Genomic DNA, 225,901 nt, shown 5'->3' with positions numbered 1-225,901 from the left:
CCCTTCTTGGCACGCTTGCCGCCCTTGCGAGCCTTCTTGGACTCGGGCACCTCGTCCTGGGCATCAGGCGTGTCGATGGAGCCCACGGCGTCCGTCATTGTCCTCACCTGGTCCCGGGTCGTGGCCGTGCCGCGCCCGGTTTCTGAGCCGCACGGCGGTGCAATGCTGTACGTACATGCGCACACATCCTGGCGGTGTGTGTAGCAGGGCCGGAGGGACTTGAACCCCCAACCGCCGGTTTTGGAGACCGGTGCTCTACCAATTGAGCTACGACCCTTTGTGTGTCCCCCAACGTACCGCATCCGACCGAGTGCACGGTGTGTACCCGTTGCGGTGGCGGCTGCTGAAGGCCAACGAGGTGAGAGTGTACGTGGTCCGGGGCCCGGCGTCGAACAGAAAGTGGCCGCCCAGGACCGCCGCGCCGAAGATCGTCCTGGCCGACGGCCGGATTCGGATCCCTGTTCACGCCTCGACCCCCTGTTGTTCAGTCTGTGAAACCAGTGTGCCGGGGGTATTTCCGGTCTGGAACGATGGGCCCCATGAGCGCTGCAACCCCTCCCACCGAGCGCCGGGTCTCCGCCCGAGTCGGCGCGATCTCCGAGTCCGCCACCCTCGCCGTGGACGCCAAGGCCAAGGCCCTGAAGGCCGCCGGGCGTCCGGTGATCGGCTTCGGCGCCGGTGAGCCCGACTTCCCGACCCCGGACTACATCGTCGCGGCGGCCGTCGAGGCCTGCAAGAACCCCAGGTACCACCGCTACACGCCGGCCGGCGGCCTGCCCGAGCTGAAGGCCGCCATCGCCGCGAAGACGCTGCGCGACTCCGGCTGGGAGCCCGACGTCTCGCAGATCCTCGTCACCAACGGCGGCAAGCAGGCCATCTACGAGGCGTTCGCCGCGATCCTCGACCCGGGCGACGAGGTCATCGTCCCGGCGCCGTACTGGACGACCTACCCGGAGTCGATCCGCCTGGCCGGCGGCGTCCCGGTGGAGGTCGTGGCCGACGAGACCACCGGCTACCGCGTCACCGTGGAGCAGCTGGAGGCGGCGCGCACGGAGAAGACCAAGGTCGTCCTCTTCGTCTCCCCGTCCAACCCGACCGGCGCGGTGTACTCCGAGGCCGAGACCGAGGCGATCGGCGGCTGGGCCGTCGAGCACGGCCTGTGGGTGCTGACCGACGAGATCTACGAGCACCTGGTCTACGGCGACGCGGTCTCCGTGTCCCTGCCTGCCCTGCTGCCCGAGCTGCGCGACAAGTGCGTCGTGGTCAACGGTGTCGCGAAGACGTACGCCATGACGGGCTGGCGCGTGGGCTGGGTCATCGGCCCGAAGGACGTGGTCAAGGCCGCGACGAACCTGCAGTCGCACGCCACCTCGAACGTCTCCAACGTGGCCCAGGCGGCCGCCCTGGCCGCCGTCTCCGGCGATCTGGAGGCCGTGGCGACGATGCGCGAGGCGTTCGACCGGCGCCGCAAGACCATCGTGCGGATGCTCAACGAGATCGACGGCGTGCTCTGCCCGGAGCCCGAGGGCGCCTTCTACGCCTACCCGTCGGTGAAGGCCCTGCTCGGCAAGGAGATCCGGGGCAAGCGCCCGCAGAGCACCGTCGAGCTGGCCGCGCTGATCCTGGAGGAGGCCGAAGTCGCGGTCGTCCCGGGCGAGGCCTTCGGCACGCCGGGCTATCTGCGGCTGTCGTACGCGCTCGGTGACGAGGACCTCGTCGAGGGCGTGAGCCGGATGCAGAAGCTGCTGGCGGAAGCGCGGGACTGAGGTCCGTCCGCCTCACCGACGGGGCCGGCGCCTCCGGTTTTCCGGAGGTGCCGGCCCCGTTCGTCTGTGCGAGCAAGACCACGAACGGGGAAACGGCTACCGGGAGAGCGGCCGCGTACGGCAGGATCCTGGGATGGAGCGTGTACGTGATCTCTCTGAGCTGCCGAAAGCCCATCTGCACCTGCACTTCACCGGATCGATGCGGCCCGGGACCGTGCTGGAACTGGCCGACAAGTACGGCGTGCATCTGCCCGATGCGCTGACGGAGGCGCTGACCAGCGGTGACCCCCCCAAGCTGCGGGCCACGGACGAGCGCGGCTGGTTCCGTTTCCAGCGGCTGTACGACGCGGCGCGCTCCTGCCTGCGGGAGCCGGAGGACATCCAGCGGCTGGTCCGGGAGGCGGCCGAGGAGGACCTGAGGGACGGCTCGGGCTGGCTGGAGATCCAGGTCGACCCGACCTCGTACGCACCCCGCCTGGGCGGCCTGATCCCGGCGCTGGAGGTCATCCTGGACGCGGTGGATACGACGTCCCGCGAGACCGGCCTCGGCATGCGCGTCCTGGTGGCCGCCAACCGCATGAAGCACCCGTTGGACGCGCGCACCCTGGCCCGCCTGGCGGTGCGGTACGCGGACCGGGGCGTGGTCGGCTTCGGGCTGTCCAACGACGAGCGGCGGGGCATGGCGCGGGACTTCGACCGTGCCTTCCACATCGCGCGCGAGGGCGGTCTGCTGGCGGCCCCGCACGGTGGCGAGCTGACCGGCCCGGCCTCGGTCCGGGACTGCCTGGACGACCTGCACGCCTCCCGGATCGGGCACGGGGTGCGGGCCGCGGAGGACCCCCGGCTGCTGAAGCGGCTGGCCGACCGGGGCGTGACCTGCGAGGTGTGCCCGGCCTCCAACGTGGCGCTCGGCGTGTACGAGAAGCCGGAGGACGTCCCGCTGCGCACCCTCTTCGAGGCGGGCGTCCCGATGGCTCTCGGTGCCGACGACCCGCTGCTTTTCGGCTCCCGGCTGGCCGCCCAGTACGAGATCGCCCGTCACGCCCACGACTTCACGGACGCCGAGATCGCCGAGCTGGCCCGGCAGTCGGTACGGGGCTCGGCCGCTCCGGAGGAGGTCAGGGCGCGACTGCTGGGCGGCGTGGACGACTGGCTGGCTCGCCCGGCCGCCTGAAGTGGGCGTAGGGCGGGTGGGTCCGGTGGCGATGCCGCTGCTTGATCCCGGGCGTGTTGGTCATGCCTCCAGCGTGGGTCACGCGGAGGGCTCCGCGACCAGGATTCCGCCCAGCAGGGTCTTCACGAGCCGGGCGGCGAACTCGTCCACGGGCGGTCGCCCGCCGCTCTCGGTGGCGTCGTAGGCGAACGCGCGCTGGGCGCAGGCACCGAGGAGAAGGGAGGCCGCCGCGAAGGTGTCGGCGTCGGCGCGGACGCGGCCGGTGGCCTGTTCGGCGCGGAGGTAGGCGTCCAGGTCCTGGATGGGTATGTGCGGGCCCGAGCCGATCTTGCGCAGGGCGTCGTCGTGGCGCCGCTTGAGCTGGGTCTCGGCGTACAGGGAGGCGGCTATCGGGAAGCTCTGCTCGTAGAACAGGGCGGCCTGGCGGGCGATGTGGGTGAGGTTCTCCCGCAGGGTGCCCTGTCCGGGTTCGGCGGCGAGGTTGCTGAGCAGGGGCGTGAGCCGTGGCAGGCGCTCGGAGAGCACCCTGACGAACAGCTCTTCCTTGCTGGCGAAGTACTTGTAGAGAGCCGCTTCGGAGCAGCCGGCCGCCTTGGCGATCTCCTTGGTGGTGGCGCGGGCGAGTCCGACGGTGAGCATCAACTCATGGGCCGCGTCGAGGATGCGGACACGCGCCGGCTTCGTCTCCATGGATCTCCGATCGGCCTTGACGGGTGGGTGAGTACTTACCCACTCTAGGGGGACACGTGGTGAGTGAACACTCACCCACCGCTTTCCGAGTGCGGGAGTGCTCATGAACCTCACCGTTTTCGGCGCCACCGGCGGGATCGGCCGGGAGGTCGTCCGGCAGGCGCTCGGCGCCGGCCACCGGGTCACGGCCGTGGTCCGCGATCCGGCCCGGCTGGACGTCACGGGGGACGCGCTGGAGGTGTTCCCCGCCGATCTGACCGACCCGGAGCGGCTGCGTGCCGCCGTCGCGGGCCGAGATGCCGTCCTGTCCGGCCTGGGCGCACGCAGCCGCAAGGACGCCGGGGTCGCCGCCCGGCTGACCGGTACGGTCCTGCGCGCGATGGAGGCCGAGGGCGTACGACGGCTGCTCGTGGTCAGCGCCGCACCCGTCGGGCCGGCTCCTCAGGACGACGGCGCCCTGGACCGCGGCATGCGGGGCCTGGTGTCGGCGGTCCTCAGGGATGTCTACGCCGACCTGCGCGAGATGGAGGCCGAGCTGGCCGGCAGCAGCACCGACTGGACGTCCGTACGGCCGCCACGCCTGCAGAACAAACCGCTCACCGGCCGCTACCGCACCGTCATCGGCGGCTTCCCGCCCAAGGGCCGCTTCATCGCGCGCGCGGACGTCGCCCACGCGATGCTGTCGATGATCGACGACGGGGGGACGGTGAAGCAGGGGGTGGGGGTGGCCTACTGAGCCGGCACGGCTACGGGCTCACACCGAGCCCGGCTGGCCGGTGCCGGGCCACCCGCTCAGGACGATCCGGTAGGGGTCAACCGCTCACGCGAGCCTGACCCGGGTTCGAGAGCCTGTACCCGGGTTCGACAGCCCACGCGGGCCCGTACCGGGCCAACGGCTCACTCGAGCCGGTGCGGCTAGAGGCTCACGCCCACCGTGACCGGCTCGTTGACCAGAGTGATGCCGAAGGTCTCGCGGACGCCGGCGACCACCTCGCGGGCCAGGGCCAGCAGGTCCTCGGTGGTGGCGCCGCCCCGGTTGGTGAGGGCGAGCGTGTGCTTGCCGGAGATGCGGGCGGGCCCGGTGCCGTACCCCTTGGTGAAGCCCGCCTTGTCGATCAGCCAGGCCGCGGAGGTCTTCCTGCGGCCCTCCCCCGCCGGATAGGCGGGCGGCTCGACGCCCTCCCCCAGCCGCTCCCGCACGCGCGCGCGGAACTCGGCGAACTGCTCGTCGGTGAGGATCGGGTTGGTGAAGAAGGACCCGGCCGACCAGGTGTCGTGGTCCTCGGGGTCGAGCACCATGCCCTTGCCGGCGCGCAGTTTCAGCACGGTCTCCCGAGCGTCGGCCAGCGGCACCCGGCCACCCGGTTCCACGCCGAGCGCACGGGCCGCCTCCGCGTACTTGACCGGCGCGGACAGTCCGCCCGCGTCCTCCAGGTCGAAGCGGACGCGCAGCACGACATAGCGCTCCGGGTCGGCCTTGAACCGGCTGTGGCGGTATGAGAAGGCGCACTCCTCGTTCGTCAGTGTGACGGTCTCGCCGGCCCGCCGGTCATAGGCGATCACCTCGGTGACGGTGGCGGAGACCTCCTGGCCGTAGGCGCCCACGTTCTGGATCGGCGTGGCGCCGGCCGACCCCGGGATGCCGGCCAGGCACTCGATGCCGGCGAGCCCGGCCTCAACCGTGCGGGCGACGGCGTCCGTCCACACCTCGCCGGCCGCCAGCTCCAGTGTGGTGCCGCGCAGTTCGACACCGCGCGTGGCGATGCGCAGGGCGGTGCCGTCGAAGCCCTTGTCGCCAATGACCAGGTTCGATCCGCCGCCGATGACCAGCAGCGGAGTACCGCTGTCGTCGGCCTCGCGAACGGCGGCGATCACCTCGGCGTCGGTCCCGGCGGTGATCAGCCGCGTGGCGGGACCGCCCAGCCGGAAGGTGGTCAGCGGAGCAAGGGGGGCGTCGTGGAGTACCTGCACGGGCCCAAGACTACGAGACGCCTCCGACAGTGCCGCACGCATGCGGGCGGCGCCTTTCGGGCCGCCGCCGACGACGACCGGCGAGCCGCTCTCTGTCGGGGGGTCCGAGGCGGAGTCGTGCGGCGGTACGCGCGCGACACGACCTGGCCCGCCGGTCACCGCCGGGGTTCGCGGCGAGCGCACGTCCGCGGGGCCTCGGGCCGTTCCCGTCGGCCGTCGCCCTCTGTGTCTTCCTCGCCTGGACGCGCGCGTGGCCCTCTCTCGAGGTCCACGCGCGCGTGCGGGAGGTGCTGTCGGCCGCCGGTCTGCGGCAGCCGCCGTATCGCCTTCGCCCAGCCCACCGGCAGCCGGTCGCCGGAGGTCGGCCGGGTGGCGAACGGCACGCCTCGCATCCGGGCGGGCCAGGTGGCGGGAGGTCGGCCGGTGGGCCCCGGAGTGGGCGAAGGCCTTGACCGCATCGGCCGGCTCGCAGGCAATCAGCGTCCGGAAGACCCGCCTCGGAAGACCCACCGCAGAGGCTGTCCCCTGAGGGAGGCGCCGTGGCCGCCGGGCGCGTGGGCGACCTGCCGCCACCCGGCCGGGATGCGGGCCGGGGGCCGGGGCGCCGCGCGGGGTGCGGCTCTCGGAGCGGGAGGCGATGACCCCATGTGCCCCCATGGTTCCCTGGACCGCGCCGAACTCCCCGCCGCAGGACATCGCCGGCTCCTCGCCCGGCAGGGTTCCGGGTCAGCGGGTGGTGGTCTCCAGCACGGGCGCCTGCCCGGCCCCGGGAGTGACCCGGTCGGCGGCGTCGCGGCGCGCGGGGATCAGCAGGGCCGCGACCGCGGCGAGGGCGACCACCGCGGAGCCGGTGACCAGGGCGGGTCGCAGGCCGTCCACGAAGCTCTGCGCGCTCTCGTAGCCGCCCCGCGCGGAGAAGATCGACGCCATGACCGCGATGCCGAGCGCACCGCCCACCTCACGCAGCGCGTTGTTCGCGCCGGAGGCGATGCCCTGTTCCTGCGGCCGGACGCTGGACATCACCAGGTTGGCCGCCGGGGCGAAGAACAGGGCCATGCCCACGCCGCTGATGATCAGTGCGGGCAGCTGGGCGGCGTAGGAGGCGTCGGCGGTGGCCACGTGGGCCAGGTAGCCGAGGCCGGCCGCCTGCAGGAACAGGCCCGCGGCGACGACCGGACGGCCGCCGATGCGGTCGGACAGGATCCCGGCGATCGGCGCGACGAGCATCGGCATGCCGGTCCAGGGCAGCATCCTGAGGCCCGCCTCGGTGGGCGAGTAGCCGAGCACGCCCTGCATGTACTGGCTGAGCAGGAAGATCGAGCCGAACATCCCGACGAACATCAGCAGGCTGGCCGCGTTGATCCCGGAGAAGGCGCGGGAGCGGAACAGCCGCATCGGCAGCATCGGGGCGGCCGCGCGGGAGCTGTAGAGGACGAAGCCCGCCAGCAGGACGCCGCCCGCGATCAGCGCGGTCAGCACCACGGAGTCGGTCCAGCCGTCGGCGGGCCCGCGGACCAGGCCGTAGACGATTCCGAAGAGCCCGCCGCTGGCGAGCAGCGTGCCGGGGACGTCGAGCCGGGCGCCGATGCCGTGGGACTCGGCCAGCCGCAGGCGGGCGAGCGGCAGCACGGCCAGGCCGAGGGGGACGTTCAGCCAGAAGATCCAGTGCCAGGAGACGTGCTCGGTGAGGCTGCCGCCGATGAGCGGTCCGGAGGCGACGGCCAGCCCGTTGACGGCGCCCCAGATGCCGTACATGGTCCCGCGCCTGGCGGCCGGCACGGCCGCGGTCAGCAGGGTCAGGGTGAGCGGCATCATCACGGCCGCGCCGACGCCCTGGACCGCGCGGGCGGCGATCAGCGAGCCGATGCCGGGGGCCATGGCCGCGGCGGCGGAGGCGCCGGTGAAGACGGCGAGGCCGGCGATGAACAGCCGACGGCGGCCGAAGCGGTCACCGAGCGCGGCACCGAACATCAGCAGGACGGCGAAGGTGAGCGTATAGGCGCTCACGGTCCATTCCAGGTCGTCCAGTGCGCCCCCGAGGTCCCTGCGGATGGAGGGAAGGGCGGTGGTGACGACGAGGTTGTCGAGGGCCGCCATGAATCCGGCGACGCTGGTGATCACGAGGGCCCATATGGCACCCCCACGCTGTGCGCTCTTCCGTACGGTCTGCTCCGACATCTCTCCCCCAGAGAGTGAGTTCCAGTTAGTTATCACTGACTAACTTATGCGGCCATGAAAAGGCGGCACGGCCTTCTCCGCTTGCGCTACTTCTCGAGGCGCCCCGTCAGCCGGGCCGACGGGTAGAGCCCCTCCCACACCCGGTGCTCAGCAGGAAAGCCCATCGCCACCAGGCAGTTGATGAGCATCCCGTACGCCAGGAAGACGGTCGTCTCGTGGACGTCCGCGCCGAGCGCCAGGCGCACGGTGTCCCACAACCGCATCCAGCCGGCACGTACGCGCTCACCGAACTCGCGGTCGCCCTCCTGCTCCGCGGCCGCGACGGCGACGTACATCTGCATCTGCAACATCAGCCGCTCGGGCCGTTCCGCGATGACCTTGGTGTACGCGTTCGCCATGGCATGCAGGGCCTCTTCGCCCTGCAACCCCTCCGCGGCCTCCTCGAAGGTCCGGATGGTGTCCTCCACGCAGCGTTCCACCGCCACCAGGAAGATCGCCTTCTTGCCCGGGAAGAGCCGGAAGAGGTACGGCTGCGAGACCCCGACCCGCCTGGCGATCGCCTCGGTGGAGGTGCCGTGGTAGCCACCGCGCGCGAACTCGGCGGTGGCCGCGCGGATGACGCTCTCGCGCCGCTCTTCTGCGCTCATTCTGGGCATGCGGCTAAGTTAGTACTCAATCACTAACTTGGTCAAGGATGCCCCGCTTCCTTCGGCGGTGGGTGCGCGTAAGGGGCAACCCGCCATGGCGGACGCCCCTTACCCCGTTGGCTCTCCCGGCGGCTCGTCAGGCCAGCTCGTCAGGCCAGTCGTACGACCGCCCGGGACATGCCCAGCACCTTCTGCTCGGCGCTCATGGCCGTGAGGTCCACCCGCACGGTGTTGTCGTCGAGCTTGGCCGCCACCTTGCCGCTGACCTCGATCAGGGCGCCCTGGTCGTCGTTCGGCACGACGACGGGCTTGGTGAAGCGGACGCCGTACTCCACGACCGCACCGGGGTCGCCGAGCCAGTCGGTGACCACCCGGATCGCTTCGGCCATGGTGAACATGCCGTGCGCGATGACGTCCGGGAGGCCGACCTCCTTGGCGAACTTCTCGTTCCAGTGGATCGGGTTGAAGTCCCCCGAGGCGCCCGCGTAGCGCACCAGCGTGGCACGCGTCACGGGGAAGGTCTGCGCCGGCAGCTCGGTGCCGACCTCGACGTCGTCGTACGCGATCTTCGCCGTCATCAGGTCCTCACGCCTCCTCGGCCGCGCGGGCCACGAGCTTGGTCAAGGCGGTCACGACGTGCTCGCCCGCCTCGTCGTGCACCTCGCCGCGGACGTCCAGGATGTCGTTGCCCGCGAGGGACTTGATCGCCTCGATGGTGGAGGTGACCGTGAGCCGGTCACCGGCCCGAACCGGACGGCTGTACGCGAACTTCTGGTCTCCGTGCACCACGCGGCTGTAGTCCAGCCCGAGCTGCGGATCCTCGACGACCTGCGCCGCGGCGCGGAAGGTGATGGAGAACACAAAGGTCGGCGGGGCGATCACATCGGGGTGACCGAACGCCTTTGCGGCCTCCGGGTCCGTGTACACCGGGTTGGCCTCTCCCACCGCCTCGGCGAACTCGCGGATCTTCTCCCGGCCCACCTCATAGGGCGCGGTGGGCGGGTAGGTCCGTCCCACGAAGGACTGGTCGAGCGCCATGGCCCGGCACCTCCTGATGTCTGCTGTGATGGCCCCAAATTAGCCGGAAACCAGCCGGGGAACGTGCGCGGGTGCGAGTCGGCGAGTGGCGGGCGATCACCGCACCTGCGGACGAGCGGCGGCGCCGAACAAGCGAACGAGCGGGTCACCGAGCAGGCGAAACGCCGTGAGGCCGCCCCCTCGGAAGGGGACGGCCTCACGGACGAGCCTATTTATCGCGTTTCGCGGTGCGCGGTGTGCGCGTTGCAACGCGGGCAGTGCTTCTTCATCTCAAGGCGATCCGGGTTGTTACGCCGGTTCTTCTTGGTGATGTAGTTCCGCTCCTTGCACTCCACGCAGGCCAGCGTGATCTTCGGGCGGACGTCGGTGGCAGCCACGTGAGTGCTCCTAAGACGAACAGTGGACTAATTCAACGCAAGAAAGAGTAGCCGATCGAAGGACCGACCCCGCAATCGGCTACTGACAGTAGCGGTGACCGGACTTGAACCGGTGACACAGCGATTATGAGCCGCTTGCTCTACCGACTGAGCTACACCGCTGCGATGCGATCGGGCCCCGCCTCTCGACGGGAACCTTTCACACCAGAGCCCCAATACGGAATCGAACCGTAGACCTTCTCCTTACCATGGAGACGCTCTGCCGACTGAGCTATTGGGGCGAGCGATGAAGACATTACACGGTCCGCCGCCGTTCACCCAAATCCGTATCCGGCCGCCCACCACGACCCCGTTCCCGGCGCTCGCTGCCACCTCCTGAGCCCCGGGAGTCCCGGGGACCGGCGGCCGCGGCTCGCACGGACATGGGTGGCCACGCGCGCGTAGTGGCCGCACGCGCGTGCTCGCGGGCGACCATGCCGCACGCGCGGGCCGGACTCGCACGGCACTCGCGACTCGCCAGCGATCGCTGGGGGCAGGCGGCCGCCGCCGGGAGCGGCATACGCCACGCTCGTGGGCGACACGTGGGGCGCGTTGGCGACACGTGTACCGCCAAGGGTGGACCACGCCCGGTACGACTATTGCGCTCCTACGCGCCCCGCGCGGCTCGCCACCCTAGGCTCGACTCACTCTGTGTGATCTTGGGGTCCCGGCCTCCAAGCCCTCACGCCGGCCAGCCCCGAGCCCCCGGCCCCGACCCAGGAGCGCGATGCCCGACAGCCAGCCGCAGCCCCATCCGCCGTCGAACTCGTCGGGGTCCTCCGGACCGGCCGACCCGGTCGCCCTGCTGCTGTGCGGGGCTCGGCTCACCGACGGCCGGACCGTGGACGTGCGGCTGAGCGGCGGGCGCATCGAGGCGGTGGGCACGGCCGGCAGCCTCGCGCCGGGCCCGGCCCGGACGGCCGCAACGCGGGTGGACCTGAGCGGTTACCTGCTTCTGCCCGCACCCGCCGAACCACACGCCCACGGCGACACCGCCCTGTCCGCCGAAAGCCCCGGCCCCGTGTCGTACGCCCCCGAGGACGTCCAGCGCCGGGCGACGGAAGCGGCCCTGCTGCAACTCGGGCACGGGGCGACGGCGGCACGCGCGCACGTGCGCGTGGGCGACGTCCAGGGACTCGGCGCGCTGGGCGCGGTCCTGCAGGCCCGGCGGTCGCTGCGGGGGCTCGCGGAGCTGACGACGGTGGCGATGCCCCGGCTGCTGACCGGGGCGGCCGGGGCCGACGGGCTCGCGATGCTGCGGGACGCGGTGAAGATGGGCGCCTCCGTGGTGGGTGGCTGCCCGGACCTGGACCCGGATCCCACGGGCTATGTGGAGGCGGTCCTGGAGGTGGCCTCCGAACACGGCTGCCCCGTGGACCTGCACACGGACGCTGACGACCCGACCCGGTTGTCCCGGCTCGCGGCCATGGCGGGGGGCCTGCGCCCCGGCGTGACGATCGGGCCGTGCGCCGGTCTTGCGCGCCTGCCCCACGACGCCGCCTCCCGCGTCGCGGACCAGCTCGCGGCGGCCGGGGTCACGGTGGTGTGCCTGCCCCAGGGCGGCTGCGTCGGCGCCGACCGGCAGAGCACGGCTCCGGTACGGCTGTTGCGCGCGGCCGGGGTGCGGGTGGCGGCCGGGAGCGGCGCCCTGCGCGACGTCTCCAATCCCGTCGGCCGCGGCGACCCGCTGGAGGCCGCCTACCTCCTCGCCTCGGCCCACGGCCTGCGTCCGGAGGACGCCTACGACGCCGTATGCGCCTCGGCCCGCGCGGTGCTGGGTCAGCCGGACGTACGCGTCGAGGCGGGCTTCCCGGCGGAACTCCTCGCCGTACGCGGCGACCACCTGGCCGGCGCGCTCTCCCTGGCCTACAGCCGGATCGTGGTGCACCGGGGCCGGGTGGTGGCACGCACCAGCGCGGTCCGCGAGTACTGCAACTCGGCGGCCGCGGCGGAACTCGGGCTGCCACGGCAGGGGCGGGGAGAACTGTCGTGAGCCGGGAGCGCCGCAGCCACGCCGGTTAACTCGTGCGGCGGATGCGCCCCTTCGGGCGTACGGTCGGGTTCATGCGCATTGTCATCGCTGGTGGTCATGGTCAGATCGCGCTGCGGCTGGAGCGTCTGCTCTCCGCGCGCGGGGACGAGGTGGCGGGAATCATCCGCAAGGCCGAGCAGGGCGACGATCTGCGGGCGGCCGGCGCCGAACCGGTCCTGCTCGACCTGGAGTCCGCCACGGCGGAGGGGGTCGCGGCGCACCTGCTGGGCGCGGACGCCGCGGTCTTCGCGGCCGGCGCGGGCCCGGGCAGCGGTAGGGAGCGCAAGGAGACGGTGGACAAGGGCGCGGCGGTGCTGTTCGCGGACGCGGCCGTCCGTGCGGGCGTACGCCGCTTCGTGGTGGTGTCCTCGATGGGCGCGGACCCCGCGCACCGGGGAGACGGGGTCTTCGACGTGTACCTGCGTGCCAAGGGCGAGGCCGACGCGCACGTCGCCCGGCAGGACGCGCTGGACTGGACCATCCTGCGCCCCGGCTCGCTGACCGACGACGCGGGCACCGGTCTGGTCCGGCTGGAGGCGCACACCGGGTCCGGCTCGATCCCGCGGGACGATGTGGCTGCCGTCCTCGCGGAGCTGGTGGACACGTCGGCGACGGCCGGTCTGACGCTGGAGCTGATCGGCGGATCGACGCCGGTGTCGGTCGCGGTGAAGTCGGTGGCCGGGAACTGACGCCGGCCCCCGGCCGTTGAACGCTCGGAGCCACGGATGAGGCGCGGCCCCACCGACGAGGTGCCCAAGGCCCGCTGACCACCCGTCGGGAGCCCCTGCCGGCCCGCCATCGAGAAACCCCGCCGCCCCCACACACACCATCCGGGGCCCCTCAGCCCTCAGCTCAGAACAGCGGCAGCTGCCCGGGAAAGTCCGGCACGACGTACCCGTCCAACGACGGCTGAAGCGCCCCGAGTTGCGCCGGCTGCCGTGATCCGGCGCAGGAGACGAGGTCCCCGCTCTCCCGCGACCCGGGCGGGTCGTGGCGCGCGAAGCGGCCCGCGACGACGGCGATTTCGCGGCGGCACACGGGACAGGTTCTGCGTCGGGAGGACATGCCGTCAGTGTGCCGCAGCGGGGCGCAGGCGACAGCGCTGTCAGGTCCGGGTCTCCGCCTCCCACCGGTCCGGGCCCACCCCGCGCCAGTCGATCAGCGGCGAATCGGCCACCTGCTCGGGTTCGATGTCCAGCCCGGCCCGGCGCAGGAACTCCACCAGGTCGCGCACGCTGTGCGCGAGGCCCAGGATCTCGCCGTCCACCCGGACCCGGCGGCCGCCGGTCGGCGACGGCAGGTGGACGATGATGAGACGTTTCCCGGCCATGGCTCCAGCATCGTCCGGACCGTCCGGTCCCGCACCCGGGCCGGTCATTCGACAATCCCCAGCACGGTGTCCGGCCGGCACAGCGGGCATGCCGCGACACCTCCTTCGGTGAGCGCGCGTACCGCCTGCTCCCGGCCGACCCCCTTCGAGCGGCCGCCGGCGCTCGAACAGCCGCCGATGTGGACGTAGACGGCGCTGCGGCCGTTCAGACCGCGCTCGAGCAACCAGTCCGGAGCGGTCCGCCGGACCGCGAGGCGGCGTTGCCGTTCGCCCTCCCGGCGCTCCTCGTCCGCGATCCACCGGTCCATGAGCGCGAGCTGCCTGGCAGCCTGATGCTCGACGACGCGGCGCGCGAAGCGCAGCATGTCGAGACGCGTCAGCGGACGGTCATCGTTCACATGTTCGATTCTAGTGAGGTCGACCGCGAAAGCGCGACCACCAGGGTCCAGTGATCTCTCGCGGCGAAGGTTGAGCGTTGTCAGCGAAGATTGGTGACCGCTAGGTTTTCTCAGCGAACATTGAGTGGCCGTTGGGGCCTGGCTGTCTGGGGACACGGTGGGGGAAGCGTTACACGCGTACGGCGATCCTGTTCTCAGCGCCTTCGACCTGGACTTCTTCGACGGCGGGCGGCGTCGGCGTGTCGCGTTGGGCGCCGGGTGGGACGTCCGATTTGAGGACATGCCGCCGGTGCGCGGGTTCCGCTGGAACAAGGGAGACCGCAGTTTCCCGGGCTGGTACTACGCGGTGACGACCGGCGGCCACGTGGGATATGAGTCGTGGCTGGAGCGAGATCGGCTGATCTTGCTGGATTTCGCCCCGGATGTGGTGGGGATCGCCTCCCAGCCGTTCTGGCTGCACTGGCAGACGGGCGAAGAGAAGCGGCGGCACGCACCTGACTACTTCGTACGGCTGGCCGACGGTCGTGGCCGGGTGGTCGATGTCCGTGCCGAGGACCAGGTCGACGAGCGGACCGCGGAGGCCTTCGCCGCGACCGAGCGGGCCTGTTCTGCGGTCGGGTGGGACTTTGTCCATGTCGGTATCCCGGACCAGGTGCTCATGGCGAACCTGCGGTGGTTGGCCCGCTACCGGCACAGACGGTGCGGCCGTGAGACGGATGTCGCCGAGCGTCTGCTGGAGGTCTTCCGGCAGCCTTGCCGACTGCGGGCGGGGGCCGAGGCGGCCGGCGACGTCCTGCGGGTCCTGCCGGTGCTCTTCCACTTGCTCTGGGCTGGAGCCCTTCGGGCTGATCTCGATGGGGCTCTGCTGGGCAGCGGCACCGTGGTGCGCACGTCCGACGAGATGGCTGGCAGGCGAGAGCAGGAGAGCCGGGGACGGGGCCTGCTGCTGCGTCCGTGGCCCGGCACACACGGTGAGGGGAGCCAGATGCGCAGGCTGTCGAGGCCGGCTGCGATCGGGGTGGGTGATCGGGTGCGGTTCGCCGGGCAGACGCGGGCAGTACTTGCGGTGTCCGCTCGAACGGTGGCGCTTACCGACGAGCGTGACTCTCCGCAGGAGGTCCCGTTGGCAATGCTGCTGGGCGATGAGGGGTTCGAGGTGCTCAGCAGCCAGTTGCGAATGCCGCTGCCGCCGCTTTCGCTGCTGGAGGCACTGCCGGAACACGCACGGCAGAAGGCGCTGTGGTGGGAGAGTCACATCCTGGAGGTTCTCCACGGCGTCGATCCCGCCGCGGGCGAGGATGCCCTGCCCCGGCCTGAGTACGATCCGGCCCGCCATTCGCTGACCGCGCGGGAGCGAGCCAAGGCTGCCGAGCTGACGGCCGCGGGCTACCGGGTCAGCGTGAGCACGATCGGCAACTTCCGCCGCCGCTACCAGGCCGAAGGGCTGCTGGGGCTGGCCGACCGGCGCCCGATGCGCAAGAGGCCGCAGTACGGCACGGTCGACGACGCGGTGGTCGAGGCCATGAGGCAGGCAGTCAAGGAGGGCGAGGACGATTCCACTCGCACCGGGACCTACATCATCTGGCGGACCGGCGAAATCCTAAAGAAAGCGGGCGAGACAGTCGAGCTGCCGTCACAAGCGACGCTTTACCGACTGCTGGCCAAGCTGACGCAGGGAAAGCCTGTCTCGGGAACGGCACGCAACCGACGCTCGCGCGCCCACGGGGCGAAGGCGCCGTTCGGACAGTGGACGGTGTTCGCACCGGGTGAGGTGGTGCAGATCGACTCCACTCCGTTGGACGTTCTGGTCCGCCTCGATGACGGAGTGGTGGGAAAGGTCGAGCTCACCGGCATGATCGATGTCGCGACCCGGACGGTGACCGCGGCGGTGCTGCGGCCCACCACCAAGGCGGTCGACGCGAGCGTGCTGCTGGCCCGCACGGTCACCCCTGAGCTGATGCGCCCGGGCTGGGTGGACGCCCTGCGGATGTCACGGTCGGTGGTGCCCTATCGACGGCTGCTGGACATCGACGAGCGCCTGGAACACGCGGCCGCGAAACCGGTGATCGTGCCGGAGATGATCGTCTGCGACCACGGGAAAGCGTTCATCTCCCGGAACTTCCGCGCCTCCTGCCGCTTCCTGGAGATTGATTTCCAGCCCACGCACAAGGCTGCCCCGTTCCAGAAGGGGCACGTCGAGAAGATGCTGGACTCCGTCGGCACGCTGTTCGCACAGTTCGTGGCCGGCTACACCGGCCGCAGCACCGACCACCGCGGCCGCAACCTGGACAAGCAGCCGTTGTGGTCTCTGCCGGAGTTGCAGGAGCTTCTCGACGAGTGGCTCGTCGCGAAGTGGCAGAACCGCGAACACGACGGGCTGCGCGACCCGTTGCACCCAGGCCGGTCCTTCACGCCGAACGAGAAGTACGCCGCCTTGGTCGAGGCTTGCGGATACGTCCCGGTCGCGCTCAGCGCCGAGGACTACATCGAGTTGCTGCCGTCGGTCTGGCGGGCGGTGAACGACTACGGCATCAGGATCAAGCGCCGCACCTACGACGGCGCGGGCCTGATCCGGCGCCAGCACTCCGGTGTGACGGAGAAGAAGGGGCTGTGGGAGGTCCATCACGACCCCTATGACATCTCCAGGATCTGGGTACGCAACCACCACGGCGAGGGCGAGTGGATCGAAGCCACCTGGAAGCACCTGCGTCACACGCCAGTTCCCTTCGGTGAACTGGCTTGGGACCACGCGGCGCGGGGCCTGCCCAAGGGCACGGAGGCGGAGATCGCTGAGGCTGCCGCCGCTCTGCTGACTCGGGCCCATACCGGACCGCAACAGTCGGGAGCGAAACCGCAGAAGCGCACCCGCCGGGACCAGCGGGTGGTCGCCCGCACCAAGGCCACTCCTCCCGTCCCGACACCGGCACCAGCCCCGCACTCTGGACCGGACCCCGAGCGCTCGCAGCAGCAGGACGACGAACCACTAGCCGAGGTCATCCCTCTGGGGATCTTCGACCCTCTGGAGGACCCGTGGAAGCGGAGCTGACCGGCGCCAGCCCCCGAGAAGGTAACTTCCTGGAAGACGCAGATGAGGAGGCTGGACACCAGCTCACCACGCTTCCGGGGTGGCGTCAGTTCCTCACCGAACCGTCTCCGCCGCCGAAGCTACTGTCCGACAGCGAGTACGCTCAGCTCTCCCCGGAGCAACAGCTTGCCTATGACGAGGAGCGCCTGGACCACCACGCCCGGCTTCTGGTCGTGGCCACTTCCACCGTTCGGCACACAGTTACGACCGGACGGCGTCTGGTTCTGCTGAATCGGCACGCGATCAGCGCACGCCGTGGACTGATGATTTCCGGCCCCGCGGGCACCGGAAAAACCGTCGCTCTCACACAACTGGGTCGCTCCCATGAACTCACTGACCGTGCCCGGCACCCCCACGCCAGAGGGCGGATCCCCGTTGTCTACATCACGGTCCCGCCCGCAGCTACCGGGCGCATGGTGGCAGCAGAATTCGGCCGCTTCCTCGGACTGCCCATCACCCGGAGCATGAACATCACCGACATCATCGAGGCCGTGGTCGGCGTCTGCACCGACACACGCACCGGCCTGGTCTTGGTCGACGAAGTTCACAACATCTCGCTGACCACCAGAAACGGTGCCGAGGTCGCCGACACCCTCAAGTACTTCTCCGAACGGATCCCCGCCACCTTCGTCTACGCCGGTATCGGCATCGAGCACGGCAACCTGTTATCCGGCACCCGCGGAGCGCAGATCGCCGGACGCTTCACCCTCATCCCCACCCATCCATTCCCCTACAACACCGAGTGGAAGGGGCTGGTCGCCACCATGGAGCAGACACTGTTGCTGCGGCATCACAGCCAGGGGGCCCTCACCAAGCTGGATCGTTACCTACACGATCGGACCGGCGGGATGATCGGCGCCCTGTCCCACCAGGTCCGCGGAGCGGCCGTGGACGCGATCCTCAGCGGCACAGAAAAGATCACCAAGAAGGACCTCACAGCAGTCCCGCTCGACTACAGCGCCCAACAGTCAGCCTCTGGACACCGAGGATGACCGATACCGACATACCCGAGCGGCTGACAATCCTTCCAGTACGCGTGCGGCCGGTCCTGGGAGAGACAGTTGACTCCTACGTCCACCGACTGGCCCTGGCCAACCACCTCAGCCCCAGCTACCTGCACGGCTTTCTCAACGGTCCGCCCTTCTGGCAAGGGGGTAAACCGCGGCTCGACCGACTGGCGATCCTGGCCGGGTACTCCAAAGTGCACCTCGCACGATCCCTCGTGGACCCGACGAGCCTGCTGGTCAAGGTTCGGCCCGCCGGCCACGATGAAAACGAAGATGCCCAAGCACAGCTGTTCCTTCAGATCCGACGCTTCGCAGAGGGACGAGGGCTCCCGCTACGCAAAGTGGCGGCACGCTTTAACGTCTCCCGAGCAACAGTCCGACGCGCCCTCAACGCGCCAGAGCCGTCCCCGGAGAATGTGATCCGGCGCCGACCTCCCACGGTCATCGAACCGATCAAAGTCCTGATCGATCCCATGATCGACGCCGGTCTTCTGCCCAAACAGATCTGGGACCGTCTCTACGACGAACACGGCATAGCGGTGACCACGCTGATGCCGATCAGCCGCTACGTCCACAGCCGGAAAACATCGGGGTCTGAGGTTCGTGATCGCGCGAGGATCATGAGCGAGTGACGTGGCCTGGTGGGAGTCAAATGGGTCCGTAGACGGCGGCAGGAGCACCGGTCATGAGCGCCCAGTAGCGGTCCCCGTATGACCAGTGCCACCACTCGCTCGGATAGTTGACGAAACCCTCCTCGCGCAGGCACTGGGCCAGCAGGTTGCGGTTGTCGCGCGCGGTCGGCGACAGACCCGGAGCGTCGAAGGGACACCACCTCTCATCGCCCGTGCGGTGTCCGTTCACCGCACCGCCCATGTCCAGTTCCACGCCATCCCTGTCGATGAGCGTCAGGTCCACGGCCGCCCCGGCGCAGTGCGGGGCCACCTCAACCGGGGAGACAAAAGCGCTGGTCTGTCGCCGAAGCTCTGCCGGGTCACTGATGCCCGCACGCCGAAGACGATCCTCATACAGTGCGAACCGACGGGCCTGCTCGGCCGGGCTGCGATGGCCCTCGATCAAGAGAAGCCTGATGCCGGCGGGGAGCCTCTCAGAAGCTGAGCGCAGGCGTTCGAGCACGCCGGTCCTGACTCGTCTGTATGCTCCGCGCTCGTCCCGTTCTCGCGGGTCCAGTATTACGGCCGGAACGGCGGTGATGTCCGCAAGGGGTTCACCGCAGTCTGCCACCGGGGTGTCGATCACTCGCGGATCACTCAGCAAGATCATGTTGAGCGAGCCTAGCGCCTCGGGCCACAGCTGACCGGGCAGATCAGTCGATCCCTGGACAAAGCCGCGGCGTCGCGATGCGCGCAGCCGCCGCGACGCGCGAGACCGGACGGATGGGAGTCGGGTGGACCACTGAGGCTCATCGCTTCGCGCTGCATCAGCCTCTCAGAACACGATCGAGCGCGGCCCGGCCTGCGGGCCCCCACGTCGGCTTGCCGCCAGGAAGGCCCCGGTCTCCGGCCTGGCCCATCAGCATGAGGAACAGGCCCTTCAGGGCGGCCAGCCCGCGGGCGCGCCGGATCGTCCCCGCGTCCGCCTGCGCATATACGTCGAAGAAGCGTGAGGCGGCGCCTGCGGGAAGGATGACCCATGCGGCAGCGAGGTCCCACGCCGGATCGCCGGCGAACATGTCACCGAAATCGATCACGCCCGAGAGCGTCCCGTCCGAGACGACGACGTTCGCCGGATGCAGGTCGCCATGCACCCATTGCGGAGGCCCCTCCCACTCGGGCGCCGCGACGGCGTCGTCCCAGACGGCCCGGACATCGTCGGCGAGGTCGTCGGGGACGACGGAGTGGAAGAAGTGGTCGAAGCCCTCCGTGCACTTCATGGGATGGTCACCGCGATCCTCACTGATCGGCGCGTCAGCGGGCGCCTCCACGTGGAGCGCCCTGAGGAAGCCCGCCAGGGTGTCGGCCGCGTGATCGCCGCGGCTGATGGAGGAGTAGTCCAGCGGCTCGCCGTGAACCCACGTCATCACGGTCCAGTGCTTGGGGAAGCGCGCGGACGGTTCGCCGAACCGCACCGGGGTCGGCACCGGGAGCGGCAGACGCGGGGCCAGCACGGGCAGCCACCGCCGCTCCTTGAGCTGGAGCTCCGGAGTGGGGTCCATGCGCTGCATGCGCACGGCCAACTCGTCCCCGAGGCGCCACATTTGGTTGCCCCAGCCGCCCGCCACCTCGCGGATGGCGAGCCCTGCAAGGTCTGGATGCTGCTCCTGCAGCAGGTCGCGGACCAGGTCTGCGGTGATCTCGATCTCAGCGTCGGTCATGCGAAGCCACAGTACTGGGGCAAGTGGGGCGGCCACTCAACCTTCGCTGAGAATGCTCAACCTTCGGTGCGACAGGTCAGTCCAGGCACGCTCCCAAGGTGAGACAGTCCGCCAGCCACGCGGGGGACGAGGGGAACGACAAGGGCCCGTGACCTGCTGTTTCGCAGGTCACGGGCCCTTGTTCCCGGGTGGCGGCGCCAGGACTCACACCCAGCCCGCAAGGAGCGCTACCCCATGTCCGCCCCACCGGAAGGCGGCTCCGCCAGGGAGCCGGCTACGCCTTCGACCCCAGGTTCACCGTTGAGCCGGTCAACGAGAATCATCGCCACATCGTCCGCCAAGTCGCCCGCGGTGTGGCTGATCAACGCATGGTGCAGTTGCTCCAGGAATTCTTGCGGGGTGGTGCTTGCGCGTATCCCCTCCATGGTCTCCGGCAGAGCGAAGAATTCGTTGCCGCTGTTGCGGGCCTCGATCACGCCGTCGGTGTACAGCAGCAGACGGTCACCGGGGACGAACGGATAGGTCTCGGGCTTGGCAGGGGGGCCGGGGGCGAGGTCTTCCAGCCCGAGAGGCGGCAAGGGCGAGGACGGCATCAGTGTCGTAGCCCTGCCCCGGTGCAGCAGCAGCGGCGGCGGATGCCCACGGTTGACCAGCTGCACCACGGGTTCGTCCGACACCTGCGCGATGAGCGCCGTGGTGAATCCCTCCAGCAGAACTTCCTGACCGTACGCACCCGGCACGGCGACTTCCCGTCGCAGCGCAGCCGCGCAGTGGTTCATGACCTCCACCAGCTCATCCTCGTAGTGCACGGCCTCCCGGAACGCCCCCAGCGCCACCGCGACGGCTCGCACCGCGGACAGCCCCTTGCCCCGGACGTCCCCCACGATCATCCGGACGCCGTACTGCGTCTGCACGGCCTCGTACAGATCACCGCCCACCTGTGCCCCGGTCCCGGCCGCAAGACACAGGCTGCCCGCCTGCACGGGGCCCAGTCGCGCGGGTACGGGCCGCAGTACGACCTCCTGGGCCGCGACGGCGATCCGGCGGACCTGGTCGAGCTCTCTCTGCCTGCGCGTCTGCACAGCGCTGCTGGTGATGAACCCGGCCACGGCGACCAGGGCCAGCGCCAGGAAGTTGGTGTAGACCTGCAAGGTGCCCCATACCTGGTTGTAGGTCGCGGTGGTCACGCTGATCACCAGCGCGAGAGCAGCCGCCGCGGTGGTGCCCTTGGGGCCCATCGTCACTGCCGCCAGCGCCGGGACCGCGGCGAGAAAGGGGCCGGTATAGATGAAGTGCGCAGGCGTGAGCTCGATGACCAGCACGGCCAGCGCGATCAGGAAGGGCACACACTGCATCAGTGTGAAGAGGACCCGGCTATGACCACGTGCTCCTGGCAGCTGGGGCGAGCGCAAGAGCGACTTCATGCACCAAGCCTGCCTTGCCGAGCCTCACGGCTCCACTCCGACGCCCGCCCCCTTGTCCCAGCCCGGAGACCGGCCCGGCCCATGTGCAGGCCGTGCCGGTGGGGTTGCGCTCGCCCCGGCCGCGAGGGGCCTGCTGCCGTCGCGAGCGAGTCTCACGGCTCTGTTCGCCGGGTTGACCCGTGGTGCTCACAGCGACGATGGAACATCGCGCGGTACTCCCTCGGCCGCCGGCCCGTGTGTCTGGCAAAGATGCCGCTGAACGTCCCGGGGTCGCGGTACCCGACATCAGCAGCGATGCTCGCGACGGTCCTGTCGGTCGTCTCCAGCAGATGCCTGGCGCGACGCACCCGGACCGTCTGCAGGTACGCGAGTGGCGTCTCGCCGGCTTCGGCACCGAAGCGGCGGAGCATTGTTCTCGTGCTGACGTGGAACTCCTGGGCGAGGGCGGGCAGGTCATAGCGGGCACTGACGTTCTGGTCGAGCCACCGCTTGACGCTCAAGGAGAACTCCCTGCCCACCGTGGGTATGAGCGCCGAGTCGACATAGGGGGCCTGCGTGGAACGCGCATCATCGACAAGCGCGATACGCGCGGTGCTACGGGCGACGCGGGGGCCGTCGTGCTCGCGGATGAGCTGCAGCGCGAAGTCGTACATGGCGCTGAAGGCCGCCGTGGTCGTCACCCCCCGGTCGGTCACGACCAAGCTCTCCGGGCGGAGGCGCACGTCGGCGTACCGGCGAGCGAACCGATCCGCGAACAACCAGGACGTGGTCGCTTCGCGCCCGCCGAGCAGCCCGGCTTCAGCGACCAGGAAGGCGCCCACACAGATCGATACCACAGCGGTCCCGGAGGCAGCCTGCGAGCGAATCGACGCTACTTCCGGTCCCAGGTTCGCGAGTGTCGCGTCAAGATCGAGCGTGGGCGAAAGCTCGAAGCCCGGCACGATCAGGACGTCTACGGGACGAACCGCCGAGACGTCGAGGACCGAGCCGCCGGACGCCGTCACACGCCGCCGGGGCGAGATGACCGACACCTCGTAGGCCGACTGAACCGACCCTTGCGCCGCGGCGACGTGCCTTGCCATGGCCAGAAGGTCGGGGACTCCGAACACCTCCGACGCGAAGCAGCCAGGGTAGGCCAGCACACCGACTCGCAGCGGACTCACGCGGCCCCTCCGGCGCCTTGGAACGGGTGGCGATATTACCGGGATACCTGGCGATGCCGCCGCTTCTCAGGAAGGTCGGACACTCATCATCATCTCGGTCATGACAATCAGGCGAGGACAGAGCGACCCCTTGGACGACTTCTCGCGGAGAGCCGTCAGCGTCGATGACGTCGACAAGACCGTGTACGTTGCCGGGTCAGGACCGGCAGTCATCCTCATGCCCGAGATGCCGGGTATCAGCCCCGACGTCGCGCGGTTCGCGCGCTGGGTGCGTGATGCCGGCTTCTCCGTGTACATGCCCTCTCTCTTCGGTGTCGACGGTGCCTATCCGCTCGCCGAGGCACGCGAGACCATCGTTCGACGCGCGTGCGTCAGCGCCGAGTTCCGCGCGTTTGCCGGTGGCGGCACCAGCCCGGTCGTCACATGGCTGCGCGGCCTCGCTCGCCTGGCGCACGCCGAGCGTGGCGGCCCTGGCGTCGGCGCCGTCGGTCTGTGTTTCACCGGCAACTTCGCCTTGACCATGGCGCTCGAACCCGCTGTCATCGCACCAGTGGTCAACCATCCGTCGCTTCCGCTCGACGACCCCGGCCGTCTGGAGATCAGCGACGAGGACGCTGCTGCCGTGGCTGAACGCGCAGCGCGAGACGGATTGAAGGTTCTCGCCTACCGCTTCGACAACGACAGGTGGTGCACTGGCCAGCGGTTCGCGGCTTACCGAGAGCTGCTCGGGGACGCATTCGACGGCCGCGTACTGAAAGCCGAGTCGGCGAACACGAACCCTCCGCCCTTCTTCCGTGACGTCGTCGGTTGCGCCCACAGCGTCGTCACGGCACACCTCGTCGACCAGGAAGGTCACCCCACCATGCGGGCCCGGAACGAGATCATCGCCTTTCTGGCCGAGCGGCTCGGGACGCGGCCGGAATGAGCCGCTGGCGCTCCGGCACCCGGCGATGTGACGGAGCGCCGCCGCTTCCCGGCGCGACCTGGCCGTCGTCGCCCTGGGCCCCGGTGGCCGGGTGTTCCAGGCGACGCGCGGCGGGCTGGTCCAAGACACCGGCTACGGCGAAGTCTGGGCCGGGGCCGTGAACGGGCCCTGAGCGCAGACGAGTTCGATCGGCACCGGCCAAGCGCCCTTATGATCTCCGTCACGCGGCGGTGTCCACCTGACTCAGCCCCGAGGCAGAGTCTCAACGGGAGGCCGCGAGACCGCATCGGCCACAGCGTGGCCGTCCTGTTCCGGGTGTACGCCGAGTTCCTCCAAGGACGAGACGAGGCCGCCAACGCCAAGATCTCCGCTCGGCTGAGGCAGTCCGGGTGACAGGCCGAGACTCCCGTCCACGCTCCGTCCACGCGCTTCGAAATCGGGCGTTCGAACGCGAGACACCGTGTCGCTCTCCAAGCACACGACAAGGACCCCGTGACCTGCTTTTCTCACAGGTCACGGGGCCCTTGTTCCCGTGTGGCGGCGCCAGGATTCGAACCTGGGAAGGCTGAGCCGGCAGATTTACAGTCTGCTCCCTTTGGCCGCTCGGGCACACCGCCGGGTTGTGCCGCCAATCGCCCCGCCTTCGGCGGTGCTCCTTGGCAACGACGTAAACAATACCTGATGCACAGGGGTGCTTCGCCACCCGATTGATCTCCACTCCCGGGGTCGCGGGGTGGCTAGGCTGGTGCGGATGCGGCCCGGCACGACGCCGGGCCCGGCGGCCGCCGCCGCGCACGCCGGCACGCACCCGACCAGCACCCCGATACAAGGAGCCACAGGACATGGCCGACTCCAGTTTCGACATCGTCTCGAAGGTCGAGCGGCAGGAGGTCGACAACGCCCTCAACCAGGCCGCCAAGGAGATCTCGCAGCGCTACGACTTCAAGGGCGTCGGCGCCTCCATCTCGTGGTCCGGTGACAAGATCCTCATGGAGGCGAACTCCGAGGACCGGGTGAAGGCTGTCCTCGACGTCTTCCAGTCCAAGCTGATCAAGCGCGGTATCTCGCTGAAGGCGCTCGACGCGGGCGAGCCGCAGCTCTCCGGCAAGGAGTACAAGATCTTCGCGTCGATCGAGGAGGGCATCTCCCAGGACAACGCGAAGAAGGTGGCGAAGATCATCCGCGACGAGGGCCCCAAGGGCGTGAAGGCCCAGGTCCAGGGTGACGAGCTGCGGGTCAGCTCCAAGAGCCGCGACGACCTGCAGACCGTGATCGCCCTGCTCAAGGGCAAGGACTTCGACTTCGCGCTGCAGTTCGTGAACTACCGGTAGGACTCCGGCAGGACCTGAACGGGAGGGGTGGGCACCGGCCGGGGCCCACCCCTCGGTCAGTCGCGTGAGTTGCCGAACAGGATGCGGTAGACGATCAGCAGCACCAGCGAGCCGCCGACGGCCGCTGCCCAGGTGGCGCCGTCGTAGAAGTCCTTGCTGATCGGGTGGTCCAGCCAGCGGGCCGAGATCCAGCCGCCGATGAACGCGCCCGCGACGCCGATGAGGGTCGTGCCGATGAAGCCGCCGGGGTCGCGGCCCGGCAGCAGGACCTTGGCGATGGCTCCGGCCAGCAGTCCCAGGATGATCCAACCGATGATGCCCATGCCGTGAACCTGCCCTTCCGCGCTGTGTCCGCGCTGTCCGGTCCCTGATGTTCCGGTGCGGATCGGCTGACCCACGCGCGTGTGTTCGTGTTGTGTTGATGAAGGGGACGTCACCGGCCCACCCCCCGGTTGCGGCGGTCAGTAGGGTGCGGCGCATGACACGCACCGGTACCGCCCTGCGACGCACCCTGGGGGTGCGGGACGCAGTGGTCGTCGGCCTCGGGTCGATGGTCGGGGCCGGTGTCTTCTCGGCCCTGGGACCCGCCGCGCGCGCGGCCGGCCCGGGACTGCTGCCGGGGCTCGCCGTCGCGGCCGTGGTGGCCTACTGCAACGCCCTGTCCTCGGCTCGTCTCGCTGCCCGCTATCCGGCCTCGGGCGGCACGTACGTGTACGGGCGGGAGCGGCTCGGCGCCTTCTGGGGCTATCTCGCCGGCTGGGCGTTCGTGGTCGGCAAGACGGCCTCCTGCGCGGCCATGGCGCTCACCGTGGGCGCCTATGTCTGGCCTGGGCAGGCGCACGCGGTGGCGGTCGCGGCCGTGGTGGCGCTGACCGCCGTGAACTACGGCGGGATCCAGAAGTCGGCGTGGCTGACGCGGGTGATCGTGGCCGTCGTGCTGGCCGTCCTCGCGGCCGTGGTCGTCGTCTGCCTGACCTCCGGCCGGGCCGACGCCGGGCGGCTCGGCATCGGGGCGTCGTCGGGTGCAGGCGGGGTCCTTCAGGCCGCCGGGCTGCTGTTCTTCGCGTTCGCCGGGTACGCGCGGATCGCGACCCTGGGCGAAGAGGTCCGCGACCCGGCGCGCACGATTCCGCGTGCCATCCCGCTGGCTCTGGGGATCGCCCTGCTGGTGTACGCGTGCGTGGCCGTCGCGGTTCTCGGTGTCCTCGGCGCGGACCGCCTCGGTCGAGCGGCGGCGCCGCTGGCCGACGCGGTACGGGCGGCCGGGGTGCCGGGGCTCGTGCCCGTGGTGCGGGCGGGCGCGGTGGTGGCCGCGCTGGGTTCGCTGCTGGCGCTCATCCTCGGGGTGTCCCGTACGACGCTCGCCATGGCCCGGGACAGGCACCTGCCGGGGGCGCTGGCGGCCGTGCACCCGCGCTTCCAGGTCCCGCACCGGGCGGAGCTGGCCGTGGGCGCGGTGGTCGCCGTGCTCGCCGCGACGGCGGACCTGCGCGGCGCGATCGGCTTCTCCTCCTTCGGCGTGCTGGCCTACTACGCCGTCGCCAACGCCTCGGCCTGGACGCTGAGTCCGGCCCCGCTGTCCCGGGTGGTACCGGTGGTGGGCCTGCTGGGCTGCGCCACGCTGGCGTTCGCGCTGCCCGCGCTCTCGGTGGCCGCGGGGGCGGGCGTGCTCGCGGTGGGCGTGGCGGCCTACGGCGTACGACGGTGGTGGGCGGGACGGCACGCCGCGTGATGTGCCGTCAGCGCGCGAGTGGCCGTCCGCGCACTGCGCGCCCGCTGCCCGTCGGTGTGTTCAACGGGCCGCGAACGGCTGGTCCGTCGGGACGATCTCGCGGCCCAGAGGCAGCAGGGAGACCGGGATCAGCTTGAAGTTGGCGATACCGAACGGGATGCCGATGATCGTGACGCACAGGGCGATGCCGGTGACGATGTGGGCGAGCGCCAGCCACCAGCCGGCCAGGATCAGCCACAGGACGTTGCCGACGCAGGAGGGGGCGCCCGCGTCGCGGCGCTCGACCGTGGTGTACCCGAAGGGCCACAGCGCGTAGACACCGATGCGGAAGGCGGCGATGCCGAACGGGATGCCGATGATCGTGACACACAGCAGCACGCCGGCGAACAGGTAACCGAGGAACAGCCAGAAGCCGCTCAGGATGATCCAAATGACGTTCAGGATGGTTCTCACTGGTGGCCACCTGCCATCTTCTCGAGCCGGGCGATCCGCTCCGCCATCGGCGGGTGTGTGGAGAACATCTTGGACAGCCCCTGACCCGGACGGAACGGGTTGGCGATCATCATGTGACTCGCGGTCTCGATCCGGGGTTCGGGCGGCAGCGGGAGCTGCTTGGTGCCCATCTCCAGCTTGCGCAACGCGCGCGCGAGGGCGAGCGGGTCGCCGGTGAGCTGGGCTCCCGAGGCGTCCGCCTCGTACTCCCGGGAACGGCTGATGGCCAGCTGGATGAGGCTGGCGGCGAGCGGGCCCAGGATCATGATCATGAGCATGCCGAGCAGGCCGGGACCGTCGTCGTCGTCCGAGCGGCCGATCGGGATCAGCCAGGCGAAGTTCACCAGGAACATGATCACCGAGGCCAGGGCGCCGGCCACCGAGGAGATGAGGATGTCCCGGTTGTAGACGTGGCTCAGTTCGTGGCCGATGACCCCGCGCAGTTCGCGCTCGTCCAGCAGGCGCAGGATGCCTTCGGTGCAGCACACGGCCGCGTTGCGCGGGTTGCGGCCCGTGGCGAAGGCGTTGGGGGCTTCCGTCGGGGAGATGTACAGCCGGGGCATGGGCTGGCGGGCCTGCGTGGACAGCTCGCGCACCATTCGGTACAGCGCCGGGGCCTCGAACTCGCTGACCGGGCGGGCGCGCATCGCGCGTAGTGCGAGCTTGTCGCTGTTCCAGTACGCGTACGCGTTCGTGCCGAGGGCGATCAGGACCGCGACGATCAGTCCGGCGCGGCCGAAGAAGCTGCCGATGACGATGATGAGTGCGGACAGTCCCCCGAGGAGTACGGCGGTCCTGAGCCCGTTGTGCCGGCGGTGCACGGTGCGCCCTCCAAGTCGTGCAACTGGGGAACACTTCGGTCCAGTGGACCCTCCCGCTGGAGACAACGCCAGGCGGCGGTCCCGAGTTCCCTGGTGTGTGCGGCGGCACGGATCGGCCGTACGGGTGACGTGCGCCTTCGGCCTCACGCGCGCGTGGTGGCACGTGTGCCCCACGCGCGCGTGGCGACTCCTCAGAACAGGCCGGTGGCCGCGAAGCGGAGGACCAGCTGGGGTGCTCCGGACAGGGCGACGCCGAGCACTCCGGTCAGGGCGATGGCGGCCGTGATGGGGGCCGGGACGCGGTGCCGGGCGGGTTCGCCTTCGGGTGCCCGGAAGAGCAGGGCCGTCCACTGCAGGTAGTAGAAGAGGGCGATCACGACGTTCACGGCCATGACGACGGCGAGCCAGCCCAGGCCCGCGTCGACGGCCGCCGAGAACACGGTGACCTTGGCGAACAGGCCGATGATGCCCGGCGGCAGCCCGGCCAGGCAGAGCAGGAAGAAGGCCAGGAGGAGCGCGGTGAGCGGGTTGGTGGCGTACAGGCCCCGGTAGTCGGCGATCCGGTTCAGGGTCCGGCTGCGACCCACCAGGGCCGCCACGGCGAACGCGCCGAGGTTCACGGCGGCGTACATCAGGGCGTACGCGACCGTCGAGCCGATCGCCTTCTGGGGGTCCTTGGCGTATCCGGCGGCGGCGATCGGCACCAGGAGGTAACCGGCCTGGCCCACGGAGGACCAGGCGAGCAGTCGTACGGCGCTGTACGCGCGCGTGGCCTGCTGGCGCAGGGCGCCGACGTTGCCGATGGTCATGGTGAGGGCGGCCAGAGCGGCGAGCGCGGGCCCCCAGACGTCGGCGTACGACGGGAACGCGACCACGGTGACGAGGATCAGGCCGGAGAAGCCGACCGCCTTGCCGACGACCGAGAGGTAGGCGGCGACGGGCAGGGGTGCCCCCACGTAGGTGTCGGGCACCCAGAAGTGGAAGGGCACGGCGGCCGTCTTGAAGGCGAAGCCGACGAGGGTCAGGACGACCCCGGTCTGGGCCAGGGTGTGCAACTGACCGTCGACGTGCGTCAGGCGCTGGGCGACCTGGGTGAGGTAGAGGGTGCCGGTGGAGGCGTACACGAAGCTGATGCCCATCAGGCTCACCGCGGTGGCGGTGACCGAGGACAGGAAGAACTTCAGGGCGGCCTCGGAGGACCGCTTGTCGCCGTGCCGGATGCCCACCAGGGCGAAGGCCGGCAGGGAGGCGACCTCCAGGGCGACGATCAGCGTCGCCAGGTCGCGGGAGGCGGGCAACAGGGCGGCGCCGGCCGCGGAGGACAGCAGCAGGAACCAGAACTCGCCCGCCGGGACGCGCCGTCGGTCGTCGTCGAGGTTCGTGACCGACAGCAGGGCCGCCAGCAGGGCGCCGCCCAGGACCAGGAACTGGATGACGAGCGTGAACCGGTCCGCGGTGTAGCTGCACGCGCGCGCGTGGCCGGTCAGGCAGAAGGTGCTGCGGTCGCCGTCCCGGAGAGGCAGGAGCAGCAGGGCGGCCGCGGCCAGTCCGGCGACCGAGACCCAGCCGAGCACGGCCTTGCGGGGCTCGGGCACGAAGAGGTCGGCGACGAGGACGACGATCGCCACGGCCGCGGCGACGGTGGGCGGGGCGATGGCCAGCCAGTCGACGGACTGGACCATCGACTCGGCGAGCGGCTGGGCGCTCATCGGGTGCCTCCTGCGAGGAGCTGCTGCACGGCCGGGTCGGTCAGGCCGAGCAGGGACCTGGGCCACAGTCCGGCGACGACGGTGAGGGTGACGAGCGGGGTCCAGGCGGCGAACTCGTACCCGCGGACGTCGGCGAGCTTCGGGACCTCCTGTTCCACTCCGCCCATGCAGACCCGGCGGACCACGATCAGCATGTACGCGGCCGTCAGCAGGGTGCCGAACGCGCCGATGGACATGAAGGTGAGGAACGCGGGCCGGCTGAGGTCGGCGGCGGGGTCGAACGCGCCGAACAGGGCCAGCATCTCGCCCCAGAATCCGGCGAGTCCGGGCAGGCCGAGCGAGGCGACGGCGCCGAAGGCGAGCAGGCCGCCGAGGCGCGGGGCCCTTCCGTACAGGGCGGCGCCCGTCTCCTCGGCGAGGGTGTCGAGGTCGGTGGTGCCGGTGCGGTCCTTCAACGCGCCGACCAGGAAGAACAGCAGGCCGGTGATGAGGCCGTGGGCGATGTTGGCGAACAGGGCGCCGTTCACGCCGGTCGGGGTCATCGTGGCGATGCCGAGCAGGACGAAGCCCATGTGGCCGACGGAGGAGTAGGCGATGAGGCGCTTGAGGTCGCCCTTCGCGCCCCGCTTGGCCAGGGCCAGGCACGCCAGGGATCCGTAGATGATCCCGACGACGGCGAACGCGGCGAGGTAGGGCGCGAAGGTGTGGAAGCCGTGCGGCGCGATCGGCAGCAGGATCCGGACGAACCCGTACGTACCCATTTTCAGCAGGACACCGGCCAGCAGGACGGAGCCGACGGTCGGGGCCGCGGTGTGGGCGTCGGGCAGCCAGCTGTGCAGCGGCCACATCGGCGTCTTGACCGCGAGCCCGATCCCGATCGCCAGAACGGCGATGACCTGCACGGATGTGGTCAGCGACCGGCCGTTGTCAGTGGCGAGTGCCACCATGTCGAACGTGCCCGCCTTGATTCCGATCAGAAGCAGGCCGAGCAGCATGACGACGGAGCCGAGCAGCGTGAACAGGATGAACTTCCACGCGGCCCGGGTCCGGCCCTCGCCGCCCCACCGGGCGATGAGGAAGTACATCGGGATGAGCACCGTCTCGAACGCGAGGAAGAACAGCAGCAGGTCGAGGACGGCGAAGGTCGCGAGGGTGCCGGACTCGAGCAGGAGCAGCAGCGCGACGAACGCCTTCGGGGACGGGCCCGAGGGCAGCTTGAAGTACGAGTAGAGCGCGCAGAGGAAGCTCAGCAGCGCGGTCAGGACCAGGAGGGGGAGGGAGATGCCGTCGATGCCGAGGTGGATCCGCACGTCCAGTGCGGGGATCCAGCTGATGTCGGTCGTGGCCTGCATCTTCGACGGATGGTCGTGGTCGAAGCCGAGCGCGAGGACGATCGCGGCGATGAGGACCACGCCGGTGACGGTGACGCCGTGCCGGAGCACCGCCTGCTCGGGTGACTTCCCCTTCAGTCCGGGCGGGGCCGGCAGGAGAGCGGCGACGGCGCCCAGGAGCGGGCCGACGACGACGAATGCCAGAAGGAACTGCATCAGGGACTCGTTGATATCGATCACGCCTGCTCACGCTCCGGTCGCGACGAGGACGACGGCGACCGCCAGGACGACGGTGCCGGCGAGCAGCGCGCTCACATAGGTCTGCACATTGCCGGTCTGCGCGCGCCGTACGGCGGCCCCGAGGAACCGGGGCAGCGCGGCGGCGCCGCGTACATAGGTGTCGACGACCTCGCGGTCGAGGAACCGGACGAGACTCGCTCCGGCCTGGACCGGGCGAACGAACAGCGCCGCGTACACCGCGTCCAGATGGAAGCCGACGGCCGCGTGCCGGTGCAGCGGACCGAGCAGCAGCCGCCCGGGATCCGCCGGGTCGGGGGCGTAGGCGATGTCGCCGTAGGCCGGCTGGTGGGTGGCGATGGCCTCGGCCTCGACCAGGCCGGCGTCGCCCTCCGGGTGGGCGGCGACCGCGCCGAGCGGGGCTCGGGCGGCGAGCGCGGAGGTGCGCTGCCAGGCGCCGTACGTGAGCAGTCCGCCGACCAGGGCGAGGCCCGTGCCGAGGATCGAGGTGAGAAGGGTGGGGGTCAGGTCGCGGCCGTCGAACCAGCCGGGCAGCGAGCGGTAGGCGAGCCCACCGAAGGCCAGGGAGGGGATCGCGAGCACCCACAGCACCACGGTCATCGTCAGCGGCTGACGGCCGTGGTCGGGGGCCTCGATGCCCCGGCCGCGGAAGGCCAGCAGCCACAGCCGGGTCGCGTAGGCGGCGGTGAGCAGGGCGGTGACCAGGCCGGCGACGAGGACGATCCAGCCCGCCGCGCCGGGCACCTGCTCGGTGTGGCCGTCGGTGACGTGTTCGGCGGCGCCGAGGACGGACTCCTTGGAGAAGAAGCCGCTGAAGGGCGGGATCGCGGCGAGCGCGAGCAGCGCCACGGTCATCGTCCAGTAGGCGTCCGGGATGCGGTCGCGCAGGCCGTGCATCCGGGACATGGCGGCCAGCGAGTTGGTGCCGGCGGCGTGAATGATCACGCCGGCCGCGAGGAACAGCAGCGCCTTGAAGGCGCCGTGGGACAGGAGGTGGAAGACGGCGGCACCGCGATCGCCGACGGCGAGGGCGCCGGTCATGTAGCCCAGCTGGCCGATCGTCGAGTAGGCGAGGACGCGCTTGATGTCGTCCTGGGCGAGCGCGGCCAGACCCGAGCCGGTCATGGTCACGGCGGCCATGACGGCGAGGACCACCATCGCGGCCGAGGAGGCCTCGAAGACAGGAAGGAGACGGGCGACGAAGTAGACACCGGCGGCGACCATGGTCGCGGCGTGGATCAGCGCCGAGACGGGGGTGGGGCCCGCCATCGCGTCCGGCAGCCAGGTGTGCAGCGGGAACTGCGCCGACTTGCCCGCCACGCCGGCGAGCAGCAGCAGGGCGATCAGTGTCGGGTGATCGAGGCCGCCGCTCGCGACGGCACCGAGGACGCGGGTGATGCGGAACGACCCGGCGTCGGTGCCGAGGGCGAACAGGCCGATGAGGAAGGGCACGTCGCCGAGCTTGGTGACCAGGAAGGCCTTCAGGGAGGCGGCGCGGGCCTCGGGGGTCTCCCAGTAGTGGCCGACCAGGAAGTAGGAGCAGATGCCCATGACTTCCCAGCCGACCAGCAGCACGATCAGGTCGCCCGAGTAGACGACCAGGAGCATCGCGGAGGTGAACAGGGAGACGAGAGCGGCGTAGGAGGGGTAGCGCGGGTCGTCGCGCAGGTAGCCCGTCGAGTAGATCTGCACGCACGTGGCGACGAAGGCGACCAGGACGGCGACGAGCGCGGCGAAGCCGTCGATGTCCAGGGCGAGCTCGATGGGGACCGACCCGGTGGGCGTCAGCTCGGTATGGGCCTCGATCGCCTGGCCACCGCCCTGCCGTACGGCGACCAGCGCGGCCACCACGAGCGCGGCCAAGGGCGGCAGCACGGCGAGCGGGCGGACGAAACCGGGGGTGGTGCGGCCCAGGAGCAGGCCCGCCGCGGCACCCAGGAACGGCAGCACGGGGACGAGGACGGCGAGGGTGGTCGTGGTCACGCGGTGGCCTCAGCCTTCTCGGCCGCGGAGGAGTCGGGGCCGTCGGTCTCGGGGCCCTCGGCGGTGTCGCGGAGCTTGTCGATGTCGGCGGTGCCGCGGTTGCGGTGGACGGCGAGGACGATCGCCAGTCCGATGCCGATCTCGGCCGCGGCGATGGCGATGGTGAACAGGGTCAGCGCCTGGCCGGAGTGCAGGGTCTCCTCGGCGGTCCGGCTGAGCCAGACGTCGAAGGCGACGAGGTTGAGGTTGACGGCGTTGAGCATCAGCTCGACCGACATCAGGACCAGGATCGCGTTGCGGCGGGCGAGGACGCCGTACAGGCCGGTGCAGAAGAGGAGGGCGGAGAGTACGGCGGGGTAGGCGAGGTGCATCAGCGGGCGCCTTCCTGCTCGCCGGGGGAACTCGCGGGGCTGGTCGCCGCGCTGGTCGCCGGGCTGGTCGCGGGGGTGTCAGCCGGGGTTGCGGCGGGAGCGGCCGCACCGGAGGCGGCCGCGTCCGCCTTCGCCTTCCGGGACAGGACGATCGCGCCGACCAGGGCCGCGAGGAGCAGGACGGAGAGGGCCTCGAAGGGCAGCACCCAGTTCTGGAAGAGGCTCTGCCCGGTGACGCGGGTGGTGCCGGCGGCCGGGCCGTCCAGGTCGATCCAGGTGGTGCGGAAGGCGTCGACGACCACCCAGACCAGGGCGCCGGCGGCGGCGACCGCGACGGTCAGGGCGGCCCAGCGGTTGCCGGAGTCGGCGTCCGGCGAGCGGCCGATGGGGGCCCTGGTGAGCATCAGACCGAACAGGAGGAGGACGACGACGGAACCGACGTAGATCAGGACCTGCACCCAGGCGATGAACTCGGCCGTGAGCAGCAGGTACTCCACGGCGAGGCCACCGAGGGCGACCACGAGCCACAGGGCGGCGTGCACCAGCTGCCGGGTGGTGACCGTGACGAGCGCGGCGCCGAGGGTGGCCAGGCCGACGAGGAGAAAGGCGATCTCGACCCCGGTCGGGGACAGGAAGCCGTGCTGGGCTGCGGCGAGGCTCACGACTCACCCTCCTGCGGTTCTGCCGGTTCGGCCTGTGTGGCGGCCAGTTTCTCGGCGGTCTTGCGGGCGGCGGCGATCTCCTTCGGCTCCTCCGCCGCGGGGTCCAGGGCGGGCGGGGCCGGAACGGTCCACATCCACTCGCGGAGCTTGTCGCGCTCGTGGGTGAGGTCGCGGATGTCGGTCTCGGCGTACTCGAACTCCGGGGACCAGAACAGGGCGTCGAAAGGACAGACCTCGATGCAGATACCGCAGTACATGCACAAAGAGAAGTCGATGGCGAAGCGGTCGAGGACGTTGCGGCTGCGCTCACGTCCGCCCGGGGCCACCGGGGGGACCGTCTCCTTGTGGGAGTCGATGTAGATGCACCAGTCCGGGCACTCGCGGGCGCACAGCATGCAGACGGTGCAGTTCTCCTCGAACAGGCCGATCACGCCGCGGGTGCGGGGCGGCAGCTCGGGCAGGGCGTCCGGGTACTGCTCGGTGACGGTCTTCTTCGTCATCGTGCGCAGGGTGACGGCCAGACCCTTGGCGAGGCCGGAGCCGGGGAAGGGGGCCATGGTTAGGAGATCACCACCTTGACGATGCCGGTGAGGGCGATCTGGGCGAGGGAGAAGGGGACGAGGAGCGTCCAGGAGAGCTTCTGGAGCTGGTCCTCACGCAGCCGGGGGTAGGTGACACGGAGCCAGATGACGACGAACGCGAGAATCGCGGTCTTCAGCAGGGTCCATAGCCAGCCCAGGCCGTCGGCACCCCACGGGCCGTGCCAGCCGCCCAGGAAGAGAACGGTGGTCAGGCCGCACAGGACGACGATGCCCGCGTACTCGGCGAGCAGGAACAGGGCGAAACGCAGGCCCGTGTACTCGGTGTACGCGCCGAAGATGATCTCCGAGTCGGCGACGGGCATGTCGAACGGCGGACGCTGCAGTTCGGCGAGTCCGGCGACGAAGAAGATGATCGCGCCGACGATCTGCCAGGGCACCCACCACCAGTGGAAGGCGTGCAGGATGCCGGGGAGGGAGACGGTGCCCGCCGCCATCGCGACCGAGGCCGCCGCCAGCAGCATGGGCAGTTCGTAGGCGAGCAGCTGGGCGGCCGTGCGCAAGCCGCCGAGCAGGGAGAACTTGTTCGCGCTGGCCCAGCCGGCCATGAGCGAGCCCAGCACGCCGACGCCCATCACCGCGAGCACGAAGAACACGCCCGCGTCGATGACCTGGCCGACGGCGCCCTCGCTCGGGCCGATCGGGATGGCGAGCAGGACGAGGAGGTACGGCAGCAGGGCCACGGCGGGGGCGAGCTGGAAGACGCGGCGGTCGGCGCCCGCCGGGACCACGTCCTCCTTCTGGGCGAACTTCACGCCGTCCGCGATGAGCTGGGCCCAGCCGTGGAAGCCACCCGCGTACATCGGGCCGAGCCGGCCCTGCATATGGGCCATCACCTTGTGCTCGGTCTGGCCGACGATCAGCGGGAACGTGAGGAAGACGACGAACACGACCAGGAGTCGCAGGGCGACGTCCAGCGCGTCGTTCACTGCGGGCCTCCTGTGGGGTGGTCGGGCTGGCCGGATTCACCGGCGGGCTCGTTGGGCTCGCCGGGCTGGTCGGGCTCGCCGGGCTCATCGGGGGTGCCGGGTTTGCGACGGTGCTCGGCGGTTTCGCGGGGTTGCCCGGTTCCGCGGGATTGCTCGCCGCGGCGTTGGGCGGGCTCCTCGGGGGTCTCCCGGGGTTCCGCCGGTTCCTCCGGGCGGGACCGGGGCGTCGGCGCGGGCTCGTCGAAGGCCGGGCGGGCGTGGTGCCAGGGGGCGTCCGAGCTGCGCGGGGTGGTGCTCCGGCGTGCGGGCCGGGCGGCACTGCCCGGTTCCGTCGGCGCAGGTTCCGTCGGCGCAGGTTCCGCGGGCTCGGCCGGCCCAGTTTCCGTCGGCACAGGTTCCATCGACGCTGTCGGCTCAGCCGGTGCCGGCGCCGGTTCCTGTGCTGGTGCTGGTGCCGGTGCCGGGTCTGTGGGCCGGGACCGCTGCGAGGTCGAGCCCTCCGAGGCGGTGCGCGCGCGACGCGGGCGTACCGGTGCCGGTGCGGGGGCGGCCACCTGCGGCGGGCCGGGCTCATGCGCCACCGAGGCCTCGGCGGCCGGTCCCTCCGCCGCCGCTGCCTGGGCCGCGTCGCCCTCGGCCGCGGCCTGCTTCTGTACCGCCGCGTCCTCGACCGGTACCGACGTGTCGTCGGCTGCTGCCGCGTCCTCGGCCGCCGCGGCCGTCTGGCTCACCGAGCCTTCGCTCGCGCTCCTCGTCCGGCGGGGCCGGGCCGGAGCACCGGCGGCTTCCGTCTGCGCGCCCCCGGCTCCCGTCTTCGCGCGCGCGGCCGGTGCCTGCGTACCGGCTCCCGTCTCCGTGCCCGTGGCCGGCGTCTGCGTGCCAGCTGCTGTCTCGGCCGGTGTCTGCGTGGCCGTGGCCGGCGTCTCCGTGCCAGCTGCCGTCTCCGTGGCCGGTGTCCGCGTGGCCGTGACCGGCGCCTCCGTGCCCGTGGCAGGCGTCTCCGTCCTCGTGGCCGGTGTCTGCGTGGCCGGGGCGCCGGGGGCGGTGGCCTCCTGTGCCGTCCGCGTGTCCGTGGCGCCGTCCGCAGCGGCTGCCTCCGTCTGGCTGGCGGAGCCCTGCGCCGCCGAACGGGTGCGGCGGTCCGGACGTTCCCCGGCCGCGCGTGCGGGCCGGTCCCCCGTGGCGCGGCCCGCGGCCCGGGCCGGGCGGGCCGGGGCAGGGGGCAGCTGGCCCTTGAGCGGGCCCCACTCGTTCGGGTCGGGGACGCCCGGGGGCAGCATCTGGCGGCGCTTGGGACCGCCGTGATCGGACTCACCGGGTTCCTTCGCGCCCGGCCAGGCCTTGGCGACACGGGCGGCGAGGACGAAGTCCTTGCGGAGCGGGTGGCCTTCGAAGTTCTCGGGGAGCAGCAGGTGCTCCAGGCCGGGGTGGTTCGCGAAGACGACGCCGAACATCTCGTGGGTCTCGCGCTCGTGCCAGGTGGCGCCCGCGTAGACGCCGACGGCCGACGGGAGCGTCGGTGCCTCGTGCGGGACCGTCGTGCGGACGAGGAGCCGGCGGACCGGGTCCAGCGCGACGACATGGGCGGACACACGGAAGCCCGTGCCCGGTTCGTCGACCGCGCTCAGCCAGTCGAAGTAGGTGCAGGCCAGGGTCGTACGGGCGGTCTCCAGGGCGGTGAGCCAGGAGGACGCGGGTACGTCCACGGTCAGGACGTCGTACGACTCCTCGGCCGTGGCGTCCGTGCCGAAGAGGTCCTCGGCGGGCGCGGGCAGCCAACCGACCGTGCTCATCGGACGTCCCCCTCGGGGGCCGGAGCCGGGGGCTTGACCAGGTCGCTCTGCAGGGCGGCCACGGACGGCCGGGCGGAACCGGCGCCGTACCGCTCGCCCAGGGACTCGTGGGCGATCTTCTCCTGGAGCTTGAGGATGCCCTGGAGCAGCGCCTCGGGGCGCGGCGGGCAGCCGGGAACGTAGACGTCCACCGGGATGATCTGGTCGACGCCCTTGGTGACGGAGTACGAGTCCCAGTACGGGCCGCCGCAGTTGGAGCAGGCGCCGAAGGAGATGACGTACTTCGGCTCGGGCATCTGCTCGTACAGGCGCTTGACGGCGGGGGCCATCTTGTCCGTGACCGTGCCGGAGACGACCATCAGGTCGGCCTGGCGGGGGCCCGGTGCGAAGGGGATGACGCCGAGCCGGATGAAGTCGTGGCGGGCCATGGACGCGGCGATGAACTCGATCGCACAGCAGGCGAGGCCGAAGTTGAAGACCCACAGCGAGTAGCGGCGGCCCCAGTTCAGGACCACCTTCATCGGCTCGGGGGCCAGGCGTGCCAGGGCGCCCAGCCGCTTGGGCTCGGGCAGCGGAACGGGCTCGGAGACCGAGGGGTTCACGTCCATGCCAGGACGCCCTTCTTGTATGCGTACAGCAGGCCCACGGCGAGGAAGCCGAGGAAGACGAACATCTCCACGAGGGTCGTCGCGCCGTAGCCGGGGGCGGCGAAGACCGTCGCCCAGGGGAACAGGAAGATCGAGTCGACCGCGAAGATCACGTACAGGAAGGCGTAGACGTAGTAGCGGACCTGGGTGTGGGCCCAGCCCTCGCCGACGGGGTCGACGCCGCACTCGTAGGTCAGGAGTTTCTCGGGGGTCGGCACGACCGGGCGCAGCAGGCGGCCGGCGCCGAAGGCGACCGCGACGAACAGCACGCCGACGAGGGCGAGCAGTCCGACGACCGCATAGGACCGGAAGTAGCCGGCCGCGATGACGTTCGCCGTGGCGACCGGCGAGTTCCCCAACGTCTCCCGGACCATCCGTCCCTCGCTCCCTGACCTCGTGACCTAGTGAACTCTGTGCTGCAACGTGCTTCGAGGATCTCTACGCACGGGAGTCTAGGCCCTGATAAAGAAAGGGTAAGCAGCCCGTCACACCGTGAGACGCGGGGTGGGGGTCCGGGGCGAAGACCGGGGTGGGGATTTCCCCCCTCGGCGGAGGGCGGCATACCGCATGGCGCCACGGGTGCCGCGCACGGCAGGCTGACCGGTATGACCGCTCCCAGCTCCGCCGCCGGCCGGACCGACGGCATGCACCGGACCGACGGCGCCGATGGTACCGACGGTATCCACCGCGCCGACGGCATCGACCGGGCCGACGGCATCGACCGGGCCGAAGGCGCCGACCGCCTGCCCCGGCCTCGCCCGGCCTACGACGCGCACACCTGGAAGGAGATCGCGCATCTCCTGCTGAACCTGCCGTTGGCGGTGTTCGGCTTCACCTACGCGTTCACGGTGCTGGTCACCGGAGGGACGCTCACCCTCACCGTGATCGGCCTGCCGCTGCTCGCGCTCTGCCTGCTGGGCGCCCGGCAGCTGGGGAAGCTGGAACGGGCCCGGGCCCGCAGGCTGCTCGGGGTGCGGGTGGAGGAGCCGACGCCGCTGCCGCTCGCGAGGAGCGGAGGGCCGATGCAGCGGCTGTGGATGGCGCTGAAGGACCCGGTGGGCTGGCGGACGCTGCTGTACGACGCCATCCGGCTGCCCTGGGGCATCCTCACCTTCTGCACCGTGCTGGTGTCGCTCTTCGTGCTGTGGCCGGTGCTGCCGTACCTCGCGCGGGCGCTCGCGAACGTCGACCGGGCGATGGTGCGGGGGCTGCTGTCGCCCTCGGACGAACTGGAACGCCGCATCGCCGAACTGGAGTCCGATCGCGGGGTCGTGGTCGACACGGCGGCGGCGGACCTGCGCCGGATCGAGCGGGACCTGCACGACGGGGCCCAGGCCCGGCTGGTCAACCTGGCGATGGGTCTCGGCCTGGCCAAGGAGAAGCTGCTGGAGGACCCCGACACCGCGGCGGCGATGGTCGACGAGGCGCACGGCGAGGTGAAGCTGGCCCTGCAGGAGCTGCGCGATCTGGCCCGGGGCATCCATCCGGCGGTGCTCACGGACCGGGGCCTGGACGCGGCCCTGTCGTCGGTCGCCACCCGTTGCACGGTGCCGGTGAAGGTGACCGTGGACCTGCCGGCCCGGCCGGCGGAGGCCATCGAGGGCATCGCCTACTTCACCGTCTCCGAGCTGCTGCAGAACATCAGCAAGCACAGCCGGGCCCGGTCCGCCTCCGTCGACGTGTGGCGCTCGGAGGACCGGCTGCTCATCCAGGTCCGGGACGACGGCCGGGGTGGCGCCCGGCTGGACGGCGGCAGCGGCATGCGGGGCCTCGCGGAGCGGCTGGGTGCGGTGGACGGCCTGTTCGTACTCGACTCCCCGGCCGGTGGCCCGACGGTGATCACCGCGGAACTGCCGTGGCGGGACCGGAAGGCGTAACCGCACACCCCACCGGACGCATCGCCCACCCACCGTCCCCGGTCCCCGGTCCACCGGGGTGGGGAAAACCCCCGGTCCAAGACGCCGACGGCCTTCATGGCCCGGGGCCGCGCCGCGGACGACTCTGGAGATACGGCTGAACCGCCGCTCGGACGAGGAGAACGGGACGACAATCGATGGCCACGGAGTACGCGCAGGGATACGGGCGAGGGCACGGGCAGCCCGCCGGAACCGGTCACCGGCTGCCCGCCGCGCTGCGGGCGCCGTTCGAGGAACGCAGTTGGCGCGAGTTCGGCTATGTCCTGCTGAGTCTGCCGATCTCCACGCTCCTGTTCACCTGGACGGTGACGATGGCCTCGCTCGGGGCGGCCCTGCTGGTGACCTTCCTCGGCATCCCGGTGCTGGCGGCGGCACTGGCCGGCTGCCGCGGCTTCGGCGCGCTGGAGCGGGCGCGGGCCCGCGGGCTGCTCCAGGTGGACGTGGCCGCCCCGGAGCCGCTGCGGGTGGGCAAGCCGGGCGCGCTGGCCTGGATGGGCGCGGTGCTCAAGAGCGGTGCCTCCTGGCGGCAGCTGCTGTACGCGCTGGTCCAGTTCCCGTGGGCGGTGTTCTCGTTCTCGGTGGCCGTGAGCTTCTGGACCGCCGGCTGGTCGCTGCTGACGTATCCGCTGTGGTTCTGGGTGTTCCCGGCGTACGCCGGGACCGGCGGTCTGCAGCTGTTCGGAGACGCCCACCACAGCGTCTATCTCGACAACCCGTTCGAGATCACCGTGACCGCGCTGGTCGGGCTGCTGTTCACCCTGGCCACGCCCTGGCTCGTACGGGCGCTGACGACCGTGGACGGGCTGCTCGTACGCGGGTTGCTCGGGCCGTCGCCGCTGTCGGAGCGGGTGGTGGAGCTGGAGTCGGACCGGGGGGTGGTGGTCGACACGGCCGCGGCCGACCTGCGGCGCATCGAGCGGGACCTGCACGACGGGGCCCAGGCCCGGCTGGTCGGTCTGGCCATGGATCTGGGGCTGGCGAAGGAGAAGCTGCGGGAGGATCCGCGGGCCGCGGCCCGGATGGTGGAGGAGGCGCACGGCGAGGTGAAGACGGCGCTGCAGGAGCTGCGCGATCTCGCCCGGGGCATTCATCCGGCCGTACTGACCGACCGGGGGCTGGACGCGGCCCTGTCCGCGGTAGCCTCCCGCTGCACGGTGCCGGTGCGGGTCGAGGTCGACCTGCCCGCCCGGCCGGCCCCGGCCATCGAGGGCATCGCCTACTTCACCGTCTGTGAGCTGCTGCAGAACATCAGCAAGCACAGCGGGGCCCGGTCCGCGTCGGTGGACGTGTGGCGCTCGGAGGACCGGCTGATGCTGCAGGTGATCGACGACGGCGTGGGCGGCGCGGACGTCTCCCGCGGTTCGGGCCTGGCCGGACTCGCCGGCCGTCTGGACGCGGTGGACGGCATCCTCATGGTGGACTCACCGGTCGGCGGCCCGACCCGCGTGATCGCGGAACTGCCCTGGCGGACGTCCCCGTGAGGCGGATGCCTGCCTGATCCTGCTGCTTCCCCGTACTGCCCCGGACGTCGGTCTCCTCCACGCCGGTATTCCCAAGTGCTGCGGCGGCGCGGCCCGAATGCTGGAATGCTGGACTTCCGTATGGACGCGTCAAGGACGGGACGTCGTCGCGGGAGGCGGGCAGTGGGGGGCCGGAAGATCGTGGAGGACAGGGTGCGGGTGGTCATCGCCGAGGATTCAGTGCTGCTCAGAGAGGGCCTGACCCGGTTGCTGACCGACCGTGGGCACGATGTGGTGGCCGGTGTCGGGGACGCGGAAGCGCTGGTGAAGACCATCGCGGACCTGGACGGGCAGGGTGCGCTGCCCGACGTGGTGGTGGCGGACGTACGGATGCCACCGACGCACACCGACGAGGGCGTGCGGGCGGCCGTGACGCTGCGCAAGGCGCACCCGGGGCTCGGGGTGCTGGTGCTGTCGCAGTACGTGGAGGAGCGCTACGCCACCGAGCTGTTGGCCGGTTCCAGCCGGGGCGTGGGTTATCTGCTCAAGGACCGGGTCGCGGAGGTCCGGGAGTTCGTCGACGCGGTGGTGCGGGTGGCCGAGGGTGGTACGGCGCTGGACCCGGAGGTGGTCGCGCAGCTTCTCGGCCGCAGCCGCAAGCAGGACGTGCTGGCGGGGCTCACCCCGCGGGAGCGCGAGGTGCTCGGGCTGATGGCCGAGGGCCGTACGAATTCGGCGATCGCCCAGCAGCTGGTGGTCAGCGACGGGGCCGTGGAGAAGCACGTCAGCAACATCTTCCTGAAGCTCGGTCTGGCCCCGAGCGGCGGCGACCACCGGCGTGTGCTGGCCGTTCTCACCTATCTGAACTCGTGACGGCCTCTCCTCTGAACTCGTGACGGCATCTCCGAACCCCTGTGACGGACCCTCCGAACCCGTGCCGGACTCTCCGAACACCCTCCGAACCCGTGCCGGACTGCGAACCCCCGTGACGGACGACGGGAGCGGGAGGACGGAACCCGGGGATCCGGGGGACGCGCGGGGAGCGCCTTGAGGGGTGCTTGAGAGATGCCGGACATCATGGGAGGTCCAGCGCGACAGGCCGTCCCGAAATGTCATCCGATCCGTGGATGACCTCGGGAAGGCGACCCTGACCGACGTAGGGTTGATCCTGGGATGGTCCGCGGGACAGACCACGCCCCGGACAGCCGCCTCGAAGGAGGTCCAGTTCAGTGACCAGCCAGGTCAGCAGCCCAGCGGAGCCGACCGACGGATCGGTCGTGGGAGAGCAGCGCAAACCGGGCGGAGCCAAGGACGTGCGGCGCCTGGACCGGGTGATCATCCGGTTCGCGGGGGACTCGGGTGACGGCATGCAGCTCACCGGGGACCGGTTCACCTCGGAGACCGCGTCCTTCGGCAACGACCTCTCCACCCTCCCGAACTTCCCCGCCGAGATCCGCGCCCCCGCCGGCACCCTGCCCGGCGTCTCCTCGTTCCAGCTCCACTTCGCCGACCACGACATCCTCACCCCGGGCGACGCACCGAACGTGCTGGTCGCGATGAACCCGGCCGCGCTGAAGGCGAACATCGGCGATCTGCCGCGCGGCGCCGAGATCATCGTCAACACGGACGAGTTCACCAAGCGGGCGCTGCAGAAGGTGGGCTACGACAGCTCGCCGCTGGAAGACGGCACGCTCGACGGATACAACCTCCACCCGGTACCGCTGACCACGCTCACGGTCGAGGCACTCAAGGAGTTCGACCTCTCCCGCAAGGAGGCCGAGCGCAGCAAGAACATGTTCGCGCTGGGCCTGCTGAGCTGGATGTACCACCGGCCCACCGAGGGCACCGAGCGGTTCCTGAAGTCGAAGTTCGCGAAGAAGCCGCACATCGCGGAGGCCAACATCGCCGCGTTCCGGGCGGGCTGGAACTTCGGCGAGACGACTGAGGACTTCGCGGTCTCCTACGAGGTCTCTCCGGCCGCCAAGGCGTTCCCGGTCGGCACCTACCGGAACATCTCCGGCAACCTCGCCCTGGCCTACGGCCTGATCGCCGCCTCACAGCAGGCTGACTTGCCGCTGTACCTGGGGTCGTACCCGATCACGCCGGCCTCGGACATCCTGCACGAACTGAGCCGGCACAAGAACTTCGGTGTGCGGACCTTCCAGGCGGAGGACGAGATCGCGGGCATCGGTGCGGCGCTGGGCGCGGCGTTCGGCGGCTCGCTGGCGGTCACGACCACGTCCGGGCCGGGCGTGGCGCTCAAGAGCGAGACGATCGGGCTCGCGGTCTCCCTGGAGCTGCCGCTGCTGGTCGTCGACATCCAGCGCGGCGGCCCGTCCACCGGCCTGCCGACCAAGACCGAGCAGGCGGACCTGCTGCAGGCGATGTACGGCCGCAACGGCGAGGCCCCGGTGCCGGTGGTCGCGCCCAGAACCCCGGCGGACTGCTTCGACGCGGCGCTGGAGGCGGCCCGGATCGCGCTGACGTACCGGACCCCCGTCTTCCTGCTCTCCGACGGCTATCTGGCCAACGGCTCCGAGCCGTGGCGGATCCCGGACCTGGACGAACTGCCGGATCTGCGCGTGCGGTTCGCCTCCGGTCCGAACCACACCCTGGCGGACGGCACGGAGGTCTTCTGGCCCTACAAGCGGGACCCGCAGACCCTCGCCCGGCCGTGGGCGATCCCGGGCACGCCGGGCCTGGAGCACCGCATCGGCGGCATCGAGAAGCAGGACGGCTCGGGCAACATCTCCTACGACCCGGCCAACCACGACTTCATGGTCCGCATCCGCCAGGCCAAGGTCGACGGGATCGAGGTCCCGGACGTCGAGGTCGACGACCCGCACGGCGCGCGGACGCTGGTGCTGGGCTGGGGCTCGACGTACGGCCCGATCACGGCGGCGGTACGGCGGCTGCGCGCGGCCGGCGAGTCGATCGCGCAGGCGCACCTGCGCCACCTCAACCCCTTCCCGCGCAACCTCGGACATGTGCTGGAGCAGTACGACAAGGTGGTCGTCCCGGAGATGAACCTGGGGCAGCTGGCCACCCTGATCCGGGCGAAGTACCTGGTCGAGGCCCACTCCTACAACCAGGTCAACGGCATGCCGTTCAAGGCGGAACAGCTCGCCGCGGCGCTGAAGGAGGCCATCGATGACTGACGCCACCCACGGGCTGCTGCAGCTGGTCCCCAAGGCCGAGGCCAAGCAGTCGATGAAGGACTTCAAGTCGGACCAGGAAGTGCGCTGGTGTCCGGGCTGCGGTGACTACGCGATCCTTGCCGCCGTGCAGGGCTTCATGCCCGAGCTGGGGCTGGCCAAGGAGAACATCGTCTTCGTCTCCGGCATCGGCTGCTCCTCCCGGTTCCCGTACTACATGAACACCTACGGGATGCACTCCATCCACGGCCGCGCCCCGGCGATCGCGACCGGCCTGGCCTCCTCCCGCCGCGATCTGAGCGTGTGGGTCGTCACCGGCGACGGCGACGCCCTGTCCATCGGCGGCAACCACCTGATCCACGCGCTGCGCCGCAATGTGAACCTGAAGATTCTGCTGTTCAACAACCGGATCTACGGCCTGACCAAGGGCCAGTACTCGCCGACCTCCGAGGTCGGCAAGATCACCAAGTCGACGCCCATGGGTTCGCTGGACGCACCGTTCAACCCGGTGTCGCTGGCGATCGGCGCGGAGGCGTCCTTCGTGGCACGCACGATCGACTCCGACCGCAAGCACCTGACCGAGGTGCTGCGCGCCGCCGCCGACCATCCGGGCACGGCCCTGATCGAGATCTACCAGAACTGCAACATCTTCAACGACGGCGCGTTCGACGCCCTGAAGGACAAGCAACAGGCCGAGGAGACGCTGATCCGGCTGGAGCACGGGCAGCCGATCCGCTTCGGCGCCGACGGGACACGCGGTGTCGTCCGCAACCCGGCCACCGGCGACTTGGAGGTCGTCACCGTCACGCCGGCGAACGAGGCGGACGTCCTGGTGCACGACGCGCACGCCGCGTCCCCCACCACCGCCTTCGCGCTGTCCCGCCTCGCCGACCCGGACACCCTGCACCACACCCCGATCGGTGTCCTCCGCTCGGTGGAACGGCCGGTGTACGACACGGCGATGGCCGATCAGCTCGACGCCGCGATCGAGCAGCGGGGCAAGGGCGACCTGACCGCGCTGCTGGCCGGCGGCGACACCTGGACGGTCGTCGGCTGAGTTCCTCGCTGCTTCACGAGGCCCGGGATCTGAGCTCCCGGGCCTCGTCGTAGGCCCGGCGGGCGTTCTCCACCTCGCCCATGCGGTCATGGGTCCACTGGGCCAGGGAGCGCACCTGCTCCGCCGCCTCGCGGCCGAGGCCGGTGAGGGAGTAGTCGACGCGGGGCGGGATGACCGGCTTGGCGTCCCGGTGGACCAGGCCGTCGCGCTCCAGGGTCTGCAGGGTCTGGGTCAGCATCTTCTCGCTGACATCCCGGCCGCCGAACCGGCTGATAGCCCGGCGCAGCTCGCTGAAGCGGTACGGCCGGTCGAGCAGTTCGATCAGGACGAGGACGCCCCAGCGGCTGGTGACGTGCTCCAGTACGAGGCGGTAGGGACACAGCGCCTCGGCCACCGCCATCTGCTTGCTTACCGACATGCCAGTACCTTACTTCAAAGTGGGTACTTTCGCCTGGTTAGCGCCAATCCTAAGGTGAGTGACATACAGAGACCCGTTGTCATCACGTCACCCGAGGAGTTCTGAACCATGAGCATCGTCGTCACCGGAGCCACCGGACATCTCGGCCGCCACGTCGTGAAGCAGCTGCTGGAGAGGGTTCCGGCGGAGCAGATCACCGCGGTCGTGCGGGACGAGAAGAAGGCCGCCGGCCTCGCGGCCCGGGGTGTGAGGCTCGCCGTCGCCGACTACAACGCACCCGAGACCTTCGACGGCCTGTTCGCGGCCGGTGACAAGGTCCTGCTGATCTCGGGCAACGAGTTCGACAAGGGCCGGGTGCGGCAGCACAAGGCCGTCATCGAGGCGGCGAAGGCCGCGGGCGTCGCGCTGCTCGCGTACACCAGCGCCCCGGGCAGCCTGACGGCCGCGCTGACGGACGACCACCGGGCCACCGAGGAGGTGCTGCTCGCCTCGGGCCTGCCGTACAGCCTGCTGCGCAACGGCTGGTACCACGAGAACTACACCGAGAACCTGGCACCGGTACTGGAGCACGGCGCGGTCGTCCAGGCCGCCGGTGACGGCCGGATCTCCTCCGCCTCCCGCGCCGACTACGCGGCCGCCGCGGTCGCGGTACTGACCGGCGAGGGGCACGAGAACACGACGTACGAGATGGGCGGCGACGAGGCGTGGGGCTTCGCCGAGTACGCGGCGGAGCTGAGCCGGCAGACCGGCAGGGAGATCGCCTACCGCCCGGTGTCCGTCCAGGCCTTCACCGGCATCCTGACCGGCGCCGGGCTGCCCGCTCCGCTGGCCGGGCTCCTGGCCGGCGTGGACGCCTCGATCGAGAAGGGTGAGCTGATCGTCTCCTCCGGCGACCTGTCCCGTCTGATCGGCCGCCCGGCCACCCCGCTGGCGGAGGCCGTCACCGCCGCCCTCAAGGGCTGAGCTCGCCCCCGGCAGTCCCTCGGGCGCGTCCCACCCACCCCTGTCATGACCGTATGACGATACGGGCATGACAGGCGGGGGTGCTCGGCGCTACCTTCGTTCTCGCGTGCCTGACATGAGAGGGAGGGGCCCGTGGCCGGGACATCCAGAGGTGAGCACCGGATAGGCCTGCTGAACGGCTTCGCCGCCTACGGCATGTGGGGACTGGTCCCCCTGTTCTGGCCGCTGCTCAAGCCCGCCGGGGCGACGGAGATCCTCGCCCACCGCATGGTGTGGTCGCTGGCCTTCGTCGCCGTCGCCCTGCTCTTCGTACGACGCTGGGCCTGGGCCGGGGAACTGCTGCGCCAGCCGCGCCGGCTCGCGCTCATCGCCCTGGCGGCGGCCGTCATCACCGTGAACTGGGGCGTCTACATCTGGGCCGTGAACTCCGGCCGTGTCGTCGAGGCCTCCCTCGGGTACTTCAGCAACCCGCTGGTCACCATCGCGATGGGCGTGCTGCTCCTGAAGGAGCGGTTGCGGCCCGTGCAGTGGGCGGCGGTCGCGACCGGCGTCGCCGCCGTCGCCGTCCTGACCGTCGGCTACGGCCGCCCGCCGTGGATCTCGCTCTGCCTCGCCTTCTCCTTCGCCACCTACGGCCTGGTGAAGAAGAAGGTCGGTCTCGGCGGGGTCGAGTCGCTGGCCGCCGAGACCGCGATCCAGTTCCTGCCCGCCCTCGGCTATCTGCTGTGGCTGATCGCGCACGGCGACAGCAGTTTCGTCAACGACGGGGCCGGGCATGCCGCCCTCCTCGCCTCCACCGGCATCGTCACCGCGCTGCCGCTGGTCTGCTTCGGCGCGGCGGCGATCCGCGTGCCGCTGTCCACGCTCGGCCTGCTGCAGTACCTGGCCCCCGTCTTCCAGTTCCTGCTCGGCGTCCTCTACTTCGGCGAGGCCATGCCGCCCGAGCGCTGGGCCGGGTTCGCGCTGGTCTGGCTGGCCCTGCTGCTGCTCACGGGCGACGCGTTGCGCTCCGCCCGCCGGACGGACCGCACACTCGCCGGGGAGACCGGCGTGCCCGGCACCATCATGGCGGCCGGCACGGTGAGGGCCGCACGGAAGGCGGAGAGCGTGCCCTCCGGGCCCGGGCCGGACCCCGAGGCCGCCAGGCCGTAGACGGCGGTCACCGCCGAGATCCCGAGGGCCGGACCGAACCGGGTCCAGGCGCCACGGAATCGGCGCGTCCGGGACCGGCCACGGCTATAAGTGGTCAGCATGACCCAGACACCCGCACCCACCCCCGCCCCGCTGCACTGGAAGCTCGTCATCGACGCGGGCGACCCGCACACCCAGGCCGACTTCTGGGCCGCCGCCCTGCGCTACGAGGCCGAGGACAACAGCGCCCTGGTCGAACGGCTCCTGTCCCTGGGCGCGTTGTCCGGTGAGTCCACCGTCGAGTACCACGGCCGCCCCGCCTTCCGTGACCTCATCGCCGTACGGCACCCCGACGACCCCTACGACCCGGCAACCGGCACCGGGCTCGGGCGGCGGCTGCTGTTCCAGCGTGTGCCGGAGGCCAAGACCGTCAAGAACCGGCTCCACCTCGACCTGCACACCGGCGAGGGGCTGCGCGCGCACGAGGTGGCCCGGCTGGAGGCGCTGGGCGCGCGGGTCCTCCACGAGGTGAAGGAGCCCGCCGGCGCGTGGGTGGTGATGGCGGACCCGGAGGGCAACGAGTTCTGCGTGCACTAGTCCTGCTTCCACCGGTCCTGCCGGCACGTGCGTGCTGGTACGCGTGCCGGGGTACGCGTACCGCTCGCACGGATCCTGCCGGTTACGCCTGTGCGGCGCGCGCCGCCCGGTCGGTCAGGCGGACCATGCGGGCGCGGGCGGACTCCAGGGGGCCCGGATCGTCGGCGGCGGGACCCGGCTCCGCGGTGAGGTCGGTCCACAGGCCGATCAGATCGCGGCCCATCCGCAGTCCCTCCTCGGGGTCGCGCACCGCGCGCCAGGCGGTCGCCGCGCTCCGCACGTTCCCGTAGGCCGCCTCCGCGTCCCGCGCGTGGCGGCGCAGCCTGGCGACGTCCAGGGAGAGACGGAAGGCGCGGACCGGGTCGCCCGCCAAATAGGCGATGTAGGCGGTCAGTTCCTGCAGGTGCAGCACCTCGGCGTGGCGGGGGCCCAGCACGGCGGACGCCTCGGTGACGGTGCGGTCGGCGAGTTCCGCCGCCGCCTCGATGCGGCCCTCCCGCACTGCCTCGTTGATCCGTGTCATCGGTTCGGTGAGCAGCTCGGCCCCCTCCGCGGTCTCGGTCACGGGCCCGTCTCCGAGCACTTCCTCGGCGACGGCGTCGAACCCGCGAGGCGGGGTGTGGGTCGAGGCGGAGGGCAGCTCCGGTTCCGCGGACACGGAGATGGGGGCGGATTCCGCTCGCGGTGCGGGCGTGGCGGCCGCCCGCGCGGCCACGGCCACCGGAACGTCCGAGCAGGCCACCGGAACGTCGGAGCAGTTCGCCGGCGCGTCCCTGAGAACCACTGGTGCCTCGGCGCCGGCCGTCGGCGCAGCCATGACGGGAGCGGGCCCGAACTGCCCCGTCGGCGCCTGCACCGTCCCGGTCGGCAGGGGCTGCGGCTCGGTGGCCACGACCACCACTTCCGGTTCCTCCCCGGAAGCCACCCGGGCCGGCTCCCCCGTCACCCGGCTTGAGCCGTCGGCCGAGACCTCCAGGGGGACCACGCAGCCCGCGCGGTCGTCGTGGATGGTGGCCCGTATGGGCGTGCCGAGGCTGATCGCCAGGCGCTGGAGGTGATTCAGGACGGCCTGCTGGATCTGTTCGCCCGGTGCCGCCACGACGGACGTCCCGCCCACCGACGCGCCTCCCGTGCCGAACACCCGGACGGCCACCACCGCCGGATGCGCTGCGGGTTCCTGCGTCCGCTTCTTCTCGAAGCTGAGTCGAGACATCGGTTTCCCTCACTCCCCCGGCGTCGCGCTCCGGTCGTACGCGTCCTGCCAACCAGTGTGTCGGTTTCCGCCGGCTTCCGGGTCACCGCGGCGTCACAGCCTCGCACCAGCCACACCCTGGCGATAATTGATTGCATGTGCATAAAATGCATACGCTTTGATTTTGGTTACGACACCACTCACCTGGGGGACTCATGAGCCGTCGCTTCCTCTTCGTCCTGGGCAGCGCCCGTGCCGGGGGCAACACCGAGTTCCTGGCCCGCAGGTCCGCCGAACAGCTTCCCGGTGACGTCGAACAGCACTGGATCCGCCTCGCCGAACACCCACTGCCCGACTTCGTGGACCTCAGGCACGACAGCGACCACGTACGGCCGCCGGCGGACACCGCCACCCGCCTGCTGCTGGACGCCACGCTCGCGGCCACGGACATCGTGATCGCCTCGCCGCTGTACTGGTACTCGGTGTCCGGCCTGACCAAGACCTACCTGGACTACTGGTCCGCCTGGCTGCGCACCCCGGACCTCGGCTTCAAGGCGACGATGGCCGGCCGCACGCTCTGGGGCATCGCCGCACTGGCGGACCGCGAGCCGTCGGTCGCCGATCCCTATGTGGGCACCCTCAACAACTCGGCCGCCTACCTGGGGATGCGCTTCGGCGGCGTTCTGCTGGGCAACGGCAGCGGTCGCGGTGACGTGCTGAAGGACACCGAGGCGCTGGCGCGCGCGAAGACGTTCTTCGCGCAGGACGCGCCCCTCGCGCGCTTCCCGTACGAGACCGCGTGAGGGCAGGGCGACTCACGCGCCGGGAACTCAGGCGCTGATGTCCTTCGTCGTGAACCGCGCCCAGGCCGCCGAGCCGAACACGGCCGCGTACAGCGCCTGGAGACCGAGGTTCTTCACCAGGTCGTCCCAGTAGACGGGGTCGCGCACCAGGTCGGCGAAGGACAGCCAGTAGTGCGAGAAGAAGTACGGCTGGAGCGTGTGCAGCTGGGGTATCTGGTCGAGGATCTGGACCGTGATGAGCAGGCCGACGGTGGTCGCCATCGCCGCGATGCCGCTGTTGGTGAGGGTCGACACGAACAGACCGAGGGCCGCCACGCCGACCAGTGAGGCGGCGACGACCAAGGCGATCAGCAGGGCCCGGCCGAGTCCCTCGGCGAAGCTGATCCGGGTGCCGGAGATCGTCGTCAGATCGCCGAGCGGGAAGAGCAGGGCACCGACGATCAGCGCCGAGCCGGCGACGACCAGGGTGGCCAGTGCGCAGAACGCCATCACGGTCGTGTACTTGGTCAGCAGCAGTCGGGTGCGTCCGGCCGGGGCGACCAGCAGATAACGCAGGGTGCCCGCGCCCGCCTCGCCCGCTATCGCGTCACCCGCGACGACGCCGACGGCCATCGGCAGGAAGAAGGGCAGGGTCGCGGCCAGCGCCGTGAACACCAGGAACAGGCCGTTGTTGGTGATCTGCGTGATGAACGCGGGGCCCTCACCGCCGCCCCGGCCCACCGCCGAGTCACCCCGCGTCTCGATCTTCACCGCGATGCCGACCAGCACCGGCACCGCGGCCAGCACCGCGAGCAGGGCGAGTGTGCGCCAGCGGCGGAGCGTGGTGACGATCTCGCTGCGCAGCAGCCCGAAGGTCCACAGGGGACTCGGCCGGCGTACGGCGGTCACCGCGATCGCCTCAGCCCGCGACATCGAAGCCCTCCCCTGTCAGTGCCACGAACGCGTCCTCCAGGGAGGCCCGTTCGAGCGTGAGGCCCCGGACGCGAACGCCCGCGGTGACCAGGGCCGCGTTCACGTCGGCGAGATCCCGCTCCGGCGGCTCACCGGTGACCCGGTCGCCGTCGGCGGTGACGTCCCCGACGCCCTGCTCCTTGAGCACCCGGGCCGCCTCGGCCGCGTCCGGGGTGGTCACCACCAGCCGGCCGCGCGCTCCGGCCGACAGGTCGGCCACCGCACCCTGGGTGACGAGCCGGCCCTGTGTCATGACCGCCGCGTGGGTGCACACCTGCTCGATCTCGTCGAGGAGGTGGGAGGAGAGGAAGACGGTCGTGCCGTCGGCTGCCAGGTCCCTGATCAGGGTGCGGATCTCGCGCATGCCCTGGGGGTCGAGGCCGTTGGTCGGCTCGTCCAGGACGAGCAGTCTGCGCGGCTGGAGCAGCGCGGCGGCGAGGCCCAGGCGCTGCTTCATGCCCAGCGAGTATGCCTTCGCCTTCTTGCCCGCGGCCGCCGCGAGTCCCACGCGGTCCAGGGCGGCGGCGACGCGGGCACGCCGGGTGCGGGGGTCGGCGGTCGGGTCGGCGGCGTCGTAGCGCAGCAGATTGTCCCGGCCGGAGAGGAAGCCGTACAGCGCGGGCCCCTCGATGAGCGCGCCGACCTGCGGGAGGACGGCACGGGCCGACCGGGGCATGGGGCGGCCCAGCACCCGGGCCGTGCCCGTGGTCGGCTCGATCAGCCCCATCAGCATGCGGATGGTGGTGGTCTTGCCGGAACCGTTCGGACCGAGGAAGCCGAAGACGCTGCCCACCGGGACGGTCAGGTCGAGACCGTCGACGGCGAGCTGTCCGCCGCGGTAGCGCTTGGTGAGGCCGCGCGTGGCGATGACGCTCGCCGGCGCGTCCTCCGGATCGCGCTCCGGCGCGTCGCCCGGGTCACGCTCCCCCCGTTGCGTGGCGGACGGTGCGTCCATCGGCTCCCCCTCGATTCGTCGTGCCCCGGGAAGGGTTACTTCCCCGCGTCCGCCGCCTTCACCAGGGCGTCCTTGGTCACCGCGCCGGCGTAGACCTTGCCGTCGTCGGTGATCAGGGCGTTGACCAGGCGGGTGGAGAACACCGTGCCCTTGCCGAACTTGCCGGAGACCTTGTCCCCGAGCGAGCCCAGGAAGCCACCGAGGTCACCATTCCGGGAGCCGGTCGGCAGACCGCCTTCGGCACCGGTGTCGAAGGCGGCTACGGACGTCCAGCCCTTGCCGAGGACCGTGGCCCCCTCCAGGCCCTTGCCGAAGGCCCGGCCTGCTTCAGGGGCGTGGTCCCGCGCCGTGGAGTCCTTCTTCTCCTCGGTGACCTTCGCACCCTTGGGCGGGGTGAAGTCGAAGGTCGAGGCGGCCGGCTCGGCGAAGGAGACCTGGGTGAAGCCCGCGTCGACGACGGCGGCGCCGCCGCTCTTCGGGGTCAGCGTGAACTTCAGCGGCAGGCCGGTCTTCGCGTCCACGGCGATGCTGACGGCGCCGACCGTGGTGCCGGACTGCCTGGGCTTGATCAGCAGCTTGTAGGCGTCGCGGCCGGCCACCTGGACGGTGCCGTCGACGGTGACGGACGTGGTGTCGTCCACCGCCTTGAGGGCCTCGTCGGCGAAGTCCCCGGGCGTGGCCGGCGGCTCCGCCTTGCGGTCCTTGCCGGGGCCGGCCGCGGTGGAGTGGTAGACCTCGTTGCTCTTGCTGTCGTAGCCCCAGACGTCCTTGCCGTCATGGATGAGGCTGTACTCGGCGCCCTGCTCCAGCAGTGACAGCTTCTGCCGGTCCGGGCCGTCGGCCGCCACGCGCAGGGTGTGCGTGCCGGTGACCAGCTCGGTGAGCTTGGACTGCGGGTCGGCGGAGGAGCCGTCGCCGGAGCCCCGGGCCGCCCCGGAGGCGATGCTGCTCTCCAGGCCGCCCAGGTCGGGCAGACCCAGGTCCGTGCTGATCCTCACGGTGCCGGACAGCTGCTGCACGTCCGACTTGGCGATCTTCTCTATGAGCTGCTGTGCCGTGATCCTGGGCAGGTCGGGGTCACCTGAGTCGGCGAGCGCCGGGACCAGCCCGATCGTGGCCGCCGCCACCCCCACCACCGCGACCGGAACGGCGTACCGGGCGGCCTTGCGGCGGCCGGAGCGCGCGTCCTCGTCCCGCGCGGCGCCCACTGCGTCGTCGGATTCGTACGGTGCCATGTGTGCCTTACCTCCGTCGTCGGCGGCGGCTGTCCTCACGCTGGTCCACCTGAGCCGCCATTCTCACCCGAATCGGTGAGGAGTGGTGATTTCCGTGGTTCCATCTCACCAAATCGGCCATGAGGAAGCGTCAGACCTCGGAGCCAACTCCGTGTACGCCTGCGGTATGACACATGGGGGCGGCAGCTCCCCCGACCCGTAGGGGTCGCACCCCGGTCGTACCGCAGCCGCATGGCCGACGCGCTGGGCGTACGACCGACGCGCGGGGGCGCACGGCCGACGCGCTGGAGCGAGCGGGGACGGCGCCGCCCGGGTGCGCCGGCCCAGGCGGGCCGACGGGGAGGCCGACAGCGCTAGCCGGCGCGGTGCACCACGGCGTCGCACAGCTCGAGCAGGGCCGCCTTGGCGTCGCACTCCCGCAGCGGCGCCAGCGCGGCCCGCGCCTCCTCCGCGTACCGGACGGTGTCCCGGCGGGCCTGCTCCAGCGCGGGATGCGCGCGCAGCCCGGCCAGCGCCTCGGCGTGCCGGGCGTCGTCGCTGAGGTCGGAGTCCAGCAGCTCGCACAGCGCGATGTCCTCGGGCAGCCCGAGCCGGGCGGCACGCTCGCGCAGCCGCAGCACGGGCAGGGTCGGGATGCCCTCGCGCAGGTCGGTGCCCGGGGTCTTCCCGGACTCGTGGGAGTCGGAGGCGATGTCCAGGACGTCGTCCGCGAGCTGGAAGGCGACCCCGAGCCGCTCGCCGTACTGGCTGAGCACGTCGACGACCCTCTCGTCGGCGCCGGACATCATCGCGCCGAACCGGCACGAGACCGCCACCAGGGAGCCCGTCTTGCCGCCGAGCACGTCCAGGTAGTGCTCGACCGGGTCACGGCCGTCCGAGGGACCGGCGGTCTCCAGGATCTGGCCCGTCACCAGCCGTTCGAACGCGAGGGCCTGCACCCGGACCGCCTCGGGGCCGAGGTCGGCGAGGATCTGGGAGGCACGGGCGAAGAGGAAGTCACCGGTGAGGACCGCGACGGAGTTGCCCCAGCGCGTGTTGGCGCTGTCCACGCCGCGCCGCACGGCCGCCTCGTCCATGACGTCGTCGTGGTACAGCGTGGCGAGGTGGGTGAGCTCCACGACCACGGCCGACGGTACGACGCCGGGCGCGTAGGGGTCGCCGAACTGTGCCGCGAGCATCACGAGCAGCGGCCGGAACCGCTTCCCGCCGGCCCGCACGAGATGCTGCGCGGCCTCCGTGATGAACGGGACCTCGCTCTTGGTGGCCTCGAGCAGCCCTTCCTCGACAGCCGCCAATCCGACCTGGACATCGGCTTCCAGAGCCTGGTCCCGCACGCTCAGCCCGAACGGCCCGACGACGGTCACGAGGGGTCTCCTGTCTGCTGGTGTCTGCTGGCGGTTACACGGTTTGTCGATAGGTCGCTGCCATCACTCAAGTCAGCGTATCCGGTCCTCTTTCGATCACCGATAGCGCCCACCGGTCCAGCCCGGGCGGTATCGGATCATGACCGGCATGGTCTCGATCGGCTAGTAAGAACGGACATTTATCGACTTAACAGGAACTCGTACATTTTGTCGCGACCCGGGGGTGAGCGGAGTAACGCCCGGCCCACCACCGAGGCACGCCCGGCCGAGGCGGCGAATACCCGATCGCGCCCGAATCCGCCCGGATGGCCCACCCACCTCCGCCCTCGACTTCGAGCGCGATTCACCCGAATCCCCCATGTCTGATTTGCTGCACTTTGCTATTTCGTGAATTGGGTCACGCGGTCCCATCGCCCACTCCGCTCACCAGGCACCCCTTCTCCCCTTGCGTCATCGGCGAGTTGAGGGTTGGCAACCGCAAAGGATCAAGTACCTCATACAGCACAGATCAAGGTCAAATAGTGCGTTGTACGAATCCGGGTCTTGTTCCCGACATGTGCTCTCGCATACGTTCCGGGCCGTCGGGCGGACGCCGAATCCTGCCGCCGCCCGCATAACCATTCGACGAACACATTCGTAGGGCAGGAGCGGGGGACCCAGGTAAGCCGCTGGACCGGACGACACATGTCGCACCGGAACGGCTAGGGGTTAAGTCGTGCCTTTCCCAGGGCACGGCCGGGCACCTCCCCGCCCGAACCCGACAGCTCACCTCGCAGGCGCCGGAGAGGAACTTCCCCATGCCCGCTGCCGTTCAGTACCGCCGTACCCGGAACAACCGCTTCGTCCGCACCCTCGCCGCCGTCGGCGCGGGCGCCGCCCTCCTCGCGCTTCCGCTCGTCGGCGCGACCAGCGCCTCCGCGGCCGGCACCACGACCACCCCGGCCACCACCACCGCCGGGTACCCGAACAACCTCGACGGCTGGATCCGCGAGTCCCTCGCGATCATGGCCGAGAAGAAAATCCCCGGCACCTACAACGGCATCCACCGCAACATCATCCGCGAGTCGTCGGGCAACCCGCTGGCCATCAACCTCTGGGACTCCAACGCGGCCAAGGGCATCCCGTCCAAGGGCCTGCTCCAGGTCATCGACCCGACGTTCAACACCTACCACGTGGCCGGAACGTCGTTCGACATCTACGACCCGGTCGCCAACATCACCGCCGCCTGCAACTACGCGGCCGCGCGGTACGGGTCGATCGACAACGTGTTCGGCGCGTACTGACCTACGGCGGACCGGCGCCCGGCACACGGCGGACCGGCGCGCACCGGCACCTGACGGACCGGCGCGCACCGGCCTCCGGCCGACAGTGAGCTACTGAAGTGCCGGTCAGTCGGTCGAGAAGAGTCCTTCGAGGACGACGGCGATGCCGTCGTCCTCGTTCGACAAGGTGATCTCGTCCGCCACCGCCTTGAGTTCGGGGTGCGCGTTGGCCATGGCGACCCCGTGTCCGGCCCAGTCGAACATGGGGATGTCGTTGGGCATGTCCCCGAAGGCCAGGGCCCGTTGCGGGCCGATCCCGAGCCGCTCGGCGGCCAGCGCCAGCCCGGTCGCCTTCGTCACCCCGCACGGCTGCAGCTCCACGGTCCCCGGCCCCGACATGGTGACGGTCGCCAGCGAGCCCACCACCGCGCGCGCGACGGCCGCCAACTCGTCGTCGGACAGAGTGGCATGCCGCAGCAGCACCTTGCTGATGGGCTCGCACCACAGGTCGTCACGCCGGCCAACACGTACCGCGGGCAGGGTCGGGTGTGGCATCAGATACCCGGGCTCGATGAGCGTGAGCCCGTCCACGCCGTCCTGGTCGACGGCCGCGTAGACCTGCCCCACCTCCGCCTCGATCTTGCCGAGCGCGGTCTCGGCCAGTTCCCGGTCCAGCCGGACCGACCACAGCAGGCGGTCGGCGGCGGCGTCGTAGACCTGCGCACCCTGTCCGCACACCGCGAGCCCCGTGCAGCCCAGGTTCGCCAGCAGGGGCCGCACCCGCGGAGCCGGCCGGCCCGTCACCACCAGGTGCCGGGCGCCCGCCCGCGCCACCCGTGCGAGCGCGGCGAGCGACCGGTCGGAGACAGTGTCATCGCCGCGCAGCAGCGTCCCGTCCAGGTCGGTGGCGATCAGTGCGTACGCGGGGGTGGGTGCCATGATCAGAGAATACGGACACCGCGTCCCGCCGACTCACCGCTCTTTCCACGCACTTACGTACTGTTCAGCCCCAAGTGAGGCCTGCGGACTCCCGGATGGTGATGGCGACGCCATTGGCCGTGCCGGTGACGGATTCCAAGCCCGGTGATCTCGGTCGGCTCCCACGGCGGTCCGCCCTCACCGACCGCCTGGAAGACCGTGCCGGCGGCGGCGCCCTTCAGGCATCCATCCCGCACGGTGTTCCGGGTGAGTGCGCCCGAAGGAGGTCAGCCGTGTGCGGCGGCCAGGTGTTTCGTCAGGCGTGGGGAGGCGAACTCCGTGCCGCAGACGAAGCGCATCACCGGGCCGTACGAGGACGCCGCCGGGAGCCCGGTGAAGTACAGGCCGGGTACGGAGGAGACGTAGCCAGGGCCCAGCTTCGGGGTGCCACGGCTCACCGCGAGACGGGTGCGCAGCTCGTGGCCGAGGAAGTCCATCGCCCCCATGTCGACACGGTAGCCGGTGGCGGCGATGACGTGGTCGGCGGTGAGCTGCTCGGTCCGGCCTCCGAGGGAGCGGACGGTGAGAACGGGGCTGCCGTCCGGGGCCTCGGCGCCCACGAGCCGCTCGATCTCCTGGACCTGCACGCCGCTCAGGAAGCGCTCGCGCAGCCACCAGGCGCCCAGCGGACCGAGGACCCGGCGGACCAGGTAGTGGCGGGCGGTCTCAGGCAGGAAGCGGTAGGGGTGCGGATAGTAGCTGAGCGCCCACAGTGACCAGGCACGGCCGAACGGGGACTCGGGGCGCAACCTGGGCTGGTTCCAGGGTGGGGCGCCGAAGGCGACCCGGCCGCGCCCCCGCGCGACGACCCGAACCCGGGCGCCCGCCTCGGCCGCGAGCGCCGCCGTCTCCAGCGCGGACTGGCCGGCGCCGATCACGATCAACTCCTTGCCGGCGAAGCGGCCGAGGTCGTGATGCTGGCCGCTGTGCGAGACCGGGCCCGTCGGAGCGGGACCGTCGGCCGCCGCCCCGGCCAGCTCCGCCGGAAGATGGGCGAGACCGGACAGGCCGGTGGCGACGACGACCGCGCGCGCGGTGAACAACTCACCCGAGTCCAGCTTGAGTTCGAAGCCACCGCTGCCGTCACGGTCCACGGAGACGACACGCACCGGCTCCAGGCCCGGGACCAGCTTCTGCTGGAACCACTCGCCGTAGGAGATGAAGGTCTCCACCGGAATGATGTCCTCGTCGGTCACCAGACGGCGGATGCCGGCCGCGTCGCAGTAGTCGGCGAGGGTGTGGCCGGGCTGCGGGCAGTCGAGGTTCGAGGCGACGGGGGTCGACTTCAGGAGCATGCCCTCGGGCATGTGGTCGCGCCAGCTGACCATGGGGTCACCGAAGACGCGGACGGGGATACCGCGCGCCCGCAGATGGGCGGCGGTGGACAGGCCGAACGGCCCGGCCCCGATGACTGCAACCGGTCGAATCACGAAGTCCCTCCCCAGAGACACGCTGTGCCACCTTGGTGGCCTTGCCTACTTCGTGGATGTGCCGCTGCCGCGGCGGTTGGTCCGCCACAGCTGATAGAGGTGCTTCGCGCCCGGGCGCACGAAGCGGGCGAGCATCGTGAGGAACGGCAGCGGGTCGTCACCCGCGAGCCAGGCCAGCTCCGTCCCGCTCGCCTTCGCCGGCGCGTGCGGCGTCGTGTAGCCGCTGCGGCGGTAGGCGAGGAGGGCGGGAAGGTCGATGTTCTCCACGATGTAACGGTGACCGGTGCGCTGTTCCCCCTCCGGGACGGGGCGGCCGGTCAGGTCCAGGTGCATCGCACGGACGACGTCCACGCCCGACTCGTTCTCGAAGAGGCGGAACTGGGCGCCCATGCGCGGGTTGAAGTCGAGGAGCTTGTACTGTCCGTCGCGGCGGTCGAAGCGCAGGTCGAGGTCGATGATGCCGCTGAAGCCGATCTGTTTGATGAAACGAGCGGCGAGGTCGGCGAGTTCCGGGTTGTCGACGACGTACGCGTTGGCCGTCATGCCCGCGTGCGGCGGCCAGGAGCGGACCTTGACCCCGGTGAACAGTGCGAGGGGGCTGGAGTCCCGGTCGAAGCAGGCGTGCACGATCCAGTCCTCGGCCTCCTCGCGCGGCAGGTATTCCTGGAGGATCACGCCGGGTTCCTCGCCCCAGTCCCGGGCCAGTGCGAGCAGGTTCTCACGGGTGGTGATCCGCGTGGTGCCGTTCACGGCCGGGTGACTGCGCCGGAGGAACGCCTCGCGGTTCTTGGCCACCACCGGGAAACGGGCACTGTCGGCGAAGGCGACGATGTCCTCGTACGACTGCGGGAACGCGGCCGGGGGGCTCACGATGCCGTGCTCCGCGCACAGTTCGTGCAGCCCTTGTTTGCTGGCGAGCCGACGGGGCAGCGCGGGATCGACGCGCGGAAAGAGAAAGGAACCGGCCAGCTCGTCCTGGTGCTCGGCGATCAGTACGGCGGCCTCCTCGTCCGTCGGGATCAGGACGGCCGGGCGGCCGATCCGGCGGCCGATGCGCAGCAGGCCCTCGACCAGACGAGCCGGGTCCTCCGCGCCGGTCGTCGGCCACACGAACGCCTTCTTCAGGTAACGCGAGGAGGCCGCCGGTGTGTACGGATCCTCGGTGACCGCGTACATGGGCACGCCCAGGCGGCCCAGACTGCGGATCGCGCCGACGCCACCGTGGTGCAGCGGGTAGTCGCCGAACTTGACGATCAGCCCCGGCACGTCACGGTCGGCCTGGAACGGCACACTGACGGCGCTTCCGGCCACGGGTCCCCCCACGTGTCCCCCCCAATGGAACGGACCCACCCCGTCCGTGCCCCCAAAGGACGCTAAGCCGGAATTGCCGCCTCCGACAAGGGCTTTTTGGACATTGCAAACTCTTTAGTCATTGATCGGGCAACCATTCGATCGCCCCCCGGCAAGCTTTCGATCTCCACCGGGGGGACGCCCGAGGACACTGCCCAAGACCCGCATCGCGGCCGTAACGTGTGCCGCGACCACATGGAACGCATCGCCATGCATGGCGCGGATGAGAGTGAGGCAGCACCCCATGCCCCCCTTCGACGTCCCCGAGGGCGACCCCTTCGGCCCGCACAACCTTCCCTATGGCGTGTTCTCGCCCTCCGGCAGCACGGAGCGGAGGGTCGGCGTCCGGCTCGGGGACCACGTCCTCGACGCGGGCGCCGCGGCCGCCGCGCTCGGCTCGCCGTACGCCTCCCTGCTCGCGCAGCCCACCCTCAACCCGCTGCTGGCCGCCGGGCGCACAACCTGGTCGGAGGTGCGGCGCGCGCTGACGGAGTGGGTGACGGTGCCCTCGCACCGGCCGACGGTCGAAGCCCTGTTCCACCCCCTGTCGTCGGTGACCCTCCATCTGCCCTTCGAGGTCGCGGACTACGTCGACTTCTACGCCTCGGAGAACCACGCCCGCAATGTCGGCCAGATCTTCCGCCCGGACGCCGAGGACTCCCTCACCCCCAACTGGAAGCATCTGCCGATCGGCTACCACGGCCGCTCCGGCACGGTCGTCGTCTCGGGCACGGACGTCGTCCGGCCGTCCGGGCAGCGCAAGGGCCCCGGTGACCCCGCCCCCGTCTTCGGCCCGTCGATCCGGCTGGACATCGAGGCGGAGGTCGGCTTCGTCGTGGGCGTGCCCTCCGAACTGGGCAGCCCGGTCGCGCTCGACGGCTTCCGGGAGCACGTCTTCGGGCTGTGCCTGCTGAACGACTGGTCCGCGCGGGACATCCAGGCCTGGGAGTACGTCCCCCTCGGTCCCTTCCTCGGCAAGTCCTTCGCCACCTCGGTGTCGGCGTGGATCACCCCGCTGGAGGCACTGGAGCACGCGCGCGTGACGCCACCGGAACGCACGCACCCACTGCTGCCCTACCTGGACGACTCGGCCCCCGGGACCGATTCCGGCGGCTACGACCTGCGCATTTCCGTCGCGATCAACGGCCATGTGGTGTCGGAGCCGCCCTTCTCGACCATGTACTGGACCGCCGCCCAGCAGCTCGCCCACATGACGGTGAACGGCGCCTCGCTGCGCACCGGTGACCTGTACGGCTCGGGCACGGTGAGCGGGCCGGCGGAGGGCCAGCGCGGCTCGTTGCTGGAGCTGACGTGGAACGGCCGCGAGCCCCTGGAACTCCCGGACGGCAAGCGCGCCTTCCTGGAGGACGGCGACGTGGTGACGCTGTCGGCGTGGGCTCCTGGGGCGGACGGACACCGCGTGGGGCTGGGAGAGGTCAGCGGACGGGTTGTGTCGCGTTGAGCGACAGCGTGTAGCAACGAGTTCGCACAAGTCCCCCATGCCGGGCATCCGGTACTCACCGTTGGAGACGAGCGGTGAGTACTCGCTTCCACGGGGGACTTCCCTCACCGTAGACCGAGCGCCGGGATGGCCACAGCGGCCCGTTCCCGTGGTCGAGCGGGGACAGCGAGCAGGCCGCGAGGGCGTCGGGGAAGGGGGCCTGCAGACTCGCAGCCGAGGCGAGCCGGCCTCGAAGAAAGGCGGCCGGTTCGCCGCCGGCACCTGTCTCGAGCCGTCCCGCACCGTCATACTGGCGGGACACGCACCACGCGACGCGCCCCTGGCGCATCGCCCCGCACCGCTCCGACACCCGCGCAAGTCTCCGACCAGGAACCGGAGCCCCGGCATGACCGTCTGCCTGCTCCTGCTGAGCGTCGTCGCTCTGACGGCCGCCGTACCGGCGCCGCGTGCGCTGACCCGGGCCGTCTGGCCCGAGCGGGATCCCGTGGTCGCGCTGTGGGTGTGGCAGTGTCTCGTCGCCACCGTCCTGCTGTGCTGCCTGACCGCACTGGCCCTGGGCGCGGCGGCTGTCTTCCACACCGTGCGCGACCGTGTGTTCGCCCCCGCGCCGCCCGCCGTCACCGCCGCGTACGACCTCTCCTCCGCACCGGTGTGGGCCGCCGCCCTCACCGTCCTGCTGGCCTGCGGGGCCGCCTGGACCACGGCGATGCTGGGCCGGGAACTCCTCGAGGCCCGCCGCAGCCGGGGTCAGGCGCGGGCGCAACTACGTGAACGCGCTCCCGATCTGCCGGCCGGGCTGCCGGCGGCACGCGGGCCGATGCTGGTGCTGGAGGACGAGTACCCGGACGCCTGGTGGATGCCGGGCCATCCACCGCAGCTGGTCGTCACCACGGGGGCACTGCACCGTCTCACGGACCACCAGCTCGATGCCGTCCTCACACACGAGCGGGGTCACGCCCGCGCCCGCCACGACTGGCTGCTGCACCTGTCCACCGCGCTCGCCACGGGCTTCCCGCGCGTTCCGCTCTTCGCCCACTTCTGCGACCAGACGCACCGCCTGGTCGAGCTGGCCGCCGACGACACGGCGTCCCGGCGTTGCGGGCACCTCACCACGGCCCTCGCGCTGATCGAGCTGAACCAGCACCGGGGTGTCCTCTCCTGCGCCTCCAGCCGCCGCCTCCTCGGCGAACGCGTGGACCGCCTGCTGGAACCGCCACCGCGGCTGCTGCGCCGGCACCGGGCCCTCACGACGACGATGGCCGCGCTGGTTCCTCTGCTCCCGCTGCTCATCACGTTCGCTCCTGGGCTGACGGCACTGTCGTAACCGAGGGAGGTGCCGCCCCGGAGCCGAACCGCTCCGGCAAGCCCCCGGCCGGTCCCAGCCGACATGGACCAGCCACCGGCCGGGTGGCAGATCCGACCCCCGCCCACTACGAAGTCCCAGGTCAGCGACTTATCCAACGTCCCCTCACCTGGCGCAACAATCCAGCAACACCTCTTTCCCTACCTCATCGGTATGGTTCCAGCCATGCCACCCACCGACCGCCCCCGCGACCACGCCGGTCAGGGCGCAGCGACCACCGTCGCGGCCCACCGCGCACGTCGTCGGCTGCGTGCGGACCGGGCCCGGCAGCTCGCCGACCTATTGCGCCACCAGCTCCTCACCGGCGCCTTCCAGGACGGCCCCCTCCCCCACGAGTCCACCCTCGCCACCGACTACCGCGCCTCCCGCAACACCGTCCGTCAGGCCCTGGACCTGCTCCGGGCCGAGGGTCTGGTGGAGCGGCTGCCCGGAGTCGGCACCGTCGTCGTCGCCCAGAAGTACCCGCACGGGCTCGACCGTCTGATGGGCCTCGCGGAAACCCTCCGCGAACACGGCCACGTCACCAACGAGGTCCGCACCATGGGCCCCGCCCCCGCACCCGCCCCGGTCGCCGAGCGTCTCCACGTCCCGGCCGGCGCCGACGTCCTCTACATCGAACGCCTGCGCCGCCTCAACGGCCTCCCGCTCTCCCTCGACCTGACCTACGTCCCGCTCGACATCGGCACGGCCCTGCTCGGCGCCGATCTGGAGAACACCGATGTCTTCCGCCTTCTGGAAGCCAGCACCGGACAGCCGCTCGGCCACGCCGAGATCACCCTGGAGGCGGTGAACGCGGACGCCCACTCCGCCGCCGTGCTCCAGGCCCCGCGCGGTGCCGCCGTGCTGATGCTGGAACGCCTCACGCACCTCGCCGACGGCCGCCCCGTCGACCTGGAGTTCATCCGCTTCCGTGGCGACCGCATCACCATGAGCGGCTTGCTCCACCGGTCGTGACCACCTCGCGTTCACCCGATCCCATCTGACACATCCCTGCCCGCACACATCCCTGCCTGCACGTTTCCTGGAGACAGTCATGCCCTTGGTGCCCCAGCGGGCCGACGTGCCCGTGACCATCGACGAGTCGAAGTGCATCGACGGCTGCACCCTCTGCGTGGACATGTGCCCGCTGGACTCCCTGGCCATCGACACCAGCAGCGGCAAGGCCTACATGCACGTCGACGAGTGCTGGTACTGCGGCCCGTGCGCGGCCCGCTGCCCCACCGGAGCCGTCACGGTCAACATGCCCTACCTGCTCCGCTGACCCTTCCGAACCGCTCCGGTGAGAGGCCGAACCACCATGAAACGCACGGCAGTTTCCCTGTCCGCCGCCGCGCTCCTCCTTCCTCTGTCCGCCTGTGGCGGCAGCGCCGAGGCAGGCGACGGCTCCACGGTCACCGTGACCGTCGGCTACCAGTCCAAGACCATCAACACCGTCACCGCAGGCACGCTGCTGCGCTCCCTCGGTTACTTCGAGAAGCAGCTGAACTCCCTGCACGACGGCCACACCTACAAGGTCGACTGGCAGGACTACGCCACCGGTGCCCCGATCACCGCCCAGATGACGGCGGGGAAGATCGACATCGGCTCGATGGGCGACTTCCCGCTACTGCTCAACGCGGCCCGCGGCAAACAGCTCGGCCGCCCCACCCATCTGGTGTCGGTCACCGGCTACAACCTGCGCGGCGGTCTCAACACCGTCGTGACGGCACCGGACTCCAAGCTCACCTCTTTGCGCGACCTCAAGGGGAAGAAAGTTTCCACGAGCGTCGGCTCAGCCGCCGACGGCACCCTCGTGCGGGCCCTGCAGCGTGCCGGGATCGACCCGGACAAGGGGATCTCCAAGCTCAACCAGCAACCGGCGGTGGGCGCTTCGGCGCTCTCCGCCGGCAACGTGGACGCACTGTCCCAGTTCGTCGCCTGGCCCGGCCTGCTCGCCTACCAGGGCAAGGCGAAGGCCCTGTACGACGGCGCCCAGCTGAACCTGCCCACCTTCCACGGCGTCACCGCCGGGGAGGACTTCGCCACGCAGCACCCGGCCGTGCTCAAGGCCTTCCTCAAGGCTCAGGCCCAGGCGACGGACTACCTCAACGGCCACCCCGTCACCGCCGCCGAGAAGGTCGCCGAGGCCACCGGGCTGCCCGCCGAGGTCGTCTACCTCTACAACGGCGCCCACGGCATCGCCACTTTCGACCCGGCCGTCAAGCCGCAGCTCGTCGCCGCGCTCAAGCAGGACGTATCCGTGCTGAAGGACGCCAAGCTGACCGGCGACATCGACGTGGACTCGTTCGTCGACGACCAGTACGTGAAGAAGGCCCTCGGCACCTCGTACGCCAAGCGGCTCGCCGCCTCACCCGCACCGGCCGCGAGCGAGGTGTGGGCCAAGGGCCGCGAGAAGACGTCCGCCTTCAAGGCCCCGAAGGAGCTGCTGGCTTACGTGGCCGAGCACCGGAACGGCATCCGCGCCGCCTACGTGCCCGACACCACCACCGGCACCCTCTGGTTCGCCGACAAGGCGGTCTGGGTGGCCGACGGTGACCAGTTGCTGCCCTTCGTCACCCCGGCGACCGCGCAGGCCTATGTCTCCGCGCACGGCGGCGCCCGTACGGTCTCCTACAACGAGGCTCTGGGGCGCGCCTCATGACCCGGCACCCCCTCGCCCGGTATGCGCTGCGGACGGCGTCCCTGGCCACCGCGCTCGGCCTGTGGCAACTGCTGACCAGCCTGGATGTCGACCTGTGGCTGCGCTTCTCGCAGTTCCCGACCGTCACCGACGTCGCTCACGCCTTCTCCGACCGGCTCTCCGGTGCCGACTACTGGACCGACCTCACCGACAGCCTCACGCGAATCCTCACCGGCTTCGCGCTGGCGGCCGTACTGGGCGTGGCGACGGGCGTTGTCGTGGCCCGCTCGCGCCTCGCCGAGGATCTGCTCGGCCCGGTCCTGGAAGTGATCCGCCCGGTCCCGGCGATCGCCCTCGTCCCTGTTGCGATCCTGCTCTTCCCCTCCAACGAACAGGGCATCGTCTTCATCACCTGCACCGCCGCCTTTTTCCCCGTGCTGGTCTCCACCCGGCACGCCGTCGGCGCGCTGACCCCGGTGTGGGAGGAGGCGGTGCGCACCATGGGCGGCAGCCGGCTCCGGATCCTCGGCTCGGTCGTGCTGCCGGGAGCGCTGCCCGGCATCTTCGGCGGGCTGTCGGTCGGCATCGGCGTGTCGTGGATCTGCGTGATCTCCGCCGAAATGATCTCCGGCCAGTACGGGGTCGGCTACCGCACCTGGCAGGACTACACGGTCGTGAACTACCCCGGTGTGTTCGTCGGCATGGTCACGATCGGCGTCCTCGGCTGGGTCACCTCCACGGCCGTGGAACTCCTCGGCCGGCGCCTGACCCGCTGGTTGCCCCGCACCTCGTACGTCCCCGGCGGCCGCACCCGCGCGTCCCGCCCGCTCGCCGTCCCCGCTCACGCCGACGGCGAACCCGAGCACAAGGCCCAGCCCGAGCAGAACAGCGAGAACGACACCGAGGAGGCCCGCGATGAGCACCTCGTCTGAGACCGTCGCCACCGCGGCCACGCCGGCACCCGGAGCCGTGCGCGGCACCCGGCTCGCGTTCCGCGGCGCCGTGCTGGGGCGCCCGGACGCCCCGGTCCTCGCCGATGTCGACCTGGAGGTCGGCCCCGGCGAGATCCTCACCGTCGTCGGCCCGTCCGGCTGCGGCAAGTCCACGCTGCTGCGCACGCTCGCCGGACTGCTGGCTCCGCTGGGCGGTACGGCGGAAGCGGACGGCAGCCCGCTGACCGGGCCGTCGGCCGACCGCGCGCTGGTCTTCCAGGAGGACGCGCTGCTGCCCTGGCGGACGCTGCGCGGAAACGTCGAGCTGCCGCTCGCCATCAGGGGCGTACCGCGCGCCGCACGCCGTTCCCGAGCCGAGGCCTGGCTCGACCGTGTCGGACTCAGCGTGCAGGCCGGGCAGTTGCCGCACCGCGTGTCCGGTGGGCAGCGCCAGCGCGCCCAGTTGGCCCGCGCCTTGGCCGACAGCCCGCGCGCGGTCCTCATGGACGAGCCCTTCGGCGCGCTCGACGCCCAGACCCGCTCCGGCATGCAGGACCTGCTCGTGGAGGTGTTGCGCGGCACCGGCGCGACCGTCGTCTTCGTCACGCACGACGTGGACGAGGCCCTCTTCCTCGGCGACCGCGTGGCCCTGCTCGGTTCCGGCCGGGTGGCCGCCGTACGGGACGTGCCGCGCCCCCGTGACCGTGCGGCCTTCGACGCCCCGGCCCGTGTGGCCCTGCGCCGCGACATCCTCACCTCGCTCGGCTCCTGAAAGGCACCCCGGTGACCACCCCCGCGCCCACTTCCCCGGAGATTCCCGCCGTCACCGACGCCGAGGAGCTGACCTGCGACGTCCTCGTCATCGGTGGCGGCACCGCCGGCACCATGGCCGCCCTGACCGCCGCCGAGCGCGGCGCGAACGTCCTGTTGCTGGAGAAGGCCCACGTCCGCCACTCCGGCGCGCTCGCCATGGGCATGGACGGCGTCAACAACGCGGTCATCCCCGGCCGTGCAGAACCCGACGACTACGTCGCCGAGATCACCCGCGCCAATGACGGCATCGTCGACCAGTCCACCGTCCGCCAGACCGCCACCCGCGGCTTCGCGATGGTCCAGCGGCTGGAGTCGTACGGGGTCAAGTTCGAGAAGGACGAGTACGGCGAGTACGCGGTCCGCCAGGTCCACCGCTCCGGCTCGTACGTACTGCCGATGCCAGAGGGCAAGGACGTCAAAAAGGTCCTGTACCGGCAGTTGCGGCGGCGCGAGATGCGGGAGCGGATCAGGATCGAGAACCGAGTGATGCCGGTCCGGGTCCTCACCGCCGAGGGACGGGCCGTGGGCGCCGTCGGTTTCCACACCCGCACCGGTGCCTTCGTCACCATCCGCGCGGGCGCCGTGATCCTCGCGACCGGTGCCTGCGGCCGTCTCGGGCTGCCCGCCTCCGGCTACCTCTACGGCACTTACGAGAACCCCACCAACGCCGGTGACGGTTACGCCATGGCCTACCACGCGGGCGCCGAGCTGACCGGCATCGAGTGCTTCCAGATCAACCCGTTGATCAAGGACTACAACGGCCCGGCCTGCGCCTACGTCGCCAACCCCTTCGGCGGCTACCAGGTCAACCGGCACGGTGAGCGCTTCGTCGACTCCGACTACTGGTCCGGGCAGATGATGGCCGAGTTCGCCGCCGAGGTCGCCAGCGACCGGGGCCCGGTCTACCTGAAGCTCAGCCATCTCCCCGAGGAGTCGATCTCCGCGCTGGAGTCGATCCTGCACTCCACCGAGAGGCCGACCCGCGGCACCTTTCACTCCGGTCGCGGACACGACTACCGCACCCACGACGTCGAGATGCACATCTCGGAGATCGGCCTGTGCGGCGGGCACTCCGCCTCCGGTGTCCGCGTCGACGACCACGCCCGCACGACCGTCCCCCGCCTGTACGCCGCCGGCGACCTCGCTTGCGTCCCGCACAACTACATGATCGGCGCCTTTGTCTTCGGTGACCTCGCCGGCGCGGACGCCGCCCAGTACACGGCCTACGACGGCGAGCTTCCCGCGGACCAGGTGCGCGAGGCGCACGAGCTGATCTACCGCCCGCTGCGCAACCCCGACGGCCCGCCGCAGACCCAGGTCGAGTACAAGCTGCGCCGTTTCGTGAACGACTACGTGGCCCCGCCCAAGTCGGGTGCGCGGCTCTCCCTCGCTCTGGAGGCCTTCGAGCGGATGCGCGACGACATCGCGGCGATGGGCGCGCGCACCCCGCACGACCTGATGCGCTGCGCCGAGGTCTCCTTCATCCGCGACTGTGCGGAGATGGCCGCTCGTGCCTCCCTGGCCCGTACCGAGTCCCGCTGGGGCCTCTACCACGATCGTCTCGACCACCCCGGGCGGGACGACGTCTCCTGGTTCCACCATCTCGATCTGCACAAGTCCCCCTCAGGTGCGATGGAGTTCACGGCGCGTCCCGTGGCTCCGTATCTGGTGCCGGTGGAGGAGTTCACGCCCGTAGGCGGTCTCTCCCGGCGGTTGGGTGAGGTCCATCCCGAGCACGTGGCCACGGCCGGGCCGCGCGAGGTGGCGCCGGTCGCCACCGGACCGGCCTCCGCGCCTGCCGCCGGGCCCGCCGACCGGGCCGGCACCCGGAGCACCGCCTCGCCGCGGCTCCTGGCACTGCTGGAGCTGGCCGAGGCGGAACCCGAACTCGTCGCGGTCGAGCCTTACCTGGCCGACCCCGACGCCGCCGTGCGTCGTACGGCCGTCTCGGTGCTCACCGAGACCGTGCCGCCCGGCACCGGGCAGGCCCTGGCCGGTGCCCTCGCCGACACCGACGCCGAGGTCCGCGCGGCCGCCGCGGCTTCACTGCGCGAACTCGTCGAGACCCTGCCGCCCGAACCCGCTCTGGGCGCCGCGCTCACCGGTGCGCTCGGCGAGGCCGACCCTGTGGTCCGTGCCGCCGCTCTCGATGTGCTGCGGGCTCTGCGGCTCGGCGAGGCGGGGGTGTTCGCGGCGGCGCTGGACGATCCCGACATCGCCGTCCGCACCGAGGCCGTACGGGCGCTCGTCTCGGTCGACGCGGTCGGGCCACTGGCGGGTGCCGCCGACGATCCCTCCCGGGAGGTCCGGGTCACTGTGGCCAAGGCCCTGGCCGCCGTCGCCTCGGCGCCCCTGGCCGCGTCCGACCGGGAGCTGCTCACCGGCACCCTGGACCGGCTCACCGAGGACGCCGATCCGCTGGTGCGCGGTGCCGCGCTCGGCGCGCTGGCCACCACCGGCTGCCCGGCGCCGCTCACCGCCCGCTCCGTGGCCGCGCTGTCCGACCGGGCCTGGCAGGTGCGGTCCGGCGCCGCCACCGCGCTGTCGGCCGCACCCGCGGACACGGCTGTCCCTGCCCTCGCCAAGGCCCTCGCCGATCCGAACGCCGACGTCCGCAAGGCGGCGGTCCTGGCGCTCATCCGGCACCGGGCCACCGAGGAGGCCAGGGCAGCCCTCGCCACGGCCACGGCGGACTCGGACGCGGACGTCCGGGCCTACGCGGGCCGGGGACTCTAGCGCCGCGCCCCACCCGCCGGGCCGGGCTATATCCAGTCGTCCGGCTCCGGCTCGTCCGCCGGCTCGGGCCAGTGGTCCTCCGGAGATTCGGTGCCCGCCGGGTCCGCGGCACCGGCGGGGCCCGGCCCGTCCAGGGAGGTCAGCACCTCGAGCACCCCTTCCCCGTACGTAGCCAGCTTCTTCTCGCCGACGCCGCTCACCGTGCCCAGCTCGGGCACCGAGCCGGGCCGACGGGAGACGATCTCCCGCAAGGTGGCGTCGTGGAAGATGACGTAGGCGGGGACGCCCTGCTCCCTGGCCTGCTCGGCGCGCCAGGCGCGCAGGGCCTCGAAGGCGGGGAGCAGTTCCTCGGGCAGCTCCGCCGCGGCGGCCTTGGCCTTGCGGTCGCCCCCGGAGACACCGGCCGACCGCGAACGGGAGCCGGCCGGCTTCTTCGGCTCCTTGCGCAGCGGCACCTCACGCTCCTGGCGCAGGACCGCGCCGCTCGCCTCGGTCAGCACCAGCGTGCCGTACTCGCCCTCGACCGCGAGCAGCCCCTGGGCGAGCAGCTGGCGGATGACGCCCCGCCACTCGCCCTCGGTGAGGTCCTGCCCGATACCGAAGACGGACAGCTGATCGTGGTCGAACTGGATCACCTTGCCGGTGCGCTTGCCGAGCAGGATGTCGACGATCTGCATCGCGCCGAACTTCTGCCCGCGCTCCCGCTGCAGCCGTACCACTGTCGACAGCGCCTTCTGCGCGGCGATCGTGCCGTCCCAGGTCTCCGGTGGGATGAGGCATGTGTCGCAGTTGCCGCAGCCCGCCGCATCGGGGTCCTGGCCGAAGTAGGCGAGCAGCTGGCCGCGACGGCACTGGGCCGTCTCGCACAGCGCGAGCATGGCGTCGAGGTGGGCGGCCGCGCGGCGGCGGAACGCCTCGTCACCCTCACCGGACTGGATCAGCTTGCGCTGCTGTATGACGTCGTTCAGGCCGTACGCCATCCAGGCCGTGGACGGCAGGCCGTCACGGCCCGCGCGGCCGGTCTCCTGGTAGTAGCCCTCGATGGACTTGGGCAGGTCCAGGTGGGCGACGAAGCGTACGTCCGGCTTGTCGATGCCCATGCCGAAGGCGATGGTCGCCACGACGACCAGGCCGTCCTCGCGCAGAAACCGGGACTGGTGCCGTGCGCGGGTGCCCGCGTCCAGGCCCGCGTGGTACGGCACCGCGTCGATGCCGTTGGCGGTCAGGAACTCCGCCGTCCGGTCGACCGAGTTGCGCGAGAGGCAGTAGACGATGCCGGCGTCGCCCGCGTGCTCCTCCCGGAGGAAGGCGAGCAGCTGCTTCCTGGGGTCGGCCTTCGGCACGATCCGGTACTGGATGTTGGGCCGGTCGAAGCTGGCGACGAAGTGGCGGGCCGTCGGCAGGTTCAGCCGCTGGGTGATCTCCTGGTGGGTGGCACGCGTGGCCGTGGCGGTGAGGGCGATCCGCGGGACGTCCGGCCAGCGCTCGCCGAGGAGGGACAGGGTGAGGTAGTCGGGGCGGAAGTCGTGGCCCCACTGGGACACGCAGTGCGCCTCGTCGATCGCGAAAACGGAGATCTTGCCGCGGGAGAGGAGGTCGAGCGTGGCGTCCAGGCGCAGTCGCTCCGGTGCCAGATACAGCAGGTCCAGCTCTCCGGTCAGGAACTCGGCCTCGACCATGCGCCGCTCGTCGAAGTCCTGCGTGGAGTTGATGAAGCCGGCCCGCACACCGAGGGCGCGCAGGGCGTCCACCTGGTCCTGCATCAGGGCGATCAGCGGTGACACCACCACGCCGGTACCGGGCCGGACCAGGGCCGGGATCTGGTAGCACAGCGATTTGCCGCCGCCGGTGGGCATGAGGACGACGGCGTCGCCGCCCGCCACCACGTGCTCGATGATCTCTTCCTGCTCGCCCCGGAAGACCTCGTATCCGAAGACCCGGTGGAGTGTGGCCAGCGCCTCGCTGTCGGCCGCGCCCGGCCCCTCGGTCATCCTTGGCATCTCGCTGATTCCGCCCGTCGCGCCCATCGTCCTGTCCCCCGTCGGTTCCCCCGTGCTCGTCCGTCGACCACTGCGTCCACGATAGGCGCCCGCGCCGACAACACCCGACCGTTGTCCACAGGCGGGGCCCGCTTGTCGTATCAACGCCATGGAACGTCTCGAGTAACGGCCACCTGGCCCATCGGACGACTCCGTGCAGCCCCCGCTCAACCCCATTGGGTGCCTTCGGATGGCCGCTTCCCCTCGCCCGGGGCCAGGCTGCTGAAGCGGGCCGGGAGGAGGCCCGCACGCTCGGGGATCCCGCTTCGCGCACCCCGCTCACGAGCGCACGATCCCACCCTCTCCCCCTAGGAGCCCCACGTCATGATCGCTCGCCTCGCCGGAGCCGGCCTCGTCCTCGTTTCCGCCCTCGTCCTACCCGGGTCCGCGCCCGCCCAGGCCACCGACCGCAGCCCTCTCGTCGGCGAGGAACTGGGCGCGGCGTACGCGGCGACGGCGCAGTACAGCTACCTGCCGCTCGCGACCGCCGACGGCTACGAGCCGCACATGTGCCTGGCGCGCCCGCAGGGTGGCATGGGATTCCACTACTTCAACGAGTCTCGCTTCGGCTCCCTCGATCCCGAGAAGCCCGCCGGCCTGCTCTACGAGGACGCCGGCCAGGGGAAGCGCCGGCTCGTCGGTGTGGAGTGGGTCGTCCCGGTCACCGGCAAGAACATGCAGCGGCCCCACCTGTTCGGGCAGGCCTTCCAGGGTCCGATGGCCGGCCACTACCCGGGCATGCCCACCCACTACGACCTGCACGTATGGCTGTACAAGAAGAACCCCGAAGGCCTCTTCTCCCCATGGAACCCGAAAGTGAAGTGTCCGCCCTCGGCCGGGCAGGGCATGTCCGGGCACTGACATGCGACGGCCCCGGTTCCCCTCCCGAGCGGGAACCGGGGCCGTACGGCCGTACCGCGCGCGTCAGCGCACGAACACTCCCGCCTGGCTCGCCAGGTCCAGGAAGTACTGCGGTGCCACACCGAGCACCAGCGTCACCGCCACGCCCACGCCGATCGCCGCCATGGTCAGCGGCGAGGGGACGGCCACGGTCGGGCCCTCGGGCCTCGGCTCGCTGAAGAACATCAGCACGATCACGCGGATGTAGAAGAACGCGGCGATCGCCGAGGAGATCACACCGACCACGACCAGCGGGGCCGCGCCGCCGTCCGCCGCCGCCTTGAACACGGCGAACTTACCCGCGAATCCGGAGGTCAGCGGAATACCGGCGAAGGCCAGCAGGAACACCGCGAACACCGCCGCGACCAGCGGTGAACGGCGGCCCAGGCCTGCCCACTTGGACAGGTGGGTCGCTTCGCCGCCCGCGTCGCGTACCAGCGTGACCACGGCGAACGCGCCGATCGTCACGAACGAGTACCCGGCCAGATAGAAGAGGACGGACGACACGCCGTCCTTCGAGGTGGCGATGACACCCGCGAGGATGAATCCGGCGTGCGCGATGGACGAGTACGCCAGCAGCCGCTTGATGTCGGTCTGCGTGATCGCGACGATCGCACCGCCCAGCATGGTGATGATCGCCACCGCCCACATGACCGGCCGCCAGTCCCAGCGCATACCGGGCAGCACGACGTACAGCAGGCGCAGCAGCGCGCCGAACGCCGCGACCTTCGTCGCCGCCGCCATGAAGCCGGTCACCGGGGTCGGCGCGCCCTGGTAGACGTCGGGCGTCCACATGTGGAACGGCACCGCGCCCACCTTGAACAGCAGGCCCATCACGATGAGCGCGCTGCCGAGCAGCAGCAGTGCGTCGTTGCCCATGGTGTTGGCGAGCGCCGGGTCGACGTTGGTGACCGTGCCGTCGACGACCTGTGCGATGCGCGCGTACGACACCGAGCCCGCGTAGCCGTACAGCAGGGCGATGCCGAACAGCGTGAACGCGGAGGCGAACGCGCCGAGCAGGAAGTACTTGACCGCGGCCTCCTGTGACATGAGCCGCTTGCGGCGGGCCAGCGCGCACAGCAGGTACAGCGGCAGGGAGAAGACCTCCAGGGCCACGAACAGCGTCAGCAGGTCGTTGGCCGACGGGAACACCAGCATGCCGGCGATGGCGAAGAGGAGCAGCGGGAAGACCTCGGTGGTGGTGAACCCGGCCTTCACGGCGGCCTTCTCGCTGTCGCTGCCCGGCACGGACGCGGCCTGTGCGGCGAACGAGTCGACCCGGTTGCCGTGCGCCGCCGGGTCCAGGCGCCGCTCGGCGAAGGTGAACAGGCCCACCAGGCCGGCCAGCACGATCGTGCCCTGCAGGAAGAGAGCCGGTCCGTCGACCGCGATCGCGCCCATGGCCGCGATGTGGGCCTTCGTGGTGCCGTACCCGTCGGCCGCGAGCGCGACGACGGCGGCGAACGCGGCGCACAGCGCGACGACGGACACGAACACCTGGGCGTAGTAGCGGGACTTGCGCGGGACGAACGCCTCGATGAGCACTCCGACCAGCGCCGCACCGACGACGATCAGGGTCGGCGACAATTGTCCGTATTCGATCTTCGGCGCGTCGATCTTCGAGATCGGGTCGGCCGCTGTTGTCCACAGGCTGTGGACGGCTGCTGTGCTCACTTGGCCGCCTCCACCGCGGGCTTGGGATCCTTCTTGTGTACGTCGGACATGGTCTGTTTGACCGCCGGGTTGACGATGTCCGTGACAGGCTTCGGGTAGACGCCCAGGAAGATCAACAGCACGACCAGCGGAGCGACGACCACCAGTTCGCGCGCGCGGAGGTCGGGCATCGCCGAGACCTCGGGCTTCACCGGACCCGTCATCGTCCGCTGGTACAGCACGAGGGTGTAGAGCGCGGCGAGGACGATGCCGAAGGTGGCGATGATGCCGATCGCCGGGTAACGCGTGAATGTGCCGACCAGCACCAGGAACTCACTCACGAACGGCGCGAGTCCGGGCAGCGAGAGGGTGGCGAGGCTCCCGATCAGGAAGGTGCCGGCGAGCACCGGGGCGACTTTCTGCACCCCTCCGTAGTCGGCGATGAGCCGCGAACCGCGCCGGGAGATCAGGAAGCCGGCGACCAGCATCAACGCGGCGGTGGAGATGCCGTGGTTGACCATGTAGAGCGTCGCGCCGGACTGGCCCTGGCTGGTCATCGCGAAGATGCCCATGATGATGAATCCGAAGTGCGAGATCGACGCGTAGGCCACCAGCCGCTTGATGTCCCGCTGGCCGACCGCCAGCAGCGCGCCGTAGACGATGCTGATCAGGGCCAGTACGAGGATCACGGGCGTCGCCCACTTGCTGGCCTCCGGGAACAACTGGAGGCAGAAGCGGAGCATCGCGAACGTGCCCACCTTGTCGACGACGGCGGTGATGAGGACGGCGACCGGGGCGGTGGCCTCCTGCATGGCGTTGGGCAGCCAGGTGTGCAGCGGCCACAGCGGCGCCTTCACCGCGAAGGCGAAGAAGAAGCCGAGGAACAGCCAGCGTTCGGTGTTCGTGGCCATGTGCAGCGAGCCGTTGGCGCGGGCCTCGGCGATCTCCGTGAGGCTGAAGTTCCCGGCGACCACGTAGAGGCCGATCACCGCGGCCAGCATGATCAGTCCGCCGACCAGGTTGTAGAGCAGGAACTTCACCGCCGCGTACGACCGCTGCGTGGCGGCCGTCTCCTCGCCGTGCTCGTGGGCGTGGTCCCCGAAGCCGCCGATGAGGAAGTACATCGGGATGAGCATGGCTTCGAAGAAGATGTAGAAGAGGAAGACGTCGGTGGCCTCGAACGAGATGATCACCATCGCCTCGACGGCGAGCATCAGCGCGAAGAAGCCCTGGGTGGGACGCCAGCGGCGGTTGCCGGTCTCCAGCGGATCGGCGTCGTGCCAGCCGGCGAGGATGATGAACGGGATCAGCAGGGCGGTGAGCGCGATCAGCGCCACCGCGATGCCGTCGACGCCGAGTTCGTAGCGGACTCCGAAGTCCTTGATCCAGGCGTGGGATTCGGTGAGCTGGTAGCGGTCGCCGCCCGGGTCGAAGCGGACCAGGACGACGATCGCCAGGGCGAGTGTGGCGAGCGAGACCAGCAGCGCCAGCCATTTTGCGGCGGTGCGCCGTGCGGCCGGTACGGCGGCCGTGGCGACGGCCCCGAGGGCCGGGAGCGCCGCCGTCGCTGTCAGCAGAGGAAAGGACATCGGTATCAGACCGCCCTCATCAGCAGGGTCGCGGCGACCAGGAGTGCCGCGCCGCCGAACATCGAGACCGCGTAGGAGCGGGCGAAGCCGTTCTGGAGCCGGCGCAGCCGCCCGGACAGACCGCCGAAGCCGGCGGCCGTGCCGTTGACGACGCCGTCGACCAGGGTGTGGTCGACGTACACCAGGGAGCGCGTCAGGTGCTCGCCGCCGCGCACCAGGACGACGTGGTTGAAGTCGTCCTGGAGCAGGTCGCGCCGGGCCGCGCGGGTGAGCAGCGAGCCGCGCGGGGCGACGGCCGGGACGGGCTTGCGGCCGTACTGCGCCCAGGCGATACCGACACCGATGACCAGGCAGACCATGGTCGCGCCGGTGACGGCGGCCGCGCTGAGCGGCGAGTCGCCCTCGCTGTGGCCCGTGACGGGCTCCAGCCAGTGCAGGAAGCGGTCGCCGATGCTGAAGAACGCACCGCCGAAGACCGAGCCGACGGCCAGCAGGATCATCGGGATCGTCATGACCTTCGGGGACTCGTGCGGGTGCGGCTCGGCATGCTCACCGTGGTGCTCGGCCGCGGGCTCCGCGCTCGGCGCCTCCGGGGAGCGAGTGGGTTGGTTCTTCCAACGCTCCTCCCCGAAGAAGGTCATCAGCATCACGCGCGTCATGTAGAAGGCGGTGATGGCCGCGCCCAGCAGGGCCGCGCCGCCGAGGATCCAGCCCTCGTTGCCGCCCTTGGCGAAGGCCGCCTCGATGATCTTGTCCTTGGAGAAGAAGCCCGACAGGCCCGGGAAACCGATGATCGCGAGGTAGCCGAGGCCGAAGGTGATGAACGTGATCGGCATGTACTTGCGCAGGCCGCCGTACTTGCGCATGTCGACCTCGTCGTTCATGCCGTGCATGACGGAACCGGCACCGAGGAACAGCCCGGCCTTGAAGAAGCCGTGCGTCACCAGGTGCATGATCGCGAAGACGTAGCCGATGGGGCCGAGGCCCGCCGCCAGCACCATGTAGCCGATCTGCGACATGGTCGAGCCGGCCAGAGCCTTCTTGATGTCGTCCTTCGCGCAACCGACGATCGCACCGAAGAGGAGCGTGACCGTGCCGACGACGGTGACGGCCAACTGGGCGTCGGGAGCGGCGTTGAAGATGGCACCGGAGCGGACGATCAGGTAGACGCCCGCGGTCACCATCGTCGCGGCGTGGATCAGGGCCGAGACCGGGGTCGGGCCCTCCATGGCGTCCCCGAGCCAGGACTGCAGCGGCACCTGGGCCGACTTGCCGCAGGCGGCGAGCAGCAGCATCAGGCCGATCGCGGTGAGCCTGCCCTCGGAAGTGTCCCCGGTGTGGCTGAGGACCGGACCGAAGGCGAAGCTGCCGAAGGTGGTGAACATCAGCATGATCGCGATCGACAGGCCCATGTCGCCGACACGGTTGACGAGGAAGGCCTTCTTCGCTGCCGTGGCGGCGCTGGGCTTGTGCTGCCAGAAACCGATCAGCAGGTAGGAGGCGAGACCGACGCCTTCCCAGCCGACGTACAGCAGCAGGTAGTTGTCGGCGAGGACGAGCAGCAGCATCGCCGCGAGGAACAGGTTCAGGTAGCCGAAGAAGCGACGGCGCCGCTCGTCGTGCTCCATGTACCCGACCGAGTACAGGTGGATCAGCGAGCCGACACCGGTGATCAGCAGCACGAACGTCATCGACAGCTGGTCCAGGCGGAAGGTGACGTCCGCCTGGAAGCTGCCGACCGAGATCCATGTCCACAGGTGCTGGGTCAGCGTGCGGTGTTCGGCGTTCTTTCCCAGCAGGTCGGTGAAAAGGATCAGGCCGAACACGAAGGACGCGGTCGACAGGAGCGTGCCGATCCAGTGGCCGACGCGGTCGAGGCGCCGGCCGCCGACCAGCAGGACGGCCGCTCCGAGCAGGGGCGCCGCGATGAGCAGCGCGATCAGGTTCTCCACGATTCTTCCGACCCCTTACAGCTTCATCAGGCTGGCGTCGTCGACCGAGGCCGAGTGGCGGGTACGGAACAGCGACACGATGATCGCGAGGCCCACCACGACCTCCGCGGCGGCGACGACCATCGTGAAGAAGGCGATGATCTGGCCGTCGAGGTTGCCGTGCATCCGGGAGAAGGTGACGAACGCGAGGTTGCAGGCGTTCAGCATCAGCTCGATGCACATGAAGACCACGATGGCGTTGCGGCGGATCAGGACGCCGGTCGCGCCGATCGTGAACAGCAGGGCGGCGAGGTAGAGGTAGTTGACCGGGTTCACTTCGACACCTCCTCGGGCCGCTTGAACGTCGTCGGCTCGATCGTCCTGCGCTCCAGGCGCTCCTCCGCGCGCTGCTCCAGCGCCCGCAGGTCGTTGAGCGCCTCCGCCGACACGTCACGGATCTGGCCCCGCTCACGCAGCGTCTTGTTGACCGTCAGCTCGGCAGGGGTGCCGTCGGGCAGCAGGCCCGCGATGTCCACGGCGTTGTGCCGGGCGTAGACACCGGGGGCGGGCAGCGGCGGCAGGTGCTTGCCCTCGCGGACGCGCTGCTCGGCAAGCTCACGCTGGGTCTTGGCGCGCTCGGTGCGCTCTCGGTGGGTGAGCACCATGGCGCCGACGGCGGCCGTGATGAGCAGGGCGCCGGTGATTTCGAACGCGAAGACGTACTTGGTGAAGATGAGGGACGCGAGGCCCTCCACATTGCCGTTGGCGTTCGCCTGGCCGGTGCCGTTGAACTCCTTCAGGGAGGCGTTGCCGATGCCGGCGAACAGCAGGACGCCGAAGCCGACCCCGCAGACAAGGGCCAGCCAGCGCTGGCCCTTGATGGTCTCCTTCAGCGAGTCCGCGGCCGTGACACCGACGAGCATCACCACGAACAGGAACAACATCATGATCGCGCCGGTGTAGACGACGATCTGCACGATGCCGAGGAAGTAGGCACCGTTGGCGAGGTAGAAGATGGCCAGGACGATCATGGTCCCGGCGAGGCAGAGCGCGCTGTGCACGGCCTTCTTCATGAAGACGGTGCACAGGGCGCCGATCACCGCGACGGTGCCGAGGACCCAGAACTGGAAGGCCTCACCCGTGGAAGTGGTGTAGGCGGCGAGTTGCTGCGCGCTCATCGGCCGATCACCTTCTCCGAGGCCGGCTCGTCCTCGCCGAAGGTGGAGGCGGCCTCCTGCGGGACCTCGCCATTGGAGACGGCGACCTGCCGTACGGTCCCCGACGCGGCCTCCGTGACCAGGCCCCGGTAGTAGTCCTGTTCGTCGGTCCCCGGGAAGATCGCGTGGGGCGTGTCGACCATGCCCTCTTCGAGGCCGGCGAGCAGCTGTTCCTTGGTGTAGATGAGGTTGGCGCGGCTGGAGTCGGCCAGTTCGAACTCGTTGGTCATGGTGAGCGCGCGGGTGGGGCACGCCTCGATGCACAGCCCGCACAGGATGCAGCGGGCGTAGTTGATCTGGTAGACGCGGCCGTACCGCTCGCCGGGCGAGTAGCGCTCCTCGTCGGTGTTGTCGGCGCCCTCTACGTAGATGGCGTCCGCGGGGCAGGCCCAGGCGCACAGCTCGCAGCCGACGCACTTCTCCAGGCCGTCCGGATGGCGGTTGAGCTGGTGCCGTCCGTGGAACCGCGGAGCCGTGGTCTTCTGCTGCTCGGGATACTGCTCGGTGAGCCGCTTCTTGAACATGGCCTTGAAGGTCACGCCGAAGCCGGCCACGGGGTTCTGGAAACCGGGCTTGGTCTCCTTGGGTTCCTCAGCCATCGGACGCCTCCTTTCCATCCGTAGGTCCGTCACTGACAGTGTCCGACCCACCACTGACAATCAGCTCGCGCTCGCGGCGCGAGCGGCGCCTGGGCACCGGCGGCAGCTCCTGTCCGGGCAGCGGCGGCACGGGGAATCCGCCCGCCATCGGGTCGAACGCGGGCTGCTCGGCGCTGGGCTGCTCGGTCGTCTTCGACTTCTCGCGGAACATGTCGGCGACGAAGGAGATCAGCAGCAGCGCGAGAACGCCGCCGCCCACGTAGAGGGCGATGTCGGCGAAGTCGTAGTTCTCGTTGCGCAGGGCCCGCACGGTCGCGACCAGCATCAGCCACGTCACGGAGACCGGGATGAGCACCTTCCAGCCGAGCTTCATCAGCTGGTCGTAGCGGACGCGAGGAAGCGTGCCGCGCAGCCAGATGAAGAAGAACAGCAGCAGCTGGACCTTGATGACGAACCAGAGCATCGGCCACCAGCCGTGGTTCGCACCCTCCCAGAAGGTGCTGATCGGCCACGGGGCGCGCCAGCCACCGAGGAACAAGGTGGCCGACACGGCCGAGACCGTCACCATGTTGACGTACTCGGCGAGCATGAACAGCGCGAACTTGATCGACGAGTACTCGGTGTTGAAGCCACCGACCAGGTCGCCCTCGGACTCCGGCATGTCGAAGGGGGCGCGGTTGGTCTCGCCGACCATCGTGACGATGTAGAGGATGAAGGAGACCGGCAGCAGCAGGATGTACCAGCGGTCGTGCTGCTGCTCGACGATCGTGGACGTCGACATCGACCCCGAGTAGAGGAACACGGAGGCGAACGCGGCGCCCATGGCGATCTCGTACGAGATCATCTGCGCGCAGGAGCGGAGGCCGCCCAGCAGCGGGTACGTCGATCCGGAACTCCAACCCGCGAGGACGATGCCGTAGATGCCGACAGAGGCGACCGCGAGGATGTAGAGCATCGCGATCGGCAGGTCTGTGAGCTGCATCGTGGTGCGGTGGCCGAAGATCGAGATCTCGTTGTCGGCCGGCCCGAAGGGAATCACCGCGATCGCCATGAAGGCCGGGATGGCCGCGACGATCGGCGCGAGGACGTAGACCACCTTGTCGGCGCGCTTGACGATGACGTCTTCCTTGAGCATCAGCTTCACGCCGTCGGCGAGCGACTGGAGCATGCCCCAGGGGCCGTGCCGGTTGGGGCCGATGCGCAGCTGCATCCAGGCGACGACCTTGCGCTCCCAGACGATGGAGAACAGCACGGTCACCATCAGGAAGGCAAAGCAGAACACCGCCTTGACGACGACCAGCCACCAGGGGTCGTGGCCGAACATCGAGAGGTCTTCAGCGGCGAGATACGACGTCATGCCTCCACCTCCTTGCGGGCCTCTTCGGCGAGTACCGCCGGGCCGATGCGGACGAGAGAGCCGGGATGCGCCCCGGTGTCGGAGGCGACGCCCGCCCCCACGGAGTTCAGCGGGAGCCAGACCACCCGGTCGGGCATCTCCGTGATCCGAATCGGGAGTTCGACGGTGCCGGCCGGTCCGGTAACGGCCAGGACGCCGCCGTCCTCGACGCCGACCTCGGCGGCGGTCGCGAGCGACACGCGCGCGCGGGCGGCGTGCCGGGTTCCGGCGAGCGCTTCGTCGCCGTGCTGCAGGACGCCCTGGTCCAGCAGCAGCCGGTGCCCGGCGAGTACTGCCTCACCGGCGGCCGGCCGGGGCAGCACGCCCGCGGCCTCCACGGGCTCGGAGGCCCTCGGGCCGTCCCAGGCGCCGAGCCGGTCGATCTCCGCGCGCGTGGTACGCAGGTCCGGCAGGCCCAGGTGGACGTCCATGGCGTCGGCCAGCATCTGCAGCACGCGTGTGTCGGTCGGGGCGAGGCGGCGGGTCATCTGCTCGGGCTTGAGTGCGGCCTCGAAGAAGCGCACCCTGCCTTCCCAGTTGAGGAAGGTGCCCGCCTTTTCCGCGACCGCGGCGACCGGCAGGACCACGGCGGCGTGCTCGGTTACCTCGCTGGGCCGCAGATCCAGCGACACCAGGAAGCCGACGCTTTCGAGCGCCTCACGCGCGCGTGCCGGATCCGGCAGGTCGGCGACCTCCACACCGGCGACCACGAGAGCGGACAGTTCGCCGGTGGCGGCGGCCTCGATGATCTGGTGGGTGTCGCGGCCGTACCGCAGCGGCAGTTCGGCGAGCCCCCAGGCGGCGGCGACCTGCTCCCGCGCGCGCGGGTCGGTCGCGGGGCGACCGCCCGGCAGCAGCGAGGGCAGCGCGCCGGCCTCGACAGCGCCGCGCTCCCCGGCCCGCCGCGGGATCCACACCAGCTGGGCGCCGGTCGCGTCGGCGGCGCGTACGGCGGCGGTGAGGCCGCCGGCGACTCCGGCGAGCCGCTCGCCGACGACGATCACCGCGCCCTCGGTGCGCAGCGCCTCGGCGGCCTTCGTGCCCGGTTCCTCCAGGCCGACACCGCTTGCGAGGGCGTCCAGCCACTCGGTCTCGGTGCCGGGAGCGGCCGGCAGCAGGGTGCCGCCCGCCTTCTCCAGGCCACGGGTGGCGTGTGTGGCCAGCGCGAACACCTTCTGCTTGCGCTTGCGCCAGGCCTTGCGCAGCCGCAGGAAGACGCCGGGTGCCTCTTCCTCCGACTCGAACCCGACCAGCAGGACCGCGGGGGCCTTCTCAAGGGCGGTGTACGTGACGCCCGTACCGTCGAGGTCACGGCCCCGGCCGGCCACCCGGGCCGCCAGGAAGTCGGCTTCCTCGCCGCTGTGCACGCGCGCGCGGAAGTCGATGTCGTTGGTGTCGAGAGCCACGCGCGCGAACTTGCTGTAGGCGTACGCGTCCTCGACGGTCAGGCGGCCGCCGGTGAGGACACCGGCCCGGGAACGGGCGGCGGTGAGCCCGCGCGCAGCCGCTTCGAGCGCCTCCGGCCAGGAAGCGGGCTCGAGGACGCCCTCGGCGTTGCGCAGCAGCGGGGTGTCGAGGCGGTCCTTGAGCTGCGCGTACCGGAACGCGAAGCGTCCCTTGTCGCAGATCCACTCCTCGTTGACCTCGGGGTCGTCGCCGGCGAGCCGCCGCATGACCTTGCCGCGCCGGTGGTCGGTGCGGGTGGCGCAGCCGCCCGCACAGTGCTCGCACACCGACGGGGAGGAGACCAGGTCGAAGGGGCGGGAGCGGAAACGATAGGCCGCCGAGGTGAGCGCGCCGACCGGGCAGATCTGGATGGTATTGCCGGAGAAGTACGACTCGAACGGGTCGCCCTCGCCGGTGCCGACCTGCTGGAGCGCGCCCCGCTCGACCAGCTCGATCATCGGGTCGCCCGCGATCTGGTTGGAGAAACGGGTGCAGCGGGCGCACAGGACGCACCGCTCGCGGTCGAGCAGCACCTGCGTGGAGATCGGCACCGGCTTCTCGTACGTCCGCTTCTTTCCCTCGAAGCGCGACTCGGCGTTGCCGTGTGACATGGCCTGGTTCTGCAGCGGGCACTCGCCGCCCTTGTCGCAGACCGGGCAGTCCAGCGGGTGGTTGATGAGCAGCAGCTCCATCACACCGTGCTGGGCCTTCTCGGCGACCGGTGAGGTGAGGTGGGTCTTGACGACCATGCCGTCCGTGCACGTGATGGTGCAGGACGCCATCGGCTTGCGCTGGCCCTCGACCTCGACGATGCACTGGCGGCAGGCACCGGCGGGGTCCAGGAGGGGGTGGTCGCAGAAACGCGGGATCTCGATGCCGAGCTGCTCGGCGGCCCTGATGACCAGGGTGCCCTTGGGCACGCTGATCTCGACGCCGTCGATCGTCAGCGTGACGAGGTCTTCCGGCGGGACCGCCGCCCCTCCCCCTCCGGAGGGAGCACTGGTGGTCACGGTCATGCGTTCACCTCCGGGCGGTCCGCCCAGGCCGTCGACTTGGCCGGGTCGAAGGGACAGCCCCGGCCCGTGATGTGCTGCTCGTACTCCGCACGGAAGTACTTCAGCGAGGAGAAGATGGGGGATGCGGCGCCGTCACCCAGGGCGCAGAAGGACTTGCCGTTGATGTTGTCGGCGATGTCGTTCAGCTTGTCGAGGTCGGACATGACGCCCTTGCCGGCCTCGATGTCCCGCAGCAACTGCACCAGCCAGTAGGTCCCTTCGCGGCACGGCGTGCACTTGCCGCAGGACTCGTGGGCGTAGAACTCGGTCCAGCGGGTCACCGCCCGCACCACGCAGGTCGTCTCGTCGAAGCACTGCAGGGCCTTGGTGCCGAGCATGGAGCCGGCGGCGCCCACCCCCTCGTAATCGAGGGGAACGTCGAGGTGCTCGTCGGTGAACATCGGCGTCGAGGAACCGCCCGGCGTCCAGAACTTGAGGCGATGCCCGGGCCGCATTCCGCCGCTCATGTCGAGGAGCTGGCGGAGTGTGATGCCGAGCGGTGCCTCGTACTGGCCGGGGCTCGCGACATGGCCGCTGAGCGAGTAGAGCGTGAAGCCGGGTGACTTCTCGCTCCCCATCGACCTGAACCAGTCCTTGCCCTTTTGCAGGATGGCGGGAACTGACGCGATCGACTCGACGTTATTCACCACAGTCGGACAGGCGTAGAGGCCTTCCACCGCAGGGAAGGGGGGACGGAGCCGCGGTTGACCACGGCGGCCTTCTAGCGAGTCGAGCAGTGCGGTCTCCTCACCGCAGATGTACGCGCCGGCGCCGGCGTGCACGGTGAGTTCGAGGTCGAGTCCGCTGCCCAGGATGTTCTCGCCGAGGTAGCCCGCCGCGTAGGCCTCGCGCACGGCCTCGTGCAACCGCCGCAGAACGGGGACGACCTCACCACGCAGATAGATGAAGGCATGCGACGACCTGATGGCATAGCACGCGATCACAATGCCCTCGATGAGGCTGTGCGGGTTCGCGAAGAGGAGCGGGATGTCCTTACAGGTGCCAGGCTCCGACTCGTCGGCGTTGACAACTAGATAGTGCGGTTTTCCATCCCCCTGCGGAATGAACTGCCACTTCATTCCGGTCGGGAATCCCGCGCCGCCGCGCCCGCGCAGACCGGAGTCCTTGACGTACGCGATCAGGTCGTCCGGCGACATGGCGAGCGCCTTGCGGAGCCCCTCGTACCCCTCGTGCCTCCGGTAGACGTCCAGAGTCCAGGACCGGTCCTCGTCCCAGAAGGCCGACAGCACGGGTGCGAGCAGCTTCTCCGGGCTCGTGTCCTTGACCTCGGGTGCCACGGTCATCACTCCCCCTCCTCGGCGGTAGGCCCTGCCGGGTGAGCCGGGTCGGAGGCCGATGTGTCCTGCGGCGCGTCATGAGAACTGAGGTGCTCGGCCGGCGACGGCTCGTGCACCCTGTCCTGCGGTTCGTCGTGCGGACCGCCGTCGCGCGGATGGACCACGCGCGCGGGTGCGGCCTCTCCCCTTGCCAGGCGAAGGCCCACCAGCGACGCGGGTCCCGCACCGCCGCTCTCCTCGACGGCCCCTGGCCGCTCGTCGGGGAATCCGGCCAGGATCCGCGCGGTCTCCTTGAACGTGCACAGCCGCGCCCCGCGGGTGGGCTGCACGGGCCGTTCCGCACGCAGATCGTCGACCAGGCGCTTGGCGCTGCCCGGCGTCTGGTTGTCGAAGAACTCCCAGTTGACCATCACGACCGGCGCGAAGTCGCAGGCCGCGTTGCACTCGATGTGCTCCAGGGTGACCTTGCCGTCGTCGGTGGTCTCGCCGTTGCCGACGCCCAGGTGCTCCTGGAGGCTCTCGAAGATCGCGTCGCCGCCCATGACCGCGCACAGCGTGTTGGTGCAGACGCCGACCTGGTAGTCACCGGACGGCTTGCGCCGGTACATGGTGTAGAAGGTGGCGACGGCGGTGACCTCGGCCGTGGTCAGGTCCAGCATGTCCGCGCAGAACCGCATCCCGGTGCGCGTGACGTGGCCCTCCTCCGCCTGTACGAGGTGAAGCAGCGGCAGCAGTGCGGACCGGGAGTCCGGGTAGCGCGCGATCACCTCGCGCGCGTCCGCCTCCAGCCGGGCGCGGACGTCGTCCGGGTACGTGGGCGCGGGCAGCTCGGGCATGCCCAGGCTGACGCCCCGCTCCGAAGAAGAGGTGGTCACCGGTCGACGCCTCCCATCACGGGGTCGATGGACGCGACGGCGACGATCACGTCGGCGACCTGGCCGCCCTCGCACATCGCCGCCATGGCCTGCAGGTTGGTGAAGGACGGGTCACGGAAGTGGACCCGATAGGGGCGGGTGCCGCCGTCGGAGACGGCATGCACCCCGAGTTCGCCCTTGGGCGACTCGACGGCCGCGTACGCCTGTCCCGGCGGGACGCGGAAGCCCTCGGTGACCAGCTTGAAGTGGTGGATCAGGGCCTCCATGGAGGTGCCCATGATCTTCTTGATGTGGTCAAGGGAGTTGCCGAGCCCGTCCGGTCCCAGGGCGAGCTGGGCGGGCCAGGCGATCTTCTTGTCGGCGACCATGACCGGGCCGGGCTGGAGCCGGTCCAGGCACTGCTGGATGATCTCGAGCGACTGGCGCATCTCCTCCAGGCGCACGAGGAAACGGCCGTAGGCGTCGCAGCTGTCGGCGGTCGGGACGTCGAAGTCGTACGTCTCGTAGTCGCAGTACGGCTGCGTCTTGCGCAGGTCGTGCGGCAGGCCGGTGGAGCGCAGGATCGGGCCGGTGGCGCCGAGGGCCATGCAGCCGGCCAGGTCGAGGTAGCCGACGTCCTGCATGCGTGCCTTGAAGATGGGGTTCCCGGTGGCGAGCTTGTCGTACTCCGGGAGGTTCTTCTTCATCTTCTTCACGAACTCGCGGATCTGGTCCACCGCGCCGGGCGGCAGGTCCTGGGCGAGTCCGCCGGGGCGGATGTACGCGTGGTTCATGCGCAGGCCCGTGATGAGCTCGTAGAGATCGAGAATCATCTCACGATCACGGAATCCGTAGATCATGATGGTGGTGGCGCCCAGCTCCATGCCGCCGGTGGCGATGCACACCAGGTGGGAGGAGAGCCGGTTCAGCTCCATCAGGAGCACCCGGATGATCTTGGTGCGTTCGGTGATCTGGTCCTCGATGCCGAGGAGCTTCTCGACGGCGAGGCAGTAGGCGGTCTCGTTGAAGAAGGACGTCAGGTAGTCCATGCGCGTGACGAAGGTGGTGCCCTGCGTCCACGTGCGGTACTCGAGGTTCTTCTCGATGCCGGTGTGCAGGTAGCCGATGCCGCAGCGGGCCTCGGTGACCGTCTCGCCCTCGATCTCCAGGATCAGGCGGAGCACTCCGTGGGTGGACGGGTGCTGGGGGCCCATGTTGACGACGATGCGCTCGTCGTCGGCGCGGGCCGCGGACTGGACGACCTCGTCCCAGTCGCCACCGGTGACCGTATATACGGTGCCCTCGGTGGTCTCGCGTGCCGAAGCGGCGGAGGCCGCGGATGCTGACTGCGTGCTCACGAGTACGACCTCCGCTGGTCCGGAGCCGGAATCTGGGCGCCCTTGTACTCGACGGGGATGCCGCCGAGCGGGTAGTCCTTGCGCTGCGGGTGGCCCTGCCAGTCGTCCGGCATCATGATCCGCGTCAGCGCCGGGTGACCGTCGAAGACGATCCCGAAGAAGTCGTAGGTCTCGCGCTCGTGCCAGTCGTTGGTGGGATACACGGAGACCAGGGACGGGATGTGCGGGGCGCTGTCGGGGGCGCTCACCTCGAGGCGGATCAGCCGGTTGTGGGTGATCGAGCGCAGGTGGTAGACGGCGTGCAGTTCCCGGCCCTTGTCGTGCGGGTAGTGGACGCCGCTGACGCCGGTGCACAGTTCGAAGCGCAGGGCCGGATCGTCGCGCAGGGTGCGGGCGACGCGGACCAGGTGTTCGCGTTCGACGTGGAAGGTCAGCTCTCCGCGGTCGACGACCGTCCTCTCGATGGCGTTCTCGGGGAGGAGTCCCTGCTCCTCCAGAGCGCCTTCCAGTTCGTCGGCGACCTCGTCGAACCAGCCGCCGTAGGGGCGGGTCGCCGGTCCCGGGAGTCGGACCGAGCGGACCAGACCGCCGTAGCCGGAGGTGTCACCGGCCTTGTCGGCGCCGAACATGCCGCGCTGGACGCGGATCTCCTCGCCGCCCTGGCCGCGCTGACCGGGGAGGTTGGAGGCGGCGAGGTCCTTCTCGGGGTTCACCCCGTTCGGGGAGCCGTTCCCGCCGTTGGTGCCGTTCGCGTCGCTCACCGCAGCAGCCCCTTCATCTCGATCGTGGGCAGGGCCTTGAGCGCCGCCTCCTCCGCCTCACGGGCCGCTTCCTCGGCGTTGACGCCGAGCTTGGAGGACTGGATCTTCTGGTGGAGCTTGAGGATCGCGTCCAGCAGCATCTCGGGGCGAGGCGGGCAGCCGGGGAGATAGATGTCGACCGGCACGATGTGGTCGACGCCCTGGACGATCGCGTAGTTGTTGAACATGCCGCCCGAGGAGGCGCAGACGCCCATGGAGATCACCCACTTCGGGTTGGGCATCTGGTCGTAGACCTGCCTCAGGACCGGCGCCATCTTCTGGCTGACCCGGCCGGCGACGATCATCAGGTCCGCCTGGCGCGGCGAGCCGCGGAAGACCTCCATGCCGAAGCGGGCCAGGTCGTACCGGCCGGCGCCGGTGGTCATCATCTCGATGGCGCAGCAGGCGAGGCCGAAGGTGGCAGGGAAGACGGACGCCTTGCGCACCCAGCCCGCGGCCTGCTCGACGGTGGTCAGCAGGAAGCCGCTCGGCAGCTTTTCTTCGAGTCCCATGTCTAAAGGCCCCTCAGTCCCATTCCAGGCCGCCGCGCCGCCATACGTACGCGTACGCGACGAAGACGGTGAGCACGAAGAGCAGCATCTCCACGAGCCCGAAAATCCCCAGGGCGTCGAAGGTGACGGCCCAGGGGTAGAGGAAGACGATCTCGATGTCGAAGACGATGAAGAGCATCGCCGTCAGGTAGTACTTGATGGGGAAGCGCCCGCCGCCGGCCGGCGTGGGGGTCGGCTCGATGCCGCACTCGTAGGCATCGAGCTTCGCGCGGTTGTACCGCTTCGGACCGATCAGCGTGGCCATGACCACGGAGAAGATCGCAAAGCCTGCCCCGAGGGCTCCCAGTACGAGGATGGGCGCATACGCGTTCACCGCTCCTCGCTCCTCTCAGTCGGCGCTGACTGCTGGCGGTTGCACTGGGCTCACACGAGCCTCACCGGTCCCACGAACCCCGCTCGTCCCGGGCGAAGATCGCGAACATGTGAAGCAGGTCACAAGCCCAACTGCCTCGCATCTTATGCCTGCCGCTCTGTGATCTGCGACACGGGGTATTGCACAAGCTTTGTGATCTCCACCACCTGACGAACGATCATGAAGTCGGATGATGAGTGATCTTCACACCGGAAGCGTTCACTTGATCACCAGAAGTGACATTTTGGCTTGTCATCGCAGGCTGGAGGGGGCGTCTCCATATCAAGAGGCTTCCGTTGCATGCAAATTCGTGTTGGACGCGGGGGGCTGATAGTGGGACGCGTTCACACATCAGAGGGACGGTCGGGCGGGATGTGGACGAGGGTCCGGGTGCGTGCACGCATTCACGAGCTCCGCGCACACCGGACGCCGCCCTTCCGATAACCGTTCCGTGATCTCCGCCACATCGATGAGAGATCCATGAGAACCGGGCTTGGCCAACCATCCCAACCAGTGGTAGGTGGGGGGCAATTCGGACGTAATGATCAAAGACCGTGATCAAGGGCTTGATCACGTGCGTCCGCAATGTCCGTTACGGCGTCAATAAAGAACGACACGCCCGGGATTCGGGGTACGGATTGAACAACTGTGGCGCACCACACGTTTCTTGAAGATATGAAGGAGCCCCTGGTACCGGTTGTTCCCATGCCCCACACCGCTCACATACGCAGCCACCGGAAGCCCCGCCGCAGCGCGTCGTCCCTCGCGATGCGGGCCGGAGTTGCCGGTGGCGTCCTCAGCACCCTGGCAGTCGCCGGGGCGTCCGGTTCGGCGAACGCTGCCGAGCCGGTGACGCAGACCCTCGAACTGCCCACCCTGACGGCCGATCTGGCCGCTCAGGCAGCCAAGTCCGCGGATGCCACGCAGCAGGCGGCCGCGAACTACCAGCTGCAGGCCGAGCGTGACGCGGCCGCCGCAAAGGCCGCGAAGCAGGCCAAGGCGGACCTCGCGGAGGCGAAGAAGAAGGCGGCCGAGGCCAAGAAGAAGGCCGAGGAAGCCGCCCGCAAGGAGGCCGCCGCGCGCGCCTCCCGCAGCGCGGAGCGGACGACGCTCTCCACCACGGCGAGCACCGGCACCACGTCCACCAGCACGTCCACGTCCACATCCACGTCCACGTCCACCGGTTCGGTCGCCGCGGTCATCAGCTTCGTCAAGGCCCAGGTCGGCAAGGCGTACGTCTCCGGCGCCACCGGCCCCTCCGCCTATGACTGCTCCGGCCTGGTGCAGACGGCCTTCAAGCAGGTCGGCATCAGCCTGCCGCGCGTCTCCCAGGACCAGTCGACCGCCGGCACCCAGGTCTCGCTGAGCAGCCTGCAGCCGGGCGACATCCTGTACTGGGGCGGCGCGGGCAGCGCGTACCACGTGGCGGTGTACGTCGGCGACGGTATGTTCGTCGGTGCGCAGAACCCCTCCAGCGGCGTCGTGGAGAAGCCGCTGTCGTACGACCCGCCCACCGGCGCCGTGCGGGTGCTCTGAGAGCACCTCGCACCTCTCACGCGCGTAGGGCCGCAGCCGCTCGGGGCCAGCGGCCCTTGCGCCTTTCCCGCGCCGCTGGGCTCGCGGCTTCTCCGCGCTGCCCGGCAGCGCGGCTGCTCCGCGGTGCACAGCTCGCGGTTTCTCCGGCCTGCACAGCTCACGGCTCCTCCCGCCTGCCCGGCCCCGCTCTTCCCTGCCATGCTCGGCTCGGGCCGCTGGACGGCGGTTCGTCAGCGAGCGAAGGAGACAGCGCGATGCCACGCGTGTTCGTGCAGGGAAGCCCCGTCGACCACTACCCCCGGTATGCACCCGAGGCCGGGCGCGGTGCGGTGCGCCGCGTCACCGAGGTCGGTGAGGAGGTGCTGCACAGGCCGTGCCGGGACATCACGGAGTTCGGGCCCGACCTCGCCGCGCTCATCGACGACATGTTCCTCACCATGTACGTCGCCGACGGAGCGGGACTGGCGGCCAATCAGGTCGGGGTCGATCTCCGTCTGTTCGTGTACGACTGCCCCGATGACGACGGTATCCGGCATGTCGGACACATCGTGAACCCGGTGCTCGAAACGCCCTTGAGCGGGCGACGCCTGCTGGACGAGGGCGAGGGCTGTCTGTCGGTGCCGGGTGCCGTGATGGCCGTGCCGCGGCCGGACCGGGCCGTCGTACGCGGCCAGGACAAGGACGGCACAGCGCTGGTCGTCGAGGGCACGGGGTACTTCGCGCGCTGCCTCGCCCACGAGACCGACCACACCAACGGGTACGTCTACTTGGACCGGCTCTCCAAGCGGGAGAAAAAGGACGCGCTGCGGCAGATGGCGGACCGGCGGGACGAGGTGCGCGCCCACCGGGCCGCCAAGGCCGAGGCCCTGAGCCGGTCCCAGGGGATGCTCACGCCTTCGGAGCCGCCTTGCTGAGGCCGTTGATGATGCGGTCCATCGCGTCGCCGCCCGTGGGGTCGGTGAGGTTCGCGAGCAGCTTCAGGGTGAACTTCATCAGCAGCGGATGCGTGAGGCCGCGCTGGGCGGCGATCTGCATGACCTTCGGGTTGCCGATGAGCTTCACGAAAGCGCGGCCGAGGGTGTAGTAGCCGCCGTAGGTGTCCTTGAGGACGCGCGGGTAGCGCTGCAGGGCGATCTCGCACTGGGCCGGCGTGGCCCGCGCGTGGGCCTGGACGATGACGTCGGCGGCGATCTGGCCGGACTCCATGGCGTAGGCGATGCCTTCGCCGTTGAAGGGGTTCACCAGGCCGCCGGCGTCGCCGACGAGCAGCAGGCCCTTGGTGTAGTGCGGCTGGCGGTTGAAGGCCATGGGGAGCGCCGCGCCCCGGATGGGGCCGGTCATGTTCTCGGGGGTGTAGCCCCACTCCGCCGGCATGGAGGCGCACCAGGCCTTGAGGACCTCGCGCCAGTCCAGTTCCTTGAAGGATGCGGAGGTGTTGAGCACGCCGAGGCCGACGTTGGAAGTGCCGTCGCCCATGCCGAAGACCCAGCCGTAGCCGGGGAGCAGACGGTCCTGGGCGCCGCGGCGGTCCCACAGCTCCAGCCAGGACTCCAGGTAGTCGTCGTCGTGGCGGGGCGAGGTGAAGTACGTGCGCACCGCGACCCCCATGGGGCGGTCCTCGCGGCGGTGCAGGCCCATCGCGAGGGACAGGCGCGTGGAGTTGCCGTCGGCGGCGACGACGAGCGGCGCGCGGAAGGTGACCTCGCGCTTCTCCTCGCCGAGCTTGGCGGTCACACCGGTGATGCGGCCGGTGCGGTCGTCGACGATCGGCGAGGCCACGTTGCAGCGCTCGTACAGGCGGGCGCCGGCCTTCTGGGCGTTGCGGGCGAGCTGCTCGTCGAAGTCGTCGCGCTTGCGGACCAGACCGTAGTCGGGGAAGGAGGCGAGATCCGGCCAGTCCAGCTGGAGACGGCTGCCGCCGCCGATGATGCGCAGACCCTTGTTGCGCAGCCAGCCGGCCTCTTCGGAGATGTCGATGCCCATGGCGACGAGCTGCTTGACCGCGCGCGGGGTGAGGCCGTCACCGCAGACCTTCTCGCGCGGGAACTCGGTCTTCTCCAGGAGCAGGACGTCGAGGCCGGCCTTGGCGAGGTGGTACGCGGTCGTGGAGCCGGCTGGCCCCGCGCCCACGACGATCACATCGGCGGTGTGGTCGGAGAGGGGCTCGGTCACGGCGGGATTCTCCCCAAGGTTCGAAATCTGCGTGCCGACCGGCACTGGACATGGGCAGTCTATTCAGCAGAATTGATCACCCGTCTGAAGGGCTGCCCTGTGAACCGACCTCTCCCCGCGGTACGGCTGTGTGTCCCCACCCACGAGGACGCGGTCGCCTGGCACCGGGTCTTCGCCGACCCCGAGGTCATGGAGTTCTACGGCGGCAGGCCCGCGGCGCTCTCGGTCTACGAGGAACTCACCGCTCGTCAGCGGCGGCACGACGCGGAGCTGGGCTTCTGCCTGTGGACGCTGCTGGACGATGACGGTGAGGTCATCGGCTTCACCGGCGCGCAGCCCTGGCGGCCGGCCTGGGGCCCGGCCGGTGAGATAGAGATCGGCTGGCGGCTCGGGCGGGCGCACTGGGGCAAGGGGTACGTCACCGCGGCGGCGCTCGAGACCCTCCGGCGGGTGCGGGCGGCCGGGGTGCCGGGTGTGGTGGCGATGGTCCGGCCGGGCAACGAGCGGTCGATCGCGGTGGCCCGGCGACTCGGCATGGAGCCGGCGGAGACCTACGAGCATCCGACGCTGAACGAGCCGACGCTGTGTTTCCGACTCAGCCTCGATCACGCACAGTAGTCGTCTGTTACAGAAAGACACCGGCGCCTTCCGGGTGGGGCGCACGGGAGTTACCCTGCCAGTACCGCTGGGGGTGACATCTGTGCGCATAACACCCAAAACACCCGAAGTGCGCGTACCGCGTCTGGTCGGCCTGATGGCCGTGGACGCGCGCGAAACGGCCCGGGCGCGGGGCCTGCTCCTCAACGCGCCGGACCGCCCGGACTTCCACCGCACGGTCGTCGACTACGTCGTACGCCAGTATCCGCAGCCCGGTGCCGAGGTGCCGCCGGACGCCATGGTGTACGTGTGGTTCGACTTCGGTGAGGGCGAGGGCGGCGGGGGCGTGCGCGAACCACGCATCCCGCGGCCGCCCACCGGCGGGCTCCAGCGGGAGCTGGGCGAACCCGGCGACGCCTTCGAGATGATCAACCGGTGAGACACCGGACGGGGTTCAGCTCTCCTTGAAGCCCCGGTGGAGCGCGACCACGCCGCCGGTGAGATTGCGCCAGGCCACCTTCGACCAGCCCGCCTTGCGCAGCCGCTCGGCGAGGGCCGGCTGGTCGGGCCAGGCGCGGATGGACTCGGCGAGGTAGACGTACGCGTCCGGGTTCGAGGACACCGCGCGCGCGACCGGCGGCAGCGCCCGCATCAGGTACTCGGTGTAGACGGTCCGGAAGGGCGCCCAGGTCGGGTGCGAGAACTCGCAGATCACCACCCGCCCGCCGGGCCTCGTCACCCGGTACATCTCCCGCAGGGCCGCGTCCGTGTCCTGCACGTTGCGCAGCCCGAAGGAGATCGTCACGGCGTCGAAGGTGTCGTCCTTGAACGGCAGCTTCGTCGCGTCGCCCGCCGTGAACGGCAGCCAGGTGTGCTTCCTCTTGCCGACCCGCAGCATCCCCAGGGAGAAGTCGCAAGGGACGACGTACGCGCCCGTCCGCGCGAAGGGCAGCGAGGAGGTCGCCGTGCCGGCCGCGAGGTCGAGGACCTTCTGCGCGGGACGCGCGTCGACCGCCTTCGCCACCTCATTGCGCCAGACCCGGTCCTGGCCGAGTGACAGCACGTCGTTGGTCAGGTCGTACCGTTCCGCCACGTCGTCGAACATCGAGGCGACTTCATGCGGCTGCTTGTTCAGGGAAGCGCGGGTCACCCGCCCATTGTTGCAGCAAGGTCTCCCGGCACGAGCGTCGGCTTCCTGCATTACGAAGCCGGCCGACCAGAAGGCCCGCGCGAGGCGCGCGAGGGGGTTCTCATTCCCTGGATATAGCGAGCCTTTATGGGGCCCTTTCTCGGGGATTCCTATGAGCCATTCACCGGAGGGAACCGATGTCCACAATACGGACAAACGGAAGTTCTCCTGCTGAATCCGTTGAATCCGTCAGCGGCCCCGGTACACCAGACGGCCGGCCAGCACGGTCGCCACGCACTTGGCCGCGCCGTGTTCCGTCAGGGCCGTCTCGTCGGGTACGTCGAACACGGCCAGGTCGGCCCGGCCGCCGACGGTCAGCGGGGCGTGGACCGTACCGGGGAGGTCGTACCCTTCGGCGAACGGGTCGAGGTCGGGCCGCTCGCCGAGCAGCATGCTGCCCGGGGCGCCCTCGATCCCCACGACGCTCAGCCCGGACCGGGCGACGGCCGTGGCCAGCAGCGGATCGCGGAAGCGGGCTCCGGGGGACGCGACCGCCGTCGTGCCGTAGCGCAGCATGCGCTGCACACCGCGCCGTACGCTGCCCGCCCGGCGGGTCTCGGTGAGGTCGCCCAGGGCGGCCAACCGCTCGCCCCACAGGGGAAGTTCGCCCAGCTCGTCGGCCTCGCGCGGATCGGGGTGGTAGCAGTGGCGCAGCAACCACAGCGGGTGCCACTGACGCAGGCCCGGCGTGAGCACGCCCGGCCAGCGCCGCACCCGCGCACCCGGCGCTCCGGCGGCGACCTCCGGGTACGGCCCGACGGCCGCGATCCGGTCGCCGTCCACCACGACGGCTCCGTCCACGACGGGTGCCGCGCCCACCGGCAGGACCAGTGGGGCGGCGTGAATCGTCAGCACGGCAAGCTCAGTTGGACGCCAGCAGCTTCAGCTCGGGATGGGCCGTGCCGCCCTCGATCGCCGTGGAGGAGAAGTGGGAGACCACGCGGTCGTCGACGGGGTCGTTCGCCGGGTCGTCGTGCACGACGAGGTGCTCGTACGTCGTCGAGCGCTGCGCCGGGACGCGGCCCGCCTTGCGGATGAGGTCGATGATCTCCAGTCGGTTGGAGCGGTGCCTGGCACCGGCCGAGGAGACCACGTTCTCCTCGAGCATGATCGAGCCGAGGTCGTCCGCGCCGTAGTGCAGCGACAGTTGGCCGACCTCCTTGCCGGTGGTCAGCCACGAGCCCTGGATGTGCCGCACGTTGTCGAGGAAGAGGCGGGCGATCGCGATCATCCGCAGGTACTCGAAGAGGGTCGCCTGGGTGCGGCCCTTCAGGTGGTTGTTCTCGGGCTGGTAGGTGTACGGGATGAAGGCGCGGAAGCCGCCCGTGCGGTCCTGCACGTCCCGGATCATCCGCAGGTGCTCGATGCGCTCGGCGTTGGTCTCGCCCGTGCCCATGAGCATGGTGGACGTCGACTCCACGCCCAGCCTGTGCGCGGCCTCCATGATCTCCAGCCAGCGCTCGCCGCTCTCCTTCAGCGGGGCGATGGCCTTGCGCGGCCGCTCGGGCAGGAGTTCCGCGCCGGCGCCCGCGAAGGAGTCCAGACCGGCCTCGTGGATGCGGGTGATGGCCTCCTCGACCGACACACCGGAGATCCGGGCCATGTGCTCGACCTCGGAGGCACCCAGCGAGTGGATCACCAGCTGGGGGAAGGCCTCCTTGATGGCGCGGAAGTGCTTCTCGTAGTACTCGACGCCGTAGTCGGGGTGGTGACCGCCCTGGAACATGATCTGGGTGCCGCCCAGCTCGACGGTCTCGGCGCACCGCCGCAGGATGTCGTCGAGGTCGCGGGTCCAGCCCTTGGCGGTGTCCTTGGGGGCCGCGTAGAAGGCGCAGAACTTGCACGCCGTGACACACACGTTCGTGTAGTTGATGTTGCGCTCGACGATGTACGTCGCGATGTGCTCGACGCCGGCGTACTTGCGGCGGCGCACGGCGTCGGCGGCGACGCCCAGGGCGTGCAGGGGCGCGTCGCGGTAAAGGACGAGCGCCTCTTCCGGAGTGATCCGCCCACCGGCGGCGGCACGGTCGAGGACAGACTGGAGGTCGGCCTTCTCGGTCACCAGGGCGTCCCTTTCGTCAAGGGGTACGGACGGACCGAACCAGCCTACGCCAGCCGTTTCCCCACGAAGACGCCAGGCCGCGTACGCGCCGGTCCACCGGCCTCGGGCCGCGTACGCACCCGTCCGCCGGCCTCAGGCCGCGTACGCGCCGGTCCACCGGCCTCGGGCCGCGTACGCACCCGTCCGCCGGCCTCAGGCCGCGTACGCGCCGATCAGCAGCCCGGTGAAGGCGCCCGCCATCAGGAACGGGCCGAACGGGATCGCCGTCTTGCGCCCCGCCCGCCGGGTGACGACGAGCGCGCCGCCGTACAGCGCGCCGAGCAGGAACCCGGCGAACGTGCCGAGCAGTACGGTGGGCCAGCCGTACCAGCCGAGGACCGCTCCCATGCCCACGGCCAGTTTCACGTCGCCGAGGCCCATGCCGGCCGGGTTGATGCGGTACAGCAGGTAGTAGCCGCCGCCGAGCGCGAGGGCGCCGTAGAGCGCGGTGAGCCAGTGGCCGGCGTGCTCGGGCAGCAGCGCGGTGAGGCCCAGCAGGGCGAGCGCGGCGGCGGCGAGCGGCAGGGTCAGCGGGTCGGGCAGCCGCTGCACCCGGAAGTCCACCACGGCCAGCAGCACCCCGACGGGTGCGAGCAGCAGCCAGACCGCCAACTCGGGCCGGGTGCCGGTGGCGGCGGCGAGCGCGGCACAGGTGAGGGCGGTGGCGGTGGCGAGGAGGAGAGTGGAGGGCGCGCGGTACGACGGGGAAGGCGCGCGCTCGTGAGAGTCCGCGCCGGCGTACTCCCCATCACCGGCGTACCCCCCAAGACCCGCGCGGCCTCCACCACCCGCGCACTCCCGGCACGCCGCGCCGCCCAGCCACCCCCGGACCGGGTGACCGCCGGGGCACCGGCCCCGCCAGGGCTCGCCGGACGGGACGGCGAACCGGTAGGCGGCGCGCGGGAGCAGCGTGCCCGTCAGTACGCCCCACACCGCGGCGCCGAGCACCAGCACGCCTGTGGTCACCCCGCCCGCGCTCATCGGGCCACGCTCCCTGTCGGCGTCGCCGTACTCCCCGTGCCGTGTCGCACCATGGCGGGTCCTTACCCAGTTCAGACGGCGGGCATCGCGTAGGCATCCTCGCCGTTGGCCATCAGCAGCCGGTTGCCCGACAGGGCGATCTGCCACTGGTCGCCGGTGCTCTTGTTGTCGGTCCAGCTCCAGCGCTTGCGGCCCGTCTTCGCGTCCAGCGCGATGATGCCACCACCGACGGCCTGGGCACCGCAGTACAGCGTCGTACCGGAGGTCAGGAAAACCTCGGGCGCGCCGCGGTCGTTGTCCTCGCAGAGCCAGATCCGCTTGCCGGTGCGGACGTCGACGGCCCAGATGCCCCGGTCGTGGTCGCCCACGTAGAGCACGCCGTCGATGACGGTGGGGTTGTAGAAGCCGCGGCGCCCGTTGGGCGACAGCGTCCAGCGTGTCGCCCCGGTCGCCACGTCGAGCGCCGTCAGCTTCTCGCCGGGCAGGAAGACCAGGCCGTCGGAGACCGTGGGCTGCCAGGTCCAGTCGTCGCCGACCTTCCTCGTCCACAACTGGGCGCCCGTGGCGGTGTCGCGGACGGTGAGGTTGAACTTGGAGTCGGCGTAGACCAGGTACTTGCCCGAGACGGAGCCCTGGACGTCGTAGTCGTCGGTGCCCCAGTCGCGCTTCTGGATCCACACCGTCCTGCGCGTGCCGAGGCTGATGGCGGCCACCGCCGTGCGGTACTCGGTGGCGCTCTTGGAGTCGCTGAAGTCGCTCGCCGCGACGTAGACGTGCTGGTCGTCGATGGCGATGGTGTCCTCGATGTCGATGTGCTTGCCGAGCCGGCTGCGCCACACCTCCTCGCCGGTCGCCGCGTCCCGGGCGATGAGGACGCCGTCGTAGTCGCCGTCCGGCAGGTACAGCTTGCCGTCGTGGTGGAGCAGTTGGGAGCCGGGAACCACGAGGTCCGGCTTGGACCAGCGGGGCCTGCCGGTCCGCACGTCGTACGCCACCAGCGGGTCACCGCTGATCAGCAGCAGACCGTCGTGGACGAGCAGCGGGACGGCGGCGGTGTTGTCCCCGGTCAATGCCCGGTGCCACAGCGGCTGCGGGGCCACGCCGGCGGGCGGGGTGGTGAAGTTCTCGGCGGCGGGCTCCCCGGAAGCGCCCTTGCCACCGGTACCGGTACCGGTGCCGTCGGCCGACGTCTCGCCGCTCTCGGTGTCCTGGCCGAGCCACCAGGCCGTGCCCCCGCCGACGGCCACGACGGCGACGGCACCGCCGAGGGCGAGGGACAGGGCGCGGCGGCGGGAGGGCGCGGCGGTCCCGGTGCCGCTGTCCAGTCGCACGGTGCCGGACTGGGCGCCGAGTGGCGTGGTGGACGCGGGAGTTCCGCCCGGCGGCGTGCCGTATCCGGGGGCGGCGGCCGGCGGTGGCGTGCCGTGTCCGGGGGCAGCGGGTGACGGTGGCGTGCCGTGTTCCGCCGCTCCGGCCGGGGATGGCGTGCCGTGTCCCGCCGCATCGGCCGGAGTCGGGGCACCGTAACCGCCCGCGCCGGCCGGAGTCGGGGCACCGTACCCGGCCTGCGGTGCCGGTGGATAGCCGTAGCCGGCCCCCACCGCCGGTGTGCCCGGCGGGGTGTGCGCCGGGTCGGGCATGGTCGGGGCGGGCCCGAAACCGGCGCCGCCCGCTGCCGGCTGCCGCTCCGGCGCCTCGAGGTCCAGGATCCCGGCCGCGTGCGTGGCGATGGTGGAGGCCACCGCCGACGGCAGCCAGTCGCGGAGCACACCCTCGACGCCCCGCGGGGCCAGTGCCGTCACGATCTCGCCCGGGGTGGGGCGGCCGGCCGGGTCCTTGAGCAGGCAGGCCCGGACCAGGCCGAGCAGGGACCGCGGTATGCCCGTCAGCTCGGCTTCCCCGTGCACGACTTGGTAGAGCATCGCCGCGTGCGAGGCGGCCCCGTCGCCGAAGACGCTGCGGCCGGTGGCGGCGAAGGCGAGGACGGCGCCGAGGGAGAACACATCGCCCGCCGGGCCGACGTCCTTGCCCAGCGCCTGCTCCGGGGGCATGTAGCCGGGCGAGCCGACCACGACTCCGGTCTGTGTCATCCGGGTGCCGTCCACGGCCCGGGCGATGCCGAAGTCGATGACGCGGGGGCCGTCCGCGGCCAGCAGGACGTTCGACGGCTTGAGGTCGCGGTGGATGAGCCCCGCCGCGTGGATCTCCTGGAGGGCGGCGGCGAGCCCGGCGCCCAGCGCGCGCACGGTGTGCTCGGGCAGCGGGCCGTGCGCGGCGACGACCTCGGTCAGATCGGGGCCGAGGACGTACGAGGTGGCCAGCCAGGGCAGCGGTGCCTCGGGGTCGGCGTCCACGACCGCGGCGGTGTACTGGCCGGAGACGGCCCGGGCGATCTCGGCCTCGTGCCGGAAACGGTCCCGGAAGCCGGTGTCGGCGGCGAGGTCGGGGCGTACGACCTTCACGGCGACGGTCCGGCCGCCCGGCGAACGGGCCAGGTAGACCCGGCCCATGCCGCCGGCTCCGAGTCTGCGCAGCATGCGGTAGCTGCCCAACTCCCGTGGATCGTCGGGCTGCAGTGTCTCCATGGCGGGCTCTCCCCGTCCTTCCCCGTTGCGTGCGGCGCTGAGCGTGCCTGATGCGATGTGGGCTGGTGTTCGCCAACGCGGACACAGTAGTGACGGCGGGGACCGGCGGGGCAACAGGGCGGGGCGGGGCCCGCTAGCGGACCCTTGACATCCGCGAAACCGGGTTGCCTTCATCCGAACTGTCCGACGTGTACCTCAGGTCGTCGCCGACCGGTGTCAACTCCACCTGGTGCCGGGTCGGGTTGCAGCCCGCGTGGTTGCCGGCGGCGCCCGTCGAGGTCGCGAGGACCTGTGTGGTGGTCACCTTCTCGAGGGTGAGGATGTCGGTGCAAACGGCGCCGATCTGATCGGTCTGCCGCAGCCTTCCCAACTCCTCACCCGGACGGGCCTGGTGGACGGTGACCCGGAAGGTCCCCATGGGCAAGTTGCCGCCGAGGCCGGTCGCCGGGCCCTCCCAGGTGCCGAGGTAGCGGTCCGGGATCGCGCCGGGCCGGCCACTCCCGGCGCTGGGGCTGCCGGCCGTGGGGCTGCTGGTGGCGGGGCCGCTGGTGCTGCCGGCGGACGTGTTCGGCGCCGGGGAGTACCCGGTGCCGCTGCCCGCGTTGGTGTCCCCGCCGCCGTCGAACCAGGGGCGCAGCAGGACGCCGAGCCCCACGGACACCGCGGCCAGCGCACCGGCGACCGCCAGCGCCACCGTGCAACTGATCCGGCGCCCCCGACCACCCTGCGCGGGCGCCGAGGTCGCGGCCACGCTGAGGGACACCCGCCCGGGAGGCGGTACGTCACGCGGCGCGGGCACGGCAGTCGGCACCCCGGGCATCCCGGAACCGGCGGTCGAGACCCCCGAGCCGGACCCGGAACCGGCGGCCGACGCCCCCGAACCAGACCCGGAACCGGCGGTCAACACCCCCGAACCGGACGCGGAACCGGCAGTCAACACCCCCGGACCGGACGCGGAACCGGCGGCCAGCGGCCCACCGGATTCCATGACGGGCGCAGGGCCGAACGCACCGGCACCGGCACCCGCACCGGCACCGGAAGAGGAGCCCGCCGCCCCGAAGCCCGCCACGCCGGAGCCCGCCACCCCGGAGCCCGCCACCCCGGAAGAGGAAGCCCCTGCCCCGAAAGCGGAGCCCGCCGACCCGAAGGCGGCGCCCCCGGGGCCGGGAGAGGAGGCCGCCGGTGAAGAAGGGGCTGACGGTCCGTCCATCGAGGGGCTCGCGAAGGCCACGGGACCCGACCGCATCGCCTCCCCCGTGTCCAGGTTGAGCAGGCGTACGGCGCTGCGGCTGACGTGTTCCACCAGAGGACCTGGCAACCAGCCGCCCGCGATCAGGCGGGCGGTGCCCTCGGGGGCGAGCCGTCGGCTCACTTCGGCGGGCTCGGGCCGGGCCGCCGGGTCCTTGGCCAGGCAGGCCGTCACCACCTCGCGCATCTCGCCGTCGAGGGAGCCGAGTTCGGGCTCTTCGTGGACGACCTTGTAGAGCAGCGCGGCCGAGGAGTCGCCCCGGAAGGGCGGTTCGCCGGTGGCCGCGCAGGCGAGGACGGCGCCGAGGGAGAAGACGTCGGCGGCGCCGGTGACGCCCTTGCCGAGGATCTGCTCGGGCGACATGTAACCCGGCGATCCGATCGACACACCGGTGGAGGTCAGGGACGCCGTACCCTCCATGGCCCGGGCGATGCCGAAGTCGATCAGGAGCGGACCGTCCAGGGTCAGCAGGATGTTGGACGGCTTCACGTCCCGGTGGACGAGGCCCAGTTGGTGCACGGCCGTCAGCGCCTCCGCGAGGCCCGCACCCAGGGCCCGTACGGTGTGGGCGGGCAGCGGTCCGCTGTCGGCGACGGCCGCCGCGAGGGACGGACCGGCCGCGTAGGCGGTGGCGACCCAGGGCACGGGAGCGTCCGGATCAGCGTCCAGCACGGGCGCGGTCCAGGCGCCGCCGACCCGGCGCGCGGCCTCCACCTCGCGCCGGAACCGGGCGCGGAACTCCTCGTCGAGGGCGAAGTGCGGGTGCACGATCTTCACGGCGACCGTACGGCCACCAGCGCTGCGGCCGAGATAGACCCGGCCCATGCCGCCGGAACCGAGCCGGCCGAGCAGCCGGTAGGGCCCGACCTCGGCCGGCTCGTCTGCTTCCAGCGGCTGCATGGCGTGCTCTCTCCCCCCGACGCCGACGCCCTGTGTGCAGCAGCGTAGTGATTCGTGCTTACGGCCGCAGCAGGTCCACCCTCACGTCCGCCGGGAAACCGGCCGTCGGGCCGACCCGGCGGGCGAACTCGGCGACGGCCCGCAGCTGCGGGGCGCCGAAGCTGAAGTCGAGGGTGGTGAAGTACTGCTCCAGGGTGGCCTCGTCGAACGCCTCCCAGCGGGCGGCCTGCTCGGCCACCTTGCCGACCTCCTCCAGGGAGAGGTTGCGGGAGGCGAGGAAGGCCTCGTGGACCTTGCGGGTGATGAACGGCTCGCGTTCCAGATACTCCCGGCGGGCCGCCCAGACCGCGAAGACGAACGGCAGGCCGGTCCACTCCTTCCACAGCGCGCCGAGGTCGTGCACCTGGAGGCCGTAGCGCGGGCCGTCGAGGAGGTTGGCGCGCAGGGCGGCGTCGCCGATGAGGACGGCGGCCTCCGCCTCCTGCATCATCAGGCTGAGGTCGGGCGGGCAGGTGTAGTAGTCGGGCCGGACGCCGTAGCGCTCGGACAGCAGGAGCTGGGCGAGCCGGACCGAGGTGCGGGAGGTCGAACCGAGGGCGACCCGGGCGCCGTCCAGCCGGTCGAGGGGGACCTGGGAGACGATCACGCAGGACATCACCGGGCCGTCGCAGCCGACGGCGATGTCCGGGAAGGCGACGAGGTCGTCGGCGTTGCGCAGGAACTCCACCAGGGTGACGGGGCCGATGTCGAGGTCACCGCGCACCAGTTGCTCGCTGAGCTTCTCCGGGGTGTCCTTGGTCAGGTCGAAGTCGAGGAGCGTGCCGGTTCTCGCGAGCCCCCAGTAGAGGGGCAGGCAGTTCAGGAACTGGATGTGGCCGACGCGCGGCCGGGTGCGAGAATTGTCCACATCGCGAGACTAGACCCCGTGCGCCACGGTGCCCTGACCGGCCCCACGGCCAAACGGGCTAGCGAACGTTCAAACATCCGAGTGACGTGATCTTGACCTCTATTGCATTCGGCTGCCCGCGTGCTAGGCTCGCCGCAAGTTGCAGTTTGGTTTCCCTTGCAGTACAGAGCCTGCGGAGCATGTAACCGCAGGCTCTCGTCGTTTTCAGACGAATGCAGTTGTGCAGCACCGTACGCACTTGCAGGTTCTGGAGCAGGGCAACCCTTTTGAGCCCAAGGAGGGCTTATGGCTACCGGAACCGTGAAGTGGTTCAACGCCGAAAAGGGCTTTGGCTTCATCGCCCAGGAGGGCGGCGGCCCCGACGTCTTCGTCCACTACTCCGCGATCAACGCGCAGGGTTTCCGTTCTCTGGAGGAGAACCAGCAGGTCTCCTTCGACGTCACGCAGGGCCCGAAGGGTCCGCAGGCGGAGAACGTCACCCCCGTCTGATCACTGCCTGATCGCAGAACCTGAGTGCAGTACCCAAGGAGCCCCGCGCCGTCCGGCGACGGGGCTCCTGCCTTTTCCCGTTCATTTCCGGTTCACATGTGCTGCATGATCAGTACGAACTTCGTTCCGGCGGCGAGCGCCTCGTAAGCGTGCGGCACATCCCCGCGGTACGACAGGTAATCCCCCGGCCCCAGCTCGACGGCCTCCCCGCGCGGCCCGGCCGTCACCCTTCCCTCGCTGACCACGATGTGTTCGACGGTCCCGGGGATATGCGGTTCCGAATCCCGGACGGTCCCGGGCTCCAGCCACACGAAATACAGATCCCGGCGGGCCCCGGGCGGGCAGGCGGAGAGCAGCGAGGCCAGATAGCTGGACTGGTCGGAGTGGACCGCGGGTCCCTTTCCGGCGCGGATCACCTGGACCGCCGGCGCCGGCGACTCCACCAGGGCGCTGAACGGTACGCCGAGGGCCACCGCGAGTGCCCAGATGGTCTCCATGCTCGGGTTACCGCTCGCCGCCTCCAGCTGGGACAGCGTGGACTTGGCGATTCCGGCGCGTTTGGCCAGCTCGGACAGGGAAAGCCCAGTACGGCCGCGCTCCCGCTTCAGGGACGCGGCGATCCACTCCATGGGGAGCCGGGCGGGAACCTCGGACATGTCGTTCGCTCCATCGGTACGATCGTTCGCCTTGACGAACAAGGGGGCTACTGTCCATCGTAGAAAACATGCGTTCGCTACAACGAACACCGGCGCAGGGATCCGACTCGCTGCTACGCGACAGCTCGCTCGTCTGGCTGGCCAGCGGCATCGTCGGCGTCTCCTTCGGCGCCGTCTCCGTCGCCGGCGGGCTGCCGGTGTGGGTGCCGGTGCTGATGTCGCTGGTCGTGTATGCCGGATCGGCCCAGTTCAGCGCGGTGGGCGTGCTCCTCGCCGGGGGCGGCCCGCTCGCCGCCGCGGCCACCGGCCTGCTGCTCAACACCCGGACGGCCGCCTTCAGCCTCGCCGTGGCCGAGATCATCGGCACCGGCCGCGTGACCCGCTTCCTCGGCGCGCACCTGGTCACCGACGAGACGGTCGCCTTCGCCCTCGCCCAGCCGGACCCGGACCGGCAGCGCCGGGCCTTCTGGATCTCCGGGCTCGGCCTGTTCGCCGTGTGGAACATCGGCGTCCTGGCCGGCGCGCTCGCGGGCAGCGCCCTCGGCGACACGGCCCGCTACGGCCTGGACGCCGCCTTCCCCGCCGTCCTGGTCGCCCTGGTCCTGCCCGCGCTGCGCGCGGACGCGACGGTACGCCGGTGTGCCCTGCTCGGCGCCGCCCTCGCCCTGGCGGCCACGCCCGCGGTCCCGTCCGGCGTGCCGGTACTGCTCGCGCTCGCCGGCCTGTTCCTGCACCGCGGGCCGGCCCCGGGAGCCGCCGCATGAACCCCACGGTCACCGTGATCCTGGCCCTCGCGGCGGGAACGTACGCCTTCCGGCTGGTGGGGCCGGCGCTGCACGGCCGGGTGACGGTCCCGCCCCGGGTGCAGGAGCTGGCCTCGGCCGGTGCGGTGGTGCTGCTCGTCGCACTGCTGGCCACGGGCGCCCTGACCGAGGGCGGGGGCTTCGCGGGGTGGGCCCGCCCCACGGGCGTCCTGGTCGGCGCCGTTCTGGCCTGGCGCCGGGCGCCGTTCGCCGTGGTGGTCGTGGCCGCGGCGGCGACGACGGCACTGCTGCGGCTGGCGGGGCTGGGCTAGGCCGCGTTCCGCCAGACGGTCAGGTCGCCGGTGAGGAAGGCGATGTCCGGCATCGCGGTCGACTTGGTCTGGATCACGTAGAGCCCGATGTTGCCTTCGGTGTCCTTCATACAGATCTCGGTGCCGGCCGCCGCTCCGGCCAGGGTCCAACTGTGCTTCGTGGCGCTCCTGAGCATGAGTCGGCACTCGTCGAGGGTGGTGCCGTGCGCGCCGTACATCTGGAGGAACACAGCACTGTCGCTCGCCAGTTCGCAGCTGGGCTCCTGACAGTCGAAGCGGATCTCACCCTTGCGGTCCTTCCGCCCGGGCTCCTTGTCCCTGAGGCTCAGCGAGGTCTTCGCGTCCAACCACACCTGGGCGAACCCCTCCGGCCGCGGGTTCCCGGGCGAGGCCGACGAGGACGCCGTGTCCCCCGATGCGCCGTCGCCACCGTCGCCGGCCCCCGGCGCCGACGAGTCCGAGGCCTTCGAGGAAGGGCCCGGCGCGGATGCCGACGACCGTGCTGCCGGTCCCGTGGTGGACGTCTCGGCACCCGCCGCACCCCGGTCACCGAGCCGGTTCCGGGCGTCCATGACCGACCACGCCAGGGCGGTCACCAGCAGCGCTCCTCCCGCCACACCGGCGGCCGTGATCAGCGCGGTGCGCCGCCTGCGCGCCTTCCGCTCCTCCGGCGTCGGCTGCGGCCCCCCGGCCGGCGGCCGCGGGTACCCGATCAGCGGCTGCGGGTGCGCCGGGGTGGGATCGGGGACCGGAGTGGGCACCATGACCTCCGGTCCGGTGACATCCCGCCACACGGCCGGTCCCCCGCCCGCGCCGGCGTCCGCCCCCAGCCGCTGCCGGCACCACCGGACGATCTCCGCCGGAGTGGCCCGCTCGGCCGGATCGGCGGCAAGGCACCGGGCGAGCAGCGGACGCAGCGGTTCGGGCAGCAGTGACAGGTCCGGTTCGGAGTGCACGATCCGGTAGAGCACGTTGACGGCTGGGCCGTCCCCGTACAGCGGCTCGCCCAGCGCCGCGAAGACCACCGTCTGCCCGAGCGCGAAGACGTCCGTCGCCGCCGTGACCTCGTCCCCGGACGCCTGCTCCGGAGCCATGAACGAGGGCGTGCCGATCGTGCCCCCGGTCGCCGTGTACGCGGTGCCGTCGGCGGCCAGCGCGATACCGAAGTCGATCACCCGGGGCCCGTCCGCCGCGAGCAGCACGTTCGACGGCTTCAGGTCCCGGTGCACGATGCCCTCGGCATGGATGGCCTGCAGCGCCTCGGCCACCCCCGCCATCAGCCACAGCACCGCCGGCACCGGCAGCGGCCCGCGCCGGGCCACGGCCTCCGCCAACGAGGGCCCCGGCACGTACAGGGTGGCCAGCCACGGGGGCACGCCGTCCGCGTCGGCGTCGATCAGCTCGGCGGTGTAAGCCCCCCGCACCCGCCGGGCCGCCTCGATCTCCCGCCCGAACCGCCCCCGGAAGCCCGGGTCGTCCGCCAGCTCCGGCCGTACGACCTTGATCGCCACGGGGCGGCCGCCCTGCGTGTGCGACAGGTAGACCCGGCCCATGCCGCCGGCACCGAGCCGCGCGGCGAGCCGGTAGCCCGCCACAACTGATGGATCGTCCGCCTGAAGTGGCTGAAAGACCTCCGCCGCATGGTTCATCGGCCCCGTACCCCCCGCTGTGATGCCTTGGCCAAGGGCAGCAGCCTAAGGGGGGTGTCGGTGCGGCCCGCTACGGTCCCTCCCCATGACCGACACCCGCACCTTCTACGACACCATCGCCGAGGACTACGCCGAGCACTTCCGTAACCCGCTGGCCCACAGGCCGCTGGAGCGGGCGCTGCTCGGCGCGTACGCCGAACAGGCCGGCCCCGGCGGCACGGTGGCCGACCTCGGCTGCGGCCCCGGCGTGGTCACCGCTCACCTCGCCGACCTGGGCCTGTCCGTCTTCGGCCTGGATCTTTCGGAGTCCATGGTCGCCATCGCCCGCCGTGAGTATCCCGGGCTGCGGTTCGAGCAGGGCTCCATGCGGCAGTTGCCCCTGGCCGACGGTTCGCTGGCCGGGGTCGTCTCCTGGTACTCCAGCATCCACACACCTGTGGAGGAACTCCCGTCCCTGTTCGCCGAGTTCCATCGCGTACTGGCTCCCGGCGGACGGCTGCTCCTCGCCTTCCAGGTGGGTGACGTGCCGCTCCAGCTCGACCGTCCCTTCGGACGTGACGTGGTACTGCACTTCCACCGGCGCCGCCCCGAGCGGATGGCCGAGCTGTTGTCGGAGGCGGGGTTCGCCGTTCGCTCCAGCACCGTGCGTCAGCCGGAGGAGGCGCTGGGCGAATCAGTCCCGCAGGCGTTCCTTCTCGCCCAGAAGGAAGGCTGACCAGGCGGCGGGGGTGACGGTGAGGTGGGCGGCGAGGGGTTGCTTCGAGTCGCGGATGTGGATGGCGGTGGGGTGGGGGGCGACCTCCAGGCATTGGCCTCCCTCACCGTCGCTGTAGCTGGACTTCCGCCAGTTATAGGCGAGTTCGACGCACTGCCCGCCCTCTCCGCTGCTGTGACTGCTCTTGAACCAGCTCAACTGCTCTATGGTCATAGCTCTTCCAGCACCTTCTCAATCAGGGCCAGGGACTCGTGTGGGTTGAGGGCCTGCGCCCGGATGATCCCATAGCGAGCAGCGAGGATGCGGACCTCTTCTCTGTCTGTGATCAGCTTGGGGTGGCCCTGGACCTCCATGTACGCAACCTGCTCCTTCCCCTTCGGGATGAGCAAGGTGAAAGGACCGCCCAGTGATGGGTGGACCTCCCGACCCGTCGGCATCACCTGAAGCTGCACGTTCCGCATGCGGCCGATCCGCAGCAGCTGCGTTAGCTGGTCCCGTTGTACCTTCGGCCCCCCGATGGGCCGTTCCAGCACCGCTTGTTCCATGACGAAGCTGAACTCGGGCGGCGGCCACTGCTCAAAGATCTGCTGACGTGAGAGCCTGTCCGCCACGCGCTTCTCGATCGTCTCCTCGTCCAGAGGTGGGTGCCGCTGTGTGAAGACGGCACGTGAATACTCCTCGGTCTGCAACAGGCCCAGCACACCCATGGTGCTGTAGTCGTGCAGGGAGACCGCCTGCGCCTCCAACTCGGCATAACCCCGATACCACTCCGGATGCCGCGTCCGCGCCCTGGCCATCGCCTCCTCGACCTGCGGGATGACCTCCCTGAACAGCCCATCCGCCCGGAGGATCTCGTCCGCCCGCTGCAGGAACTCCGGCCTCGGCGTCCGTACCCCCCGCTCCATCGCCGAGATCTGGTCGGGGCCGTACCCCACCTGGTTTCCGAACTCCCGCTGGTTCAGCCCAGCCCGCTCCCGCATCAACTTCAACTGCTTGCCGAGTACGACGAAGACCGCTGCCGACCCGTTCGCCTCCGCCGGAGTCTCCGGCCTCCGCTCCTCCACCCACGCCACCTCCGACACCCGTACACCACACAAACCGAACCCGTACGACTACCCACAGTCGCCGGGTCTCCCCTGGTCAGCGTAGGGAGAAGTCACCACGCTCGGTGACGTGAACGTAGAAATCTCCACCCCCACAACCACCACGACCGAACTGGTCCAACGGCTCAGCGCAACGCCCCGCGGTGCCCGCCTGGCCCGTCGGCTCACCAGTACCGCGCTCGCCGCCTGGGGACACCCGCACGACGGCGATCTCAGCCACACCGCCCAGCTCGTCGTGGCCGAACTCGCCGCGAACGCCGTCACTCACGGTCGTGTCCCCGGGCGGGACTTCGAGCTGCGGCTGAGCCTGCTGCCGGAGAAGGACACCTTGCGTATCGAGGTGAGTGACGCCCGGAGCGACCGCACCCTGCGGTTCCTGGACGGGAAGCTGCTGGACGAGCACGGCCGGGGTCTCGTCGTCGTACAGGTACTCGCGACGCTCTGGGGCGTCGCGGAACGGGACGTCGGCAAGACCGTCTGGGTGGAGTTGGCGCTCAGCGCAAAGCGGCGACCGTATCCGCGAAGGCCCGCGCCGGAGGGCTGAGCGCATCCCAGCGGCGGACGGCCCAGCCGACGGGGAGCGGCCGCAGGCCGGGCAGCGGTACCAGGCGCAACGGGCCCTCGCCGGGGACCGGCAGGCCGGGTACGGCGGGCACGACCGCCCGTCCCGCTCCCAGCTCGGCGAGCAGCAGGGCCGTGTCCCAGTCGGCGACGCTCGGCTCGTACGCGAACCGCACACCGCGCTCGGCGCACGCCGCTTCGAAATGGGCCGCGGACGTGGAGTTCGGCGGGAGCCGGATGAGCCGGACGTCGGCAAGCTCCGCGGGGTCCAGGTGCGGGCGGCCTCCCAGCGGATCGTCCGCGTGGACGGCGAGCAGCCACGGCAGCTCCACGACCGTCCGCTGCTCTATGCCCCGCACCGGCGGGCCGATGGTGATCCACGCGAGGTCCAGCGTGCCGTCGGCGAGGGCGTCGAAGCTGCCGCGGCCCGAACTGACCGTGCGGAACTCCAGGTTGACCTTGGGGTGACGGCGGCGGAACGTGACGACCGCGTCGGACATGAAGTGCCGGACGGTCGTCGCGCCGGTGGCCACGCGGACGTGGCCGCTGTGGCCGTCGACCAGGTCGCGCAGTTGCCGTACGGCGAGGTCGAGGCCGTTGATGCCCTCGGCCGCGGCGGCCTCCAGTATCCGGCCGGCGTGGGTCGGTACGACACCCCGCGGCTGGCGTTCCAGCAGGGCCACGCCGGTCTCCCGCTCCAGCCGCTTGACGTGCTGGCTGACGGCGGACTGGGTGCAGCCGAGGTCGCGGGCGACCGAACTGAGGCTGCCCGCACGGCACACGGCGATGAACACGCGGAGGTCTTCCAGGGTCACAAGACCCAAGTTAACACTGGGGTTTGATAAGGAAACCCAAGGATTGACTGGCTTCTGAGGTCGTACGAGGATCGTGTTCGGGCCGTGATCGACCCCAGGCGGCAACCCGCTCCGCGCCCCGCCGAGTCCGGACGACGTGGGACCAGCGAGGAGCGGGTGCCGACCCTTGCCACGCTGCGAAGTGACCTTTGGGCCGCCCCCTCAGCGCCGGTACAGCCCCTCCACCACCGCCGTGAAGTCCCGCAGGATCTGGTCCCTGCGGAGTTTCATGGACGGGGTGAGGTGGCCGGCCGTCTCCGTGAAGTCCACCGGCAGGACCGCGAAGCGGCGGATGGACTCGGGGCGGGAGACCAGCTTGTTCGCCTCGTCCACGGCCCGCTGGAGGACCGCCGTCAACTCGGGGTCACCGACGAGGAGTTCCGGGGGCACCGGGTGCTTGCCGATCATCTGACGCCAGTGGGTGATGCCGTCGGGGTCGAGGGTGATGAGGGCGGCGACGTACGGGCGGCCGTCGCCGACGAGCATCACCTGGGAGATCAGCGGGTGCTGACGCAGCCAGTTCTCCAGCGGGGCCGGGGCCACCGACTTGCCGCCCGCCGTGATCAGCAGCTCCTTCTTGCGGCCGGTGATGGTCAGATAGCCCTCGTCGTCCAGCTCGCCTATGTCGCCCGTGGGCAGCCAGCCGTCCCGGGTCGCGGGGACGACTCCGCCGGCCTGCGGGTCCCAGTAGCCGCGCAGCACATGGTCGCCGGCGAGGAGGATCTCGCCGTCCGCCGCGATCCGTACCCGCGTGCCGGGTATCGGCCAGCCGACCGTGCCCAGGCGGGGTTTCAGGGGCGGGGTGACCGTGGACGCGCCGGTGGTCTCCGTGAGGCCGTACCCCTCGAAGATCTCGATGCCCGCGCCGGTGTAGAACGCGGCGAGGCGCCGGCCGAGGGGGGAGCCGCCGCAGATGGCGTACCGGACGCGGCCGCCCATGGCGGCCCGGATGCGGCGGTAGACGAGCGGGTCGTAGAAGGCGCGGGCTGTCTTCAGGGCGCCGCCCGGGCCGTTGCCGGTGCCGGTCTGCCGGGCCTCGACCGCCTCGCCGTAGCGCCGGGCCACGGCCGCCGCCCGGTCGAAGACGGCCACCCGGCCGCCCGTCTCCGCCTTGGCCCGCGCGGAGTTGTAGATCTTCTCCAGCATGTAGGGGATGGTCAGCAGGCAGGTGGGCTGGAAGGCGGCCAGGTCCGGGAGCAGGTCCTGCGCCGCCAGACTCGGCGCGTGGCCGAGGCGCACCCGCGCGCGGACGCAGGCGATGGCCACCATCCGGCCGAAGACGTGGGACATGGGGAGGAACAGCAGGACCGACGGTTCCTCGCCCTGGGCCTTGAAGACCGGGTGGAGGAGTTCGACGGCGTTGTCGACCTCGGCGAAGAAGTTGCCGTGCGAGAGGGCGCAGCCCTTGGGGCGGCCGGTGGTGCCGGAGGTGTAGATGAGCGTGGCGAGTGTGGCGGGGCCCAGCATGCCCCGGCGTACGGCCACCTCGCCGTCCGGTACCTGGGCGCCCGCCTCGGCGAGGCGTTCCACGTGCTCCTTGTCCATCACCCAGACGTGCCGGAGGTCGGGCAGGTGCGGCAGCTCGGGGCCGAGGGAGGAGGCCTGGTCGACGGTCTCGGTGACCAGGGCGACCGCGCCGGAGTCGTGCAGGATCCAGCGGGTCTGGAAGACGGATGAGGTGGGGTAGACGGGGACCGTGACCAGGCCGGCCGCCCAGGCGGCGAAGTCGAGCAGGGTCCACTCATAGCGGGTCCGGGCCATGACGGCGATCCGGTCGCCCGGCTGCAGCCCCTCGGCGATCAGCCCTTTGGCCACCGCGAGCACTTGTTCGGCGAATCCCGCGGCCGTCACCTCCGCCCAGCGGCCGTCGGGCAGCCGGCGGCTGAGCACGATCGCGCCGGGGGCCGCCTCGGCGTTCTCGAACGGCAGGTCGGCCAGTGAGCCATGGGTGACCGGCGCGGCGAAGGGCGGTACGGACGCCTCCCGTACGGCCCCGTCCAGCCGCCGGATCTCGGGCTCGACCAGGACGGGGCGGCCGTCGTAGTCGGTGGCGGAGACGGGGGTGCCGAAGGAGACCGGGGCGCCGGAGGAGACGGGGGCGTTCGGGTACGGGGTGGACACGGGCGGCTCCTCGGGCGTGCAGCGGTGCACTGCTTGCTGCATGACGTACGTGCCTCGCACACCGAGGCGTTCACCGACGGCGGACCGAAAAAGGGGGTTACCGGTGGTTAGCCAGGTGATCGTACGGGTCCGCCGTGAGGGGCTTGTGCGGGTTCGGGGGTGGTCCGGGGCCGGGGATGTGCAACCTCGGCGGTTATGTGACAACCACTCATGTTCGCGTTCCGGCCGGCCGGGTCACGGCCGTTCCGCCGTGAGCGTCTCCTGACGGGAAGCGGTGGCGCAGGGGCCGTCGGAGCGGGCGAACGGGATGCGCCCGCCGGGCACCGCGACCCGGTGTGCGCGGGGTGGCTCAAGGGGACTCATCCCGACCTGCCGGCAACGGCGACGCGCCCGAAGGGCGCCAGGTGTACTGACCCGCAGGGTTGTTCACGCGGGTCAGTACACCTGGGCCCCGCCCGCCGGCGGAGTCCACATCTGGCCCCGTATCAGGTCGCCCAGGCCCGCCCAGGCGAAGTTCATCAGGGTGGCCGCCGCCTGGCGGGCCGTGATGCCGGGGGTGGCGTTGGCCCAGGCGGCGAGGGACTCGGCCGCACCGACCAGCGCCTCGGCCAGTCCGGCGACCTCGCGCTCGGGCAGATCGGGGTCCCGGTGGGCCTCCCGGGCCGCGATCGCGATCAGCCGGGTCGCGAAGGCGGCGATCTCCTCGCGCATCGCGGCGACCTCGGCCGCGAAGGGCTCACCGTGGGTACGGGCCTGCAGATGGAGCACCGACCAGGCGTCCGGGTGCTCGGCGGTGTGCGCGAAGAACGCCCGCAGCCCGTCCCACAGCTGCCGGTCGGCGGGCAGGCCGGGCCGCACACCGGTGCGCACCGCCTCGGTCAGCGCGGCGGCCTCGCGGCGGATGCACGCCGTGAAGAGGTCTTCCTTGGAGTTCAGGTAGAGATACACCAACGGCTTGGACACACCGGCCAGTTCGGCGATCTCGTCCATCGACGCGGCCATGTAACCCCGCCGGCCGAAAATCCGTACGGCGGCGTCGAGCATCTGCTGCTCCCGCACCGCACGCGGCATCCGCTTGGTCCTCACGGCACCCATGGGGCAAGACTAGTTGGGGCGGGGGGCATGCGGAGCCGCGTACTCGGTCAGGAGGGCTGGCCCTGTGCGCGGGCGGTGTCGTCGACGCCGTCCTCCTGGCTGCGGTTGGCGTCCAGGTTGGCCTTGATCCGGTCGACCTTGCCGGCGACCCGCACCGAGGCCCGCTCCCGCTCCTTGCGCAGCATCACCCAGCTGAGCGGCGCCGACAGCACCAGGGCGAGCAGCAGGACCCACAGGAAGTTGGAGTCGCCGAAGCCGCGCGGGAAGATGCCGGAGTAGACGGCTCCCCAGACGACCAAGAGGCAGCCGGCGAAGATGCCGAAGCGCATCAGCGTGTAGCGGAGCATCTCAATCCACTCTTCCGTCTCGTACGGTCCGAAAACCCATATCGGGCATCGTCCAGTGAAGCACGCCGGGCCGGTGAGGCGGGCAGGGGGTGGGACGCCTCACGTGAGCGGCAGCACCATGGTGATGTCGTCGCGGTCGTCGCCGGGGGCCACCCGGATGGCGTCGGGCACCCTGCCGACCTCCTTGTAGCCGCAGGAGGCGTAGAAGTGCTCCAGACCGAGGCCGCCCCGGCAGCTGAGCCGTATCGCGTCGATGCCCTCGAAGGCGCGGGCCGCGTCCGAGGCGGCCGCCAGCAGGTCGCGACCGTATCCCTTGCCCTGGTGCCGGGGGTGGACCATCACGGTGTAGAGCCACACCCAGTGCCGCTGCAGCCGGTGCTTGTTGAAGGAGAAGAACGCGGTCGCGGCCACCTCGCCCGCCTCGTCGCGTCCGACGAGCAGCCGGTGACGGCCCTCGACCATGGCCACGAGGTGGTTCACCAGCTCCGGACGGACGTCCTCGCGGGTCACGGGTGCGACGAAGCCGACGGCTCCGCCCGCGTTGGAGACGTCCGTCCACAGGTCGAGGATGCCGTCGCGCAGGGCAGGGGTGAGGGCGGGATCCAGTGCGAAGGTAAGGGGCATGCGCGCATGTTATCTATTACGCTAGTGCTCGCGCAGCCACTTCCAGATCGGCCACCAGCCCCTGGTAGGCACCCTCGCGGTCGTCCGCCCGCAGCACGGACGACGGATGCACCGTGGGCACCAGCCGCTCCGCGCGTCCGTGGATCTCCCGCTCCAGTACGGTCCCGCGCACCTCGCCCACCCGGAACGACGAACCCAGCAGCGCCTTACCGGCCGTCGCGCCCAGCACCACGATCAGCTCGGGCTCCACGATCGCCAGCTCGGCCGCGAGCCACGGCCCGCACGCGGTCATCTCCCGCAGACTCGGCGCCTTGTGGATCCGGCGCTTGCCCGGCTCGGACCGGGTGAACTTGAAGTGCTTGACGGCGTTGGTGACGTACGCGTCCGCCGGGTCCAGGCCGGCTTCCCCCAGGGCGCGGTCGAGGAGCTTGCCCGCGGGGCCGACGAACGGCCTGCCCTGCCGGTCCTCCTGATCACCGGGCTGCTCGCCGACGAGCATCACACGCGCGCCGGCCTTGCCGGCGCCGAAGACGGTCTGGGTCGCGTCCCGGTGCAGGGGGCACCCACGGCAGCCGGCGGCGGCTTCGCGCAGGGCGGCGAGACCGGCGCCCTCGGGGACGAAGGGCTCCGCGGTGTACTGGTCCTCGGGGGCCTTGGTGCCAGGCATGCCGCCCGGGTACCCCTCGACGGTGGCGGCGAACAAGGAGGGCGCTCGGCCCGCCGCCGGCCGGTGAGACGCGCGAAGGCCGGGGCCCAGGGGGCAGGGCCCCCAGAGCCCCGTGGTGTCACACCCGCATCGGCTGCGGGGCCTCGCGGCGCGCCGGGTCGGGCCCCTCGTACTCGCGGATGATCTCGTAGCGCGTGTTCCGCTCCACCGGGCGGAAGCCGGCGTCCCGGATCAGGTCCAGCAGGTCCTCGCGGGTCAGCTTGTTCGGGGTGCCGAAGTTGTCCGCGTCGTGCGTGATCTTGTACTCGACGACCGACCCGTCCATGTCGTCGGCGCCGTGCTGGAGGGCCAGCTGGGCGGTCTGCACACCGTGCATGACCCAGAAGACCTTCACGTGCGGGACGTTGTCGAAGAGCAGACGGGAGACCGCGAAGGTCTTCAGGGCCTCCGCGCCGGTCGCCATCTGCGTCCGGGCCTGGAGCCGGTTGCGTACCTTGCCGTCCTTCATGTCCACGAAGTCGTGCTGGTAGCGCAGCGGGATGAAGACCTGGAAGCCGCCGGTCTCGTCCTGCAGTTCACGCAGCCGCAGCACGTGGTCGACACGGTGCCGGGGCTCCTCGATGTGGCCGTAGAGCATGGTGCACGGGGTCTTCAGGCCCTTCTCGTGCGCCAGGCGGTGGATACGGGACCAGTCCTCCCAGTGGGTCCGGTGGTCCACGATGTGCTGCCGGACCTCCCAGTCGAAGATCTCGGCGCCGCCGCCGGTGAGGGACTCCAGTCCCGCGTCGATCAGCTCGTCCAGGATCTCGCTCGCGCTCAGCCCGGAGATCGTCTCGAAGTGGTGGATCTCCGTGGCCGTGAAGGCCTTCAGCGAGACGTTCGGCAGGGCGGCCTTCAGCTCCCGCAGCGACCGGGGGTAGTAACGCCAGGGCAGGTTCGGATGCAGGCCGTTGACGATGTGCAGCTCGGTGAGGTTGTCCGACTCCATCGCCTTGGCGAGCTTGACGGCCTCCTCGATGCGCATCGTGTACGCGTCCTTCTCGCCCGGCTTGCGCTGGAACGAGCAGTAGGCGCAGGAGGCCGTGCACACGTTGGTCATGTTCAGGTGCCGGTTGACGTTGAAGTGCACGACGTCACCGTTCTTACGGGTCCGCACCTCGTGCGCGAGGCCACCGAGCCAGGCCAGGTCGTCCGACTCGTACAGCGCGATGCCGTCCTCGCGGGTCAGCCGCTCACCGGAGCGGACCTTCTCCTCCAGCTCGCGCTTGAGCCCGACGTCCATGCCAACACCTTTCTCCGACAGCCCGACCAACGGTATCCCTAGACCTCTTCCGGCAGCTCGCCGACCCGGTTCTCCCACTTGGTGGAGAGCACGATGGTGGTACGGGTCCGCGAGACACCCTTGGTGCCGCTCAGCCGCCGGATCGTCTTCTCCAGGCCGTCCACGTCCGTCGAGCGCACCTTGAGCATGAAGGAGTCGTCGCCGGCGATGAACCAGCAGTCCTCGATCTCCGGCAGGTCCCGCAGCCGCTGCGCCACGTCCTCGTGGTCCGCGGCGTCGGAGAGCGAGATGCCGATCAGGGCGATGACGCCGAGGCCGAGGGAGGCCGCGTTCACCGTGGCGCGGTAGCCGGTGATGACTCCGGCCGCCTCCAGCCGGTTGATGCGGTCGGTGACGCTGGGTCCCGACAGGCCGACGAGGCGCCCCAGCTCCGCGTAGGAGGCCCGGCCGTTCTCCCTCAGGGCCTGGATGAGCTGCCTGTCCACCGCGTCCATGCGATCGAAGCCTTCCGCTGAAGAGTTCCGAAGTGTGATGAGGTACTGCGCCTTGCTCCGCCGGGCTCTACTGGTCGGGCCTGCCGCCGCCCAGTCCGCCCCGCCACCGCTGGTACAGGCCGTGCCCGACGCCCGCCGCGTCCAGCACCCGCCCGGCGACGAAGTCCACCAGATCCTGGATGTGCGTGGCACCCGCGTAGAAGGCGGGCGAGGCCGGCACGACCGTCGCGCCGGCGTCGTCCAGCGCGACGAGGTGCCGCAGCGTCTGACCGTTCAAGGGGGTCTCCCGCACCGCGACGACCAGCGTCCGGCGTTCCTTCAGTGTGACGCTCGCCGCCCGCTGGAGCAGGTCCTTGGACAGGCCCAGCGCCACACCGGCCACACAGGCCGTGGAGGCGGGCACGATGAGCATCCCCTTCGCCGGGTACGACCCCGAGGACGGCCCGGCCGCGAGGTCGGCCGCGCCCCAGTACCGCACCCCGCTGACGTCCACATCGAAGGTCCCGGGCTTGCCGTCGGCACCCCGGGCCAGCCATTCCCGCAGGTCGTCCTGCCAGTGGGCGTCCCGGAACGCGATCTTCGTCTCGTCCAGCAGCGTCAGCCGCGAGGCCCGGCTGACCACCAGGTCCACCGCTTCCCCCGCCCCCAGCAGTGCCCGCAGCACAGCGGCCGCATACGGCGTACCGGAAGCTCCGGACACCCCCACGATCCAAGGCGCGCGCTGCGTTTCTCCTGCGTTCACACCTTGAGCGTACCGGCGGGTCGCCCAGGGCTCCGGCCGGGTCACGCGCCCCGGGGGCGGCGGGGAGGCGGGCCGGGGCCAGTCAGACGGTCAGACCGCGCACCAGGAGATCGAGCAGCGCGCACCCGAACAGGGCAATACCGATGAAGCCGTTGACCGAGAAGAACGCCCGGTTCAGGCGGGACAGGTCGTGCGGGCGGACGATGCGGTGCTCGTAGACGAAGGCACCCGCCACGATCGCCAGGCCCAGCCAGAAGAACGCACCGGCGTGGGTGGCCAGGGCGTACCAGACCAACAGGGCCGTCGTCACCGTGTGGCAGGCCCGCGCACCCCGGATCGCGGCCGGGATGCCGAAGCGGGCCGGGACCGACATGACGCCGATCTCGCGGTCGGTCTCGACGTCCTGGCAGGCGTAGATCAGGTCGAAGCCGCCGATCCAGACGCCCACGGCGAGGCCCAGGATCACCGCCTCCCAGGACCAGGAGCCGGAGACGGCCAGCCAGCCGCCGATGGGGCCCATGGCCTGGGCCAGCCCCAGGATGGCCTGCGGGAAGTTGGTGAAGCGTTTCCCGTAGGGGTAGACCACCATCGGGATCACCGCGACCGGCGCCAGGGCCAGGCACAGGGGGTTCAGAAGAGCCGCAGCCCCGAGGAAGACCACCAGCGCGACGAGGGCGCCCGTCCAGGCGTGCCGGACGGACATCGCGCCGGTCACGAGTTCCCGGTGGGCCGTCCGGGGGTTACGGGCGTCGATCTCGCGGTCGATGATCCGGTTGACCGCCATCGCGAACGTACGCAGGCCGACCATGCAGATCGTGACCAGCAGCAGCCGGCCCCAGTGGATGTTCTCGTCCCACTCGAACATCGCCGTGAGCGAGGCGATGTAGGCGAAGGGCAGGGCGAAGACCGAGTGCTCGATCATCACCAGGCGCAGGAACGCCTTGGCGCGTCCCGGCTGGGGGATGGCGGCGGACGCGGAACTCACAGGCCGTACTCCTTCCAGCGGCGGTCCACCAGGGCGGCCGTATCCGGGTCCGGCAGGACCATGTCCGGCCACCCGCCGTCGCGTGTGTAGCCCTCCTCCGGCCACTTCCTCGTGGCGTCGATACCCGCCTTGCCACCCCAGAACTGCTGGTAGGAGGCATGGTCGAGATGGTCGACGGGGCCTTCGACGACCGTGAGGTCGCGGGCGTAGTCCGTGTTGCCGAGGGCCCGCCAGGCGACCTCGTGCAGATCGTGGACGTCACAGTCGGCGTCCACGACCACGATCAGTTTGGTCAGGGACATCATGTGTGCCCCCCACACCGCGTGCATCACCTTCTGCGCGTGCTTCGGGTACTTCTTGTCGATCGAGACGATCGCGCAGTTGTGGAAGCCGCCGGCCTCGGGCAGGTGGTAGTCCACGATGTCCGGGACGATGATCTTCAGCAGGGGCAGGAAGAAGCGTTCCGTCGCACGGCCCAGCGGGCCGTCCTCGGTCGGGGGGCGGCCGACGACGATCGACTGGAGCAGCGGGCGCCTGCGCATGGTCACGCAGTCGATCGTGAGCGCCGGGAACGGCTCCTGCGGGGTGTAGAAGCCGGTGTGGTCGCCGAACGGGCCCTCGGGCAGCATCTCGCCCGGCTCCAGCCAGCCCTCCAGGACGACCTCGGCGTTGGCCGGGACCTGGAGCGGGACCGTCTTGCAGTCGACCATTTCGATCCGCTTGCCCGCGATGAACCCGGCGAAGAGGTACTCGTCGATGTCGCCGGGGAGCGGGGCGGTGGAGGCGTAGGTCACGGCCGGCGGGCAGCCGAAGGCGATCGCGACCGGGAGGCGCTCGCCGCGCCGTGCCGCCACCTGGTAGTGGTTCCGGCTGTCCTTGTGGATCTGCCAGTGCATGCCGATGGTGCGCTTGTCGTGGCGCTGCAGCCGGTACAGGCCCAGGTTCCGGATGCCGGTCTCGGGGTCCTTGGTGTGGGTCAGGCCCAGGTTGAAGAAGGAGCCGCCGTCCTGGGGCCAGGTGAAGAGCGCCGGGAGCCGCTCCAGGTCGACCTCGTCACCGTGCAGGACGACCTCCTGCACGGGCGCGCTGTCGGACTTCACCTTCTTCGGCGGCACGTGCGTCATCGCGCCGAGCTTGCCGAAGGCCTCACGGACGCCGACGAAGCCGTGCGGCAGCTCGGGCCGCAGCAGGCCGCCGATCTTCTCGGAGATCTCGCCGTACGACTTCAGGCCCAGCGCCTTCAGCAGCCGCCGGTCGGTGCCGAAGACGTTCATCGCGAGCGGCATCGCGGAGCCCTTGACGTTCTCGAAGAGCAGCGCCGGGCCGCCGGATTTCTGTACCCGGTCGACGATCTCCCCGACTTCCAGGTAGGGGTCGACCTCGGCCTTGATGCGCTTGAGGTCTCCCTCGCGCTCCAGCGCCCGCAGCAGGGAGCGAAGATCGTCGTAAGCCATGCGTCCCAGTATCGGCCACCTGCCGCCCGGGATCCGTCACCGGGGCGGCGCGGAAGGGCATCGGGGCGGCTGGGATACTCGTCGATCATGAGACGTCACCGTCGGCTGCCGGTTCTCGCCCTGTTGTTCGCGCTCGCCGCGTGCTCGCCCGGGCAGGAGGCGGGCGGTGCCTCCGGCTCGCCGCTGACCCGCGTTCCGGCCGCCGACCGCCGTGCCGCGCCGGACCTCGCCGGCACCACCCTCGACGGGAAGCCGGTCCGCCTCGCCGACTACCGCGGCAAGGTCGTCGTCCTCAACGTGTGGGCCTCCTGGTGTGGCCCCTGCCGTGCCGAGGCACCCGAACTCTCGCGCGCCCAGCGGCACCTGTCGGCGAAGGGCGTCCAGGTGCTGGGCGTGGACACGGATGCCGGCCGGCCCGCGGGCCTGGCGTTCCAGCGCGACCACGACCTGGCCTACCCGAGCCTGCACGACCCCGGCAGCCGGCGCCTCGCCCTGCTGCCCAGGGGGTACCGCCTCCAGACGCTGCCGTACACGCTGCTCATCGACCGGGACGGGAAGATAGCGGTCCTGTGTCTCGGCCCGCTCAAGGAGGCGGAGGTCCGTGACCTCACACGCCCGCTGTTGCGCGAGAAGACCAACTGAGCCGGCAAGCCGATGCGGGGACGCCCACTGAACTGGCACGGAGACGCCCGCTGGACCGGTGCGGGGACGCCCGCTGAGCCGGTGCGGGGACGCCCGCTGAGCCGGTGCGGGGACGCCCGCTGAGCCGGTGCGGGGACGCCCGCTGAGCCGGTGCGGGGACGCCTGCGGACCGGTGCCGGAAAGACCGTTGGAGCGGGGCTGGAAAACGCGCGGGACCGGTGCCGGGAGAGCCCGCCGGAACAGGGCCGGAACGCCCGCTGAGCGGGTACCGGAAGCCCGCCGAACCGGCGCGGGGACGCCCGCGGACCGGTCCCGGAAAGCCCGTTGGACCGGTCCCGGAAAGCCGTTGGACCGGGGCTGGAAAACGCGCGGGACCGGTGCCGGGAGAGCCCGCCGGAACAGGGCCGGGACGCCCGCTGAGCGGGTACCGGAAGCCCGCCGAACCGGCGCGGGGACGCCCGCGGACCGGTCCCGGAAAGCCCGCCGGACCGGTCCCGGAAAGCCCGCCGGACCGGTCCCGGAAAGCCCGCCGGACCGGTCCCGGAAAGCCGTTGGACCGGGGCTGGAAAACGCGCGGGACCGGTGCCGGGAGAGCCCGCCGAACAGGGCCGGGACGCCCGCTGGGCGGGTACCGGAAGCCCGCCGAACCGCTGCGGGGACGCCCGCGGAGCGGTCCCGGAAAGCCCGCCGGACCGGTGCCGGAAAGCCCGGCAGGTCGAGGCGGGGAAGCTCGGCGGGATGGTTCGGGGAGGTCCCGCTGGGCGGTCAGTGGCGGTTCAGGCAGTGGTCGTTCTGCGGCACCGGTGCGACCAGCCGGCTCAGCTCGATGAGCACGGTGTCGGTCTGCCGCACCGAGTCCGCGAGCGACACCTCCACAGCCGGCCGTCTGCCGTAGGTGACGAGGAGCCTGCGGCCGCCCTGGGAATCGGCCTCCCGCAGCACCCAGTCCACCCCGTCCACGGCGACGCACGGGTCCTTCGCCGGAGCCGGCGGAATCAGCCCGCAGCGCAGCCGCACCGCCCCGTGGCCCCACACCGCGAGCCCCTCGAAGGTGATCCGGTCGCGTCGGCTGCCGTCCAGGCGGTCCGGATAGTGGTCGGCGATCCGCGCGCACGCCGGGTCCTTCGCCAACGGGCCCTGCCGCAGGCCGAACACCGGCGAGGACAGCTCCTGGGCCACCAGTACCCCGGCGACCACCAGGCCGCCCGCGGCCACCCCGGCCGCCGCCCAGGTCCTGCGTGTCCGCATCCCCATCGTGCCTTCCCCCGTCCCCGTCCCCGTCCCCGCTCCCGCTCCCGGTCGCCGATCGGCGATCGGCGGCCGGCGGCCGGCGGCCGGCGGCCGGCGGCCGGCGATCCGGGAACAACCATCATGGCCACCCGCTACCCTGGCCCGGTCACCGGGGCCGTCTCACATCGTCGGGAGATCGCACAACCATGCTCAGGTATCTGCCGTTCCTGCTGGTCCTGGCGCTGTGGATCTACGCCTTCGTGGACTGTCTGAACACGCCCGAGGAAGAGGTGCGCCACCTGCCGAAGGTGGTGTGGGTGATCATCATCCTGCTCTTCGGCGAAGTGCTGGTCGGCCCGGTCGCCTGGCTGCTCACCGGCAAGGTGCGGCACGCTTCCGCGGGCGGCTCCACCCCGTCGCAGCGGCACCGCGACACCGCCGCCGGCTGGGTCGCCCCCGACGACAACCCCGAGTTCCTCAAGTCCCTGGAAAAGGACGACCCGAAGAACACCGACTGACCCCATGGAACTCCGCCTGCTCGTCACCTTCGAGAAGGTCGCCACGGTCCTGAGCTTCACCCGGGCGGCGGCTGGGCTGTCGTACGCGCAGTCCAGCGTGACCAGTCAGATCCGGGCGCTGGAGACCTCCCTCGGCGTCGAGCTGTTCGACCGGCTCGGCAGCCGCATCCGGCTGACCGAGGCGGGCGAGCGGCTGCTGCCCTACGCCCGGCAGATCATCGAGCTGGCCGAGGAGGCCCGGGCGGCCGTCACCGAGCCGGCGGAGCCGTCCGGCACCCTGACCGTCGGCACGATGGAGTCGCTGACCTCCTACCGGCTGCCCCCGCTGCTGGAGTACTTCCATCACCGCCACCCCAAGGTGCGGCTCGCCCTGCGGACCACCATCGGCGACGAGACCCGGCAGGCGCTGCGGCAGGGGACGTACGACGTCGGTTTCCTGATGGAGGAGGAGACCGAGCACCCTGGTCTGGACAGCGTGGTGCTGGCGGTGGAGCCGCTGGCGCTGGTCGCGGCACCCGGACACATGCCGGCCGGCGAGCCGGTGGCGACGGCCGAGCTGACCGGGCAGCCGCTGCTGGCCACCGAGCCGGGCTGCGCCTACCGGGACCTGTTCGAGCGGGAGCTGTCGGCGCTGAAGCCGGTGGAGTTCATGGAGTTCGGCACGATCGAGGCGACCAAGCGCGCGGCGGCGGCCGGCCTCGGGATCGCGTTGCTGCCCGAGGTGACGGTCGCCGCCGAACTCGCGGAGGGCTCCCTGGTACGGCTCGCGTGGGAGCCGCCGTTCACGCTTCGCACGCAGCTGGCGTGGCGGTCCGGGAAGCGGCTTCCGGCGCATGCCCGGCTGTTCGTGGAGCGGGCGCGGCGACTGGTTTCCGGGCAAGGGTGACCTTGAGGCTGGCGGTCACGATCAGCGGGACGCCCAGTGCCTGGACGAGCCCGATGTGGTGGCCGTACACCGCCCAGTCCATGACCATGGCGACGGCCGGGTAGACGAAGGCGAGTACGGCGATCTTCGCGGTGGGCAGCTGCGCGTAGGCGGCGTACATCAGGACGTACATCACTCCGGTGTGGATGAGGCCGAGTCCGACCAGCCAGCCCCAGTCGGCGCCGGTGCCCCGCATCGCGCCGAAGTCCGCGAAGGGCAGCAGCAGCGGGATGCCGACCAGGACCTGGACGAGGGCGATCAGGTGCGGCCGTACGCCGGTGATCCGCTTGGTGACCAGCGTGGACAGGCCGTACAGGAGGGCCGCCAGCAGGGCCTGGCCGACACCGGTCAGATACGTGCCGCCGCTCGCGAAGTCGCCCGGGGTGACGCCCGAGACCAGGACCAGGCCGGCGAAGGCCAGGACGATCCAGCCGACCTTGGCGGCGGTGAGGCGCTCGCGGAACAGCAGGGCGCCCAGCAGGACCACGTAGAACGGCTGGGTGTGATAGACGACCGTGGCGACCGAGATCGAGGTGTTCTCGTACGACTGGAAGAGCAGGACCCAGTTGAAGACGATGAACACGCCGCCGAGGACGGCCAGTCCGAAGGTGCGCCGCGTGAACCCGTGGCCGCGCAGCCAGCCGCGGGCGACGACGTACGAGCCCAGCGCCAGGGCGCCGAACAGGACGCGGAAGAAGACGACGTCGAAGGGGGAGGCGCCCGACTCGACGACGAAGAGGCCGAGGGTGCCGGAGAGCACCATCGCGATCGTCAGCTGGGCCGTGCCCTTGTTCTCTGGGGTCATGGCGATGACGCTATGAGCGGGCCGGGGCGCCGGTCCACGCGCCAGTGGGGCGTCCTGCCGATGCCCCCATCGGTGCCGCCGATCGGTGCAGGTCGTAGGCCGGCTCGGCGGGAGACGGCGGCCGGGCACCGCGGCACGATCTCGTCCGTCAGGGACCGTCCGGATCCGGACCGCGCAGCACGAGGTCGAGCAAGCCGGGGAAGCGTGCGTCGAACTCCGCCCGCCGCAGCCGGTTGACCCGCTTGGGTCCGGCGTCCCGCTGCTCCACCAGCCCCGCCCCGCGCAGCACGGCGAAATGGTGGCTGAGGGCGGCCTTCCCGACCGGCACGTCGAAGCTGCCGCAGCTGCGGGACCAGTCGGCGGACGCGGCCAGTTCCCTCACCAGCGCCAGGCGTACGGGATCGGCGAGGGCGGCCAGGGCGGCCTGGACGGGCACGTCGTCGGGGTGGGTGTGCTCGGGTGCGGCCCGGTGACTGGTGGCGGCCACGCTGCCCTCCTCACTGACGAGTGCTGCCGGCGGATGCCGGTGCCGGGTCGCTTGCCGACTGTTCGATGAAAACCATACACTCGCGAGTGTTCGGTTTTGATTGAACAGTCGAGTCGAGCCCAGGGGTGCGGCATGCGCGCGGTGGAGTTCCAGGAGTACGGCGAGCCCGAGGTGCTGAAGGTGGTGACGGTCGACGCGCCGGAGCCCGGGCCGGGGCAGGTGAGCATCGACGTGGCCTACGCGGGAGTGAACTTCGCGGATCTGAAGGCCCGCGCGGAGGGGTACCGGGTGCCCGGGCTGCCGTACGTCCCCGGTCTCGAGGTCTCCGGCCGAGTCCGCGCCCTCGGTGCGGGCGTGACCGGTCTGATCGCCGGCCAGGAGGTGGTGGCGCTGACGGAGGGCGGCGCGTACGCGGAGGTGGTCGTGGCCGACGCGACGACCGTCTTCCCGCTCCCGGCCGGTCTGGACCCGCGCACCGCGGCCAGCCTGCCGACGGTCCTGCCGACGGCGTACGCGCTGGTCCACTCCGTGGGCCGGCTCCAGCCCGGCGAGACACTCCTCGTGCAGGGCGCGGCGGGCGGTGTCGGCACGGCGGTCGGCCGGTTGGCGCGCGCGGCGGGCGCCGGAGCCGTGTACGGCGTGGTGTCCTCGGCCGCGAAGGCCGCCTACGCCCGGGAGCACGGCTACGACGAGGTGTTCGTCGGCGCCTTCCAGGAGCCGGTGCGGCAGGCGACCGGCGGTCGGGGAGTCGACCTGGTCCTGGACCCCGTCGGCGGCGACACCCTGCGCGCCGGGCTGGCCTCGCTGGCCGCCTTCGGGCGCCTGGTCTCCTTCGGCAACGCGAGTTCGGCCGAGCCGTGGACCGTCGGCCAGCCCGAGCTGTACCCGCTCGGCATCTCCGTCTCCGGGTTCTCCATCCTCACCCTGGCCCAGACCGACCCGGCCGCACTGCGCCGGCTGACGGAACAGGCGTTCGCGAAGGCGGCCGACGGAACGGTGACGCTGCCGGTGACGGCCGAGTTCACCCTGGAGGAGGCCGATGCGGCGCACCGGCTGATGGGGGGCCGGACCAGCACGGGCAAGCTGCTGCTGCGCGTGGGCGCGGGCACCGGGCGCTGACGGCGACTCGTCACCGAAGGGCGGCCGTCCGCCGGCCGCGTAGGCCACCACGGAACCGAGCGCGACGACATCCACCGCGCCGGTCAACCGCCGCGCCCCCGAGGCCTGTTCGGGAGTTCTGAGCGGACAGCCCGCCGATCCGGAATGTCCTTCTGGAAAGGTACTCCAGAATGAGCCCGAAGCAGCAGCGTGGCGAGGCCACCGTCGAACAGCTCCTGGACGCCGCCCTGCGCGTGTACGCGGAGGCGGGCGAGCAGGGGCTGACGGTCGCCGCGGTCACCCGGCCGAGCGGGGTCAGTCTCGCTAGCCTGTATCACCACTTCGGCAGCATCGACGGCCTGCTGAACGCTCTGCTGACGCGCCGGCTCGGCCGCCTGCCCGACGAGCTGGTCGCGGCCCTAGAGCACACCCGCACCTCACACGCCGGAAAGCGGCTCCGGGACGCCCAGGAGGCCCGCCTCTCCCCGCTCGCCCAGTGGGCCCAGCGGTACGTCGACTCCGGTGAACTCGCCGCGCTGCCGACGCCGTTGATCGAGTCGCCGATCCTGGGGCCGGTCATCGGGATCGCCCGCCGCCGGCTGTCCGGCGTGGACGACGTCGACCTCGACCGGGCGGCGGTGCTCCTGCCGGACCGCATCTGGCTCGCGGTCGCGGCGGAGCCCGGATGACCACCGGTCACGGCGCGGGAGACGTGAACGCCGGCCGGGGCGGCCGAGAGGGGCGCCGTGGAGGCGGGACGGCGGGACGCGACCGGCTCCGGCCCGTGGACCTGGCCCGCCTGGCCGGGCTCTCCACGCAGCAGATCCGCAACTACGAGGACGCCGGCGTGCTGCCCCCGGCCGAGCGCACCGCCTCCGGCTACCGCCGCTTCGGCGAACCGCACCACCATGCCCTGCTGACGTACCGCTCCCTGGCCCGGGGATACGGCACCACCACCGCGGCCCGGATCATGCGTACCGTGCACGCCGGTGACACCCCGGCCGCCCTGGCCCTGGTGGACGCGGCCCACGCGGCCCTGCACGGCGAGCGGGCGGCCCTGGAGGAAACCCGGGCGGCGCTGGCGAACTTGGCCGAAGATCGCCCCTCGTCGTCGCCGTCCGACGCGCTGCGCATCGGCGAGGTGGCCGCCCGGCTCGGTGTCCGTACCTCCGCGCTCAGGGTCTGGGAGGACGCCGGGCTGCTCGCCCCGGGCCGCGAGCGGGGTACGGGCTACCGGGTGTACTCCCCCGCCGACGTCCGCGACGCTCGCGTGATCCACTCCCTGCGCAGCGCCCACCACCTGTTCGACCGGATCCGCCCGGTCCTCGATGAACTGCGCCGGGAGGGCAGCCGGGAGGCGCTGCGGACCGCGCTCGACACCCGTGACCGGACCCTGACGGCCCGCACCCGGGCGATGCTGAAGGGCGCCGGCGCCCTGGCCGACTACCTCGACACCGACCACCTCGACACCGGCCACCACGACACCGGCCACCTCCAGGCCGACCACCTCGACACGCGCCGGACGGTCGGGGCGTGCTCGCATTGCCCCGGTGTTCCCGGCGCAGCAGAGTAAGGGCATGGACGAAGAGCAGGCCCGCGTCTGGCTCGCCACCGCCGTCGAGGAGGCCCGCGCCGGACTCGCCGAGGGCGGCATCCCCATCGGCGCCGCCCTCTACGGCCCGGACGGCGCCCTCCTCGGCCGCGGCCGCAACCGCCGCGTCCAGGACGGCGACCCCTCGACGCACGCCGAGACGGCGGCCTTCCGCGCGGCCGGCCGGCAGCGCACGTACCGTGGCACGACCATGGTCACCACCCTCTCCCCGTGCTGGTACTGCAGCGGCCTGGTCCGCCAGTTCGGCATCTCCCGGGTGGTGGTCGGCGAGGCCACGACCTTCCACGGCGGCCACGACTGGCTGGCCGGGCACGGAGTGCGGATCGTGCTCGTGGACGACCCGGAGTGCGTGGCGATGATGAACGCCTTCATCAAGGACAACCCGGACCTGTGGAACGAGGACATCGGTGCCTGAACCCCGCGTTCCGATCCCGACCATCGACCTGCGCCCCTGGTCGGACGGTGACGCCGAGACCCGGGCCGCACTCGCCCGCAGCGTCGACGAGGCCCTGCAGACCGCCGGATTCCTGCTGATCACCGGGCACGGTGTGGACGCGGAGCTGCGTTCCCGGATCCGGTCGGCCGCCCGGGAGTTCTTCCTGCTCCCGGACGAGACCAAGCGGCGGTACGCGGCCCGGGTCGGCGGACGCGGCTGGCTGGGGCCGGGGGCCGAGGCCAACGGGTACGCGGAGGGCACCGAGACACCGCCCGACCTGAAGGAGTCGCTGACCTTCGCCACGGACGAGCCCTTCGACGATGCGGCCGTCAACGCCGAGTGGTACGCCCCCAACGTATGGCCCGCCGAGATCCCCGGACTCCGGCCGCTGTGCCAGGAGTACCTCGCGAAGATGGCCGGCCTGGAGAAGGAGCTGCTGTCCCTGCTGGGATACGCGCTGGGGCTGGAGCCGGACCTCTTCTCCCGGCACATGGACCATCCGACGTACGGCTTCAACATCAACTGGTATCCGGGCACGGAGGTGGTCGGCGAGCCGCGGCCGGGGCAGTTCCGGATCGGGCCGCACACCGACTTCGGGACCGTCACGATCCTCGACCGGCAGGCCGGGAAGGGCGGTCTGCAGGTGCACACCGACGCCGGCGGCTGGCAGGACGCGCCCTACGACCCGGCCGCCTTCACCATCAACGTCGGGGATCTGCTGGCCCGCTGGACCGGGGACCGGTGGCGGTCGGGGCGGCACCGGGTGCTGCCTCCGCCCACCGACACGCCCGCCGAGGAGCTGATGTCGCTCGTGTACTTCGGCGAGTGCACCCCGGGCACCCGGGTGGAGTCCGTGCCGGCGCCGGTGGGCCGGGTGGCGTATCCGCCGGTCGACTCGCACGTCTACCTGCGCGAGAAGCTCGACTCGATCACTGTCGGCTGACCCCCGGCCGGTCACCGTCGGTTAATCCACTTCCGCGTTCGGCCTGCCACCCGTTCCGTTGAAATGAACCGGACGGGCATGTCCCGGCCGCGTCCCGCGGCATTGCCTTGCGGGGGGGCCCGCATCCAGGGGCCCCTTCTGCGATGGGAGACGCGTGCGAATCACTGACATCCAGCGCTGCGAGGTCCGGCCGGGACGGCTCGTCGAGTGGACGCTGAGCCCGGCGACCGTCGCGGTGGCGACGGGACTGCCGGAGGACTCCCGACCTCCGGCCTACATCCCCCCTGTCCCGGATGCCGCTGGCCCGGGTGCTGAGCCTGCTCGGCGCGGACTTCCGGCCGGTCTCGCGCGACCTGTACTCGATCGTCTCCTACCTCGACGCCCGGGGCATCCCCGGCGCCGAGCGGTGGGCGGAGCTGAAGGCGCACGGGCTGCTCCGGGTGTCGTACGGGGACCAGGTGTGCGTGTGGGTGAACCGGCTGCACGAAGGGCTGTGGCTGGCGAGCCGGTACCCGGACACGGACGTGGCGGCGAAGAACCTGCGGCTGTACGTCGAGCGACTGCGGGACCACATCGCCTCGGTGGCCCACGGGAGTCTCCCGGCCGTTTCGTAACACAACGGACACCACTTCCCCTGGTAGAGACAACTCCCCCTTCCTACACTGCTGTTGAGGGGGAGATGCGGTGCACAGACGGTTGCACGGGCGTGGGGTGCTGTTCGATGTCGATCCGGCCGGTCTCGCGCCGCGACTGGTGGGCATGCGCCCCCATCAGCATCGCGGTCATCCGCTGGAGCATCCGGACGAGCCGCCGTTCGTGGTGCTGACCGGGGCGCGTGGGCTCGGCAAGAGCGCGGTTCTCGCCGAGCTGCGGGACTCCTACAAGGGGCACACGCCGGTCGCGCTGGTCGACTGTGCGGAGGGCCAGTTCGCGGGGCCGCCGACGGACCGTCCCGCCGAGTCCTGGTCGCCGCTCGCGCAGGCGCTGCTGGTACTCGCCGAGCAGCTCGCGGCGCCGGTGACGGGCGCCGGGCGGATCACTTTCCCGCGGCTGATGTCGGGCCTGGTCGCGGTGGCCGCGGGCGGCTGGGGTGACGCCGACTCCGAGCGGATCCGCCGGGAGGTCGAGCGGATCCTGCTGCTGAACGAGAGCGGCTCGTGGATCAGCGGGCTGGCCGGGCGCTGGGCCGGGAAAGTGGCGGCCAAGGTGGTCGCCGCGGCCACCGGCACGGGACCGCTGGTGTCGGGCGCCATCGAGGCGACGCTGGAGTCCGTCGCGGAGGGCTTCACCAGCCGCCGGCACCAGAAGGCGTCCATCTGGTGGCGGACGTATCCGAACGCGGGCGGCAACGCCCAGCGCGGGCTGATCCTGCTGTCCGGGCACTTCCGGGCGGGCGGAACCTCGCGGGAGCACGCCGAGCGGTATCTGGTGCGGGCTCTGCTGGCCGATCTGACGGAGGCCTACGCGGGCGTACTGCCGCGGATGCAGCGGCTCGGCCGGCCGCTGGTGCTGCTCGACAACGCCCAGTCGGCGCCGGGCCCGGGACTGGTGGCGGCCGTGCTGCGCGACCGCGCCGACGGCATCACCGACCAGGTGGCGTTCATCGCGGCCCGGCGGGGCGAGGGCCGTGCGGAGCTGCGCAGCGCGGTCCGGCGGGAACTGCCGGAGGTGGCCCGGCGCAGCGACTGGACGCCGGACGCGGCACCCTCCTCGCGGGCACTGCTGCTCGCGCTGCCGCCGCTGAGCCCCGATGACACGCTGCACATCGTCGGCGCGGTCTGCGAGGACACCCCGGTGCCGCCGCAACTGCCTCATGCCACGCACCGGTTGACCGGCGGGAACCCGCTGGGCATCGTGCTGCTCGCCGAGGCGGCCGCGCAGCGTCTGCCCGGAGCGTCCGCACTGGGCGAGCTGCTCACCGCGGAGACCCGGCCCGCCGAGGACCGCCCCGGCCGGCCGGCCTACGAGGCGCTGCTGGACCGGCTGGTGCCGGCCGAGCACCTGGAGGAGCTGACCGTGCTGGCCGCCGCCCACGATCACGGCTCGGCCTGCGCACTGGCCACGGAGCTGCTCGCGGACACCTTCGGCCCGGCGAGCGTACGGGCCCTGCAGACCCTGCTCGCCGAGGAGGGTCTGCCTGCCGTGCCGGGCCGGTTCGTCGGCGATCCGTTCGTGCGCACCCTGCTGCTGCTCCGGCTGCACCTGCGCGACGCGGACCACGCGTCCTGGCGTACCGCGCACGAGACGCTGATCGCCCACTACACCGCCGCCGAGCACGCCCGTTACCGGCTGCATCACGAACTCGCGCTGGGCGTCACGGAGTCGGCGGTCGCCCACCTGCGCGACACCTTCCCCACCGCGGACCCCGGCGACTGGCTGCGCACCCTGCGGTTCATCGCGTCCGCGCCCTACTTCCACGCACACGACGCCGAGGGCCGCGACTCCGGCGGCCACGGCGACCGGCGGGCCGCGGTGGCGCTCGGCCGCACGGACGCCGAGCACGCTGTGCCGGAGGACGCGGACGCCGTACTGCACCTGCGGATACGGCGGCTGCTGCACGCGGTGTGGCAGCTCGCGGATCCACTGGCGCTGCCCGACCCGCAGGTGTGCGACCGGCTCCGCTTCGAGCTGGAGCAGCTGTCCAACCTGCGGCCGGCGGGCAACGCGCTGCTGTGGCGGGCCTCGCGGGACTGGCCGGCGGCGGCGCTCGCCGGGCGCCCGATGGGCGGCCCCGCCGATCCCGGCACCACGGACGACGGCCCGGACGACCGGAGCGGGGAGGCGTGATGGCGCGCAGGGGTGTGGGCACATGGGTGCGGGAGGGCGTGTGGGAGATCCCGCTGCGCCGCTATCTCGCCCTGCTGGTGACGGCGGCCCTGGTGACCGGCCTGGTGTTCGCGGTACGGGCCCTCACCCACGAGGACCGCTCCTGCGCCCCCGGGGTGAGCCGGCCGGAGGGCAGCGAGGAGTGCGTGGGCGTGGCGACGGGCCCGTACGACTTCGGGCAGCCCCGGCTGCGGGAGGTCGTGCGGGCGATCGGGCGGGAGAACGACCGGCTCCGGCCCGGCGGCCAGGTGACGGTGGCGCTGATGCTGCCGTACACCTCCACCTCCACGACCAGCCTGAACGACATCCAGCACCAGCTCCAGGGCGCCTATCTCGCCCAGTACCAGGCCAACCACGAATCCAACGGGGAAGCCCCGCAGATCCGGCTGGTGCTGGCCAACCCGGGGGCGACGGGCGGCCACTGGCGGCAGACGGTCGACCAGCTGACCCGGATGACGACCGGCGCGGACCGGCTGCGCGCGGTCGCCGGCATCGGGCAGAGCACCGACGCCAACAAGAAAGCCGTCCAGGAGCTGACCCGGCGCCGCATCCCGGTGATCGGCTCCTCCATCACCGCCGACGACCTCGCCAACGGGCAGCGGGGCAGGGACCCCTACCCCGGTCTCGCGCGGGTGTCGCCGACCAACATCGACGAGGCCCGCGCGCTGGCTTCCTTCGCCAAGGTGAGCGCGGGCAAGGCGCTGCTGGTGTACGACAAGCCCGGCGACCCGTACACGCGGACGCTGCAGGGGTCGTTCGCGGCGCTGATCAAGGGCTCGCCGTACGAGCCGCAGCCGTTCACCCCGCCCGCCGACCGCAGTGCGGAGGGCACGACCGCGAACACGTTCCGGCAGATCACGCACCTGGTGTGCGACACCTCGCCGGAGACGGACACGATCCTGTTCGCGGGCCGGCACACCCAGCTGCGGCAGTTCATCAACGCGCTCGGCGGGCGCGGCTGCCAGGACCGGAAGTTCACGGTGCTGACCGGCGACGAGGCCTCCTACCTGACCCACGAGAAGGATCTGGACCGCGCGGCGCTGCGGCACAACCTCTCCGTGCGCTACACCGCCCTGGCCCACCCGGACGCCTGGACGAAGGACCCGGTGCGGACGGGCGGCTCGGCGGCGGACTTCACCGCACTGCAGAAGCTGCTGACGGCCGCCGGGCGGGGGCCGACGGGCCCGATCGGTTCGGTCGCCCTGGACGACGGGCAGCTGATCATCGGCTACGACACCGTGCGGCTGGCCGTGCACGGCATCCGCGAGGCGGTGCCGGGCGGCCGGAGCGTTCCGGCGCTCGCGGACGTGGGCCTGCAGTGGCCGCAGGTCAAGGGCTCGCTGCGGGTGGCCGGGGCGAGCGGCTGGATCTGCCTGGACGTGCACGGCAACCCTTACGACAAGGCCGTGCCGATCGTGGAGCTGACCCCGCAGGGCGGCTCGCGTTTCGTCCGGATCGCCTGGCCGGAGGGGAAGCCGCCGGGGAAGAAGTGCCTGCCGCCGTCCTAGGGCCTCTCGTTCGGATCATGCCGGATCAGGGAGCGGGGCCAGGCCCCGCGAGCCCGGCATGATCCGAACGAGAGGCCCTAGGTGAACTGACCGGGAAGGGGCTGCGAGGGCTCCTGCCCGGGAGGCGTCGGCTCCAGTTCGGCGATCATCCGTTCGAATCTGGTGCGCCAGGCTGCCTCGGACTCCCCCTCGCCCTGGAACTCGTGGGTGAAGCGCAGCATGCTTCCCCGGTCCCCGTCCCGCTCGAGATGGAACCGGAGCCGGCCGCCGTCCCCGAGGGTGTACTCGGCGACCCGGTCCACGTCCCACGCGGTGACCCGCCCGGAACCCAGGTCACCCAGGGTGACCGCACCGTCGAGCCGGGGCTCCAGAACGTCGACGGCGGTGAACCAGCCCCCGAGCCCCTCGGGGGTGGCCACCGCCGGCCAGACGTCCTCCATGCGCCGCGGGATCCGCACCAGGAGGTGGATTATGTGCGTGTTCCCGTGCGTCTGGCTGATGCCTTGTTCGATGGAACCGCTCATGACACCAGTGTCACCGACCGGGCGATTACACGCCCGCGTAGGAGTGCTTGCCGCTGACGAAGATGTTGACGCCGTAGTAGTTGAACAGCCAGCAGCCGAAGGCGAGCAGCGCCAGGTAGGCGGCCTTGCGGCCCTTCCAGCCGGCGGTGGCGCGGGCGTGCAGGTAGCAGGCGTAGGCGATCCAGGTGATGAAGGACCAGGTCTCCTTGGGGTCCCAGTTCCAGTACCGGCCCCAGGCGTCGCCCGCCCAGATGGCGCCCGCGATGATCGTGAACGTCCACAGCGGGAAGACGGCCGCGTTGACCCGGTAGGCGAACTTGTCGAGGGACGCGGAGGCGGGCAGCCGCTCCAGCACCGAGGAGGCGAAGGCACCGGGCTTGCCGCCGGACTGCAGCTTGTTCTCGTACGAGTCCTTGAACAGGTACAGGATCGTGGCGACCGCGCCGACGTAGAACACCGCGCCGCAGAAGATCGCGGTGGAGACGTGGATGTACAGCCAGTACGAGTGCAGGGCGGGAACCAGCTGGTCGCTGGCGGTGTACAGGACGGTCACCGCGAGACCCAGGTCGAGCAGGACCGTGGTGATCAGGAACAGCCCGAGCCAGCGCACGTTCTTCCTCAGGCCCAGCAGCGCGAGGTACACGCCGACGGCGACCGTGGAGAAGGTGATGTTGAACTCGTACATGTTGCCCCACGGCGCCCGCCCCACGGAGGCCGCGCGGGAGGCGACCCCGGCCACCTCCACCAGGAAAGCGAGCGCAGTGAGGGAGATGGCGATACGCCCGTAGAGATCGCCCTGCTCGTCCCCGCCGTGGGCGCCGGGCCCGTCCGGCACGTCCCGGGCGCCGGACGCGGAGCGCACGACGACCTTGGGCCGCTCGAGTACGGCGGTGCCGCCGGCCTGCTTCACGGTGACGGCGGGTCCCGCCTGCCGCGTGCTCCCGGCGGTCAGCGCGGCGGCCGTACGGCCGACCTTGCTTCGGCTGCCGAAGAGCCATTCGGCGATGTACGCGAAGAAAGCCAGGGTGTAGACGGCCATCGACGAATAGATCAGCGTGTTGCTGATGCTCGCCAGGTGCTCGTTGGTCGCGGCGGCGAGATCGGTTGCGGCGGCGAGAGTCACTTCTCAGCCCCTTCGGCAGGTACGACTTCGAGGTCGGGGGAGGCTTCGTTGAATGCTGCGGAGTCGTCGGGGCCGGGTGCGCCCGGCGCCTGGTCGTAGAGGATTCCGGCGAGGTCGCCCAGTTCCTCGGGCACCTTGGCGGACTCGCTGCGGCCGAGCCCGGCCATCTCGACGACCGTGACGCCGTCGGCGCCGCGCACCGCCCGCACCCACACGCGGCGGCGCTGGATGAACAGGGAGCCGGCCAGACCGAAGATCGCGGTGAGGGCACCGCCGAGCGCCCAGCCGCTGCCCGGCTCCTGGACGATCTCGAAGCCGGCCCACTCCTTGACGTCCTTCTCGAAGGTGATGGACCCGGCGCCGTTCGGCAGCGTGAGCGTGTCGCCCGGCTGGAGCAGCTTCTTCAGCTGCTGCCCCTTGGCGTCCTTGAACGCCTTCATGTGGGTCTTGTCGAGCTGGTACACGCTCTGCGGGATGCCCGAGTCGACGCCCAGGTCGCCGTGGTAGGCGTTCACCGCGAGCAGCGGGTTCACCAGCGCCGGGAACTGGGAGAGCATCGTGCCGCTCTTGGCGTCGAAGGTCGGCACGAAGAAGGCCTGGAAGCCGAGCTGGTCCTTCTTGCCCTGCGGGTCGCGGTAGCCGTCCATCACCTTGATCACGCCGTTGGAGGTGACGTTGCCGTCGAGCGGCAGCAGCGGCACGGCGTCCCTGTAGACGATCTTGCCCTTGCCGTCGCGGACGGTGATGACGGGCGCGTAGCCGTGGCTGACGAGGTAGACCTTGGAGTCGTCGATCTTCAGCGGCTGGTTGACCTTGATGGTGGTCGGCTGTTGCCGGCCGTAGGCGCCCTTGCTGTACTTGATCTTGGCTTCGAAGGTGCGCGGTGTCCCCCGATTGGGGCCGCTCAGCTCATAGGTGGCCTTGAAGTCCTTCAGGTCGAAGCTGAACGGCACCAGATCGCCGCTGGTGAACAGGCGGCCGGACTGGATGTCGTCGTACATCGGGATGGCGTTGGAGAAGCCGTCGCCCTCCACCATCAGCTTCGTGCCGTCCGACTTGTACAACTGCCCCGAGGCGAAGGCGACCAGCAGCACGATCAGGGCGATGTGGAAGGCCAGGTTGCCCAGCTCGCGCAGATAGCCCTTCTCCGCGGCGACGGCGTCATCGGCGACACGGGCGCGGAAGCGGCGCCGCTTGAGCAGGGCGAGCGCGGCCTCGCGGATCTGCTCGGGGTCGGCCTCGGTACGCCACGTCGTGTACGCGGGCAGCCGGTTCAGCCGCTTGGGCGCGCCCGGCGGACGGCCGCGCAGCTGGCCGACGAACTGCCAGGTGCGCGGAATGATGCAGCCGATGAGGGAGACGAAGAGCAGGATGTAGATCGCGGAGAACCACACCGAGCTGTAGACGTGGAACAGGCCGAGCTTGTCGTAGACCGGCGCCAGCGTCCTGTGGGCGGCGCGGAAGTCCTCGACCTTGCTCGCGTCGGCGCCGCTCTGCGGGATCAGCGAGCCGGGGATCGCGCCGAGCGAGAGCAGCAGGAGCAGCAGCAGCGCGACCCGCATGGAGGTCAGCTGCCGCCAGAACCAGCGGGCCCAGCCGATGACACCGAGGCCGGGAAGGCTCGACAGTTCCTCCCGCGGGGCCGTGGACAGCTGGGAGCCGGCCGCCCCGAGGTCCTCCTGGTCCCGGCCCTCGGCTGCGTCCGGGGAGTTGCCGGGCCCGGTCTTGGAAGTCGTGCTCATCGAGTCAGATCCCCACACTGAAGCCGTTGGACCAGGTCTGCATCTGCTGTACCAGGCCGTCCCAGGCGCCGGTCAGCAGCAGCACACCGGTCACGATCATCATCGTGCCGCCGATGCGCATCACCCAGACATAGTGGCGCTTGACCCAGCCGAAGGCACCGAGCGCCTTGCGGAAGGCGACGGCGGTGAGGACGAAGGGCACGCCGAGGCCGATGCAGTAGACGACCGTCAGCAGGGCGCCGCGGCCGGCGCTCGACTCGTTCCACGCCAGGAAGTTCACCGACGACAGGGTCGGACCGAGGCAGGGCGTCCAGCCGATACCGAAGAGGGCGCCTATGACGGGCGCACCCACCAGACCGGTGGCGGGCCGCTTGTGGAAGCGGAACTCGCGCTGGGTGAACCAGGGCATCAGCCCCATGAAGAACACGCCCAGGAGGATCATGAGCACGCCGAGCGCCTTGCTCAGCGGATCCTTGTACTCCTGCAGGGTCGAGCCGAAGTAGCCGAACAGCGCCCCGCCCGAGACGAACACGGCACTGAAGCCGATGACGAACAGGGAGGCACCGGCGACCATCCGTCCGCGCCGGGCCTCGGCCAGGTCGGTACCGGCGACCCCGGTGACGTAGGAGAGGTAACCGGGAACCAGGGGAAGGACACAGGGCGAGAAGAAGGAGACGAGACCACCGAGCAGCGCGACCGGTGCGGAGACCAGCAGGGCACCGTGGAGGACGGTCTCGTTCTGGCCCGTCGCGGCCAGCGTCAGAGTCGCGCTCACGTCACTTCTCCGCCAGGACCGGCTTGAGCACCTTCAGCAGGTTCGTGTCGTCGAGCGGCTCCAGGGCCCGCGCCGCGATCTTCCCGTCCTTGTCGAGGATGAGCGTGGAGGGGATCAGCTGCGGGTTGAGGGTGCCCTTCTTGAAGCGGAGCATCAGCTTGCCCGTGGGGTCGTACAGGCTCGGGTAGCCGATCCCGTTCTCCTTCTCGAAGGCGACCGCGGGGGTGGTGCTGGTGTCCCGGGTGTTGATGCCGACGAACTGCACGCCCTTGCCCGCGTAGTCCTTCGACACCTTGGCGAAGTACTTCGCCTCCTCCCGGCACGGCCCGCACCAGGAGCCCCAGACGTTGACGACGACGACCTGGCCCTTGTAGTCGGCGACGTCCAGGGTCTTGCCGTCGATGGTGCTGCCGGACAGGTCCGGCGCCGCGGCCCGCTTGTCCCGGGGCGCGGTGCTGATGCCGTTGTGGCCGGTGACGAAGTGGGTGTCGCCACCGCCGCCGGAGGTGCCGCCCTTGCCGCACGCGGACAGGGTCAGGGCCGCGACGGCGGCCACGGCGCTGAGCAGGACGGCGCGGCTACGGGTACTCATGTGAAAAGTTTCGCATGCCTGTTCCGAGGATCTCGCACGCCCCCCTCCGGGGCGGAAAACCGCATTTCAGGGCGTATTTACACGGGACATTTCGGGCGGCACGCCGCGGATGCCCTCAGGCCGCGTCCGAGGAGGCGGACTTGGTGTCCCGCAGGAACTCCTTCCAGCCCCCGGCGGGCCGCTGCCCGACCTCCAGCGTCCGGAGCCTGGCGAGCACCTCGGGCTTCTGCACGTCCAGCCAGTCCACGAACTGCCGGAAGGACACCAGTCGCACATCGGCGCCCTTCGCCTTCTCCCGCGCGATGTGCTTGAAGGCCTCCTCGACGGAGTCCATGTAGATGCCGCCGTTCCACTGCTCGAAGTGGTTGCCTATGAAGAACGGCGCCCGGTTTGTCCTGTATGCCCGCTCGAATCCCTGGATGTACGCCTGGGCGGACTGCTTGCGCCAGCCCGGGTAGTTGTAGGCGGGCGCCTTGGTGGAGTTCACGGACTGGTTGGCGAGCATGTTGTAGTCCATCGACAGGACCTCGAAGGAATGTCCGGGGAAAGGTATCTGCTGCAACGGCAGGTCCCAGATCCCCTGCCGCTTCACCGGCCACGTCTGACGGCCGCCCGGCGAGGAGGCGTCGTAGCGCCAGCCCAGCTCGCGAGCGGTGGGCAGCAGGTTGTCCTGGCCGAGCAGACAGGGCGTACGACCGCCGACCAGCTCCTTGTCGTAGTCGAAGGGCAGCGACGGCAGATCGGTCCACCCGGTGTTCGTCCGCCACTCCTTCACGAACGCCTTGGCCTGCCGGATCTCGCTCCGCCACTGCTGCGCGGTCCAGTTGGCGACCGTGCCGTGGCCGGCGCAGAAGTGCCCGTTGAAGTGGGTGCCGATCTCGTGGCCCTCGAGCCAGGCCCGGCGGACGTTGGTGAGCGTGGCCTTGATGTGCTCGTCGGCGAGGTAACCGATGTCGGAGGCGCCGCGCGGGTTGTTCGGGGGCTCGTACAGCCGCTTCTTCGACTCGGGCAGCAGATACAGCCCCGAGAGGAAGAAGGTCATGCTCGCGCCGTGCTCCTTGGCGAGGTCCAGGAAGCGCGGGAAGAGTCCGTTGCCGACCTCGCCGGCGCCGTCCCAGGAGAAGATCACGAACTGCGGCGGGGTCTGCCCCGGCTCCAGCGGCTCGGGCCTGGCCGGCTGGTGCGGCTGCCTGCCGGTGAGGGAGGTGGAGCCGTCGCCGATGGGCCGGGCCGGATGCGCGCCGCCCTTGCCTCCCGACCCGGCCTTCCCCTTGCCGGAACCGTCCGGATGCCCGGCACCGTCCGAGGACGTGAGGCTCCCGCAGCCGGTGAGACCGGCGGCGGCCGCCGCGCCCGCGCTCGCGCCGAGGCCGAGCATTCCCCTTCGGGAGAAGGTCCGGGAGATGGTGCGCATGGAGATCCCCGATCGTCGCGCCTGCTGGTGGTCACCCAGTCAGAGGGCGCGACGATCGGGGGGGTTCCGCCAATTTATGTGCTTTTCGTAACGAGTTCCGCAAAAGCACTCTAAGTCACTTCAAACGGACCGTCAGGAACCGCTGGGTCAGGCCCCGAAGGCCTTCCCCTGGACCGTACCCTTGCCCTTCTGAGGCTTGGCACCGGCCCGCAGATGAACCGGGACGAGATCGATGGCGGGCTCGCTGTAGCCCACCGAGACAATCCTGTCGCCCTGGTATGTGAAAGTCGTCAGGGACGCGAGTGTGCACTGCCGCTTGCGCGGATCGTGCCAGAGCCGCCGCCGCTCGACGTACGAGCGCACGATCCAGATCGGCAGCTGATGGCTCACCAGCACCGCCTCGTGCCCGCGCGCCCGGTCCTTGGCCGCGTTCAGCGCGCCCATCATCCGCACGACCTGGTCGAGGTACGGCTCGCCCCAGGACGGCCGGAACGGGTTGACGAGGTGCTTCCAGTTGTCCGGGTTGCGCAGGGCGCCGTCCCCGACGCCGAACGTCTTGCCCTGGAAGACGTTGCCGGCCTCGATGAGCCGCTCGTCGGTGTCCAGGTCGAGACCGTGCACCTTGGCGATCGGGGTGGCGGTCTCCTGCGCCCGCTCCAGCGGGGAGGCGACGACATGGGTGACGTCCCGCGAGGCGAGGTGCTCGGCGACCCTGTCGGCCATCTGCCGGCCCAGCTCGGACAGGTGGTACCCGGGCAGCCGCCCGTAGAGGATCCCGTCCGGGTTCTCCACCTCGCCGTGCCGCATGAGATGGACGACGGTGACGTCCTTGCCGCTGCTGCTGTTCCCGTTGCTCACGCGGTGGCCTCCGCTGCCGCCCGGGCCGCCGCCGGAAGGGCGTCGGCGATCTTCTGGATGGCTCGCTCGTCGTGGGCCGTGGACACGAACCAGGACTCGAAGGACGACGGCGGCAGGTAGACGCCGTTCGACAGCAGCGAGTGGAAGAACGCGGTGAAGCGGAACGACTCCTGCCGCTTGGCGTCCTCGTAGTTCCGCACCTGCCGGTCGGTGAAGAACACGGAGAACATGTTGGACGCGGTCTGCAGCCGGTGCGCGACCCCCTCCTTGCTCAGCGCCTCGGTGACGAGGGACTGGATCTGCGCGGAGACGGCGTCCACCTTCTCGTAGGCCGCGTCGTCCAGCAGCCGCAGCTGGGCCAGCCCGGCGGCCGTGGCGACCGGGTTCCCGGAGAGGGTGCCGGCCTGGTAGACGGGCCCGGCGGGCGCGAGGTGGGCCATGACATCGGCGCGCCCCCCGAAGGCGGCGGCGGGGAAGCCACCGCCCATGACCTTCCCGAAGGTCATCAGGTCGGGCGTGACCCCGTCCACCCCGTACCAGCCGCTCCTGCTGGTCCGGAACCCGGTCATCACCTCGTCGGAGATGTAGAGGGCGCCGTTCTTGTGGCAGGCGTCCCTGAGCCCCTGGTTGAACCCGGGGGCAGGCGGCACGACGCCCATGTTGCCGGGTGAGGCCTCCGTGATCACGCAGGCGATCTCGCCCGGGTGCCGGTGGAAGGCCTCCTGCACGGCCTCCAGATCGTTGTACGGCAGCACGATCGTGTCGCCGGCCTGCGCACCGGTGACACCCGGGGTGTCGGGCAGCGCGAAGGTGGCGACACCGCTTCCCGCCGCGGCGAGCAGCGAGTCCACATGCCCGTGGTAGCACCCGGCGAACTTGATCACCTTGGCCCGCCGGGTGAACCCGCGGGCGAGCCGGATGGCCGACATGGTCGCCTCGGTCCCGCTGCTGACGAGCCGGACCTGCTCGACGGGCGCCACCCGGGCGACGATCTCCTCGGCGAGCGCGACCTCGCCCTCACCGGGCGTCCCGAAGGACGTACCACGCGCGACGGCCTCCTGGACGGCGGCGATGACCTCGGGGTGGGAGTGCCCGAGGATCATGGGCCCCCAGGAGCACACGAGATCGACGTACTCGCGCCCGTCGGCGTCGGTGAGGTAGGCGCCCTTCCCGGACACCATGAACCGCGGGGTGCCGCCGACGGCGCGGAAGGCGCGCACCGGGGAGTTCACGCCGCCGGGTGTGACGGCGGAGGCGCGGTCGAAGAGCGCCTGGGACTCGGGCGCTCCGTACGGATAGGGCGTTTCGCTCTGGGCACTCATGACGTGCGGTTCTCCGGCCTCTCGGACTCCGGTTGCGTGGTGACCCCCTCAGGGTAGGCCGCGCCCCGTCCGGGCAGCGGACGGCCTCAAGATCAAGGCGGTGCCATCCACCATCTGCGAGACTGAGACCTGATACACACAGCTCATACGCACGTAATGATCAGAGGCCGGTAAGTTCCCCCGTGGACTGTTGTTCCACCGCACGTTTCGGCGGGCGGCCGTGGGGGAGGTCACTGACACGATGATCGGGTTGCGCGGCGGGGGCCACGCGTCCTAGAAAAGCAGTCGGGTGGAGATATGCATCGCGGTGGCGGACTGGGCGAGGGGACTGATGACCTGGGTCCTCGACGTGCCCGGCGGGGAAGGCACCGGCGCGACGCGGAGGACACGACCGAAACACGTCAGACCGACGCACGTCAGGCACAGGGTGTACCGAGTGAGCCCGAGCGGTACGACCGGCAGATCGACCGGCACATCGACCAGCACCTGGAGCGGCAGACCGACCAGTACCTGGAGCGGCAGCTGGACGGACCGGTCGACCGCCGGGTCGACCGCCTCCGGGCGGGGAGCAGGAATGGTGGTCGGGTGGGGGTGACGTACAAATACTTCGGCGCGCCGGACGGCGCGACCGCGGCCCGCGTGCCCATCTCGATGCGCCCCGAGGAACTCGGCGGCGACGAGCTGGGCATGAACGGCATGTTCACCAAGATCAAGCCGGAGACGATGGCCGCGATGGTGCTGACCGGCATCCAGGGCGTACCCCTGCACAAGGTGCCGCCCCTGGAGCTGGTCGTCCTGCACCCCGACTACGCGGTCGTCAAACTCCCCACGACGGTCGTCGACCCCCTGCGCGGCATCGGCGAGGAGACGGTCGGCGCGGCGGCCTTCATCTGGTCGACGGTCCCGGACCGGGGCGGCCCGCGCGACGCGTTCAACGTGTACCAGCTGCTGCACGAGTGGCAGGACTTCAGCCATCGGTTGCATGAGGCGGGGCATCAGCCTTATTGCTTGGTTTGGCCCTGACCTGGGGTTTCTCGGGTAGTGGGCGGGGTTTTCGGACCCCGCCCTCGTCATGTGCCGGAAGGGGCCTTCAGGCGGCCAGGGCACATTGAGGGCACATTGGTTTCGTTTGGGGCGCGGATGTGCCCTGGGCGGCGGGCGGGGCGCCCTCGTCTTTCGCCTCGGCTTCCGTTTCCGTGAAGACGTCGTCGATCGCCTTGCGGGTGCGGGTCTCGCTGGACGGCAGCAGGTGCGTGTACGTCCGCAGGGTGAAGCCGGGGTCCGAGTGGCCGAGGTACTCGGAGAGCGCCTTGATGCTCTCCCCCGCGTCCAGGAGCACGGAGGCGTACGCGTGCCGGAGGGCGTGCATGCCGTCTTCCGGGGCCGCCTGGAGGTAGCGCGCGCCACGCTTGCGCGGAGGGATCACGCCGGCGGCGGCAAGGGCGCGCTTCCAGTCGCCCATGTTGAAGACGCTGCGGTTGTAGGCCCGCCCCTTCTTGTCGACGAAGAGGAGGCGGAAGGTCTTCGGCTCGCCGTCCGGCTTGCCCCACGGCAGGGTGACCTCGACCGGTGGGAACTCCTTCATGTGGGCCTTGAGAGCAACAGCGATCTGAGCCGGCAGGGGCACTGACCGGATCTTGTTGCCCTTGGGCAGGGCGAACACGGGCTTCGTACCGACGAGCCGTACCTGGCGGCTGACGTGGATCCAACCGCCCTTGAAGTCGATGTCCTCGACGGCGAAGCCGAATACCTCGCCCTGACGTAGGCCGCAGCCGAAAGCGAGTCGGCCGCCACCCTGGAAGCGCTTCGGGAGCCCGGCGATGACCGCGCGGACGCGCTCCAGCGACCAAGGGATGATCTTCTTCTTGGTCGCGGTCGGCAGCTTGACCGACTTCGCCTTGCAGGGGTTCTTCGGCAGCAGCCCGTCCTCTACGGCCATGCCGAGGATGCTGGAGAGGATGTCGAAGATGCCCTCGATCGTGGACACTTCCAGTTCCGCGTCCTGGAGGGTGCGGATCCAACCCTGAATGATCGAGGGCTGGTTGAGGGACCGCAGCTCGCGTCGGCCGAGGTGCTCGACGATGTGGTTGCGGACCGTCGCCTCGTAGCGGAGCGCGGTCGTCGGGCCGACGGAGTTCGCGTCGAGCCACTTCTGCGCGTAGGCGCCGAGTGTCTGCTTCGTCTCGGCCGGGACGACGTAGGAGCCCTGCCGGATCTCGACGTCGACCTCGGCGGCGCGGTTGTCCGCCTCGGCCTTCGTGTCGAAGTTCTCCTTGCGCTGGCGGCCGTCAAGGTCACGGTAGCGGACTTGCCAGCGCTTACCGACGCCATGGTCGGTGGTTGGGGCCATCTGCCGTGTACGGCTCTTGTGTTCGCCGCACTCGGCCTCGGTGGGCTTGGGGTGGGACTTGTGCCAGCGGTCGTACACGTCAGCCAAGAAGGGCCTCCTGGATGGGGGTGAGGGACTGCGCGGTGGCGCAGGACGCGGGGGCGTGCGTCGGCCACGGGAGCAGCAGGGCTGCCGGGGAGATACCGAGGGCGGTGGCGATGGCGACGAGGTCGTCGATGTCGCATCGTCGGTGGGCGCGTTCGGTGCGGCTGAGGGCGGTGTTGGACATCGGGCGACCCAGCGCGGTGCAGCGGGCTGCGAGCTGGTGCTGGGTCAGGCCGCGCACGAGGCGTAGGTGCTCGATGGCGCGTGCGGTGTGGAGGCCGGCGGGGCCTATTTCGACAGGTCGAGTTGCCATGACAGGTAGCTGTAACTTGCATCCGACCGTCATGGCAAGAGTTAGTTCTTAAACTCTATAGAAGTCGCCCGGGGGGCGAAGTGGTGTTCGTCTCCTCGAATTCCGGTACATCACGCGCCTTTCCAGCGGGGAGGCCGTGCTATGTTCCCTCCGCATCTTGGAGATGGGCGATTTGAGTTGCTATCGGCCACAGCGTCCAGGGGGCCGACCGCTCCACCCCTCACTGCCAGGCGCCGCCTCTGAACTGCGGAGGTATCGGATTCCGACCCCTCCTCCCTCTTGCGTCCCCACAAAAGTCTCGACTTCCACGTGAGCGATTTCGGCAACCGGGGAACCACCCTTACTGTTTGGTCTCCCTCGGCCGCACCGAGAGAAGTAGTACAGAGTTTCAGAACTAACTCTAGACTTCTACATGGGTGGTGTGGCTGTGTTGTCCAGGCCGTTGTCCAAGACGAAAAGGAGCCCTGTGCCGAAGACCTCTCCCCGTAACACCAACGCCCCTGTCGCCGCCGCAGTTGCCCAGCGCGGCCCGCTGGCCACACCCGCGGAGGTCGCCGCGTACCTCGGGGTGCCGGTGAAGACGCTCTACCAGTGGAAGTACCGGGGCATCGGCCCCAACGTGCACAAGGTCGGCCGTCACCTGCGCTACCGCTGGCACGAGGTGGACGCCTGGCTGAACGCCCAGGCCACATACGACCTCGCAGTCTGAGGCCGCCCTTTCCGGGACAGCGAAACGGCTCTCGGCGAGCCACCGCCGAGAGCCGCACAGTCCCTGCCCCGTCACCCGTGAATGACCGATCCGATGGGCCGGGCCTTGCCCGTCCGGCCCACCAGGGAGGAACGCCTGTGGACGAACCTACGACCTCCACCACCCCCACCGCATCCCCGACGCCCACCTGGCCGCCCGTCGCCGTCCCCGGCCAGGCAGGCCCCGCAACGCCCGAACCCTCGCCCACCGAGGACGAGAAACCGCCCCAGGCTCCAGAGGGCGCGGCCCTGCTGGACGAGCTGCGGGAAGCCATCGCCCGGTACGTGATCCTTCCCAGCAGCGATGCGCTGACCGCCGTCACGCTGTGGGTCGCGGCTACGCACATCCAGCCCGCCCTCCAGCACGCACCCCGTCTGGCGGTGGTCGGGCCGGCGAAACGATGCGGCAAGTCCCGCCTGCTGGACGTGATCACGGAGACCGTGCGCGAGCCGCTGATCACGGTCAACACCAGCCCAGCGGTGGTGTTCCGCGCCATCGGGGACGACCCGCCCACTCTGCTGGTGGACGAGGCCGACACGATCTTCGGCAGTATCAAGGCCGCCGAGAAGAACGAGGAGCTGCGTGGCCTGCTCAACGCCGGCCACCAGCGCAACCGGCCCGCCCTTCGCATCTCCGGCCCCGAGCACAAGCCGCAGGCGTTCCCCACCTTCGCCATGGCCGCCCTCGCCGGCATCGGGGATCTGCCGGACACGGTTATGGACCGGGCGGTGGTGATTCGCATGCAGCGCCGCAAGGACGGTGAGCGGGTGGACCAGTTCCGCTCCCGCCGCGACATCCCCGCCCTGCATCAGCTGCGCGACCGGCTGACCGCCTGGCTGCGCCCCCTGATGGACACCGCAGCGGACCTGGTACCGCCGATGCCGGTGCAGGACCGGGCGGCAGACACCTGGGAACCGCTCGTCATCGTCGCGGAACTGGCGGGCGGCACCTGGCCCGAACAGGCCCGCGCCGCGTGTGCGGCCATGTGTGCGGCCGAGGCAGGCAAGGACGACGAGTCGAACCTGAAGACCCGCCTGCTGCAGGACGTCCGGCGCGCCTTTGCGCGCTGCGGGGACCCGGACATCATGCGGACCCGGGACCTGCTGGACGAACTCCTCAAGGACCAGGAGGCGCCGTGGGCCGAGTACGGCACCGCCGGCCTGAGCCCGCGCCACCTGGGCATCCTGCTCAAGGACTTCGACATCAAGGCCGCCACCCATCGCTTTGAAGGCGGACGGCAGGCCAAGGGCTTCGCCCGCCTCCGCTTCGCCGACGCCTGGGCCCGCTACTGCCCCGAGGAGCCGACGTCCGAAGGCGGCGACGAGAGCACCGCCTCCGGTCCGGGCCTGCACCCGTAAGGACTCGTCGCACTCGTCGCATCGCAGGTCAGCCCCGCGACGAGTGTCGTCGCCGTGACGAGTCCACTCGTATCACGCCGACCTTCCGTACCTGCTCTGACCAGGCACGCGACGAGTGCGACGAGACCCCACCCCTCCCACCATCCTCACGCAGTGCCCATGACACCCGCCCCCGCCTGGAGTCCCCCGCTTGCCTTCACGCACCACCCAAGCCCCCGCGCCGGTACTGACCGCAGCGATCCGCCTCGGAGTCGCCCTGGTCGGCACGATCGGCTTCGCCCTCTCCTACGACGCCCTGCGGCAGATGGCCGTCGCCATCCACATCCGCGGAGTCCTCACGTACGCCTTCCCCCTGGTGATCGACGGGTTCATCGCCATCGGCGTCGCCGCCCTGCTCATCCTGCGAACCGCACCCTGGCGGTCCCGGCTGTACGTCTGGGCACTCGTCGGCATCGCCACGATCACCAGCATCTGGGCCAACGCCCTGCACGCCGTCCGACTCAACCAGCAGGCCCACACCACCGGGCTCCACCTGGACGATGTCACCGTCGGAGCCCTGTCAGCCATCGCCCCGCTCGCCTTGGCCGGAGCCGTCCACCTCGACCTCGTCATCCGCCGCCACCCCACACGCCACGTTCAAGAGGCCGCCGCCACAAAGAGCCACAACATCCCTGGCCACAGGCACAATCACACCCGCTACGCCGAGCCGACTCCGCCATCCGAGGGCGACGCCGGTCTGCCGGAGCAAGCAGAGATGCCCGATGTGGCCGGTCACCCAGGCGACGCGGTGCGGAACGCCGCCAATGTGCCGCAGGCCCGGAAACCGCTCGCCACGGCAGAGAGCCACGAGACCGACGGCACCTTCGACGAACTCCTCGCCCTCGCCCGCACGGCACCTTTGGGACGCGGAGGCCGCGCCTCACGCCGCAACATCGAAGCGGCGATCCGAGACGCCGGCTTCCCTATCGGCAAGGACCGCCTGACCCAGATCAAGGACCAGGTACAGGCTGAACTCGACCAGGCCGTCGGCCAGCGGCAGACCGAGCCCGTCAAGGAAGCCGCCGACGCCTTCTGAGGCTCCTAACCGCGCCTATCACCATTCGCGCTCGACTTCTCCGCTCGTGCCCACGCTGCCCAAGGCGGGGACGAGCGCCTGTCGAATCACGTCACAACCGCACCCGCAACATCACATGGAGAACCGCTCGATGCCCGACCTCCACAACGAACTCCCGACCATCGAGCAGGAGGTGACGACCGTCACCCAGCCAGCAAGGTATGCCATTGGACCGTCCAAGGGCCGGCCCAACAGGGACACCCCCGCCCCGGGGGTGGCGGAGGAACTCGGGCGCCAGGGGGAGCCCGAGGAGAAGCAGCGCGCCGGCGCGGGGACCGCCGTGTTGCCACGCGCTGCTGAAGCTGCCGCCCTGCACCGCATCGCCCGTCGCCGCAAGCGCAAGGACACCCAGCGTAAGGAGCGTGTCGACGTCCGCTACAGCGTCGACGAGAAGACCGCGATCCTCCGCAAGGCGCGCTCACTGAACATCGCCGGCGCCCACTACGTCGGCGCCGTCGTCATGGCCCACCTCCACGGCGACCTTGCCCTCCCCGGCCAGCGCACCGCCCTGGACGACTACATCGACGAGCTGACCGCCCTGCGCAGCGAGGTCGCAAAAATCGGGAACAACGTCAACCAGATCGCCCGCAAGCTCAACTCCGGCGGCCATCCACACCCTGGGGACACGGCGGCCCTGGACCGCGCCGAGCGCATTCTGACTGCAGTCCGTGCCGCAGTCGGCGAAATCGCAGCAGCCGCGAACCGGGCCGTCATGAAGAAGGCGGCCTGATGATCGCAAAAATCAGCAGTGGAAAGGACACCGCCGGCCTGATCCGCTACCTGTTCGACACCAAGAAAGCCAAAGACCACACCGACCCCCACCTGGTCGCCTCCTGGGACGGGTTTGCTCCCGACCCCGGCCGCAGCGACGACTTCGACGCCACGAAGAAGCGCCTCGTGGCCGACCTCGACCTGCACGTCAAGCAGGCCCGCCGCCACGGCCGTGCACCCGAGCGGCACGTGTGGCACTGCTCCGTCCGCGCCGCCACAACCGACCGCCACCTCAGCGACGAGGAGTGGGCCGACATCGCCCGCCGCGTTGTGGCCGCCACCGGCATCGCGCCACAAGACGACCCGGACGGCTGCCGCTGGGTCGCCGTCCGCCACGCACCCGACCACATCCACATCGCCGCCACCAAGGTCCGCGGCGACCTTCGCCCCGCACGCCACTGGAACGACTACCTCACCGCCGACCACGAACTGGCAGCGATCGAGAAGGAATACAGCCTCCAACAGGTCGTACGCGGAGACCGCACCGCCGCCAAACGACCCACCCGAGCCGAGCAGGAGAAGGCCCGCCGCGCCGGCCACAAGGTGACCGCTCGCGAGCGCCTCCGGTTCACGGTACGCACCGCAGTCTCGGTCGCCGCCAGTCCGGAGGAGTTCCTTCACATCCTCGACGCCACCGACGGCGTACTGATCGAAATCCAGCGATTTCCCTCCGGCGACATCCGCGGCTACAAGGTGGCTGTCGAAAACGACGCGAACACCGCCGGCGAACCCATCTGGTACTCCGGCTCCTCCCTGGCCCCCGACCTCTCCTTCCCCCAGGTCCACAAACGCCTGACCGCCACCGAGCAGCCCAGCGAGACTACGAAGCGCCAGCGGTCCGCGCCGTGGGCCGAGGCGACCGCTGCCGCCGAACGCATCCCGGCCCACCTGGACCGGGATGGCGACGCAGCAGCACAGGCACACATCGCAGCCTTCGGCGAAGCCCTCGACGCCCTGCCCCTCCTCGCCCCGAAGGAGATCCGCCCCCGCCTCCGCCAAGCCGCCGCAGCCTTCGAACGCGCCACCCGCTCCCGCATCCAGGCGGAACACGCTCACGCACGCGCCCTACGCGGTGCCGTCCGAGCCATGCGCACACAGTCGGCACCGCGTGACGGAGCCCTGCTGGCCATGTTCCTGGACGCGGCCATCCTCGCGGTCCTCGCAGCCAGACGATGGCACCAGCTACGCCAGCACGACCAACAGGTCGTCGCGGCCCGCCAAGCCCTCGTTCACCTACAGTCCGCATACGACCGGGCAGCCGCAGTACCCCTGGCTGTCCTCGCCCACCGCAAACCCCCGACCCCCAGCATTGAACGGCTCGCCGCCTTGGTACACGAGGCAGTACCCACTCACGCCCGGCAGGTCCTCGCCGATCACGCCTGGGCAGCCCTGGCCACCGCCCTCGCCGACGCTGAAGCGGCTGGGCACGAGCCAGCTACGCTCCTCAGACACGCAAGCGACCAACGATCACTGGACGATGCCCGTTCCCCCGCACGCACCCTCACCTGGCGCGTCCAACGCCTCAGCCAACCCCCTGCACCCAACGGCGGAGGACGGCCCGCCAAGGGCCGCCAGGCGCCAGTCACGCGAGAAGCGGCCACATCCACCCCTGTACCCCGGCAGCCCCATCCGAGTCAGGTGCACAAAGCCAGGCGCATTTCCTGAGTGAACATTCGGGGCGTTCACTCAGTGAACGCTTGCGGCGTTTCCTGAGTGAACGCCCACGGTGCCCCTTGAGGGACAGGCGCGGCGGAACGGGCATTGGCGCTGATCCTCACGTCCCGCTCCTGGAGAGGAACGGCGTCACGGCACCATGTCGATGACTGGTTCCAGCAGCTCCAGGGCTTCCTCCCACTGGAAGCGATCCGCCGCGCCGCCGGCCCTCGGCCGGTGCGGCTCGCACGTGCCGATCAGGACGCCCATGCCCCGCAGCCGGTCCAGGCTCTGCTGATAGGCGGGGTGAGCTGCCTGCGCGGAGTTCAGGTAGGGCAGGGCCACGGTCGGGATGCCCATGCCGTACGCCTCGCACAGGATGCCCAGTGCGAGGGTGTCGGAGATGCCGGCTGCCCATTTGTTGATCGTGTTGAAGGTGGCCGGGGCGACGGCGATCGCGTTTGTGGGCGGCAGCGGGCGCGGGTCGCCGGGCTGGCGCCAGGCGGAGCGGATCGGGTAGCCGGTCTGCGCCTCGACCGCCTTGGCGTCGATGAAGCCGAGGCCCTGCGGGGTGGCGACGACACCGACGTCCCAGTTCGCCTCCTGGGCCGCAGTGATCAACTTGCCGACGTCACGAGCGACACCGGCGGCGCAGACGACGACGTACAGGAAGGGCTTCTTGTCCGGGGCGGTCGGTTCGGTCACGCGGGAACTCCCAGTTGGCGGCTGAAGTGGTGCAGTTCCGGAAGGGTACGTCGGCGGTCGCGTGCGGCCATGTCGGCGACCAGGCGCCGGATGTCCGGGCGGCGGATGTCCTGGGCCGCACACGTCTCGGCGATACGAAGGGCCTGGTAGCCGTCGGCGAGGCGGCCCTGCTGGCTGTAGGCGCGGGCCGCCTCGACCCACAGGGCAGCGCGGCGCTCGGGGACCGGGATGTGCCGACGCATGAGCGGGCGGGCCGCCTGGAGGGCGAGGCCGGCGTCACCGAAGGCCACCAGGGCGCTGAGTTCGTGCAGGGCGACGTTGGTCGGGCTGAAGGTGGCCCAGGCGTCGGGCCGGTCGAGAGTGACGTACCGGGAGACTTCCTTCGCCTCAGTGAGGAATTCCTTCGTAGCCGCGCGGTCACCACGGCTGCTGGCTGCCGTGACTCCGCGTAGGAGGAGAAGTCCCACGGCTGCGAGGTACTTCGGTGATCGCCGGTCGTAGGAGCCGGTGAGCTGGTCGGCGGTGTGCCGGACCAGGGTGACGGCTTCGCCAGCGTGCTTCTCGCGGACCATGACATGGGCCTGAACACGGACGCTGGAAGCGAGCACCACCGGGTCACCTGAGCGTTCGGCCTCGGCCATGGCCCGGCCGACGGCCAGCCACGCGTTGCCCTGGTCGTGCTGTTTGAGCAGGAGGCTGGTCGCGGTCTGGTACGCAGTGGCCAGGAGCCCGGACACCGTGTCCCTGTCCCTCGCGTCGCCGGCGGCCAGGCGCAGGTCGGCGATCAGGTGGGGGAGGGTGCGCTCCAGCTCCGTGTAGTGGCAGGTGTGGAACAGCCTGAGCGCTGCCCCGACTCGTTCGTACAGGACGGCGGCATCGTCAGGGTTGCCGGTGCCCAGTGGGCCGGGACCAGGCAGGAGGGCCTGGACGAAGGCGGTGTGCGAGTTGGACGAGCCGGAACCGGCTGGGGCCGCAAGCGCGGCGATACTCGCGGCGAGGAAAGTACGGCGGTGCATGTCGTCAGCTTCTGAATTGGTGGCGGAGGCCCCCTGAGCAGGGGCGAGACCCAGCTCGTGGGGCGGGATGTTCAGCTCCTGCGCGACGGCCCGTAGCACGCGGATGTCCTCCGTGCCGCGACCGCTCTCCAGGCGGCTGAGCTTGGACTGGTGGTAGCCCAGCGCTGCAGCCACGTCCTTCTGAGAGCGTCGCTGTAACACCCGTGCCCGGCGAACCCGTTCGCCGATCCGTCTCGCCTCGTCATGCGCATCGGCCATCTGCCACGGCTCCCTCCGCCGTCGCTGATCCTGCCTGCTCAATCGAGCATAGATCAGCCGAAGTTGGCGGCGATGCAGCTCCTGCATAACTCATGCAGCGCCCGCACCCGGGCTAACCACTCACCGCGACAGGCTGGTTGCTTGATGTGGCCGCACCTACTCCGGGAGGCCGCTCATGGAAGCGCACCAGCTCACCCTCTCCGTACCCACAACGCCCGCCGCAGCGACCACTGTCCGGCACGAGGCCGTGGACGCCATAGCGGGCTGGGGCGCCGGGCTGAGCACCGAGGTGACGCACACGGTCGAACTCGTGATCAGCGAGCTCGTCACCAACGCGGTCCAGTACGCCTACACCGGATCGGTCTCGCTCTCGGTGTGTCTCGACGAGGCGGTCCTGCGGATCGAGGTGCGCGACGAAAGCCCGGTGCTGCCCCAGCCGGACCTGCCCGACGCGGACAGCGAGGGCGGCCGGGGCCTGTTCCTCGTCGCCGCTCTCGTCGACCGGTACGGCGCCGATCCGGTGAAGGGCGGCAAGCGCTGCTGGGCCGAGATCGACCTGCTCGGAAAACGCCACCAGGAAGTGGCCTTCGCCTTTCCCCTGCAGAGGAGTTGATGATGACGAACACCCGCGCCCCTGGCGTGGCCGCCGAGGTGATCGCCGTACGCCCCGGTCCGCCGCTCGCCGGCACCGTGCGCGTCGACGGCTCAAAGAACGCCGCTCTTCCGCTCCTGGCCGCCGCGTCGGCCCTCGGCCGCCCGGTTCGGCTGACCAACGTCCCGGACAGCACGGACGTCCAGATCATGCTCGCCCTGATGCAACAGGCGGGGTGGCATGTCGCACGTCCCGTGGGCGAGCCCGCTACGGCTGTGGTCATGCCGGCGGAGGCGCGCCGGGGCCTGCCGGACCTGGCACAGGCCGCTCACATCCGCGCGTCGTACTACCTCGTGCCTGCCCTGCTCGCGCGTTACGGCCGGGCACGGCTGCCCTGGCCGGGCGGCTGCCGGATCGGCGCCCGCGGGATGGACCTGCACTTCAACGTGTACGAGGCGTTCGTTGACCGGAGCGAGCAGGACAGTTCCGGATACCGCGTCGAGGCTGGCACGTCGCTCAGGGGCACCGTCTCACTCGTCCTGCCTTTCCGCTCACGTGGTGCGACCGTGTCCGCGACGCTCCGAGCTCTCACTACCGGCCGACCCCTGCGACTGGGCCAGCCCAACCTGTCGCCGGAAGTCCTGAGCCTGCTCGATGCTCTGGCGTCGGTGGGCTGGGAGATCCGCACCGGCGAGCACCTGCTCACCCTTACACCGCCCTCCTTGCCGCCTGCTGGTACCGCTGTCTGGGCGGTGCCGGGCGACAAGGTCGAGGCGGCCACGCTGGCCTGCGCGGTCGCCACGACACGCGGTACCGCCCAGATCGTGGGCGTCCAGGGCAAGGACGTAGGCCCCTTCGTGGCTGCTCTTCGTCGGCTCGGCGTCCCCGCCGACGCCGAGCCGGGTGGTCTGTCCGTCCGCGGCCAGGAAGCTGTCCCCACCGGGGATGCCCTGCGGGCCATCGCCTCCCTGAGCCCGGCCGGCCTAGACGCCGATTTCGAACCACCCCTCATGGCACTCGCCATCGGCCTCCCTGGCACCCACCTGTTCGCCGACGCCATCAACCCCGGCCGCCACGGCAACTTACTGCCCCAGCTGGCCCGCCTGGGCGCCGAGATCGAGGAGATCTCCCCCACCGAATGCCGTCTGACCGGGCCCCAGCATCTGACGGGCGCGGGCGTCGAAGCCACCGATATCCGCACCGGCTCCGCCCTCATGGTCGCCGGCCTCACGGCCCGAGGCGTCACCACCATCGGCGGCCTCGACCAGCTGCGTCGCGGTCACGCCGACCTCTCCGGCAAGCTTCGCACCCTGGGTGCCGACATCTGCGAGGTCACTCCATGACCGCCGGCGCCCGCCCCCTGAGCCAGATCGTGGCCACGACGGACGTGCACTCTGCGTTCGACAACGCCGCGCCGTTCCTGACCCACCTCCACGCGCTCCGCCCCACCTCGCTCGTCGTGGACTGCGGTGACTTCTTCGAAGGCAGCGGCTACTACCGTCTCGCTCACGGCACGATCGAGCGGGAGATCCTGCTGAACCTGTACGACGTCCTGGCCCCCGGCAACCACGGCTGGGCCCACCACTTCGAACCCGACCTCCACCGGCGCACTGTCTGCGCCAACGCAGTCGATGCGACCACCGGAGACGCGCTCTTCCGCAGGCTGTACGTCGCCGACATCATCGACCGGCGCGTCGGCGTGACCGCCGTGATCGGCCGACAAGCCTTCCACGCGATCCCCGCCGCCCAGCGAGCCGGCCACTGCGTCACGGATCCCGTCCAAGCCTTGCGTGAACTGTTGCTCGCCCACCACCACGAGGTGGACAGCTGGGTGCTGCTCAGCCATTCCGGCTTCGAGGAGGACCTCGGACTGGCGGCGGCCTGCCCCTTCCTCGACGTGATCTTCTCCGGGCACTGCCACAGTGATCAGTACGAACCGGTCCGCGTCGGCTGCACCCTGGTCGTCAAGGGCCGCGAACTCGCCGGTGGCTATGCGATCGCCACGCCTGTGGGTACGGGCTGGGGTGCGGGCACCACGGGTTTTCCGGAGCGGCCATCGGGCGTCGTTCCCACGGAACTTACGCGTCTGCACTCTCGCATCGAGGACGTCCGACTGCAGCTGACCGGCGTCCTCGGCACCATCAGACCGGCCTACCGTCACCAGACCCTCGACCGGCGCGCCTTGCTCCTGGACCTCACCCACCGACTGCGCACGGCACTCGGCGCAGACGCGGTCATCCTCAATCAGACAGCACTGCGCGCCGTCCCACTGGGCGAGTCCCTCACCCGGGGCGACCTGCTCTCCATCGAACCGTTCGCCAACCAACTGGTGCACGCCCACGTGCCGGAAGCGGACCGCCTCGACCTCCGCGGCCTGCTGTCGCGACTGACCGCACGGACCGGCCCGCTCATCACCGCCCCCGTTCCCCTGCCGGACGTTCTCACCACCGTGCTGACCACCGACTACCTCGCCGACACCTACCTCGGCGAGCGCACGCACGAGGCCGGCCTGCGCCTGGACCAGGCCGTCCAGCACGTCCTAACCGACCGGTTTCCTGACCCTGCGGATGGAGGCAAGCCGTGATCCTCACCGGCCCCGAGATCACCGCTGCCGCCCACGACGGCCGACTCCGCATCACCCCGTTCGCCCCCGACCAGGTCAATCCCAACAGCTACAACGTCCGGCTCGGCCCCACCCTGATCACGTACACAGGCGAGGTCCTGGACGCCCACCACCCCAACCCGACCCGTGAGACCACGATCGGTCCGGACGGGTACATCCTCCGGCCCGACGAGCTCTACCTCGGCCACACCCTCGAAGAGGTCGGCTCCGACACCTTCGTCCCGCTGCTCTTCGGCCGCTCCTCCGTCGGCCGGCTCGGCCTGTTCGTCGAGATCACCGCCCCCATCGGGGACATCGGCTTCCACGGCCAGTGGACACTCATGCTCACCCCGATCCGACCCCTGCGGGTGTACGCGGGCATGAAGATCGCGCAGATCATGTTCTTCGTCTCCACCGGTGCCCTCGCCCTCTACCGCGGCAAGTACCAGGCCGCCACAGGCCCGCAGCCGTCCGCCTACTGGCGAGACTTCGCCGCACTCCGGGCGGTGGCATCGTGATCCTCACCGGCCCCGCCATTGCCGCCGCCGTCCAGGCCGGCGAGATCACCATCGACCCCTACGAGCGCAGCCGAGTCTCCTCGAACGCCTACGACTGGCGGCTCAGCGACACGATCCGCATCTGCAACGGTTCCCTCGACGCCGCCGCCCCCACCACGTTCGCCGAGCAGACCATCCCGACGACCGGCTTGGTACTGCAGCCCGGTCTTCTTTACTTGGGCATCACGCTGGAGCGGACCGGTTCGGAGACGTACGCGCAGATGCTGAACGGCGACCGCACCATCGGTTCCTTGGGCATCTGGGTCCACGTGTCGGCTCCGCTTGGGCACCAGGGCCATGCGATCCGCTGGACGCTGGAGATCCGCGCCGCCCGGCCGGTGCGCGTGTATCCAGGAATGACCTTCGGCAAGCTCGTCTTCCTGACCGCCTTCGGGGCCCCGGCCAGCTACCAGCAGCAGCCCGCCAAGTACGCGTCGACAGACGGCATCGACATCTCACGCCTCTACGAGGAGATCAACGGAGGAGTGCAGTGAACCCCCGCCCGGCAACCGGCCCGCTGACCGCCACCTTCCTGGACCTCCCCGCTGGAAGCCCCGGCGGCAGCGTCGAGCTGTTCCTCGACCTGTACACCGGCGATCAGCCCCTCATCCCGGCCCACGCCTTCATGCTCACGCCACTTGGTCGCGGCCCCCGCCCGCCAGCCGGCCTCAGTCTGCTGCCCGTGGCCGGCAAATGCCTGGAGGGAACGGCCTTCAGCCGCTACGTCACCGCCCTGCGTCGGGAACTCGCAGCCGTGATCGATCCAAGACAGATCGGGGTTCTCCACTTGCAGCACCTCGCGTTCGGCGCCACCCCAGCTCTCATCCGGGCTCTGTCCGCGCACCCTCGGATCGCTCTCGTCCACGGCACCGACCTGCTCTTCGCGGAAACGCACCGAGACCAGCTGCGGGTGCTGCGTGAGACGGCCCGTGCTGCCGACGCCATAGTCGTCCCCACCAACGCGATGGCCGACCGTCTCCTCAAGCTCGCCCCGCAGATCGAACGCCGCAAGATCACCCACATCCCCTGGGGCATCCCCGATCACCTGCTCACCGACCCACCCGCCCGGCCTGCGCGCGCCTCCACCAGCCACCTGCGGCTTCTATACGCGGGGCGCCTGGCCCCCGAGAAGGGTGGTGAGGCCCTGATCAAGAGCCTGGCTCCGGTACGCGGCGTGGAGCTGAGCGTTGCCGCGCCCAGAGCCCAGTTCCACGCGCTGGCTCCGCTGCTGCAACGGGCCGGCGTACGACCCCGCTACCTCGGCTGGCTCCGCCGTCCACAACTGTGGAAAGCCTTCGCCGAACACGACGTACTGGTCATGCCGTCCACCACCCTGGAGGCGATGGGCCTGGTCGCGCTGGAGGCCCAAGCTTGCGGACTGCCTGTCCTCTACCAGCCCGTGCCTGGTCTCAGCGAAGCGCTCGCCGCTTCCGGCATGGCCACCGACTTCACCAACTCTGCCGCACTCGCACGCGACCTCGACCGGCTGAAAACGTGTCCCGGCCTTCTGGCCGCCCTGCGGCAGGCAGGCTATGCGAATGCCGCACGCTATCCCCTCTCGGCAACGGCACGGTCCCTGACCGACCTCGGTCACCAGCTCACTTGAACCGCCGTCCAAATGGCCCGACACGTCACTACCCGAACCGCTCAATGAACGTCACTACGCTGGCCAACGGCATGCCCCAGCGAAGAGGGAGACCATGACGTACGACAACGACCGCATCGAAGTCCTGCTCGACGAGGGCGTCCGCGACAAGGTCTACCCCGGCGTCGTGTGGGCCGTCGGCGACGCCACCGGCATCCGCACCCAGGGTGCCACCGGCGTCCTAGACCCCGACGAGCCAGACGTGCCGATGCGCGCCGACACTGTCTTCGACGCTGCCAGCCTCACCAAGGTCCTCGCTGTCTGGTCATCCATCGGCGCCCTATGGGAGGAGGGTGCCCTCGCCCTCGACCAGCCCTTGGGGACTTTCTGGGCCGAGGTCACCGGCCATCCGCTGGGAGCCGTAACCGCCCGCCAGCTGCTGACTCACACCGCCGGCGTCCCACTACGGGCCCAGCTGAAGAACCTGTACGGGACCGACCCCGACAACATCCGTCGCGGCGTCCTGCAGGAGCAGCTCCACCGGGCACCTGGGGGAGCCGTCGAGTACACGGACCGGGCCGCCCTCATCCTCGGCTATCTCGCGGAACACCTCGCCAGCCAACCCTTGGACCAGCTGGCCACCGCCCGTACCTGGAACCCGCTGGGCATGGACTCCACCCGCTTCGGACCGCTGCCCCCCGAAACCGCCGCCCGCTGCGCCCCGACCGAACTCGACCAGGACACAGACACACATCTCAAGGGAACCGCCCACGACTTCTCCGCACGCCTTCTGGGCGGCGTCTGCGGTATCGCGGGCGTCTTCACCGTCCTAGACGATCTCGTCGCCTTCCTGCGCTACATGCTCGACGCTTCCGCGCCCCGAACCCCTGCCGGTTTCGGGACCAAGTGGACCGCTTGCTCTCTGACCGTCCAGACCGGAAAACTCCAGCCAGCCCGTGGCCTGTTCTGGCACCCCGCCCCCGGTACCACCGCGGAACAGGACGTGTGGGTCCACTACGGCTTCACCGGCACGGGCATGTGGATCTCGCCCGCCAAGGACCGATGGGCGGTGCTGCTCACCAACAAGCTCTACTACACACGCGACCGAGGACCTCTGACCGACGTCCGCAACGCCTTCCGTGAACTGGCCTTCACTTGAGGCAGCAAGCCAGGTGGTGCAGCTGCAACCTTGCGTTGCACCGTCCCAACCTGCTGCCCTGCCAGAGCCTTGCCATAGCCTGGACACATGGCTTTGAGCAACGAAGAACGCGACTTGCTGCAGCTGATCGCCCAGTCTCCCAGGCCGGTGGCAATGTCCGACTACTTCCCGGTCCTCAACCCCGCCGAGCCCGGCATGGACGAGAACCACCCCGGCCACGAGGCGTGGGTCGAGCGGCAGATGGCCTGGTACGGCGTCTCTGCGGAGCTGTGGAAGAAGGGCCTCGTCCACGTCGTCACCCCAGCCGATGGGAGTCACCCCGACCTCGTCGTACCCACGGACGCCGGGCGCGCTGCACTGGCATGACGCAGGAAGCCAACGGGGCGTAGCAGTCGTTCCGACCCGTTGCCGGGCACCACCCCCGTACGGCAGCGGGCAGCCCGCCCCGGAAGCAACCCACTCCGTGGAACAACCGTTCCGCAATGCATGAACTGCTTGCCCCCGTGTCTCCCCGAACCGGCCTGACGAACAGGCGGATGAGCGCCAGCAGCGTGGCGCGTGACCATGAGGGAAGATGTGAGGTTCCGGCCTGAATGCGGGCTTGCCAGGCTGTGGCCAACGCAGCGTAGATTGGCTGCAGTTGATCGTCAGGGGGAGCGGTGGCAGGGCGGGACCTTCGAACGCTGTTCAGCTCGAACGACCGGAGCATCGCCGCCAGTGAGGCGTTCACGAACCGGCAGGCACAATGGCAGGCGGTAACAGCCTGCCTCGCAGAGCACGTACGGCACGTGGCCCGTGCGGACTTCGACGCGGAGGACCTGGAAGCTCCCCGCCACAACATCCTCGTCTTCCACGGCGTGGGCGGGATCGGCAAGTCCACGCTCTCCCGCAAGATCGAGGCGTCGCTCGCCCACAGCGAGCACCGGCCCGCGCAATGGGAATCGCCGTCCTATCCCGAGGAGCGGGCACTGCCGGTCCGTATCGACCTCGCCCGCGCCGCAGGCATCGACTTCGAGCGTGTCATCCTCGCCATCCGTCTTGCCGTCGCCGTGCTTGGCCGGCCGATGCCCGCCTTCGACGTCGCCCTGCGCCGCTACTGGGAGCACAACCACCCGGGCGAATCGATCGAGGACTACCTGCGCCGGGGTGGGCTGCTGAGCCGCTTCAGCGCCGCTGCTGCCCTTCCCCAGCAGATGCAGTCCGCGCTCAGCGACATCGCCCAGGCCCTGCTCCTGCCCGGCACCGTCGGGAGCGCGCTCGGTCACGGGGCCGGATTGCTCGTCAAGGCGTTACGTGAGCGGCGCCAGTCCGTACGCGCCCTCGCCGGCTGCTCCCGCCTGGCCGACCTCCTGGAGGCCGAGCCCGACCTGGAAGCCCTCAGCTTCTACCCGCATCTTCTCGCCTGGGACCTGGCCCAGCTCCCGGCCGACAAGAGCGCACTACCCGTGATCCTGCTGGACACCTTCGAGGACACCGGCGACCGCACTCACCGCGACTTCGAGCGACTGCTCCAGCGCATCGTGTGGCTGATGCCCAACGCGTTCTTCGTCGTCACCGGGCGCAACCGCCTCCAGTGGGCGGAGACGAACCTGGATGGGCAACTCGACTGGGTCGGACCGAGCGCCTGGCCCGGCCTCGTCACAGGCGACGCTGCGTACACCCGGTCGGATGCCTCCAGCCGCCAGATCTTGATCGGCGACTTCTCTCCCGAGGACTGCGAGGACTACCTGACCCGCAGGCTCAGCCGCGGCGGCCAGCCGCTGATCACCGAACCGGTCCGCCGGATCATCGCCGAGCGCTCCCACGGACTGCCCCTGTATCTAGACCTGTCGGTGATGCGCTATCTGGAGCTGCGACGTGGTGGCAGGCAGCCGCAGGTCACCGACTTCGACCATGACTTTCCCGCCCTGATTGCCCGGACCCTCAGTGACCTCACCGCCGAAGAGCGCCACGTGCTCCGCTCGGTCAGCCTGCTCAGTGCATTCTCCGTGCACCTGGCCACCCAGGTCGCCGCCATGGACCACGATGCGCCCGCCCTGCGACTGATCGAGCGTCCCTTCATCCGTGAGTCCTCCTCCGGCGTGTGGCCTTTCCATATCCACGACCTCATCCGGTCCGCCATCCGCAACGCGGACGACGGCAGTGACGACCGCTGGTCACAACAGGACTGGCAACGCGCGGCCGAACGTGCATTCCACGCCCTGGAAGCGCAGTGGCGGCAAGACCTGCGACACGATCGAACCGTCCTGGTCGGCTGCCTGCAGCAAGGTCTGCTTCTCGCACGGGACTTCCGCCTCGATCTCGGCTGGCTCGCCGATGCCGCCTTCCAGTACGTGGCAGATTCCATCTGGGAGCCCCTCGCTCTCCCGTCCGTGGAGAACACGTCGACACCCGGGCTGCAAACTGCGGCGGATGCTCTGGTGGAAACGCTCAGCGCCATCGCCCGCCGTCAGCACGAGCACCGCGCGCGTACGGCCAGTCGGCTCTCGGCCGTCCTGGCGTCGGGGCTGCTCCCCGATGAACTGGTCGAACTCGCCACGTACTACCTGGCAAAGGCCCAGCGAGACCTCGGGCTGACCGACGATTCGCGCCAGGGCATGCAGCGCGTCGCCTCCGCCGGCGGTCGGCTGGCCTTTGCCGCCGGACGCGGCCTGGCGCATCTGAGCCGACTGTCCGGAGACTTCCCCGCGGCGATGGATGCCGCTGGAAGACTTGGCTGGGAGGGGCGACATCATCGAGTGCTCGGTGACGTGTGGTGGGTCCAGGGAGACATGGACCGGGCAGCAGCGGCCTATCTCGCAGCCCGGAGCGAAGCCGAACAGCACGGCATGGCTGGCGAGACCGCCATGTCCCAGGCGCATCTCGCCTTCGCCGTCGCCTTCACCGACCCACGTCGGGCCGATGACGAGCTCGACCTGGCAGACCAAATGCTGTCGCGCCTCAGCCTGCGCTCCACCGAGATGACCGCTCGCATCGCCGCATTGGTACGCGATGCCGGCTACGCCGCAGACCTACCGGACCGGGCCGCCGTCCTCCTCGCCGAGATCGGCGTCTCCGGAATCTCCTACGCCGCAGCCAAGCTCCACCTGACCCTGTGCTTCCACCATGCGGTCCTTGGTGCCCAAGACGAGCTCGAGGCCGGGATCGCCCGCCTGCGCGAGCTCACCCGCAGCGGCGACTACGCGTACTACGTCGAGATCGCCCACTTCATGGCCGACCTCCCGCTCCCCGCCGAGACCGCACGGGCACGGTGGATCGACGGGGAACAGCGGACCCGCGAACGATGGCGCAACATAGTGACGACACGCCGCGAACGCTTCGGAGATGATCGAGGTTAATACTTCAAATGGCCTCTATTTAGTGCAGCCGAACTTCTTTGTTTCGCGAGGGACGAAGTCGTTGACGAAGCGAAGAAGTTTCTTGTAGCCGGTGGGAGTGTCCTCGACGCGGTCGCCCCAGAAGTCCACCACTACGGCCACGTATGCGGTCCTGGTGTTGCACGTTGCCTCGACCACGGCGCGGTCGCTTCCGATCGACGCGTGCCCCGGGAACGCGACCTTTCGCTGGGCAGCGTACTTGTACGGCGTTCCGACCTTGTTCCAGTCTGTCGGGTCCGGGGCTCGATCCCACCGGTTCACGGCGACAGACAGGACACCACGGCCGTCCACGCTCAGGTCACACTGTGCGCCGGGGTGTGACTCGAAAAGCGTGTATTTCTGCTTCAGGCTGTCTCCATTCGGAACCAGCGGCGACAGGACCGAATGATTAACGGGGACATGGCAGAAACTGCCTGGAATGCCGGGTTGAGTTTTACTGCATCCCGTCATCGCGAGCACAAAAACGCCACAAAGGACCAATTGCGCAGTGCGCCGCGCTTTTGCCATCAGTGAATTCCCGCCATCCCTCGGAACTGGGCGCCGCCATCATTGGCCCAACCTTCGATTTGCTTGTACACGCCGTCATTGGGCGAATACCCTGGGTGACTCTGGCTGGAGGCCCAGTCAGAGTTGACCGAGTACCACTGATCGGCGATGGAATTGAGCTGATTCCGACGCAGGTCGTAGGTGTGTTGGCTATCGCTGGTCAGCTTGTCGGCCTGATGCTGTTGCTCATCCATGATCCAGGCGGTGGTGAGCACGTCCGCGCCACGCTGGGCGGCGTCTCCGTAGACCGGGATGAAGTTCAGCGCCCCGCCCAAGGCGTGATAGCTCCATGCCTTGTCCCAGGTGTAGTCGTGCTGATCACCCTTGAGCGCGGCGTACCGGGCATCCTCCATGAACCCGACAGCGTATCCGGCCGAACTGAGCGTGTCCTCCGGCCGTCGCGAGCGGTCATGGATGTCGTCCATGATGGCGTAGTTCATACCCTCATGCAGCAGGCCATAAGAGTGTTGGCTCCGGGAGATCTGCTTGGTCATTTCCATGACCTGCTTCTGATCCAGCGTGGGGCCGACATCGGGATGGCGCCTGCCGCTCGGGTCGCTCATCGCCACATAGGTCTCGTGACCGTGATTGGTCATGATCTTCGCCATGTCATCGCGCAGGGACGGAGGCATGTCGTCTCCCTGCTTGGACAGGATATCCAGTGCGTGCACGAAGACTCGGTTGTTGGCGTCCGTGTGCGGCGTCGGTCCCACCGGGCGGGGTCCGTGCGGGTCGATACCGGTGGCTGCCGCGGTCAGGGCGTCGCCCAGTCCCCTGCGGTCGTCGGTGTCCTGTACATCGGACGTGTCGATCTCTCGGTTTCCCTGCCAGTCAGTGGTGTTGACGACCTTCCAGTCTCGGTCCTTGAGAAGGTAGTGGAGACGGTCGTCAGTGCCGCCCGCGTGCGGGTCGAGATAGCCGGCGGCTGCCTCCGGGTCACGGCCCATGATGCCCAGGGCACCGTCAACCGGGTCATTGGCGAACCAGTCGTCGCCGTTCTTGCTGTCGAAGTTGCCGTAGAGGTCCCAGACGTTCGGGTGGTCCTTCTCCGCGGCGATCGCGCCGTCGGTGACGTCGGACAGGAACTGCGGTGAGTAGTCACCATGTCCCTGCTGCATCAACGTGACCAAACTCTGGTAGCCGCGGACCTGCTGGCCGTGGCCCTTGGTCATCATCTGGATCTTTTCCCCGGCGGCCTTGAGGTCGTACTTGTCGGTGCCGTGTTCCCTCAGGTCGTTGCCGAACTTGATGTAGAACTGGGCGTCGTCGGTCGTAAGCCAGTTGTCGAAGGCTTCGTTGTATCCCTTTGACCCGAAGGGCAGGTGTTTGCCGTTCGCGTCCTTGAAGTCGGGGACACGAGTGGCGGTCGCCAGCGAGTCGGCAATGCCTCCGTTGATCTGCAGGTAGGCGTTCTTGTCCTTGGTGTCGTCGAAGTACGCCAGGTCGTCGATCTTGTTGGTGAGCTTGAGGGTTTTGTCCGCGCCGAGGGAGTTGAGGAGGGTCTGGCTGAAGACCTTGTCGTGGGAGTTGTCGCGCATGAGGCGCTGCCACTCCTTCAGGTCGTCGCCTTGCAGCTTGTCGCCGTTCAGGATCTGGTCGGCATACTGCTTGGCCTCGCGGGCCTCGTACACCTCGATGTCACCGACGGCGGAGCCGTTGAAGGTGTGATCGCCCTGCCCCATCGCCTCGTCGAACGCACGCTGGATCCAGCTCTTGATGCCAGCCGCCTCGTGGAGAGCGAGCTTCACGCCCTGGTCGGCGTCGTCCACCTTCTGAACGGCGTCCTTGATCTTCTTCGTCCAGGCCGCTTCAGCGTTCTTCGCCTGGGACACGTACTTGGGGTAGTCCTCGTCATGTCGCATCGGGGTGAGCTTGCGGAAGTCGTAGACCGCCTCGCCCTGGCTGTTGACGGACATGTGGTCCGCCTTCACCTGCTCGACAACGTCGTTCACGTGGCCGATCAGTTTGGAGAACTCTTGATGGGCATCCCGCAGGATTGAGGCAATGGCGCGGGCTTCAGTCTGCGCGTCCTTGAACTGCTGGCGGGTGGCAGCCAATTGCGCGGCCCTGACCGCTGCAGTGATACCTGCCGTGTCCTCGGTCGCCGCCGACTCCACCTTCGCGGCGTAGAGGGTCTCCATGTCCTCGAAGCCGCTGGCCATGTCCTCCCAGTCGGTGGCCGCCGTCGTCAGAACACCGAGCTTGATGGTGACCACGTCCTGATAGCTGAGCATGCCCGTCCTTCTCCCCGTCCCCGTTTCCCCGGTTTCCTAGACCTCGTGCCCCTGGTGGGGTCCCGCCTTGATCTGCGCCGTCCGGCTGCCGACTCCGTAATCGACGTACTGGAGATGCTGATGACTGCCCTCCAGCGCCGCTCGGTCCTGTCCCAGGCGCGCCTTCAGGTTCTTGACCTGCAACTGCCACTCCGCGTGGGCGTCCTTCAGCCCGGAGCCGGTCTGCCAGCCGCTGAACTCCCTCACCGCCGTGGCTGAGGACTCGTCGGCGTGACTGCCGGCCTTGTCCGTTCCTCGCGGTATCTCATCCTGCAGGGCTTTGACTGCGGTGTCGTTTCCTGCCTCGTTCGTCTTCAGATCGGGCGCGCCGCCGGTGCCGGTACCCGCAGCGCTGTCCAGTCGCATCCCGTTCTGCCGACGGGCCAGCGCGTCGGCCTTCAGCTGCTCCCACTCGTCCCACGCCACCTCAGGGCCTCCCCCCGTAGTTGCTGTCTCCGTGCCACGGTGCCTGCCCCGGTCCCAGTGGCGCGGCTGCGTGAGTCTGGACTGCCGCCGCCGAACGCCGGCGGCTGCGCACAGCTCCGGCGATGAGAAATCCACCGGCAAGCACTGCAACTCCAGCGCCCCCGAGAATCCATGGCAGTACAGAGCCGTCATCGGTAGATGCAGATGCTGCTACTGATGGGCTGCTGTCGTCCTTTGCGGATGCCGTGGCCGACCCGTTGGGTGCCTTGGACGCCGCTTGCTTGAAGTCGGGCAGCGGGTAGACGTCGGCCGGGCCGGGGTTGCCGGGGTCGGTCAGCGCGATGCGGGGGCGGACGGCGCCGTAGCCGAGGTAGTCGGTGCGTTCCTTGCCGCTCGTCGGCTTGCTCGCGGTGTTGAGCATGACCCGCAGGACTTGGTTGTTGGTCCAGTTCGGGTGCTTGGACCAGATCAGGGCGGCGGAGGCGGAGGCAAGGGCGCTGGCGTCGCTGGTACCGTGCGAGTCGCAGACGCCGCTCTTGCTTTCGAGGCAGGCGGAGATGATGTCCGCGCCCGGCGCGACCACGTCCACCTGGGAGCCGTGCTCGGACTCCTTCGTAGCCTTGACGTTTCTGTCGATCGCCCCGACCCCCACCACACCCGGAGTGGCCGCCGGATAGTTGACCTCGTTGACGGTGTCTCCGTCATTGCCCACAGCCGCGAAGATCAACTTGTCCTTGGACAGCGCATAGGAGACGGCCTCCGTCAACGCCCGAGAATTTTCGGTACTCCCCTGCGAGATGTTGATGATCTGGGCGTCCGAATCGGCCGCAAACCGGATAGCCTTCGCAACGCTCGTGGGGAAATCGTCCTGATTGCCGTCGGCGCGGTTGCGCTCGATGAAGCCCGGGATGCGGATCGGCATGATCTTCGCGCCGGGGGCCAGACCGTACGAGCCGGTGGTGGCACCTCTGCCTCCTGTGCCGGCGATGAGGACAGCCATGCCAGTGCCATGACCGTCGTAGTCCGTGCGTTCGTCGTCGGCCCGCTTGGAGAAGTCCTTGCCTGCCACAACCTGGCCGCGCAGGTCGGGGATGTCGGCCTGCACTCCAGTATCGATCACGGCCACCGTGATGCCCTTGCCCGTGCTGGTCTTCCACATCTGCTCGGCGTGCATGGCATCGAGGTACCACTGCCGCTCGCGGACCGTGTCGGCGTGCGCGGGAGGGACGGCCAAGCTCGCCAACACGACTCCGAGGGCTGCGGACACGGCCCGTCCGTGCCATCTGGTCTGCTTGCTGCGGCTGCGCATGGTCATCCTTCTCGTCCTATATATCGTCAGGCCCTTTGGGCAGGGGCGGCGGGGTCGGGCGGCTCTCCCTCTCCTCTGGCTGGTCATCCCTGTCCTCTGCCCGGTGATCCCTGTCCTCTCCCTGGCCGTTCGCACGGCTGCCGGAGCGCCTGTCGCGAGCGGAGCGGTCATCGCGGTTCGGGGCAGGTTTGGAGGCATTCCGGGGTGGTCCACCACGTCGCGGCGTTTGCTCGTCTGCAGGAGTTTCGCTCACGGGCCGAACGCTTCGCGAGGTGAACCCTGCCCGTCCGCGGTCTCGGGATGGTCTGGGCTGTCCCCCGACGATGCCGTTCGACGAGGCAGGCATTCGTCCCCTCACCGCGCCCTCACCCTCCACTGTGCGGTTGTTGCCACGGGCCGGCGTGGAGCCAGCAGAAGGACGGCCCGGTACGGCACCGCGGCCCCTGGAAGGTTGCTCCTCGTTCGGAGTGCCGCCGATGACGTTGCCCCGCGGAAGCGCACCGGAAGGCCGTCCTGCCGGCGGCGATACGGGGCGACCGCCAGTGACGCCGTTGCCCCCTCTGGCCGACGGGGAGCCAATCGGCCCGCGACCAGCACCGGGCTGGTCGCCGGTCGCACCAGGGCCGAAGGGCCCGGAGAGTCCGCGTCCCGGGATACGCGGACTTGTGGACGTGCCCGGCCCGGACGGCGTGGCCAGAGGGCCCCGGCCCCCGGACACGGGACGTCCACCGCCTCCCCGGACATCAGGCGGCAGTGTCGTTCCTGCCCCGAATGAAGGCGGAAGCGACACGGTTGTCGACGGTGTGCGGCCGTCAGGTCCGCTGGGTCCGACCGGCGGCGTCGAGGGCGAAGACGGAACCGCCGGAGAGGACGGCAGAGTTTTGACGCTGTCAATCGTGGTGTTCGTTGGGTCTGGCACGTGGCGCGGCAGCGTGTCGGGCACGTCCGGCACGTCCGTCGCGTGGTGCCGCACGGACGGTTGCGGTGCCGGGCTCGTGCCTCCTGAGCTTCCTCCCGCCCTCGCTTCGTGTCCAGGTGGCCTCTCTGGCGTGGCGACGCCTTGGCCGACCCGGGGCGTGGCCACGCCCTGGGCTGCAGTCCCATGACCGGAGGGAACGTCGACGGGCGTGGTGCCGTAGAACGTGGTCGGCACGAACTGCTTGGGCAGCTCCGGAAACTTCGGCGCCTCCACCGCGTGGATCTGCTCTGTCGATGCCGTGTATGACTGGGCAAGTTTCATCATCAGCCCGCCGGCCTCGGCACGGCTGTTGGCGTACTGGGTCTTGGCCTTCGTCACCGCGGAATCCGACGGACCGCCGTCGTGGCTGCCGACGTCCGTCGCCTTCGCCGCATGCGCATCGAGCACCGAGCGCGCGCTGACACTCTGGTTCCGCAGCAGCTCAAGCTGCGGCTTGACCTCGTGCAGCGTGTCCGCCGCGTGGCCGAGCCACTTGCCCGCGTTCTCGCTGTAGTCCCCCAGGCTCAGTGTGGTCAGCGCTGCTTGGTTGCACCAGGTCCGGAACGCCTCGCCCCCCTCGCCTTCCCACTCGACCGCCAGACTGTGCTTCAGCAGATCGCCACCGATCTCCTTGATCGTCTTGGCGGCCTCCGTCAGCAGGTCCCCAAGGTCGCTGACCGTCGGCCCGTCAGCCGACTCGACCATGGCCCACAGCTGTTCCGGGTCCTGAACCAGGAACCGCTCCTGCTTGATCGACTCCCACATGCGGCTGGCAAAGTCAGACATGGAAACCCGCCGCCTTCCGTGCCGCGACCATCCCGTTGCACTGTCTCATCAGCACGGACATCACAGGCCACCTGCCTGCGAGTCCGGCGTTGCCCCATGCCCGCTCTGGCCGGATCCGCCTGCTCTGCCGTCACCGTGTCCCTGTGTTCCAGGCCGAGCCTGATCAACAGCCAGCTTGTTGGCCTCGACGCGGATGCGGTGCAGGCGATCTCGAACGTCGTCGTCAAGATTGTGATAGTTGGTCTTCGACGCGTCGACCGTGACCATCAGCCCCTCGATCTGCAGCGCCAGCATCTTGGAGAGGTTCTCCAGTTGGGCATGCACCTGGTTGTAGGCGCTGTGGAGCGCGTCGGCTTCGTCGAAGTTTCCCAACCGCCCCGTCGGCAAGGTGCTGTCCGCGATCCTGTGCGGAGCGGCCTTCGACTTCTCCAGCCGGTTCAGAAGGTCGTTCACCCGGTTCTTGAAGCCCGTCAGCGTCTCGGTCTCTACCCGCAATTCCCGGGCCATGACAGCACCGATACCCGCGATCGACCCAATGCCGGACGCGGCAAGCGCGCCGGCCGCCGATTCCAGCGCAGCCGCAGTTGCTTGCGGATCCCCCGTGTTGTCGGCCACCGAGTCCTCCCCCCTACAGTCAGCCCCTCAGGCCGCTGGCTTGTAGTGCCCCTGCCACCTCCATCCGTAACAGAAGCAACCCAGGCAAGATAGTCGCGATCTTGCCTGGACACGGAATCTTGACGCAGCCTCGGAGCACGACTGACCGGAAAGTGACCATGCGCTACGTCACAGCTACGTCGCTGCCTCGGTCTGTGTCCTTGATGAACCCCAAACCGGGGTGGGGGTGGTGTCCGCCGTCAGACACAAGGGGGGTGTCGTGAATGGCTGGTGGGGAACGACTTCGACCCCGCCTTCGAAGGAGCTCCGCTACCCCGCTGTTCGGGCAAACCGTCCGACGAATGATGGACGTGCTCATCTGCTGAAGGGATCGCTCCGCCACCTGGGCAGACTGTCACGGCCTCGGCGAATACTCCGGCTCCGACGGGCGGGGCCCCCGTGAATCCTCTGCTGGTGGCGCCCACCGCGACGCGTCCGGCGCCGGACTCCAAGCGTGGGCTCCGGCGGCGCAAAGGGCCCGGCACGCGCCAGCCTACTGCCCAGGGGCTTCTCCCCCAGAACAGCAGCCTGTTCTGCCGTCGGGCCAACCCTGAGACCGGCCGCCCTCCGAGCGGTGCCGACGATCTCAGTTCCTCACGAACGTGGGCAATTCCATGACTCGACTGTCAGGGAGGACGTCCGGTTTGCACTATAACCGGCCATCGTTCATTGTGAGCTGCCCTCTCCGTTCGCATGCAAATGGCACTTCACAGACGAGTAGGTGCCGGTATCTCCCGCGCAGCCCCTCCTCATCGCTTCACACCTGCGCAAAGGCACCTGGCGGAGCGCTGCGGGGCGTACTGCTGCCGGACCGTTCGGCACCTCCGCAACCAGCCCTTTCAGCATGCACCCGGCGCCGGAACCGTGAAGCAGATCCGGTCATGTTGCCCGGAGCTCGTTGTTGCGCCCCTGGTCGACCCTCATCCTGGAACGTTCGTCGGCGGCCGAGAGGAGAACGGTGAAGGATCCGCGACGCCACGCGAGTGACCCCGACGTCATCGGGCAAACAGCAGGGTTGGTCAACTTCCTGCGCGACATGGTCCACAGCAGCCACCAGCGACAGCGTGACGACCGCAGCCGTGAGCACCTCTGGCTGGCCAAGTTGCCGGAACCCGTCCGCAGGCCGGCACCGCGCCCTGACGGCGTGCTGCTGACGCTCGACCACGTGCCACAGAGCGCGCCGCCCGACCTGCCCGACTCGCTCGACGGCTGGGTCGAGCCGACGCGCTGCCTTGATCCCGACGGAGGTGACCCGCCTCTTGCAGAGGAGGGGCCGGGGACCGAGCTGGTTCGCGTCTCAGACACGAAGGAGCGGCTGGCTGAGGAAGGCAGCGTGCGCCGGGAAGAGGCCGGCGACGTCCTGCGGGCCTACGGAGCCTGGCTGGATCGCTGGCGTCGGTGGGCTGCGCGGGAGCGCAGCGAACGACCGCTTCGTGAACTCTACGACCGGATGTACGCGTGGCACCAGAAGTTGGCCCGAGAGGACGACCAGACGGAGCTCGTCCTCGGCATTGGTCTCTTGACCTGGCTCGGCCCGGACGGGGACGTGGTGCACCGCCATCTGTTCACCCAACGGGTGGAGACGTCGGTCGACCGCCGCACGGCGCGACTGACGGTCAGGCTGTCGTCGGAGAGCGCCCTGCGTCTCGAAGACCAGGACTTCCTGGACAGCGACGACGGATGGGTACGGGAGCGCGGGGCTGCTCTCTCAGAAGAGATCACGGCTCGTGGGATGGAACCGCTCGGGCCCGAGGCGCTGGAGCAGTTGGCGCAGTGGCAGGAGCGGGCGACCACCCGCCCCATGCGCTTCAGCGCGGCGTGGGAGCCACCCCGCGCGCCTGAACCGGGGGCGCGTCTCACCTACGCACCCGCCCTGGTGATGCGTCCACGCAACCTCAACTCTCTGCTGCGGTTCTACGACCAGATCGCGGAGGCTGTGGCCTCGGAAGGCCGGGCACCGCTCGGCCTGGCCCAGATGGCCATGACGATCGAGACCGTCGACCGTTCCGCCTGGGACGGGGCCCAGAGAGCGCCGCTCTTCGGTGACGATCCGCTCTTCCCTGGCAAGACAAACACCCAACAGCGCAGTGTGTTGGGGCGCCTGGAGCACGACACCGGTGTGGTGGTCCAGGGGCCGCCGGGAACGGGCAAGACCCACACGATCGCCAACCTTGTCTCCGCGCTGCTCGCACAGGGCCAGCGAGTACTCGTCACCAGCGCCCGCGACCAGCCACTCACCGTGTTGCGGGACAAACTTCCCTCGCCTGTACGGGACTTGTGCGTCCTGCTGCTCAGCTCCACTCGCCACGGCGGCGAGGACGAGCTGGAACGCACCATCAACGCGCTCACCGACCAGGTGGCCGCCAGCGACTCCGGCGAACTACGCGCCGAGATCCGCCGCCTCACCGGAGAACGGGACGAGGTGCGGGGACGGATCGAGACGCTCACGGAGCAGGTGATCTCGCTTCGAGAGGCCGAGTATCGGCATCGGAGCGTGGCACCGGGATACGCAGGAACGCTCGCCGAGATCGTGGAGCGGATCCATACCGGTGCCGAGGAGTTCGGATGGATCGGCCGTCTACCCGACACCGCCGAGGACGTCCCTCCGCTGACCTCCGAGCAGGCCCACGAACTGCTCGTCCTACTGCGTGACGGCGCGGGTGAACCGCGTGCCGGCGGCGCACTTCCCGCCTATGACGAGCTTCCTTCGCCCCGGCACATCGCGGACGTCTTCGCGGCCAGCCACCTCAGCGACGAGGGCCTGTCCGCGGAGGCTGTCGAGATCCGGAACGTACTCGCCCATCTCGACGCGTCCGTGACCTCCGAACTGGCCTCGCTGCTCGATGCCTGCGAGACTGCCCTTCATCACCTCGGGATGCCTGCCGACGCCACACGTTGGGATCCCGGCTCCTGGATAACCCGGGCGCTGACGGACCGACTCTCGCGTTCTGACCTCGGACTGTGGCAGCGTGTGTCAGCCATCACCGACGACATTCGTGAGGTCGCGCGGGACGTGGATGCGCTGGGCCTGCGCCTGGTGACCGTACCCGAGGACCTGACTGCTCAGAAGGCGGCCCGGCTGACAACCTCCGGCACCGCGCTCCGGGACCACCTGGCCACGGGCAAGACCCTGCGGTCACGGTTCCCGGGCAAGGTGCAGAAGAACGCCCGGGAGCTGCTGGACTCCTGCACCGTCGACGGCCGTTCGCCGCAGACGACCGAGGATCTGGACGCCGTCCTGACACACCTACGGGCGCATTCCGCGCTCGCCGGGGCGGCCACGCGCTGGCAGCAGGTGAACGCCGACCTACCGCAAGGAGACGTAGAAGTACAGCTGGCCGAACTGACGGCACGATCCGCGTGCCTTGAGCACGTACAGGCATTCGGCTCGGCCCGGGACAGCGTCGACACGCTTCTCGTACGTCACGGCGTACGACTGACGATCGCCTCCTGCCAGGCATGGCAGGACTTCAACGCCGGTGTCGCCGCCCTCCGTGGCCGACGGGCCGCCGACGAGGCGGTCGCGCAGCTGGCCGCGTGGGACGAACTCCTGCGTACCCCCGTCAATGGCACGCAGCTGGCTGCGGAGTCCATGGCCCTGGTGCAGGCTCTCCGCGATCAGGACGTGGAGGCTTATGCCGAGGCCCTGGAGGCACTGGTCGCCGCGCACCGGCGGGAGCACCGCACACGTCGGTGCGCCGAGTTGCTGGGCGCCCTGCGTACCGGCCACTCCCTGCTCGCTGGCCGCCTCGTCGACAGCGCCGACGACCACAACTGGGAAAAACGGCTTGGCTCCCTGGAGCGGGCCTGGGCGTGGGCGAAGGCTTCGCAGTTCCTGGAAAGGCAGCGCACGCCCGGTCTGGAGCGCAAGCTCGAAGGTGACCTGAGCGAGCACGAAGACCGGCTGGAGCAGGTAACCGGTGAACTCGCTGCGGCCTGGGGCCGGCTGCACTGCCTGGAGCGCATGACGCAGGAACAACGCTCGGCGCTCCAGGCGTACCGGACGCACATGGCGTCCCTTGGCAAGGGCAAGGGGAAAAACACGGGCCTCTTCCGAGCCGCGGCACGCGATGCGATGTCCGTGGCCCAGGACGCAGTGCCTGCGTGGGTCATGCCCATCCCCCAGGTCGCGGAGATGGTGCAGGCGAGGCGGGACGCCTTCGACGTCGTCATCGTGGACGAGGCCAGCCAGGCGAGCATGGACGCGCTGTTCCTCCTGTGGCTCGCTCCCCGCGTGATCGTCGTCGGCGACGACAAACAGTGTGCTCCCGCCCTTACGCGCAACGGCCGTCACCAGGCCATCCAGGACAAGCTGGCCGCCCATCTACCGGACATGCCCAGCCGGCTGCGCCAGCTCTACACGCCGCACACCAATCTGTACCAGTTACTGTCCACCTTCTTCCCGCAGGTGGTCCGCCTCGAAGAGCACTTCCGCTGTGTGCCCGAGATCATCAACTGGTCTTCCAGCACCTTCTACAACAACAAGCTCCTGCCTCTGCGCCAGTACGGCGCCGAGCGGCTGGACCCGTTGCGTACCCACTTCGTCGAGGGCGCCGTGGTCGTGGGCCGCGAGAGCCGTGTCCACAACCCCAAGGAGGCCGAGGCGATCGTCGACTGCCTGGCCCGCCTGACCGAGGACCCCGCCTATCAGGACAAAACCATGGGCGTGATCGTCCTCCAGGGCTTCGGGCAGATCAAGCTCCTGGAGACTCTCATCGAGCAACGGCTACCGGCCACCGTGCGCGAGCAGCACCAGATTCGCGTAGGCAATGCGGCCTCGTTCCAGGGCGACGAACGCCACATCATTCTGCTGTCCATGGTCGTGACGAACCCGCCGCGTGCAGCGGGCGGCAACAAAAGCGAACAGCAGGCGTACAACGTCGCCGCCAGTCGGGCTCAGGATCAGATGTGGCTCTTCTACTCTGTTCCGCCTGACCGTCTCAAACCCCACGACCTGCGGCTCAACCTCCTGACGTACATGGAGAACCCACCCGCCGCGTTGGAAGCCGACGACGATATCGGACCGGTGCTGCCGGATGTCCGCAGGGCTCCCTTCGACTCGCTCTTCGAACAGCAGGTGTATCTGAAGATCAAGGAGCGCGGCTACCACGTGATCCCGCAGTTCCCTGCCGGCAGCAAGCGCATCGACCTGGTGGTCGTCGGGGCTCGCGGCCGTCTCGCCGTCGAGTGCGACGGCGACGCCTTCCACCACGCCACGCGGGAGCAGATCGAGAACGACCAGCGGCGGGACCGAGAACTTAAGCGTGTGGGCTGGGAGTTCTGGCGGATACGCGAGAGCGAATTCCGCTTCGATCCCGGCGCAGCGCTCGATGGCCTGTGGGAGGAACTCGACCGCCAGGGGATCCGTCCCGCCAACTACACCCAGTCCACTCCAGCCGCCCGGCCGACCAGACCTCACGCCGAGTGGAAGCCGCTCGACCTCTCCTCGGACGACGAGCTCACCGATGACGAGGACACCGCGGACGACGCCGTATGACGCAGGAGACTGTCCTGGGCCCGCTCGACGGCAACACCTTGAAGGAACTGGCTCGCGTCATCTGCGGCGACGACCACCTCTACTACCGCAGGGGTTTCGAGATAGCCCAGTTCCTGGAGAACGCCGGATGGCACAACGTGCCCGAGTACGACGGCGAGTACCGGGGAGAGTGGACACTCCAGCTACTCATGGAACGCCGTGAGAACCCTACCGAGCTGGAGAAGGTGCTCCTCAGACTCGCGGACGCTCGCGAGTACCTCGGAGAGCCCGAGGTACTGCCGACCGTCGTCAGTGCAGTCAATACCTTCCTCGTCCACGAAGGCTTCCGTTTGGAAAACCCCGGAGGCCGACCCAGGGTTGTCGTCTGCGACCCAGCCATGGCGCACCCGGGTCATCAGGCCCCGGTCGAGCTCAAGGCCACCATGGCCGAGATCATCCGTGAACCGCGGATGGCCGCGCTGCTTCAGCGCCGCCTGGACGAAGCCCGCACCTGCTTTTCCAACGGCGCTCACGTCGCGGCCATCATCATGTTGGGCAGCCTCCTCGAAGGCGTCCTGCTGACAGTGATCGAGGAGCGCAACGCCTCTCTGCTGAGCAACAAAGACCCGAATTTCATTGGCCTCAAGGCCCTCATCGACATCTGCCACCAGGCGGGCTGGATCGACGTCGACATGGAACGCTTCAGCCAGGCCGTTTGCAAGTACCGCAATTTCGTTCACCCGCGGCGTGAGTTCCGCGAGGCGCACACTCCCGACCGCGACACGCTCACCGTGTCCTGGTACGTCGTGAACGGCGCTCTCAATGACCTCGCGGCCAGCCAGCCAGAAGCCAGCGCGTAGAGCTGGCACGTACGAAAGCCACGGCGTGGCTGCCGGGCCACGGCGCTCAGACCAGGCACGTCTGATCATGAGGGGGGAGCAGGTTGAAGATCACGGCTGAAGTGCTGAGAGACCTTGCGGAGCCGTCGAACGTCTCAGTTCACTCGAACCAGGAGCTGGCCGGGGATGTGAGCGTCGCGGCTGCGGACGACGACAAGCAGAGAGAGGAGAAGGAGCTTGATCGGCTTCGCCGGAAGCCTGGACTGCGCCCCATACCGGCAAAGGATCTCGGGCGACTCTCGCAACTCACGCCCTGGGATGTGCTGCACTCCTTGGGACGGGCAATCACCCTGGCCCGGCGCGGAGCGGGACGCGGCCTCGCCGAGCACTGGGGCTGCCTGAAGTACAACCAGGCTCTGACCGGGGGCTCGGACTCCTTCATGGCTCTGTCCACCGAGGGCAAGGAGACCGCGGACTACTACAAAGCGCTCCAGTCGGGAGAACTAGGCACCGGTTTCGCGCTGGCTCTCGCCACACGGCTCCTGCGCAGGCGCTATCCGGACCACTTCGTCTCAATCGTGCCAGCTGACACAGCCCTGCGCGCCGGGTGGGCCCTGACCAGCAGGGACTCCGGCCCGAAGTCGGGTTACCGATACCGACCGCAGTTCTTCGCCGAGGTATGGAGGCCCGGCGAGCCCTCTCGCGTCTTCCCGATCGCATGCAAGGGCAACCACAGCGGGCTCTCCGCCTCTCATACCCAGCTCGCCTCGGCCTCCGCCCACGTCGAAGCAGTGCACATCGGAGCGTGGGACGAGACGCCGTGTCTGGTGTTCAGCACAGAGCTCCCACTCGACGGCCCCCTGACGGTCCACGCCCTGGAGGCGGGCGGAGAAGGAGGTTGGGTGGACGCTCCGGGCCGCGTCCTTGATCACGCGTTGGAGGACGAGAACGTCTATCCCGGCATCCAGCCCCCCGCGCAAGGCGACAAGCGCGCTGAGCCCGAACCTGGCTTTCACGTGACTCCCGACCTCTACGGGTGGTTCCAACACGCGCTCGCCCGCACAGCCGCAGCCGGTCTTACCGCCTTCGCCGGAGACGCACGGGCGACCGCCCCGTACCTGACGAAACGACAAGGACAACGACACTTCGCAGGCATTACGCACGCGGCGACGGACAGCGTCCAGGACGCACGGCACCGTTTCTTCGGTACCGACTTCGTCGGCACAGACCACGTCTTCCGGCTTAACAGGAAGCGAGTCGAGGCGTTCTCTGGAGTGGCGGAGGACCTCTTCCGCCATCTTGAGGAGGGCAGAGTGGAGCAATACCGTCGGGAAATCTACGAGCGCCGGTCCAACTGGCCACGCGACGCCTGGGCTCCACGCTGGAACGGCCCCGTCTCCATACATCCTGACGGTTCCGTGCTGGCTATGCGCCTACTGCGCGATTAGTCCACGTTGTACGTATACGCAGGCAGCACTCGGCCCTGTCATGGCGGGTGTCGTAGATAGGGCGCTTCGCCAGCACAGGCGACCTCGGCCACGCAGCTGGAGCGGCTCGGCCGCTCCAGCTCGGGCACAACCCCGCGGGGGGCGTTCCAGGGCACATCCAGGGCACATGAGCCCGGGAAACGGCGTTGACCCATGGGAACTACCGGGACGAGTTTCCGCAGGTCAACGCACACTTCACCGAGAAACCCCAGGTCAGTGCCCCACCACCTCCAATTGCTGCACGAGTGGCAGGACTTCAGCCATCGGTTGCATGAGGCGGGGCATCAGCCGTATTGCCTTGTCTGGCCCTGAGCTGGGGTTTCTTGCGGGTTGGGCGGGGCTTTCGGGTCCCGCCCTGCTCCGGGCCCTCTGGATGCATGGTCCCCATCGCTTGGGTCGACCGCAAGGGTGCCCGGGGCGGTGCCCCTTGTCGAGTGATCCCGAGAGCCGGGACCGGTGCCAGCGCTCAGTTCGGGCCGGACCTGACGCCACGCGCGGATGATTTGCGGCAGCCTCGAGAGCGCCTCGCTGATCTGCGCCAGCAGTAGCGTGACGCAGCCGAACGCGGCGAGGATGACGAGGGTCACTTGGGCGTCAGGGGGCCGCATTCTGCGGGACTTCCTCGCACCACGCGGCGGCGCCGTCATCGAACTCGACATGCGCTCGCTCGCCCCCACGGCCGTGTGCGACGAACTCGTCGACCAGCGCGCGACAGCCCTCCTTCTTCTGGTCGGCACCCCGAGCCGGCAGTGTCCATCGTCAAGTCCGTCCGCCGCGACCAGCGCCTCGCCGAGATCGCGATCGGCGCTCCGGCCGGGCAACCGGAGTTCGCCGAGTGGGCGACGTTGCTGGGTGACGACAGCGCCCGGATCCCGTTCCTGCGGTACCTGCCCGAGCGCCTCGGCCCACTCGGTGCACGAGTCGAGACGGCCCTTCGCGAGCGGCTCGCCGAAGCGCCCTCCTTCGTGGCCTTCGAGGGCCACGACACGGTCGCCGTCCTCGCCGAGGTGCTGCGTTCTCACGGCGCGGACCGGGCGCGCACTGCCCAATCCTGGCCGCGCGTCGCAGTCGAAGGCACCCGCGGGCAGATCCGGTCCCCCGCACGCCGGGCATCAGCGTGTGGCACTGGGCTGGGACGCCCATCCAGGTCGTTGATCGGGATCCGGCGGAACCCGATCGCTTTCGGGTCCTCAGCGCCGGCTGAGAGAGCACGGAGGTCGGCACCAGCCGTGTTGCCCTGTCCGGCCCTGAGGCGGGCCGGTGCTCCGTGCCCCGGCTCAGGCCGACGGGGGCTCGTCGTCGTGGACGACCGTGATGTGGCGGTCGCTGCCCGGCGTTTCGAGTTCGTCGAGTACGGCGGCGGCCAGATCCTCCGCGCTGATCCACGAACGCCCGTCGGCGGCGGTGAGGAGCGTGTCGGTGCCGCGCCGGTAGCGTCCGGTGCGTTCACCGGGCTGCAGCAGGGCGGGCGGGCTCAGGTAGACCCAGTCGGCACCGGTATGAGCCCGGCAGGTCCGTAGCTGAGCTATGCCGGCGGCGGCGACGGCCTTCACCTCGGCGGGCACGTACGCGGGGTTGTCGGCGACCAGCAGTTCACTGTCGTCGGGGCTGCCCAACGCACCGGCGCCGCCGACCACGAGGACGCGGATCCCCAGCTGAGCGGCGACGTCCAGCACCGTACGGGTGGCGCCGACCAGGAAGTCCTGGTCGACCGGCATCGTCCGCACGGTCAGTACGACGGCGTCCGCGGCGCCGGTCGTGGCGGAGCCCGTGAGCGCCTGGCGTACGGCGTGCGGGTCCTGCGCGTCGACCGCGATCGCCGTCACGTTCGGGTCCACGGGGGCCGCGGGGGCCGCGGGATCCGCACTGGCGGGCTTGCGGGAGAGCGCGAGGGCCTGGTGTCCACGTGCGGTCGCCTCGGCGATCACCCGGCTGCCGACCATCCCGGTGGCACCGAGCACGGCGATCGTCGTTCCGTGCCTCATGGAACCGGCCTCCATCGAGCCTGCGTTCATCCGACCTTCCTCCATCGCCCTTGCCTCCATCGCCCCTGCCTCCGTCGAACCCGCGTTCACAGACCCCGCACCCACCGACTCCGCCCCCATCGCCCCCGCCTCCGCCGAACCCGCGTTCACCGACCCCGCCCCCATCGCCCCCGCCTCCGTCGAACCCGCGTTCACCGGCCCCGCGTTCACCAGACCCGCGTTCACCGGACCCGGTCCTCTCGGATCTGATGGGCTTCGTCGGACTGGGGGTCAGGCGGCTCCGCTTGCCGCACGCGCCCGCGCCCGCGCCCCTGCCTGCCCCACGGCGCGCCACGGCCGGACGTCTTCGGAGGGCTGAGCTGGGCGGCCAGCATGGCGGTGAGGGCGAGGACGAAGCCCAGGGACTGCGGCAGGCTCAGCGACTCCCCCCGCGTGATGCCGATGACGGTCGCGACCAGCGGAGACAGCAGGACCAACGGGGCGGACGCGCCGACCGGCAGCCGGCCGATCCCCCGGAACCACAGCGTGTAGGCGATCAGGCCGCCCATGCTGCCCAGCCACAGATAGCCGCCGACCGCTCCGGCGTCGATCCGCTGCGGCACCCCCTCGATCACCAGGGTGACTGGCAGCAACAACAGCCCCCCGACCGTGAGTTGCCAGCCGGCCAGGGTCAGCGGACCGACACCTGCGGGGCGGCCCCAGCGTTTGGTGAGGACGACCCCGCCGGCCATGGCGGCCGTACCGCCGAGGCCGGCGAGGACCCCGACGGCGTCCAGCCGGGCCTCCGGCCCGAGTACGACGAGCCCGACGCCGAGCGCGCCGAGCACACCCCAGGTCAGTCGCCAGGCCGTCGGCCGGTCGCGGAGCACCGCGACGGCCAACCCGGCGACCAGCAGCGGCTGGGCGGCACCGAGGGTGGCGGCGACACCGCCGGGGAGTCGTTCGGCGGCCAGGAACAACAGAGGGAAGAGGGCACCGATGTTGAGCACACCGAGGACGGCGGCCTTCCACCACCAGTCGCCGCGCGGGAACACGCGGGTGATCGCCAGCCCGAGCAGTCCGGCGGGCAGGGCGCGCATCAGCCCGGCGAACAGGGGATGCCCGGGTGGCAACAGCTCCGTGGTCACGACATACGTGGTGCCCCACGAGGCGGGAGCGAGTGCGGTCAGCGCGACGGTTGCCACCCGCTGCGCGGAGGGGCTGCCCGGCGAACCCGAAGACCGCTCGGTCGGAGATTCCATACGCGGAAGTCTCGCCAGGGGGCCGCCATGAATCCAAAGCATGGTTGTCATAGCAGTCATGAACAGTGACGATTGATCTGTGGATCTTCAGCAGATGCGTTACGTCGTCGCGGTCGCCGAAACCCGCAACTTCACGCGCGCGGCGGAGCGCTGCTCCGTGGTGCAGTCCTCGCTCAGTCACCGAATCGCGTCCCTGGAGCGGGAGTTGGGGGTCCAGCTGTTCGCCCGGTCCAGCCGCCGGGTGGAGCTGACCAGCGCCGGTGCGGCGTTTCTCGTCGGCGCGCGGGAGTGTCTGGCCGCCGCCGACCGCGCGGCCGCCGGCGCCGCCGCCGCGACCGGTGTGGTGCGCGGCCGGCTCGCCGTCGGCGTGATCGTGACCACGGCCGCCGTGGACGTGCCCGAGTTGCTGCAGCGGTATCGCGGCCGGCACCCGGACGTACGTGTGGTCCTGCGTTCCGGACGCAGCGACGAACTGGTTGCGGCGCTCCGGAACGGCGACCTGGACATCGCCTTCCTCGGTCTGCCGGAGGGTGAACGGCCGTCCGGTGTGGAGACCGTCGCCCTCGATCACGACGAGCATGTGCTCGTGGTGCCGGCCGGGCACCGGCTGGCGGGCGCTTCCCGGGTCACGCTCCAGGAGATCGCCGAGGAGACCTTCGTGGACTTCGTGCACGGAACCCCGGCCCGGGCCCAGTCCGACCGGGCGTTCGCCGCCGCGGGCCTGGTCCGTGACGTCGCGTACGAGGCCGGTGTCGTCGAGCTGATCACGCGGCTGGTCGCGCGTGGACTCGGTGTCGCGCTGCTGCCGTCGGCGTTCATCCGGCCGCTGGCCGCCGGTATTCCCGAGCTGGCGCTGGTCCCGCTGGTCGACGGACCGCATCGCATCGAGTATCTGGCGTGGAGCCGGTTCAACCCCAGCCCGGCCACCCGGGCGATGCTCGACGTCCTCGGGGTCCGCCCCCGGAACCGTACGGCGGAAGACGCCTCCTAGGCCGGCCGCGGGCAGTGCGCCGAGCGCCCCGGTCAGGCCGGCTGCAGGCGGTCCGCCAGCCCCGCCTCCTGGAACGCACGGACCACGTCCTCCCGGGGCTCCGTCGCGGTCACGGTGACCGTGCCGCCGTCGGGGCGGGGCAGGTCGACGGACTGCCAGGGGGTGAGGGGCTCGGTGGTGCCACCGAGACGCTCCGCCGCGGCCGGTGTGGTGAACGTGCGGGGTTCGAGGATGTCGGCCGCGCCGGCCGCCAGTGCGCCGCGCACGGCCGCGTTCACGTCCTCGGCCATCATGGAGCGGCCCCGCTCGTAGTCCCGGCCGCCGGGCTGGACGTCATCGGCGTCGACGAGCCCCGTAACGCCTTCCATGTCCACGCTGATGTAGATCCGCACGGCATCGACCCTAACCGACCCTACGTATTGTAGGTTCCCAACGGCCAGTGGCCACACGTTCGTTCATCGGGGGAGTCATGCAGGACACGGAAACGGAGCCCGGCGCAGAGGTCGGCGTCCACAGCCTCGCGCCGACGCTTGCCCTGCTGGTCGTCAGCCTCGTGATCGCCGCCGTGGGCGTGTACGAGCTGTGCGGCTTCGGGCTGCACAGCCTCGACCGGCGCCCGCACCTGTTCAGCGACGGCCTCGCGACCGGCGGGGTGATCGTCGCCGTGGTGGCGGCCGGGGCGGCGGTGGGCAATCTGGCCTGGCTGCTGGCGGCGGCCCGGCGCTCCGCCGGCCGCTGACGGATGAGACCCTGTGTACCGGCTGTGCGGATCCCGTATCCGCACTACCCTACGAGCTGTAGGGTCGCCGGTGCCCCGTCCCCCCTCCCCCAAGGTGACCAGTCACCATGCCCGCTCGACAGTCGGCCCCGACTTCCCCGCAGGTTCCCGCTCCGCGCTCCCCCGGCCTCGGCATCCGATTCCTGCCGCCCCGGCTACGGCCGTCCCGCTCCCGCCCGGCCACCGGCAGCCGGCTCCGCACCCGCGCCGCCACCGCGACCGTCTGGTACCTGCGGCTCATGGCGGTCCTCAACATCGTCGCGGTCATGTCGCTGCCCTTCCGCGAGGAAGTGCACGAGCACAACGCGGGCGAGTTCTTCACGCCGTACCTGGCCACGGCCGGACTGGTCTCGGCGGCACTCGCGCTGTTCCTGGCGGTGGTGATGCGCCGCCGCAAACGCGCCGCCTGGGTCTTCAACCTCCTTCTGGCCGGCCCCCTGTTCTGCCTCTACGTCCTCGCCCTCACCCGCGACCCGTTCCGCGGGCACCTCTTCAACTGGCTCTCCGCCGCCCTCACCGGCCTGTTCGTCGTCGCCCTGCTGCTCGGCCGGCGCGAGTTCGACGCCATCGGCGACCGCTCCAACCCGCGCCTCGCCCTCGTCGTCGGCGTGGGCGGCAACCTGGCCGGCGGCGCCCTCGGCACCCTCCTGGTGCACGCGACCAACAAGCTTCCCGGCGCCTCCCTCAAGGACGAGATCGTCTACACGCTCCTGCGCGGCATCAGTGTCGGCCCGCTCGCCGACCGGGTACCCGCCGTGCACGCCCCCCGCTGGGCCGACGTGATCGTCAACATCCTGAGCGCCGCGGCCTTCCTCCTCGTCCTCTACGCCTGCTTCCGCGCCCCGCGCGGCGCGTGCCTGCTCGTCCCGGAGGACGAGCGGAAGCTCCGGGGGCTGCTGGACCGGCACGGCGCCCGCGACTCCCTCGGCTACTTCGCCCTGCGCCGCGACAAGGCCGTCCTCTTCTCCCCCAGCGGGAAGGCCGCCATCGCCTACCGCGTCGTCGGCGGCGTCAGCCTCGCCTCCGGCGACCCGATCGGCGACCCCGAGGCCTGGCCCGGCGCCATCGACGCCTGGCTCGCCGAGGCCCGCCGGCACGCCTGGACACCCGCCGTGATGGGCGCGAGCGAGGAGGCGGGCACCATCTACGCCCGGCACGGCCTGGACGCTCTGGAACTGGGCGACGAGGCGATCGTCGACCTCGCCGACTTCACCCTCGAAGGCCGGGCCATGCGGGTGGTCCGCCAGGCCCACAACCGCGTCCGCCGGGCCGGCTACACCGTGCGCATCCGCCGCCACGAGGACATCCCCGACGTGGAGATGGCCGACCTCGTCGACCGCGCCGACCACTGGCGCGACGGTGCGACCGAGCGCGGCTTCTCCATGGCCCTGGGCCGCCTCGGTGACCCGGCCGACGGCCGCTGCGTGATGCTGGAGTGCCGCGACGCGAACGGCGAACCGCGCGCCCTGCTCAGCTTCGTCCCCTGGGGGGAGCACGGCCTCTCCCTGGACCTGATGCGCCGCGACCGCGCCTGCGAGAACGGCCTGATGGAATACATGGTCGTGGAACTCCTCTCCCACGCGGAGGAGCTGGGGATCCACCGCGTCTCCCTCAACTTCGCCATGTTCCGTTCGGTTTTCGAACGCGGCTCCCGCCTCGGCGCGGGCCCGGTCCTGCGCCTGTGGTGCTCCACCCTCACCTTCTTCTCCCGCTGGTGGCAGATCGAGTCCCTCTACCGCGCCAACGCCAAGTACCGCCCGGTCTGGGAACCCCGCTTCCTCCTCTTCGCCAAGAGCAGCGACATCCCGAGGATCGGCCTGGCGAGCGCCCGGGCGGAGGGGTTCCTCACGCTGCCCGGGCTGGGGGGCGGGTCCTAGCGGGTGCGCCGGCCTCCGGGTCCATGACGATACCGGCGACGTCCGGGAGGGCGGCCCGGACCGGCTCAGCCGCCCCCGCCCCGCACGCCGCCACCGCTTCCCTCGAACCCGCCGCCCACGGTGAACCCGATGACCGCCCCGCCGCCCTCGCGCCGGAAGGCGAACGGCACTCCGGCGTGCGCCATGGCGACCTCGCGCACGATGGACAGCCCGAGGCCCGACCCCGGCAGGGACCGCGCGTCGGCGGCCCGGTAGAAGCGGTCGAAGATGCGGATGAGGTCGCCGTCGGCGATCCCGGGCCCCCGGTCCAGCACCTCCACGCGCACGGTGCCCGGCCGCGCCGGCCCGGTGACGGCGACCTCGATCGGCGCCTCGCCGCCCCGGTCGAACTTGGCCGCGTTCTCGACCAGGTTGGAGATGGCCCGCTGAAGCATCCCGGGCCGTCCGCCGGTCGTCGTGTCACCGCTCGCCCGCAGCACGATCTCCCGGCCGGTGCGCCGCCTGGCCAGCCCCACCACGTCCTCGGCGATGTCGGCGAGGTCCACCTGCTGCGGCGGTTCGGCGTCGGACTGCCCGGCGGCGAGGTCGACCAGCTCGTTGACCAGATCGGTCAGTTCCCGGGCCTCCTGGGTGAGGTCGGCGACCAGGTCCTCCCGCGTGGCCGGCGGAAGTTCGTCGATCCGCCGCAACAGCGAGATGTTGGTACGGAGGGACGTCAGCGGTGTACGGAGTTCGTGCCCCGCGTCCTGGACGAGCCGCCGCTGGTCCTCCTCGGACTGGGCGAGCCGGCCCAGCATGCGGTCGAAGGCCCGCCCGAGCCGGCCCACCTCGTCCAGGCCCGCGACCGGCACCTCGATGCCCAGCTGCCGGGTACGGGCCACGTCCTCCGCGGCGGACGTCAGGATCACCAGCCGGCGGGTGATCCGCCGGGCCAGCCACCACCCGAACAGCCCGGCGGCGACCACGACCGCCGCCATCAGGATCAGGGTGCGCTGCTGCAGCGCCCGCAGCAGGTCCTCGGTGTCACTGAACTCCTGCGCGACCTGGACCGCGCCCCGCCCGTCGCCGAGCGAGACGGTGACGATGCGGAACAGGTCCTCGTCGACCCGTACGTCCTTGTGCTGGGCGACCTTCCCGGCCGACCGCGCGGTGGCCATGGCCTTGTCGCGGGAGGTGACCGGCAGCACCGGGCTGCCGTGGTCGACGATCTGCCCCTGCGCGCCGAGCACCTGTACATCGGTGCGGGCGGGGCGGACCAGGTCGTGCCCCGGGCGGGAGGAGGAGAAGTCGTCCGGGACCATCTCGTGCTGCCGCACCTCGCTCTGGACGTCCCGCACGACCTGCGTGAACACCGACTGCTGGTCGACGCGGACCAGCCGGGCGGCGGAGCCGTAGGACAGGATGCCGACGAGGATGGTGACGGCGGCGGTGACGGCCGCGAAGGACACGGCGAAGGTGGTGCGCAGGGAGACGAGCTTGGGCCGGTGCGGGGCCGGCCGCCGCCGGAGGCGGCCCACTCAGTCCTCCCGCAGCACGTAACCCACACCCCGCACGGTCTGGATCAGCTGCGGGGCGCGTGGCTCGTCCAGCTTGCGGCGCAGATAGCCGACGTAGACGGCGAGGTTCTTGGAGCCGGGCCCGAAGTCGTAGCCCCAGATGCGGTCGTAGATCGTCGAGTGGTCGAGCACGATGCCGGCGTTCCGCACGAGCAGCTCCAGCAGCTCGAACTCGGTGCGGGTCAGTTCCAGCTCGCGCTCGCCGCGCCAGGCCCGGCGGGCCTGCAGGTCCATACGGAGACCGGCGGCCTCGAGCTGCCGGTCGGGGACCTGGATATCGGCCCGGCCCGGCTCGGTGGTGCCACCGCTGCCGCCCGCCGCGGGGGGCACCGGGCTGGTCCGGCGCAGCAGGGCTCGCAGCCGGGCGAAGACCTCTTCCACGTCGAACGGCTTGACCACGTAGTCGTCGGCGCCGGCGTCCAGGCCGGCGATGCGGTCGGCGGTCTCCACGAGCGCGGTGAGCATGAGGATCGGGGTGCGGTCGCCCTCGGCGCGCAGCACCCGGCAAACCTGCAGGCCGTCGATGCCCGGCATCATCACGTCGAGCACGAGGATGTCCGGCGGGGTCCGGTGCGCCTGGGCCAGCGCCTCGATGCCGTCGGCGACCGCCGTCACCTCGTACCCCTCCAGCGTCAGGGCACGCTCCAGGGCGTGACGGATGGCACGGTCGTCTTCGGCGAGCAGCACAGTCTGGGGCACGCCTCCAGTCTGCCAAGGCCGCCGGCGGACCGGCCGGGGCGAGCGGGCCTACGATCACCCTTTTTACCGCCCTCTCACCGTCACCCGGACACCCCGCCCATGACCCCCGGTCCCGGCCGGCCGCGTTCTCGGGTCGGCCGGGTGGTGGCCGTGTCGGGCGGGTGGGCGAGCGTCAGCGCCGCAACGCGGCCAGCTGCTCGGCGAAGGGCACGACAACGGGCTCACCGGCCCGGACCGTCAGCGGCATCAGAGAGGCCAGCTCCGCCGCCGCCCGCTCGATCCGCTCCGCCAGCCCCTCCGCGCCCCAGTCCTCGGAGGCCGCGTACACGGCCGTAGGGACCACCACGGCCCGCAGATACGCGAACAACGGCCGCAGCGCGTGCTCCAGCACCAGCGAGTGCCGGCCCGTACCCCCGGTGGCCGCGATCAGCACCGGTTTCCCGGCCAGCGCGTCCTTGTCCAGCACATCGAAGAACGACTTGAACAGCCCGCTGTACGACGCGCTGAACACCGGCGTGACGACGATCAGCCCGTCGGCCCCCGCCACCGCGTCCTGCGCGGCGGCCAGGGCCTTCCCGGCGAACCCGTTGGTGAAGTTGTGCGCGATCTCGACCGCGAGGTCGCGCAGCTCGACCACCTGGATGTCCGCCGGTGTGCGCCGGTCCACCGCGGCGGCCAGCCGGTCGGCCAGCAGCCGGGTGGAGGACGGGACGCTCAGTCCCGCCGATACGACGACGAGCTTCATACGGTGGTCGCCTCCTTCGCGGCGAGCAGGGACTGGTGGGTCGGGGCCTGCGGCACATCCGCCGGGCGCCCCTTCGCGAACTCCTCGCGCAGCACCGGTACGACCTCCTCGCCGAGCAGGTCGAGCTGTTCCAGCACGGTCTTCAGCGGCAGCCCCGCGTGGTCCATCAGGAACAGCTGGCGCTGGTAGTCACCGGCGTACTCGCGGAAGGCCAGCGTCTTCTCGATGACCTGCTGCGGGGAACCGACCGTCAGCGGGGTCTGCTCGCTGAAGTCCTCCAGCGAGGGCCCGTGGCCGTACACCGGCGCGTTGTCGAAGTACGGCCGGAACTCCCGCACCGCGTCCTGCGAGTCGCGGCGCATGAACACCTGACCGCCCAGTCCGACGATCGCCTGCTCGGGGGTGCCGTGCCCGTAGTGGGCGTACCGGGTCCGGTAGTACTCGACCATCCGCCTGGTGTGGTCGGCGGGCCAGAAGATGTTGTTGTGGAAGAAGCCGTCGCCGTAGTACGCGGCCTGCTCGGCGATCTCCGGCGAGCGGATGGAGCCGTGCCAGACGAACGGCGGTACGTCGTCCAGCGGGCGGGGCGTCGAGGTGAACCCCTGCAGCGGCGTCCGGTACTTGCCCTCCCAGTCGACGGTGTCCTCGCGCCACAGGCGGCGCAGCAGGGCGTAGTTCTCGACGGCGAGGTCGATGCCGTCGCGGATGTCCTTGCCGAACCAGGGGTAGACCGGCCCGGTGTTGCCGCGGCCCATCATCAGGTCGACGCGCCCGTCGGCCAGGTGCTGCAGCATCGCGAAGTCCTCCGCGATCTTCACCGGGTCGTTGGTGGTGATCAGGGTGGTGGAGGTGGAGAGGATCAGCCGCTCCGTCCGCGCCGCTATGTAGCCGAGCATGGTCGTCGGGGAGGACGGCACGAACGGCGGGTTGTGGTGCTCACCGGTCGCGAAGACGTCCAGCCCGACCTCCTCGGCCTTCAGCGCGATGGCGACCATGGCCTTGATCCGCTCGCGCTCGGTCGGAGTACGCCCCGTGGTGGGGTCCGGCGTGACATCGCCGACCGTGAAGATCCCGAACTGCATGGTCGCTCACCCTCCAGGTTGTTGACGATTCAACTATACCCGCCAACGGCCACCCACCCCTGGTTATTCCGGCCCCTACGCCCTGCCGAAAGCGGCCCCAGGGACCGACGACTCCGACCCGCCGGCCGGGGGAAGCCGCACCCCGCACCCCGGACCCGGCGACCCCGTCCCCTCAGGGCACCAGCACCACTCGCCCGCGCACCCCGCCCTCGGTCAGCCGGGCGTGTGCCTTGGCCGCGTCCTGCAGGGCGAAGGTCTCGGCCACCCTCAGGGTCAGCGCTCCCTCGTCCACGAGCCGGGCCAGCTCCGCCAGCCGCGCCCCGTCGGCGCTCACCTCCACGGCCGTGGTCCGCACCCCGCGCACGGAGGCGGGCTGCCCGCCGGGCCGGGCGCTGACGAAGACTCCTCCGTCCCGCACCCACTCCAGGGCCGGTGCCCCGAGCAGCGCCACGTCCAGCACCGCGTCCACGCTCCCCGGCCGGACTCCCTCGGCCGTGAACTGCGCGGCCCCCAGCGACCGCACCAGCTCCTCGTCGGCCGCCCGGGCGTGCCCGGTGACCACGAACCCCCGGCGCACGGCCAGCTGCACCGCGAATCCGCCGACCGCGCCCGCCGCACCGGTCACCGCCAGCGACGCGCCGGGCTCCAGCGCCAGCAGGTCGAGGGCCTGGGCGGCGGTCAGCCCGTTCAGCGGCAGGGTGCCCGCGTGCACCGCGTCCACCGTGGCCGGCGCCTTGGCCACCGCGTCCGCGGCCACGACGACGTACTCGGCGTGCGCTCCCAGCGGATCGGCCACCCCCGGCACCAGCGCGACCACCTCGTCACCCACCTGCCAGGCGGCGGCCACACCCACCGCGTCCACCGTCCCGGCGACGTCCCAGCCGAGCCCGAGCGTCTTTCCCGCCCCGCCGAAGACACCGGCCCGCACCAGCAGGTCCACCGGGTTCAGCGCACCGGCCGCGACCTTGATCCGCACCTGCCCCGCCGGCTCCGGCACCGCCACCTCGGCGATCTCCACGACCTCCGGACCACCGAACGTCCGCACCACAGCAGCACGCATGCCAATTCTCCCCGCACTCACGGAATTTGGTTGGATTCAGCCGGTTTCCCGGCCGCAGCACCAACCCTAGGAGAGCTACTATCCAGGGGTAAGTAGTTACCTGAGAGTGCGTTGGTGACCCGGAGGAGAGAGCCCATGGCGACCATGACCGCCGCCGAGCGACGCGAACAGGCCCGCGCCGACTACGACGCGTTCCTGCGCAGCTGCCCCACCAACCAGCTCCTCGGCCGGCTCAGCGACAAGTGGGTCAGCCTGGTCGTCGCCGCCCTGGCCGCCGGCCCCCTGCGCTACAGCGACCTCGGCCGCAGGATCGCCGGTGTCAGCCCCAAGATGCTCACCCAGACCCTGCGCGCCCTGGAGCGGGACGGCATCATCAGCCGCACGGTCACCCCGTCCGTCCCGGTCCGCGTCGACTACGAACTCACCCCGCTGGGCGGCAGCCTCGCCTGCCTGCTGACCGCGGTGAAGGACTGGGCGGAGAACCACTTCGACGAGGTACGCGCGGCCCGCGAACGCTACGACGAGGAGAACCCCGCCTGACCCGGCGGCTCAGAAGGCGTACTCGTCCCCGGTGGCCAGGACGAGCACCGTCAGCCGGTCGTTCGTCCGGTCCTTGTCCACGGCGCCCCCGCTCCACGCCGTGTCCAGTTCCAGCGTCACCTCCGACGGCCGCTCCCGCAGCCGTACCGGCACGCGCAGCTGCTCCCCCGCCGCGTCCGCGGCCAGCGCCCCGGTCCCGCACAGCACCGTCCGCTCGTCCTCGCGGACGCACCGGGCGGGCAACTGCTGCCCGTCCGCCAGCGCCACCGACCAGCGCAGCCGCACCGTGGCGTCGGCAAGGGCGGCGGGTCCGTCGTCGCGCGGGGTCAGCCGTACCTCCACCTGGTCCCCGGTCATCACCGCGGTCCCGTGAAAGGTCAGGTCGGCCTCCGGCACGGGATCGGCCACCGCGATTCCCGGCACCACCATCGCACCAGCGCACACCCCGGACAACACCCACGCCCGCATCGGCACGCCCCTCATCACGCCACCCACTGCGCCCACGGCTCCCACTCCTCACCACTCCTGGCCACCGCACGCTCGCGCCGGCACTCCGCTCCCGCTCGCCGTACGGATGTATGCCACGCGAGCCGCGCACCAGGCGCCGTCCAACAGGTGACCCGCCCCCGCGTGCCAGGCTGCCCCCATGCAGATCCTCCGCTCCGCCGCCCTGTTCGTCGTCGCCGCGCTGTTCGAGATCGGCGGCGCCTGGCTGGTCTGGCAGGGCGTACGCGAGCACCGCGGCTGGTTGTGGATCACCGGCGGTGTCCTCGCGCTCGGCGCGTACGGCTTCGTCGCCACCTTCCAGCCGGACGCCCACTTCGGCCGCATCCTCGCCGCCTACGGCGGGATCTTCGTGGCCGGCTCGATCCTGTGGGGCGTGCTCGCCGACGGCTTCCGCCCCGACCGCTGGGACATCGCCGGAGCGCTGATCTGCCTGGCCGGCATGGCCGTGATCATGTGGGCGCCGAGGAACGGCGCCTGAGGCTCGCCTACGCTGGACGGAACCGACCGCGCACCGAGCCCAGGAGCAGCCCATGGCCACCGCAGCCCCGTCCGCCGCCTCCCGCATCGCCGTCGTCACCGGTGCGAGCAGCGGCATCGGCGCCGCCACGGCCCGGCAGCTCGCCGAGGCCGGTTACCGCGTCGTCCTCACCGCCCGCCGCAAGGACCGCATCGAGGCACTGGCCGAGGAGCTGACGAAGGCGGGTCACTCGGCGGTGGCGTACCAGCTGGACGTGACGGACCGCGCGGCCGTGGACGAGTTCGCGACCGCCTTCCAGACGATCGGCGTCCTGGTCAACAACGCGGGCGGGGCTCTCGGCGCGGACCCGGTGGCCACCGGCGACCCGGCGGACTGGCGCACGATGTACGAGACGAACGTCATCGGCACCTTGAACCTCACCCAGGCGCTGCTCCCCAAGCTGGTCGCGAGCGGCGACGGCGTGGTCGTCGTGGTGTCCTCCACCGCCGGCCACGGCACCTACGAGGGCGGCGGGGGCTATGTGGCCGCCAAGCACGGCGCACACGTGCTCGCCGAGACCCTCCGCCTGGAGATCGTCGGCAGGCCGGTCCGGGTCATCGAGATCGCGCCCGGCATGGTCAAGACGGACGAGTTCGCGCTGACCCGCTTCGGCGGCGACACGGAGAAGGCGGCCAAGGTCTACGCGGGCGTCGCCGAGCCCCTCAGCGCCGACGACGTGGCCGAGACGATCACCTGGGCGGTCACCCGCCCCAGCCATGTCAACATCGACCTCCTGGTCGTCCGCCCCCGCGCCCAGGCGTCCAACACCAAGGTCCACCGGGAGCAGTGATGCCCGACGACGGCTCCCTGGAGAAACGCCGCCTGGCCCAGGAGACGAAGGACGAGCGCCAGGTCTGGTACTTCCTGGCCTACTTCCTCTTCGGCATCCACTTCATGGCTTTCGTCATGATCTACGCGGTCCGGCACGCGAAGTAGGGCGAGCCGGTACGGTTCCGGCCCGCCCTGACGGGGTGGAAGGCGTCGTCAGCCCTTCACGCAGACGACCTGCTTCAGCTTCGCCACGACCTCGACCAGGTCCCGCTGCTGGTCGATGACCTGGTCGATCGACTTGTAGGCGCCCGGGATCTCGTCCACGACACCGGAGTCCTTACGGCACTCCACGCCCCGCGTCTGCTCCTCCAGGTCCTTCGTCGAGAAACGCCGCTTGGCCGCGTTCCGGCTCATCCGCCGACCGGCGCCGTGCGAGGCCGAGTTGAAGGACTTCTCGTTGCCGAGGCCCTTCACGATGTACGAGCCCGTGCCCATCGAACCCGGGATGATCCCGTACTCGCCGGAGCCGGCCCGGATCGCGCCCTTGCGGGTCACGAGCAGGTCCATGCTCTCGTACCGCTCCTCCGCCACGTAGTTGTGGTGGCAGGAGATCTCCGGCTCGAAGGTCGGCCTGGCCTTCTTGAACTCCTTGCGGATCACGTCCTTCAGGAGCGCCATCATGATCGCGCGGTTGTGCTTGGCGTATTCCTGCGCCCAGAACAGGTCGTTGCGGTAAGCCGCCATCTGCGGGGTGTCCGCGACGAAGACCGCGAGGTCGCGGTCGACCAGGCCCTGGTTGTGCGGGAGCTTCTGGGCCACGCCGATGTGGTGCTCGGCGAGTTCCTTGCCGATGTTCCGGGAACCGGAGTGGAGCATCAACCAGACGGAACCGTCCGTATCCGTGCACACCTCGACAAAGTGATTCCCGCCTCCGAGCGTTCCCATCTGCTTCGAGGCACGTTCCTGACGGAACCTGACCGATTCGGCGACGCCATCGAACCGCCGCCAGAACTCGTCCCACCCCCCGGTGGCCAGCCCGTGGAACTGTCCCGGCTCGACGGGATCCTCATGCATCCCCCGTCCCACCGGAATCGCCTGCTCGATCTTCGAGCGCAGCCGGGACAGGTCGCCCGGCAGGTCGTTCGCCGTCAGGGACGTCTTCACCGCAGACATACCGCAGCCGATGTCCACGCCCACCGCGGCCGGGCACACAGCCCCCCGCATCGCGATGACCGACCCGACTGTCGCGCCCTTTCCGTAGTGGACGTCCGGCATCACGGCCAGGCCCTTGATCCACGGCAGGGTGGCCACGTTCTGGAGCTGGCGCAGGGCCACGTCCTCGACCGCCGCGGGGTCCGTCCACATCCGGATCGGGACCTTCGCACCCGGCATCTCCACGTACGACATACGTTCCTCATTCCCCCGACAAAGGCAACAAAAGGCTTGGAAGCAACAAAACGCAAAAGCAGCGGCCAGGCCCATGAAAAGGGACGAGGGACCGGCGTCCACGGCGGTGCGTGCGATACACATTGTCTCCAGGGGGCGCCCCGCCGCGGCAAGCGAATAACCAGCGGGGACACTGGAGCACCGAGCGATCGACCAGCGTCGGATCGCACACCGTCGAGAGGAGCCCGACCGTGCAGCGCAAGGCGTACGTACCCGGCACCGCCGCCCTCCTCGCGGCGCTGCTGGCCGGCTGCACGAGCGGCTCCGGGGGCGACAGCCCGACCGACGACGCCAACCCGGGCGACTCCGGGACGACCGTGGCCACCGCCCAGCCCGGCAAGTACCGCACCCTGCCCGAGCCCTGCCGCGCGGTCGGCAACGACACGCTCGACTCGCTGCTGCCCGGCATCACGCAGATCACCGACCCGAGCCAGCGGGACAAGGCCTACCAGGGCGAGGCCCTGCTCACCTACGACACCGACCGCAAGGTCGGCTGCCACTGGAAGGTGGAGTCGGCCGCCGCCACCGACCGCCTCTCGGTCGACTTCGAGCGCGTGGTGTCGTACGACAACGCGGTCAGCGACGACGACCAGGCGCGGAAGCTGTTCCAGGAGAAGCAGACGGCCGCCGATCTGCCGGATCCGGCCAGCGGCTCGGCGACGGCGGGCACCTCGACCGCCACCCCGTCGCCCACGGCCTCCACGAGCGACCGGGCGACCCCCTCGGGCACCCCGTCCGGTTCGGCCTCCGACTCCGCTTCCGAGCCCTCCTCCGACCCCTCCTCCGACCCCTCCTCCGGGTCCTCCGGTGACACCCCCACCGGTCTGCAGCCGCGCACGCTCCCCGATCTCGGTGACGAGGCGTACCTCGACGACGAGCCGAGCACCTCCGGCTCGACGGCCGAACAGCGGACGGTGACTGTGGTGTTCCGCACGTCCAACGTCGTCGTCACCATCCAGTACGAGGAGCAGCCGACGGCCATGGGAACGGTCCCGGCCAGCAAGGAAATGCAGGACAGGGCCCGTGAGCTGGCCTCTCAACTGGCCGACGCGCTGGGCGGTTGACGGCCGCGGCGGCGCCACCCGGCCCCGCACGCGAAGCAGTCGAACGGAAACCGCACAGCTCCCTCACCGCGTACCGTGGGGCCCCGCAGGAACCCGCACGAACACCGAGCGTCATGAGTGAAGGAACCATGCAGCGAGCAGCCCAGCGAGACGACCGTGCCCAGACTGACCAGCGAGCCAAGCGCCTTCGCCGCGCTCTTGTCTGCGCGGCAGCCGTCCCCGCGGTACTGATCACCGCGGCCTGCTCCTCGGACTCGGGCGACTCCAAGGCCAAGGGCGGCGACGGCGCTTCCGCCCAGCAGTCCGCGGGCAGTTCCACGGAGCCCTCCGCCAGCGCGTCCCCGACCGTGCAGGCGGCCGCGTACAAGAGGCTCCCGGATTCTTGTGCGGTGCTGCCGAAGAAGACCCTGACCGATCTGGTGCCCAAGGGCGCGAAGGCGGGCAAGAAGGGCAGCTCGGACGACCCGTCGGCCCGTTCCTCGTGTGCCTGGAGCAGCCTGGACAACAACGGCGTCAAGGGTTCCCAGTTCCGCTGGCTGAACGTCTCCCTGCTCCGCTTCGAGTCGGACACCGCGCGGGGCTCCGGTGACGCGCAGGCGCACGCGTACTACACCCGGCAGCTCAAGGACGCCCAGGCGGTGGAGGGCGCCAAGAACACCAAGGTGGTCCCGCTGTCCGGTACGGGCGCGGAGGCGACGGCGGTGCGCTTCGACCTGAAGAAGAAGGAAGGCCTCTTCAAGCAGCAGACCGTCCTGGCCCGGGTCGAGAACGTCGTCGTCACCCTCGACTACAACGGCGCCGGCCTGGCGGGCGAGAAGACCCCGGACGCCGACGACCTGACGAAGGCCGCGGAGAAGGCGCTCAAGGACGCGGTCGCGTCCGTGGCGGCGGCCAACGGTGAAGGTCCTGCGCAGAGTTCGGCCCCGGCGGCTCCCGCGTCCCCCTCCGCGCCGGCCTCGAAGTCGCCGTCCAAGTCGCCGTCCAGGGCCCCCTCCTCCAGCGCGTCCCCGTCCAAGTCGGCCGCCGGGAAGAACTGACCAGGAGGGCCGTAAGGCCTGACCGGCAGCACGTCCACCGCACACGTGTGCCACTCTGTTGCGCGCAACAACACGCAAGGGGAGGGGAGTACGAGTGGCCGCGCCACTGCAGCTGACTCGAATGCACCGCGTTCTCATCGGCGTGGTCGTGTCCGGTGCGTTGATCATCGCCGGCATCGGCTTCGCCGGTTCATACGCGGCCGTCCGCGAGCTGGCCGTCAAGAAGGGCTTCGGGAACTTCTCCTACGTGTTCCCGGTGGGCATCGACGCGGGCATCTGTGTCCTGCTGGCCCTGGATCTGCTGCTGACCTGGATCCGCATCCCCTTCCCGCTGCTCCGCCAGACGGCGTGGCTCCTGACGGCGGCGACGATCGCCTTCAACGGCGCCGCCGCCTGGCCGGACCCGCTGGGCGTGGGCATGCACGCGGTGATCCCGATCCTGTTCGTGGTCTCCGTGGAGGCGGCCCGCCACGCCGTCGGCCGGATCGCGGACATCACGGCCGACAAGCACATGGAGGGGGTGCGCCTGACGCGCTGGCTGCTCTCCCCGCTCCCGACCTTCCTCCTCTGGCGCCGCATGAAGCTGTGGGAGCTGCGCTCCTACGACCAGGTCATCAAGCTGGAGCAGGAACGTCTCGTCTACCAGGCGCGGCTGCGTTCCCGCTTCGGCCGGGCATGGCGCCGCAAGGCTCCCGTGGAGTCCCTGATGCCCCTGCGCCTCGCCCGCTACGGCGTCCCCCTGGGGGAAACGGCCCCGGCCGGGCTGGCGGCGGCGGGCATCGAGCCGGTCCTGCTGCCGCCGGCACCGCAGCCGCAGCTGGCGGCCGCCCATGCCTCCCCCGCCGCCGCGGGCAGTCGTGCCGCCGGGGATGCGCCCGGCCCCCGGCAGGCGGCGCGCCCCGGCGACCAGCGCCCCGAACCGCCCGTGGACGAGCAGAGCCCCTGGTTCCAGGCCCAGCGCGAGATCGAGTACCACGGCGGCTACGACCCCACCTACGAACCGCCCCCCGAGCCTCAGTACGAACCCGAGGAGCAGTACGAGGACTGGTACGAGGATCAGCCCCCGGAGCAGTTCCAGCAGCCCTCTGCCGAGGAGACCGGCAGCTTCCCCATCCCGGTGGGCCCGAACCGCACCCGGGAGCTGGGCGAGGGCGGCGGCACCCCGGAGCCGGAGCCGACCGAGGAGGACTTCTACCTGGTCTTCCGCAAGTCGATCGACGGCAGCTATCCCACCTCGGCCCAGTTCAGGGACGACGTCGAGGCGACCTTCGGTATCGCTCTTCCCCCACGGGAGTCCGACCGCATGGTCAGCCGCTTCGCCGAGCGCCACACCCGGAACCTCCAGGACGAACACATCGCGTGACGGTATGAAGAAGGGGCCCTCCGAGAAGAGGGCCCCTTTTCCGTACCGCTTACTCCCCGAGCAGGGCGCGCACCCGCTCCTGCCCCACCGCGAGCAGCAGCGTGGGCAGCCGGGGCCCGGTGTCGCGCCCCACCAGCAGGTGGTACAGCAGCGCGAAGAACGTCCGCTGGGCCGTCTTGATCTCCGGCGGCAGCTCCTTCGGCGTCGCGTCGGCGGAGAACCCGGCCTGCACCTTCGGCACGCCGTAGACCAGGTGCGTCAGCCCGTCCAGCGACCAGTGCTCGGCGAGCCCGTCGAGCAGCAGGCGTACCGACTGCCGGGACGCCTCGTCGAGGGACTTCAGCAGTTCGGCGTCGGGCTCGTCGCGGACGATCGTGCGCTGGTCGGCGGGGACCTGGGTGTTGATCCACGCCTCGGCCCTGTCGTACCGCGGGCGGACCTCGTCCAGCGACGCCAGCGGCTGCTCCGGGTCCAGCTCGGAAAGGATGCGCAGGGCCTGGTCCTCGTGCCCGGCGGTGATGTCGGCGACGGACGCGAGCGTGCGGTACGGCAGCGGGCGCGGCGTCCGCGGCAGCTCACCGGCGGCGGTGCCGACGGCACGCGTGTACGCGGCCACGTCCGCCGGCAGGGCGGAGCCGTCCGTGACCTTCGCCGCCAGCTTGTCCCACTCGTCGTAGAGCCGCTGGATCTCCTGGTCGAAGGCGATCTTGAAGGACTGGTTGGGCCTGCGCCGGGCGTACAGCCAGCGCAGCAGCTGCGGCTCCATGATCTTCAGCGCGTCGCCCGGGGTGGGCACGCCGCCGCGGGAGGACGACATCTTCGCCATGCCGGAGATGCCGACGAAGGCGTACATCGGGCCGATCGGCTGCTTGCCACCGAAGATGGCGACGATCTGGCCGCCGACCTGGAAGGAGGACCCCGGGGAGGAGTGGTCGACACCGCTCGGCTCGAAGATCACACCCTCGTACGCCCACCGCATCGGCCAGTCGACCTTCCAGACCAGCTTGCCGCGATTGAACTCGCTGAGCCGGACGGTCTCGGCGAAGCCGCAGGCGGTGCAGGTGTACGCCAGCTCGGTGGTGTCGTCGTCGTAGGAGGTGACCGTCGTCAGGTCCTTGCCGCAGTCGCCGCAGTACGGCTTGTACGGGAAGTACCCGGCGGAGCCGGAGCTGCCGTCGTCCTCGGACGCGGCGCCCGAGCCCTCCTCGGCCTCCAGCTCGGCCTCGTCGACCGCCTTCTGCTGCTGCTTCTTGGCCGGCTTCGGCTTGGTCCGGTACTGGTCGAGGATCGCGTCGATGTCGCCCCGGTGCCGCATCGCGTGCAGGATCTGCTCGCGGTAGGCACCGGAGGTGTACTGCTCCGTCTGGCTGATCCCGTCGAACTCGACGCCCAGCCCGGCCAGCGACTCGATCATCGCGGCCCTGAAGTGCTCGGCCCAGTTCGGGTGCGCGGAGCCCTTCGGGGCCGGCACCGAGGTCAGGGGCTTGCCGATGTGCTCCGCCCACGACTCGTCGACGCCCGCGACGCCCGCCGGCACCTTCCGGTACCGGTCGTAGTCGTCCCAGGAGATCAGGTGGCGGACCTGGTGTCCGCGACGGCGGATCTCGTCGGCGACGAGGTGCGGGGTCATGACCTCGCGGAGGTTGCCGAGGTGGATCGGGCCCGAGGGGGAGAGGCCGGACGCGACCACGACCGGTTTGCCCGGGGCACGGCGCTCCGACTCTTCGATGACCTCATCCGCGAAACGGGAGACCCAGTCGGTGGTCTCGGTGCTCTGAGCCACGATCGGCACGTCCTTCTTTCTGAACGGGTGACACCCCATTGTCACAGACCGCCTTGCGACCGGGAAAACCGCTTTACCCCCCATGGGATACTGACGGGGACTGTCCATCCCCACGAGGAGAACGGCACCCCTTCCTATGGCCTCGGTCACGTCCCTCAGCGACTCCGTCCAGCAGCACCTCGCGTCCGCCCTCTCGGCCATCCTGCCGGAGGCCGCCGACGCCGACCCGCTGCTGCGACGTAGCGACCGGGCGGACTTCCAGGCCAACGGGATCCTGGCGCTCGCCAAGAAGGCGAAGGCGAACCCACGGGAGCTGGCGGCCCAGGTCGTCTCCCAGGTGGTGACGGGTGACGTGATCAAGGACGTCGAGGTCTCCGGCCCCGGCTTCCTCAACATCACGATCGCGGACAAGGCGATCACCGGGAACCTGGCCGCGCGGTACGCGGACGAGACGGGCCGCCTCGGCGTGCCGACCGCCGCGAACCCCGGTACGACGGTGATCGACTACGCGCAGCCGAACGTGGCGAAGGAGATGCACGTCGGCCATCTGCGCTCCGCGGTGATCGGCGACTCGGTGGTCCAGCTCCTCGAGTTCACCGGCGAGAACGTGATCCGCCGCCACCACATCGGCGACTGGGGCACCCAGTTCGGCATGCTGATCCAGTACCTGGACGAGCACCCGCACGAACTGGACCACAAGGACGCCCAGGTGACCGGCGAGGAGGCGATGTCGAACCTCGACCGCCTCTACAAGGCCGCCCGCAAGTTCTTCGACTCCGACGAGGAGTTCAAGACGCGGGCCCGCCGCCGGGTGGTCGACCTCCAGGCCGGTGACCCGCACACGCTCGCCATCTGGCAGAAGTTCGTGGACGAGTCGAAGATCTACTTCTTCTCCGTCTTCGAGAAGCTGGACATGGAGATCCGGGACGCGGACATCGTCGGCGAGTCGGGTTACAACGACATGCTGGCGGAGACCTGCCGCCTCCTCGAGGAGTCGGGCGTGGCGGTCCGCTCCGAGGGCGCCCTCTGTGTCTTCTTCGAGGACATCAAGGGCCCGGACGGCAATCCGGTCCCGCTGATCGTGCAGAAGTCGGACGGCGGCTACGGCTATGCGGCCACCGACCTCTCCGCGATCCGCGACCGCGTCTTCAACCTCAAGGCGAACACCCTGCTGTACGTGGTGGACGCCCGCCAGGCGCTGCACTTCAGGATGGTCTTCGAGACCGCGCGCCGGGCCGGCTGGCTGAACGACGACGTGACGGCTGTCCAGCTGGCCTTCGGCACGGTCCTCGGCAAGGACGGCAAGCCGTTCAAGACGCGTGAGGGCGAGACGGTCCGCCTGGTCGACCTCCTCGACGAGGCGATCGAGCGTGCCGCCGCGGTCGTACGGGAGAAGGCGCAGGACCTCTCCGAGGAGGAGATCGCCGAGCGGGGCGCCCAGGTGGGCATCGGCGCGGTGAAGTACGCGGACCTGTCGACGTCGGCGAACCGGGACTACAAGTTCGACCTGGACCAGATGGTCTCGCTCAACGGCGACACGAGCGTGTACCTCCAGTACGCGTACGCCCGTATCCAGTCCATCCTGCGCAAGGCCGGCGAGGTGCACCCGGCCGCGCACCCGGAGCTGGAACTGGCGGACGCGGAGCGGGCGCTGGGCCTGCACGCGGACGCGTTCGCGGAGACGGTGCGGGAGGCGGCGGCGGAGCACGCCCCGCACAAGCTGGCCGCGTACCTGTACCAGCTGGCGTCCCTCTACACGACGTTCTACGACAAGTGCCCGGTCCTGAAGGCGCAGACGCCGGAGCAGGTGGAGAACCGTCTGTTCCTGTGTGACGTGACGGCCCGCACGCTGCACCGGGGCATGGCCCTGCTGGGCATCCGGACCCCCGAGAAGCTCTGACCGCAGCCTGTCCGGTCTGTGGAGACCCCTCTCCACGGACCGGGAGGCAGCCCGATGCTCACCGCACTCTGATGAACATCGCACCGGTGGGGGCGCCCTGCGGCCGCCGAGGACCACGGTCCGGCAGCACCGGGGGGCCCGCTGAGCAGCGAAGTTCTCCGCGGTACCGGGCGAAGGGTTGATAAGCCATAACTCGGACGGCCATTCCCGCGTTTCACCGGGTGCGGGTGAGTGCCCGCCATGTCTGAGAGGCAGGGACCTATGAGACGGGTTACCCGAAACAGTGTGCTTGCCATCGCCGCCGCTTCGGGCGCGATGGCTGTGGCAGGTCCGGTGCACGCCGACTCCGCAGCGGACGGTGCCGCGGTCGGCTCACCCGGCGTGATCTCCGGTAACACGGTGCAAGTACCGGTGCACATCCCGGTGAACGTGTGCGGGAACACCATGAACGTGGCAGGGCTTCTCAACCCTGCCACGGGAAACAGCTGCGCCAACAAGGGCGGCGGCGGGTCGGGGAACGACCAGTCCACGGCGCCGGGTCAGGCCACGGCCGAGGCCCGCACGCAGGACTCGCCGGGCGTCGTCTCGGGGAACGGCATCCAGTTGCCGGTGGATGTGCCGGTGAACGTCAGCGGCAACTCCGCCGACGTCGTGGGCATCGGCAACCCCGCCTTCGACAACACGTCCACGAACGCCTCGACGGACGTTCCTGACGCGCCCCAGCCGACACCGCCCACACGGGTCACTCCGCCGGACCGCACCGTGCCGCCGGCCCGGCCGCAGCCGCACACCCAGCCCCCGCGGCGCACGACGCCGAAGCCGGCGCCTGCCGTCGTGCGGCAGCCGACCCAGGGCACACTCGCCCACACCGGCACGGACAGCACCGTGACGGCCATGGCCGCGAGTGTGGCGTCGCTCCTCGGCGGGACGATGCTGTACCGGCGATTCGGTTCGAGGACGCCCCGCCGCCAGGGCTGAACCGAAGCGCGCGAACACGGCCTCGCCGGACAGCTCCACGTCCGGCGGGGCCGTACCCCGTCAGCCGACCGCGGGGGCCCCTCACTCCGGGGGCGTCGCGCCGTCCGCGTTGTGCTCGTGGACAGCCCGGACACGGCGCAGCAGGGCCTGCCGTACCGACTCCGGCGCGAGGACCCGCAACGGGGTCGCCAGGCCGAGGAGGTACCGGGCGAGCCCGTCCGCGTCGGGGCCGCCGATGTCGACGAGCGTGGCGTCCGGGCCGTCGGGGCGGTGCGTGCCGACGGTCGCCGGGACCAGCCGTAGCGACCGGTCCATCGGCAGCGGCAGGCGGATGGTGGCGTACAGCGGGTAGGGGCCGTTCGCGATGTTGCGGGAGACCAGCAGCGCCGGATCGGGCGGGTCGGTGATCTCCACCGGGTGCCCGGTCGGCCGGAGCCGCTCGACCCGGTCCGCACGGAACGTCCGCCACTGCCCCCGGGCCACGTCACGCGCGACGAAGTACCAGCGCCGTCCGGTGTGGACGAGACGGTACGGATCGACGTCCCGGACCGTGACTCTGCCCTGTCCGTCGCAGTACGACAGACGGGCCCGCTCTCCGCGCCGGCAGGCGGCGGCCAGTTCCAGCAGCAGGCCGGACCGGATCTGCGGCTCCTCGGGCCCAGGGAGGCGTACGAAGGCGTCGTCCCACTCCCCCAGCTGGTCCGCGATCCGCCGGGGCAGCACCTGGCGCAGCTTCAGGAGCGCGGACAGGGCGGCCTGGTCGCCGCCGAGCGCGCCGCTCAGCGCCGCCTCGCGCAGCCCGACCGCCACGGCGAGGGCCTCCTCGTCATCGAGGATCAGCGGGGGCACCCGGGAGCCGGCACGGAGGCGGTAACCACCCCAGGGCCCCGGGTCGGAGTCGACGCGGTAGCCGAGTTCCCGGAGCCTGGCGATGTCCCGCCGGACCGTGCGGTCGGTGACCTCCATGCGCTCGGCCAGTTCCGCGCAGGTCCAGGACGGCCGGGAGGACAGCAGGGACAGCAGCCGCAGCAGGCGGGCGGACGCGCTGATCACAGGTCGAAGTCTGCCATGACCAGGACCGGAACTGTCCTGGTCGTGTCCTAGCGTCGTCCTCATGAGCACAGAGACCACTTCCGCACCCGCGTTCCGCTACGCCGCCGTCACCTTCGACTGCGCCGATCCCGCCGAACTGGCCCGCTTCTACGGCGAGTTGCTCGGCTTCCCGGTTCTCTTCTCCACCGACGACTTCGTCCTGCTCGGCCAGGAGGGCACGGCCGGCCTCGGCTTCAACCGGCTGGCCGACTACCGCCCGCCCACCTGGCCGGACCCCGCCCGGGAGAAGCAGGCCCACATCGAGCTGGGCGTCGACGACCTGGAGGCCGCGGAGGCCCGGCTGCTGGCCCTGGGCGCCAAGAAGCCCGAGTTCCAACCGGCCCCGGACCGCTGGCGGGTCCTCCTGGACCCCGCGGGCCACCCCTTCTGCATCACGACCCTCGTCTGATCCCCCACCCCCTCTCCCGCGGTGATCGGCAGGTTCGTTCGGTGTCAGTGGGTGCCCCTAGAGTCGCGTCATGGCGACTCTTCCCAATGTGCTGCCGGCGCTGGTGGCTGACCCGAGCGGGCGTTCCGCCGGGCTTCAACTCCCGCCCGGGCGGCTGATCGACGCGACGATCGACGGTCCGTGGCCGGAGCCACTGCTGTGGCATGCCGGCGGTCCGGCCGCACCCGGGCACTGGGCGGCCCTGGGCGTACCGGCCCGCCGGGCGGGCCTGCTGCCGGTGCTCGTCGACGTGGGCGGCACCCAGGGTGGCCCCGAGGACTGGCGGCTGCGGCCCGGGCGCACCTCGTACCCCGGTGACCACGACGCCGAGGAGGTGCTCGCGGAGTACTGGGAGGACGAGGCCCCTGAGGGGGAGGAGGAGGGGGAGGCGACCGGGCTCGACGGCGAACTGGCCGAGCTGTTGGCGCCGTTCGGCGCCGACTGGCCCGGCCTCGCGCCCGCCGGCTCCCTCGTCGTCGACCCCGACACCTGTGCCGCCCGGCTGGCCGACTCGCTCGCCGACGGCTCCCCCACCCGGTCGGCGGGCGGGCCGCGCCTGGCCCTGGTGCCGGCCCGGCGCTCTGCCGACATCCCCGCCGCCCTCGGCTGGTCCGGCCCGCTCAACCACGAGAACGACGTGGCCCGCCTCTGCGCGGTCCTGCGCTCCTGGGAGGACCGCTTCGGCATACGGGTCGTCTCGCTCGGCTTCGACACGCTGGTGGTGTCCGTGGCCGCCCCGCCCGCCGACCTCGCCGACGCCGAGGCGCTGGCGGCGGAGCACTTCGCGTTCTGCCCGGACAACATCGCCCAGGACGGCCCGGGCAGCCTGGGCGACTACGCCAAGGAACTCGTCGGCGAGCGGGTCTGGCACTTCTGGTGGGACTGACCGCCCCCCGTCAGCTCAGTCCCCTGCGCAGCCTCCGCAGCCCTTCACGGATCTCCTCCGGTGTCTGCGTCACGAAGCACAGGCGGAGCGTCGAGCGATCGGGCTCACCGGCGTAGAAGGGGGCGCCGGGGACGTACGCCACGTTCTGCTCCACCACCCTCGGGAGCAGGGCCGTGGTGTCGTACGTCTCCGGCAGCGTGGCCCACAGGAACATGCCGCCCTCGGGACGGGTCCACGACGTGCCCTCGGGCAGCGCCTCGGCCAGCCCGGCGAGCATCGCGTCCCGGCGTTCGCCGTACACCGCCCGCACCCGCTCGACATGCGCGTCCAGCACGTCCAGGTACCGGGCTGCCGCAAGCTGGTTGACGGTCGGGGTGTGCAGGTCCGCCGCCTGCTTGGCGACCGCGCACGCCCGGCGCAGTCCGGCGGGCGCACGCAGCCAGCCCAGACGCAGGCCGGGCGCCATCACCTTGGAGAAGGAGCCGAGGAGGGCCGTCCTGTCCTCGGCTCCGGGGAAGGACGCGATCCAGGGGACGCGCTCGCCGTCGTAGCGGAGTTCGCCGTACGGGTCGTCCTCGATGATCCACAGTCCCTGGCGGGCGGCCACGGCGGCGATCGCCTCGCGGCGCGCCGCGGGCATCGTACGGCCGGTGGGGTTCTGGAAGGTGGGCACGAGGTAGAGCAGCTTCGGGCGCTCGCGGTGGACCGCCTCCTCCAATGCCTCCGGGTCCACTCCGTGCTCGTCGCCCGGCACGGCCACCACCCGTGCTCCGGCCAGGCCGAAGACCTGAAGTGCCGCGAGATAGCAGGGGCTTTCGACCAGGACGGTGTCGCCGGGCTCGAGCAGAGCGGTCGCCAGGAGGGACAGCGCCTGCTGTGAACCGGTCGTGATCAGCAGGTCGTCGGGGCCGGTGGGCAGGCCCTCGGCGGTGACCCGGGACGCCAGCCCCGCCCGGAGCGCCGGCTCGCCCTCGGTGGTGGAGTACTGGAGCGCCTGGTCCGGCGTCCGCGCCAGCACCTCCTGGAACGCGGCCGCTATGCCGTCCCGGTCGAAGAGTTCCGGTGCCGGGAGGCCGCCCGCGAAGTTGATGACCTCGGGGCGTGCGGTCACCGCGAGGATGTCCCGCACGGGCGAACCGCCCACGCTGCGGGCGCGGGCGGCGAGCGGCGGGACGGGGGCGGCGGGCGACGCGGACGGCGCGGGCTCGGTGACGGTCATGGCACGGCTCTCCTCTGGGACGGTCGTCGTCTCGCCCGCAGCGTAAGGAATTGCATGTTGGCTACACCGATATTTCCGGGATCCGGACAGCACCGCGCCGCCGCTCAGGGCTCCGTCGTGCCCTCCTTGACCCACCCCGAGCCGCCCAGCGGGAACTCGTAGGCCGGGCGGCCGTTGTTGCCGCTCGTGCGGAACGGCCTGCCGTGGTCGTCGACCCGCAGCACGCCCTGGCGTGAGCCACTGGACCAGGCCAGTTCCAGGTACCAGCGGACGTCGTACGCGGAGGCGTCCGCCCTGATGTGGAACACCTCCGGGTCCGACTCGCTCACCTTGAACGGGAAGTCGCGGTGCCCCGCCTCGGGTACGACGGCCGGGCGGGCCGCGTCGAGGGCGACGGTGAAGGAGCGGGTCGGCACGCCACCGCCGCAGCCGACGCCCGGGTAGGCCATGACGTAGTCGTTCCAGGCGAGCGGTGCGCGCTTGGTGGCCGTCACGACCGCCAGGCTCTTCACCACCACGGTCGCCTTCCCGGTCCCCTGCACCGTGAGCGCCACCTCCTGCTTCCCGGAGGGGACGGCGCCGTGCGCGGCCACCCAGGCGGCCGCGTCGGACTCGCTCGGCGGCGGGGCGACCCGTGTCGGGGGGCGGTCGATGAGGTAACGCGCGGAGCAGGGGTAGTCCCAGTCGTACCCGCTGGCGGCGACGGTCAGCGGAGCGGGGCCGGCGGCGCCGTCCGGCGAGGCGCCGCCCTCGCCGCCCGGCTTCTTCGGGCCGCCCTCGGCCGGCGCGGGCGCGGACCCGGAGGCGGACGCGGACGCGGACGGGGATGCCGGGGACGAGGGGCTGTGACTCGGCGTCACCGAGACGTGCGGACGACCGGGGGTCCGGCCCGGCGCCTCGGCCGCTCCGGCAGGCCTGTCCTTCTCGTCGGCCGAGCCGCCCGGGGGAAGCTGCACGGCCAGCGCGACGGCCCCGAGGACGGCGGCGACGGCGACGCCGGCGACCAGGGCGGCTCGGGCACGGCGTCGCGCCCCCGGACCACCCGCCCGGGCCGGGGCGACCGCGGCCTCCGGCTTCGCGTCCACCACGGGAACGGACACCGCTGGACCGTCAGCTGACTGGACGTCCGCTGACTCGATGTCCGCTGAGTCGTCGTCCGCTGACGCACCGACCGCTTCCGCCGCTGGAGGGCTGTCGTCCGGTAACGGGACCGCTGGGACCTGAACGTCCCCCTTGCGCCCCCGCATCGCGTCCGCCAGCACCCAGCGCCGGTGCAGCTCGACGAGTTCCTCGGGAGTGGCCTTGCAGATGCGGGCCAGCCGCTCCACCGGCGCGTAGTCCGCCGGTACGGCGTCCCCGTTGACGTAGCGGTGCAGCGTCGACGTACTCGTGTGGAGCCGCTTGGCGAGCGCGCCGTAACTGAGCCCCGAACGGTCCTTCAGCTCCCGCAGCAGCGCCGCGAAAAGGGCACCCGGAGTACCTTCCGCCACCGTTTCCCCCGCCCTTCCGTTCCATTCCCCCATTCCAGGGGCGGTACGTCTCCCCAGCTCAGAGCCGGGATCGGCGTTCCACTGTCCCTGATCGTCCGCCGGATGTGGCAGACGGAACGGATCGTCCCACACGCTGTGAACAGCCCGGCAGGCCGCTCCCGACGACCGGTCGAACGGCCCGGCGATCCCACCTACTCGAAAGAGGATCCGACATGCGTACGCGCCGTATCTCCCTGCTCTCCGCCACCGGCGTGGCCCTCACCGCCCTCACGCTCACGGCATGCGGCGGAACGGGGACGAAGGACGAGGGGGCTTCGCCCGCGTCCTCCTCGACGACGGCCCCGTCCTCCACCTCCACCGTGCAGCCCGCCTCCGACAACGCCCCGGGCACGACAGGAACGGGAAGCGGCTCGGCGTCGGGCAAGAGCACCGGCTCGAACTCGGGCACGGGCTCCAACTCGGGCTCCCGCTCCGCCACGGGCTCCGGCGGAAGCGGCCCCGCCGAGACGCCCGGCTCCACCCAGGACCGCGGCCGAAAGACCGTCCTGTGCAACGGCTCCAACACCTCGGTCACCGTGCAGCCGGTGCCCAGGCCCCTCAACCACATGCTGATCACGGTCAAGAACACCGGCGGCAAGACCTGCGAGCTGACGTACTACCCGGTCCTGCGCTTCGACGAGATGCAGTGGGTACCGCAGGCGGCCGAGGCGACCCACCCCCAGGCCGTGACGAGTCTCGCGCCCGGCGAGTCCGGCTACGCGGGCGTCCTGCTGTCGGCCGCCGACGGCAGCGGCAGCGGCAGCAGGACCGCCCACAAGCTGACGGTCGGCTTCCAGGGCCGCACGCCGAACAGCAGCGGCGGCCCCGCCGCGACCCCGACCCTGCCGGCCAAGGGGGTCTACTACGACAGCTCGCTGACGGTCACCTACTGGCAGCAGAACGCCGACGACGCGCTCAGCTGGTGACACCGGGCGGCGCTCAGCGCAGCTTCTGCGCCACCTCGGTCGCCCAGTACGTGAGGATGTTCCGCGCCCCGGCCCGCTTGATGCCGGTCAGCGTCTCGAAGATGGCCCGGTCGCGGTCGACCCAGCCCTTCTCGGCGGCGGCCTCGATCATCGAGTACTCGCCGGAGATCTGGTAGGCGGCGACGGGTACGTCCACGCTGTCGGCGACCCGGGCCAGGATGTCCAGGTACGGTCCGGCCGGCTTGACCATCACCATGTCGGCGCCCTCGGCCAGGTCCAGCTCCAGCTCCCGCAGCGACTCCCGCCAGTTGGCGGGGTCCTGCTGGTAGGTCTTTCGGTCGCCCTGCAACGACGACCCGACGGCCTCGCGGAAGGGGCCGTAGAAGGCGGAGGAGTACTTGGCGGTGTAGGCGAGGATCGCGACGTCCTCCCGGCCGATCTGGTCGAGCGCGTCGCGGACGACGCCGATCTGCCCGTCCATCATCCCGCTGGGGCCCACGACATGGGCGCCCGCGTCGGCCTGCACCTGCGCCATCTCGGCGTACCGCTCCAGGGTGGCGTCGTTGTCGACCCGCCCCTCGGCGTCCAGCACCCCGCAGTGCCCGTGGTCGGTGAACTCGTCCAGGCAGAGGTCGGACATGACGAGCAGGTCGTCACCGACCTCGGCCCGCACATCGCGCAGCGCGACCTGCAGGATCCCGTCGGATTCGGTACCGACCGTGCCCTGGGCGTCCTTCTTGGACTCCTCCGGCACACCGAACAGCATGATCCCGGAGATCCCGGCCTCCACGGCCTCCAGCGCGGCCTTCTTCAGGCTGTCCCGGGTGTGCTGCACGACACCGGGCATGGCGGCGATGGGCACCGGCTCGCTCACGCCCTCCCGGATGAACGCCGGGAGGATGAGGTCGGCGGGGTGCAGCCGGGTCTCGGCGACCATCCGCCGCATGACGGGCGAGGTCCGCAGCCGTCGGGGACGCGTCCCGGGGAAGGATCCGTACTTCGTCATGCCTTCTACGCTACGCCCGACCCACCTGCGCCCTTGCCGACGCCGTGTCGGACGGGGAGGTGCCGAGAACCCGTGCCGTGAAGTCCGCCGGCGGGCATCTGCGCCGAGGTCACCGGCCGGCCGGTCGTCCACCACGCGCTGACGGCCGAGCAGTTGCGGGACCACCTGATCCGGGCGACGGACATCCCGGCCGAGTTCGCCACCATGCTGGCGGCCATGGACCGGGCCATCGCCGACGGAGCCGAGGACCGCGTCACCGACACCGTCCTCCACCTCACGGGCCGCCCCCCGCACACCTTTCGCGAGGTCGCGCGCCGAGAGCTGCCGTACGACTAGGAAGCTCCTGGCCGTCCGCGACTCCAAGAACCCGAACGGCCCCCGCCTCGCCCTCGCCCCCACCACCTGGGCGACCTTCCTGCCGTACGCCTCCGGGCACGGACGGCACTGACGCCTCAGGGGTGCCCGGCAAAGCCCGGGCACCCCTGAAGACGGTGTCAGCCGAAACTCACGTCGTCGTACGCCGCCTCCGCGCCCCCGGCCGCCGCTCGCTCGGCCGGGTCACCGGATCGCCGGCCGCCAGGGCGGCCGCGCGTCGCTTCAGGCCGAAGTCGGCCAACGCCTCGGCCAGCTTGTGCACGGACGGCTCCGGGGCCATGACGTCGACCCGCAGCCCATGCTCCTCGGCCGTCTTCGCCGTGGCCGGGCCGATGCAGGCGATCACCGTCACGTTGTGCGGCTTACCGGCGATACCCACCAGGTTCCGCACCGTGGACGACGAGGTGAAGAGCACGGCGTCGAAGCCGCCGCCCTTGATCGCCTCCCGCGTCTCCGCCGGCGGCGGCGAGGCGCGCACGGTCCGGTAGGCCGTGACGTCGTCGACCTCCCAGCCCAGCTCGATGAGCCCGGCGACCAGCGTCTCGGTGGCGATGTCGGCCCGTGGCAGGAAGACACGGTCGATCGGGTCGAACACCGGGTCGTACGGCGGCCAGTCCTCCAGCAGACCGGCGGCCGACTGCTCACCGCTCGGCACCAGGTCCGGCTTCACGCCGAAGGCGATCAGCGCCTTGGCCGTCTGCTCGCCCACCGCGGCCACCTTGATGCCCGCGAAGGCGCGGGCGTCGAGGCCGTACTCCTCGAACTTCTCGCGCACCGCCTTGACCGCGTTGACCGACGTGAAGGCGATCCACTCGTAGCGGCCGGTCACCAGGCCCTTGACGGCGCGTTCCATCTGCTGGGGCGTGCGCGGCGGCTCGACGGCGATCGTCGGGACCTCGTGCGGCACGGCACCGTAGGACCGCAGCTGGTCGGAGAGCGACGCCGCCTGCTCCTTCGTACGCGGCACGAGCACCTTCCAGCCGAACAGCGGCTTGGACTCGAACCACGACAGCTGGTCGCGCTGGGCGGCGGCGGAACGCTCACCGACCACGGCTATCACCGGCCGTCCGCCGTCCGGGGACGGCAGCACCTTCGCCTGCTTCAGCGTCTGCGCGATCGTCCCGAGCGTCGCCGCCCAGGTGCGCTGACGGGTCGTCGTACCGGCGACGGTGACCGTCAGAGGCGTGTCGGGCTTGCGGCCCGCCGAGACCAGTTCACCGGCCGCGGCCGCCACGGAGTCCAGGGTCGTCGAGACGACGACCGTGCCGTCCGAGGCGCCCACCTCCGTCCAGCAGCGCTCGGAGGCGGTACGGGCGTCCACGAACCGGACGTCCGCGCCCTGCGCGTCCCGCAGCGGCACACCGGCGTACGCCGGCACCCCGACCACGGCCGCCACACCCGGTACGACCTCGAAGGGCACACCGGCGGCGGCGCAGGCGAGCATTTCCTCGGCCGCGTACGTATCAAGTCCCGGGTCCCCGGGCACCGCACGGACGACCCGCCTGCCGCCCCGCGCGGCCTCCATGACAAGATGGACGGCATCCCGAGCAGGGGCCGGGGCAGCGGCGGTTGCTGACGTGCCGTCAACGACCGTGAGCTGCGGCGTGCCTGTGCCCGGCGGCGAGAGCGAGGAGGGATCGGCGTCCGTCCGCACGACGGAAACGCCCTGTCGGGCGTGCGTCCGGATCACGTCGAGCACCTCGTGCTCGGCGACCAGGACGTCCGCGTTCGACAGCGCATCCACGGCGCGCAGAGTCAGCAGTCCCGGATCCCCGGGTCCGGCACCGAGGAAGGTGACGTGCCCGTGTTCCGGACCGGCGGGAAGGGTGGTGGGGCTCACTGTGCTCGCTCCCCCATCAGACCGGCCGCGCCCTGGGTGAGCATCTCGGTGGCGAGTTCGCGACCGAGTGCCATCGCCTGGTCGTGCGTCTGGGGCACGGGACCGGTGGTGGACAGCTGCACCATGCGGGTGCCGTCGGTCGTGCCGACGACGCCGCGCAGGCGCATTTCCTTGAAAATCTGCCCGTCGGCCTGGGGGTCCCCCCGCTCGAGCGGAGCCGAGAGTGGGGGAAGGTCGGCCAGCGCGCCCACAGGGGCGCTGCAGCCGGCCTCCAGGGCGGCGAGCAATGACCGTTCGGCGGTGACGGCGGCCCGTGTGAACGGGTCGTCGAGTTCGCCGAGTGCCGCGATGAGTGCGGCGTCTTGGGCGGTGTTCCCCGCCCTGCACTCGATCGCCAGGGCCCCCTGGCCGGGGGCGGGCAAAACCGTGTCGACCGACAGGAAGTCGGTCACCTCGTCGATCCGGCCGATCCGGTTCAGTCCGGCGGCGGCGAGGACGACCGCGTCCAGTTCGCCGTCGCGGACGTATCCGATCCGCGTGTCGACGTTGCCGCGGATCGGGACCGTCTCGATCTCCAGGCCGTGGGCGCGGGCGTATGCGTTCAGCTGCGCCATGCGGCGCGGCGCTCCGGTGCCGATGCGGGCGGGCCGCTTCGGGGACGACGCGGCCAGGTCCGTGAACTTCAGCGCGTCCCGGGCGACGATGACGTCGCGGGGGTCCTCGCGCACCGGTATGGCGGCCAGGACCAGTTCCTCGGGCTGCGTGGTCGGCAGGTCCTTGAGCGAATGAACCGCGAAGTCGACCTCGCCCCTGAGCAGCGCGTCGCGCAGCGCCGTGACGAACACGCCGGTGCCGCCGATCTGCGCGAGGGCCTCGCGGGAGACATCGCCGTACGTGGTGATCTCGACCAGCTCGACGGGCCGCCCGGTCACCTGGCGGACGATGTCCGCGACCTGCCCGGACTGGGCCATGGCGAGCTTGCTGCGCCTGGTCCCCAGTCTCAAAGCCTTCTCAGTCATGCCGGTCGGTCCTTCTTGTCTGTGCTGTCCCCGGCCCGGGAGACGGCGGCGACCGTCTCGGGGTCGAGGTCGAACAGGGTGCGCAGCGCGTCCGCGTACCCGGCGCCGCCGGGCTCGGCCGCGAGCTGCTTGACCCGTACGGTCGGCGCGTGCAGCAGCTTGTCGACGACCCGGTGCACGGTCTGCAGGATCTCGCCGCGCTGCCGCTCGTCGAGGTCGGGCAGGCGGCCGTCGAGCCGCGCGATCTCACTGGCGACGACGTCGGCGGCCATGGTGCGCAGCGCGACCACGGTCGGCGTGATGTGCGCCGCCCGCTGTGCCGCGCCGAAGGCCGCGACCTCATCGGAGACGATACGCCGGACCTGGTCGACGTCGGCCGCCATCGGAGCGTCGGCGGAGGCTTCCGCCAGCGACTCGATGTCCACCAGACGCACCCCGGCCAGCCGGTGCACGGCCGCGTCTATGTCGCGGGGCATGGCCAGGTCGAGCAGGAACAGGGAGGGCGCCGGACGCGGGATCACGGCGACCGGCTCGGGCCTGCGCCGCTCGGGGATGCGGCCCACCGTGGCGGCGGTCGCGGCGAGCGCGGTGATCAGCTCGGCGTCCGCCTCGGGCGTACGGCGTTCGCGCCGGTCGATGGTCCCGTTGTCCACCCAGGCCGCGTGCTGCTCCAGCGCGGCCGCGTCCATGCCGGCCACGGCGGCCTCGCCGAGCACGGAGAAGCCGGTCGCGCCCTGCACGGCGGCCAGGTCCAGCGGGCAGTTCTCCTCGGTGCCGGCACTGGGGGACGCCGTCGGCGTCCCGGTCTTCACGGCCGTGGGGCCGCTGTCGGCGACGGGCTGCCCGGTGCTGCCCTCGACGGCCTGCGCGACCGCCTCGGCCGTGAGCACCAGGCTCGTCGCCCCGGTACAGGAGACGACGACGTCGGCACGTGTCAGCTCGCCGGGCACCGCGTCCATCGTCACCGCGCGGGCGGTCACGGCGGTGTCGTCGCCCTCGGTCAGGATCTGCGCGAGCCGTTCGGCCCGCTCGAAGGTCCGGTTGGCGACGACGACCTCGGCGACTCCGGCCCGCGCGAGCGTGGCGGCGGCCAGCGACGACATCGATCCGGCGCCGATGACCAGCGCCCTGCGCCCCGCCGCCCATTCCCGCACGTCGCCGCCCGCGGCCAGCTGCTCGAGGCCGAAGGTGACCAGGGACTGCCCGGCGCGGTCGATACCGGTCTCGGAGTGGGCGCGCTTGCCGACCCGCAGGGCCTGCTGGAACAGGTCGTTCAGCAGCCGGCCGGCGGTGTTCAGCTCCTGCGCCCCGGCCAGCGAGTCCTTGATCTGCCCGAGGATCTGCCCCTCGCCGACGACCATCGAGTCCAGCCCGCAGGCCACCGAGAACAGGTGGTGGACGGCCCGGTCCTCGTAGTGCACGTAGAGGTAGGGGGTCAGCTCCTCGAGGCCGACCCCGCTGTGCTGGGCGAGCAGCGTGGACAGCTCGGCGACACCGGCGTGGAACTTGTCCACGTCGGCGTACAGCTCGATGCGGTTGCAGGTGGCGAGCACCGCGGCCTCGGTGGCGGGCTCGGCGGCGACCGTGTCCTGCAGCAGCTTGGCCTGGGCGTCCGCGCTCAGCGCGGCCCGCTCCAGCACGCTGACCGGGGCGCTGCGATGACTGAGGCCCACGACGAGGAGACTCATGCCGGCATCACGGCGGGTACGTCCCCGTCGGGCCCCTGGTCGGCGGAAGCGTCGGCGGCCGTGCCACGGGGAGCGGCCGCGGGCCGGGCGCCGTCGCCGGACGCGGTCTCCTCGCCGGCCTTGCGCTGCTCGTGGAAGGCGAGGATCTGCAGCTCGATGGAGAGGTCGACCTTGCGCACGTCGACGCCGTCCGGGACGGACAGCACGGTCGGTGCGAAGTTCAGGATGGAGGTGACCCCGGCGGCCACGAGCCGGTCGCAGACCTGCTGGGCGGCACCGGCGGGGGTGGCGATGACGCCGATGGACACCCCGTTGTCCTTGATGATCTTTTCCAGCTCGTCCGTGTGCTGCACCGGGATACCGGCGACGGGCTTTCCGGCCATGGCGGGGTCGGCGTCGATCAGCGCGGCCACCCGGAAGCCACGGGAGGCGAAGCCGCCGTAGTTGGCCAAGGCGGCGCCGAGGTTGCCGATACCGACGATCACAACCGGCCAGTCCTGGGTCAGGCCGAGTTCGCGGGAGATCTGGTAGACGAGATACTCCACGTCGTAGCCGACACCGCGCGTTCCGTAGGAGCCCAGGTACGAGAAGTCCTTGCGCAGCTTGGCGGAGTTGACCCCCGCCGCCGCGGCCAGCTCCTCGGAGGAGACCGTGGGGACCGAGCGCTCCGACAGTGCGGTCAGGGCTCGGAGGTACAGCGGAAGCCGGGCGACGGTGGCCTCGGGAATCCCTCGGCTGCGGGTCGCCGGTCGGTGTGTTCGGCCAGTTGCCACGGTGCTCCTGCGGGTAGAGCGGGGCTGTAGGCGGTCATACGTCCCCAGACCGCCCCGTCGACAGCAGGCTATGTCTTTGTGAACGCGTGCACAAAGATGGTGTCCGATTTGCCCGGCAGAAGTGACCGGGGTCACGCACCCGCGGCGCCCACGGCGGGAACCGGCGCCTACGCACCGCCGTTCCTTCATTACTGGGGGCAAGACCGCACACTCTCCTCACGATTCCCGCCCCCGAGACCAATCCGCCGTCGATCCTAAGCGACTTTCCGGGCCAGTTTGGACTACTCGGTCAGTGCCCGGCGCAGTCGCTCCTCGTTCACGCGCCAGAAGGTGTGCTGTTCACCGTCGATCAGTACGACCGGGATCTGCTCCCAGTACTGGTCGTACAGGGCCCGGTCCTCGGTGATGTCCTTCCGCTCCCAGGACACGCCGAGTTCGCCACAGACCTTGCCGAGCACCAGCTCGGCGTCGTCGCACAGATGACATCCGGGCTTGCGGATGAGGGTGACCAGCCGCTCACGGGGCTCGGACCTACGTCGGAAGAGGGGACTCATACCGGTCATTGTCCCGCGACCGCCACCCCGCCTCGCGTGGGTGGCCGGCCCCCTTCGGCGGCACGGCCGCGGAGAGTTCACACCCTTGCGGCCTCTCGGCTCCGGAAGCACCGAACAAACTGGCTATGCTCACGACATGGCCGCTCTAGGATGGCTCACTCCCCGAAAGCGCTCCGCCACGGCGCGGAGCGTGCTGGCAGGCGAGGCCTCGGCGGAGGCTGCCCGCAAGTCCTCGCAGGAAGCGCCGGAGACCCCGCAGGCCGCCGCGGAGGAACCGCAGTTCCCGGTGATCGGCGACGCCAAGGCGGCCGCCTTCTTCGATCTCGACAACACCGTCATGCAGGGTGCCGCGCTGTTCCACTTCGGCCGGGGCCTGTACAAGCGGAAGTTCTTCGAGACGCGCGACCTGGCCCGGTTCGCCTGGCAGCAGGCGTGGTTCCGGCTGGCCGGCGTCGAGGACCCGGAGCACATGCAGGACGCCCGCGACTCGGCCCTGTCCATCGTCAAGGGCCACCGCGTCGCCGAGCTGGAGACGATCGGCGAGGAGATCTACGACGAGTACATGGCCGACCGCATCTGGCCCGGCACGCGCGCCCTGGCCCAGGCCCACCTGGACGCGGGCCAGAAGGTGTGGCTCGTCACGGCCGCTCCGGTCGAGATCGCCCAGGTCATCGCCCGTCGCCTCGGCCTGACCGGCGCGCTCGGCACGGTCGCGGAATCGGTCGACGGCGTCTACACCGGCAAGCTGGTGGGCGAACCGCTGCACGGCCCCGCCAAAGCGGAGGCGGTCCGCGCCCTGGCCGCGGCGGAGGGGCTGGACCTCTCCCGCTGCGCGGCCTACAGCGACAGCCACAACGACATCCCGATGCTGTCGCTCGTCGGCCACCCGTACGCCATCAATCCCGACGCCAAGCTCCGCAGGCACGCGCGGGACAAGGACTGGCGCCTACGGGACTACCGCACGGGCAGGAAGGCGGCGAAGGTCGGCATTCCGGCAGCGGCAGGGGTGGGCGCGGTCGCCGGTGGCACCGCGGCGGCGATCGCCTTGAGCCGACGGCGCCGCTGACACCGCGGTAACCCGGCCCCCAGCTCATGGCCCGCGCGCCCGGAATTTTGCCGCGGCCACTTCAAGACACCCCGTACCTCGCCAAAACCGGACCCTTTTCGGTCACCAAGTGATCACTCTGCAGCACTTGATGGGGCGTCAATCGGTTACCGAAACGACGCAATCGGTGATTTGAGCAACTCGGTGTAGCAGTGCCTGTACGAAGCGTTATTCTCCTCAGACGCAAACCGGTACCCCTCCGTCGCTACGACGGGTGAATGGTCCCGCACTGCACGTGATGGAAGCTCTGCCTCTGGGAGTCCCGTGTACCCACACGTCGGGGTTGACGCCTCTGGCCTGGCTGCGCTGCGCGAAACGGTCGCAACGGTCAAGGAGACGCTGCGCGGCTTCGTCCCCACCGCGCACGCCGTCCCCGCCTTCGCCACCGCCGCGCCCGTAGGCCCGTGCTACGCACTGGCCGACGGAGGTGCCGCGGTCGGCAGACGTGGGCGCTCCGCCGGCGCCCCCACCGCCCGCCGCCCCGCCGCGGACAGCGACAGCGCCCGGATGATGGACCTCGTCGAACGCGCCCAGGACGGGGAGGCCGAGGCCTTCGGGCGCCTCTACGACCAGTACAGCGACACCGTGTACCGGTACATCTACTACCGCGTCGGCGGCCGGGCGACCGCCGAGGACCTCACGAGCGAGACCTTTCTGCGGGCCCTGAGGCGGATCGGCACGTTCACCTGGCAGGGACGGGACTTCGGGGCGTGGCTGGTGACGATCGCCCGCAATCTCGTTGCCGACCACTTCAAGTCCAGCCGCTTCCGTCTCGAGGTCACCACCGGCGAGATGCTGGACGCCAACGAGGTCGAGCGCTCCCCGGAGGACTCCGTCCTGGAGTCCCTGTCGAACGCCGCCCTCCTGGACGCCGTACGCCGCCTCAACCCGCAGCAGCAGGAGTGTGTGACGCTCCGCTTCCTCCAGGGCCTCTCCGTCGCCGAGACCGCCCGGGTCATGGGCAAGAACGAGGGCGCCATCAAGACCCTCCAGTACCGTGCCGTACGCACCCTCGCCCGACTCCTGCCGGACGACGCCCGCTGAACCAGCGCCCCGGCGCGCCACTAAGGGTGAAGTCCAACTCACGCCGCGTGCACACCTGTTGCCTTTTCGAGTCGATCATCCGGCGTCCGTAACCCAAGTGCCGCGCTACTCGTTGTGCGGGATACAGGCTCCCTGTGGTCACGTCCTGGCCGACCCTGATCGCTCGATCGGGTGGAATTGGTCGGGGCGTGCAACCCTCAGGACCCCCTGGGGAGTCGACCGTCATGACGAGAGGAGGTGCCGCCAGTGATCGCGAACGTATCGGCGCACCGGCGGGCGAACGCCTTCGCCCAGGCCCTGGAGGAGCAGTCCGACCAGGACACGGCGGCCGAGCAGTCAGCAGGAGCGGCGGAGTCACCGCCGGCCTCCCTGGAACGGACCGGACAGGGCGCGCTGCTGGCCCTGACGGCCGGTCTCGGCGCACTGCCCAAGCCGCGGCTCGACCCCGAGGTCAAGGTCGTCCAGCGCGCTCAGCTGGTGGCCGCGATGGAGGCCATGCTCCAGGAGGGCACAGGGGCGACGGACGTGTCGGTGCCGGAACAGCGTTCCCACCGGGCCAAGGGCGCGCACCGGGCGAGTCCGCTGGGCAAACTCCGCCCGCGTTCCAGACTGACCAAGGGGCTCGCCGCGGGCGGGCTCAGCGTCGGCGTGGCCGCAGGAGCCTTCGGCGGGGTCGCCGCCGCAAGCGGCGACGCCCTGCCCGGGGACTCGCTGTACGGCCTCAAGCGCGGCATCGAGGACTTCAGGCTCAACTACCTGACCGACGGCGACGACCAGCGCGGCCAGACCTACCTGGACCAGGCCTCCACCCGGCTCAGCGAGGCCCGGCGGCTGCTGGAACGCGGCCGCGGCGGCCATCTCGACCACGAGTCCATCGGCGAGATCCGCCGCACCCTGTCCGGCATGCGGAACGATGTCACCGAGGGCCACCGCCTGCTGCACGCGGCCTACGCGGCGGACCCCGACTCCCTGGGTCCCATCCAGGCACTCTCCACCTTCTCCCGGTCCCACCGCGAGATGTGGAGCGCGCTCAGCGACAAGCTGCCCGTCCAGCTCGGGGACGTCAAAGAGCAGGTGTCGTCGGTGTTCGACGCCATAGACGAAGAGGTCGCCCCGCTGCAGTCCCTGCTTCCGCAGCCTTCGGCCCAGCCCGGCGACGGCAAGCGGCAGGGGGGCTCCGGCTCGGCGTCCACCGGCTCCTCCGGCACCCACCGGTCGACCACGCCCGGCTCCGGTGACACCCCGTCCTCCGGCAGGCACGCCGGCTCCGGCAGCCCCAGCGGCTCGGCCACCGGGGACAGCGACGACGGCCTGCTCGGGGGCGACACGGGCGGCATGCTCGAGCCGCCGAAGACCGGTTCCGACGGCAACGGCTCCCCGTCCGCCGGCAAGTCGCCGTCCGGCCAGCCGGACGTCACCATCCCACCGCTTCTCCCCGACCTGCTGCCCGGCCTGGGCATCGACGGGGAGGACGCCGACTGACGCCGTAGGGCAACGACGATGGGGGCGCCCCTCCCGAGCGGGGCGCCCCCATCGTCGTACCCGCGCACCGCTCAGAAGAAGACCGACCTCCGCTGCACCAGCAACTTGTACAGCGTGTGCTGGATCTGTTCGCGGACCTGGTCGGTCAGGTTGAACATCAGCATCGGGTCCTCGGCCGCCTCCGGCGGATAGCCGTCCGTCGGGATCGGCTCACCGAACTGGATCGTCCACTTCGTCGGCAGCGGGACCGCGCCCAGCGGGCCCAGCCACGGGAAGGTCGGCGTCAACGGGAAGTACGGGAAGCCCAGCAGCCGCGCGAGCGTCTTCGCGTTGCCGATCATCGGATAGATCTCCTCGGCCCCGACGATCGAGCAGGGGATGATCGGCGCGCCCTGACGCAGGGCGGTGGAGACGAAGCCGCCGCGGCCGAACCGCTGGAGCTTGTAGCGCTCGCTGAAAGGTTTCCCGATGCCCTTGAAGCCCTCCGGCATCACCCCGACCAACTCGCCCTGCTCCAGCAGCCGCTCGGCGTCCTCCGCACAGGCCAGGGTGTGCCCCAGCTTGCGGGCCAGCTCGTTGACCACCGGCAGCACGAAGACCAGGTCGGCCGCGAGCAGCCGCAGATGCCGGCCGGCCGGGTGGTGGTCGTGCACCGCGACCTGCACCATCAGCCCGTCCAGCGGCAGCGTCCCGGAGTGGTTCGCGACGATCAGCGCCCCGCCCTCGGCCGGGATGTTCTCGATGCCCTTCACCTCGACCCGGAAGTACTTCTCGTACACCGGACGCAGCAGCGACATCAGGACCTGGTCGGTCAGCTCCTCGTCGTAGCCGAAGTCGTCGACCTCGTACTCCCCGGTCAGCCGGCGTCGCAGGAAGGCCAGCCCGGCCGCCACACGCCGCTCCAGGCCGCCCTCACGTCCGCCGGCCTCCGCCTGCTCCAGCGGCTCCTCCTCGCGGCTCACAGACCCATCATCCTGCGCCCGGCCCGGCAGGGGCTGGACCTCGCCGATCTGCGCGTTCTCCCCGACCCCGCGCACCGTCGCGCTCTCGCCGCCCTTGCGTCGGCTGCCCGTACTCCGGCGCCGCGCCGGGCGCTGCGCGGCGTTCCCACGGGACCGGTCGTCGTCGAACGGAATGACCTTGGCGTCCGCCATCGTTGCTGCGCTCCTCAGTTGGCGCTGTGCGTCGTGGGCCGGCCGCCGCCCTGGGCGGCCAGCGCGGCGATCCGGTCGACGGCGCCCGCGAGGGCCTCCGGCGGCAGCAGCCCGGGGCCCTGGCCGCGCGCGAAGTCCGCGAACGTCTCCGCCGTCGTGTACCTGGGCGTGAAGCCCAGCGTCTCGCGCATCTGGACGGTGTTCACCACCCGCCCGTGGGTGAGCAGCCGGATCTGCTCGGGTGAGAAGTCCGTCATGCCCAGCGTACGGACCAGGGAGCCGGCCCAGGTGACCGCGGGCAGCAGCAGCGGCACGGTGGGGCGGCCCAGTCGCCGGGAGCACTGCGAGAGCAGCAGGACACCGTCCCCGGCGATATTGAACGTGCCGCTGTTGAGGGTGCCGCGGCGCGGCCCGTGCGAGGCGATCCGCAGCACCTCGATCACGTCGTCCTCGTGCACGAACTGCAGCCGCGGGTCGTAGCCGAACACGGTCGGCAGCACCGGCAGCGCGAAGTACGAGGAGAGCGGGGTGTCCGCGGCCGGCCCGAGGATGTTGGCGAACCGCAGCACGCACACGGCGACGTCCGGCCGCCGCCGGGCGAACCCGCGCACATACCCCTCGACCTCGCAGGCGTCCTTCGCGAAGCCGCCACTGGGCAGCGACTTCGGCACAGTCGTCTCCGTGAACACGGCGGGATCGCGCGGCGCCGACCCGTACACGTTGGTGCTGGACTTCACCACCAGCCGCTGCACGGTCGGCGACTTCTGGCAGGCGCCGAGCAGCTGCATGGTGCCGATGACGTTGGTCTCCTTGACCGTGGCCCGGCTGCCGCCGCCCAGGGCCGTGCCGGTCACGTCCATGTGGACGACCGTGTCGGCACCCGTCTCGGCGAGCACCCGGGCGATGGTCGGCTGCCGGATGTCGGCCTGGATGAAGTCGGCCCCGCCCAGATGGTGCGCGGGCGGCACCGCGTCCACCGCGATGACACGGTCGACCTCCGGGTCCCGCTGGATCCGCCGTACGAACCGGCCGCCCAGCTGCCGGGCCACTCCGGTGACGAGCACGACCTTCGCCAAGATCAGCGCCTTCCTTCCCGCGTTACCGGTATCCCGCGTTCCCCGTGTGCGGCCAACTTAGCGGGTGGATGTGGCGCTGTGACGACCGCCGATGCGCGAGGTGACTGAATGTCCCCCATCGGAATATGCCGGGTACCCGGAAATCCGTCCGCGGACATGCCTGTGGCCCCCCACCACTGCTGGTGGGGGGCCACAGGTACACGCCTTGGCGGCGCCGCTTACTTCTTGTTGCGACGCTGAACGCGCGTGCGCTTGAGCAGCTTGCGGTGCTTCTTCTTGGCCATCCGCTTGCGCCGCTTCTTGATAACAGAGCCCACGACTACCCTCGCTCACTTCTCATCACTCGGTTGTTTGGGCGCCATGGGCCCACACGACCTACGAGGGGCTAGCCTACCCAACCGAGCGCCGAGGTCGTAATCGAGGGGTGCTCCGGGATCGCCCGACGGCGCCGTCAGGCCGTTTCCACCCCCACATAGCTGTCGCGGAGGTACTCGTGGACCGCTTGCTCCGGGACGCGGAAGGATCGCCCCACCCGGATCGCGGGCAGATGACCGCTGTGCACCAGCCGGTACACGGTCATCTTCGACACTCGCATCACCGTGGCGACCTCCGCCACGGTCAGGAACTGAACCTCGTTCAGAGGCCTCTCGCCAGCTGCAGCCATGACACACCTGAACCTTCCGCACTCGACGGCCACCGGCTTCCCCTTCCGGTGACTCTTCGTCGTTGCGTGCTCACTCCCCAATGTAGGGGCGGGTGATGCGAGTGGGGAAGAGGTGCACCCATCACTGCCCTACTGTGACAGACATGCTCGTTTGAGTACGTAGCGGGTGAGCGGGCGGTAGTAGTCGGATCGCAGGGCGTCGTCAACCGGAACGACGACGGATACGCGCCCCTCCGCCTCCCCCACGAACAGCGCGGGATCATCGGTGTCGGCCAGCCCGATGGCCTCGAACCCCAGCTGACCAGCACCGCAGACCCAGCCGTGATCCCCGACGACCAGCTCCGGCAACGGCCCCCCGCGCTCCGCCGCGGCCTCCAGCGCGACCCGAACCGGGAGCGGCGAATGACTGTGGACGCCCGGCTCACAACCGGGGCGCCCGGTCCCCGGTTCCCGCACCAGGGCAACCCCTCGTACGTAGTCGAGGTGGTACGTACGTAGACCGAACCGGGTCAATATGTCGACACAGCGACCCTGCGCCGGGGTGAGCACCTCACACCCCGCCGCCGAGAGGGCGTCCGCCAGGCCGGCGTAGAACCCGAGCAGGCGCTGCGGATGCCCGGTGCCGAACAGCACGGGCGCGCTCCACCGGGCGGCCTCGCGAATCCGCTCCGCGAAGGCATCCAGCGCGGCCAGTGTCCGCTCCGGGTCGATCACATCCGGACCGGAAGTGTGCCGAGGATCGGCCGAAACCCCGCACTTCTCCGCCATCAGGGCGAGTAAATCCCGCTGGTTCCAAGGTAATTCAGGATCGATTCCGATCAGCAGGCGTGGATCCCGCGCCGCGAAGAGCCGGTAACTCCGCAGGCTGTCCTCCCGCGAGGTCCCCACGACCCCGGCCAGCCGAACGGCCAGCAGATGCACACGAAGCTCGGCGGCGGTCGACACGGGTGCGATGGTGGCCCATCGACGGTGGAGGAGAAGCGGAAACCGGGGAATTCCGCACGGTTGGCCCAATGGATGAGAGGACGGCCGGTGGCTCCCCGAGGACCGGGGGGCGGAGCCCCCTGGCTGGTTCAGGGCAGCAGTCCCCGCAACGGAAACACCGCCCGCCGCGTGGCCAGTACGGCCTGATCCAGGCGATCGGCGGGGTCGTACCCCGACTCCCAGGACGCCCACGTCACCGGCCACCGCCCATCAGTCATCCGCTGCGGCCCCAACTGCCGGGTCCGCGCGAACACCGCCTGTCGCCACTCCTCGGGAATCACCGTCTCCGGAGCGACAGGCCGTCCCGCCGCGATCCCCACCAGATGCGTCCACGACCGCGGCACGACGTCGACCACCGCGTACCCGCCCCCACCCAGCGCGACCCACTTGCCCCCGGCGTACTCGTGCGCCAGCTCATGACACGCCAGCTGCACCGCCCGCTGCGCGTCCAGCGAAACGGCGAGATGCGCCAACGGATCCTCGAAGTGCGTGTCGGCCCCATGCTGCGAGACGACCACCTGCGGCCGGAACTCGGCCAGCAGCTCCGGTACCACCGAGTGGAACGCCCGCAACCACCCCGCGTCCCCGGTCCCCGCCGGCAGAGCCACGTTCACCGCCGCTCCCTCACCCGCCCCCGCCCCGGTCTCCTGCGGCCACCCGGTCTGCGGGAACAACGTACGAGGGTGCTCATGCAGGGAGATCGTCAGAACCCGCGGATCCTCCCAGAACGCCGCCTGCACCCCGTCCCCGTGATGCACGTCGACGTCCACATACGCGACCCGCTCGGCCCCCAGCTCCAGCAGTCGGGCGATCGCCAGCGCCGCGTCGTTGTAGATGCAGAACCCCGACGCACCCCCCGGCATCGCGTGATGCAGCCCGCCCGCGAAATTCACGGCATGATCGGCGTCCCCCCGCCACACCGCCTCCGCGGCGCCCACCGACTGCCCGGCGATCAGCGCGGACACCTCGTGCATCCCGGCGAACGCCGGATCGTCGACCGTACCGAGCCCGTACGCCCCCCGGGCCGCCGCCGGATCGGCGGACGCGGCCTTCACGGCGTCGATGTAGTCCTCCCGGTGGACCAGCCGCAGCGTCGACTCCCCGGCCGGTTTCGCCGCGACGACCCGCATCTCCCCATCGAGCCCGAAGGCGCCCACCAGTTTCCGGGTCAGCTCCAGCCGGACCGGATCCATCGGATGGTCCGGGCCGAAGTCATAGCCCGTTACTGCCTCGTCCCACATCAGCTGTGCGCGGCCGCTCATGCCCGCCACCGTATCGGTCCGGTTGAGCGGCGAACGACCTGGCGTACACCAACGTCACCAGCACCAACACCATCGGCACAAGCATGGCACCCCGGTAGCTCCACCCATCCCCGAGCGCCCCCACCAACGGTGAACCGATGAGGAAGCCGACGTAGTTGAAGACGTTCAGCCGCGCGATCGCCGCATCCGACGCGCCCGGCCCGTGATGCTCGAACGCGAGCCGTCCGGCCGCCGCGAAGGTCTGCGGCACCAGCACACACAGGCCCAGCCCCAGCAGCGTGAACCCGAGCATCCCGACCCACGCGTCCGGCGCCACCGCCACCACCGCGAACCCGCCGGCCGCCACCAGCGCACCCAGCCGTACGATCACCGCCGCCCCGAACCGCCGTACCCCGAGATCCCCGATGGCCCGCCCCACCAGCGTGGTCACCATGTACACGTTGTACGGCAGGGTCGCCAGCTGCTCGGAGCTGCCCAGCACGTCCTTCAGATACTTGGCGCTCCAGTTGGAGACGGTCGAGTCCCCGATGTACGCGAACGTCATGACGAGACACAGCGGCAGCAGCGACTTGAAGACGACACCCTGGCCCGCGCCCCGCCCCTCCTGCGCCGGAAGGGGCTCCCCGTCGACATACCACCTGCTCCCCACCAGCGTCGCCGGCAGCAGGAGGGCCACCACCGGCAGGTACGACACCCACAGCGCGAGATGCCAGTGCGCCCCGGCCCAGGCCAGCGACGCGCCCACGATCCCACCCAGGCTGTAGGCCGCGTGGAAACCGAGCATGATGCTGCGCCCGTACGACCGCTGCAGGCTGACCCCGAGCATGTTCATGGAGGCGTCCAGCGCCCCCACGGCCAGCCCGAACGTCCCCAGCGCCACCGCCAGCGCCGCCACCTGCCCGTGCCCGCCTGCTCCGGCCCCGAGCAGCGCCAGCAGCACCAGCGGCTGGGACCAGCGCAGCAGCCGGCTGGGCCGGATCCGCTTCACCAGCTGCTCGGTGGTCACGCTGCCGGCACCGGCGAGGACCGGTACGGCGGCCAGGAAGACCGGCAGCAACGCGTCCGAGACGCCGTACCGGTCCTGGATGGCCGGGATGCGGGTGACCAGGAGGGCGAACGTGACGCCCTGGGCGAAGAAGCTGAACGCCAACGAGGCCCTACCGCGCCGCAGCACATCAGTCATGGCGGCGAGCGTAGGGCCCCGGGCTACCTGTGGGTAGATCCAGCCAAAGATGAATCTCGTTCAGCTTTATCTGCCCACACGGGCCGGGTTTCAGGCGGCGACCGCCACCGCGAGCTTCTCGGCCCGGCCGGCCTCGGCGTCCACCTCGGCCGCCAGCATCTTCTCCATCGGCTCGATGGCCAGGCCACCGCCGAACACCACGGCGATCGCGATCGCACCGATCATGATGACCGTGCCGAGCCACACCATGGTGTCCACCGGGATGGTGTACGCGCCCACGACCCGGGCGACGCACTCGGCGAGCAGCGCCAGCCCCCAGACCACGGAGAACGCGTTCTCCTTCCGCCGGAAGGCCGTGGATCCGGCCGCCGCCCCGGACGCCAGCCGCTGCCAGGCGGCCTCCTTCGCCGCGTCGCCCTTGATGAGGAAGGGCTTCATACCAGCGGTCATCATCGGCTTCCCGAGCCGGACGGAGACCAGGATGCCGATGGCGACCGTGCTGCTGATCCCGCTGTCCTTGGCCAGCATCAGCCGGGGGTCGCCCGAGACGAAGCTCAGCAGCAGCGAGACGACGTTCACGACGAGGATGAGTCCCGCCAGCGCGTTGGTCCTGCGCTCCCTGACCAGACCCCACACAGTCCGCACCGCCGGCACCACGCTGCTCCAGGCGAGCGCCGCGAAAGTACTCATCCCGAAGCCGTCCTTGAAGAGGTAGTACGAGCCGAGCGGCACCGCCACGTCGACGAGCAGCGGCTTGAAGTTGTCCAGCACGCCCGGGTTCTGCTTCTGCGGCTTGCTCCGGCCCTGGGCCCCCGTGTTCTTCGTCATGCCCTCAGCTTCGCCGCCACCGGGGGTCCGCCGGTAGAAACGATCGTCCGGAGGTCCGCATGACAAATGTCAGGCAGGGGCCGATGGCTCGGGTCATACCAGCAGGTCCGCCAACTCGCCCATGGTGGAGAAGAGTTGGCTCGCCCGGGCGAGCTTCGCCGCCGGTGTCATCGCGGTGAACCCGTACACGTCCATACCGGCCGCCCCGGCGGCCTGCACGCCCAGCGGTGAGTCCTCCACCACCAGGCACTTCCCGGGGGTCACCCCCATCCGCTCGGCCGCATGCAGAAAGAGATCGGGCGCCGGCTTCCCCCGTCCCACGTCCTGCGAACTGAAGATCCGCTCTTGCGTGAACCACCGGTCGAGCCCGGTCGTCCGATGTCCCACCCTGATCCGTTCATGGCTCCCGGAGGAGGCCACGCAGTACGGCACCCCGTCCGCGGCCAGCTTCTCCAGCACGCCGCCGACGTCGGCCACGGGTTTCAACTCCCGCTCGAACGCGGCGAAGACGCGCGCATGAAAGACGTCGTCGAAGTCGTCCGGCAGCCGCCTCCCGGTCCGCTCCAGGACGAGATCGTGGATCCGGTGCATCGCCGATCCCATGTAGTCCCGTATGGACTCCTCGTACGAGGTCGGGTGCCCCAACTCGGTCAGATAGGCGGCCAGCAGCCGGTTCGAGATCGGTTCACTGTCCACGAGGACACCGTCGTTGTCGAAGATGACGAGGTCATAGCGCATGCCTCGACCTTAAAGGACCTGGAACGCAGAAAACCCCCGCATCTTTCGATGCGGGGGTTTCCCTAAAATTTGTTCGGCGGTGTCCTACTCTCCCACAGGGTCCCCCCTGCAGTACCATCGGCGCTGTGAGGCTTAGCTTCCGGGTTCGAAATGTAACCGGGCGT

At 70.5% G+C, this 225,901-nt stretch carries 208 protein-coding genes, 4 tRNA genes, 1 rRNA gene, 6 pseudogenes and 1 riboswitch (1 of these 220 cut by a window edge); of the genes and pseudogenes, 90 read left to right on the top strand and 129 right to left on the bottom strand.

Annotated features, from left to right (window positions below):
• A protein-coding gene (gene secE / locus AC07C1_RS12220; protein WP_478938619.1) for a preprotein translocase subunit SecE crosses the window boundary here: on the bottom strand, positions 1-98 show its beginning. 187 nt of this gene lie to the left of the window's left edge; the window shows 98 of its 285 coding nt (coding positions 1-98); its start codon is at positions 96-98; its stop codon lies off the left edge, out of view.
• Between the two features lie 106 nt (positions 99-204).
• Positions 205-277: transfer RNA gene (locus AC07C1_RS12215), tRNA-Trp, on the bottom strand.
• A 262-nt stretch (positions 278-539) separates the two neighbouring features.
• On the opposite strand from AC07C1_RS12215, the gene AC07C1_RS12210 reads away from it, so the two are divergent.
• Complete coding sequence (locus AC07C1_RS12210; RefSeq protein WP_478938618.1) at positions 540-1,766, top strand: pyridoxal phosphate-dependent aminotransferase; 1,227 nt, start codon at positions 540-542, stop codon at positions 1,764-1,766.
• 133 nt (positions 1,767-1,899) lie between these two features.
• Positions 1,900-2,940: an adenosine deaminase gene (locus AC07C1_RS12205; protein ID WP_478938617.1), complete on the top strand. Its 1,041-nt coding sequence runs from the start codon at positions 1,900-1,902 to the stop codon at positions 2,938-2,940.
• Between the two features lie 78 nt (positions 2,941-3,018).
• Here the strand turns inward: AC07C1_RS12205 and AC07C1_RS12200 are convergent, their stop codons facing one another.
• Complete coding sequence (locus AC07C1_RS12200) at positions 3,019-3,630, bottom strand: TetR/AcrR family transcriptional regulator (protein WP_478938616.1); 612 nt, start codon at positions 3,628-3,630, stop codon at positions 3,019-3,021.
• A gap of 103 nt (positions 3,631-3,733) precedes the next feature.
• Between AC07C1_RS12200 and AC07C1_RS12195 the strand changes: the two genes are divergently transcribed.
• On the top strand, positions 3,734-4,366 hold the full coding sequence (locus tag AC07C1_RS12195; RefSeq protein WP_478938615.1) for an NAD(P)-dependent oxidoreductase: 633 nt from the start codon (positions 3,734-3,736) through the stop codon (positions 4,364-4,366).
• Between the two features lie 179 nt (positions 4,367-4,545).
• On the opposite strand, the gene AC07C1_RS12190 is transcribed toward AC07C1_RS12195, so the two are convergent.
• The 8 genes from AC07C1_RS12190 to AC07C1_RS12155 all read right to left on the bottom strand — a co-directional run bounded on the left by AC07C1_RS12190 (position 4,546) and on the right by AC07C1_RS12155 (position 10,122).
• Entirely contained in the window at positions 4,546-5,643 is a 1,098-nt protein-coding gene (locus tag AC07C1_RS12190) for a UDP-N-acetylmuramate dehydrogenase (protein WP_478938614.1), read from the bottom strand.
• A gap of 684 nt (positions 5,644-6,327) precedes the next feature.
• Positions 6,328-7,779 (bottom strand): DHA2 family efflux MFS transporter permease subunit, encoded by a 1,452-nt coding sequence (locus AC07C1_RS12185; RefSeq protein ID WP_478938613.1) that lies wholly within the window; start codon positions 7,777-7,779, stop codon positions 6,328-6,330.
• A gap of 86 nt (positions 7,780-7,865) precedes the next feature.
• Positions 7,866-8,435, bottom strand: coding sequence for a TetR/AcrR family transcriptional regulator (locus AC07C1_RS12180; RefSeq protein ID WP_478938612.1), 570 nt, complete (start codon positions 8,433-8,435; stop codon positions 7,866-7,868).
• A 140-nt stretch (positions 8,436-8,575) separates the two neighbouring features.
• Complete coding sequence (locus AC07C1_RS12175; protein ID WP_478938611.1) at positions 8,576-9,004, bottom strand: MaoC family dehydratase; 429 nt, start codon at positions 9,002-9,004, stop codon at positions 8,576-8,578.
• A gap of 7 nt (positions 9,005-9,011) precedes the next feature.
• Entirely contained in the window at positions 9,012-9,464 is a 453-nt protein-coding gene (locus AC07C1_RS12170) for an FAS1-like dehydratase domain-containing protein (protein ID WP_478938610.1), read from the bottom strand.
• Between the two features lie 212 nt (positions 9,465-9,676).
• Positions 9,677-9,841: a 50S ribosomal protein L33 gene (gene rpmG, locus AC07C1_RS12165; protein ID WP_003948671.1), complete on the bottom strand. Its 165-nt coding sequence runs from the start codon at positions 9,839-9,841 to the stop codon at positions 9,677-9,679.
• Between the two features lie 89 nt (positions 9,842-9,930).
• A tRNA-Met gene (locus AC07C1_RS12160) sits at positions 9,931-10,003 on the bottom strand.
• Between the two features lie 46 nt (positions 10,004-10,049).
• Positions 10,050-10,122, bottom strand: a tRNA-Thr gene (locus AC07C1_RS12155).
• A 485-nt stretch (positions 10,123-10,607) separates the two neighbouring features.
• On the opposite strand from AC07C1_RS12155, the gene AC07C1_RS12150 reads away from it, so the two are divergent.
• Positions 10,608-11,873 carry an amidohydrolase family protein gene (locus tag AC07C1_RS12150; RefSeq protein ID WP_478938609.1) on the top strand — a complete coding sequence of 422 codons (1,266 nt, stop codon included), beginning with the start codon at positions 10,608-10,610 and terminating at the stop codon, positions 11,871-11,873.
• A gap of 71 nt (positions 11,874-11,944) precedes the next feature.
• Entirely contained in the window at positions 11,945-12,601 is a 657-nt protein-coding gene (locus tag AC07C1_RS12145; RefSeq protein ID WP_478938608.1) for an SDR family oxidoreductase, read from the top strand.
• Positions 12,602-12,764: 163 nt separating this feature from the next.
• Here the strand turns inward: AC07C1_RS12145 and AC07C1_RS12140 are convergent, their stop codons facing one another.
• The 3 genes from AC07C1_RS12140 to AC07C1_RS12130 are packed head-to-tail and all read right to left on the bottom strand — an operon-like array spanning position 12,765 to position 13,640.
• Complete coding sequence (locus AC07C1_RS12140) at positions 12,765-12,977, bottom strand: hypothetical protein (RefSeq protein ID WP_478938607.1); 213 nt, start codon at positions 12,975-12,977, stop codon at positions 12,765-12,767.
• Between the two features lie 40 nt (positions 12,978-13,017).
• Positions 13,018-13,242 (bottom strand): hypothetical protein, encoded by a 225-nt coding sequence (locus AC07C1_RS12135; protein ID WP_478938606.1) that lies wholly within the window; start codon positions 13,240-13,242, stop codon positions 13,018-13,020.
• Positions 13,243-13,286: 44 nt separating this feature from the next.
• Positions 13,287-13,640, bottom strand: coding sequence for a DUF6233 domain-containing protein (locus AC07C1_RS12130; RefSeq protein WP_478938605.1), 354 nt, complete (start codon positions 13,638-13,640; stop codon positions 13,287-13,289).
• A gap of 157 nt (positions 13,641-13,797) precedes the next feature.
• Between AC07C1_RS12130 and AC07C1_RS12125 the strand changes: the two genes are divergently transcribed.
• Genes AC07C1_RS12125 through AC07C1_RS12115 form a run of 3 tightly spaced genes read left to right on the top strand, consistent with a single transcriptional unit; the run spans position 13,798 to position 18,364 of the window.
• A complete protein-coding gene (locus tag AC07C1_RS12125; protein ID WP_478938604.1) occupies positions 13,798-16,686 on the top strand; it encodes a TnsA-like heteromeric transposase endonuclease subunit in 2,889 nt (962 codons plus the stop codon).
• Positions 16,671-17,717, top strand: coding sequence for a TniB family NTP-binding protein (locus AC07C1_RS12120; protein ID WP_478938603.1), 1,047 nt, complete (start codon positions 16,671-16,673; stop codon positions 17,715-17,717). Before AC07C1_RS12125 ends, AC07C1_RS12120 begins: the two co-directional genes overlap by 16 nt.
• Positions 17,714-18,364 (top strand): hypothetical protein, encoded by a 651-nt coding sequence (locus AC07C1_RS12115; protein ID WP_478938602.1) that lies wholly within the window; start codon positions 17,714-17,716, stop codon positions 18,362-18,364. Before AC07C1_RS12120 ends, AC07C1_RS12115 begins: the two co-directional genes overlap by 4 nt.
• Positions 18,365-18,380: 16 nt before the next feature.
• On the opposite strand, the gene AC07C1_RS12110 is transcribed toward AC07C1_RS12115, so the two are convergent.
• The 4 genes from AC07C1_RS12110 to AC07C1_RS12095 form a co-directional block, all read right to left on the bottom strand.
• Entirely contained in the window at positions 18,381-19,013 is a 633-nt protein-coding gene (locus AC07C1_RS12110) for a M15 family metallopeptidase (RefSeq protein WP_478938601.1), read from the bottom strand.
• Positions 19,014-19,170: 157 nt separating this feature from the next.
• The gene (locus AC07C1_RS12105) at positions 19,171-20,064 is read right to left on the bottom strand and encodes an aminoglycoside phosphotransferase family protein (protein WP_478938600.1); all 894 of its coding nucleotides are present in this window, start codon (positions 20,062-20,064) and stop codon (positions 19,171-19,173) included.
• 227 nt (positions 20,065-20,291) lie between these two features.
• Positions 20,292-21,419: a PP2C family protein-serine/threonine phosphatase gene (locus AC07C1_RS12100; protein WP_478938599.1), complete on the bottom strand. Its 1,128-nt coding sequence runs from the start codon at positions 21,417-21,419 to the stop codon at positions 20,292-20,294.
• Between the two features lie 221 nt (positions 21,420-21,640).
• Complete coding sequence (locus AC07C1_RS12095) at positions 21,641-22,570, bottom strand: GlxA family transcriptional regulator (protein ID WP_478938598.1); 930 nt, start codon at positions 22,568-22,570, stop codon at positions 21,641-21,643.
• 211 nt (positions 22,571-22,781) lie between these two features.
• On the opposite strand from AC07C1_RS12095, the gene AC07C1_RS12090 reads away from it, so the two are divergent.
• Complete coding sequence (locus AC07C1_RS12090) at positions 22,782-23,576, top strand: dienelactone hydrolase family protein (protein WP_478938597.1); 795 nt, start codon at positions 22,782-22,784, stop codon at positions 23,574-23,576.
• A 535-nt stretch (positions 23,577-24,111) separates the two neighbouring features.
• Here the strand turns inward: AC07C1_RS12090 and AC07C1_RS12085 are convergent.
• Positions 24,112-24,193 (bottom strand) — tRNA-Tyr (locus AC07C1_RS12085).
• Between the two features lie 225 nt (positions 24,194-24,418).
• Here AC07C1_RS12085 and AC07C1_RS12080 point away from each other — a divergent pair.
• Positions 24,419-24,907, top strand: a complete 489-nt coding sequence (locus AC07C1_RS12080) for a YajQ family cyclic di-GMP-binding protein (RefSeq protein ID WP_366014848.1) — start codon at positions 24,419-24,421, stop codon at positions 24,905-24,907.
• Between the two features lie 56 nt (positions 24,908-24,963).
• Here the strand turns inward: AC07C1_RS12080 and AC07C1_RS12075 are convergent, their stop codons facing one another.
• Complete coding sequence (locus AC07C1_RS12075; RefSeq protein ID WP_478938596.1) at positions 24,964-25,230, bottom strand: GlsB/YeaQ/YmgE family stress response membrane protein; 267 nt, start codon at positions 25,228-25,230, stop codon at positions 24,964-24,966.
• Positions 25,231-25,385: 155 nt separating this feature from the next.
• Between AC07C1_RS12075 and AC07C1_RS12070 the strand changes: the two genes are divergently transcribed.
• Positions 25,386-26,639 carry an APC family permease gene (locus tag AC07C1_RS12070; protein WP_478938595.1) on the top strand — a complete coding sequence of 418 codons (1,254 nt, stop codon included), beginning with the start codon at positions 25,386-25,388 and terminating at the stop codon, positions 26,637-26,639.
• A gap of 60 nt (positions 26,640-26,699) precedes the next feature.
• On the opposite strand, the gene AC07C1_RS12065 is transcribed toward AC07C1_RS12070, so the two are convergent.
• The 12 genes from AC07C1_RS12065 to AC07C1_RS12010 form a co-directional block, all read right to left on the bottom strand.
• Complete coding sequence (locus AC07C1_RS12065; protein ID WP_478938594.1) at positions 26,700-27,092, bottom strand: YccF domain-containing protein; 393 nt, start codon at positions 27,090-27,092, stop codon at positions 26,700-26,702.
• A complete protein-coding gene (gene htpX, locus AC07C1_RS12060; RefSeq protein ID WP_478938593.1) occupies positions 27,089-27,952 on the bottom strand; it encodes a zinc metalloprotease HtpX in 864 nt (287 codons plus the stop codon). Before htpX ends, AC07C1_RS12065 begins: the two co-directional genes overlap by 4 nt.
• A gap of 191 nt (positions 27,953-28,143) precedes the next feature.
• On the bottom strand, positions 28,144-29,661 hold the full coding sequence (locus tag AC07C1_RS12055; protein ID WP_478938592.1) for an NADH-quinone oxidoreductase subunit N: 1,518 nt from the start codon (positions 29,659-29,661) through the stop codon (positions 28,144-28,146).
• Positions 29,658-31,232 carry an NADH-quinone oxidoreductase subunit M gene (locus AC07C1_RS12050; protein ID WP_478938591.1) on the bottom strand — a complete coding sequence of 525 codons (1,575 nt, stop codon included), beginning with the start codon at positions 31,230-31,232 and terminating at the stop codon, positions 29,658-29,660. Before AC07C1_RS12050 ends, AC07C1_RS12055 begins: the two co-directional genes overlap by 4 nt.
• Positions 31,233-31,238: 6 nt before the next feature.
• The gene (locus tag AC07C1_RS12045) at positions 31,239-33,233 is read right to left on the bottom strand and encodes an NADH-quinone oxidoreductase subunit 5 family protein (protein ID WP_478938590.1); all 1,995 of its coding nucleotides are present in this window, start codon (positions 33,231-33,233) and stop codon (positions 31,239-31,241) included.
• Positions 33,230-33,604 (bottom strand): NADH-quinone oxidoreductase subunit NuoK, encoded by a 375-nt coding sequence (gene nuoK / locus AC07C1_RS12040; RefSeq protein WP_478938589.1) that lies wholly within the window; start codon positions 33,602-33,604, stop codon positions 33,230-33,232. Before nuoK (AC07C1_RS12040) ends, AC07C1_RS12045 begins: the two co-directional genes overlap by 4 nt.
• Positions 33,604-34,266 carry an NADH-quinone oxidoreductase subunit J family protein gene (locus AC07C1_RS12035; protein ID WP_478938588.1) on the bottom strand — a complete coding sequence of 221 codons (663 nt, stop codon included), beginning with the start codon at positions 34,264-34,266 and terminating at the stop codon, positions 33,604-33,606. The genes nuoK (AC07C1_RS12040) and AC07C1_RS12035 overlap by 1 nt, the downstream gene beginning before the upstream one ends.
• Positions 34,263-34,823 (bottom strand): NuoI/complex I 23 kDa subunit family protein, encoded by a 561-nt coding sequence (locus AC07C1_RS12030; RefSeq protein ID WP_478938587.1) that lies wholly within the window; start codon positions 34,821-34,823, stop codon positions 34,263-34,265. The genes AC07C1_RS12035 and AC07C1_RS12030 overlap by 4 nt, the downstream gene beginning before the upstream one ends.
• 2 nt (positions 34,824-34,825) lie before the next feature.
• Positions 34,826-35,794 carry a complex I subunit 1/NuoH family protein gene (locus AC07C1_RS12025; RefSeq protein ID WP_478938586.1) on the bottom strand — a complete coding sequence of 323 codons (969 nt, stop codon included), beginning with the start codon at positions 35,792-35,794 and terminating at the stop codon, positions 34,826-34,828.
• Positions 35,791-37,587, bottom strand: a complete 1,797-nt coding sequence (locus AC07C1_RS12020; RefSeq protein WP_478938585.1) for an NADH-quinone oxidoreductase subunit C — start codon at positions 37,585-37,587, stop codon at positions 35,791-35,793. Before AC07C1_RS12020 ends, AC07C1_RS12025 begins: the two co-directional genes overlap by 4 nt.
• On the bottom strand, positions 37,584-38,195 hold the full coding sequence (locus AC07C1_RS12015) for an NADH-quinone oxidoreductase subunit B (RefSeq protein WP_478938584.1): 612 nt from the start codon (positions 38,193-38,195) through the stop codon (positions 37,584-37,586). Before AC07C1_RS12015 ends, AC07C1_RS12020 begins: the two co-directional genes overlap by 4 nt.
• A complete protein-coding gene (locus tag AC07C1_RS12010) occupies positions 38,186-38,608 on the bottom strand; it encodes an NADH-quinone oxidoreductase subunit A (protein WP_478938583.1) in 423 nt (140 codons plus the stop codon). Before AC07C1_RS12010 ends, AC07C1_RS12015 begins: the two co-directional genes overlap by 10 nt.
• 231 nt (positions 38,609-38,839) lie before the next feature.
• Here AC07C1_RS12010 and AC07C1_RS12005 point away from each other — a divergent pair, with 231 nt between their 5' ends.
• The 5 genes from AC07C1_RS12005 (at position 38,840) to AC07C1_RS11985 (ending at position 45,822) form a co-directional block, all read left to right on the top strand.
• Entirely contained in the window at positions 38,840-40,111 is a 1,272-nt protein-coding gene (locus AC07C1_RS12005; RefSeq protein WP_478938582.1) for a sensor histidine kinase, read from the top strand.
• Positions 40,112-40,287: 176 nt separating this feature from the next.
• Positions 40,288-41,631: a sensor histidine kinase gene (locus AC07C1_RS12000; RefSeq protein ID WP_478938581.1), complete on the top strand. Its 1,344-nt coding sequence runs from the start codon at positions 40,288-40,290 to the stop codon at positions 41,629-41,631.
• A 192-nt stretch (positions 41,632-41,823) separates the two neighbouring features.
• Complete coding sequence (locus AC07C1_RS11995; RefSeq protein WP_478938732.1) at positions 41,824-42,483, top strand: LuxR C-terminal-related transcriptional regulator; 660 nt, start codon at positions 41,824-41,826, stop codon at positions 42,481-42,483.
• A gap of 356 nt (positions 42,484-42,839) precedes the next feature.
• A complete protein-coding gene (locus AC07C1_RS11990) occupies positions 42,840-44,768 on the top strand; it encodes a 2-oxoacid:acceptor oxidoreductase subunit alpha (protein WP_478938580.1) in 1,929 nt (642 codons plus the stop codon).
• Positions 44,761-45,822, top strand: a complete 1,062-nt coding sequence (locus AC07C1_RS11985) for a 2-oxoacid:ferredoxin oxidoreductase subunit beta (RefSeq protein WP_478938579.1) — start codon at positions 44,761-44,763, stop codon at positions 45,820-45,822. The genes AC07C1_RS11990 and AC07C1_RS11985 overlap by 8 nt, the downstream gene beginning before the upstream one ends.
• Before the next feature lie 13 nt (positions 45,823-45,835).
• On the opposite strand, the gene AC07C1_RS11980 is transcribed toward AC07C1_RS11985, so the two are convergent.
• The gene (locus AC07C1_RS11980; RefSeq protein WP_478938578.1) at positions 45,836-46,240 is read right to left on the bottom strand and encodes a winged helix-turn-helix transcriptional regulator; all 405 of its coding nucleotides are present in this window, start codon (positions 46,238-46,240) and stop codon (positions 45,836-45,838) included.
• Positions 46,241-46,348: 108 nt separating this feature from the next.
• On the opposite strand from AC07C1_RS11980, the gene AC07C1_RS11975 reads away from it, so the two are divergent.
• From AC07C1_RS11975 to AC07C1_RS11965, 3 genes are all read left to right on the top strand, one after another.
• On the top strand, positions 46,349-47,203 hold the full coding sequence (locus tag AC07C1_RS11975) for an SDR family oxidoreductase (RefSeq protein ID WP_478938577.1): 855 nt from the start codon (positions 46,349-46,351) through the stop codon (positions 47,201-47,203).
• Positions 47,204-47,335: 132 nt separating this feature from the next.
• A complete protein-coding gene (rarD, locus tag AC07C1_RS11970) occupies positions 47,336-48,355 on the top strand; it encodes an EamA family transporter RarD (protein ID WP_478938576.1) in 1,020 nt (339 codons plus the stop codon).
• A gap of 99 nt (positions 48,356-48,454) precedes the next feature.
• Positions 48,455-48,931: a VOC family protein gene (locus AC07C1_RS11965; RefSeq protein WP_478938575.1), complete on the top strand. Its 477-nt coding sequence runs from the start codon at positions 48,455-48,457 to the stop codon at positions 48,929-48,931.
• Positions 48,932-49,013: 82 nt separating this feature from the next.
• Here AC07C1_RS11965 and AC07C1_RS11960 read toward each other — a convergent pair whose 3' ends face one another.
• The gene (locus tag AC07C1_RS11960; protein ID WP_478938574.1) at positions 49,014-50,144 is read right to left on the bottom strand and encodes a hypothetical protein; all 1,131 of its coding nucleotides are present in this window, start codon (positions 50,142-50,144) and stop codon (positions 49,014-49,016) included.
• A gap of 194 nt (positions 50,145-50,338) precedes the next feature.
• Here AC07C1_RS11960 and AC07C1_RS11955 point away from each other — a divergent pair, with 194 nt between their 5' ends.
• On the top strand, positions 50,339-50,926 hold the full coding sequence (locus AC07C1_RS11955) for a flavodoxin family protein (protein WP_478938573.1): 588 nt from the start codon (positions 50,339-50,341) through the stop codon (positions 50,924-50,926).
• Positions 50,927-50,953: 27 nt separating this feature from the next.
• On the opposite strand, the gene AC07C1_RS11950 is transcribed toward AC07C1_RS11955, so the two are convergent.
• The 4 genes from AC07C1_RS11950 to AC07C1_RS11935 form a co-directional block, all read right to left on the bottom strand.
• Positions 50,954-51,838, bottom strand: a complete 885-nt coding sequence (locus AC07C1_RS11950) for an ABC transporter permease (protein ID WP_478938572.1) — start codon at positions 51,836-51,838, stop codon at positions 50,954-50,956.
• On the bottom strand, positions 51,825-52,832 hold the full coding sequence (locus tag AC07C1_RS11945) for an ABC transporter ATP-binding protein (RefSeq protein WP_478938571.1): 1,008 nt from the start codon (positions 52,830-52,832) through the stop codon (positions 51,825-51,827). Before AC07C1_RS11945 ends, AC07C1_RS11950 begins: the two co-directional genes overlap by 14 nt.
• A gap of 35 nt (positions 52,833-52,867) precedes the next feature.
• Entirely contained in the window at positions 52,868-54,067 is a 1,200-nt protein-coding gene (locus AC07C1_RS11940; protein ID WP_478938570.1) for a LolA family protein, read from the bottom strand.
• Positions 54,068-54,420: 353 nt separating this feature from the next.
• The gene (locus tag AC07C1_RS11935) at positions 54,421-55,431 is read right to left on the bottom strand and encodes a polyprenyl synthetase family protein (RefSeq protein ID WP_478938569.1); all 1,011 of its coding nucleotides are present in this window, start codon (positions 55,429-55,431) and stop codon (positions 54,421-54,423) included.
• Between the two features lie 612 nt (positions 55,432-56,043).
• Positions 56,044-56,225, top strand: a riboswitch (cyclic di-AMP (ydaO/yuaA leader).
• Positions 56,226-56,228: 3 nt separating this feature from the next.
• On the opposite strand from AC07C1_RS11935, the gene AC07C1_RS11930 reads away from it, so the two are divergent.
• Complete coding sequence (locus tag AC07C1_RS11930) at positions 56,229-56,714, top strand: transglycosylase SLT domain-containing protein (protein WP_478938568.1); 486 nt, start codon at positions 56,229-56,231, stop codon at positions 56,712-56,714.
• Positions 56,715-56,819: 105 nt separating this feature from the next.
• Here AC07C1_RS11930 and AC07C1_RS11925 read toward each other — a convergent pair whose 3' ends face one another.
• The 3 genes from AC07C1_RS11925 to AC07C1_RS11915 all read right to left on the bottom strand — a co-directional run bounded on the left by AC07C1_RS11925 (position 56,820) and on the right by AC07C1_RS11915 (position 60,391).
• Positions 56,820-57,632, bottom strand: a complete 813-nt coding sequence (locus tag AC07C1_RS11925) for an HAD family hydrolase (RefSeq protein WP_478938567.1) — start codon at positions 57,630-57,632, stop codon at positions 56,820-56,822.
• A 266-nt stretch (positions 57,633-57,898) separates the two neighbouring features.
• A complete protein-coding gene (locus AC07C1_RS11920; protein WP_478938566.1) occupies positions 57,899-59,101 on the bottom strand; it encodes an FAD-dependent oxidoreductase in 1,203 nt (400 codons plus the stop codon).
• 45 nt (positions 59,102-59,146) lie between these two features.
• Entirely contained in the window at positions 59,147-60,391 is a 1,245-nt protein-coding gene (locus tag AC07C1_RS11915; RefSeq protein WP_478938731.1) for a carboxylate--amine ligase, read from the bottom strand.
• 304 nt (positions 60,392-60,695) lie between these two features.
• Between AC07C1_RS11915 and fahA the strand changes: the two genes are divergently transcribed.
• From fahA to AC07C1_RS11875, 8 genes are all read left to right on the top strand, one after another.
• Positions 60,696-61,913, top strand: coding sequence for a fumarylacetoacetase (fahA, locus tag AC07C1_RS11910; RefSeq protein WP_478938565.1), 1,218 nt, complete (start codon positions 60,696-60,698; stop codon positions 61,911-61,913).
• Positions 61,914-62,298: 385 nt separating this feature from the next.
• Entirely contained in the window at positions 62,299-63,237 is a 939-nt protein-coding gene (locus AC07C1_RS11905) for a M56 family metallopeptidase (RefSeq protein WP_478938564.1), read from the top strand.
• Positions 63,238-63,441: 204 nt separating this feature from the next.
• A complete protein-coding gene (locus AC07C1_RS11900; protein ID WP_478938563.1) occupies positions 63,442-64,230 on the top strand; it encodes a GntR family transcriptional regulator in 789 nt (262 codons plus the stop codon).
• Positions 64,231-64,309: 79 nt separating this feature from the next.
• Positions 64,310-64,537, top strand: a complete 228-nt coding sequence (locus AC07C1_RS11895) for a 4Fe-4S dicluster domain-containing protein (RefSeq protein ID WP_053852588.1) — start codon at positions 64,310-64,312, stop codon at positions 64,535-64,537.
• A 36-nt stretch (positions 64,538-64,573) separates the two neighbouring features.
• Positions 64,574-65,917 (top strand): ABC transporter substrate-binding protein, encoded by a 1,344-nt coding sequence (locus AC07C1_RS11890; protein WP_478938562.1) that lies wholly within the window; start codon positions 64,574-64,576, stop codon positions 65,915-65,917.
• Entirely contained in the window at positions 65,914-66,828 is a 915-nt protein-coding gene (locus tag AC07C1_RS11885; RefSeq protein WP_478938561.1) for an ABC transporter permease, read from the top strand. The genes AC07C1_RS11890 and AC07C1_RS11885 overlap by 4 nt, the downstream gene beginning before the upstream one ends.
• The gene (locus AC07C1_RS11880) at positions 66,812-67,600 is read left to right on the top strand and encodes an ABC transporter ATP-binding protein (protein WP_478938560.1); all 789 of its coding nucleotides are present in this window, start codon (positions 66,812-66,814) and stop codon (positions 67,598-67,600) included. Before AC07C1_RS11885 ends, AC07C1_RS11880 begins: the two co-directional genes overlap by 17 nt.
• Positions 67,601-67,611: 11 nt before the next feature.
• Entirely contained in the window at positions 67,612-70,377 is a 2,766-nt protein-coding gene (locus AC07C1_RS11875; protein ID WP_478938559.1) for a fumarate reductase/succinate dehydrogenase flavoprotein subunit, read from the top strand.
• Between the two features lie 26 nt (positions 70,378-70,403).
• Here AC07C1_RS11875 and recQ read toward each other — a convergent pair whose 3' ends face one another.
• Entirely contained in the window at positions 70,404-72,404 is a 2,001-nt protein-coding gene (recQ, locus tag AC07C1_RS11870) for a DNA helicase RecQ (protein ID WP_478938558.1), read from the bottom strand.
• Between the two features lie 336 nt (positions 72,405-72,740).
• Between recQ and AC07C1_RS11865 the strand changes: the two genes are divergently transcribed.
• The gene (locus AC07C1_RS11865) at positions 72,741-73,277 is read left to right on the top strand and encodes a hypothetical protein (protein ID WP_478938557.1); all 537 of its coding nucleotides are present in this window, start codon (positions 72,741-72,743) and stop codon (positions 73,275-73,277) included.
• A 63-nt stretch (positions 73,278-73,340) separates the two neighbouring features.
• Here AC07C1_RS11865 and nuoN read toward each other — a convergent pair whose 3' ends face one another.
• From nuoN to AC07C1_RS11795, 14 genes are read right to left on the bottom strand one after another with little or no spacing between them, the layout of a single operon-like run.
• Positions 73,341-74,990, bottom strand: a complete 1,650-nt coding sequence (gene nuoN / locus AC07C1_RS11860; protein ID WP_478938556.1) for an NADH-quinone oxidoreductase subunit NuoN — start codon at positions 74,988-74,990, stop codon at positions 73,341-73,343.
• Positions 74,987-76,558, bottom strand: coding sequence for an NADH-quinone oxidoreductase subunit M (locus AC07C1_RS11855; protein ID WP_478938555.1), 1,572 nt, complete (start codon positions 76,556-76,558; stop codon positions 74,987-74,989). Before AC07C1_RS11855 ends, nuoN begins: the two co-directional genes overlap by 4 nt.
• A gap of 5 nt (positions 76,559-76,563) precedes the next feature.
• A complete protein-coding gene (gene nuoL / locus AC07C1_RS11850) occupies positions 76,564-78,510 on the bottom strand; it encodes an NADH-quinone oxidoreductase subunit L (protein WP_478938554.1) in 1,947 nt (648 codons plus the stop codon).
• 15 nt (positions 78,511-78,525) lie between these two features.
• Positions 78,526-78,825 (bottom strand): NADH-quinone oxidoreductase subunit NuoK, encoded by a 300-nt coding sequence (gene nuoK / locus AC07C1_RS11845; protein WP_023547474.1) that lies wholly within the window; start codon positions 78,823-78,825, stop codon positions 78,526-78,528.
• Positions 78,822-79,667, bottom strand: a complete 846-nt coding sequence (locus tag AC07C1_RS11840) for an NADH-quinone oxidoreductase subunit J (RefSeq protein ID WP_478938553.1) — start codon at positions 79,665-79,667, stop codon at positions 78,822-78,824. The genes nuoK (AC07C1_RS11845) and AC07C1_RS11840 overlap by 4 nt, the downstream gene beginning before the upstream one ends.
• On the bottom strand, positions 79,664-80,305 hold the full coding sequence (nuoI, locus tag AC07C1_RS11835; RefSeq protein ID WP_478938552.1) for an NADH-quinone oxidoreductase subunit NuoI: 642 nt from the start codon (positions 80,303-80,305) through the stop codon (positions 79,664-79,666). The genes AC07C1_RS11840 and nuoI overlap by 4 nt, the downstream gene beginning before the upstream one ends.
• Positions 80,298-81,662 (bottom strand): NADH-quinone oxidoreductase subunit NuoH, encoded by a 1,365-nt coding sequence (gene nuoH, locus AC07C1_RS11830; protein ID WP_478938551.1) that lies wholly within the window; start codon positions 81,660-81,662, stop codon positions 80,298-80,300. Before nuoH ends, nuoI begins: the two co-directional genes overlap by 8 nt.
• On the bottom strand, positions 81,659-84,163 hold the full coding sequence (locus AC07C1_RS11825; RefSeq protein WP_478938550.1) for an NADH-quinone oxidoreductase subunit G: 2,505 nt from the start codon (positions 84,161-84,163) through the stop codon (positions 81,659-81,661). The genes nuoH and AC07C1_RS11825 overlap by 4 nt, the downstream gene beginning before the upstream one ends.
• Positions 84,160-85,509, bottom strand: a complete 1,350-nt coding sequence (gene nuoF, locus AC07C1_RS11820) for an NADH-quinone oxidoreductase subunit NuoF (RefSeq protein ID WP_478938549.1) — start codon at positions 85,507-85,509, stop codon at positions 84,160-84,162. Before nuoF ends, AC07C1_RS11825 begins: the two co-directional genes overlap by 4 nt.
• The gene (gene nuoE / locus AC07C1_RS11815) at positions 85,506-86,375 is read right to left on the bottom strand and encodes an NADH-quinone oxidoreductase subunit NuoE (RefSeq protein WP_478938548.1); all 870 of its coding nucleotides are present in this window, start codon (positions 86,373-86,375) and stop codon (positions 85,506-85,508) included. The genes nuoF and nuoE overlap by 4 nt, the downstream gene beginning before the upstream one ends.
• Entirely contained in the window at positions 86,372-87,712 is a 1,341-nt protein-coding gene (locus AC07C1_RS11810) for an NADH-quinone oxidoreductase subunit D (RefSeq protein ID WP_478938547.1), read from the bottom strand. The genes nuoE and AC07C1_RS11810 overlap by 4 nt, the downstream gene beginning before the upstream one ends.
• Complete coding sequence (locus AC07C1_RS11805) at positions 87,709-88,473, bottom strand: NADH-quinone oxidoreductase subunit C (RefSeq protein ID WP_478938546.1); 765 nt, start codon at positions 88,471-88,473, stop codon at positions 87,709-87,711. Before AC07C1_RS11805 ends, AC07C1_RS11810 begins: the two co-directional genes overlap by 4 nt.
• Positions 88,470-89,024: a NuoB/complex I 20 kDa subunit family protein gene (locus AC07C1_RS11800; RefSeq protein WP_030610600.1), complete on the bottom strand. Its 555-nt coding sequence runs from the start codon at positions 89,022-89,024 to the stop codon at positions 88,470-88,472. The genes AC07C1_RS11805 and AC07C1_RS11800 overlap by 4 nt, the downstream gene beginning before the upstream one ends.
• Positions 89,025-89,037: 13 nt before the next feature.
• Entirely contained in the window at positions 89,038-89,397 is a 360-nt protein-coding gene (locus AC07C1_RS11795; RefSeq protein ID WP_053654533.1) for an NADH-quinone oxidoreductase subunit A, read from the bottom strand.
• A gap of 744 nt (positions 89,398-90,141) precedes the next feature.
• On the opposite strand from AC07C1_RS11795, the gene AC07C1_RS11790 reads away from it, so the two are divergent.
• Complete coding sequence (locus AC07C1_RS11790) at positions 90,142-90,972, top strand: C40 family peptidase (RefSeq protein WP_478938545.1); 831 nt, start codon at positions 90,142-90,144, stop codon at positions 90,970-90,972.
• A 254-nt stretch (positions 90,973-91,226) separates the two neighbouring features.
• Positions 91,227-91,886 (top strand): peptide deformylase, encoded by a 660-nt coding sequence (gene def / locus AC07C1_RS11785; RefSeq protein ID WP_478938544.1) that lies wholly within the window; start codon positions 91,227-91,229, stop codon positions 91,884-91,886.
• Here the strand turns inward: def and AC07C1_RS11780 are convergent.
• Positions 91,861-93,144, bottom strand: coding sequence for a geranylgeranyl reductase family protein (locus AC07C1_RS11780; RefSeq protein ID WP_478938543.1), 1,284 nt, complete (start codon positions 93,142-93,144; stop codon positions 91,861-91,863). The two genes, def and AC07C1_RS11780, sit on opposite strands and share 26 nt — an antisense overlap.
• Before the next feature lie 99 nt (positions 93,145-93,243).
• Between AC07C1_RS11780 and AC07C1_RS11775 the strand changes: the two genes are divergently transcribed.
• Positions 93,244-93,762, top strand: a complete 519-nt coding sequence (locus tag AC07C1_RS11775; RefSeq protein ID WP_478938542.1) for a GNAT family N-acetyltransferase — start codon at positions 93,244-93,246, stop codon at positions 93,760-93,762.
• Positions 93,763-93,871: 109 nt separating this feature from the next.
• Positions 93,872-94,180, top strand: a complete 309-nt coding sequence (locus AC07C1_RS11770; RefSeq protein ID WP_478938541.1) for a PASTA domain-containing protein — start codon at positions 93,872-93,874, stop codon at positions 94,178-94,180.
• A gap of 15 nt (positions 94,181-94,195) precedes the next feature.
• Here the strand turns inward: AC07C1_RS11770 and AC07C1_RS11765 are convergent, their stop codons facing one another.
• From AC07C1_RS11765 to AC07C1_RS11735, 7 genes are all read right to left on the bottom strand, one after another.
• On the bottom strand, positions 94,196-94,891 hold the full coding sequence (locus AC07C1_RS11765; RefSeq protein ID WP_478938540.1) for a demethylmenaquinone methyltransferase: 696 nt from the start codon (positions 94,889-94,891) through the stop codon (positions 94,196-94,198).
• Between the two features lie 228 nt (positions 94,892-95,119).
• Positions 95,120-95,785 carry an imidazolonepropionase-like domain-containing protein gene (locus AC07C1_RS11760; RefSeq protein WP_478938539.1) on the bottom strand — a complete coding sequence of 222 codons (666 nt, stop codon included), beginning with the start codon at positions 95,783-95,785 and terminating at the stop codon, positions 95,120-95,122.
• A 7-nt stretch (positions 95,786-95,792) separates the two neighbouring features.
• Positions 95,793-96,992: a cyclic dehypoxanthinyl futalosine synthase gene (mqnC, locus tag AC07C1_RS11755; RefSeq protein ID WP_478938538.1), complete on the bottom strand. Its 1,200-nt coding sequence runs from the start codon at positions 96,990-96,992 to the stop codon at positions 95,793-95,795.
• Between the two features lie 192 nt (positions 96,993-97,184).
• A complete protein-coding gene (locus tag AC07C1_RS11750) occupies positions 97,185-98,012 on the bottom strand; it encodes a prepilin peptidase (RefSeq protein ID WP_478938537.1) in 828 nt (275 codons plus the stop codon).
• 71 nt (positions 98,013-98,083) lie between these two features.
• Positions 98,084-100,597, bottom strand: a complete 2,514-nt coding sequence (locus tag AC07C1_RS11745) for a protein kinase domain-containing protein (RefSeq protein ID WP_478938536.1) — start codon at positions 100,595-100,597, stop codon at positions 98,084-98,086.
• A 133-nt stretch (positions 100,598-100,730) separates the two neighbouring features.
• Positions 100,731-102,746, bottom strand: coding sequence for a serine/threonine-protein kinase (locus AC07C1_RS11740; RefSeq protein WP_478938535.1), 2,016 nt, complete (start codon positions 102,744-102,746; stop codon positions 100,731-100,733).
• 58 nt (positions 102,747-102,804) lie between these two features.
• Entirely contained in the window at positions 102,805-103,653 is an 849-nt protein-coding gene (locus tag AC07C1_RS11735; protein WP_478938534.1) for a menaquinone biosynthetic enzyme MqnA/MqnD family protein, read from the bottom strand.
• Between the two features lie 285 nt (positions 103,654-103,938).
• Here AC07C1_RS11735 and AC07C1_RS11730 point away from each other — a divergent pair, with 285 nt between their 5' ends.
• The gene (locus AC07C1_RS11730; RefSeq protein ID WP_003974443.1) at positions 103,939-104,142 is read left to right on the top strand and encodes a cold-shock protein; all 204 of its coding nucleotides are present in this window, start codon (positions 103,939-103,941) and stop codon (positions 104,140-104,142) included.
• A 92-nt stretch (positions 104,143-104,234) separates the two neighbouring features.
• On the opposite strand, the gene AC07C1_RS11725 is transcribed toward AC07C1_RS11730, so the two are convergent.
• On the bottom strand, positions 104,235-104,798 hold the full coding sequence (locus AC07C1_RS11725) for a helix-turn-helix domain-containing protein (protein WP_478938533.1): 564 nt from the start codon (positions 104,796-104,798) through the stop codon (positions 104,235-104,237).
• A 68-nt stretch (positions 104,799-104,866) separates the two neighbouring features.
• Here AC07C1_RS11725 and AC07C1_RS11720 point away from each other — a divergent pair, with 68 nt between their 5' ends.
• On the top strand, positions 104,867-105,562 hold the full coding sequence (locus AC07C1_RS11720) for an AzlC family ABC transporter permease (RefSeq protein ID WP_478938532.1): 696 nt from the start codon (positions 104,867-104,869) through the stop codon (positions 105,560-105,562).
• Positions 105,559-105,873: an AzlD domain-containing protein gene (locus tag AC07C1_RS11715; RefSeq protein ID WP_478938531.1), complete on the top strand. Its 315-nt coding sequence runs from the start codon at positions 105,559-105,561 to the stop codon at positions 105,871-105,873. The genes AC07C1_RS11720 and AC07C1_RS11715 overlap by 4 nt, the downstream gene beginning before the upstream one ends.
• Here the strand turns inward: AC07C1_RS11715 and AC07C1_RS11710 are convergent.
• Positions 105,870-107,522, bottom strand: coding sequence for a serine/threonine-protein kinase (locus AC07C1_RS11710; RefSeq protein ID WP_478938530.1), 1,653 nt, complete (start codon positions 107,520-107,522; stop codon positions 105,870-105,872). The two genes, AC07C1_RS11715 and AC07C1_RS11710, sit on opposite strands and share 4 nt — an antisense overlap.
• Before the next feature lie 85 nt (positions 107,523-107,607).
• On the opposite strand from AC07C1_RS11710, the gene AC07C1_RS11705 reads away from it, so the two are divergent.
• The gene (locus AC07C1_RS11705; protein WP_478938529.1) at positions 107,608-108,237 is read left to right on the top strand and encodes a class I SAM-dependent methyltransferase; all 630 of its coding nucleotides are present in this window, start codon (positions 107,608-107,610) and stop codon (positions 108,235-108,237) included.
• Here AC07C1_RS11705 and AC07C1_RS11700 read toward each other — a convergent pair.
• Together AC07C1_RS11700 and AC07C1_RS11695 are read right to left on the bottom strand one after the other, a co-directional pair.
• Complete coding sequence (locus AC07C1_RS11700) at positions 108,196-108,450, bottom strand: DUF397 domain-containing protein (protein WP_478938528.1); 255 nt, start codon at positions 108,448-108,450, stop codon at positions 108,196-108,198. The two genes, AC07C1_RS11705 and AC07C1_RS11700, sit on opposite strands and share 42 nt — an antisense overlap.
• The gene (locus AC07C1_RS11695) at positions 108,447-109,301 is read right to left on the bottom strand and encodes a helix-turn-helix domain-containing protein (protein ID WP_478938730.1); all 855 of its coding nucleotides are present in this window, start codon (positions 109,299-109,301) and stop codon (positions 108,447-108,449) included. The genes AC07C1_RS11700 and AC07C1_RS11695 overlap by 4 nt, the downstream gene beginning before the upstream one ends.
• A gap of 109 nt (positions 109,302-109,410) precedes the next feature.
• Here AC07C1_RS11695 and AC07C1_RS11690 point away from each other — a divergent pair, with 109 nt between their 5' ends.
• The gene (locus AC07C1_RS11690; protein ID WP_478938527.1) at positions 109,411-109,884 is read left to right on the top strand and encodes an ATP-binding protein; all 474 of its coding nucleotides are present in this window, start codon (positions 109,411-109,413) and stop codon (positions 109,882-109,884) included.
• Here AC07C1_RS11690 and AC07C1_RS11685 read toward each other — a convergent pair.
• From AC07C1_RS11685 to AC07C1_RS11635, 11 genes are all read right to left on the bottom strand, one after another.
• The gene (locus tag AC07C1_RS11685) at positions 109,835-110,716 is read right to left on the bottom strand and encodes a LysR family transcriptional regulator (RefSeq protein ID WP_478938526.1); all 882 of its coding nucleotides are present in this window, start codon (positions 110,714-110,716) and stop codon (positions 109,835-109,837) included. The genes AC07C1_RS11690 and AC07C1_RS11685 overlap by 50 nt on opposite strands.
• A gap of 201 nt (positions 110,717-110,917) precedes the next feature.
• The gene (locus AC07C1_RS11680) at positions 110,918-112,876 is read right to left on the bottom strand and encodes an AMP-dependent synthetase/ligase (RefSeq protein ID WP_478938525.1); all 1,959 of its coding nucleotides are present in this window, start codon (positions 112,874-112,876) and stop codon (positions 110,918-110,920) included.
• 435 nt (positions 112,877-113,311) lie between these two features.
• Positions 113,312-113,971, bottom strand: coding sequence for a TetR/AcrR family transcriptional regulator (locus tag AC07C1_RS11675; RefSeq protein ID WP_478938524.1), 660 nt, complete (start codon positions 113,969-113,971; stop codon positions 113,312-113,314).
• 47 nt (positions 113,972-114,018) lie between these two features.
• Positions 114,019-114,318: a DUF4229 domain-containing protein gene (locus AC07C1_RS11670; protein WP_478938523.1), complete on the bottom strand. Its 300-nt coding sequence runs from the start codon at positions 114,316-114,318 to the stop codon at positions 114,019-114,021.
• 99 nt (positions 114,319-114,417) lie between these two features.
• Positions 114,418-114,942 (bottom strand): N-acetyltransferase family protein, encoded by a 525-nt coding sequence (locus AC07C1_RS11665; RefSeq protein WP_478938522.1) that lies wholly within the window; start codon positions 114,940-114,942, stop codon positions 114,418-114,420.
• Between the two features lie 16 nt (positions 114,943-114,958).
• Positions 114,959-115,609, bottom strand: coding sequence for a UdgX family uracil-DNA binding protein (locus AC07C1_RS11660; RefSeq protein WP_478938521.1), 651 nt, complete (start codon positions 115,607-115,609; stop codon positions 114,959-114,961).
• Positions 115,610-115,727: 118 nt separating this feature from the next.
• Complete coding sequence (mqnE, locus tag AC07C1_RS11655) at positions 115,728-116,891, bottom strand: aminofutalosine synthase MqnE (protein ID WP_478938520.1); 1,164 nt, start codon at positions 116,889-116,891, stop codon at positions 115,728-115,730.
• Positions 116,892-116,929: 38 nt separating this feature from the next.
• Entirely contained in the window at positions 116,930-117,385 is a 456-nt protein-coding gene (locus AC07C1_RS11650; protein WP_073901832.1) for an Lrp/AsnC family transcriptional regulator, read from the bottom strand.
• A gap of 67 nt (positions 117,386-117,452) precedes the next feature.
• Entirely contained in the window at positions 117,453-118,127 is a 675-nt protein-coding gene (locus AC07C1_RS11645) for a UbiX family flavin prenyltransferase (RefSeq protein ID WP_478938519.1), read from the bottom strand.
• A gap of 82 nt (positions 118,128-118,209) precedes the next feature.
• A complete protein-coding gene (gene mqnP, locus AC07C1_RS11640; protein ID WP_478938518.1) occupies positions 118,210-119,112 on the bottom strand; it encodes a menaquinone biosynthesis prenyltransferase MqnP in 903 nt (300 codons plus the stop codon).
• The gene (locus AC07C1_RS11635; RefSeq protein ID WP_478938517.1) at positions 119,109-120,566 is read right to left on the bottom strand and encodes a menaquinone biosynthesis decarboxylase; all 1,458 of its coding nucleotides are present in this window, start codon (positions 120,564-120,566) and stop codon (positions 119,109-119,111) included. Before AC07C1_RS11635 ends, mqnP begins: the two co-directional genes overlap by 4 nt.
• A gap of 87 nt (positions 120,567-120,653) precedes the next feature.
• Between AC07C1_RS11635 and AC07C1_RS11630 the strand changes: the two genes are divergently transcribed.
• Positions 120,654-121,208: a TlpA family protein disulfide reductase gene (locus AC07C1_RS11630; protein ID WP_478938516.1), complete on the top strand. Its 555-nt coding sequence runs from the start codon at positions 120,654-120,656 to the stop codon at positions 121,206-121,208.
• A 765-nt stretch (positions 121,209-121,973) separates the two neighbouring features.
• On the opposite strand, the gene AC07C1_RS11625 is transcribed toward AC07C1_RS11630, so the two are convergent.
• Positions 121,974-122,462, bottom strand: coding sequence for a DUF3515 family protein (locus tag AC07C1_RS11625; RefSeq protein WP_478938515.1), 489 nt, complete (start codon positions 122,460-122,462; stop codon positions 121,974-121,976).
• Positions 122,463-122,644: 182 nt separating this feature from the next.
• Here AC07C1_RS11625 and AC07C1_RS11620 point away from each other — a divergent pair.
• Both AC07C1_RS11620 and AC07C1_RS11615 read left to right on the top strand, forming a co-directional pair.
• Positions 122,645-122,947: pseudogene (locus tag AC07C1_RS11620) on the top strand (PLD nuclease N-terminal domain-containing protein); the annotation flags it as partial.
• A gap of 13 nt (positions 122,948-122,960) precedes the next feature.
• Positions 122,961-123,842, top strand: coding sequence for a LysR family transcriptional regulator (locus AC07C1_RS11615; RefSeq protein WP_478938514.1), 882 nt, complete (start codon positions 122,961-122,963; stop codon positions 123,840-123,842).
• Here AC07C1_RS11615 and AC07C1_RS11610 read toward each other — a convergent pair.
• Both AC07C1_RS11610 and AC07C1_RS11605 read right to left on the bottom strand, forming a co-directional pair.
• Positions 123,739-124,686, bottom strand: coding sequence for a DMT family transporter (locus AC07C1_RS11610; RefSeq protein ID WP_478938513.1), 948 nt, complete (start codon positions 124,684-124,686; stop codon positions 123,739-123,741). The two genes, AC07C1_RS11615 and AC07C1_RS11610, sit on opposite strands and share 104 nt — an antisense overlap.
• 148 nt (positions 124,687-124,834) lie before the next feature.
• A complete protein-coding gene (locus AC07C1_RS11605) occupies positions 124,835-125,173 on the bottom strand; it encodes an ArsR/SmtB family transcription factor (RefSeq protein ID WP_478938512.1) in 339 nt (112 codons plus the stop codon).
• Positions 125,174-125,305: 132 nt separating this feature from the next.
• On the opposite strand from AC07C1_RS11605, the gene AC07C1_RS11600 reads away from it, so the two are divergent.
• From AC07C1_RS11600 to AC07C1_RS11565, 8 genes and pseudogenes are all read left to right on the top strand, one after another.
• Complete coding sequence (locus tag AC07C1_RS11600; RefSeq protein WP_478938511.1) at positions 125,306-126,292, top strand: quinone oxidoreductase family protein; 987 nt, start codon at positions 125,306-125,308, stop codon at positions 126,290-126,292.
• A 170-nt stretch (positions 126,293-126,462) separates the two neighbouring features.
• Positions 126,463-126,960 carry a TetR/AcrR family transcriptional regulator gene (locus AC07C1_RS11595; RefSeq protein ID WP_478938510.1) on the top strand — a complete coding sequence of 166 codons (498 nt, stop codon included), beginning with the start codon at positions 126,463-126,465 and terminating at the stop codon, positions 126,958-126,960.
• Entirely contained in the window at positions 126,957-127,844 is an 888-nt protein-coding gene (locus AC07C1_RS11590; RefSeq protein ID WP_478938509.1) for a TioE family transcriptional regulator, read from the top strand. Before AC07C1_RS11595 ends, AC07C1_RS11590 begins: the two co-directional genes overlap by 4 nt.
• Before the next feature lie 4 nt (positions 127,845-127,848).
• On the top strand, positions 127,849-128,298 hold the full coding sequence (locus AC07C1_RS11585; protein WP_478938508.1) for a nucleoside deaminase: 450 nt from the start codon (positions 127,849-127,851) through the stop codon (positions 128,296-128,298).
• On the top strand, positions 128,291-129,262 hold the full coding sequence (locus AC07C1_RS11580) for an isopenicillin N synthase family dioxygenase (protein WP_478938507.1): 972 nt from the start codon (positions 128,291-128,293) through the stop codon (positions 129,260-129,262). The genes AC07C1_RS11585 and AC07C1_RS11580 overlap by 8 nt, the downstream gene beginning before the upstream one ends.
• A gap of 266 nt (positions 129,263-129,528) precedes the next feature.
• Positions 129,529-129,876, top strand: a pseudogene (locus tag AC07C1_RS11575) (condensation domain-containing protein); the annotation flags it as partial.
• Between the two features lie 70 nt (positions 129,877-129,946).
• Positions 129,947-132,049: a hypothetical protein gene (locus AC07C1_RS11570; protein ID WP_478938506.1), complete on the top strand. Its 2,103-nt coding sequence runs from the start codon at positions 129,947-129,949 to the stop codon at positions 132,047-132,049.
• Positions 132,049-133,596: a hypothetical protein gene (locus AC07C1_RS11565; RefSeq protein WP_478938505.1), complete on the top strand. Its 1,548-nt coding sequence runs from the start codon at positions 132,049-132,051 to the stop codon at positions 133,594-133,596. The genes AC07C1_RS11570 and AC07C1_RS11565 overlap by 1 nt, the downstream gene beginning before the upstream one ends.
• Positions 133,597-133,673: 77 nt before the next feature.
• On the opposite strand, the gene AC07C1_RS11560 is transcribed toward AC07C1_RS11565, so the two are convergent.
• From AC07C1_RS11560 to hemL, 8 genes are all read right to left on the bottom strand, one after another.
• Positions 133,674-134,120, bottom strand: a complete 447-nt coding sequence (locus AC07C1_RS11560) for an SRPBCC family protein (protein WP_478938504.1) — start codon at positions 134,118-134,120, stop codon at positions 133,674-133,676.
• Between the two features lie 25 nt (positions 134,121-134,145).
• Complete coding sequence (gene ccsB, locus AC07C1_RS11555; RefSeq protein ID WP_478938503.1) at positions 134,146-135,243, bottom strand: c-type cytochrome biogenesis protein CcsB; 1,098 nt, start codon at positions 135,241-135,243, stop codon at positions 134,146-134,148.
• Positions 135,240-136,985 carry a cytochrome c biogenesis protein ResB gene (gene resB / locus AC07C1_RS11550; RefSeq protein WP_478938502.1) on the bottom strand — a complete coding sequence of 582 codons (1,746 nt, stop codon included), beginning with the start codon at positions 136,983-136,985 and terminating at the stop codon, positions 135,240-135,242. The genes ccsB and resB overlap by 4 nt, the downstream gene beginning before the upstream one ends.
• A 4-nt stretch (positions 136,986-136,989) precedes the next feature.
• The gene (locus AC07C1_RS11545; protein WP_478938501.1) at positions 136,990-137,760 is read right to left on the bottom strand and encodes a cytochrome c biogenesis CcdA family protein; all 771 of its coding nucleotides are present in this window, start codon (positions 137,758-137,760) and stop codon (positions 136,990-136,992) included.
• 1 nt (position 137,761) lies between these two features.
• Positions 137,762-138,352 carry a TlpA family protein disulfide reductase gene (locus AC07C1_RS11540; protein WP_478938500.1) on the bottom strand — a complete coding sequence of 197 codons (591 nt, stop codon included), beginning with the start codon at positions 138,350-138,352 and terminating at the stop codon, positions 137,762-137,764.
• 115 nt (positions 138,353-138,467) lie between these two features.
• The gene (locus AC07C1_RS11535; protein ID WP_478938499.1) at positions 138,468-139,766 is read right to left on the bottom strand and encodes a polysaccharide deacetylase family protein; all 1,299 of its coding nucleotides are present in this window, start codon (positions 139,764-139,766) and stop codon (positions 138,468-138,470) included.
• A 147-nt stretch (positions 139,767-139,913) separates the two neighbouring features.
• Positions 139,914-140,573: a histidine phosphatase family protein gene (locus tag AC07C1_RS11530; protein ID WP_478938729.1), complete on the bottom strand. Its 660-nt coding sequence runs from the start codon at positions 140,571-140,573 to the stop codon at positions 139,914-139,916.
• 47 nt (positions 140,574-140,620) lie between these two features.
• Complete coding sequence (gene hemL / locus AC07C1_RS11525) at positions 140,621-141,946, bottom strand: glutamate-1-semialdehyde 2,1-aminomutase (protein WP_478938498.1); 1,326 nt, start codon at positions 141,944-141,946, stop codon at positions 140,621-140,623.
• A 297-nt stretch (positions 141,947-142,243) separates the two neighbouring features.
• Between hemL and AC07C1_RS11520 the strand changes: the two genes are divergently transcribed.
• Positions 142,244-142,969, top strand: coding sequence for a hypothetical protein (locus tag AC07C1_RS11520; RefSeq protein WP_478938497.1), 726 nt, complete (start codon positions 142,244-142,246; stop codon positions 142,967-142,969).
• Positions 142,970-143,036: 67 nt separating this feature from the next.
• On the opposite strand, the gene AC07C1_RS11515 is transcribed toward AC07C1_RS11520, so the two are convergent.
• Together AC07C1_RS11515 and AC07C1_RS11510 are read right to left on the bottom strand one after the other, a co-directional pair.
• Positions 143,037-144,374: a tyrosine-type recombinase/integrase gene (locus AC07C1_RS11515; RefSeq protein WP_478938728.1), complete on the bottom strand. Its 1,338-nt coding sequence runs from the start codon at positions 144,372-144,374 to the stop codon at positions 143,037-143,039.
• A gap of 1 nt (position 144,375) precedes the next feature.
• Positions 144,376-144,693 (bottom strand): helix-turn-helix domain-containing protein, encoded by a 318-nt coding sequence (locus AC07C1_RS11510; protein ID WP_478938496.1) that lies wholly within the window; start codon positions 144,691-144,693, stop codon positions 144,376-144,378.
• Positions 144,694-145,159: 466 nt separating this feature from the next.
• On the opposite strand from AC07C1_RS11510, the gene AC07C1_RS11505 reads away from it, so the two are divergent.
• The 5 genes from AC07C1_RS11505 to AC07C1_RS11485 all read left to right on the top strand — a co-directional run bounded on the left by AC07C1_RS11505 (position 145,160) and on the right by AC07C1_RS11485 (position 150,349).
• On the top strand, positions 145,160-145,402 hold the full coding sequence (locus AC07C1_RS11505; RefSeq protein ID WP_478938495.1) for a helix-turn-helix transcriptional regulator: 243 nt from the start codon (positions 145,160-145,162) through the stop codon (positions 145,400-145,402).
• Positions 145,403-145,539: 137 nt separating this feature from the next.
• Positions 145,540-146,799 (top strand): DUF3631 domain-containing protein, encoded by a 1,260-nt coding sequence (locus tag AC07C1_RS11500; RefSeq protein ID WP_478938494.1) that lies wholly within the window; start codon positions 145,540-145,542, stop codon positions 146,797-146,799.
• 190 nt (positions 146,800-146,989) lie between these two features.
• On the top strand, positions 146,990-147,874 hold the full coding sequence (locus AC07C1_RS11495; RefSeq protein ID WP_478938493.1) for a DUF2637 domain-containing protein: 885 nt from the start codon (positions 146,990-146,992) through the stop codon (positions 147,872-147,874).
• Positions 147,875-148,004: 130 nt separating this feature from the next.
• Entirely contained in the window at positions 148,005-148,643 is a 639-nt protein-coding gene (locus tag AC07C1_RS11490; RefSeq protein ID WP_478938492.1) for a MobC family plasmid mobilization relaxosome protein, read from the top strand.
• Entirely contained in the window at positions 148,643-150,349 is a 1,707-nt protein-coding gene (locus AC07C1_RS11485) for a relaxase/mobilization nuclease domain-containing protein (protein WP_478938491.1), read from the top strand. The genes AC07C1_RS11490 and AC07C1_RS11485 overlap by 1 nt, the downstream gene beginning before the upstream one ends.
• A gap of 138 nt (positions 150,350-150,487) precedes the next feature.
• Here AC07C1_RS11485 and AC07C1_RS11480 read toward each other — a convergent pair whose 3' ends face one another.
• Both AC07C1_RS11480 and AC07C1_RS11475 read right to left on the bottom strand, forming a co-directional pair.
• Positions 150,488-151,042 (bottom strand): flavoprotein, encoded by a 555-nt coding sequence (locus tag AC07C1_RS11480; protein ID WP_478938490.1) that lies wholly within the window; start codon positions 151,040-151,042, stop codon positions 150,488-150,490.
• On the bottom strand, positions 151,039-152,316 hold the full coding sequence (locus tag AC07C1_RS11475; RefSeq protein WP_478938489.1) for a helix-turn-helix domain-containing protein: 1,278 nt from the start codon (positions 152,314-152,316) through the stop codon (positions 151,039-151,041). Before AC07C1_RS11475 ends, AC07C1_RS11480 begins: the two co-directional genes overlap by 4 nt.
• Positions 152,317-152,491: 175 nt before the next feature.
• Between AC07C1_RS11475 and AC07C1_RS11470 the strand changes: the two genes are divergently transcribed.
• From AC07C1_RS11470 to AC07C1_RS11430, 9 genes are all read left to right on the top strand, one after another.
• On the top strand, positions 152,492-152,929 hold the full coding sequence (locus AC07C1_RS11470) for an ATP-binding protein (RefSeq protein ID WP_478938488.1): 438 nt from the start codon (positions 152,492-152,494) through the stop codon (positions 152,927-152,929).
• A gap of 2 nt (positions 152,930-152,931) precedes the next feature.
• Positions 152,932-154,251, top strand: coding sequence for a UDP-N-acetylglucosamine 1-carboxyvinyltransferase (locus AC07C1_RS11465; protein ID WP_478938487.1), 1,320 nt, complete (start codon positions 152,932-152,934; stop codon positions 154,249-154,251).
• A complete protein-coding gene (locus AC07C1_RS11460) occupies positions 154,248-155,492 on the top strand; it encodes a metallophosphoesterase (RefSeq protein ID WP_478938486.1) in 1,245 nt (414 codons plus the stop codon). Before AC07C1_RS11465 ends, AC07C1_RS11460 begins: the two co-directional genes overlap by 4 nt.
• Positions 155,489-156,028, top strand: a complete 540-nt coding sequence (gene dcd, locus AC07C1_RS11455) for a dCTP deaminase (RefSeq protein ID WP_478938485.1) — start codon at positions 155,489-155,491, stop codon at positions 156,026-156,028. The genes AC07C1_RS11460 and dcd overlap by 4 nt, the downstream gene beginning before the upstream one ends.
• Positions 156,025-156,561, top strand: coding sequence for a dCTP deaminase (locus AC07C1_RS11450; protein WP_478938484.1), 537 nt, complete (start codon positions 156,025-156,027; stop codon positions 156,559-156,561). The genes dcd and AC07C1_RS11450 overlap by 4 nt, the downstream gene beginning before the upstream one ends.
• Positions 156,558-157,673, top strand: a complete 1,116-nt coding sequence (locus tag AC07C1_RS11445) for a glycosyltransferase family 4 protein (protein WP_478938483.1) — start codon at positions 156,558-156,560, stop codon at positions 157,671-157,673. Before AC07C1_RS11450 ends, AC07C1_RS11445 begins: the two co-directional genes overlap by 4 nt.
• A 94-nt stretch (positions 157,674-157,767) precedes the next feature.
• A complete protein-coding gene (locus AC07C1_RS11440; RefSeq protein ID WP_478938482.1) occupies positions 157,768-158,811 on the top strand; it encodes a serine hydrolase domain-containing protein in 1,044 nt (347 codons plus the stop codon).
• Between the two features lie 87 nt (positions 158,812-158,898).
• Positions 158,899-159,177 (top strand): hypothetical protein, encoded by a 279-nt coding sequence (locus tag AC07C1_RS11435; RefSeq protein ID WP_478938481.1) that lies wholly within the window; start codon positions 158,899-158,901, stop codon positions 159,175-159,177.
• A 293-nt stretch (positions 159,178-159,470) separates the two neighbouring features.
• The gene (locus AC07C1_RS11430) at positions 159,471-162,149 is read left to right on the top strand and encodes an ATP/GTP-binding protein (protein ID WP_478938480.1); all 2,679 of its coding nucleotides are present in this window, start codon (positions 159,471-159,473) and stop codon (positions 162,147-162,149) included.
• A 15-nt stretch (positions 162,150-162,164) separates the two neighbouring features.
• Here the strand turns inward: AC07C1_RS11430 and AC07C1_RS11425 are convergent, their stop codons facing one another.
• Genes AC07C1_RS11425 through mycP form a run of 4 tightly spaced genes read right to left on the bottom strand, consistent with a single transcriptional unit; the run spans position 162,165 to position 166,748 of the window.
• A complete protein-coding gene (locus AC07C1_RS11425) occupies positions 162,165-162,695 on the bottom strand; it encodes a hypothetical protein (protein ID WP_478938479.1) in 531 nt (176 codons plus the stop codon).
• Positions 162,695-164,968 (bottom strand): hypothetical protein, encoded by a 2,274-nt coding sequence (locus tag AC07C1_RS11420; RefSeq protein ID WP_478938478.1) that lies wholly within the window; start codon positions 164,966-164,968, stop codon positions 162,695-162,697. Before AC07C1_RS11420 ends, AC07C1_RS11425 begins: the two co-directional genes overlap by 1 nt.
• Before the next feature lie 36 nt (positions 164,969-165,004).
• Positions 165,005-165,433 carry a hypothetical protein gene (locus AC07C1_RS11415; protein ID WP_199379036.1) on the bottom strand — a complete coding sequence of 143 codons (429 nt, stop codon included), beginning with the start codon at positions 165,431-165,433 and terminating at the stop codon, positions 165,005-165,007.
• Position 165,434: 1 nt separating this feature from the next.
• A complete protein-coding gene (gene mycP / locus AC07C1_RS11410; RefSeq protein WP_478938477.1) occupies positions 165,435-166,748 on the bottom strand; it encodes a type VII secretion-associated serine protease mycosin in 1,314 nt (437 codons plus the stop codon).
• A gap of 1,136 nt (positions 166,749-167,884) precedes the next feature.
• Between mycP and AC07C1_RS11405 the strand changes: the two genes are divergently transcribed.
• Positions 167,885-168,214, top strand: coding sequence for a hypothetical protein (locus tag AC07C1_RS11405; protein ID WP_478938476.1), 330 nt, complete (start codon positions 167,885-167,887; stop codon positions 168,212-168,214).
• 332 nt (positions 168,215-168,546) lie between these two features.
• On the opposite strand, the gene AC07C1_RS11400 is transcribed toward AC07C1_RS11405, so the two are convergent.
• Entirely contained in the window at positions 168,547-169,101 is a 555-nt protein-coding gene (locus tag AC07C1_RS11400; RefSeq protein ID WP_478938475.1) for a hypothetical protein, read from the bottom strand.
• A 997-nt stretch (positions 169,102-170,098) separates the two neighbouring features.
• Between AC07C1_RS11400 and AC07C1_RS11395 the strand changes: the two genes are divergently transcribed.
• The 4 genes and pseudogenes from AC07C1_RS11395 to AC07C1_RS11380 all read left to right on the top strand — a co-directional run.
• A complete protein-coding gene (locus AC07C1_RS11395) occupies positions 170,099-174,637 on the top strand; it encodes an AAA domain-containing protein (RefSeq protein ID WP_478938474.1) in 4,539 nt (1,512 codons plus the stop codon).
• Positions 174,634-175,476, top strand: coding sequence for a hypothetical protein (locus AC07C1_RS11390; protein WP_199379025.1), 843 nt, complete (start codon positions 174,634-174,636; stop codon positions 175,474-175,476). Before AC07C1_RS11395 ends, AC07C1_RS11390 begins: the two co-directional genes overlap by 4 nt.
• Before the next feature lie 83 nt (positions 175,477-175,559).
• Positions 175,560-176,903, top strand: a complete 1,344-nt coding sequence (locus tag AC07C1_RS11385) for a hypothetical protein (RefSeq protein ID WP_478938473.1) — start codon at positions 175,560-175,562, stop codon at positions 176,901-176,903.
• A 621-nt stretch (positions 176,904-177,524) separates the two neighbouring features.
• Positions 177,525-178,146: pseudogene (locus tag AC07C1_RS11380) on the top strand (ABC transporter substrate-binding protein); the annotation flags it as partial.
• Between the two features lie 73 nt (positions 178,147-178,219).
• Here AC07C1_RS11380 and AC07C1_RS11375 read toward each other — a convergent pair.
• Together AC07C1_RS11375 and AC07C1_RS11370 are read right to left on the bottom strand one after the other, a co-directional pair.
• A complete protein-coding gene (locus AC07C1_RS11375) occupies positions 178,220-178,927 on the bottom strand; it encodes an NAD(P)-dependent oxidoreductase (RefSeq protein WP_478938472.1) in 708 nt (235 codons plus the stop codon).
• A gap of 221 nt (positions 178,928-179,148) precedes the next feature.
• The gene (locus tag AC07C1_RS11370) at positions 179,149-180,168 is read right to left on the bottom strand and encodes an EamA family transporter (RefSeq protein ID WP_478938471.1); all 1,020 of its coding nucleotides are present in this window, start codon (positions 180,166-180,168) and stop codon (positions 179,149-179,151) included.
• Positions 180,169-180,247: 79 nt separating this feature from the next.
• Between AC07C1_RS11370 and AC07C1_RS11365 the strand changes: the two genes are divergently transcribed.
• Positions 180,248-181,159 (top strand): LysR family transcriptional regulator, encoded by a 912-nt coding sequence (locus AC07C1_RS11365; RefSeq protein WP_478938470.1) that lies wholly within the window; start codon positions 180,248-180,250, stop codon positions 181,157-181,159.
• Between the two features lie 227 nt (positions 181,160-181,386).
• Here AC07C1_RS11365 and AC07C1_RS11360 read toward each other — a convergent pair.
• Positions 181,387-181,551, bottom strand: a pseudogene (locus tag AC07C1_RS11360) (M55 family metallopeptidase); the annotation flags it as partial.
• A 77-nt stretch (positions 181,552-181,628) separates the two neighbouring features.
• Between AC07C1_RS11360 and AC07C1_RS11355 the strand changes: the two are divergent.
• Together AC07C1_RS11355 and AC07C1_RS11350 are read left to right on the top strand one after the other, a co-directional pair.
• The gene (locus AC07C1_RS11355; protein WP_478938469.1) at positions 181,629-181,898 is read left to right on the top strand and encodes a hypothetical protein; all 270 of its coding nucleotides are present in this window, start codon (positions 181,629-181,631) and stop codon (positions 181,896-181,898) included.
• 107 nt (positions 181,899-182,005) lie between these two features.
• On the top strand, positions 182,006-183,814 hold the full coding sequence (locus tag AC07C1_RS11350; RefSeq protein ID WP_478938468.1) for a phosphatidylglycerol lysyltransferase domain-containing protein: 1,809 nt from the start codon (positions 182,006-182,008) through the stop codon (positions 183,812-183,814).
• Between the two features lie 65 nt (positions 183,815-183,879).
• Here the strand turns inward: AC07C1_RS11350 and AC07C1_RS11345 are convergent, their stop codons facing one another.
• From AC07C1_RS11345 to AC07C1_RS11325, 5 genes are all read right to left on the bottom strand, one after another.
• Positions 183,880-185,331 carry a sensor histidine kinase gene (locus AC07C1_RS11345; RefSeq protein WP_478938467.1) on the bottom strand — a complete coding sequence of 484 codons (1,452 nt, stop codon included), beginning with the start codon at positions 185,329-185,331 and terminating at the stop codon, positions 183,880-183,882.
• Positions 185,332-186,069, bottom strand: coding sequence for a response regulator transcription factor (locus AC07C1_RS11340; RefSeq protein ID WP_478938466.1), 738 nt, complete (start codon positions 186,067-186,069; stop codon positions 185,332-185,334).
• A gap of 172 nt (positions 186,070-186,241) precedes the next feature.
• Positions 186,242-186,814: a CE1759 family FMN reductase gene (locus AC07C1_RS11335; RefSeq protein WP_478938465.1), complete on the bottom strand. Its 573-nt coding sequence runs from the start codon at positions 186,812-186,814 to the stop codon at positions 186,242-186,244.
• Positions 186,811-187,896, bottom strand: coding sequence for an LLM class flavin-dependent oxidoreductase (locus AC07C1_RS11330; protein ID WP_478938464.1), 1,086 nt, complete (start codon positions 187,894-187,896; stop codon positions 186,811-186,813). The genes AC07C1_RS11335 and AC07C1_RS11330 overlap by 4 nt, the downstream gene beginning before the upstream one ends.
• A gap of 172 nt (positions 187,897-188,068) precedes the next feature.
• Positions 188,069-188,956: a zinc-binding dehydrogenase gene (locus AC07C1_RS11325; RefSeq protein WP_478938463.1), complete on the bottom strand. Its 888-nt coding sequence runs from the start codon at positions 188,954-188,956 to the stop codon at positions 188,069-188,071.
• 135 nt (positions 188,957-189,091) lie between these two features.
• Here AC07C1_RS11325 and AC07C1_RS11320 point away from each other — a divergent pair, with 135 nt between their 5' ends.
• Positions 189,092-189,496, top strand: coding sequence for a winged helix-turn-helix transcriptional regulator (locus tag AC07C1_RS11320; RefSeq protein WP_478938462.1), 405 nt, complete (start codon positions 189,092-189,094; stop codon positions 189,494-189,496).
• 9 nt (positions 189,497-189,505) lie between these two features.
• Here the strand turns inward: AC07C1_RS11320 and AC07C1_RS11315 are convergent, their stop codons facing one another.
• Positions 189,506-189,925, bottom strand: a complete 420-nt coding sequence (locus AC07C1_RS11315) for a hypothetical protein (protein ID WP_478938461.1) — start codon at positions 189,923-189,925, stop codon at positions 189,506-189,508.
• A gap of 217 nt (positions 189,926-190,142) precedes the next feature.
• Here AC07C1_RS11315 and AC07C1_RS11310 point away from each other — a divergent pair, with 217 nt between their 5' ends.
• The 3 genes from AC07C1_RS11310 to AC07C1_RS11300 are packed head-to-tail and all read left to right on the top strand — an operon-like array spanning position 190,143 to position 191,456.
• Positions 190,143-190,481, top strand: a complete 339-nt coding sequence (locus tag AC07C1_RS11310) for a YnfA family protein (protein ID WP_478938460.1) — start codon at positions 190,143-190,145, stop codon at positions 190,479-190,481.
• 52 nt (positions 190,482-190,533) lie between these two features.
• Positions 190,534-191,310 carry an SDR family NAD(P)-dependent oxidoreductase gene (locus tag AC07C1_RS11305; RefSeq protein WP_478938459.1) on the top strand — a complete coding sequence of 259 codons (777 nt, stop codon included), beginning with the start codon at positions 190,534-190,536 and terminating at the stop codon, positions 191,308-191,310.
• Positions 191,310-191,456, top strand: a complete 147-nt coding sequence (locus AC07C1_RS11300) for a hypothetical protein (protein ID WP_478938458.1) — start codon at positions 191,310-191,312, stop codon at positions 191,454-191,456. The genes AC07C1_RS11305 and AC07C1_RS11300 overlap by 1 nt, the downstream gene beginning before the upstream one ends.
• Before the next feature lie 48 nt (positions 191,457-191,504).
• Here the strand turns inward: AC07C1_RS11300 and AC07C1_RS11295 are convergent, their stop codons facing one another.
• Positions 191,505-192,698, bottom strand: a complete 1,194-nt coding sequence (locus AC07C1_RS11295; protein WP_478938457.1) for an RtcB family protein — start codon at positions 192,696-192,698, stop codon at positions 191,505-191,507.
• A 230-nt stretch (positions 192,699-192,928) separates the two neighbouring features.
• Here AC07C1_RS11295 and AC07C1_RS11290 point away from each other — a divergent pair, with 230 nt between their 5' ends.
• The 3 genes from AC07C1_RS11290 (at position 192,929) to AC07C1_RS11280 (ending at position 196,201) form a co-directional block, all read left to right on the top strand.
• Entirely contained in the window at positions 192,929-193,801 is an 873-nt protein-coding gene (locus tag AC07C1_RS11290) for a DUF3558 domain-containing protein (protein WP_478938456.1), read from the top strand.
• Between the two features lie 128 nt (positions 193,802-193,929).
• Positions 193,930-194,838 (top strand): DUF3558 family protein, encoded by a 909-nt coding sequence (locus AC07C1_RS11285; RefSeq protein WP_478938455.1) that lies wholly within the window; start codon positions 193,930-193,932, stop codon positions 194,836-194,838.
• A gap of 121 nt (positions 194,839-194,959) precedes the next feature.
• On the top strand, positions 194,960-196,201 hold the full coding sequence (locus AC07C1_RS11280) for a DUF2637 domain-containing protein (RefSeq protein WP_478938454.1): 1,242 nt from the start codon (positions 194,960-194,962) through the stop codon (positions 196,199-196,201).
• 49 nt (positions 196,202-196,250) lie between these two features.
• Here the strand turns inward: AC07C1_RS11280 and lysS are convergent, their stop codons facing one another.
• Positions 196,251-197,993, bottom strand: coding sequence for a lysine--tRNA ligase (lysS, locus tag AC07C1_RS11275; RefSeq protein ID WP_478938453.1), 1,743 nt, complete (start codon positions 197,991-197,993; stop codon positions 196,251-196,253).
• Positions 197,994-198,120: 127 nt separating this feature from the next.
• On the opposite strand from lysS, the gene argS reads away from it, so the two are divergent.
• Positions 198,121-199,884 carry an arginine--tRNA ligase gene (gene argS, locus AC07C1_RS11270; RefSeq protein ID WP_478938452.1) on the top strand — a complete coding sequence of 588 codons (1,764 nt, stop codon included), beginning with the start codon at positions 198,121-198,123 and terminating at the stop codon, positions 199,882-199,884.
• 285 nt (positions 199,885-200,169) lie between these two features.
• On the top strand, positions 200,170-200,862 hold the full coding sequence (locus AC07C1_RS11265; RefSeq protein ID WP_478938451.1) for a chaplin: 693 nt from the start codon (positions 200,170-200,172) through the stop codon (positions 200,860-200,862).
• Positions 200,863-200,943: 81 nt separating this feature from the next.
• Here AC07C1_RS11265 and AC07C1_RS11260 read toward each other — a convergent pair whose 3' ends face one another.
• Complete coding sequence (locus tag AC07C1_RS11260) at positions 200,944-201,915, bottom strand: helix-turn-helix transcriptional regulator (RefSeq protein ID WP_478938450.1); 972 nt, start codon at positions 201,913-201,915, stop codon at positions 200,944-200,946.
• A gap of 61 nt (positions 201,916-201,976) precedes the next feature.
• On the opposite strand from AC07C1_RS11260, the gene AC07C1_RS11255 reads away from it, so the two are divergent.
• Positions 201,977-202,363 carry a VOC family protein gene (locus tag AC07C1_RS11255; protein ID WP_478938449.1) on the top strand — a complete coding sequence of 129 codons (387 nt, stop codon included), beginning with the start codon at positions 201,977-201,979 and terminating at the stop codon, positions 202,361-202,363.
• Between the two features lie 70 nt (positions 202,364-202,433).
• The gene (locus AC07C1_RS11250) at positions 202,434-203,288 is read left to right on the top strand and encodes a DUF4253 domain-containing protein (RefSeq protein WP_478938448.1); all 855 of its coding nucleotides are present in this window, start codon (positions 202,434-202,436) and stop codon (positions 203,286-203,288) included.
• A gap of 10 nt (positions 203,289-203,298) precedes the next feature.
• Here AC07C1_RS11250 and AC07C1_RS11245 read toward each other — a convergent pair whose 3' ends face one another.
• Entirely contained in the window at positions 203,299-204,507 is a 1,209-nt protein-coding gene (locus AC07C1_RS11245) for an aminotransferase-like domain-containing protein (RefSeq protein ID WP_478938447.1), read from the bottom strand.
• Positions 204,508-204,611: 104 nt separating this feature from the next.
• A complete protein-coding gene (locus tag AC07C1_RS11240; RefSeq protein ID WP_478938446.1) occupies positions 204,612-205,997 on the bottom strand; it encodes a helix-turn-helix domain-containing protein in 1,386 nt (461 codons plus the stop codon).
• Positions 205,998-206,209: 212 nt separating this feature from the next.
• Between AC07C1_RS11240 and AC07C1_RS11235 the strand changes: the two genes are divergently transcribed.
• The gene (locus AC07C1_RS11235) at positions 206,210-206,962 is read left to right on the top strand and encodes a DUF4232 domain-containing protein (RefSeq protein WP_478938445.1); all 753 of its coding nucleotides are present in this window, start codon (positions 206,210-206,212) and stop codon (positions 206,960-206,962) included.
• A gap of 13 nt (positions 206,963-206,975) precedes the next feature.
• Here AC07C1_RS11235 and hemB read toward each other — a convergent pair whose 3' ends face one another.
• Positions 206,976-207,968: a porphobilinogen synthase gene (hemB, locus tag AC07C1_RS11230; protein WP_478938444.1), complete on the bottom strand. Its 993-nt coding sequence runs from the start codon at positions 207,966-207,968 to the stop codon at positions 206,976-206,978.
• 90 nt (positions 207,969-208,058) lie between these two features.
• On the opposite strand from hemB, the pseudogene AC07C1_RS11225 reads away from it, so the two are divergent.
• Together AC07C1_RS11225 and AC07C1_RS11220 are read left to right on the top strand one after the other, a co-directional pair.
• Positions 208,059-208,304: pseudogene (locus AC07C1_RS11225) on the top strand (ergot alkaloid biosynthesis protein); the annotation flags it as partial.
• Positions 208,305-208,311: 7 nt separating this feature from the next.
• Positions 208,312-208,416, top strand: a pseudogene (locus tag AC07C1_RS11220) (DUF397 domain-containing protein); the annotation flags it as partial.
• Between the two features lie 57 nt (positions 208,417-208,473).
• Here AC07C1_RS11220 and AC07C1_RS11215 read toward each other — a convergent pair.
• The 5 genes from AC07C1_RS11215 to AC07C1_RS11195 all read right to left on the bottom strand — a co-directional run bounded on the left by AC07C1_RS11215 (position 208,474) and on the right by AC07C1_RS11195 (position 214,217).
• On the bottom strand, positions 208,474-210,183 hold the full coding sequence (locus AC07C1_RS11215; protein WP_478938443.1) for a bifunctional uroporphyrinogen-III C-methyltransferase/uroporphyrinogen-III synthase: 1,710 nt from the start codon (positions 210,181-210,183) through the stop codon (positions 208,474-208,476).
• A complete protein-coding gene (gene hemC, locus AC07C1_RS11210; RefSeq protein WP_478938442.1) occupies positions 210,180-211,202 on the bottom strand; it encodes a hydroxymethylbilane synthase in 1,023 nt (340 codons plus the stop codon). The genes AC07C1_RS11215 and hemC overlap by 4 nt, the downstream gene beginning before the upstream one ends.
• On the bottom strand, positions 211,199-212,890 hold the full coding sequence (locus tag AC07C1_RS11205; RefSeq protein ID WP_478938441.1) for a glutamyl-tRNA reductase: 1,692 nt from the start codon (positions 212,888-212,890) through the stop codon (positions 211,199-211,201). The genes hemC and AC07C1_RS11205 overlap by 4 nt, the downstream gene beginning before the upstream one ends.
• A complete protein-coding gene (locus tag AC07C1_RS11200) occupies positions 212,887-213,663 on the bottom strand; it encodes a redox-sensing transcriptional repressor Rex (protein WP_478938440.1) in 777 nt (258 codons plus the stop codon). The genes AC07C1_RS11205 and AC07C1_RS11200 overlap by 4 nt, the downstream gene beginning before the upstream one ends.
• 281 nt (positions 213,664-213,944) lie before the next feature.
• Positions 213,945-214,217, bottom strand: a complete 273-nt coding sequence (locus tag AC07C1_RS11195; RefSeq protein WP_478938439.1) for a glutaredoxin family protein — start codon at positions 214,215-214,217, stop codon at positions 213,945-213,947.
• Positions 214,218-214,353: 136 nt separating this feature from the next.
• Between AC07C1_RS11195 and AC07C1_RS11190 the strand changes: the two genes are divergently transcribed.
• The 3 genes from AC07C1_RS11190 (at position 214,354) to AC07C1_RS11180 (ending at position 217,848) form a co-directional block, all read left to right on the top strand.
• On the top strand, positions 214,354-215,283 hold the full coding sequence (locus AC07C1_RS11190; protein ID WP_478938438.1) for an HAD family hydrolase: 930 nt from the start codon (positions 214,354-214,356) through the stop codon (positions 215,281-215,283).
• A 303-nt stretch (positions 215,284-215,586) separates the two neighbouring features.
• Complete coding sequence (locus AC07C1_RS11185) at positions 215,587-216,366, top strand: ECF subfamily RNA polymerase sigma factor, BldN family (RefSeq protein WP_478938437.1); 780 nt, start codon at positions 215,587-215,589, stop codon at positions 216,364-216,366.
• A 246-nt stretch (positions 216,367-216,612) separates the two neighbouring features.
• Positions 216,613-217,848: a DUF5667 domain-containing protein gene (locus AC07C1_RS11180; RefSeq protein WP_478938436.1), complete on the top strand. Its 1,236-nt coding sequence runs from the start codon at positions 216,613-216,615 to the stop codon at positions 217,846-217,848.
• Between the two features lie 71 nt (positions 217,849-217,919).
• Here the strand turns inward: AC07C1_RS11180 and AC07C1_RS11175 are convergent, their stop codons facing one another.
• From AC07C1_RS11175 to rrf, 10 genes are all read right to left on the bottom strand, one after another.
• Complete coding sequence (locus AC07C1_RS11175) at positions 217,920-219,002, bottom strand: lysophospholipid acyltransferase family protein (protein ID WP_478938435.1); 1,083 nt, start codon at positions 219,000-219,002, stop codon at positions 217,920-217,922.
• A gap of 14 nt (positions 219,003-219,016) precedes the next feature.
• Positions 219,017-220,078 carry an NAD-dependent epimerase/dehydratase family protein gene (locus AC07C1_RS11170; protein ID WP_478938434.1) on the bottom strand — a complete coding sequence of 354 codons (1,062 nt, stop codon included), beginning with the start codon at positions 220,076-220,078 and terminating at the stop codon, positions 219,017-219,019.
• 218 nt (positions 220,079-220,296) lie between these two features.
• Positions 220,297-220,395 (bottom strand): 30S ribosomal protein bS22, encoded by a 99-nt coding sequence (locus tag AC07C1_RS11165; RefSeq protein WP_003948845.1) that lies wholly within the window; start codon positions 220,393-220,395, stop codon positions 220,297-220,299.
• A 134-nt stretch (positions 220,396-220,529) separates the two neighbouring features.
• A complete protein-coding gene (locus AC07C1_RS11160) occupies positions 220,530-220,742 on the bottom strand; it encodes a helix-turn-helix domain-containing protein (RefSeq protein ID WP_046417307.1) in 213 nt (70 codons plus the stop codon).
• 129 nt (positions 220,743-220,871) lie between these two features.
• Positions 220,872-221,687: a phosphatase gene (locus tag AC07C1_RS11155; protein WP_478938433.1), complete on the bottom strand. Its 816-nt coding sequence runs from the start codon at positions 221,685-221,687 to the stop codon at positions 220,872-220,874.
• Between the two features lie 128 nt (positions 221,688-221,815).
• The gene (locus AC07C1_RS11150; RefSeq protein WP_478938432.1) at positions 221,816-222,988 is read right to left on the bottom strand and encodes an acetoin utilization protein AcuC; all 1,173 of its coding nucleotides are present in this window, start codon (positions 222,986-222,988) and stop codon (positions 221,816-221,818) included.
• Entirely contained in the window at positions 222,939-224,171 is a 1,233-nt protein-coding gene (locus AC07C1_RS11145; RefSeq protein WP_478938431.1) for an MFS transporter, read from the bottom strand. The genes AC07C1_RS11150 and AC07C1_RS11145 overlap by 50 nt, the downstream gene beginning before the upstream one ends.
• 90 nt (positions 224,172-224,261) lie before the next feature.
• Positions 224,262-224,999 carry a VC0807 family protein gene (locus AC07C1_RS11140; protein ID WP_478938430.1) on the bottom strand — a complete coding sequence of 246 codons (738 nt, stop codon included), beginning with the start codon at positions 224,997-224,999 and terminating at the stop codon, positions 224,262-224,264.
• A 93-nt stretch (positions 225,000-225,092) separates the two neighbouring features.
• Positions 225,093-225,737 (bottom strand): HAD family hydrolase, encoded by a 645-nt coding sequence (locus tag AC07C1_RS11135; protein ID WP_478938429.1) that lies wholly within the window; start codon positions 225,735-225,737, stop codon positions 225,093-225,095.
• A 71-nt stretch (positions 225,738-225,808) separates the two neighbouring features.
• Positions 225,809-225,901 (bottom strand): 5S ribosomal RNA (gene rrf, locus AC07C1_RS11130); the annotation flags it as partial.

This window comes from Streptomyces sp. NPDC045022, from assembly GCF_056432605.1.
This window is presented reverse-complemented; position numbering and strand designations above follow the sequence as displayed.

What these genes read in the sequence shown, in the direction of transcription:
- AC07C1_RS12210 (WP_478938618.1), top strand. Translation starts at nt 540, where the DNA reads ATGAGCGCTGCAACCCCTCCCACCGAGCGCCGGGTCTCCGCCCGAGTC.
- AC07C1_RS12205 (WP_478938617.1), top strand. Translation starts at nt 1,900, where the DNA reads ATGGAGCGTGTACGTGATCTCTCTGAGCTGCCGAAAGCCCATCTGCAC.
- AC07C1_RS12200 (WP_478938616.1), bottom strand. Translation starts at nt 3,630, where the DNA reads ATGGAGACGAAGCCGGCGCGTGTCCGCATCCTCGACGCGGCCCATGAG.
- AC07C1_RS12195 (WP_478938615.1), top strand. Translation starts at nt 3,734, where the DNA reads ATGAACCTCACCGTTTTCGGCGCCACCGGCGGGATCGGCCGGGAGGTC.
- AC07C1_RS12190 (WP_478938614.1), bottom strand. Translation starts at nt 5,643, where the DNA reads ATGCGTGCGGCACTGTCGGAGGCGTCTCGTAGTCTTGGGCCCGTGCAG.
- AC07C1_RS12185 (WP_478938613.1), bottom strand. Translation starts at nt 7,779, where the DNA reads ATGTCGGAGCAGACCGTACGGAAGAGCGCACAGCGTGGGGGTGCCATA.
- AC07C1_RS12180 (WP_478938612.1), bottom strand. Translation starts at nt 8,435, where the DNA reads ATGCCCAGAATGAGCGCAGAAGAGCGGCGCGAGAGCGTCATCCGCGCG.
- AC07C1_RS12175 (WP_478938611.1), bottom strand. Translation starts at nt 9,004, where the DNA reads ATGACGGCGAAGATCGCGTACGACGACGTCGAGGTCGGCACCGAGCTG.
- AC07C1_RS12170 (WP_478938610.1), bottom strand. Translation starts at nt 9,464, where the DNA reads ATGGCGCTCGACCAGTCCTTCGTGGGACGGACCTACCCGCCCACCGCG.
- AC07C1_RS12150 (WP_478938609.1), top strand. Translation starts at nt 10,608, where the DNA reads ATGCCCGACAGCCAGCCGCAGCCCCATCCGCCGTCGAACTCGTCGGGG.
- AC07C1_RS12145 (WP_478938608.1), top strand. Translation starts at nt 11,945, where the DNA reads ATGCGCATTGTCATCGCTGGTGGTCATGGTCAGATCGCGCTGCGGCTG.
- AC07C1_RS12140 (WP_478938607.1), bottom strand. Translation starts at nt 12,977, where the DNA reads ATGTCCTCCCGACGCAGAACCTGTCCCGTGTGCCGCCGCGAAATCGCC.
- AC07C1_RS12135 (WP_478938606.1), bottom strand. Translation starts at nt 13,242, where the DNA reads ATGGCCGGGAAACGTCTCATCATCGTCCACCTGCCGTCGCCGACCGGC.
- AC07C1_RS12115 (WP_478938602.1), top strand. Translation starts at nt 17,714, where the DNA reads ATGACCGATACCGACATACCCGAGCGGCTGACAATCCTTCCAGTACGC.
- AC07C1_RS12110 (WP_478938601.1), bottom strand. Translation starts at nt 19,013, where the DNA reads ATGATCTTGCTGAGTGATCCGCGAGTGATCGACACCCCGGTGGCAGAC.
- AC07C1_RS12105 (WP_478938600.1), bottom strand. Translation starts at nt 20,064, where the DNA reads ATGACCGACGCTGAGATCGAGATCACCGCAGACCTGGTCCGCGACCTG.
- AC07C1_RS12100 (WP_478938599.1), bottom strand. Translation starts at nt 21,419, where the DNA reads ATGCAGTGTGTGCCCTTCCTGATCGCGCTGGCCGTGCTGGTCATCGAG.
- AC07C1_RS12095 (WP_478938598.1), bottom strand. Translation starts at nt 22,570, where the DNA reads ATGGCAAGGCACGTCGCCGCGGCGCAAGGGTCGGTTCAGTCGGCCTAC.
- AC07C1_RS12080 (WP_366014848.1), top strand. Translation starts at nt 24,419, where the DNA reads ATGGCCGACTCCAGTTTCGACATCGTCTCGAAGGTCGAGCGGCAGGAG.
- AC07C1_RS12075 (WP_478938596.1), bottom strand. Translation starts at nt 25,230, where the DNA reads ATGGGCATCATCGGTTGGATCATCCTGGGACTGCTGGCCGGAGCCATC.
- AC07C1_RS12070 (WP_478938595.1), top strand. Translation starts at nt 25,386, where the DNA reads ATGACACGCACCGGTACCGCCCTGCGACGCACCCTGGGGGTGCGGGAC.
- AC07C1_RS12055 (WP_478938592.1), bottom strand. Translation starts at nt 29,661, where the DNA reads ATGAGCGCCCAGCCGCTCGCCGAGTCGATGGTCCAGTCCGTCGACTGG.
- nuoK (WP_478938589.1), bottom strand. Translation starts at nt 33,604, where the DNA reads ATGCACCTCGCCTACCCCGCCGTACTCTCCGCCCTCCTCTTCTGCACC.
- AC07C1_RS12030 (WP_478938587.1), bottom strand. Translation starts at nt 34,823, where the DNA reads ATGGCCCCCTTCCCCGGCTCCGGCCTCGCCAAGGGTCTGGCCGTCACC.
- AC07C1_RS12020 (WP_478938585.1), bottom strand. Translation starts at nt 37,587, where the DNA reads ATGAGCACGGTCGGTTGGCTGCCCGCGCCCGCCGAGGACCTCTTCGGC.
- AC07C1_RS12015 (WP_478938584.1), bottom strand. Translation starts at nt 38,195, where the DNA reads ATGGACGTGAACCCCTCGGTCTCCGAGCCCGTTCCGCTGCCCGAGCCC.
- AC07C1_RS12010 (WP_478938583.1), bottom strand. Translation starts at nt 38,608, where the DNA reads ATGGTCCGGGAGACGTTGGGGAACTCGCCGGTCGCCACGGCGAACGTC.
- AC07C1_RS12005 (WP_478938582.1), top strand. Translation starts at nt 38,840, where the DNA reads ATGACCGCTCCCAGCTCCGCCGCCGGCCGGACCGACGGCATGCACCGG.
- AC07C1_RS12000 (WP_478938581.1), top strand. Translation starts at nt 40,288, where the DNA reads ATGGCCACGGAGTACGCGCAGGGATACGGGCGAGGGCACGGGCAGCCC.
- AC07C1_RS11985 (WP_478938579.1), top strand. Translation starts at nt 44,761, where the DNA reads ATGACTGACGCCACCCACGGGCTGCTGCAGCTGGTCCCCAAGGCCGAG.
- AC07C1_RS11980 (WP_478938578.1), bottom strand. Translation starts at nt 46,240, where the DNA reads ATGTCGGTAAGCAAGCAGATGGCGGTGGCCGAGGCGCTGTGTCCCTAC.
- AC07C1_RS11975 (WP_478938577.1), top strand. Translation starts at nt 46,349, where the DNA reads ATGAGCATCGTCGTCACCGGAGCCACCGGACATCTCGGCCGCCACGTC.
- AC07C1_RS11965 (WP_478938575.1), top strand. Translation starts at nt 48,455, where the DNA reads ATGACCCAGACACCCGCACCCACCCCCGCCCCGCTGCACTGGAAGCTC.
- AC07C1_RS11960 (WP_478938574.1), bottom strand. Translation starts at nt 50,144, where the DNA reads ATGTCTCGACTCAGCTTCGAGAAGAAGCGGACGCAGGAACCCGCAGCG.
- AC07C1_RS11955 (WP_478938573.1), top strand. Translation starts at nt 50,339, where the DNA reads ATGAGCCGTCGCTTCCTCTTCGTCCTGGGCAGCGCCCGTGCCGGGGGC.
- AC07C1_RS11950 (WP_478938572.1), bottom strand. Translation starts at nt 51,838, where the DNA reads ATGTCGCGGGCTGAGGCGATCGCGGTGACCGCCGTACGCCGGCCGAGT.
- AC07C1_RS11945 (WP_478938571.1), bottom strand. Translation starts at nt 52,832, where the DNA reads ATGGACGCACCGTCCGCCACGCAACGGGGGGAGCGTGACCCGGGCGAC.
- AC07C1_RS11940 (WP_478938570.1), bottom strand. Translation starts at nt 54,067, where the DNA reads ATGGCACCGTACGAATCCGACGACGCAGTGGGCGCCGCGCGGGACGAG.
- AC07C1_RS11930 (WP_478938568.1), top strand. Translation starts at nt 56,229, where the DNA reads ATGCCCGCTGCCGTTCAGTACCGCCGTACCCGGAACAACCGCTTCGTC.
- AC07C1_RS11925 (WP_478938567.1), bottom strand. Translation starts at nt 57,632, where the DNA reads ATGGCACCCACCCCCGCGTACGCACTGATCGCCACCGACCTGGACGGG.
- fahA (WP_478938565.1), top strand. Translation starts at nt 60,696, where the DNA reads ATGCCCCCCTTCGACGTCCCCGAGGGCGACCCCTTCGGCCCGCACAAC.
- AC07C1_RS11905 (WP_478938564.1), top strand. Translation starts at nt 62,299, where the DNA reads ATGACCGTCTGCCTGCTCCTGCTGAGCGTCGTCGCTCTGACGGCCGCC.
- AC07C1_RS11900 (WP_478938563.1), top strand. Translation starts at nt 63,442, where the DNA reads ATGCCACCCACCGACCGCCCCCGCGACCACGCCGGTCAGGGCGCAGCG.
- AC07C1_RS11895 (WP_053852588.1), top strand. Translation starts at nt 64,310, where the DNA reads ATGCCCTTGGTGCCCCAGCGGGCCGACGTGCCCGTGACCATCGACGAG.
- AC07C1_RS11890 (WP_478938562.1), top strand. Translation starts at nt 64,574, where the DNA reads ATGAAACGCACGGCAGTTTCCCTGTCCGCCGCCGCGCTCCTCCTTCCT.
- AC07C1_RS11885 (WP_478938561.1), top strand. Translation starts at nt 65,914, where the DNA reads ATGACCCGGCACCCCCTCGCCCGGTATGCGCTGCGGACGGCGTCCCTG.
- AC07C1_RS11880 (WP_478938560.1), top strand. Translation starts at nt 66,812, where the DNA reads ATGAGCACCTCGTCTGAGACCGTCGCCACCGCGGCCACGCCGGCACCC.
- recQ (WP_478938558.1), bottom strand. Translation starts at nt 72,404, where the DNA reads ATGGGCGCGACGGGCGGAATCAGCGAGATGCCAAGGATGACCGAGGGG.
- AC07C1_RS11865 (WP_478938557.1), top strand. Translation starts at nt 72,741, where the DNA reads ATGATCGCTCGCCTCGCCGGAGCCGGCCTCGTCCTCGTTTCCGCCCTC.
- AC07C1_RS11855 (WP_478938555.1), bottom strand. Translation starts at nt 76,558, where the DNA reads ATGTCCTTTCCTCTGCTGACAGCGACGGCGGCGCTCCCGGCCCTCGGG.
- AC07C1_RS11840 (WP_478938553.1), bottom strand. Translation starts at nt 79,667, where the DNA reads ATGAGCGCGCAGCAACTCGCCGCCTACACCACTTCCACGGGTGAGGCC.
- nuoI (WP_478938552.1), bottom strand. Translation starts at nt 80,305, where the DNA reads ATGGCTGAGGAACCCAAGGAGACCAAGCCCGGTTTCCAGAACCCCGTG.
- nuoH (WP_478938551.1), bottom strand. Translation starts at nt 81,662, where the DNA reads ATGACGTCGTATCTCGCCGCTGAAGACCTCTCGATGTTCGGCCACGAC.
- AC07C1_RS11825 (WP_478938550.1), bottom strand. Translation starts at nt 84,163, where the DNA reads ATGACCGTGACCACCAGTGCTCCCTCCGGAGGGGGAGGGGCGGCGGTC.
- AC07C1_RS11800 (WP_030610600.1), bottom strand. Translation starts at nt 89,024, where the DNA reads ATGGGACTCGAAGAAAAGCTGCCGAGCGGCTTCCTGCTGACCACCGTC.
- AC07C1_RS11790 (WP_478938545.1), top strand. Translation starts at nt 90,142, where the DNA reads ATGCCCCACACCGCTCACATACGCAGCCACCGGAAGCCCCGCCGCAGC.
- def (WP_478938544.1), top strand. Translation starts at nt 91,227, where the DNA reads ATGCCACGCGTGTTCGTGCAGGGAAGCCCCGTCGACCACTACCCCCGG.
- AC07C1_RS11750 (WP_478938537.1), bottom strand. Translation starts at nt 98,012, where the DNA reads ATGAGCGCGGGCGGGGTGACCACAGGCGTGCTGGTGCTCGGCGCCGCG.
- AC07C1_RS11745 (WP_478938536.1), bottom strand. Translation starts at nt 100,597, where the DNA reads ATGGAGACACTGCAGCCCGACGATCCACGGGAGTTGGGCAGCTACCGC.
- AC07C1_RS11740 (WP_478938535.1), bottom strand. Translation starts at nt 102,746, where the DNA reads ATGCAGCCGCTGGAAGCAGACGAGCCGGCCGAGGTCGGGCCCTACCGG.
- AC07C1_RS11730 (WP_003974443.1), top strand. Translation starts at nt 103,939, where the DNA reads ATGGCTACCGGAACCGTGAAGTGGTTCAACGCCGAAAAGGGCTTTGGC.
- AC07C1_RS11725 (WP_478938533.1), bottom strand. Translation starts at nt 104,798, where the DNA reads ATGTCCGAGGTTCCCGCCCGGCTCCCCATGGAGTGGATCGCCGCGTCC.
- AC07C1_RS11720 (WP_478938532.1), top strand. Translation starts at nt 104,867, where the DNA reads ATGCGTTCGCTACAACGAACACCGGCGCAGGGATCCGACTCGCTGCTA.
- AC07C1_RS11715 (WP_478938531.1), top strand. Translation starts at nt 105,559, where the DNA reads ATGAACCCCACGGTCACCGTGATCCTGGCCCTCGCGGCGGGAACGTAC.
- AC07C1_RS11710 (WP_478938530.1), bottom strand. Translation starts at nt 107,522, where the DNA reads ATGAACCATGCGGCGGAGGTCTTTCAGCCACTTCAGGCGGACGATCCA.
- AC07C1_RS11705 (WP_478938529.1), top strand. Translation starts at nt 107,608, where the DNA reads ATGACCGACACCCGCACCTTCTACGACACCATCGCCGAGGACTACGCC.
- AC07C1_RS11700 (WP_478938528.1), bottom strand. Translation starts at nt 108,450, where the DNA reads ATGACCATAGAGCAGTTGAGCTGGTTCAAGAGCAGTCACAGCAGCGGA.
- AC07C1_RS11675 (WP_478938524.1), bottom strand. Translation starts at nt 113,971, where the DNA reads ATGGGTGCCGTGAGGACCAAGCGGATGCCGCGTGCGGTGCGGGAGCAG.
- AC07C1_RS11670 (WP_478938523.1), bottom strand. Translation starts at nt 114,318, where the DNA reads ATGCTCCGCTACACGCTGATGCGCTTCGGCATCTTCGCCGGCTGCCTC.
- AC07C1_RS11665 (WP_478938522.1), bottom strand. Translation starts at nt 114,942, where the DNA reads ATGCCCCTTACCTTCGCACTGGATCCCGCCCTCACCCCTGCCCTGCGC.
- AC07C1_RS11660 (WP_478938521.1), bottom strand. Translation starts at nt 115,609, where the DNA reads ATGCCTGGCACCAAGGCCCCCGAGGACCAGTACACCGCGGAGCCCTTC.
- mqnE (WP_478938520.1), bottom strand. Translation starts at nt 116,891, where the DNA reads ATGGACGTCGGGCTCAAGCGCGAGCTGGAGGAGAAGGTCCGCTCCGGT.
- AC07C1_RS11650 (WP_073901832.1), bottom strand. Translation starts at nt 117,385, where the DNA reads ATGGACGCGGTGGACAGGCAGCTCATCCAGGCCCTGAGGGAGAACGGC.
- AC07C1_RS11635 (WP_478938517.1), bottom strand. Translation starts at nt 120,566, where the DNA reads ATGGCTTACGACGATCTTCGCTCCCTGCTGCGGGCGCTGGAGCGCGAG.
- AC07C1_RS11630 (WP_478938516.1), top strand. Translation starts at nt 120,654, where the DNA reads ATGAGACGTCACCGTCGGCTGCCGGTTCTCGCCCTGTTGTTCGCGCTC.
- AC07C1_RS11625 (WP_478938515.1), bottom strand. Translation starts at nt 122,462, where the DNA reads ATGGGGATGCGGACACGCAGGACCTGGGCGGCGGCCGGGGTGGCCGCG.
- AC07C1_RS11615 (WP_478938514.1), top strand. Translation starts at nt 122,961, where the DNA reads ATGGAACTCCGCCTGCTCGTCACCTTCGAGAAGGTCGCCACGGTCCTG.
- AC07C1_RS11610 (WP_478938513.1), bottom strand. Translation starts at nt 124,686, where the DNA reads ATGACCCCAGAGAACAAGGGCACGGCCCAGCTGACGATCGCGATGGTG.
- AC07C1_RS11600 (WP_478938511.1), top strand. Translation starts at nt 125,306, where the DNA reads ATGCGCGCGGTGGAGTTCCAGGAGTACGGCGAGCCCGAGGTGCTGAAG.
- AC07C1_RS11595 (WP_478938510.1), top strand. Translation starts at nt 126,463, where the DNA reads ATGAGCCCGAAGCAGCAGCGTGGCGAGGCCACCGTCGAACAGCTCCTG.
- AC07C1_RS11590 (WP_478938509.1), top strand. Translation starts at nt 126,957, where the DNA reads ATGACCACCGGTCACGGCGCGGGAGACGTGAACGCCGGCCGGGGCGGC.
- AC07C1_RS11585 (WP_478938508.1), top strand. Translation starts at nt 127,849, where the DNA reads ATGGACGAAGAGCAGGCCCGCGTCTGGCTCGCCACCGCCGTCGAGGAG.
- AC07C1_RS11565 (WP_478938505.1), top strand. Translation starts at nt 132,049, where the DNA reads ATGGCGCGCAGGGGTGTGGGCACATGGGTGCGGGAGGGCGTGTGGGAG.
- AC07C1_RS11560 (WP_478938504.1), bottom strand. Translation starts at nt 134,120, where the DNA reads ATGAGCGGTTCCATCGAACAAGGCATCAGCCAGACGCACGGGAACACG.
- resB (WP_478938502.1), bottom strand. Translation starts at nt 136,985, where the DNA reads ATGAGCACGACTTCCAAGACCGGGCCCGGCAACTCCCCGGACGCAGCC.
- AC07C1_RS11540 (WP_478938500.1), bottom strand. Translation starts at nt 138,352, where the DNA reads ATGAGTACCCGTAGCCGCGCCGTCCTGCTCAGCGCCGTGGCCGCCGTC.
- AC07C1_RS11535 (WP_478938499.1), bottom strand. Translation starts at nt 139,766, where the DNA reads ATGCGCACCATCTCCCGGACCTTCTCCCGAAGGGGAATGCTCGGCCTC.
- AC07C1_RS11530 (WP_478938729.1), bottom strand. Translation starts at nt 140,573, where the DNA reads ATGCGGCACGGCGAGGTGGAGAACCCGGACGGGATCCTCTACGGGCGG.
- hemL (WP_478938498.1), bottom strand. Translation starts at nt 141,946, where the DNA reads ATGAGTGCCCAGAGCGAAACGCCCTATCCGTACGGAGCGCCCGAGTCC.
- AC07C1_RS11520 (WP_478938497.1), top strand. Translation starts at nt 142,244, where the DNA reads ATGCATCGCGGTGGCGGACTGGGCGAGGGGACTGATGACCTGGGTCCT.
- AC07C1_RS11510 (WP_478938496.1), bottom strand. Translation starts at nt 144,693, where the DNA reads ATGGCAACTCGACCTGTCGAAATAGGCCCCGCCGGCCTCCACACCGCA.
- AC07C1_RS11490 (WP_478938492.1), top strand. Translation starts at nt 148,005, where the DNA reads ATGCCCGACCTCCACAACGAACTCCCGACCATCGAGCAGGAGGTGACG.
- AC07C1_RS11485 (WP_478938491.1), top strand. Translation starts at nt 148,643, where the DNA reads ATGATCGCAAAAATCAGCAGTGGAAAGGACACCGCCGGCCTGATCCGC.
- AC07C1_RS11475 (WP_478938489.1), bottom strand. Translation starts at nt 152,316, where the DNA reads ATGGCCGATGCGCATGACGAGGCGAGACGGATCGGCGAACGGGTTCGC.
- AC07C1_RS11470 (WP_478938488.1), top strand. Translation starts at nt 152,492, where the DNA reads ATGGAAGCGCACCAGCTCACCCTCTCCGTACCCACAACGCCCGCCGCA.
- AC07C1_RS11465 (WP_478938487.1), top strand. Translation starts at nt 152,932, where the DNA reads ATGACGAACACCCGCGCCCCTGGCGTGGCCGCCGAGGTGATCGCCGTA.
- AC07C1_RS11460 (WP_478938486.1), top strand. Translation starts at nt 154,248, where the DNA reads ATGACCGCCGGCGCCCGCCCCCTGAGCCAGATCGTGGCCACGACGGAC.
- AC07C1_RS11440 (WP_478938482.1), top strand. Translation starts at nt 157,768, where the DNA reads ATGACGTACGACAACGACCGCATCGAAGTCCTGCTCGACGAGGGCGTC.
- AC07C1_RS11435 (WP_478938481.1), top strand. Translation starts at nt 158,899, where the DNA reads ATGGCTTTGAGCAACGAAGAACGCGACTTGCTGCAGCTGATCGCCCAG.
- AC07C1_RS11425 (WP_478938479.1), bottom strand. Translation starts at nt 162,695, where the DNA reads ATGGCAAAAGCGCGGCGCACTGCGCAATTGGTCCTTTGTGGCGTTTTT.
- AC07C1_RS11420 (WP_478938478.1), bottom strand. Translation starts at nt 164,968, where the DNA reads ATGCTCAGCTATCAGGACGTGGTCACCATCAAGCTCGGTGTTCTGACG.
- mycP (WP_478938477.1), bottom strand. Translation starts at nt 166,748, where the DNA reads ATGACCATGCGCAGCCGCAGCAAGCAGACCAGATGGCACGGACGGGCC.
- AC07C1_RS11390 (WP_199379025.1), top strand. Translation starts at nt 174,634, where the DNA reads ATGACGCAGGAGACTGTCCTGGGCCCGCTCGACGGCAACACCTTGAAG.
- AC07C1_RS11375 (WP_478938472.1), bottom strand. Translation starts at nt 178,927, where the DNA reads ATGAGGCACGGAACGACGATCGCCGTGCTCGGTGCCACCGGGATGGTC.
- AC07C1_RS11370 (WP_478938471.1), bottom strand. Translation starts at nt 180,168, where the DNA reads ATGGAATCTCCGACCGAGCGGTCTTCGGGTTCGCCGGGCAGCCCCTCC.
- AC07C1_RS11355 (WP_478938469.1), top strand. Translation starts at nt 181,629, where the DNA reads ATGCAGGACACGGAAACGGAGCCCGGCGCAGAGGTCGGCGTCCACAGC.
- AC07C1_RS11350 (WP_478938468.1), top strand. Translation starts at nt 182,006, where the DNA reads ATGCCCGCTCGACAGTCGGCCCCGACTTCCCCGCAGGTTCCCGCTCCG.
- AC07C1_RS11335 (WP_478938465.1), bottom strand. Translation starts at nt 186,814, where the DNA reads ATGAAGCTCGTCGTCGTATCGGCGGGACTGAGCGTCCCGTCCTCCACC.
- AC07C1_RS11330 (WP_478938464.1), bottom strand. Translation starts at nt 187,896, where the DNA reads ATGCAGTTCGGGATCTTCACGGTCGGCGATGTCACGCCGGACCCCACC.
- AC07C1_RS11325 (WP_478938463.1), bottom strand. Translation starts at nt 188,956, where the DNA reads ATGCGTGCTGCTGTGGTGCGGACGTTCGGTGGTCCGGAGGTCGTGGAG.
- AC07C1_RS11320 (WP_478938462.1), top strand. Translation starts at nt 189,092, where the DNA reads ATGGCGACCATGACCGCCGCCGAGCGACGCGAACAGGCCCGCGCCGAC.
- AC07C1_RS11315 (WP_478938461.1), bottom strand. Translation starts at nt 189,925, where the DNA reads ATGGTGGTGCCGGGAATCGCGGTGGCCGATCCCGTGCCGGAGGCCGAC.
- AC07C1_RS11310 (WP_478938460.1), top strand. Translation starts at nt 190,143, where the DNA reads ATGCAGATCCTCCGCTCCGCCGCCCTGTTCGTCGTCGCCGCGCTGTTC.
- AC07C1_RS11305 (WP_478938459.1), top strand. Translation starts at nt 190,534, where the DNA reads ATGGCCACCGCAGCCCCGTCCGCCGCCTCCCGCATCGCCGTCGTCACC.
- AC07C1_RS11300 (WP_478938458.1), top strand. Translation starts at nt 191,310, where the DNA reads ATGCCCGACGACGGCTCCCTGGAGAAACGCCGCCTGGCCCAGGAGACG.
- AC07C1_RS11295 (WP_478938457.1), bottom strand. Translation starts at nt 192,698, where the DNA reads ATGTCGTACGTGGAGATGCCGGGTGCGAAGGTCCCGATCCGGATGTGG.
- AC07C1_RS11285 (WP_478938455.1), top strand. Translation starts at nt 193,930, where the DNA reads ATGCAGCGAGCAGCCCAGCGAGACGACCGTGCCCAGACTGACCAGCGA.
- AC07C1_RS11280 (WP_478938454.1), top strand. Translation starts at nt 194,960, where the DNA reads ATGCACCGCGTTCTCATCGGCGTGGTCGTGTCCGGTGCGTTGATCATC.
- argS (WP_478938452.1), top strand. Translation starts at nt 198,121, where the DNA reads ATGGCCTCGGTCACGTCCCTCAGCGACTCCGTCCAGCAGCACCTCGCG.
- AC07C1_RS11255 (WP_478938449.1), top strand. Translation starts at nt 201,977, where the DNA reads ATGAGCACAGAGACCACTTCCGCACCCGCGTTCCGCTACGCCGCCGTC.
- AC07C1_RS11250 (WP_478938448.1), top strand. Translation starts at nt 202,434, where the DNA reads ATGGCGACTCTTCCCAATGTGCTGCCGGCGCTGGTGGCTGACCCGAGC.
- AC07C1_RS11245 (WP_478938447.1), bottom strand. Translation starts at nt 204,507, where the DNA reads ATGACCGTCACCGAGCCCGCGCCGTCCGCGTCGCCCGCCGCCCCCGTC.
- AC07C1_RS11235 (WP_478938445.1), top strand. Translation starts at nt 206,210, where the DNA reads ATGCGTACGCGCCGTATCTCCCTGCTCTCCGCCACCGGCGTGGCCCTC.
- hemB (WP_478938444.1), bottom strand. Translation starts at nt 207,968, where the DNA reads ATGACGAAGTACGGATCCTTCCCCGGGACGCGTCCCCGACGGCTGCGG.
- hemC (WP_478938442.1), bottom strand. Translation starts at nt 211,202, where the DNA reads ATGACTGAGAAGGCTTTGAGACTGGGGACCAGGCGCAGCAAGCTCGCC.
- AC07C1_RS11205 (WP_478938441.1), bottom strand. Translation starts at nt 212,890, where the DNA reads ATGAGTCTCCTCGTCGTGGGCCTCAGTCATCGCAGCGCCCCGGTCAGC.
- AC07C1_RS11195 (WP_478938439.1), bottom strand. Translation starts at nt 214,217, where the DNA reads ATGAGTCCCCTCTTCCGACGTAGGTCCGAGCCCCGTGAGCGGCTGGTC.
- AC07C1_RS11190 (WP_478938438.1), top strand. Translation starts at nt 214,354, where the DNA reads ATGGCCGCTCTAGGATGGCTCACTCCCCGAAAGCGCTCCGCCACGGCG.
- AC07C1_RS11175 (WP_478938435.1), bottom strand. Translation starts at nt 219,002, where the DNA reads ATGGCGGACGCCAAGGTCATTCCGTTCGACGACGACCGGTCCCGTGGG.
- AC07C1_RS11160 (WP_046417307.1), bottom strand. Translation starts at nt 220,742, where the DNA reads ATGGCTGCAGCTGGCGAGAGGCCTCTGAACGAGGTTCAGTTCCTGACC.
- AC07C1_RS11150 (WP_478938432.1), bottom strand. Translation starts at nt 222,988, where the DNA reads ATGAGCGGCCGCGCACAGCTGATGTGGGACGAGGCAGTAACGGGCTAT.
- AC07C1_RS11145 (WP_478938431.1), bottom strand. Translation starts at nt 224,171, where the DNA reads ATGACTGATGTGCTGCGGCGCGGTAGGGCCTCGTTGGCGTTCAGCTTC.
- AC07C1_RS11140 (WP_478938430.1), bottom strand. Translation starts at nt 224,999, where the DNA reads ATGACGAAGAACACGGGGGCCCAGGGCCGGAGCAAGCCGCAGAAGCAG.
- AC07C1_RS11135 (WP_478938429.1), bottom strand. Translation starts at nt 225,737, where the DNA reads ATGCGCTATGACCTCGTCATCTTCGACAACGACGGTGTCCTCGTGGAC.